The sequence below is a fragment of the Stenotrophomonas sp. CFBP8994 genome, assembly GCF_034044835.1.
Lineage (GTDB): Bacteria > Pseudomonadota > Gammaproteobacteria > Xanthomonadales > Xanthomonadaceae > Stenotrophomonas > Stenotrophomonas rhizophila_A.
This window is the reverse complement of sequence record NZ_JAXCWT010000001.1, coordinates 1-228,138: the sequence shown is the minus strand read 5'-3', so window position 1 is coordinate 228,138 and position 228,138 is coordinate 1. Positions and strand designations below refer to the sequence as shown.

Sequence of the window (228,138 nt, the reverse complement as noted above, 5' to 3'; positions counted from 1 at the left end):
CCAGCGCCGGGCCGGCCTCGCGCACGCGTGCGGCATTGGCGTCCACTGTGGCCGCGTCGATGCCCAGCCGGGCATGGTCGGCCGGGCGCAGGTGGTTCCAGGCCACCAGCGCGGGCACTTTGTTCAAGTGCACTTCCTTGAGCGGTACGCGCTGTTCGCCCTCGGCCAGGTCGGCGGCGCGCGTGTACAGGCGCGCGGCCAGCGTTTCGGCCGGCAGGGCCAGCAACCCATCGATGTCGCCTTCCAGGTCCAGCGCGATGACCCGGTTGTTGATGTACGGGTGGCGCGCGATCGGCATCACCGGCGCGGCGCACATGCGCTGGGCCGGGTAGCGCATGGAGATGTGCAGCACCGGCTGCATCGCGTCCACGTCAAGCAGGCTGCCGACGAAGCGCTTGTCGCGCAGCTTCAGGGCGTACTCCCACAGCCGGGGTTGGGCCTGCTTGAAGAGACGCGCCATGCCGATGGTGGCGTGCACGTCGGACAGTGCCTCGTGCGCGTCGCCCTGGCGCACATCGTTGGCCAGCGCCAGGTGCTCAAGCTTGAACGAGGTCGCGCCATCCTCGCGCTGCGGCCAGGCGATGCCGTCCGGGCGCAGCGCGTGCACCAGCCGCAGCATGTCCAGCAGGTCCCAGCGTGAGTTGCCGTTGCGCCACTCGCGTTCGTAGGGATCGAAGAAATTGCGGAACAGGCCGTGGCGCACGAACTCGTCGTCGAAGCGCAGCGTGTTGTAGCCCAGCGTGCAGGTGCCCGGGCGCGCCATCAGGTCGTTGATCCGCGAAAACGCCTCGGCTTCGCTGACCCCTTCGGCCAGCGCATGCTGCGGGGTGATGCCGGTGATCAGCGTGGCAATCGGCGAGGGCAGCAGGTCGTCGGCCGGCTTCACGTAGAAGCTCACTGGTGCGTCGATCATGTTCAGGTCGGCGTCGGTGCGGATCGCGGCGAACTGCGCCACGCGGGTGCGGCGCGGGTCCTGGCCGAAGGTTTCCAGGTCGTAGAACAGGAAGCTGTCGGCCATCAGTGCGCGCCCTCCAGCACGGTCAGCTGTTGGTGCACCACGCGTTCCAGCGCGGCCCAGTCGATGTGCTCCAGGCTGTCGTGGCCGGCGGTGGCCGTTTCCAGGATGCGCCGCTGCAGCTCGGTGCGTTCCAGCACCACCGCGTACGGCGTGTGCAGGAAGGTCACCATGGTGTAGTGCGGCACGAAGCGGGTGGGCCAGCGCGCCTGCAGCTGCTGCTCCAGCTCGCGCTGCAGCAGGAAGGCCGGGTCGGCCACGCGGTCGCGCATTTCCAGGTAGTTTTCCAGCGCCATCTGCTGGATCGCTTCGGCGTTGGGCTTGCGCTCGGCCTCGAAGGCGGCGAAGGCCTGGGCGAGCGAATCCTGCTCCAGCAGGTGCCGGGCCAGCGCCACGCAGTCCTCGAACGCGCAGTTCATGCCCTGGCCGTGGAACGGCACCATGGCGTGGGCGGCATCGCCGAGCAGCACCGCACGGCCCTGCAGGTGCCACTGGCGCAGGTGCAGGGTGCCGAGCAGGCCGGGCGGGTGTTCTTCCCAATCGCGGCGCAGGTTTGGAATCAGCGCCAGCGCATCGGGGAAATCGCGCGCGAACAACGCCTCGGCTTCGGCACCGCTGTTGGTGGTGGCGAAGCTGGGGTTGCCTTCGTTGGGCAGGAACAGGGTGACGGTGAAGGTGCCTTCGTCATTGGGCAGCGCGATGCACATGTAGTTGCCGCGCGGCCAGATGTGCAGGGCATTGGCCTCGATCCGGAAGCCGCCGTCGTCGGTGGGCGGGATTTCCAGCTCCTTGTAGGAGTGGTCGAGAAACTCGATGCGCTCGTCCAGCGGGTGCTTGCGGTTCATGGCCGCGCGCAGCGCAGAGCCGGCGCCGTCGGCGCCGATCAGCGTATCGAAGCGGATGTCGTGCGGATGGTCGGTGCGGTCATCGATGAAGCGCGCATAGCCGGCATCGAAATCCACGGTGTGCAGGCGGCGGTGGAAGTGCACCTGCGCACCCGCATCTTCGGCCAGCTGCAGCAGGGTGGTGTTGAGGTCCTTGCGGTGGATGGACCAGATCACTTCGCTGTCGTCGCGGCCATAGCGCTGCAGCTGCGGCGCGCCCTGGCGCGGGTGCACCATGCGGCCGCGCATCATCACCGCCTTGGCCATCACCGCGTCTTCGACCCCGGCCTGGCGCAGGGCGTTGCGGCCGCGTTCGGCCAAGGCCAGGTTGATCGAGCGGCCGGACTCGTAATCGGCGATGCGCGGATCGCCGCGGCGTTCGTACAAGGTGATCCGCCAGCCCTGGCGGGACAGCAGGATGGCCAGCAGGGAGCCGGCCAGGCCTGCGCCGATGATGCTCAGGGAGCGATGGGGGGTAGCGATCAAGGCGGTTCCGCGCAGGGGTGGGGGAGGGCGGCTTACAGGCCGGCCCAGGATTCCACTTCCTCGACGAAGTGGTGCAGGTCAAGGTAGCGGTTGTACAACGGGGTGGGCGAGATACGGATCACATCGGGTTCGCGCCAGTCGCCCAGCACGCCCACGGTCTGCAGGTACTCGAACAGGTTGCGGCCGCGCTCGCGGCCGGCCACCACGCGCAGCGACAGCTGGCAGCCACGGCGTTCCGGCTCGCTGGGGGTAAGCACTTCAAGCACGCCGGGCAGGCGGGCGCGGACCAGTGCATCAAGCAGGCCGGTGAGCTGCAGCGACTTGTCGCGAAGGGCCTGGATGCCGCCGGCCTTGTCGATCACGTCAAGCGCGGCCCGCAGCGGGGCCAGGCCCAGCACCGGCGGGTTGCTCAGCTGCCAGCCTTCGGCGCCCACCGCCGGCACGAACTGCGGGGCCATCTTGAAGCGGGTGGCTTCCTCATGCCCCCACCAGCCGGCGAAGCGCGGCAGGCTGGTGTCGCGGTGGTGGCGTTCGTGCACGAAGCAGCCGGCCACGGCACCGGGGCCGCTGTTGAGGTACTTGTAATGGCACCACACGGCGAAGTCCGGCGCGATGTCGTGCAGCTGCAGCGGCACGTTGCCGACCGAGTGGGCCAGGTCGAAGCCGACCCGGGCGCCCTGCAGGCGGGCCATGCGGGTGATCGCATCCAGGTCGAACACCTGGCCGCTGCGGTACTGGACCCCGGGCCACAGCACCAGCGCCAGGCGCGGGCCGTGTTCGGTGATGGCGCGTTCGATGGCCTGCAGCGAGATCGTGCCGTTGGGCTCATCCGGCTGGACTTCGACCAGGTCGGTGGCCGGGTCGAAGCCGTGGAAGCGGAGCTGCGATTCCACCGCGTGGCGGTCGGTCGGGAAGGCGCCGGCTTCCATCAGGATCACCGGGCGCTCGGCGCTGGGCCGGTAGAAGCTGACCATCATCAGGTGCAGGTTCACGCTCAGCGTGTTCATGGCGACCACTTCGCTGGGCAGGGCGCCCACTACCTGGGCCAGCTGCCGATTGACCAGGCGGTGGTAGCCCAGCCACTGGGTGTCACCGGTGAAGTGGCCTTCCACGGCGAGCGCGCCCCATTTGTCGATGACCTCCTGCACCGCCGCCTTGGCCCCGCGCGGCTGCAGGCCCAGCGAATTACCCACGAAGTAGGTCTGGTCGCGGTGGTTGTGCTGGGGGAAGACGAATTCAGCGCGCAGCGCACGCAGCGGGTCGGCGGCGTCCAGGGCGGTGGCATGGGTGCGGCTGAGGAGCTCGGACATTGGACGATAGATGTTGTCTGTGAAAACACAGTTTATCTATCTGTTTGGCCTATGGGATGAATCCGACATACACCATGGGGGCTCTCGGGCAGGCGTCTGGCAGTCCTGAATCCCCCAGGGGCTTCGGTCCTCGGCCTTATGGCCAAACGAGCTAGCTGCCGATTGCCTCGGCGGACGCGAGCGGGCAGGTAAGGGTCTGCGCCAGGTCCAGAGACGAAATAGCGCGGACGCCTGCCCGGACGACCTCCGCATCCGCCTAGCCCACCACCGGCGGCCGGGATGACCTATTCAACAATCTTCATGGAATCCCACAGGCCACGACGCCTACGCTCGCCACGTTGAAGGATGTAGGCGGTACTCGCAAACGGGAGCCGGGGTAGGCGCGCACGGATGGCGGCATGTGCGGGTCAATGCCTGGGTGGCTGTAACAGACGCAACAATTGACACGGAAGGCGAATGAAAGGAACTACGCTTCGACTGGATGCTGCTCGATACAGCATGCCGAACAACGATCGCCCTGGACTACTTCAGCTTCATCTCAACGAAAACCTGCTTTCCAGCGCGTTGGAAGCGCAGAACACTCTGTTAACTGAGAGCATCACGGCGGAAAGCGCGCTTCTTCACCGATACCCAAAGAACGGCTCCGCAATGCTCCAATGTGAGATTGCGGCACATGCGGGCTGCTGCGCACAGAGCGTTGTCGTAACCAACGGTAGTTCGGAACTCCTGAGGCTTCTTCTCATCTCGTTGCTGGGTCACGGCGACCGCTTGCTGCTGCCGTCGCCCTCTTGGGGCTTCTACCGGACCCCAGCTCAGATGATTGGGGCTGAGGTGATCGAGTACAACCTTGAGGAGGTTGGGAGCGGCTTCGTCTATAACCTCGACCTCCTGCGCAGAGCGATCGTGGAACACAAACCGCGCGCCGTGATTGTGTGCAGTCCCAATAATCCCACGGGAAACACGGTAAATGCTTCAAGGCTGATCGAGCTGGTTGATGAATTCACTCAGGTCGACTTTGTCCTTGACCAGGCATATCACGGCTTCGTCCCCGGCGAGGCCAATGATGTTTGCGCTCTGAAAGAGGCTGCTCGGCGTAGAAATCTCTTCGTGACCCGAACGTTCTCAAAGTTCATGGCGCTGGCAAATGCTCGGATAGGTTACATGATCTGCGAGCCATCTCGCGCGACGAGATTCTCCGCGCTTGCTCCCGTATTTGGTCTCTCTTCACTCAGCCAGACAATGGCGGCAAAACGCCTAAATGACAGGCGTCTCCATGAGGCCATGCAGGAAGAGTTCGGAGAAATAAGGCTCTACGTCTTCCAGGAATTGCAGAGGATGAATGGAATTCGAGCGTACTGGCCGGATGCAAACTTCATCCTCATTCGGTGCAGTGGCGGGTGCATTGGGCTCGGACGGGAACTTCTATCTCAGGGGTTTGTAGTAAAAAAAGAGCTGATCAATGGTTCGCCAGATTTTCTCAGAATAACTCTCGCTGATCGGACGACGATGGAGGGGCTGTTGCAGGCCATTCGTTCCTTGGAAGTGCTGCAGCGATGAACGTGGTCGTAGGTGTCGCCGAAGGTTCTGATCTTCAGGCGCTCTGGAGGTTGAACCATCAAGTCTATTGCGTTGAGCTGGGTCAGCATCCCATCCACCCTTCCGGAATGAGAGTCGACCGCATGCATCAGACCGCCGCTGTGTATGTCTCTGCAAAAGTTGACGGAGAGCTCGTTGGGATGCTGTCCGTAACGCCGCCTGGGGGTGGGAAGCTTTCCACTATCGGGCGCATTCCGGAAGGTGACAGTAGTCGTCTGGATCTCCATGACGCGGCTGAAGTGCGGCTTCTTGCTGTCAGGAGCGACTATCGAGCACTTGGTATCTATGACCATCTAATGCTGTTCCTAATGAAGTATTGTGCCGAACACCATATTGATCGGGTCGTTATCTCTGCAATAGGGCGGCAGGAGAGGCTGTATGCACTAATGGGGTTCAAGTCGATTTCTGCGCCCATCCGGGAGGGGGATTGCATGATTCAACCGATGTTGTTGCTTCGAAGTGACTTTGATGCATCCGCTTACAGGACTCGAAAGCTGGCATCCATGGAGTTGCGATGAGAGCTGAGAGTGTATTCTTTGACGTCGATGGCACGTTGCATGGTGGAGACGTCTTTGAGGCGTACGTGATCCACATGCTGAAAAGGAGTCTTTTAAGGCTGTTGATTCTCTTTCCGCTGTCGCTCCTCGCCCTTTTGATGCACCTCTTCTTCCCGGATAGGCGCGCTGGTTTGAGTCTTCTGATGTGGGTGATGACCTTCATGGTCTCTGAGGAGAGTCTGCTGAGGTCCGAGCACGGTTTTGCTGTTGAGTTCGCCGGGACGGTTGCCTCGCACAAGCAGGTGCTCCGCGTGCTCCAGGGTCATATCGAAGAAGGGAATTACGTGTACTTGGTTTCAGGGAGCCCTGAAATGATGGTTAAGTCGATGTACCCGGCTGTGTCGGCCATGCCCAACGTAATCGTGATTGGGTCGCGTTTTGAAAGGTTTTTGGGTGGCCGCGTGATCGCTGTACGCTGCGTGATGTCCGAAAAGGTGCGTCAAATTGAGCGGCGTGTTGGGCATCCCGTCGCATTCAAGGCAGGATACTCCGACAGCTGGAAGGACAGGGCCGTGCTCTCTTGCTGCGAGGAGGCATACAAGGTCGACGCTGCCGGACAGATTGGAAGGTGGCTCGATGAACGTTTCTGAGCAGCTGGCGCTGGTTGCCGTTTGGCGTGTCGCTCCCGTTGTCCTGATCGGGACGTTCGTTGTCGGGAATGTGGCCTGGGTATTCAGAAGGCGAGGCTTGCGGGATGGGTTTTCCAGAAAGATCAACCATTTCGGTCTATCTGCCCTGTCCGCGCTCTGTCTTTTTGGATTGCCAGATGAGCGTTTTGTCCCTACCGCAATTGCGACGTCGTTATGCGTGGTGGCGGTCTACGCCTGGTCGTCGGTGTCATCGCTTCCTCTTGTCAGCAACATCCTCGCCAGCAATGTGAGGGATCGGGATGGGGTGAGAGGTAACCTGTTCGTATTCCTGCCGCTACTCACGGGTCAGTTTGCGACCTATGCAGCGCTGGCGCTGGTGAGCCCTCTTTATGCGAAGGTGGCGTTCTGCGCCATGGGGCTGGGAGATGGTTTGGCTGAACCTGTGGGCATGCGTTTCGGTAGACGTAAATACGCCGTCTACGATCCCATTTGGCGTGTTCGCAATACCAAATCATTTGAAGGGAGCTCCGCTGTCCTTCTGGTTTCCTTCGTGTGTTGCGTCGTAGCCTTGGTTTCAACAGGGCTGTATCAACCTGCTGTGTGGCTTCTTGTGTCGCTACTGTTCGCGCTTTCCATGACAGTCGTTGAGGCGGTTGCGCCGAGGGGGATGGACAATATGTTGATCGTGGGTAGTGGCGCGGCGCTGCTCCAGTTTATGCTTGGTTGATGCCCTTGGCTGCGTGGGGGGAGTGGCGGGTGCACGTCTGCGCTCCGGACGCGATTGCCACCACGTCCGCGGACTCAGGTTGCCGGCAGCGGGTCCACGTGCCCGCATGCGTCGCAGGTGCGCAGTTTGATCGAGGCCTCGTACTGCTTGAACACATTCGGCAGGTCGGTCTCGATGTTCTCGAGGGTGAAAAACACCTCGTACAGCTTGTGGTTGCAGCGCTCGCAGAACCACATCACGCCGTCGCGCTCGTGCGCCAGCCGCTTGCGCTCCACCACCAGGCCGACGCCGCCGGGCGGGCGGCGTGGCGAATGCGGCACCTTGCCCGGCAGCAGGAAGATCTCGCCGGCGCGGATTGGAATATCCCGCACCGCGCCGTCTTCCTGCACCTTCAGCAGCATCTCGCCTTCCAGCTGGTAGAACCACTCCGGGCCTTCGTCGTAATGGAAGTCGGTGCGGCTGTTCGGCCCGCCCACCACCATGATGATGAAGTCGCCGTTCTCGATCATCTTGTTGCCCACCGGCGGCTTGAGCAGGTGGCGGTTCTCTTCGATCCAGCCCAGCAGGTTGATCGGGGGCGCAAGCATGGCGGTGGGTTCCTGCAGGAAGGGTCAGTCGCGCCGGCCGTGGCGCGGAACGTAGGAGAGGGCCTTTTCGTAGGCCGGCTGCAGTTCCTCGGGACTGCCCACGTCGATGCCCATCTCGCGCACCCGGCCGTCCTTCAGGCTGTAGACCCAGCCGTGCACCATCAGCTTCTGGCCACGCGCCCAGGCGTCATGCACGATGGTCGAGCGGCAGGCATTGACCACCTGCTCGATCACGTTCAGTTCGCACAGCCGGGCGTGCTTCAGTTCCGGCTCTTCGATCGCATCCATGATCGCAGCATGCTTCTGCGCCACATCGCCCACATGGCGCAGCCAGTTGTCGGCCAGGCCCACGCGGGTGTTGTTGAGGCTGGCATGCACGCCGCCGCAGCCGTAATGGCCCACGATCAGGATGTGCTTCACCTTCAGCTGGTCCACCGCGTACTGGATCACGCTCAGGCAGTTCAGGTCGGTGTGCACCACCACGTTGGCCACGTTGCGGTGCACGAACACCTCGCCCGGGGCCATGCCGATGATCTGGTTGGCGGGCACGCGCGAATCGGAGCAGCCGATCCACAGGTATTCCGGGTGCTGCTGCTTGGCCAGCTGGTGGAAGAACTCGGGGTCTTCCTTCTCGATCCGGTCGGCCCAGTCGCGGTTGTTCTGCAGCAGCTTGTGGATGTCTTTCATCAGTGCGGTACCTCAAGTTTCCAGCGCATCCACTGCGCCAGCTCATGCGAAGGAGGGGAGTCGAGGGCCGACAGCGCGTCGATCACGCCGTGCTGGTTGGCCTGGGGATGGTTCTGGCTCAGTTTGAGCTTGATCTGCACCTGCCGGGCGCGGAAGCGGAAGCCGATGATGCCGCCCAGCATGCGCCGCTGGCGCGGTTCGATCGGCAGCAGGTCCCAGTCGCCGCCGACCTGCGCCTCGTACTTGGCGCTGAGCCGGTCCAGCATGTCGATCAGGGCGTCCGGATCGGTCACCGGTTCCAGCGTGCCGCGCAGTTCGGCGGCCGCGTAGTTCCAGGTCGGTACACGGGCCTGGGTCTCCTTATCCGGGTACCAGCCCGGCGACACGTAGCCGTGCGGGCCGTGCACCAGTACCAGCGCGGGACCGGCGTGGCCGGCCTGCGGGTTGGGCCGGGCCCAGTGGCCTTCGATCAGGATGTCATCGCCGTCGCGCCGGTACACCACCGGCAGCAGGGTTACCTGCGGCAGGCCGTCGCTGCCGGTGGTGACCACGGTAACGAATGCATCGCGTTCCAGCAGGCGGTCCAGCCAGGCCAGGTCGGTCTCAACGAAGTCGGCCGGGATGAACATGGTCGGCTCAGGCGCGCGCGCCGAGGCTGACCACCATGTGGCCGCGCAGCGCGTCGTCGCTGTCGGCCTGGGGCGGGCTCACTTCGTGCAGGCTGAAGCCGCGGATCAGCGCGTCTTCCTCGTCCAGGCCATCAAACGCCACGAACTCGGCGTCGAACAGCTGCGAACGGGCAGTGTCCTCGCTGTCGTAGCTGAGGGTATTGCCGTCGCTGTCGAGCACTTCGGCGGTGCCGCCCGGGCGGACCCGCAGGCGCGCCCAGATCAGGGTGTTGCCCAGGCTGGCGAGGAACCACTGGTCGTGGTGGGCGGTGATGTCAGTCATGTCAGTACCATCGAAAGCAGCCAGAGCAGGGCGGCCATGCCCAGTCCGGCCAGCAGGGTGAGCAGCGACAGCCAGGCCGGCGTGGCCAGCCCCGAGAGCGAACGGTCGGGGGTGTCGCGGTAATCGCGGCCGAGCAGCCAGCGCAGCGCGTCCGGGCGCAGGAAGGCACCACTGCCGAAGCGGTCAGCCAAGGCAGGGTGGCGGTCGCGGATATGCACCAGCGTCAGCGGCCAGAAGATCACGAAGGCACTGAACCCGGCGATCGCCACGCCGACGAAACACAGCGCGAAGAACAGGGTCATGGGCGTGCCTCCGTGGAAAGGATCAGAACTCGGCGCTGCCCGGTGCGCGCGGGTAGGGGATCGCATCGCGGATGTTGCCCAGCCCGCACACGTACACCACCAGGCGCTCGAAGCCCAGGCCGAAACCGGCGTGCGGCACCGAGCCGTAGCGGCGGAAATCGCGGTACCAGCCGTAGTGGGCCGGGTCCAGGCCGAACTGGGCCATGCGCGCGTCGAGCACGTCCAGGCGCTCTTCGCGCTGGCTGCCGCCGATGATCTCGCCGATGCCCGGGGCCAGCACGTCCATCGCGGCCACGGTCTTGCCGTCGTCGTTCAGGCGCATGTAGAAGGCCTTGATGTGCTCGGGGTAGTTGGTCACCACCACCGGGCGGCCGATGTGTTCCTCGGTCAGCCAGCGCTCGTGCTCGGTCTGCAGGTCCAGGCCCCATTCGACCGGGAAGTCGAACTTCCTGCCGGAGTTCTGCAGCAGCTTCACCGCTTCGCTGTAGTCGATCTGTTCGAACGGCGCGTTGATGAAGTCTTCCAGCTTTTTGATCGCGTTCTTGTCCACGCGCTCGGCCAGGAAGGCCAGGTCGTCGCCGCGCTCATCGAGCACCGCGCGGAACAGGTACTTCAGGAACTGCTCGGCCAGGCGCGCGTCTTCGGCCAGGTCGGCGAAGGCGATTTCCGGCTCGATCATCCAGAACTCCGCCAGGTGGCGGGTGGTGTTGGAGTTCTCGGCGCGGAAGGTCGGCCCGAAGGTGTACACCTTGCTCAGCGCCAGGCAGTAGGCCTCGACATTGAGCTGGCCGGACACGGTCAGGAAGGTTTCCTTGCCGAAGAAGTCGCGGCTGAAATCGACCTCGCCCTGCGCGGTGCGCGGCAGGTTCACCATGTCCAGCGTGGAGACGCGGAACATCTGCCCGGCGCCTTCGGCGTCGGAGGTGGTGATGATCGGGGTGCTGATCCAGTTGAACCCGTTCTGGTGGAAGAACCGGTGCACGGCCTGGGCCAGGCAGTTGCGGATGCGGGTGACCGCGCCGAACAGGTTGGTGCGCGGGCGCAGGTGGGCCACTTCGCGCAGGAACTCGGCGCTCATCGGCTTGGGCTGGATCGGGTAGGTCAGCGGGTCTTCGACCAGGCCGACGATCTCGATGTCGCTGGCCTGGATCTCGAACGACTGGCCCTTGCCCTGGGATTTGACCAGGGTGCCGCGGGCGATGACCGAGCAGCCCGGGGTCAGCGCCTTCACCGCGTCGAAGTTGCCCAGGGTGTCATTGGCCACCACCTGGATGGGGGCGAAGCAGGAGCCATCGGTGACATTGACGAAGGCAAGCGCCGCAGACCCGCGCACCGTACGCACCCAGCCCCGGACTGTTGCCTCGCCGCCTTCCGGGATCTTCCCGGCAAGCGCATGTTCAACGCTGACCACCGTCATGACTTGAATCCTCTGTTGATCGACTCGATCTCTGAACGAGGAGTTTAACGGTTGCAGCGTTCTGCTTGCGAGGCATTTCTGACTGGGCCGTGGACCTATAATGTGTCCCATCTGCTGGAGTCGTCCGTCATGGCTGTCACCCTTACCCCTGTTGCCTTCACCCGTGTCGAAAAGTTCGTGGCCCAGACCCCGGGTGCCCTGGGCCTGCGCTTCGGCGTGACCCGCACCGGCTGTTCGGGCTGGGGCCACGTCACCGACCTGGCCCGCGACGAGCGCCCCGGCGACACCGTGTTCGAGCAGGAGGGGGTGCGGATCTACGTGGACGCCGACAGCCTGGCCCTGGTCGACGGCACCGAAATCGACTTCGGCAAGCAGGGGCTGAGCGAAACCTTCACGTTCAGGAACCCGAACGCCACTGCCGAATGTGGCTGCGGCGAAAGCTTCACCACCGAGGCCGACAAGGCCTGAATCCGGCCCCGGTGGCCCTGCGCCGCCGCCTGGCTTGCCCGGAACCGCTTCTGCTGCGATAATGCGCGGCTTCCTGCCTGATTCCTGGCAGGACCCTTGCTCCACCGCGTTCACCTGCGGGGGGCTGTCCGGCCCGAAAGGGCCACATCCGAAAGGTAAATACACATGAGTCGTCATTACGAAGTCGTGTTCATGGTCCACCCGGACCAGAGCGAGCAGGTTCCGGCCATGATCGAGCGCTACAAGGCGCTGGTCGAGAACGGCAACGGCACCATCCACCGTCTGGAAGACTGGGGCCGTCGTCAGCTGGCCTACCCGATCCAGAACCTGGTGAAGGCCCACTACGTCATGCTCAACATCGAAGTTGACCAGGCCGTGCTGAGCGAACTGACCGAAAGCTTCCGCTTCAACGACGCCGTGCTGCGCAACCTGGTCATCGTGCGCCCGGGCGCCGACACCGAGCAGTCGCTGATCATGAAGAGCAAGGACGAGAAGGGCGACAAGCCCGAGCGTGGTGAGCGTCGTCGTCGTGATGACGAAGAAGGCGAAACCACCCCCGCCGCTGACAACGATGCCGGCGACGACGCCGCTTCGGCCGCTTAAGGAGCACTGACATGTCCAAGTTCTTCCGTCGCCGCAAGTTCTGCAAGTTCACGGCCGAAGGTGTCAAGGAGATCGATTACAAGGATCTCAACACCCTGCGCCAGTACCTCACCGAGAACGGCAAGATCGTGCCGAGCCGCGTGACCGGTACCAAGTCGAAGTACCAGCGCCAGCTGGCAACGGCCGTCAAGCGCGCCCGTTTCCTGGCCCTGATTCCGTACACCGACAACCACGACGTCTGATGAAGGCCGGCGACCCCGGTCGCCGCTTTCGTAGTCCCCACCGCCCGCGCCGTTTGGCAGCGGGCGGTGCCGGGTCTACCGTTCGGATATTCGGACAGCCAAACGCTGCGGGGCCTGCCTCGCTAACGAATACATATATTGGAGCTGCACCATGAAGCTGATTCTCATCCAGAAGGTCACCAACCTCGGCGGCCTGGGCGACCAGGTTGAAGTGAAGCCGGGCTACGGCCGCAACTTCCTCGTCCCGACCGGCAAGGCCGTTCCGGCCACCGCCGCCAACGTGGCCGAGTTCGAGGCCAAGCGCGCCGAGTACCAGGCCAAGGCCGACTCGATCCTGGCCGAGGCCGAAGCCCGCAAGGCTGCGCTGGAAGGCAAGAGCGTCACGGTTGCCGCCAATGCATCGACCGAAGGCAAGCTGTTCGGTTCGGTTGGCCCGCGTGACATCGCCGAAGCCTTCACCAAGGCCGGCCTGCCGCTGGAAAAGAGCGAAGTCATCCTGGGCGAAGGCGCCTTCCGCAACGTGGGCGAGTACGAGGTGGTCATCCACCTGCACGCCGACGTCGAAACCACCGTCAAGGTGGTGGTGGAAGCCGAAGCCTGATCCCTGCCGCAAGGCTGGAATCGCTGAAACGGGCGCCCGCGAGGGTGCCCGTTTTTGTTTCCGGGCGGCTAAACCCCGGTAGCGCCGACCGTTGGTCGGCCTTGGGAACTGCCCGCGCGCCTAACCGCCCGCAAAACACCCGCGCCGTTATACTCGGCCCATCGCGACTGTCCTAAAGCCAACCACGCCATGCGTCTGTCCACGATCAAGTTGTCCGGCTTCAAGTCCTTCGTAGACCCGACCACCCTGCATCTGCCCACCAACATGACCGGCGTGGTCGGGCCCAATGGTTGTGGCAAGTCCAACATCATCGATGCGGTGCGCTGGGTCATGGGCGAGAGCTCGGCCAGCCGCCTTCGTGGCGATTCGCTTACCGACGTGATCTTCTCCGGCTCGTCCGCGCGCAAGCCTGTGTCGCAGGCGACTGTCGAACTGATCTTCGACAATACCGACCACACCATCAGCGGCGAGTACGCCTCGTTCAACGAAATCTCGGTCAAGCGCACCGTCAGCCGCGACGGCAGCAGCAACTATTACCTCAACGGCACCAAGTGCCGCCGCCGCGACATCACCGACCTGTTCCTCGGCACCGGCCTGGGCCCGCGCAGTTACTCCATCATCGAACAGGGCATGATCAGCCAGATCATCGAGGCCCGCCCCGAAGACCTGCGCGTTTACCTGGAAGAAGCCGCCGGCATCTCCAAGTACAAGGAGCGCCGCAAGGAAACCGAGACCCGCATCCGCCACACCCGCGAGAACCTCGACCGCCTGGGCGACCTGCGCGAAGAAATCGGCAAGCAGCTCGAACACCTCAAACGCCAGGCGCGCCAGGCCGAGCAGTACCAGGGCCTGCAGGAAGAGCGGCGGGTCAAGGATGCCGAGTGGAAGGCGCTCGAGTTCCGCAACCTCGATACCCGCCTCAGCGGCCTGCGCGAAGCGCTGTCCCAGGAAGAAACCCGGCTGCAGCAGTTCATCGCCGAACAGCGCGACGCCGAAGCCCGCATCGAAACCAGCCGCGTGCGCCGCGAAGAAGCCGCCGATGCCCTGAGCACCGCCCAGGCCGAGGTCTACCAGGTGGGCAGCACGCTTGCCCGGCTGGAACAGCAGATCCAGCACCAGCGCGAAATGTCCCAGCGCCTGCACAAGGCCCGCGACGAAACCCAGCAGGCGCTGGCCGAACTGGGCCAGCACATCAGCGGCGACGAAGCGCGGCTGATGGTTCTGCGCGAAGCGGTGGAGCTGGCCGAGCCGCAGCTGGAACAGCTGCAGGAAGAAAACGAGATCAAGCAGGAAGCCCTGCGCGACGCCGAGGCCAGACTGGCCGACTGGCAGGCGCGCTGGGAAGCACATACCCGCACGACCTCCGAGGCCTCGCGCGCCGGTGAAGTCGAACGCACCCGCGTCGACTACCTTGACCGCCAGGTGCTCGAAGCCGATCGCCGCCGCGAAGCCCTCACTGGCGAGCGCACCGGGCTGGACCTGGACGCGCTGGCCGAAGTGTTCGACGAGCTGCAGCTGCAGCACGAAACCCAGAAAGCCTCGCTGGACGGGCTCACCGAGCAGGTGGAAGCCCGCAAGGAAGCCGTGGCCGGCCTGCAGGAGCGCCAGCGCACCGGGCAGACCGAGCTCGCCGAGATCCGCAAGCAGGCCCAGGCCGCGCGTGGCCGGCTGTCCTCGCTGGAAACCCTGCAGCAGGCCGCGCTCGGCCAGGAGCAGGGCGCGGCGGTGGCGTGGCTCAAGCAGCACGGGCTGGATTCGGGCGCGCGCGTCGGCGAACGCCTCACGGTGGAGAGCGGCTGGGAAAACGCCGTGGAAAGCGCGCTGGGGCAGCTGATCGAAGGCGTGCTGGTCGATGCACCGGAACAGCTGGTGGGCGCACTGGCCGAGCTGGGTGACGGGCGCATCGCGCTGGTCTCCGCCGACCAGAGCCCGCTGCAGGTCGCCCCGACCTCGCTGGCGGCCAAGGTGGAGGGCCCCACCGCCATCCGCCGCCTGCTGGCCCGCCTGCATGCCGCCGAAGACCTGGAACAGGCGCGTGCGCTGCAGGCCTCGCTGGGCGAGGGCGATTCGGTGATCACCCGGGGCGGCGAACGCCTGGGCGAAGGCTGGGTGCGCGTGTCGCGCTCGGGCGCGGCCAAGCAGGGCGCGCTGCTGCGCGAACGCGAGATCGTCAGCCTGCGCGAACAGATCGATACCCTGCAGGAACGCGAAGCCGAGCTGGAGAACCGCTTGGCCGAATTCCGTGACCAGCTGCTGGCCGGCGAACAGCAGCGCGAAGACGCCCAGCGCCAGCTCTACGTTGCCCACCGCAGCGTGTCCGAACTGGGTGGCCAGCTGCAGAGCCAGCAGGGCAAGGTCGACGCCGCGCGTAACCGCATCGACCGCATCGAAGGCGAGCTCTCGCAGCTGCTGGAGACGTTGGACGCCAGCCGCGAACAGGTGCGCGAAGCGCGTGCGCGCCTGGATGAGGCGGTCAACAGCATGGGAGACCTGGAATCGGTCCGCCATGCGCTGGAAAGCGAGCGCCGCCAGCTCGGCGAAGCCCGCGACCGCGCCCGCGAAGCCGCGCGCAGCGTGCGCGAGAGTGCGCATTCGCTGGCCCTGACCCTCGAATCGCAGCGCACCCAGGTGGCCTCGCTGAGCCAGGCCCTGGAGCGCATGAGCACCCAGCGTGGCCAGCTTGACTCGCGCCTGGGCGAACTGCATTCCCAGCTCGACGACGGCGATTCGCCGGTGCTGACCCTGGAAGCCGAACACCAGAACGCCCTTGGCGAGCGCGTGCGTGCCGACCGCGTGCTGGGCGAAGCGCGCACGCTGCTGGAAGGCATCGACGCCGAACTGCGCACCTTCGAACAGACCCGCCACCAGCGCGACGAACAGGCCCTGGCCCAGCGCGAGCGCATTTCACAGCGCAAGCTCGACCAGCAGGCGCTGGTGCTCAGCGCGGAACAGCTCACCGCCTCGGTCGAGAAGGCCGGGTTCGTGCTGCAGGATGTGATCAACACCCTGCCCGAAGATGCCCGCATCAGCGACTGGGAGCAGACCGTGCACCAGATCGATGGCCGCATGCGCCGGCTCGAGCCGGTCAACCTGGCCGCCATCCAGGAGTACGGCGAGGCCTCGCAGCGCTCGGAGTACCTGGATGCGCAGAACACCGACCTGACCACCGCGCTGGAAACCCTGGAAGACGCCATCCGCAAGATCGACCGCGAGACCCGCGGCCGCTTCAAGGACACCTTCGACCGCGTCAACGCCGGGGTCCAGCAGCTGTATCCGCGCCTGTTTGGTGGCGGCCACGCGTACCTTGAACTGACCGGTGAAGACCTTCTCGACACGGGTGTGACCATCATGGCGCGCCCGCCTGGCAAGCGGGTGTCCAGCATCTCGCTGCTGTCCGGCGGCGAGAAGGCGATGACCGCGGTGGCGCTGGTATTTGCGATCTTCCAGCTCAACCCCGCGCCGTTCTGCCTGCTGGACGAAGTGGACGCGCCATTGGATGAAGCCAACGTGGGCCGCCTGGCCAACATGGTCAAGGAAATGAGCGAGAAGGTGCAGTTCCTCTTCGTGAGCCACAACAAGGCCACGATGGAGGCAGCGCACCAGCTCTCGGGCGTGACCATGCGCGAGCCGGGCGTCAGCCGCCTGGTCAGCGTGGACCTGGAAGAGGCGGCACGATTGGCGGGCGCGGCCTGACGTGCCATGCTTACCTGAACGTATTTAGCCGGAGACCCCTCGAATGTCCGACATGGCAATGCTCCGCATCGGCATCCTGGCCGCCGGCCTGCTGCTGATTGCTGCGATCTTCCTGTTTGGCCGGCCGCGTAAAAAATCGCAGGGCCGCCGCGTGGAAGGTGCCGACGGTGCTGCAGGCCAGCGCCGTGAACCGCTGCTGGGCGAACAGGAAGCGGGTGCCGCCGGCGCCGGCTTCACTGATGAGAACGGCGTAACCCAGGCCGAACTGGGCCTGCCCGAAGTGGATGCCAGCCCCGCCAGCGACCTGGGCAAGCGCGCCAGCCAGGATTTCGACAAGATCGTGTCCTTGTTCGTGGCCGCCCGCGCCGGCGAGATGCTGCGCGGCGAAGACATCGTGGTGGCCGCCGAAAAGACCGGCCTGGTGTTCGGCCATATGAACGTGTTCCACCGGCTGGTGGAAGGCCACCCCGAGCGCGGCCCGATCTTCTCCATGGCCAGCATCATGAAGCCGGGCAGTTTCGACATGGCCACCATCCGCGAGATGGAGACCCCGGCCATCGCCTTCTTCCTGACCCTGCCGGCGCCGATGACCGCACTGGATGCCTGGGAAAAGATGCTGCCGACGGTGGAGCGCATGGCCGAGCTGCTCGATGCGGTCGTGCTTGACGACAGCAAGGCCAGCCTTGGCCGCCAGCGCATCGCGCACATCCGTGACGAGCTGCGCGCCTACGACCGGCAGCACCAGGCGCCGCCACTGACCAAAGCCCCGCGCTGGTAACCGTCACCCTTTCAATCCAACTACCGCTGAGAATGCGTCGCGGAACGCGGCCATCTCCGCTTCGGTGCCCACGCTCACGCGGACGACCTGCGGCCAGATCGGCCAGCTGCGGCCGATCACCACGCCACGTTCGGCCATCGCCCTGGTGAATGCCGCGCCATCGCGCTGCACATCGACCATGAAGCAGTTGGCCTCTGTCGGCAGGCAGCGGAAACCGCGCTTCTGCAGCCATTCCACGGTGGCCTGCCGCACCCGTGTGTTCTGCTCGCGACGCTGTTCCACCAGCCCAGGCTCACGCAGGCTCGCCAGCCCTGCCGCCAACGCCGTCACCGGCAGCGGGTTGTCGCCCAGGCTGGCCAGTTCGCGCAGCCGGTCCGGATGGGCCGCGGCCACCCCCAGGCGCAACCCGGCCATGCCGTACAGCTTGGAGAAGGTGCGCAGCACGATCACGTCATCGCGCTGCATCACCTGCGCGATCACCGAGCGCTGTGCGCTGAACTGCAGGTAGGCCTCGTCCACCAGCAGGCGCGTCTGCGCCGGCTTGTTCGCCAGCAACCAGGCAATGTCGCCGGCGGGCGTGATCGAGCCGGTGGGATTGTTGGGATTGCACAGGTACAGCAACCCGGCGTTGACCTGCCTGGCCGCATCCACCATCGCCCGCACATCGTGCGCACCATCGGTCCGCAGCGGCACCTTCACCACCGTGGCACCGTGCGCGGCGGCCAGGTCCCCCAGGCTTTCGAAGGTCGGGTCGGCTACTACCAGACCGGCGCTGGGGGAGGTCCAGACCACGGCGGCGCGGTTCAACGGTTCGCTGGAGCCGGGGAACAGCCGCACGCGCTCGGCAGCCAAGCCTTCCTGCTGCGCGAACGCATCGCGCAGCTCGCCCGCCAGGGCGAACAGGTAGCGCCCGCTGTCGGCCACGATCGCGCGCGCGGCGGCCTGCGCGGCAGGCGACGGACCGTACGGGCTTTCATTGAAGTTGAGCAGCACCGGGCCGGTACCTGCAGCGCGGGCGGGGAGGGCGGCGCTGGAAACCGCAGGACCCAGGCCGATACCGGACAGGGCCAGGCCGGTACCGGCCAGCTGCAGGAAGGAACGGCGGGACGTGACGGTCGATGACATGGCAGGAACACCCAAGGCGGGACAATTCCGGCACGCTAGCGCCACGCGGCGGGGCCGGCAAGCCACTTCGGCGGTAGTGCGTCGGATTCCGACGCGGACCGCGCGGGTGGTCGTTGTTTACGGCAGCGCCTAGAATTCACAGCCCTACCAGGATGCCTGTCGCATGAGTCCCAGTCCCGCCCAACGTGCCGAGATCCTGCGCCGCCAGATCGACGAGGCCGGCAAGGCTTACTACGACCGCGATGAGCAGCTGATTCCCGACGCCGAGTACGACCGCCTGGTGCGCGAACTCGAAGCGCTGGAACAGGCGCACCCGGAGCTGGTGAATGCCGATTCGCCCACGCAGCGGGTCGGTGGCAAGGCGGCCTCGCGCTTTGCCGAGGTGCGCCACGCCGTGCCGATGCTGTCGCTGGGCAACGCCTTCAGCGATGAGGAGGTGCAGGATTTCGTGCGCCGCATCAGTGAGCGCCTGCGCCGCGACACCGTGCGCTTCTCGGCCGAACCCAAGCTCGATGGCCTGGCCATCAGCCTGCGCTACGAAGACGGACGCTTCGTGCAAGGCGCCACCCGCGGCGACGGCACCACGGGCGAGGACGTCAGCGCCAACCTGCGCCAGATCAAGGTGATCCCGCACACGCTGCAGGGCAGTGGCTGGCCGCAGGTGCTGGAAGTGCGCGGCGAGGTGTACATGGCCCGCGCCGATTTCGAGGCCTACAACGCCGATGCGCGCCTGCACGAAGGCAAGGTGCTGGCCAACCCGCGCAACGCCGCCGCCGGTTCGCTGCGCCAGCTCGATCCGAAGATGAGCGCGCGGCGCAAGCTGAGCTTCTATGCCTACGGCACCGGCGAAGTGCGGGGCGGTGAACTGCCGCCGACCCATTCGGCCACGCTGGCCCAGCTCAAGGGGTGGGGTTTCCCGGTCAGCGAGCTGTGCCAGGTGGTGGAGGGCAGCGAGGGCCTGCTCGCCTATTACCGTGACATCGGCGAACGCCGCGACGGCCTGGCCTTCGATATCGACGGCGTGGTCTACAAGCTTGACGATCGTGCCGGGCAGGAACAGATGGGCTTTGTGTCGCGCGCTCCGCGCTGGGCCATCGCGCACAAGTTCCCGGCGCAGGAGCAGACCACCACGGTGGAGGCGATCGAAATCCAGATCGGCCGTACCGGCGCGGCCACCCCCGTGGCGCGCCTGCACCCGGTTGCCGTGGCCGGGGTGATCGTCTCCAACGCCACCCTGCACAACGCCGACCAGATCGAGCGGCTGGACGTGCGCGTGGGCGATACGGTGATCGTACGCCGCGCCGGCGATGTCATTCCCGAAGTGGTCAGCGTCATTGCCGACCGCCGCCCGGCGGGCACCTCGCCGTGGCGCATGCCGACCGAGTGCCCGGTATGTGGCTCGGAGATCGTGCGCGAGGAGGGCGCTGCTGCCTGGCGCTGCTCGGGCGAGCTGAGCTGCCCGGCGCAGCGCAAGGAAGCCATCGCGCACTTCGCCTCGCGCCGCGCGATGGATATCGACGGGCTGGGTGGCAAGTACATTGAAACCCTGGTCGATGCCGGCATCGTGCGGGGCGTGGCCGACCTGTACCGGATCACCCGCGACCAGCTGCTGCAGCTGAAGCTGGTGCTGGATGCCGAATCGCCGCAGGCACTGGCCAACCAGATCGGCCTGCACCTGCCGCCCGAAGGAAGTGGCCAGTACCTGCGCGAGGTGTTGGCGCTGGATGCCACCGACGACAGCTGGCGCGCCCGTGCCCTTGCCCTGGAAGCGACCTTCAGCTGGAACACGAAGAAGATCGCCACCAAGTGGGCCGACAACCTGATCGCCGCGATCGACGCCAGCCGCACCACCACGCTGGAACGGCTGCTGTTCGCGCTGGGCATCGAACACGTCGGCGAAAGCACGGCCAAGGCGCTGGCCACCTGGTTCGGTGACCTGGAACTGATCCGCCACCTGCCGTGGCCGCTGTTCAAGCGCGTGCCGGACATCGGCGGTGAAGTGGCGCGCTCGCTCGGCCACTTCTTCGAGCAGCCGGGCAATCAGGAGGCCATCGACGCGTTGTTGCAGGTCGGGCAGGTGCGCATCAGCGACGCCCATCCGCCCAGCGCCAAGCTGCGCGACGGGCTGGACTTCGCGCAACTGCTGGTCGAGGCCGAAATCCCTGGGATCACCCGCCTGCGCGCGGAGAAACTGGCCGCCATGCTGCCCGATGCCGCCAGCGTGCTGGATGCCGAACCGGTGCAGCTGGTTGCTGCCGGCCTGCCCAATGAAGTGGCGCTGGGCGTGGCCGACTGGCTCGACCGCGATGGGCATGGGCCGATGCTGCTCAAGGCCGATGAATACCGGCGCACCCTGCTGGAGCGCGCCCCTGAGGCCACCAGCCAAAGCGAAGGACCGCTTGAGGGCCAGACCGTGGTGTTGACCGGCACGCTCGCCCAGATGACCCGCGACGAAGCCAAGGAGCGCCTGGAAGCGCTCGGCGCCAAAGTCGCCGGCAGCGTCTCGAAAAAGACCTCGTTCGTCGTCGCCGGCACCGAGGCAGGCTCCAAACTCACCAAGGCCACCGAACTGGGCATCGATGTCTGGGACGAAGACCGCCTGGTCGCATTCCTGGCGGCCCACTGAAAACGGATTGAATCCTCCATGCAGACGTCCCCCCTCGACTTCCGCCTCGCCACCGTCGCCGACACCGAACTGGTGGTCGGCCTGATGCGCGAGTTCTACGCCGAAGACCAGCTGGACTTCGACGAAGCGCGCGTGCGCCGCGCCCTGGCCGCACTGCTGGAAGACCCGCGCAACGGCGAAGTGCTGCTGTGGCTGTCCGAAACCGGTGAGGTCGTTGGCCACGCCGCGCTGGCCATGGGCTTCAGCCTGGAGCAGGGCGGTCATTTCGCGCTGCTCGACGAGCTGTACCTGAGCCATGCCGCACGCGGCCGTGGCCGCGGCAAGCAGGCGCTGGCCATCCTGGAACAGCGCGCCAACGCGCGCGGGGTGGAGCGCATGCGGCTGGAGGTGAACCACCACAACGAGCTGGCGCGCCGGCTGTACCTGGCCACCGGTTATGTCGATGACACCCGCAGCCTGCTCACCCTGCAGCTGGCCAGCCGCCTGCGGGACGCGCGGGCGTGATCGCCGCGTTGCGCCAGCGTGCGGCGTTGAACGCGCTGATCCGCGCCTTCTTTGCCGAACGCGACGTGCTGGAAGTGGAAACGCCGATCCTCTCGGCGGCCGGCAATACCGAACCCAACATCGACAGTTTCCACACGCGTTTCAGTGGCCACGTCGATGCAGGCAGCGCCCAGCGCTGGCTGCGCACCTCGCCGGAGTACCCGCTCAAGCGGCTGCTCGCCGCGGGCGTGGGCGACTGCTACGAGCTGGGCCGGGTATTCCGCAACGGCGAAGCGGGGGGGCGGCACAATCCCGAGTTCACCATGCTCGAGTGGTACCGGGTGGGCTGGGATCATCACCGCCTGATCGATGAAACCGTGGCGCTGGTGCGCGCGGCACTGGCGCTGGTCGGACGCGACGCGACACTGCAGGTGCTCGACTATCGCAGTCTGTACCAGGCGCACGTTGGGCTGGATCCGTTCGAGGCCAGCCTTGAGCAGCTGCAGGCGCCGCTGGCCAGGGTTCGCATCGATGCCGACGGGCTGACCCGCGACGACTGGCTGGACCTGCTGATGACCCACTGCATCCAGCCGCATTTCGGTGATGACCAGATGACGGTGGTGCATGACTGGCCGGCCAGCCAGGCAGCATTGGCGCGGGTGCGGCCAGGCACGCCGCCGCTGGCCGAACGTTTCGAGCTGTACCTGGGCGCGGTCGAGCTGGCCAACGGCTACCACGAGCTCAACGATGCCGACGAACAACGTGCCCGCTTCGTGCGCGACCACGCGGTGCGGCAGGCGCGCGGCAGCGTGCTGCCGCCGCTGGACGAGCGCCTGCTTGATGCATTGCCCGCGCTGCCGGATTGCGCAGGCGTGGCGGTAGGCGTGGACCGCCTGTTGATGGCGATGAACCGTACCGGCCGGATTGCCGATGTGCTGGCATTCGATTTCGCCCACGCCTGAACGTAGTGAAGTCTCCATGAAAGTGTCTTGCGCGGGTTGCGTGATGATGCTCTGATCACACCCGATGTCGGATGGTGGCGACGTAATCGTTCAGTGGCGGCGTGTATGGAGTTGATGAAACGGGTGGAAGCTGCTGCACCAACGCCGTCCGCCCTGATGTGGCGCCTGCCGGCGTTGGGGCTGGTGCTGTTCGCCTCCTGCCTGCCGCTGTCCGCGTGGGCCGAAACCGGCTATGCCGGGCAGGTGGTGCGCTGCCAATCGCGCGACATGGAATGGGTGCATTGCGACATGCCGGTCGCCAACGGCGTCGACCTGGTCCGCCAACTGTCCGACAACAGCTGCGTGCGCGGCTCGGAATGGGGCACCGATCGCACCGGGGTGTGGGTCACGCTCGGCTGCCGGGCCGAATTCCGCAGCCGTGGCGCTCCCGGTGCCAGCAGCGGTGGCGAACGCAAGGTGCGCCGGGTGCTGCGCTGCGAATCCAATGGCCGCCCGCAGAGCTGCCCGGTGATCCTGCAGGGCGCGCCGGTGCGGCTGCTGCGCCAGTTGTCGGCGATGCCGTGTCGGGAAGGGCACAGCTGGGGCGTCAAGCGCAACGAGGTTTGGGTCACCCGTGGCTGCCAGGGCGACTTCGAGGTGGGCGCGGCCGACGGCAGTGGTTTCCTCGATGTACCGCGCCCGCTGGTCTGCGAATCCAAGTCGCGCCAGCGCCGGTTCTGCGGGGCCGGCATCAGCAAGAGCGCCACGCTGGTCAAGCAGCTGTCCGGCAGCCCCTGCGAGGAAGGCCGCGACTGGGGCTGGGATGCCCGCGGGGTATGGGTGGATAATGGCTGCCGCGCCGAATTCCATGTGAATTGAGCGCCCGTTACAATGACGGGATGAACGCATCCCCCGACATCGATTACGCCCGCTACGACCACATCCGTCCGATCCTGTGGACCGGTGATTCCCTGCAGCTGCTCGACCAGCGCAAGCTGCCGTTCGTGGTCGAACACGTGGAATGCCGTGACAGCGACGCGGTGGCCGAGGCCATCCATGCGCTGACCGTGCGCGGCGCGCCGGCCATCGGCATCGCCGCGGCCTGGGGCGTGGTGCTGGCCGCGCAGCAGGTGCAGGCCGATGATGGGGCGCAGGCGCTGGCCAAGCTGGAACCGGCGCTGCAACGCCTGAACGCGTCACGCCCGACCGCGGTGAACCTGGCCTGGGCGCTGGCCCGCATGCGCCGCGCCGTGGCGCCCGCCGGTGCCGATTGGGCGCAGGTGCTGGCCCGCGAAGCGCAGGCCATCGCCGACGAAGACCTGGCTGCCAACCGCCACATGGGCGCGCTCGGCGCCGGCCTGATCGACGCGGGCAGCGGCGTGCTCACCCACTGCAACACCGGCTCGCTGGCGACTGCCGGCTTCGGGACCGCGCTGGGCGTGATCCGCGCGGGCATGGCCCAGCATCGCATCGCCAAGGTGTTCGCCGGCGAAACCCGGCCGTGGCTGCAGGGCGCGCGCCTGACCGTGTGGGAGCTGCAGCAGGACGGCATCGACGCCACGCTGATCGCCGATTCGGCCGCTTCGCACCTGATGAAGACCGGGGCGGTACAGTGGGTGATCGTCGGTGCCGACCGGATCTGTGCCAACGGCGACACCGCCAACAAGATCGGCACCTACCAGCTGGCCATTGCCGCCCGCCACCACGGGGTGAAGTTCATGGTGGTGGCGCCGTCATCCACGGTGGACATGGACACCGCCGACGGTGCGCAGATCGAGATCGAGCAGCGCGACCCGGGCGAGCTGTACGGCGTGGGGGGTACCCGCACCGTGGCCGAGGGCATCGCCGCATGGAACCCGGTATTTGACGTGACCCCGGGCGAGCTGATCGACGCCATCGTGACCGAGAAGGGCGTGATCCTGAATCCCACCGTGGCCAATATGCAGGCTGCGTTCGGTTGACCGTGGGCCGGCCAACGGCCGGCGCTTCCGGGATGACGTGGCCGTGGGGTTGCGGTAGCGCCGACCGTTGGTCGGCCCTGGCGGTGCGGATCGGCCCTCACATCGGGGGTCTTGCGCAATTGTCCCGAAGCCGCACCTAAGTCCCTGATTCCTGCAGGTAAAAACACCGTAAACGGCGGCGGAAAGGGCCCCGTTGTGGTAGACTCCGTCAGTTAATCGAGATTCCGACGCCGCCGCCCCGCAAGGGCCGGCGCGACGGACTGGACCGCTACCAGACAACGGAACCCGAATGGCAGAAAACGCCAAGGAAATCATCCAGGTCAACCTGGAAGACGAGATGCGCAAGAGCTACCTCGATTACGCCATGAGCGTGATCGTGGGGCGCGCCCTCCCGGATGCGCGCGATGGCCTCAAGCCGGTGCATCGCCGCGTGCTGTACGCGATGAACGAGCTGAACGCGCACAGCAACAAGCCTTACTACAAGTCGGCGCGTATCGTCGGTGACGTCATCGGCAAGTACCACCCGCATGGCGACCAGTCGGTGTACGACACCCTGGTGCGCATGGCGCAGCCGTTCTCGCTGCGCTACATGCTGGTGGACGGCCAGGGTAACTTCGGTTCGGTCGACGGCGACTCCGCCGCGGCGATGCGTTACACCGAAGCGCGCATGTCGCGGCTCACCCATGAGCTGATGGCGGACATCGACAAGGAAACCGTCGATTTCCAGCCCAACTACGACGAAAAGGAACTGGAGCCGACGGTCATGCCGACCCGGTTCCCGAACCTGCTGGTCAACGGCTCGGCCGGTATCGCGGTGGGCATGGCGACCAACATCCCGCCGCACAACCTGACCGAGGCGATCAACGCGTGCATCGCGCTGATCGAGAACCCCGAGATCGACGTTGACGGCCTGATGGAGTACATCCCGGGCCCGGATTTCCCCACCGCCGGCATCATCAACGGTACCGCCGGCATCGTCGCCGGCTACCGCACCGGTCGTGGCCGGGTGCGCATCCGCGCCAAGGCCGATATCGAAGTGGCCGACAACGGCCGCGAATCGATCATCGTCACCGAGATCCCGTACCAGGTGAACAAGGCCCGGTTGATCGAAAAGATCGCCGAGCTGGTCAAGGAAAAGAAGCTCGAAGGCATCAGCGAGCTGCGCGATGAGTCCGACAAGGACGGCATGCGCATCTACATCGAAATCAAGCGCGGCGAGTCGGCGGAAGTTGTGTTGAACAACCTCTACCAGCAGACCCAGATGGAATCGGTGTTCGGCATCAACATGGTGGCCCTGGTCGACGGCCGCCCGCAGTTGATGAACCTCAAGCAGATGCTCGAGGCCTTCGTGCGCCACCGCCGCGAAGTGGTCACCCGCCGCACCGTGTTCGAGCTGCGCAAGGCGCGTGCCCGTGCCCACGTGCTGGAAGGCCTGACCGTTGCGCTGGCCAACATCGACGAGATGATCGAACTGATCAAGACCTCGCCCAATCCCAATGAAGCCCGCGAGCGCATGCTCGCGCGCCTGTGGGAACCGGGCCTGGTCGGTTCGATGCTGGGGGCGGCCGGTGCGGAAACCTCGCGTCCGGAAGACCTGCCCAAGGGCGTGGGCCTGATCGAGGGTGGCTACCAGCTGACCGAGATCCAGGCCACCCAGATCCTGGAAATGCGCCTGCACCGCCTGACCGGGCTGGAGCAGGACCGCCTGACCGAAGAATACAAGCAGCTGCTGGAAACCATCGCCGGGTTGATCCACATCCTGGAAGATCCGGACCGCCTGCTGCAGGTCATCCGCGAAGAGCTGGTCAACGTGCGCACCGAGTTCGGCGACGAACGCCGCACCGAGATCCGCCACAGCGAAGAAGACCTGGACATCCTGGACCTGATCGCGCCGGAAGACGTGGTGGTCACCGTGTCGCACGCCGGCTACGTCAAGCGCCAGCCGGTCAGTGCCTACCGAGCCCAGCGTCGCGGCGGCCGTGGTCGCAGCGCGGCGTCGACCAAGGAAGAGGATTTCATCGAACAGCTGTGGCTGGTCAACACCCATGACACCCTGCTGACCTTCACCAGCTCGGGCAAGGTGTTCTGGCTGCCGGTACACCAGCTGCCCGAAGCCGGTTCGAACGCGCGCGGGCGCCCGATCATCAACTGGATTCCGCTGGAATCCGGTGAGCGGGTGCAGGCCGTGCTGCCGGTACGCGAGTACGCCGAAGGCCAGTTCGTGTTCTTCGCCACCCGCAACGGCACCGTCAAGAAGACCCCGCTCAGCGAGTTCGCGTTCCGCCTGGCGCGCGGCAAGATCGCGATCAACCTCGATGAGGGTGACGCGCTGGTCGGCGTCGGCCTGACCGATGGCGACCGCGACATCCTGCTGTTCGCCTCCAACGGCAAGACCGTGCGCTTCGGCGAAGACCGGGTCCGCTCGATGGGCCGTACCGCCACCGGCGTGCGCGGCATCAAGATGGCCAAGGGCGAGGAAGTGGTCAGCCTGATCGTGGCCGAGCGTGCCGGCGGCAGCGAGGACGAGAGCGAAGACGACGTGCAGGTGGAAGAGACCACGGTCGAGAACGGCGATGCCGTGATCGAAGGTGGCGACGACGACAGCATGCTGTACATCCTGACCGCCACCGAGAACGGCTACGGCAAGCGCACCCCGCTGCCGGATTACCCGCGCAAGGGCCGCGGTACCCAGGGCGTGATCGGCATCCAGACCACCGAGCGCAACGGCAAGCTGGTCAGCGCGGTGCTGATGGGCTCGCGCGACGAGGTCCTGCTGATCTCCGACGGTGGCACCCTGGTGCGTACCCGCGGCTCGGAAATCTCGCGCGTGGGCCGTAACACCCAGGGCGTGACCCTGATCCGCCTGTCCAAGGACGAGAAGCTGCAGGCGGTAGAGCGGATGGATGCGTCCATCGACGATGTCGAGGACGACGTGGAGGTCGCGGCAACGCCGGTCGACGCCGCGCCGGCACCGGTCGCAGGCGACGAAAACCCGCAGGGTTGATCCACCCGCAACGCACTACGGAGAACGCCGGCCAACGCCGGCGTTCTTCGTTTCCGGCACCTGGAGCCCTCCGGCGCGCTCAATGTCCGGTAGCGCCGGCCGTTGGCCGGCCCAGGCCGCCCATCCGAAAGCCCGAAGAAAATCCCACCCCATTCACACCCGAACAGGCATAAGCTTCAAAAAAACCGGCCAGCAGGGGAGGCCGGCAGCATCCAGGGTTCCGCCGTACCGGGGAGAACACCGATGTCCGCTGTGCCGACCTCAGAGCCGCCCGTGGTGCTGCCGCCGCGCCACCCCCTGATCACCGTGCTCGCGCTGGTCCTGCTGCTCCTCGGACTTGTACTGGGCGGCCTGGGCGCTTGGCTCGCGCAACTGGGCGGGTCCTGGTACTACGTCCTGGCCGGGGCAGGACTGCTTGCCGCAGGCGTGCTGCTGTGGGGTAATCGCCGCGCCGGCGCATGGGCCTACCTCCTGGTGTTCGTCGGTACGCTGCTGTGGACATGGTGGGAATCGGGCAGTGACTACTGGCGTTGGGTGCCGCGCCTGGGCGTGATCACCGCGCTGGGCTTCCTGCTCGCGCTGCTGCTGCCGACCCTGCGCACGCCGGTGCCGCGGCGCATCTCCCGCACCCTGGCCGGGGTGTTGGGCCTGGTGTTCGCGGTGGCATTTACCCTGGCCTTCGTCCCACACGGCGCGGTGGCCGGTGCGCAGGCATTCCCGGTCGATGCCGCCGGTACCGGGCTGGCGCCGACCCGTGAGGCCAGCCCGCAACCGGCCGACCAGCCCGCACCGGGCGACTGGACCGCCTGGGGCCGCAGCAACGCCGGCACGCGCTATTCACCGCTGCAGCAGATCACCCCGGCCAACGTCGGCGACCTTGAGCTGGCCTGGCAGTTCCGCACCGGCGACCTGCCGAAGAAGCGCTGGGGCGCCGAGACCACCCCGCTCAAGGTGGGTGACAGCCTGTACCTGTGCACCGCGCGCAACCAGCTGATCGCGCTGGACGCGGCCACCGGCAAGGAGCGCTGGCGCTTCAATCCCAAAGTGAAAGACGCATCCATTCCCTACACGGCCGCATGTCGCGGGGTGGCCTACTACGAAGTGCCCGGTGTGCCGCAGGTGGATCCGGTGCTGGCCGACGTCGCCGCCGACCTGGCGCTGCCCGAACCCCCGCCCAGCATGGGCAACCGGCCTCTCGCCGCGGGCAACCGCGCGCTGTGCGCGGCGCGCATCATCGAAGGCACGCTGGATGGGCGCCTGATCGCCGTCGACGCCGCCACCGGCCGGCCGTGCCCGGGCTTCGGCAACAATGGCCAGGTCGACATCACCCTGGGCATGGGCGAGGTGCCACCGGGCTATGTCTCCATTACCTCGCCGCCGGCGATCGTGCGCGGGGTGATCGTCACCGGCCACCAGGTGCTGGACGGACAGCGCCGCGATGCCCCGTCCGGGGTCATCCAGGCCTACGACGCACAGACCGGCAAGCTGCGCTGGGCATGGGACATGGATGCACCCGACCGCAGCGGATTGCCACCGCAGGGCCAGACCTACACGCGCGGCACCCCCAACATGTGGACCACCGCGACCGGCGATGAGCAGCTGGGGCTGGTGTACCTGCCGATGGGCAATTCGGCGGGCGACTACTGGAGCGGTTCGCGCACTGAAAACCAGAACCGCTATGCGACCTCGCTGGTGGCGCTGGACGTGGCCACCGGCAAACCGGTGTGGAACTTCCAGGCCGTGCGCAAGGATGTCTGGGATTACGACCTCGGCTCACAGGCCACGCTGATCGATTACCCGACCGCCGCCGGCAAGGTGCCGGCGATCCTGCTGCCGACCAAGCAGGGCGACCTGTACATGCTGGACCGGCGCACCGGCGCATTGCTGACGCCGGCGGAAGAGCGCGCGGTGCCCGGCGGCGGAGTTGAGCCCGAACAACGCGCGCCGACCCAGCGGTTTTCGCTGTACCACACGCTGCGCAAGCCCGACCTGACCGAGCGCGACATGTGGGGCATCACGCCGATTGATCAGCTGGTCTGCCGCATCCAGTTCCGCAAGGCCAGTTACCAGGGCTTCTACACGCCGCCCACTGCAGACCGTCATTCCATCGAATACCCGGGTTACAACGGTGGTTCGGACTGGGGCAGCGTCGCGGTGGATCCGCGCCACGGCGTGATCGTGGCCAACTACAACGACATGCCCAACTACAACCGGCTGGTGCCGCGCGCCGAAGCGGACCGCAAGGGCTGGGTGCCACGCGAGCAGGTGCGTGCCGACCGCGGCGGCGCCGAAGGGGCAGGGGACCCGCAGACCGGCACCCCATATGCCATCGACGTCAACGCCGGCTGGCGCCTGCCGTTCACCAGACTGCTGTGCAAGCAGCCGCCGTATGGGGGCATCCGTGCCATCGACCTGCGCACGGGCCAGCTGCTCTGGGACCGTCCGTTCGGCAGCGCGCGCGGCAACGGCCCGTTCGGCATCCGCTCCGGCCTGCCGATCGAGATCGGCACCCCGAACAACGGCGGCGCGGCGCTCACCGCCAGCGGCCTGATCTTCATCGCCGCCGCCACCGACGACCTGCTGCGCGCCATCGACCTGAAGACCGGCAAGGAACTGTGGCACGCCAAGCTCCCTGCCGGTGGCCAGGCCAACCCCATGGTCTACGAATACGACGGCCGCCAGTACGTGGTGATCATGGCCGGCGGCCACCATTTCATGGAAACCCCGGCCGGCGATTACGTGATGGCATATGCGTTGAGGAATTAGCCAAGGTTCGCCCGTTCTCCGCGCAGTTCGTCTGCATTTTATGCCGACCTTTCTGGCGGGGGCTGGTTCGGGTTCAACAAGCCTTGAGTTGCATCTGGCACCAAAAATCTCCATCCAGTCCGACAAAACGGCTGGATGGAGTGCGTGCTGGTCATGTGCTGTCAGCTAAATTTCAATAAAATCGCTCACGTCCTCGCTTCTGCGCACGTCATTGGTTAGCGACCTTAATCGTATTTCTATCAGGTTGATATGATTGTTCATTGCGTCTGCAATTTTGCTCAGTTTATCGCCGCCACAAGCGTTTGCGATCTCAAGATAGGTCTTCCTCTCGGTTGGAACTTTTGCATTAAAGCAGCTCGTCCATGGTTTCTCTCCGGGCGAAACCTCTTTGAACATGATTCTGAAAATCTGTGAGTCCAGCGTAGCGTTGCAGTAAAATAGATTCGAGTGCCCACTTCCTGCGACATACCGATCCGTGGCGGTCTTGGACACCCACATGTTGGACAGATACGTTTCTATCCAATATTCTCCTCCCTTCATGTTTTTTAGCATGTTCTTCTTATCAGGGATGAGGAAGTATTTCTTAGCGCGATGCGAGTCAATTTGAGATAGGAATGAGATTTCTTCCGTCCAAGAGCTCCACTTTTCAAGCAGCTGCTCATAGAACTTTGAGCTTTGTTGTTCGCTAAGGGACTTTACATATTTAGAAGAGAAAAACTGTGCCACGCTCGCGTGCACAAAATGCAGCTTCTTGCCTTCTTCGATTAGTAAGCAAGTGATGCTCTTAATGTCATGAATAAAGTGTTCTGGCTTGGTTGTGAAGCCAAGACGGGATGCCCCCTCCGCAGTAAACTGATGCGCAAGTTCTGGCTCCATGCTGAGCGTGCGCTTTCTTCTCGCCTGAAAACTGAAGGCTTCAAATAGTTGCTGAATCGGTTTATCAGCCAGTCCGCTCTTTCTATCTCTCCGCCATCCCATCTTCGATCCATCGTGCCGAATCAGTAAGACCTGAAAAAGTTCCTCGTAGAAATCAGAAAACTCGGCCGGAATCTTATGGGCTGCTCGGTATGAGATCGCCAGGAGGGTGGCGAGGAGTGGGGTGGTGATTAGCTCTTTAATTTTGTGTGGCGACGATTGTATCGCTGAAACTATATTGTCCGATAGGGCGCTGTCGTGTGTGATTTTCTTAAAGAAACCGTGAAGATCTGACGGCTGCAGCGGACAAATTGAAACAGAGCTAAACGAGACCAAATTCTTGCAATCGGAATTTGGTCGGGAGGTGATCAGAATTTTGCAGGAGGGGTACTTGAATGAAAGCGCATGGATGTCTCGCATCAGCCTTGAGACATGCTCTTCACTGATCTCGTCGAATCCGTCGAGGAGCAAAGAAAGTTTGCCGTCCCGCGCAAATGCATTGAATACTCTCCCTGTGCTGGAAACTCCAATCAACTCCTCGAACGCATTCGAAAGGTCTTGAGCTAGGTTGGGTGATGTCGCATTTCTGAGCTCAAAAAGAACGGGTATTCGCTTGCCGCTCTTGATCTCCTTGCCCACGAGATACTTCATCAGAATCGATTTGCCCTGGCCGGCAGTGCCGTAAATTATTACGTTATCAGAACCGAAGTCATCTACAGATGTAATTCGCTTGACTCTGTTGTCGGTCGCCCTTGCATTCACGGGGTAGTAGATGCTGTTGAGGCTAAGTGGACGATCGGTGTTCCAAATGGTCTTCACCCTTTGGATCTGCCAGAGTTTGGTGTGGAGCTTCTTCACCTTCGATTGGGCTCTAAGTTCTGAGACCTTTGATTTGATTTCGTCTGTTGTCTTCAGATAAACGTCTTCGATCGGCTTCTTCAGAAGCGATATAGCCAATGAAAAATCGGGCATCTCCCCCCCCCTTTGTTGTTCCTACTAGTCCATTATGAAATGCTGTTCGTTCCGCACTGACTGCTATGAGGCGCTTCCATTGTCGACTTCTGTCGTAAGCGTCCCCGCCCGGAAGATATGCCGGCTTGGAAAATTTGTCACTATGCGCTGCGCCAAGTTCGTCTGCGTGTGTAACGCGAGCCTGCTACTCTGCGGCTGGTCAACAGTTAGTAGGCATGGGAGAGCAGGCGGGCGATAGTGGTTCTGCGGCGGACGTCTCTTTGGTGAAGGCTCGTTCGCTATGAAGCCTCCCAGATCGACCTTGAACGTCTTATCGGGCCAACGTCTGGCCTGCTCGGACGAGGGGGCGCCTAGGAATTGACTCTAACCCGTAATGTACTTTGCCCATTCAACCTCTCTGACCGCATAAGAACCTGTCGCAATGGAGAGGGATGTCAGAAATCTTGCAAGACCTTCTGCCGGAGAATCGAATGCCAAATGCAGGGCGTCTCCACGCTTTTCCATTAGTAGTCCCTCATTCCGGAGAATTATTCCCTTGGTTAGATCCAGATAGATGTCAGGCCTTGCGGATTCCGGCAGTTCATCAAGGGTCTTTTGGATCATGCCGAGTTCAGAACCGCCGTAGCTAACAATACAGTGAAGTATCCTTGACCACGGCCAGTCAAGAATTCCCATGCCAGTCCCGCCGAGACTTGACGGTTGAAGGGCTTTGACACTGGAAATGTTCTCTGAAATCTCTTTGAGAACTGAGGGTGTGACCAGAGTCTTTATCTCTATGGTCGCAACTACTCCCTCCTGAAAAATTAGATCGTGCCCACTGTTGAAGCGCAGTCGTGGCATTGATTTCAGCATCAAGACAATGTCCTGCTGCCTTGATCTATTCCCAGAAGAGTCGATGACCACGCCGGTTACGGCCGATGTCATTTCAGGAAGATGAGAGACAAGGAAGTCGTGAATGAGTCGTTCTCGCACACTTCCTGAGGTCGCCGAATGGGCGAGCACTCTGCTCATTTCGAACTGAGCATTCAGTGATTTAACCGCTCCGTCGCAGTAGTCAATGAGTGGCTTCAAGGTGTTTAGCTCGCTCTAAGCATGATATCTGTGAAATGTTTACACGCAGGAGTGGAGTTCGCATCTTTCGGAGTCTGTTTACGGTTCTCTGCTGCGCACCTCGAGCAAGCGCACCATTTTGTTCATCAAGTGCTCTACCAAAGCTTCTGGATCCGCGGTACGGCCCACATGCGTGCTCGACATCTGCACTACCGAACTGCGCTTGGCGGTGAGGAAATGGAACCGCGCGCGCGCCGGCAGCTGCGCGATGGGCCCCGCCGTGGCCTCACCCCGACAGATCGCCACGATCGCATCCAGCCAAGGCTGCAGCGCCTCCAGGTCCAGCGAAGGCGCGAACGCCTGCATCCGCACCGGGTCAATCTCAATCGCCGCCTGAAGATGCTTCGCCCCCGGGCAGGACACGATCACCCCGACGTTGATGAACTCTTCGCGTTCCACCCGCGGTACCACGCGGATCACCGCATAGTCATACGTGTGCAGCGTGGGCACGGACGGCCTCCTCTACAAAAGCGGCACGTGCCTGCAGCCGGCACTTCAGATAATCGAGGTACGCCTGGCGGTAGGCCACCGGGCTGTCGAACGCGGGCTCGTCCACCAACCAGCTGTCCGGCACCAGCGCGACGATGCGTTCAATCTCCGCGTCCGGCAGCAGCGCCGCCAGCTCACCATCCACCTCGGCGATGTTCGTGGCGAACGACAGCAGCACATGGTCGCGGATCAGCAGGAACGGCTTCACGCAGGCGTCGCCCGCCGTGGCCCAATCGTGATGGAAGTACATCGCTGCACCGTGGTCGATCAGGTACAGCTTGCGGTGCCACACCATCAGGTTCGGGTTGCGCGCGGTGCGGTCGACATTGCTGGTGAAGGCGTCGAACCACACGATTCGCGAGGCGAGGTCGGCATCCACCGGCATCGCCGCCACGTCGTAGTTGATCGCGCCCGGCAGGTAATCGCTGCCCAGGTTGAGGCCTTCGCTGGCGCGGATCAGGTCTTGGATCTCCGGATCCGGCTCGGTGCGCGCGAACTCGCGGTCAAGCTCGACGAACACGATTTCCGGAATCGGCAGGCCGAGCGTGCGTGCCAGCTCGCCGGCAATCAGCTCGGCAATCAGCGCCTTGGGCCCCTGGCCGGCGCCACGGAACTTGAGCACGACCATACCATCGTCGTCGGTCTCGACCACGGCCGGCAGGGAGCCGCCCTCGCGGAGCGGTGTGATGTAACGGAGCGCGTGGACGGTACGCAAGGGGCATCCAGTGATGGAACGAATGGCGCCACTCTACCGCATCGGCCAACGCAGCCCGAACGCACATCCAGTGCTTTCGGCCCATTCCCGGCGCGGGTCCCGGTGCTAGATTCGTGGGCATGCCGGCGACATGTGCGCCGCCGGGACCCACACCTTCAAGGGGATCTGGATGCTCATCCGTCGTACCTGCCTTGCCACCGCCGTTGCCGTGGCCGCGCTCAGCCTTGCCGCACCGGCCTTCGCCGATTACGCCAAGCCACCGGCGCAGCTGCTCAAGGTGCTCAAGGCGCCGCCACCGCCGCAGCCCAGCCTGGACCCGAGCGGGCAGCGGCTGCTGCTGACCACCCTGCAGACCTATCCGCCGATCGAGCGCGTTGCCCAGCCGTATCTCAAGCTGGCCGGCGTGCGGCTGGAACCGAAGAACCGCAGCCGCCACGATACCCAGGGCGGCTACGGCATTCCGGCCTGTGTCGCCGATTTCTCGCTGGTGGATGTCGGCACCGCCCGCACCACCAAGGTCGCGTTGCCGCAGGGCTGTGCCGGCGTGGCGCAGTGGTCGGCCGATGGCAGCCACTTCGCGTTCCAGAACGCAGTAGACACCTCGGTGCAGCTTTGGGTAGGTGATGCACAGACCGGCCAGGTCAAGCAGATCCCGGGCGTGCAGCTCAATCCCATTTTCGGTTACACCGTGCAGTGGCTGGGCGGTGGCCAGCAGCTGCTGGTCAAGACCGTGCCGGCCAACCAGGGTCCGGCCCCGAGCAGCGGCAACGGCCGCGGTGGCCCGGACGTGCAGGAATCGCTGGGCAGCAGCGGCCAGAGCAGCACCTATGAAGCCCGCGACACCCTGACCAGCGCGCATGACGAAGCCCTGTTCGCCTACTACGGTGCCTCCCAGCTGGCCGTGGTGGACGCCAACGCCGGCAGCGTGCGCGCCATCGGCGCCCCGGCGCTGTACAACGAGGTCAATGCCGCCCCCGATGGCGTGCATGTGCTCACCGAAACGCTCAAGGCGCCGTTCTCGCACGCGGTGACCTACCAGCGTTTCGCCAATGACGTTGCCGTGCTCGACCTGGGCACGGGCCGCAGCACGCCCATCGCCAGCCTGCCGCTGGCCGACCGCGTGCCGGTGCACGGCGTGCCCGAAGGCCCGCGCGATTTCGACTGGCGCTCCACCGATCCGGCCACGCTGGTCTATGCCGAAGCGCTGGACAAGGGCGACTGGAAAGTGACCGTGCCGCACCGCGACCGCGTGCTGGCGCTGAAGGCACCGTTCTCCGCCAAACCGCAGGAAATCGCGCGGACCGCGCAGCGCTTCGAAGGCATTGCCTGGAGCGCGGACCCGGCGGTGTCGTTCCTGTTCGAAAACGATGAGAACCGTCATTGGCGGCAGACCCGCATCGTCGATGTCGACCAGCCCAGGCAGGAAGGCCGGCTGCTCTGGGACCTGTCCAGCGACGAGCTCTACGCCGACCCGGGCAACCTGGTGTTCAAGCGCCTGCCCAACGGCGCGCCGGTGGTGCGCCAGGACGGCAGCTTCGTGTTCCTGCGCGGGCAGGGCAGTTCGCCGCAGGGCGACCGTCCGTTCCTGGACCGGTTGGACCTGGGCACGCTCAAGACCGAGCGCCTGTTCCGCAGTGGCGCCGACGCCTATGAGCAGGTGTTGGGGCTGACCACCACGCCGGGCCGCTACCTGACCTGGCACCAGTCGGTGATGGAACCGCCGAATGCGTTCGTGCGCCAGCAGGGCGAACGCACCGCCAGCGCTAAAGACGGCGAGGCGCAATACACCTCCACCGCCACCGCGCTGACCACGCTCAGCGACCCGACCCCGGAAGTGCGCCAGATCAAGAAGCGCCTGGTCACCTACAAGCGCGCCGACGGGGTGGACCTGTCGTTCACCCTGTACACCCCGCCGGGCTACCAGGAAGGCGAGCGCGTGCCGGCCATCCTTTACGCATACCCGGCCGACTTCGCCAATGCGGCGCAGGCCGGGCAGGTCTCCGGTTCGCAGCAGACCTTCACGCGCCTGGCGCCGTACCGGCTGATGCTGCTGGCCGGCTACGCAATCATCGACAACGCCGCGTTCCCGATCGTCGGTGATCCGAAGAATGCCTACGACACCTACCTGGAGCAGCTCGAAGCCGATGCCAAGGCCGCGGTCGACAAGGCAGTGGACCTGGGCGTGGTGGACCGCAACCGGATCGGCGTCACCGGGCACAGCCATGGTGGGCTTATGACCGCCAACCTGATCGCGCACACCAACCTGTTCAAAGCAGGCGTGGCCACCAGCGGTTCGTACAACAAGACCTTCACCCCGTTCGGTTTCCAGAACGAACGGCGTTCGGTGTGGCAGGCGCAGGATGTGTACCTGAAGGCCTCGCCGTTCTTCTATGCCGACAAGATCAAGCTGCCGCTGCTGCTGGTCCACGGCGAGGACGACGCCAATCCGGGCACCGAACCGTTCCAGTCGCGCAAGCTGTACCAGGCGATCCGCGGCAACGGCGGCATCACCCGGCTGGTGATGCTGCCCAATGAACCGCACTGGTACACGGCGCTGGAATCCAACGAGCAGCTGGTATCGGAAATGCTCAACTGGTTCGACACCTACGTCAAAAACGCCAAGTAGCGCCACGCCCTGCGTGGCTGCACGTCGATCTGGACGAGCGCGGGTGGCACAGGCAGAGTGCGGGCATCGGCCAGAATATGACGCCAGGAGCTGACATGCAGGATGACCCCCGTCCGTCGCACAGGAAGGTGCGCCTCCTCCGTCAGTGGGCAGTCCTTGCTGCGCTCCTGCTGCCGCTGGCAGCCGGGGCGCAGCAGGCAGCGACGGATGCGCACGCCGGCACGCACCCCGACCGCCCGCGCACCTGCCTGGTGCTCGGCGGTGGCGGCGCGCGTGGCGCGGCGCATATCGGCGTGCTCAAGGTGCTGGAGCGCGAGCGGGTGCCGGTGGACTGCATCGTCGGCACCTCGATGGGCGCGGTGGTGGGCGGGCTGTATGCCTCCGGATACTCGGCCGATGAAATCGAAACCGTGCTCGACCGCATCGACTGGGCCGACGTACTGCGCGACAAACCGCCGCGCAACGAGCGCAGCATGCGCCGCAAGGAAGACGACCTGCGCCTGCTCGGCGGGGTCGAAGTCGGCCTGAGCAACGGCAAGATCGCGTTTCCGCGCGGCCTGATCCAGGGCCAGAAACTGGAAATGCTGTTGCGCCGGCTGCTGCTGCCCACCTGGCAGGTGCGCGATTTCGACCAGCTGCCCATCCCGTTCCGGGCGGTGGCCACCGATATCGTCACCGGCGACAAGGTGGTGTTCGGCCAGGGCGACATGGCGCTGGCGATCCGCGCCAGCATGTCCGTCCCCGGCGTGTTCGCTCCGGTGCGTTACCAGGACCACCTGCTGGTGGATGGCGGCGTGGTCGACAACCTGCCGATCGACGAAGCGCGCCGGCTCGGCGCGCAGCGCCTGATCGTGGTGCGGGTGGGCACGCCGTTGATGAGCGAAGAACGCCTGGATTCGCCGTTGGCGATCAGCCACCAGATGGCCGGCGTGCTGATGAAGCGGGTGGTCGATGCGCAGCTGGCCACGCTGGGTACGCAGGATCTGCTGATCACGCCGCCGCTGGGCGACATGGGCAGCCAGGACTTCAACCACTCGCCGGCGGCGGTAGCCGTGGGCGAGCAGGCCGCACAAGCCGAGGTGGCGGGCATCCAGCGCTACCAGGTCGATCCGGCGCAGTACGCGATCTTCCAGGAGCAGCACCGGCCGCCTGCCTATGAAACGCCGATCGTCGCGTTCATCGACGTGCTGCGCGAGGACACCCAGACCCCGCGCTTCATCGAACAGCGCCTGCAGCCGCAGCTGGGCCAGCCGCTGCAACCGGAACGGATCGAACGCCAGGTTGCACTGACCTACGGCGAAGGCCGCTACGAGCAGGTGCAATGGCGGCTGGACCAGCGCGATGACCAGTTCGGCCTGGTCATCGCCCCGCAGGACAAACGCTGGGGTCCGGATTTCCTGCATTTCGCGTTGCGCCTGTCCGATGACTTCGATGGCAGCAGCAACTACCAGCTGATCAGCGAGTTCACCCGTACCGGCCTGACCGACCAGGGCGCCGAACTGAAACTGCGCATCGGGCTGGGCGAGGTGGAGGAGGCCTTCGCCGAGTACTACCACCCGTTTGGCAGCAGCGGCCGGCACGCGCTCTCGACCTATGCGCGTTACCGCGCCACCGATCTGGACCTGGCGCTGCTGCAGCGTGGTTCGCTGGCGCAGTACCGCTACAGCCAATGGCTGGGTGGCCTGCGCTGGGCCTGGTCGCCGCATCCGGACTGGGAACTGGCCAGCTTCCTCGAGCGCGGGCAGGAGCGTACCCGGCTGGATGTGGGCAATCCCAGCGAGCTGGGCAACTACCGCGCCGACATGGGCAGCATCGGCTGGCAGCTGCGCCACGATTCCATCGACAGTTCGGCCTTCCCCAGCCGCGGCCAGCGCCTGTCGCTGACCCGCCAGCACTACCTGGACGCGCTGGGCACGGATGATCCCGCCGCCGTTACTCGCCTGCAGTGGGATGGCGCCTGGGCGCGGGGCGAAAGTCGCTGGCTCGGTGGACTGCGCATTTCATCCGCTCACGGTGGCGACGATCTGCTGGCCACCTACGGCTTCCTGGGCGGGCTGGGCAACCTGTCGGGGTATCCGGAAGAGGCGATCTTCGCCCCGCAGACCGCGCTGGCGCGCATGGTGTACTACCGCCGCGTGGCCCATGCCGACTCATTGCTGACCATTCCGCTGTACGTCGGGGGCAGCCTGGAATGGGGCGGGTTCTGGCGCACGCGCGATGAAGTGAACATCGACGGCATGCAGAGTGCCGGCAGCGTGTTCGTCGGTGCCGATACGTTCCTTGGGCCGGTGTTCCTCGGCTACGGCCGCGCCCAGGGCGGGCACGACTCGTTCTATCTCACCTTCGGTTCGTTGCTGCGCACCCTCGACGGGTTCTGACGCCCCGCGACAGGGGTGCCTTTGGTCAGATTGCGGGCGGGGTTTAGATCGATACAATCGATCCAGCCACGCAGGTCGTGGCGCTACGTTGATGGTCCGTCCTTTCCGCTCTGGGAGTTCGTCGTGCACCGTTCGATGCTGGTTGCCGTTTCGCTTTTCCTGACCGCCGCGCCCTGCGCCCTGCAGGCCGCCGACCTCGCCGCCGAGGTCAATCCCTTCATCGGCACCACCAACGCCGGCAATGTGTATCCGGGTCCGTCGATGCCGTTCGGCATGGTGGCCTTCAGCCCCGAGATGACCCCGCTGCCGGGCAAGCGCTTCGCCATTGCGGCGCCCGGTGGCTACGAGTGGCGCGGCAACGGCGTGCGCGGCTTCAGCCTGACCCATGTGTCCGGTACCGGCTGCACCGGGGCCAGCGGCGACGTTCCGATCATGCCGGTCACCACCAAGGTGGAACTGTCGCCGTCGTCGGCCGAGGCCGGGCTGCGCTACGCCAGCGTGCTGGACCACAAGCGCGAGTCGGCCAGTCCCGGTGCGTACCGGCTCACGCTCGACAACGGCGTGGTGGTGGACCTGGGCGCCACTGCGCGCACGGCGGTGGGGCAGTTCCAGTTCCCGGCCGACAAGCCGGCCAACCTGCTGTTCCGCACCTCCGACAGCGAAGTGGGCAGCACCGATTCGAGCATCGTGATCGATCCGGCCACGCGCACCGTGCGCGGCACGGTCACCGCCGGCAACTTCTGCGGCTACCTCGCCGAGGATCGCCGCGAAAGTTATTACACCCTGCATTTCGTGGCCGAATTCGACCAGCCCTTCGAGGTCGGCGGCACCTGGCGCGACGAGACCGTGCAGGTGGGCGCGCGCGAAGGCGGTGGCGGCACCAGCTACGGCACCCAGGGCCACCCGCCGGTAGGCAAGGGTGCAGGCGGCTGGATCCAGTTCGATCCCAAGCGCAGCCCGAAGGTGACCGCACGCATCGGCATTTCCTACGTGGACGAGGCCGGTGCACGCGCCAACCTGCGCCGCGAAAGCCCGGTGGGCACCACCGTGGAAGCGACCCAGGCCGCGACCCGCGCCGAGTGGAACAAGACCCTGGGCCAGGTGCGCGTGGCCGGCGGAACACCCGACGAACGCACCGTGTTCTACACCGCGCTGTACCACACGCTGCTGGCGCCCAACCTGTTCAGTGACGGTGATGGCCGCTACCGCGGCATGGACGGCAAGGTGCATGCGCTTTCGAAAGGCCAGCGTGCGCAGTACGCCAACTACTCGGGCTGGGACGTGTACCGCTCGCAGCTGCAGCTGGTCACGCTGCTGCAGCCGCAGGTCGGTTCGGACATCGCGCAGTCCCTGCTCAACCAGGCCGACCAGAACGGCGGCGTGTGGGACCGCTGGACGCACCTGACCGGTGCCACCGGAGTGATGAACGGTGATCCGTCGCCGCCGTCGGTCGCTGCGATCCACGCGTTCGGTGGCCGCAACTTCGATCTGAAACGCGCCTACGCCTCGCTCAAGCAGGCGGCCACGGTGCCGACCGAACGCGACCTCAGCCGGCGCGGCTGCCCGGTACTGTGCGTCGGCCAGCGGCCGGGCCTGGACCAGTGGATGGCGCTGAAGTACATGCCGGTGGGCGCGCCGGGCTGGGGCACCGCCTCGGACACGCTGGAAATGGCGGCCGCTGATTTCGGCCTTGCCGAACTTGCCAATGCCGCAGGCGACAAACAGGGCGCGGCGCTGTTCCGCCAGCGCTCCGGCTGGTGGCGCAACCTGTACAACCCAAAGGCGACGGCGCAGGCCGGCTACATCCAGCCGCGCAATGCCGATGGCAGCTGGCCGGCGTTCGACCCGGCCTCGGATGAGGAGTTCGTCGAAGGCAGCGGCGCGCAGTACCTGTGGATGGTGCCGTTCGACCCGGCGGGGCTGATCGCCACGCTTGGCGGCCGCGACGCGGCCATCCAGCGCCTGGATGCGTTCTTCCGCAAGGAAGATGGCGCATGGGCGGTGACCAAGTCCGGCCCGTTGCATGCCGAGCTGGACAACGAACCCTCGGTGGCGGCACCGTGGCTGTACAACTTCGTCGGCCAGCCGTGGAAAACACAGGAAACCGTGCGCCAAGCCATGCGCCAGATCTGGACCAATGCGCCTGAAGGCATGCCCGGCAACGATGACCTGGGCCAGATGTCGTCGTGGTACGTGTGGTCGGCGCTGGGCCTGTACCCGCTGTACCCGGGCCGTGCCGACCTGGTGATCGGCAGCCCGCTGTTCCGCGAAGCGGTCATCCAGCGCCCCGGCGCCACGTTGACCATCACGGCCAATGGCGCGGCGATGGACGCACCGTACGTGCAGTCGCTGCGCGTGGACGGCAAGCCCAGCGAGGCCAGCTGGCTGCCGGCCAGCGTGGTGCAGAAGGGCGGCACGCTGGAGTTTGAACTGGGCAGGGCGAAGAACACGCAGTGGGGCACCGCCACGCTGCCACCGTCGTATGGGCCGAACTGACATGCACGCACGGACAGGCACGGCAGTGCTCTTGGCTGCCATCACCTTGGCCCCTCTCATGGTCGCTGCTGCTGAAACCCCGGCCACCAACCCGCTGTTGCTCAAGCCGGTGGCGCAGGTGACACCGGATGAGGTCCGCTTCATGCAGCAGCGCCTTGCCGACTGGCCGCAACTGCAGCGCTATCGCGCGGAAAACGCCGCGCTGCCGGCGCCGGTCGGCGGTGCACCGCGCGTGGTGTTCTATGGCGATTCGATCACTGAAGGGTGGGGCGCCACCGGCAGACCGGGCTTCTTCCCGGGCAAGGGCTACCTCAACCGTGGCATTTCCGGGCAGACCACCGCGCAGATGCTGCTGCGTTTCCAGCAGGATGTGATCGCGCTTCATCCGGCGGTGGTGGTGATCCTGGCGGGAACCAATGACATCGCCGGCAACACCGGCCCGAGCACGCAGGGGATGATCGAGGACAACCTGCACGCGATGGTTGACCTGGCCCGCGCGCACGGCATCGCCGTGGTCTTGTCCTCGGTGCTGCCGGTCAGCGAATACCCGTGGCAGCCAGGCGTGCAACCTGCGGGCAAGGTCAAGGCGTTGAACGCGGCGCTGCACGCCTACGCACGTGAGCGGAAGCTGGTCTGGCTCGACTACTACGCGGCGCTTGCCAACGCGAAGGGCGGCCTGGATCCAGCCCTCGCGGCCGATGGCGTGCATCCTACTGCGGCGGGATATGCGCGGATGGCGCCGTTGGCGCAGGCGGCGGTCGAACGCGCGCTGGAACCGCGCAGGTGAACCTCTCCCATCCGCTCCTGCAGCGCAGTGCCGGCATCCTGCCGTGGGTGGGGTTGGCCGCCAGTGTGGCCATGGCGTTCGTGGTGACCCTGTTCGGGGCACTGCTGCTGCCGCAGTTCGTGGAGATGTTCGGCAGCGCCGGCCAGGCACTGCCGTGGATCAGCCGCGTCTACAGCCAGGGTTATCTGCTGGCCTGGCTGGCGCCGGCGCTGGTGGGGGCGTGCTGGCATCTCGGCCCGCCCCTCGCCGGCCGCATCCTGGCCGGGCTGCTGGGCCTTGGCGCAGGCCTGCTGGGCTCGGTGGGCATACTCTTTGCGATGTACCTGCCTTACTTCATGCTGGGTTCGCTGGTCTGAGTGCCGTTGCCGGCGCTGGCGCGGCTCACGCCGCCGGCCGGCCGAGCAGTTCCGACAGCCCGTACCAGCCGATCTGCACGCCGATGCACAGGATGACAAACGCCAGCAGGCGCAGCATGACCTGCATGCCGGTGCGCCCCAGCAACGACTGCAGGCGGCCGGCGTAACGCATGCAGAGGTAGATCAGCGCGCACAGCACGACCAGCGCACATCCCGCAGCGGCTACGTGCACGGCTTCCGGTCCTTTCGCCGGCGACGTGGTGCCGACGGCAATCGCTACCGCGATGGCGCCGGGCCCCACGGTGAGTGGCAGGGTGAAGGGATAGAAGGTCTGTGACTCGATGGAGGCGTCGAAGCCTTGCCGCGCTTCGGCCTCGGCTGCACCGGCCAGGGACGTGCGCTCCTGCTGGGCGGGCGCGTTCAGCAGCCGCCATCCGGTCGCGGCAATGACCATGCCGCCGGCCAGCCGCAATACCGGAATCGAAATGCCGAAGAACGACAGTACCCAGGCGCCGATCCCGATCGATACGGCGAGCATCACCAGGCTGTTCAACGCTACCGCACGCGCCACCCGGTTGCGTTGTGCGGGCGAGGCGTGCGGCAACAGGCCCAGCACCATCAGCGCCGCGCCAGGTGGATTGATCACCGGCAGCAGGCTGGTGAGAATCACCAGGAAAGCATGGCTGAACTCATTCCACATGCGCGTCTTCCGTGAAGCACGGTTGCCTAGGGCCGCCAGAACCCTACCTGCAGCTCGGCCAGGGTCAGGTCGTTGTCGTGGTTGGTATCCAGCGACTGGAAGCGCATCTCCGCCACGCGGCGTACTTCCTCGTCGCTCAGCTCGCCATCGCCATTGAGATCGGCGACCCGGATGCGGTCTGCCGCCGTGAGCTGGCCATCGCGGTCCGGGCCGAGCAGTGCCTGCACTTCTTCGACCGTGACGCGGTAGTTGTGATCGGCATCGAGCGTGCGGAACAGCGCGCTGCCGTCGTACTCGTCTTCGCTCACCACGCCATCGCTGTTCTTGTCGAGCGTGGCGAAACGGGTGGCGGCGGTGTCGCCCACCGATTGGGCGTGCCCTGCAGCGGCAACACCCAGGCAGAGCACGAGGGAACAGGCGAGACGCGTGGCGATCTGGCTCACGGGAAGCTCCGCAGCAGGGCAGGGAAGGCCTCCAGTCTCCGCCGTGCAGGCACGCGCGGCTACGGCAATCCCCGCGCCCGGCGCCAGTATTTCTACTGGCACCGGTTCGCTGGCCTCAATTGAAGCGCCAGCGGATGCCTGCATACACCCCGCGACCGTCGCCCGGTGTCGAGCGCGCCACGTCCCTGCCAGCGTCGTCATAACCCGGCGTCACAGTGGCCGCGTAATGGCGATCACCCAGGTTGCGCAGTTCCGCCCAGGCCTGCCAGCGACCGTTCGGGGCATCGAAGCCTACCCGCGTGCCGAAGATCAGGTGGCTGTCGGCGCGGAAGCTGTTGGCGTAGTCCACGAACATCGCCGAGGCGTACTCGGTGTTGACCGCGGCGTAGAACCCGGCCGGATGATCGAAGCGCAGTTCGCCCTGGTAATAGTGGCGCGGCAGGCCCGGCAGGCGGTTGCTGCCGAAGCGGGCATCGTGGCGGTAGCGGAAGTCGCTGAAGGTATACGCCTGGCGCAGCGAGAGGCGACCGTCGGCGCCCTGCCACAGGGTGCTGTCCAGCCCGGCCTCGATGCCGCGATGCACGGTCGGGCTGGCGTTGTTCTCGGCCACGAACAGGTTCGGCACCGGCACGACTTCCACGCTCAGCAGTTCATGCAGCACGCGCGCGTAGTAGCCGGTCAGTTCCCAGCGGCCGAGTGCGCTGTCCCCGCGCGCGCCCAGTTCCAGCGTGGTGGCGGTCTGGTTGTCCAGCGCCACCGGCGCGCGTTGGCGTCCGCTGGACGCGCCGTTGCCGGGGGCGAAATACAGGTTGGAGCCCCAGATCATCGACCACGGGTGCGCCGGCTCCACCGAGCGGCTCAGGTTGCCGAACCACTGCGTGGCGGGCGTCTGCTGCCAGGTGAAGCCCAGTCGCGGCGCGTAGTCCCAGTCGCTGCCCGACAGCCGTTCCGGCGTGCTCGGCCAGGTGACCTGCACGTCGTGGCGGGTGTTGATCAGCGCAAGGCCGGTCTGCAGACGCAGCGTGTCGCTCAGCGCCAGGTCATTGCCCACATGCAGCGTGCTGTTGGTGCCGTGGTGTGAGAAGTCGCGGGTGTGGGTGCCGGCGGGGTAGCCGTTGCTGGGGTAGCGCAGGGTTTCGCGCACGTCGGCATCCAGGTCGTGGGTGACGCGCAGGCCGAGCGTGGTCACGCTGTCGCGCCCGAACAGCAGGTGTTTCCGCCGGTAATCCAGCGTGGCGTTGAGGTTGGTGTAATCCAGCTGCTGCCGGTACAGGCTCTCGTTGAGATCCATCGGGTAGTGGTGGTAGACCAGCCCCGCCTGCAGCGAGGAATCGTCATCGATCTGCAGCGTGGTCATGTTGCCCAGCCAGGTGCTGCCCGGCTGCGGGCGCTGCGCATCGATGGCCAGGTTGGCCGGGTTGGCCGCGCGGGGATCGTTGCGGATCTGCGCGCGGGTGAGGCGCCCGGGCGTCTGGTGGTTGGTTTCGCGGTAGCGCAGGAAGAAGCGCGTTTCCAGCTGCGGAGTGATCTGCCAACCCACGTTCGCCATCGCACCCTTGCCGTCGCCGGCGGCGTGCTGCTGGTAACCGTCGTATTCGGTATCGGTGTAGGCCAGGTAGTAGTCCACGTCGCCCGCCACGCCGCCGTAGCCCACGCTGCGCTTCTGGTAGCCACGGCTGCCCGCTTCATACTGCAGTTCCACGCCGGTGGCGTCACGGCCGCTGCGGCTGACGTAGTTGATTGCACCCCCCAACGCCAGCGCGCCGGTTTCAAACCCGTTGGCCCCGCGCAGCACCTCGGCGCGGCTGAGCCACAACGGTTCCAGCAGCTCGTAGGGGGTGCCACCCGGGCCGGTGAGGGGCAGGCCATCCAGCGAGACCGAGATGCCGGAGGCATGCGCGCCGGGGCCGCGGTTGATGCCCGAGCCCCGAATGGAGACCTTGGCCCCTTCGTTGCCGGGCGACTGCGCGCTGATGCCGGGCTGGTAGGCCAGCACATCGGCGGTGCCGGCCAGGCGGCCATCGGTGCGGGCCAGGTCGATCACATTGCCGGCACCGGGCACGCGTTTGAGCGCGGCACGGGCCTGTTCGGTGGTGTCGGCGGCGGTGACGTTGACCGATTCCAGCGTTGTGGGCCTGTCGGCCGGAGCGGCGGAGGCGGTGGCAACCAGTACGGTCGAAAGGGCCAGGGTCAGCGTGGACAGGGTAGGGCGGTGCAACGACAGGAGAGGAGGCATGCGTCTGGAATCGGTACGAAATGGGCAGCGGCGGCCAGGCACGACACCTGTAAACCGTCGCGAGGTCGCGAAAGTTAACAGGTTGCGCCGCCGCCGTCACCCACCGAAGGAACGGGGGGGGTAGGGTCGGTTCCCAAACGACTGCACGCACGGCAGGCGATCCCTTTAACGCATGGACGCCTGCAACCACGCTGCTTCGGGAGAGGCGATCCCGATCATTGCAATGCCGCCACGGGGCGCGGCGTGGCTATCGGCAGTCGATCGGGATGCGACCCTACCAAGGTGCGGAGCGTGCGGCCTGGGTGAGAAACAAGTTTCCCGGGCTCCCGGCACGGCCATGCTGACCTCAAGCCGGGCGGCATGCGTTCAAAGAATCCCAGGCAGATCCAACCCCTTCTCCTTCGCGCATTCAATCGCGATCTCATAGCCCGCATCGGCATGCCGCATCACGCCGGTGGCCGGGTCGTTCCAGAGCACGCGCGCGATGCGCTTGGCGGCCGCTTCGGTGCCGTCGCAGACGATTACCATGCCGGCGTGCTGCGAGAAGCCCATGCCCACGCCGCCGCCATGGTGCAGTGACACCCAGGTCGCGCCGCTGGCGGTGTTGAGCAGGGCATTGAGCAGCGGCCAGTCCGATACCGCGTCCGAGCCATCGGCCATCGCTTCGGTTTCGCGGTTCGGCGAGGCGACGCTGCCGCTGTCCAGGTGGTCGCGGCCGATCACCACCGGTGCCTTCAGCTCGCCGTTGGCGACCATTTCGTTGAACGCCAGCCCGAGGCGATCACGGTCCCCCAGGCCGACCCAGCAGATGCGCGCGGGCAGGCCCTGGAACTTGATCTTCTCGGCGGCCATGTCCAGCCAGCGGTGCAGGTGCGGGTTGTCCGGAATCAGTTCCTTCACCTTCGCATCCGTTTTGGCGATGTCCTCCGGGTCGCCGCTCAGTGCGGCCCAGCGGAACGGGCCGATGCCGCGGCAGAACAGCGGGCGGATGTAGGCGGGCACGAAGCCGGGGAAATCGAAGGCGTTTTCCACGCCTTCTTCCAACGCCATCTGGCGCAGGTTGTTGCCGTAATCCACGGTCGGCACGCCCAGCGCATGGAAGGCGAGCATGGCCTGGATGTGGTTGGCCATCGACGCGCGCGCGGCTTTCTCGACCACCTTCGGCGCGCTCACGCGCTGCTCGTCCCATTGCTCCACCGTCCAGTCCTGCGGCAGGTAGCCGTTGACCGGGTCATGCGCGGAGGTCTGGTCGGTCAGCAGGTCCGGCTTGACCCCGCGCACCAGCAGTTCGTCCAGCACGTCGGCGACGTTGCCGAGCAGGCCCACCGACAGCGGCTTCCTGGCCGTGCAGGATTCCTCGATCAGGCGCAGCGCTTCGTCCAGGTTGTCGGTCCAGGTATCCAGGTAGCCGGTGCGCAGGCGCATCTCGATGCTGCTCTTGCGGCACTCCACGGCCAGGCACGAGGCACCGGCCATCACCGCGGCCAGCGGCTGCGCGCCACCCATGCCGCCCAGGCCGCCAGTGAACAGCCACTTGCCGGCCAGGCTGCCGTTGTAGTGCTGGCGGCCCATTTCCACGAAGGTTTCGTAGGTGCCCTGCACGATGCCCTGCGCACCGATGTAGATCCAGCTGCCGGCGGTCATCTGGCCGTACATGGCCAGGCCCTTCTTATCCAGCTCGTTGAAGTGGTCCCAGTTGGCCCAGCGCGGCACCAGGTTGGAATTGGCGATCAACACGCGCGGTGCATCGGCATGGGTGCGGAACACGCCCACCGGCTTGCCCGACTGCACCAGCAGGGTCTGGTCGTCTTCCAGGCGGGTGAGGGTCTCGATGATGGCGTCGTAGCTTTCCCAGTCGCGCGCGGCGCGGCCGATGCCGCCGTACACCACCAGTTCCTGCGGGCGCTCGGCCACGTCCGGGTGCAGGTTGTTCATCAGCATGCGCAACGGCGCCTCGGTCAGCCAGCTCTTGGCGGTGAGCGTGCTGCCGGTGGGGGCGATGATGGTGCGGGTGGAATCGTGACGGCTCATGCAGCACTCCGGGAGTTCGCGAATTCAAGGCAGGCGGTAAGCACCTGCTGCAGCGTGTGCCGCAGCGGCGCCGCGTGGTCGGGGTCGAGCGGGGTGGGCCAGCTGTGCACGTCCACCTGTTCGGGTTCGTGCATGTAGCCGCGGCAGGCCAGCTCCATCTGCAGGCTGTGCACGCCGCCGGCGATGTCGCTGTAGTGGCGGGTGATCCAGCCACCCTTGAAGCGGCCGTTGCGCACGTGCGACAGGCCGCTGATCCGGCACAGGTTTTCGACTACGTCGCTGAGCGCGTTGTCGCAGGAGGTATCCGGCGCGCCGGAGGGACCGGCAGTGCCCACGTTGAACTGCGGCAGTTCGCCGTCGAACAGGTGCGGGATGTGCGATCGGATCGAATGCGCGTCGTATACCACCACGGTGCCGTGGCGCTGGCGAAGGCGCGCGATCTGCGCCGCCAGCGCCGCGTGGTAGGGCGCAAAATACGTATCGCGTCGCTGGGCAATCGCGTCGGCATCCGGCTCCCGGCCCGGGTGGTACAGCGGCTGGTTGTCGAACGTGGTCAGCGGGCACAGCCCGGTGGTGTTCTGGCCGGGATACAGCGACACGCCGCTGGGGTCGCGGTTGAGGTCGATCACCGAACGCGAGATCGCCGAACGCACCGTGGTGGCGCCCATGCGCTGCGCGAAGTCATACAGCTCATGCACCCACCAGTCGGCATCGCGGCGGGCCAGCCACGGCGACACGAAATCGCCGGCCAGTGCATCGGGCAGCTCGGTGCCGGTGTGAGGGAGGCTGACGATCAGCGGCGCATCACCTTCATGCACCTGCAACCACTCCGGATGCGCGGTCATGCCAGCGGCTCCACCTGCGGCAGGATGTCGGCCAGCCCTTCGGCCAGCGCGCCGCTGCGCACCAGCGCGGTGGCGGCCAGCATGTCCGGGTGGAAGTAACGGTCGTCCTGCAGGGTCGGCACCTGCGCACGCAGGCGCTGGCGCACTGCTTCCAGCGCATCGCTGGAGCGCAGGCCACCGTGGAAGTCGCACCCCTGCGCGGCGGCCAGCAGCTCGATACCTACCACGTTGGCCGCGTTCTCGGCCATCTGCAGCAGGCGGCGTGCGCCATGCGCGGCCATCGAGACGTGGTCTTCCTGGTTGGCCGAGGTGGGAATCGAATCCACGCTGGCCGGGTAGGCGCGCTGCTTGTTTTCCGAAACCAGCGCGGCGGCGGTCACCTGCGGAATCATGAAACCGGAATTCAGGCCCGGCTTCGGGGTGAGGAACGCGGGCAGGCCCGACAGCGCCGGGTCAACCAGCATCGCGGTGCGGCGTTCACTGATCGAACCGATCTCGCACACCGCCATCGCCAGCATGTCGGCGGCGAACGCCACCGGTTCGGCGTGGAAGTTGCCGCCGGACAGCGCTTCGTTGGTATCGGTGAACACCAGCGGGTTGTCGGACACGCCATTGGCCTCGATCGACAGCGTGGTGGCGGCCTGGCGCATCACATCAAACGCCGCGCCCATCACCTGCGGCTGGCAGCGAAGGCAGTACGGGTCCTGCACGCGCACGTCGTTGTCGCGATGCGATTCACGGATCGCCGAGCCCTGCATCAACCTGCGCAGTGCCGCAGCGGTGGCGATCTGGCCACGCTGGCCGCGGATCTGGTGGATACGCGGATCGAACGGGGTGTCCGAGCCCTTGGCCGCTTCCACCGACAGCGCACCGGTGACCAGCGCGGCCTGGAACACGGTGGTGATCTCGAACAGCCCGGCCAGCGCATAGGCGGTGGAGTACTGGGTGCCGTTGAGCAGGGCCAGGCCTTCCTTGGCGCCCAGTACCAGCGGCGCCAGGCCGAAGCGCGCCAACGCATCGGCGGCCGGCAGGCGCTCGCCGCCGACGAATGCCTCGCCTACGCCGATCATCACGCTGGCCAGGTGCGACAACGGCGCCAGGTCGCCCGAGGCGCCCACCGAACCCTGGCACGGAATCACCGGCACCAGGTCGTGCTGCAGGAAGGCTTCCAGCAAGGCGAGCGTTTCCGGGCGGATGCCCGAGGCGCCCTGGGCCAGGCTGGTCAGCTTCAGCGCCATCATCAGGCGCACCACCGGCGCGGGCATCGGCTCACCGACGCCGGCGGCGTGCGACAGCACGATATTGCGCTGCAGGGTTTCCAGGTCGTCGCGTTCGATGCGTACGCTGGCCAACTTGCCGAAGCCGGTGTTGATGCCGTACACCGGCTCGCCCTTGGCCACGATGTCGGCCACGGTCTGCGCGCTGCGGCGCACCGCCTCGGCCGACGCGGGGTCCAGGCGCACGCGGGCACCGTCGAAGATCGCGCGCCAGTGCGCCAGCGTCACCGCGCCGGGCTGCAGGGTCAGGGTCGTACTCATGGAATCTCCAGGCATCTCAATGTTCAGACGGATACGCCGCGCATCACGCGCGCGTGCAGGGGGTTGAAGCCGATGCGGTAGACAAGGTCGGCAGGCGCCTCGATGTCCCACACGGCCAGGTTGCAGTCCAGCCCGACCGCCAGGCGGCCGATCCGCGCCTGCCGGCCCAGCGCACGCGCCGCTTCACGGGTGAAGCCGGCAATGCACTCGTCCACGGTCATGCGGAAAAGTGTGGCGGCCATGTTCATGGCCAGCAGCGGGCTGGTCAGCGGCGAGGTGCCGGGGTTGCTGTCGGTGGCCAGTGCCAGCGGTACGCCGGCCGCGCGCAGCGCATCGATCGGGGGCAGGGTGGTGTCGCGGGTGAAATAGAACGCGCCCGGCAGCAGCACCGCCACGGTGCCGGCGGCACGCATCGCGGCAATGCCGTCTGCATCGAGGTGTTCGATGTGGTCGGCCGACAGCGCGCCATGCCGCGCGGCCAACGCAGCGCCGTGCTGGTTGCTGAGCTGTTCGGCGTGGATCTTCACCGCCAGTCCATGCGCCTGCGCGGCCACGAACACCTGCTCGGCCTGCGCGGTGCTGAAGGCGATATTCTCGCAGAACACATCGACCGCTTCGGCCAGGTCCTGCGCGGCCACCGCCGGAATCATCACGTTGCACACCTCATCGATGTACTCCTGCGCCTGCCGCCCCGGCGGCACGGCGTGCGCACCGAGGAAGGTGGGCACCACCTCTACCGCGCGCTGCCGCGACAGCTCGCGGGCCACGCGCAACTGCTTGGTTTCATCGTCAAGCGAGAGGCCGTAGCCGGATTTGATTTCCACCGTGGTGAGGCCTTCGGCCAGCATCGCGTCCAGCCGTGGCAGGCTGGCCGCCAGCAGCTCCGCTTCGCTGGCGGCACGGGTGGCGCGTACGGTAGAGACGATGCCGCCGCCGGCGCGGGCGATGTCGGCATAACTCACCCCCTGCAGGCGCTGTTCGAATTCATTGGCGCGGTTGCCGGCGTACACCAGGTGGGTGTGGCAGTCGACCAGCCCCGGACTGATCCAGCGTCCGCCGCAGTCCACGCGGCGGTTCGGCTGCAGGTGCGCTTCGGACCCGGCCGGGCCGACGTGCACGATGCGGCCGTCGTGGGCGGCGATCACCCCGTCGCGGATCACGCCCAGGCCAGGGCCGTCGACGGTGATCAGGTGGGCGTTGGTCCAGAGAGTGTCACAGTGCATGGCAGCAACCACGGCGGCTTATATGTCTATACAATATAGGCGACACTTCCGGGATGTCCAGTGATGCCAGCCAACCCCGCTTCCGTCCTCGCTTTCCACGCCGACCATGCCCTGCTGCCGCAGGGGTGGGCGCGCGATGTGCGCATCGTCTGCGCCGGCGGCACCCTGCAGTCGGTCACCCCGGGCGTGCCCGCGCAGCCTGGCGACACGGCGCTGGCCATCGCGCTGCCCGGGCTGGGCAACCTGCACAGCCACGCCTTCCAGCGCGGCATGGCCGGGTTGACTGAAATCGGCGGGCGCAGCGGCGACAGCTTCTGGAGCTGGCGCGAACTGATGTACCGGTTCCTGGCCCACCTGCAGCCTGATGCAGTGCAGGCCATCGCCGAACAGGCCTACGTGGAGATGCTCGAATCCGGCTTCACCCGCGTGGGCGAGTTCCACTACCTGCACCATGCCCCGGACGGAACGCCGTATACGGACCGCGCCGAGATGGCCGCGCGCATCGCCGCGGCAGCGCAGGACAGTGGCATCGGCCTGACCCTGCTGCCGGTGTTCTACGCGCACGCCGATTTCGGTGGCGCAGCGCCGAACCCGGCCCAGCGCCGGCTGCTGCATGACGTGGACGGGTTCGCCGCGCTGCTCGACGGCTGCCGCCATGCGCTGCGCGGGCAGGACGATGCGGTGCTGGGCATCGCGCCGCACAGCCTGCGCGCGGTGACCGGCGAGGAGCTGGCGGCGTTGCTGCCGCTCAACCGCGGCCCGGTGCACATCCATATCGCCGAACAGACCCGCGAGGTCGATGCCTGCGTGGCCTGGAGCGGGCTGCGTCCCGTACGCTGGCTGTACGAACACGCCGCCGTCGATGAACGCTGGTGCCTGGTGCATGCCACCCACGTCGATGCCGACGAAGTGCGGCGCATGCTGGACAGCCGTGCCGTGGTCGGGCTGTGCCCGATCACCGAGGCCAACCTGGGCGATGGGCTGTTCCCGATGCAGGCCTTCGCGCGGGGCGGCGGCCGGTTCGGGGTAGGCTCGGATTCCAACGTGCTGATCGACGCGGCAGAAGAGCTGCGCCTGCTCGAATACGGGCAGCGCCTGCAGCTGCGTGGGCGCAACGTGCTCGCGCCGCAGGAAGGCGTTTCCAGCGGGCGCTGGCTGTTTGAACAGTCGCTGCAGGGCGCAGCGCAAGCCTTGGGCGTCACCACTGGCCTGCAGCCCGGTGCGCCGGCCGACGTGGTGGAACTGGACCCGCAGCACCCGGCGCTGATCGCGCGCGACGGCGATGCCTGGCTTGACAGCTGGGTGTTCGCCGCCCGTAATGGCGCCGTCCGATCGGTCTGGCGCGGGGGGCGCGAGCTGGTACGGCAAGGCCGCCACCTGCAGCGCGACGCCGTAGCGGCGCGCTTTGCCCACGCCCTTCGCGGCGTGCTTGCCGCGCACTGAACGTGGCCGCCACCCCCCACCAGGATTCCCGCGTGACCGGCAAGAAAGCCGAAACCCTCAACCAGCGCATCCGTGCCGACCTCGAGAGCCGCATCCTGAGCGGGGAGTGGGCGCCGGGGTTCCGCATTCCGTACGAGCACGAGTTGATGGAGCAGTACGGCTGCTCGCGGATGACCGTCAACAAGGTGCTCACCGCGCTGGCCGAGAGCGGCATGATCGAGCGCCGGCGTCGCGCCGGCTCGTTCGTGGCGCGCCAGCCGCCGCACCTGGAACAGGTGGCGCTGGAGATTCCCGACATCGCCATGGCGGTCGGTGCGCGCGGCCATGTGTACGGCTACCAGCTGCTGGACCGCGCCTATCGCGCGCCGGACACGCAGGTGGATGAAGAAATGGCGTTGTCCGCTGGCGAGAAACTGCTGGCCATCCGCTGCCTGCACCGTGCCGACGGCAGGCCGTTCGCGCTCGAACACCGGCTGATCAGCCCGGTCGGGGTGCCCGAAGTGCTGGACGTGGATTTCAACACCACCGCGCCGGGCAGCTGGCTGCTGCAGAACGTGTCGTGGACCCGCGCCCAGCACCGGATCAGTGCGTGGGGCGCCGATGCCGCAGCAGCGGCCCTGCTTGAAGTGCCGCTGGGCACCGCGTGCCTGGTGATTGACCGCCTCACCTGGCGCGGCGACCAGCCCATCACCTGCGTGCGGCAGATGTTCCTGGGCGACGCCTGGGACCTGGTGGCCCGGTTCGCGCCCGGCGCGCGCTGATCCTTACGACGTGGCGCACTGGCGCCAGCGCACGGGCTCGTCGGTGTTGATGCGGGGATTGAGCTGGATGCGCACCGTGCGCAGCGCCGGATAGCGCTTCACCTGGGTGCAGATACGTGGCCAGACCTCGTCGATCTCGGCCGAGCGGTTGACTGCCAGCGTCTGCCGGGTCTGCCAGAACGCGCTGAGCACGCCCTCCTGCTGGGCCAGCAGGGTTGCCAGTTCGCGCTGGTACACCGCCAGCGTGGCCGCATCCGGGTCGGCCACGGTGCCGAGGATCTGGTTCGGCGCGGCGGCCGTCTGGGCCGGGTTGGCCGGCGCAGCAGGTGCAGGGGCGACTGGAGCGGGCGGGGTGGGCGCCGGCGGGGTCGCTGCCTGCACGGGGGCCGACGCCGGCGCGGGCGCCTGGGCTGCCTGGTCCAGGCGGGATGTCAGGTATCCCATGCCGACCAGCAGGCCCAGCGTCAGCGAGCCCAGCCCGGCGATCGAGATGCGCCGCACCGCTTCGCGGCGTGCCGCGTGCTTGACGCGGGTTTCCACGTCACCGGGCAGGTAAGGCTGCAGCATCGGCCACAGCAGCGCTCCATCCAGCACTTCCACGTTCTGCTTGTCGGCGGTGGAACGTCCATCGCGCTCGACCATGCCTTCGGTGATGAGGATGCCGCCGCGGGCACCGGCCAGGCGCGCCGCGGCGCCCAGCTCGTTCACCGCCGCCCGGCCGATCCGGTAGGCGCGGCCATGCTTGCACGACACCAGGTAGCGCTGGTGCTGGGCGTCCTGCATCAGGAAGTCGCTGCTGGGCTCACGGCTGTCGTCGGCCTCGCCGGTCACGTCCTGCAGGCCGCGCTGTTCGTGCAGGGCGCGCCGGACGATTTCCGAGAAGTCCCGCCAGTGCATGCCGGCCAAGGCGTTGAGCCCCAGCCGGGTCTCCTTGCGGCGGCGTTTCACCAGCCAGAAGTAGGCAGCGGCCAGGGACCAGACAACGAGGGCCAGCAGGAGAGCCAGAATCCAGGAGAACATGGGACCTAGAGATGAACACGGAGGCGCAGACGACAGTTTATATGCGCCCGCCCCTGTCTGCGGGATGTCGTTTTGAGATCGCGCACACAGAAAACCCGCCAATCCTTAGCCGTGAGGGGAGGGAACAAACGGCGCAGAAGCAATTGGCGGGTCGATTTCGATTGTCAACAAAGTGGTGCTGCTTTGCAACAATCGCCGTACGGAACAGTGTGGTCCGCGCTCAGGGGTCCGAACCGGGCGACTGGTGGGTGCCGGGCCGTGGGTCTGCGTTGGGGGAGGCGTTACGGGCCTCGGCGCGGTTGAGCCGGGCGGTCAGGGCATCGATCCGCACATTGAGCGCCGCCACGTCTTCTGCCGTGGGGATATGCAGGCGCTTGAGCACGCCCTGGACCCGGTCGTCGAAGGCCTTCTCGACCTTGTCCCAGGTGCCGGCGGCCTTTTCGCGCGCCTCGCCGAGGTGTTCCTCGACGTTGTCGCGCCAACGCGGTGTGTCGCCGGCCTGCTCGCGGTTGCGCGCGTCCACCGACTCGCCTTCCCTGACCAGGTCGTCGAAAACGCGGCTGCCTTCGGCCTGGGCGCGTGCGAACACGCCAAGCCCGGCCAGCCAGATCTGCTGCGCCGAACCGGTCAGCCTGCGTGAGAAGCGCTCGGCCTGATCCTGCAACGAGGGCTTTTCGCCGGTGCGGTCATCGTAGTCGTCGTGAGTATTCATGGGGCGATCCTGTGAGTGGCCACCCGTTGATCCTACCCAGCGCTTCGATTGCGCGGCGTGATGGCGTGCCCGCCGCCACGCCAGCGGTTCAGGCCAGCTTTTCCTGCAGGACGCGCTGGATTTCGCCATGCACCCTGTCTTCCATCAGCGATGCGGGGAACGAAAGGTTGGCGGTCACATGCACCTGGCCGGGAATCAGCTCGATCAGGCCCTTCACTCCGGTACCGCTGAAATTAAGTACATCACCCACCCACTCGGTCTTCAGCGGGAAGCTGTTGCCGAGCTTGGCCACCATTTCCTGGATCACGCTGCGGGCCACATCGGGGCTGTGGGTATGGTCGTGGCGGATATCGAGGCGGGACATGCGGACTCCTGACGGGCGATAGCGGGAAACGGGCGTGCATTGTGCGCATCCGCAGGCAGAACTCCAAGCAGTGCGTCACACTTCTCTATCTTCCCTGACATCCAACCTGCTAGGCTGCGCCGCGTGCAGAACCTGCTTGTTCACTTCACTCATCGCCAACACCCCGACCAGCCGTTGCGGCCGGGGGTACAGCGCATCGTGCGCCATGCCTCGGGCAGCGTCCGCTTGGGTGGCGACGCGGCCGGCACGCTGTTGCTGGCCCAGTTCTGCCTGGATGACCGCGGCCTGTGGCTGCAGGTAGCCGCCGGCATGCGCGGCATCCACGTCAATGGTCGCCCGGTGCGGCGCATGGCGCTGCTGCGGCCCGGCGACGCGGTCTACGCCGACGGCGTGGAAATGCTGATCCAGGGCGAATGCGAGGCCCTCAACCACGCCCCGTCGCGCAGCGATGAGAGTGGGGAGGACCAGCGCCTGCTGCGCGGGGTGGGTGGCCAGCACCACGGGCGCAGCTTCACCCTCGACCGCCCGCGGGTGATCGGGCGCGGCGCCGAATCCGACATCGTGATCGACGATCCCGCGTTCGCCGAACAGCACGCGCGCCTGGAACGCCACGGCGACCGCCTGCTGTTGCGGGATCTGGGGGCGGGCGAATCGACCCGGGTCAACGGCGTCAGCGTCAGGCACTGCTGGCTGCAGCCCGGTGACCAGCTGGTCTTCGATGCGCAGCACCGGTTCGTGCTGGAAGTGCCGCACGACGGCCGCAAGCGGGTGGTCAGCGATGAGGAGGACGAGCTGCTCGACCTGCCATCGCCGGTGGAAGCCCAGGCCAAGCCGAAGCGGGTAAGCCGCTGGCCCTGGCTGCTCGGCAGCGCGCTGCTGCTGGCCGGCCTGATCAGCCTGCTGCTTTGGTTCGGCGCGCGTTGAACGCGTCGCCCGACCAACGGTCGGGCGCTACCCCGTGTCGCACGATCGCCGGTAGCACACGACCGTTGGTCGTGTGGCGGCGTCGATAGATTCGGATGCAACCAATTTCGCCTTGTCCTGCAAGGCCTAAAGGCTGGTGCGCTGCGGCATACTAGGGGTCTTGCCCCATAGGTGTGACATGACGCGCGCGTTCAATTTCAGTGCCGGCCCTGCAACCCTGCCGGAATCGGTCCTGCGCCAGGCGCAGGAAGAGATGTTGGAATGGAACGGCGCTGGCGCCTCCATTGTCGAAATGAGCCACCGCGGCCCGGAGTTCATGGCCGTTGCCGCCCAGGCCGAAGCCGATCTGCGCCGCCTGCTCGGCGTGCCGGACGATTACGCGGTGATGTTCCTGGCCGGCGGGGCGACCACCCAGCAGGCCCTGCTCGCGCTGAACTTCGCCGCCCCCGGGCAGACCGTGGATTACGTGCTCACCGGGCATTGGGGCAAGACTGCGATCAAGCAGGTCAGCCCCTACGTGCGGGTCAACGTGGCCGCCAGCAGCGAAGCCGGTGGTTTCCATGACATCCCGCCGCGCAGCCAGTGGCAGTTGTCCGACGATGCCGCCTACGTGCACATCACCGCCAACGAAACCATCCATGGTGTCGAGTTCCGTGACACCCCGGACGTCGGCAGCGCGCCGCTGTTCGCCGATTTCAGCTCCTCCATCGCCAGCGAACCGCTGGATGTCTCGCGCTACGGCCTGATCTACGCCGGTGCACAGAAGAACCTGGGCCCGGTCGGCGTGTCGGTGGTGATCGTGCGCCGCGACCTGCTCGAGCGCAGTGGCCAGCCGCGCGCGGACATCTTCGATTACCGCTCGCACGTCGCCCGCGATTCCATGCTCAACACTCCGCCCACCTGGAACTGGTACCTGGCCGGGCTGGTGTTCCAGTGGATGCTCGCCGAGGGCGGAGTGGAAGAATTCGCGCGCCGCAACGCGGTCAAGTCCACGCTGATCTACGGTGCCATCGATGTCTCCGGCGGCTTCTACCGCAATGAGGTGGTGCCTGCCGCGCGTTCACGCATGAACATTCCGTTCTTCCTGCCTGACGAAACCCTCACCGCCCGTTTCGTGAGCGAATCCAAGGCCGCCGGGCTGCTGGCGCTGAAGGGCCACAAGGCCGTCGGCGGCATCCGCGCTTCGCTGTACAACGCACTGCCGGTGGAAGGCGCACAGGCGCTGGCCGCCTTCATGCGCGATTTCCAGCAACGCAACGGCTGACGTTCCCGAATCTGTAACTGGATACCCTGATGGCCACCAAACCCGCCAAGCCCAAGGCACCCGCCGCCAAGCCCACCAAAGCCAAGGCCGACGCCGTACCTGCCGTCGCCGCTCCGGTGCTGTCGGATGTGCGCGCCAAGATCGACCACATCGACCGCAGCATCCAGGCGCTGATCGCCGAGCGCGCCCAGTTCGCCCACCAGGTCGGCAAGGCCAAGGGCAAGCTTGCCGCTGCCGTGGATTATTACCGCCCCGAACGCGAAGCCCAGGTGCTGCGCATGGTGGTGGACCGCAATGAAGGCCCGCTCAGCGATGAAGTGCTGGTGCATGTGTTCCGCGAAATCATGTCGGCCTGCCTTGCCCAGCAGGAGCCGCTGAAGATCGGTTACCTCGGCCCGGAAGGCACCTTCAGCCAGCAGGCCGTGCTCAAGCACTTCGGCCGTTCGGCGCTGGGCCTGCCGTTGGCCAGCATTGAAGAAGTGTTCCAGGAAGTGGAAGCGGGCAACGCCGATTTCGGCGTGGTGCCGGTGGAAAACTCGGGGCAGGGCACCATCCAGATCACCCTGGACATGTTCCTCACCTCCAACCTGAAGATCTGCGGCGAAGTCGAACTGCGCGTGCAGCAGTACCTGATGTCCCGCAGCGGCCGCCTGGAAGATGTCGAACGCGTGTATGGCCACCCGCAATCGTTCATGCAGACCTCCTCCTGGCTGCGCGCCAACCTGCCCAAGGCCGAGAAGATCCCTGTGTCGAGCAATGCCGAAGGCGCGCGCCGCGCCCGCAATGCCGATGACGCCGCCGCCATTGGTGGCGAAAGTGCAGGGCACGTGTATGGACTGAAGAAGGTCGTGACCAAGCCGATCCAGAACGACGCCGACAACACCACCCGTTTCCTGGTGGTGGGCCGCCAGTTCTTCCCGACCTCCGGCCACGACCGCACCTCGGTGCTGGTGTTCATCCACGACAAGCCCGGTGCGCTGTTCGACGTGCTCAGCCCGTTCGCGCGGCACGGCATCAGCATGAACCGCATCGAATCGCGTCCGTCGCACAACGCCAAGTGGGAATACGGCTTCTTCATCGACCTGGCCGGCCACATCGACGACGAGGCCATGCAGGCCGCATTGGCCGAACTGAAGGCGCACTCGGCGCAGATCAAGGTGCTGGGCTCCTACCCGGTGGCCGTGCCCTGATACCCCGGCGCCGCCGCCCTGCGCGCGGCGCCGCTTACCGTCATTCCGCACCATCGCTGCCTTCCCGGGCGGCTTTCTACAGGATTCACCGATGACCGCTTCCGCTTCCTGGACCGCCCGCAAGGGCCAGCCCCTGCAGGGCAGCCTGACCATTCCCGGCGACAAGTCGGTCTCGCACCGTGCGGTGATGTTCGCTGCACTGGCCGATGGCGTTTCGCACATCGACGGTTTCCTGGAAGGCGAGGACACCCGCGCCACGGCCGCGATCTTCTCGCAGATGGGCGTGCGCATTGAAACCCCGTCGCCGTCGCAGCGCATCGTCCACGGCGTGGGTGTGGATGGTCTGCAGGCACCGGCCGGCCCGCTGGACTGCGGCAACGCCGGCACCGGCATGCGCCTGCTGGCCGGCCTGCTCGCCGCGCAGCCGTTCGATTCCGTGATGGTGGGTGATGAATCGCTGTCACGTCGCCCCATGCGCCGGGTAACCGGGCCGCTGGCGCAGATGGGCGCGAAGATCGACACCGAGGCCGACGGCACCCCGCCGCTGCGCGTGCATGGCGGCCAGCCGCTGCACGGCATCGACTTCGCATCGCCGGTGGCCAGCGCGCAGGTCAAATCGGCCGTGCTGCTCGCCGGCCTGTATGCGCAGGGCGACACCGCCGTGACCGAACCGCACCCGACCCGCGACTACAGCGAACGCATGCTGCGCGCCTTCGGCGTGGAGATCGACTTTTCGCCCGGCAAGGCCCGCCTGCGGGGCGGCCAGCGCCTGCGCGCCACCGACATCGCGGTGCCGGCTGACTTCTCCTCGGCGGCGTTCTTCCTGGTGGCGGCCAGCATCATTCCCGGTTCGGCACTGACCCTGCGCCAGGTCGGCCTCAACCCGCGCCGCACCGGCCTGCTGGCCGCACTGCGACTGATGGGCGCGGATATCCGCGAAGAGAACCATGCAGAGCAGGGCGGGGAAGCCGTGGCAGACCTGGTGGTCCGCCATGCACCGCTTCACGGTGCCGAGATTCCCGAAGCGCTGGTGCCGGACATGATCGACGAGTTCCCGGCCCTGTTCGTCGCCGCTGCCGCTGCACAGGGCAACACCATCGTGCGTGGCGCGGCCGAACTGCGGGTCAAGGAATCCGATCGCCTCGCCGCAATGGCCACCGGCCTGCGCAGCCTGGGCGTGCAGGTCGATGAAACCGAAGACGGCGCCACGATCCACGGCGGCACGGAACTGGGCAGCGGCACCATCGAAAGCCACGGCGACCACCGCATCGCCATGGCCTTCGCCATCGCCGGCCAGATCAGCAGCGGCGAAGTGCGCATCAACGACATCGCCAACGTCGCTACCTCGTTCCCCAACTTCGACGGCATCGCCCGCACCGCCGGCTTCAACCTCGGGTAAGGCACCGTCGGCGGCCAAAAAAAAGGAGCCGACCCGATGGTCGGCTCCTGCTCCCCCGCCGTTTTACAGATGAGGGTTACCGCTGCTCAGTGCGGAAGTCCACCGGCACGCGTACCACGCTGGCCACGGCGCGGCCGTTGTGCATCGCCGGTTCGAACTTCCAGTCACGCACGGTGCTCAGCACCGCACGGTCCAGGTCACGGTCACGACCGCCACTGCGCTGCACGATATTGGCGTCGGTCACCTGGCCGCGCGGGTCAACGTTGAGGCTGGCAATCACGCTGCCTTCCACGCCACTACGCAGCGCGGTCCGCGGATACACAGGCTTGGCGTTGCTGCTCAGCGGGCGCGCATCGCGATCGCGAACGACGGGAGCAGCACGACGCTGCGTGGTGGCAGGCGTAGCTTCACGGTTGGCCGGGGCCGGCGTCACCGCCACCGGCGTCTCGGTAGCAGGTAGCATGCGTTCCCCGACCGGGGCGCTGGCACCTTCATCGGGGTTGGCATAGCGCAGCCACACCAGCGCGGCGGCGAACATCGCGACGATCAGCGCGATCCAAAGCAGCGGGGAGGTGCGGCGGCGGCCCGGCTCGTCAATGATGTCGCGCTGCTGCTGCGGCGACGTAGGCATCTCGTGTGCATGGGTAACACTCATGGCGGACTCCTGGTGTCGAGTTGACGACGCCAGTCTTGCCTGAGCCGGGTTGCGGGTGTGTCACCGATGCGTCAACGCCACGAGTGCATTCCCGTTGAGGTTCAGCATCATGAGCCGGACCTTTACGTGGAGTTCGCGCGGTCTTCAAGCGTGTGCCCACTAACAGTGGGCACCTACCAGTGGGCACGTACCGGTGGCACCTGTGGGCACCTACCCGCGCAATATCATTGCGCCTTGAAATCGAATGGGACTTCGATGCTGCCCGGCACCGCAACGCCGTTGCTTTGCGCCGGCTGGAAACGCCATCGGCGCACGGCATCGCTGGCAGCGCGATCCAGGTCGCGCGAGCCGCTGCGCTGGATGATGGTGACGTTCATCGGGTAGCCGGTCGCGTCCACATCCACGCGCACCACCACGCTGCCTTCCACGCCGTTGCGCAGGGCGGCAGGCGGGTAGGTCGGTGGCGGCGACTGGTCGGCAATCGGCTGCGGGCGGTCGCCGGCGGCCATCGCCACGGGGGCGGTTTCCGGCGCGGCAGCGGCCGGGGCGGCCGGCGCCGGCGGCGGAGCGGTTTCGACCAGCTGCGGCTTCTCGTCTTCCACCGGCAGCGGCTTGGCGTCAGGCATGTCGCTGGATCCGGCCGCGGCGGGCAGGGGTTCGGGCAAGGGTTCGACCTGGGCCACTTCCTGGGGGGTCTGCGCGGGGCCGGCCTTGTAGAAGTCGTTGTTGCGGTTGCCCAGCCACACGGCCAGGAACAGCAGCACGCCGACGCCAAAGGCGATCCCGGCGATCATGAGGCTGCGGCGGGGCAGCTGGAAGGTGATGTTCTTGCCAGACGAGGAACGGGAAGCGGACATGAGCCATACCATGGTGAACTCCCCGATTCTGCCACGCCGGGAATGAACCGGGCGGCAGAAAAGCCGATTACAGGCGATAATCCCCCTCCAGACCCGCACTTACCGCCCAAACGCCATGCTCGATCCAGCCCTGCTCCGCCAACAACCCGCCGAACTCGCCGAACGCCTGCGCTCCTTGCGCGGTTTCGAGCTGGACGTCTCCGGGCTGGAGTCGCTGGAAGCCGACCGCAAGCGCATCCAGATCCGTACCCAGGAGCTGCAGAGCCTGCGCAACAGCCGCTCCAAGGCCATCGGCCAGGCCAAGGCCAAGGGCGAGGACGTCTCGGCGATCATGGCCGAAGTGGCCGCCTTCGCCGACGAGCTCAAAGCCTCGGAAGTCACCCTGGACGAGCTGCGCGAGAAGATTGAAGCCATCGCGATGGGCATCCCCAACGTACCGGCAGACGATGTCCCGTACGGCAAGGACGAATCGGAGAATGTCGAGCAGAAGCGCTGGGGCACCCCGCGCAGCTTCGATTTCCCGGTGCTGGACCATGTCGAGCTGGGCGCGCGCAACCAGGCCCTGGACGGTGAAGCCGGCGCCAAGCTGTCCGGTTCGCGCTTCACCGTGCTGCGTGGCCCGGTCGCGCGCCTGCACCGCGCCCTGGCCCAGTTCATGCTCGACCTGCACACCGGCGAGCACGGGTATGAGGAAACCAACGTCCCGGTCCTGGTGAACCCGGAATCGCTGCGTGGCACCAGCCAGCTTCCCAAGTTCGAAGACGACCTGTTCAAGACTGCTGTCGGCGAGTCGACCCGGTATCTGATTCCGACCTCGGAAGTGTCGCTGACCAACATCGTGCGCGATGAGATCATCGAGGCCGAGCGCCTGCCGTTGAGCATGACCGCCCATTCGCTGTGCTTCCGCGCCGAAGCCGGCAGCGGCGGCCGCGACGTGCGCGGCATGATCCGCCAGCACCAGTTCGAGAAGGTCGAGCTGGTCACCGTGTGTGCCCCGGCCGAGAGCGAAGCCGAGCACCAGCGCATGACCCGCTGCGCCGAAGTGGTGCTGGAAAAGCTGGGCCTGCCGTACCGCAAGGTGCTGCTGTGCACCGGCGACATGGGCTTCTCGGCCATCAAGACCTACGACCTGGAAGTGTGGCTGCCCTCGCAGGACACCTACCGCGAGATTTCCTCGTGCTCCAACTGCGGCGACTTCCAGGCGCGCCGCATGCAGGCGCGCTGGCGCAACCCGGAAACCGGCAAGCCGGAACTGGTGCACACCCTCAACGGCTCGGGCGTGGCCGTGGGCCGCGCAATGATCGCGGTGATGGAGAACTACCAGAACGCCGACGGCAGCATCACCGTACCGGATGCGCTCAAGCCCTACATGGGCGGCCTGGAAAAGATCGCGTAACGAAAGAACCCGCCGAACGGCGGGTTTTTTTTGTGGCTGCTATCAAATAGAAACGGCCCCGCAAAGCGGGGCCGCAGGGTGGGCCGGATGGGGGAGGGGGAATCCGGCCCGGGCAGGGCGTCCGACGAGGACTCAACGCCTGCCCTGGAACACTCAGGCTTCGGCCAGTTCTTCGAACTCGGCGGCCGGCAGGCTGGCCAGCGCCGCAGCAATGGCTTCCTCGCGATGGGTCGGCGAATACGCAAGGCCTTCGGCACGCACGAATTCGACATTGGTGATGCCCATGAAGGCGAACACCTGGCGCAGGAACGGCTCCTGGAAGTCGGCCGGCGAATCGGTATAGATGCCGCCGCGCGAACTGGCGATGATCACGCGCTTGCCACCGGCCAGGCCGACCGGTCCATTCTCGGTGTACTTGAAGGTGCGCCCGGCAACCGCCACGCGGTCGATCCACGCCTTCAGCGTCGAAGGAATGCTGAAGTTGTACATCGGCGCGCCAATGACAATCACGTCTGCGGCAAGGAAATGCTGCATCACCGCTTCGGCATCGGTGGCTTCGGCCGCATCCACCTGGGCCAGCGAACCACTACTCAAATGGGGAATGGGATTACGATCGAGATCGCGGTAGGTTACATCGAGGTTCTCAACGGTCTCATTGAACCGTGCGACCACGGCCGCAGACAGCTGGCGGGAAACCGAGTTGTCGCCCAGCACGCTGGCATCAATGTGAAGAAGCTTCATGGCAATCACCTGTATCCGGGGAAGGGCGGTCAAGGCGCCGCCGACGGAAAGCAGGTTAGGTTGTTGCGTCGCTGGGATAAAGGTGGTTGAATACCACGTATTGTTCTATATCTGGAACTTCGGTATGCACGACCTCAACGACCTGTACTACTTTGCCATGGTGGTGGACCACGGTGGCTTCGCCGCGGCCGAACGCGCCCTGGGCATCCCCAAATCCCGTCTGAGCCGCCGCATCAGCCAGCTGGAAACCGACCTGGGCGTGCGCCTGCTGCAGCGCTCCACGCGCCGCTTCGCGGTGACCGACGTCGGCACCAGCGTGCATCGCCACGCGCAGACCATGCTGGCCGAAGCCCAGGCCGCCCGCGAAGTGGTGGACCGCCTCAGTGCCGAGCCACGCGGCCTCGTGCGCGCCAGCGTTCCGGTCTCATTGGCGCAGATGCAGCTGCCCAAGCTGCTGCCGAAGTTCCTGGCCCAGTACCCGAAAGTGCGCCTGCAGCTGAACATCAGCAACCGCCGCGTGGACATCATCAACGAAGGCTATGACGTGGCCCTGCGCGTACGCTCACGCCTGGACGATGACGGGAGCCTGGTGATGCGCAGCTTCGGCCAGGTGCAGGAACTGCTGGTGGCCAGCCCGAAATATCTGGATCGCGCCGGCCGCCCGAAAGATCCCGATGAACTGGCCAACCACGTCACCCTGAGCATCAGCGAAGACGAGGCCCGCCAGCGCTGGGAGCTGCACGGCCCGGAGGGCGCGGTACGCCGCGTGGACCTGCAGCCGCGCGTGGCCGGATTCGACTTCCCGCTGCTGCAGAGCATGGTCAAGGACGGCTTCGGCATCACCATGCTGCCCGAGACCGTCTGCGCCGACGCCGTGCGCAGTGGCGAGCTGGAAGTGGTGCTTCCGGAATGGTCCCTGCCGCAGGGCATCTGCCACGCCGTATTCGCCTCCCGCCGCGGCCTGCTGCCGGCGGTACGGGTGTTCATCGACTTCCTGGCCGAGCATCTGCCACCGCAGCTGGAAGCGTCGCGCCTGGACTGCGGCGGCGCCTGCGAGCGGGCCAAGGAAAAGATCCGCGCCAGCGCCTTGGGCGCCCTGGCGGTAGACGCCGGCTGACGCTGTCGGGGTCGGCCTTGGGTAAACCCGGCCGACCATGCGAGAATACGCGCCCGGCCCGGCCGGCGCGCGACATCCGGAGAGATGGCCGAGCGGTTTAAGGCACCGGTCTTGAAAACCGGCGAAGGGTCATTCCTTCCGTGGGTTCGAATCCCACTCTCTCCGCCAGATCATCGCAAGTAATTGATTTATATGATTATTTGCATGATTTGATTGATTGTTAAATGGGACACAAGTCGGGACACATCTCCCGCATGCGCATCCCTCACAATCTCGTTCGAGCTGCCTCTGGCCACTACTCTTTCCGTCAGCGTGTTCCGGGTGATCTACATGCAGTTGTAGGTCTCAGGCTCATCAAACGCGCTCTAAACACTGCCGACACTAGCTGCGCTCGTATGCGCGCAACCGTTCTCGCGTCAAGCTATGCTCAGGCCTATGACTTGCTGCGAGAAAGAAGTGTGGAGAAGTTCGGTAAAAAGGATCTGGAAGATCTTGTTGAGCGGCTGAGCAAAGGTGCAGGTCGAAATGATCTCACTCTGCATCGGACTCAAGCCGCTGATGGCACGATCACAGAGCGGTGGCAGATGGATAGCGAGGAAGACGTAAAGCTCTTCCGTCAGGCGCAAGCCCAGGCGAATGCTGCGGAAGTCGCAGCAATCGGCGTCCTTGATCCCACTCCCGTTCGGCGGACACACGCTTCTCGACCCCAAGTCACCGAAACCATTAGCCTCGAGAAGGCTCGCGATGCGTGGCTTGCAAGCATCAAACCGCGCACGCTACCCAAGACCTACACGATCAAGCTTGCAGCGGTGGAATCGTTGGTTTCATTCCTCGGGCCGAAGTCCAAGCTCCACACTGTGTCCCGACCTGACCTGGCGCGCTGGTATCAGCACCTTCGCGACAACGGTGCATCCACGCCCACGCTCACGAACAAGCAAAGCTATGTAGGCGGAAAGGGCGGCTTCTTCGATTGGTCAATTGCGTCAGGCTTCTACCCGAATGGCGATAACCCTGCCACAGGGCATGTTAGCTATTCGCTCCGCGAGAAGCGGGCGCGCAGGAAGCTTGGTTTTAAAGCATATGACCATGAGCAGATCCAGACGATCTTCTCACCCAGCAACTTTGAAAAGCTCTCACAAAACGCCAAATGGGCCTCGCTGATCGGGCTTTACACTGGTGCTCGTGCTTCTGAGGTGGGCCAGTTGCTGGTGACAGACGTCTTCAATGAAGGGAAATTGGCTTGTATCCGAATTTCGGATGAGGGTGAAAATCAGAAGGTGAAGACCGAGGTCAGTCTTCGCACTGTGCCTCTGCATCCAGCTTTGATTGAACTAGGCCTTCTTGTTTGGGTTGAGCACCGACGAGCGGCAGGACATAAGCGCCTGTTCCCCCAAGCCAAAGGCACTGCTCTCAACGGGCAAGGAAATTGGATCACCAAGGCATTCAGCCGGCACTTGTCTGTCATTGGCAAAGACTGGCCGAAGGCTAAGCGTGGCTTCCATTCGTTGAGAAAAACCTTCATTCAAGAGTTGCAAGGACTTGGTGTGTCTTCTGAACTTCGCGCTCAAATTGTGGGTCACGAGCTCGATGATGAGCACCATGCGACCTACAGTAGGGACTTCACTGCCGCCGAAAAGCTCAATGGTATGGGTAAGCACTCGCCCGGCCTTGCGGCGCTGAATTACAAGTTGAGGCTTGGTCCAAACTCAATGGATTGAGCTATAAGATCAGTTCAGAACGTTGCCAGCTTTATGCTGGTTCGATATGATCCGGATGCATCCCGAATTCCTTTGATCAACCTAAGAGTGCAAACGAATGGCAATGACTTACGCAGAAATTCAGAAGAAAGAGAAAGAACTTCGTGAGGCTCTGCAAAAGCTTGAGCAGGACAAGGAGAAGTTGCTCGCTGCCGAGGCAACGAAGCACTTTGAAGACATCCACGGCAAGATGTCTGAGTTCTTCCAGCACTTCACTGCCGAACAAAAGGCTGAATTGAAGTCGTTCTTCCCGTCTGACAAGGTTCGCGGAGCGAAGAAGGGCGGTAAGCAGTCTCAGGAAAAGGGCAGTGTGCAGCCGAAGTATGAGCTGCCGACCGGTGAAAAATGGAGCGGTCGTGGCCGCACCCCGATTGCCTTCCAGGAGTGGAAGAAAGCCAACCCGGATCACGAATATCCGGCATACCCGCACAAGTCCTGATGTCTCATTGAACCTAGGAAAGCCGGCAGCAATGTCGGCTTTTTTATATGCCGAGAATGACAAACGAGAAGGCTGAGGAAGAAGGCTTCAAGAACGCCTTGGAGTCGATCTTTGCAGATCAGGATAAGCGCGATGAGTTATTAGAAAGCCAGGACTATGCATCAGTGCGCAAGAAGCTTCATGAGATGAGTGGTGATGCTCTATTCACGCTATCAATGACGTCGTTCTTCCTTGGAATCACCAGTAGTGCTTTGCGAGAAGCCCGAAAGAAATATGATGATCCTTTCTTCCTGTCCAAAAGCCACACAGCTCGCAAAGATCAGATATTGCGATGGTGGGCAACGGTCTTAAAGAAAAAGAGCGGGGTAGAAGAGGAAATCGAAGGCAGCGCTGGACTCGATCTTCGTCCCAGCCCAAACCTCTTTATCGTCTTCAAAGACAAGATTACCGGCAGGCCGGTTGTTCTTTGCAATAGCCTGATCACCTCTGTCTCAGACGAGCTCTTGTCAGATACCTTACGGACTGGATGTCGTATCGTCGCCCTTACGCCTGAAAAGGCAATTGAGAAGCCCTGGGCGATGCATGAAGAAAAGGCTGCTTACATAGAGGCCTACCGGAAACATCTTGAAACCAAGCACCGGGAGAAGCTTCTATGGCTGGATCGAGAGCAGGCGCAAAGCAAAGCGATTGCTGATCGGGCTGAGCTTGATGCTTCAACGCCGAGAAGCTAGTTGCACCTACCCAAGTTCTTCTGGTTGACACTAGGTGTGACGGAATTATAAATAAATAAGTTATTGCCAATTCTGGATTCTCTGTTTTGCTGGTTCTAACTCAGCAAGCCGGGAGATCCAGTGCGGTATAAGCGAGATCAGAAATACCATGCAAGAGAGCGGCATCTATACGCTCTCAAGTTTAAAAGTGGGGCAGTCTACATCGGCCAGACGGTTGATATGGAACGCAGGCGCAAGGAGCACGAGTCAATCGCTGGTGGTTGGCCTCGCGCTTTCGAGTTCCAGCACCTATCGACGATTCAGGGCACACAGCTTGAAGCTGAGGATCACGAGAGAGCCTGGCGCTATGTCGCAGCCTCACAAGGGCATCAAATCTTTGCCAAGCCACCTGGCATAGTCGTGGATTGCAGACGTCAGCAGACGCCTAACAGCTTAAAGCTCGCGAAGACCCTGCCATGGCCTGCTGCAACAAAGGGCTTCTGGTCAGTGGTGATAGACACTCTCTCACAGCTGCTCGGTCGCTAGACCCCGCTGTTACACAAGCAGAGGGTAAGGCGTTATCCTCGCCTGATGCTAACCGTCCTCCACCCCGAGATTTACCACCAGGTCTTGAGCTTCCCCATTGGCATGATGGCAGCTCCTGATCCTGATGGAGGTAGTCCCTTCTTGATCGTCAAAGCGACGAAGGAAGTCCTTCTAGCCGCGAAGCTTAGTGGCTTTTTCAAGGTGTATGTGTGCCCTGCGGACCTTGGCGGACGAGAGACGCTAGCTTTGGTCTTCGCGTTCTTCGACGACGAAGACGAACCATTTATCATTCGCACACCTCTGGTCGATGACGTCGAGAGTCGCCAGCTGTTGGCGGCGTTGACGAGTCCTTCCGTCAACGTCCATTTCTTCGATGAGCATGGACGAGAGTTCTTGGTCTACGAAGCCGAGATTGATGTCCCAGACGTCGCCAAGAAGCACCTGGATGGGTTGAAGCTGCTTGGGTCGGACTTCGTCGAGGCTCAGAACATGCTGCATGGAGTCGGCGACTGGTTCGGCCTTCGAACCCCCCAGGACGATGAAGAGGCGCTGACAGTCAAGCTGGTCCACAACTCGTTTGGGGAGAGCCTCGCGATACAAGATGCTCGGTATCCGCTCCATCAACACCATGGGGCTAAGGGATACAGCATCTCGATGTTGGAGCGGGAAGAGCCTGGGAACTTTCAGGAAGAAGACATCATCAAGTGCTTGGCGATGTGCTTTCCCCAAAGCCTGATCTACCACGGACCACTACGAACAACTGATAAGGAAGAGATTTGTGACGTCTTGGTGGTGACAGATGATCGAGTGCTCATCATCCAAGCCAAAGACAGTCCGAACGTTGAGCGCATCGCAAAGCAGAAGCTCAGTCGGAAGCAAACCAATGCGATGACCGCTTTCAAGAAAGCTGTGGCACAGGTTCGGGGTGCACAAAGTTACATCAAAGCAGGGAACGGAACGCTTCGATACATCCTCAACGGCGAAGAGAAGTCAATCGATATCAGTCAGAAGCAGCTCTTTGCGATCACGATCATCAAAGAAGTCTTTGAGCGAGAGAGCGAAGAATACGCGAAGATCCTCAATGTGCTGATGGTGGAGCGCAGCATCCCTTGCTACGTGATCTCTTATGGCATGTTCTTTGAGCTCTGCTATCGAGTCCATGACGCTGACAAGTTCTTTCAGTTTTCAGAAGAAATGGTTGAAAGCATCAAGAATCTTCAAGACCTCCCTGTGATCAACTTCCACTCCTAGTCCACTTTAGAGGCTATCCTTAATCTTCTGGGAAGTTTTTTCAGTTCTTTTGAACTTACAACTGGTGGGGGTGGGCTGTGGCAGACTGGCTTGGCGAAGCATTGGAGACGGCGAGAGACCCGTTCGCCCTGATCGTTAAAGGACCCCGCGTCCTTGCAGAATGGATGGATCAAAGACGCGAGAAGCGATACCAAGAGTTCATCGATGCGGCACGCGTAGGAGATGTTTTTCCTGAGAATGCGGAAGCCATGACTGCTGAGGATTTGGTAGCAATCATGCGATCCCTCGAACAGGACATGGAAGCAGAAAAATCTGTTCTTTATGGTCGTCTTGCACGAACTATTGCGCTTGGGCGAATAGTGTTGTCAGAGCGGCGGCATTTCATCAAAGTCCTACGCGAGTTGAGCTTTCACCAAGTCGAGCAGCTCAGAAGCGCACATGTGTCCACGCTCTTCAATCTCCATCCGGATTCTGGTAGCGGAAGGATGGTGCCAAAGGACTTCCTTGCATCACTTGTTGAGCATGACAAGCTGCAAATCGAGCAGTTGGGCCTGTGGGCTAAAGACAGTCTGTCGCCCACAGGGAAGCGCTTGGTTGAAGCTTGTTACTTGAAGGATGAACTCACGCCCCAGGCCATCGGTGCTCGTGAGTGGGTAGATGGGATGCTCGACATCATCTGCAACGAAATCGGCGAAGGAGAATGCTCTCGATTTATTGATGAGGTGACGATGGTTGGGCACGGGCGCTTGGTCAAGGTTAGAAATCAGGCCGCTTTCCGATCCAACAACACGATTTCTTCGTTGTTTCCGGCATCGATGGCCGTGCTTCTATATTTTGATCCTTCCAAGCTTACGAGCCAGTGGAAATTTGTTGAGGAGCGCATTAGGCCTGGGACAGAGGTGGTCACCGCATCTTTTGATGACGGTTCATCTCGCGAACCTACGCTTTCAAGCTATCGCCACTTCAACCTGGCAAGCGGTATTCCCATCGTGGCATCCGAGATCATTGACCATTTTCTTGCCGCTAAGTCGGGCGAGCGGTGATCAATGGAGCATCTATGGAACTGGATTCATCACAGAAGACTCCCATTCCTTAGAAAGCTCTACTAGCGCTTCGTGTGCCGTGAGAAGGTCGTCGTGAGCCTTCTTCAAGTGGGGAATGATCTCCTTGAGTTTGATGGGATCCTGAGTCCCAATTCCCCATGAAAAGGAACCATCAGCATGCTTGGTCCACTCAGTGTGCTCCGTCAGCCCAATGACGAGCTGGCGAGGCGCGCCGTGCTGAAAGCTGTTCCGGAAGTGTCCGCTTGCCTCGTTGAGTTCCTGGGCCTCAAGGAGGGTCAGCTTCTCTGCTAATTCCGGCCACGCTTTCCAATTCTCAGCCACGGACTTTGCAACCTTCATGGTCACATGGGTGCTGCCGTCCCAGCCCAGGGGCTCATCAATGAGAGCGTTGATGAGTGCGCCACACTCGACCGTGGCGTAGATCATTTGCCCTCGGATTGCCTGCGTTGCCGAGATAGCGAGATTGGCAAGCGGCTCAATGTGCTCAATCGCAAGCGAAAATACTTGCTCGTGTTCCAGTCCTTCGATCACCAGATCCCATGCTTCAAGCTTGCGTATCATCTGACCAAAGCCGTTGATCTGGTTTGCAATCTCTCTCATTGCTCTCGACAGGGCATTGTCGAGCACCATCGCTGTCCCTGGGATGCTTTTAGCGTTTTCAAAGGGCCGGTGATAGCGTGCATGCTTAAACTTCGGCATGTGATGTTTGATGCCCAGGAACATCTTGTATCTGGCAACTTGAAAGCTGTCATCCCCTTTTAGCTGAGAGTCAATGTCATTCAGCACTAGGTTGCGAATACGGAAGCGTTCCATGTCATCCATCGTGAGCACCTTATGGTATTGGGGTGGGGCCTATCGGACCCGTTGCCGTCATCGGGAATCTGTGATCGAGGCAGACATCGACCGTTCTCAGGTTGATCTTATCTCACGCGAATGAGCTGCTTCCAATCCGTCGTGTAAGCCGGCGAGAGCATGTCCCTCTTGACTGACCAAGCGGGCTTTTCAAGCGTCTTGCCCTTGGGTCTCCATGCCGTGGAAGCAAAGCCCATGGAGCCCCGGCCGAACTTCTGGTTGGTCCGGTCCATCACTTCCATAATGGCCTTGCTGCGCTGGTCGATCCCTGCAAACAGATCCCCCTGCTGGACATCCGTGTGGCTCAGATCAAGCAAGCTGACACCTGCTTTCTTGTAGCCGTAACCCTGACGGAACATGGCCTTGGTCAGCCCCTGGGCGACCATCAAAATTTCCCTCGTGTCCGCAGAGGGCATCAGCAACCGGAACGACTTTGATGGATTGTATTGCGGCAAATGTTGCTTGAAAGGGTTCGTCTGGATGAACACCCAGACACCCGCTGCTTGCAGCTGCCTTGAACGAAGCTTCTCGCAAGCCCGTTGGGCAAAGGTGGCAATGGCTTGCACCAGCTCGGTTTGTGACGTGATGTCTTTGCCAAACGTGCGAGACACCATAATTTCTTTGCGTTGCGGCTCGTGTTCTTCGAGTTCTGCACACGAGATGCCCTGCAATTCACGCTGCGTGCGTGCCATGCCATGTTTGGCAAGGACATTCATAGCTCTAACAAGCTGAGCAAGGTCGCCGTTAGGGTCTACGACAGCTGCTCGTGGATTGCCGTGATGAGCTGTTTGAAGCGATAGGGCTTGGGCAAAAATCGCACAGAGGCGGGAATAGGGGGAAGCTGGGACCGTTGTAGGCCAGACACCAACAATACCCGGGCACCCGGCTGTGTTTCAGCAACCTGTGCAGCCACATCCAGGCCCGAAATCCCGCCAGGCATGCTCACATCGGTCACAACCACGGCGTATTGCGTTTTACCTTGAAGGTAAGCAACTGCTTCGACGCCATCAGACGCAGAGGTGACCGCGAACCCTTGATCTGATAACGCCTCAACAACTACCGTGCGGAGGTCGGCTTCGTCTTCTACGAACAATACGTTGATCGGCATATCAAGGCTCATGGATGGGGAAGCAGAGCACGATCCGGGTGCCTTCGCCCGGGGCGCTGCTAAGTTGGGGAAAACCACCAGACTGCGTGGTGAATCCAAAAACTTGGCTAAGTCCCAGTCCGCTACCCCGTCCTACCGGCTTAGTTGTGAAGAACGGCTCGTAAACGCGAGCCTGGTGAGCGATTGGGATGCCCTCGCCATCATCCTCAACGGTTAAGCAGACGTGCTGCTCGAGGGCGCCATTGGCTGAGGCAGGATCACGCGCTTCCCTTGCGCCTGTCGAAATCGTAATTGTGCCGCCGTTGGGCATCGCGTCTCGGCTGTTGCATACCAAGTTCAGCACCGCCGCCTCTAGTTGTGCCTTGTCGACAAATACGCAGGGAAGATCCTCATGGAGGTCGAAGACCAACTTGACAGCCTCTCCCGCAGAGCGCTCTAAGATTTCTTGGGATTGACGAAGGGAGGCAGTCAAATCCAAGCGCTCAGGAGATAGCTTTTGGCCTCGGCCGAACGTTAGCAACTGCCTAGAGAGAAGCGCGCCACGCTCCGCCGCGCGCAGAGCGGTCTCAATCAGCTTGGCAGCGGGCCCGTCTTTGACACGCACGCTAATGAGATCAAGGCAGTTGACGATGATGGTCAATAGGTTATTGAAATCATGGGCCAACCCAAGAGTCAGCTTCCCAATCGCTTCCATCTTCTGCGCTTGAAGAAGGCTATGTTGGACCTGCTGCAACCGCTCTTGAGCGTCATGCCGCTCGGTGATGTCGCGAGTCACCTTGGCGTATCCGACCAAGACGCCATCGACCCAGATAGGGTCGATCACAACGCTCGCCAAGAAGCGGGAACCATCCTGGCGAACCCGCCACCCATCTTCGATGCATCGCCCCTCAGTAGCTGCCGTCCGGAGATTGCGCTCGGGCACGCCGGCTGCGGCATCGTCGGGCAAGTAGAAGCGAGAGAAGTTCGTCCCAATGACGTCTTCGGCGGTGTAGCCCTTGATTCGCTGTCCGCCAGGGTTCCAGGTCCGGATTACGCCATCTGTGTCAAGCATATAGATTGCATAGTCGGTGACGGAGTTGACCAGAAGGGCGAACTGCCGGGACTCGTCATTGAACACATCTTTGGGGTGCTGCAACTCAGTCACGTCTATCCTCCCCGAGATCGCTTCACCCTAAGGGAGAGTTTGTAAAGAAATCGTAAAAACCGTACGTCGTGCGCACTTTGATGCCCTCTTTACACAACTAAACGGCTCCGCCTTCAAACTAGGGCTGCATGGAAAAACGCAAAGCGCGAGAGGGTGGCCTTATGGCAGACGGACTTGGAGGAGTGAGTGTGTTCTTGGTCGAGGATGAGCCGAGCTTGATGTATGTGCTCGAGGAATCGATCAAGAGCTTGGGCTACGCCGTCGGAGAGAAGGCAGAGTATCTACCGGAGGCACTAGAGCGTGCGAAAAGCATCGCGTTTGATGTCGCTATGCTCGACGTCAATTTGCATGGTCAAGAGTCGTTTCCTGTTGCAGACGTTCTCGTGGAGCGTGGAATTCCGTTTATCTTTACGACGGGGTTTGGGAAGACCGCCCTGCCTGAGCGGTTCAAGCGCGCTCCGGTGATGGAGAAGCCGTTCCGTCTCAAAGACATCCATCGCGCGATCACTGAGCTTCAAGAGAAGCTCTCCGCCTGACCCCCGCTTCTGGCTTCGCCTCGCCTTCACCCCGACATCGCCTCGCATCGATGACCTCCTGGATAGGGTGAGCTTCCACCTACCCAACGAGGAGATTTTCAATGGCGGAACCCAAAGAGAACCTGCTGGACTGGCTTCGCGACGCTCATGCAATGGAGCAGCAGGCAGAGACCATGTTGAAGGGGCAGGCTTCCCGCATTGAGCACTATCCGGTGCTGAAAGCTCGGATCGAGGAGCACATCCAGGAAACGATCGGACAGCGAGAGTTGCTTGAAGGCTGTATCAAGCGCCTCGGCGGTTCTCCTTCCACCATCAAAGATATGATGGGGAAGATGGCCGCGTTCGGCCAGGCACTGGGTGGGATGACGGCATCGGACGAAATCGTGAAAGGGGCGATGGCCGGCTACGTGTTCGAGCACTTTGAAATTGCCTCCTATACCGCGTTGATCGCGGCAGCCAAGACCGCAGGTGACCCGGAAACGGCACGCGTGTGCGAGGAAATCTTGGTTCAAGAAGAAGCGATGGCGGACTGGCTGGCAACGCATTTGCCGGAAGTGACGGAGGAGTTCCTGGTGCGCGACGCGACCCCAGGCGTCGAAGCCAGGAAGTAACGGCTGGATCGTCATCAGTGCCCTGTCGGATGCGCTACGACGCTCCGACGGGGCCTCGACCTGCAATGCGTCTCAGGGCGCGTGGTAGACAATGCAGCGTCGGAACTCAGTGAGGGCGGGAAGCACCGTAAGGAGCAGCGCCGGCACGATGTCAAACAACCACAAGGCTATGGGAGCCAAGTCAAATGCCAGGGCAGTTACGACGTGCGTATCAGGCATAGACCAGTAAACGACGCCGATTGCTATCCAAGGGGCCAAGTCCAAGATGCTATGAACGTGCTGCTCCAACGGGCGAATGGCGCGCGTGGGATAGGCCACGCGTGTGTCCCAATAGCCTGTGATGGCATGCAGGCACACCAGCGCCAGAAGGATCAAGAAAAGCGGTTGAGACGCTCGAAAGGAGAGCCATAGCAGCGTTGCCGCCCCCAGGATCGCGATCTGCACCAAGTGCAGCGCGGATTCTTTTAGCCCCGACGTGGTTTCGATGCTGCTGGCTCTGTGAAGCCGAAAGTCGATGGCCCCTGCAGTAAGCCAAAGCAGATAAAGGCCAAGCCAAATCGTCACGTCCATCGCTGAGTTGAACATTGTAGCTCCCGGAATCGGTTGCAATCACTTCTCACCGTGACTCCCACGTAATGGGTGCAAGCTTAGCTCTACCGAAAATACTAGCGAACTACGGCTTACGACAGCGTGTGTTTTCGTCGCGCGTGCGAGCATTCTTGTATGAATGGCGACGTGACCATAGCTGCCAGGCGGTTTGACGTCTCCTTGACGCCTTGGTGACACGCCGTGCTCTCTCTGAAGCGGATATTCGTTTCCAACCTTCTTAGGAGAATCGTATGAGCGCTTATCCACAGTTTCTGGCTGCAACACCGCGAGTGACCCGAATGGAAATGGCGGATCTCTATGCGGGCGATGCCACCACCGTGGTCCAGCTGGACGCGACCCCCTGCGATACGTGGATTCAGAACCTGCAAGGGCTGGTGAGCCGGTCCCCAGAGCTTGCCGGAACACGCGTGGAAGTGGATGGTTCATGGGTCCACTTTATCGGCGTGCGAAAAACGCGAGGCCCCGTCGCAGCTCACCTATTGGAAGTGATTGCTGCTGCAGGCGAGATGGCCTACGGGCCTGTCGCTGTTCGGCCAACAGCGTTCGCCGCGACCCCATCTCCCGCTATGCAGTGACCTGGAGCCGGCAGCTGCTTGGGCCAAAACCATTTAGGACCAACGGAGGAGATCACCATGACCGACGACAAAAAGAACACTGGCAACCCGGACCGCGACCGCATCAACGTCAATGAAGATTACGAGCTCCAGTATTGGACCAAGGCGCTGGGTGTCAGCGCCGAGGAACTGCGGGGGGCGGTGAAGGCCGTAGGTCCCACGGCGGTCGCAGTGCGAAAGCACTTGGGCAAGTGACCGGAGAAGGGCATGTCGCTTACGGAATACCGCCGCAAGCGGAGCTTTGACAAAACGAAGGAGCCGGAGCCTGGCAAGGCGTTGCCGCAGGGGCAACGGGCGATCTTCGTCGTCCAGCTACACCATGCCAGCCGCCGGCACTACGACTTCAGGCTGCAGGTCGGGGACGCGCTGAAGAGCTGGGCCGTTCCCAAAGGGCCCAGCTACGATCCGACGGTCAAACGGATGGCCGTAGAGGTGGAAGACCATCCCGTGGACTATGCTGGCTTCGAAGGCGACATCCCCAAAGGGCAATACGGCGGCGGGCACGTCGCCCAGTTCGACCACGGCGTGTGGGCGACGACGGGCGACCCGGAAGCCCAGCTCGCCAAGGGGCATCTTCGGTTTGAGCTTTTCGGCACCAAACTGAAGGGTGGATGGCATCTGGTGAGGTCGGGAAAGCCCGCCAAGCAGCCCCAGTGGCTGCTTTTCAAGGACGACGATGCCTTCGCAAGCGACGTGGAGGCGGACGATTTGCTCGGCGATGTGACCGCACCGCCCGCCGAAGATCTGAAGCGCGCGGGCGCGGGGAAGGCCGAGAAGAAGAAGCTCACCGCCGTGGCGTTGCCCAAGAAAGGACGGCGCAAGGACTGGGCCAAGAAAGCCTTGGCGCTGACCAAAGCCAAGAAAGCCAAAGCGCCCGAAGGCCCGTTCGAGCCGCAGCTGGCCAAGCTGGGAGACGTGCCCCCCAAGGGAGACCAGTGGGTTCATGAGATCAAGTGGGACGGTTACCGCATTCTGGCCACGATCGCCGAAGGCCAAGTGCGGCTTTGGTCCCGCAATGCGCTGGAGTGGACGTCGAAGATTCCCGAAATCCGGGACGCTGTGGCCACCTTGGGGCTGAAATCAGGCGCATTGGACGGCGAACTCATCGCCGGCAGTGGCACCAAGGAGGACTTCAACCTCCTCCAGGCCACGTTGTCCGGCGAGCGCCAAGGCACGTTGGCATACGCGCTGTTCGATTTGCTCCACATCGACGGAATCGACATCGCCGATGCGCCCCTGCTGGAGCGCAAGGAACTCCTGCAAGAGCTCTTGGAAGGGAGTCCAGGGCACTTGGCCTACAGCTCGCACATCGAGGGGGACGGGGAATCGGCCTACCAGCTCGCCGGCGACCGCCACTTCGAAGGGATTATCTCCAAGCGGACTGATCGGGCCTATCACGGTGGCCGGAGCGAGGACTGGAAGAAGACCAAGCAGTTGGCCAGCGATGAGTTTGCGGTGGTGGGCTACACCGACCCCAAGGGAAGCCGCGCCGGCTTTGGGTCGCTGTTGTTGGCCAAGCCGGATCCCAAACACGGGTGGCTTTACGTGGGGCGAGTGGGCTCGGGCTTCTCCGACACGCTCATCAAGGAGTTGAGCCAGTTGATTGGCCGGGCGGGTGGAAAGACGCCCACGGCCCACGTGCCCACCAAGGACACCGACCTGCGGTCAGCGACTTGGTTTGAGCCGCGCTTTGTCGTGGAAGTGTTCTACCGGGGCATTGGTGGGCAACAACTGCTGCGTCAACCCTCGCTCAAAGCGGTTCGGCGAGACAAAGACGTGGCCGACCTGGCCGACTCAGACAGGACGCCTCCAGCGGACAAGGCCACGGATGCTGTCCCGTTAAAGCCGTCCCGGAAGGCGACCAAAAAACCTTCAGCGGGGAGCTCGGCCAAGTCGGTAGGTGAAGCGCGCACGCCGCCCAAACTGTCCAGTCCCACCAAGGTAATCTTTCCGGACATCAAGGCGACCAAACAGGACGTGTGGGATTACTACACGGCCGTGATGGATCATTTACTGCCCGAGATCATCGACCGTCCGTTGTCGATCATTCGCTGTCCCAGCGGGACGGCCAAACCCTGCTTCTTCCAAAAGCACCACACGGCCGGCTTGGAGCTGGTGGACTCGGTTCGCCTCAAAGAGGACAGCGGCGTCAACGCGCACTACCTGGTGGTTCGCGACGCGGCCAGCCTGCTGGAGCTGGTGCAGTTCAACGCGCTGGAGTTTCACCCCTGGGGCAGCCACGCAGAGAACCCGGACAGGGCTGATCGCGTGGTCTTTGACTTGGACCCGGGCCCGGATGTTCCGTTCTCCGAGGTCAAAAAGGCCGCCGTGGACATCCGGAAGCTGCTTGAGCAACTGGAACTGGAGTCGTTCTTGCGGGTGTCGGGAGGGAAAGGCTTGCACGTGGTGGTGCCCTTGAACCCCGGGTGCGATTGGGACCTGACCAAGCGGTTTGCCAAGGGGTTCGCCGAGGCTTTGTCTCAGTCGGAGCCGACCCGCTTCCTGGCGACCTCGACCAAGAGCCTTCGCAACAAGCGCATCTTTGTCGACTACCTGCGAAACGGCCGCGGCGCAACGGCTGTGGCCTCCTATTCACTGCGCGGTCGGCCCGGCGCGCCCGTGGCCATGCCCATCGCTTGGAGCGAGCTCTCCAAGCTGACCCGTGCGGATGCTTTCACCATGAAGGAGGTGCCCGAAAAGCTGAAGCGGCGCCGAAAAGATCCGTGGGCGGACATCAACACAATTCAGCAAAACCTGGCCCGGTGGGCACAAGACGACTGATCTTGGCCCCTGCTTTGGAACCCATTTGCCGTATGCAGGCTGACGGCGAGGAGCGCCGAGTCAGGGAGTCCTTGTGACCGCGACAGAATGCGACGTCCAAGGGCTCAACCGGGTGGCAGTGGACTCCTTCCGAAGGGTGCATGACCAACTGAAAGCCCGCTCACGCTCCACTCGCATAGCATTCGCACGCGGTTGATCGGGGCCGCCTGATGATTCAGGTCCTGGTTATCCTTGGACTAACGCCCATGAAACGGACCCTCGTATACGCCGCTCTGCTGTGCGTCTTAACTGGCCCCGTGCTTGCCCAGCAGGGCGATGGGACGGACGTTCCCGCCCGGGTCAACACCTTCAAACCCGACAAGGTCCCCGCTACTGACCAGCGCATTGCCGCGCTGAAGGTGCCGCAGGGATTCGAGGTCAAGGCCTTCGCCAAGGACCTGAAGAACATTCGGATCATCGCCGTTGCGACAAACGGCGACATTTACGTCTCCCGTCGGGAGCAAGGCGACGTGTTGCTCTTGAAGGACGCCAACGAAGACGGTGTCCTTGATGAGGCGCCTAGGGCAGTGACCCACCGACCGAACATTCATGGGTTGGCAATCGGAGGCGGACAGCTTTACATGGCTACCCCAACCGAGGTCTTTCGAGCGCCCATCAATGCAGACGGTTCCCTGGGTGCCGTGGAGCGAATCATCAACGATTTGCCGGACGGCGGACAGCATCCCAACCGGACGATGGCGTTCGGCCCAGACGGCATGCTCTACATCAGCGTGGGCTCGTCCTGTAACGCATGCAACGAGACCAACCCGGAGCATGCCGCCTTGTTGCGGTCAACGCCGGATGGCAAAAGCAGGACGATCTTTGCCAGTGGGCTGCGAAACACGATCGGCTTCGCGTGGGACCCGAAATCTGGTGAGTTGTGGGGCATGGATCACGGCATCGACTTCCTGGGCGATGACGTCCAGCCGGAAGAACTGAACCACATCGTCAAAGGCAAGCAGTATGGCTGGCCGCACATTTGGGGGAAGGACGGACAGAACCCGCAGAGCACCCCGCCGGGGGAAATCACGAAGGCGCAGTGGGCTCAGATGAGCGCGCCCATGACGCTGGGCTACACCGCCCATGCCGCCCCCATGCAAATGGTGTTCTACACGGGCAGCCAGTTCCCGGCGGAATACCGGGGCGATGCGTTCGTCACCATGCGTGGCTCATGGAACCGAAAGCCCGCTTCTGGTTACGAGGTGGTTCGGGTCCGCTTCCGCAACGGGCAGCCCACCGCCTTTGAGCCGTTCTTGACCGGGTTCCTGGTCGATGGGGGCCAGAAGCACGTGGCCCGGCCCGTGGGGCTGGCCATCACACGTGGCGGAGCCCTGTTGGTGGGCGATGATGCCAATGGCACGCTCTATCGGGTGAGCTACAGCGGCGGCACCCCTGCTGCAGCGCAGCCCACCGCGATTCCTTCGCAGTCCCTTGAGCGGCAGGTCACCGCCGGGACGGGTGTCCCGTTGGTCTTGGAGCGCACCCCCGAAACAGCGTCCATTGCGGTGCAGTCCCCGGCTTTCCAGGATGGTCAACCCATGCCCACGCGGTTCAGTGCGTATCACGAAGGCGTATCACCCCAGCTGACGTGGAACCGCGTCCCAAAGGCGGTGACCTACGTGGTGGTCGCCGAGGATCCCGATGCCTCACCCATCAATCCCTTCGTCCACTGGGTCGCTTGGAACATTCCCGGATCCCTGACCGGTCTACCGGAAGGTCTCCAAACTCAGCCCCGGCTGACCGATCCCGAGGGCGTGCTTCAAGGGGCAACGAGCCACGGCTCGATCGGCTACTACGGGCCGAAGCCGCCAGTAGGGGCTCCCCCGCACCACTACCATTTCCAGATCTTGGCACTGGACGCCCGATTGGAGGTTCGTCCTGGGGCGACCCGCGATGAAGTGCTCAAGGCAGCCAAAGGCCATGTGATTGGCAAGGGCCAGCTTGTGGGGACCTATCAGCAGACCGATCCTCCTTTGAAGTAAACCCGCTCCGTCGCTGACCAGGTCGGTGTATAGGTGACCGATGGCCAGGCCGCAACCGGTCACGAGCAGCCCGAGGGAATGCCGCTCAGATGTTCTGGGCGGCCGACGTCTCACGGAAGCGCGGAGTCGCGTAGAAGTTACGCGTAGATCAGGAGCGCGTGTGCGAAAGGGCGGGTTTTTCGTCACGGTTTTCTACGGGACGTCGATGCCCGAGCAGGCACCATACCCATGCCGCAGAGGAGATGACGACTCTTCCATAAAGGCAAGCCATAGCCAGCCCCAAGGAGACGCGCAAATGTTTCTTCACCACAAGAAGTTGATGTATACGGTTCGGGTCAAAGAATCCAATCCCGCCTTGGCGGCGTTGATGCTCGAGCAGTTCGGAGGTCCGCAAGGCGAACTGGCCGCAGCGATGCGGTATTTCACGCAGGGTCTCGGCGAGGCGGATCCGGGCCGCAAGGATCTCCTGATGGACATCGCCACTGAAGAAATCAGCCATCTGGAGATCATCGGCACGATCATCGCAATGCTCAACCGTGGCCCCAAGGCAATTCAGTCTGAGGGCATGATGGAAGCCGAAGACATGCGACTGATGGGCCAAAATAGCACCAGTCACACCGAGCAGATTTTGTATGGCGGTGGCCCGGCGTTGGTCAACTCAAGCGGCGTGCCCTGGACGGCCGCCTACATCGACAGCATTGGCGAGCCCACGGCGGATTTGCGATCGAACATCGCGGCAGAGGCACGCGCGAAGATCGTCTACGAACGGCTCATCAACGTGACCGATGACCCGGGCATCAAAGACGCCCTTCGGTTCCTCATGACCCGTGAAATCGCACACCAGAAATCGTTTGAAAAGGCGCTTTACAGCATCCAGCCCAACTTCCCTCCTGGCAAGCTGCCCGGGGATCCCGCATTCACCGACCTCTACATGGACATGTCGCAAGGCGAGGGCGATGTAGAGGGCAGCTGGAACAGCGGCGAGCTTTGGGAGCGGGTCACCGACCGTGACGCTCAAGCGGCATTGGACGGCGGGGATGGAAGCTGCGATGTGGACCTCAGCGAAAGGGAGCAAGTCGCCTTGGAAGCCATGGCTGCGAGAACCCTCTCTGATCCCGACGCGCGCCCGGCGACGGGCGCAGAACTGGGCGCAGGCCCTGGTGCCGGGGCTGTCGACGTCAATCCACGGGAGCCATGACCAGATTCACGTAACTCGGTTCAAATGAAGCCCGCCGGCCGACGGGCTTCTCCTCAGACGAAGCTCAACACGGTTGCAGACGGATTCTCGGTTCAGAGCTAGCGAACCGATTATGGGGATCGGAGCCGGGACGTGACACATTTTAGTTCGGCAATTTTTGCGTTGCGCACCGCTTCATGAGTGCCGCAGCTCCGACACTTGAACAGGGTGCTGCCGGTGCAAATTCACCAATGTGTGTTCGTGGCACGACGATCCAGCAAAACCTGCGTGGGCAAAGGAGCCTTACCCTTCTTCGAGGCTCCTCAATGAAGGCGCCGGCAGGACGACGTCATTAACGCAGGGGCTGGAGCCTTCTCCCATGCAGTGATGACACGGCCTTTATCCGCAACGGTGTTCAATTGCTTCATGCCGTCCGATCCGTCTATCCCGCACCCGCTGACTGTCTGGACCATCGGCCACTCTACTCGGCCTTGGAGCGACTTTCTGCAACTGCTGTCTGCGCAAGGCATAGCGGCCATTGCGGACGTGCGGCGCTTCGCGGGGTCTCGGCGCCACCCTTGGTTTGCATCGGAACAGATGGCAGAGACGTTGTCGGCCCATGGTGTGATGTATGAGTGGATTCCCGAACTCGGTGGCCGGCGCAGGGCGCAGCCCAACTCTCCCAACGGGGCATGGGACAACGCCGCGTTCCAAGGCTATGCAGACCACATGGCTTCCGCAGAGTTTGCCAGCGGATTAACGAAGGTTCTTGCGCTGGCGGCTGCACATCGAACCGCGCTGATGTGCGCGGAGGCGCCATGGTGGCGCTGCCATCGTCGCCTGATCTCCGACCTTTTGACGCACCGGGGCCATGAGGTGTCGCACATCGTATCCAACGCAGAACCCAAGCCCCATCCGCTAAGCCCGATGGCGAAGGCGGTGGGGCAGGACCTGATCTACCCCGCGCCGCAGGTTGAGTTGTTCTGAGTCTGCCTACGCCTGCGCGGAGGCGAATACATCAAATCCTGTGCACATCAGAACATCCTTTCCCTATCGACAGTGGAACAAAGCACGATGATCAGCCCTGGCAGCAAAACGTCACAGGACCTGCCTCCCTTCGACGCAGTCGTGGTCGGCGGCAGCTATGCGGGCATGTCCGCCGCGCTGCAGCTGGCCAGGGCTTGCCGCACGGTGCTGGTCATTGACCATGGCCAACCCCGTAACGAACGCGCTGCGAAGGCACACGGGTGCTTGGGCTGGGACGGGGTGGCTCCGTCCCAGATCCTTGAGCTGGGACGTCGGCAGCTCCTCGCCTACGACCGAGTGCAATGGGCGACCGATCAGGCCATTGAGGCCACCGGCTCTCTCCAGACGGGCTTCGCTGTCCACTGCGCATCCGGTGACCACTACCACGCCAGGCGGGTGATCCTTGCCCATGGGGTGGTGGATCGGTTGCCCAGCATTCCTGGGCTCGCGGAGCGCTGGGGCGAAACGGTCCTCCATTGCCCTTACTGCCATGGCTATGAAATCTGCGGAACAAACATCGGCGTGCTTATTGCGTCCAAAGCGGAGGCAATGGACCAGGTCAAGGCGCTCTCGCAATGGGGCGCTGTCACGGCCTTCCACGCCGCAACGCTCTCAGCGGCCGAGATGGAAGAGCTTTCAGCGGAGCTGAAGGGCATTGGCGTGACGTTAGAGGAAAGTGCCTTAGCGGGTGTGACTGGCAACGCGATCTTGAACCTTGCGGACGGAAGCGTGCGGAACGTGGAAGCCTTGTTCGTTCACCCCGAGACCTGTTTGGCGTCGGACTTGGCTACTCGCATGGGCTGCGAGACAGAGGATGCAGGATGCATCACCACCGATTCGGCCAAGCAGACCACCGTCGCGGGGGTGTTTGCGTGCGGGGATGCGGCCCGGTTTGCCGGGAACATTGCCTTGGCGGTGGGCGAAGGGGCGTTGGCAGGCGTGGCTGCTCACCGATCTTTGCTAGGTTTGCTCCCCTGACGGATGCCCCAAAAGGGTCATGAACGCTCTTGCTTCCGTCGATCGTAGAGCTTCAGGTCTGCACGATTGATGGTGTCGCCCACCGACTCATGAGGTCGGCTGACGGCGCAACCGCCGGAAAATCGGATTGGCGCTTCATCGGCGTGATCCCGGTAACAGTCTTCCAACTGGTGCATGCGCTCAGCCGTCGCGCCGGGAACGAAGACCAGGAACTCATCGCCTCCTAGGCGGATGACGGCCTCATTGTCCAGCAGCTTGGACTCTAGAAACGCAGCAAACTTGATCAACACAGCATCCCCTTCTGCGTGGCCCTGGGTGTCGTTGATCTCCTTGAAGTGATCCAGGTCGAACACCAAGCAGCCCCAAGCGTCCAACTGACGATGAGCGAGCTCGGTGAGATAGCGCCGGTTGAAGCATCGGGTCAACGGATCACGGATGGCCAGCTCTTGGAGTTGCTGTTCTTGCAGGTGTTGCGTGGTGATGTCCTGGGCGTGCCCCAGAACGTAGGGAGGCTCCGCCTCCGTATCCAGAACGTTGTGGTAGGCCCAGAAGCGCTGAGACCCGTCGGAGGCAACAAGTTCCATCACTCCTGAGTCGCTCTGATCCTCTTTTGATCTTGGCCAGATAGGCATCGAGTTGCATCCGCCTGTCCGGCGGAAGGATCGCTGACAGCGGCTGGCCGATGAGCTCTTGCTCTTCCCGACCCAGTGAAAGGGAGGCGGCCGGGTTGATGGACGTGATAATGCCCTCCATGGTGTGCGTGCAGATCAAACCCATGCTGTGCTGAAAAAGCCGTCGGTATTTCGATTCGCTCAGCGCCAACGCGTCGCTGGCGGAGCGCTGAAGCGACACGTCTTGAACCGCCCCGATCAGGCGCGTGCCACGGTCGTCTTGGAGGCGCTGTCCGACGACATGAACCCATATCCGCTCTCCGTCAGCCCTGGTGGATGGCACCGTCAGGTCGATAGGGGTGCCGTGCTCGGCGCAGCTGGCGATGGCGGTTTGTATGGGCCCCTGTGCCGACTCTGGGTATAAGGAGAGCGCCGCCTCCAAGGAGGGAGACGCATCGGTCACCCCATGGATGAGGCGGGTCTCTTGGGTCCACTCCAACTCGTTGGTATCAACGTTGAGCTCCCACCCACCCACCTTGGCCACGGCGTTGGTCTGTTCGAGCAGCGCTTGGCTCTTCTTCAGATCGCCGTGCAGTCGAGTAGCCTCGGACACCCGATCGAGCAGCTGTGCCCGTTGTTCCATCCCCACGGCAGCGGCCTCGGCCAAGCACTGAAGGATTTCCCGCTGGGGGGGTGTTAGTTTGCCAGGCGTTTGGCTCAGCAGACACAAGGTGCCCGTCCGATGGCCGCCGGCCACTTGAATCGGTGCCCCCACGTAGTGCCGGACGTGAGGAGCGCCCAGCACCAGTGGGTTTATGCAGAACTTGGGGTCGATGGAAGCGTCTTCCACCTCAAAGATCTCTTCTGAAAGAATTGCCCACGTGCAGAAGGACATGTCGCGTGGGGTCTCACGGACGCCCTCCATCCCGGTTTGGGCTTTGAACCATTGACGGCCCTCGTCCACCAGTGAGATCAGCGCGATGGGCATCTCTGCTGCCGATCTCGCAGCCCGGGTAAGCGCATCAAAAAACGGCTCGGGGTCTGAATCCAGGATATTCAATGAGTGCAAGGCAGACAGACGGGCTTGCTCGATCACTGGAGTCCCTCTTTGGCTGGAGGCAGACATGACGGTAAGGGTAGGGACATGTCAGCTGGTTTTCCGTGAACGGCATCGACTTCCGGCTCTTGATGGCCTGCAGAAGACCGGCCAGACCGCCCGTTGGTCAATGACCCTTTCCCCTCTCGTGGGAGCGCAAAAACACCTGGGCCGTGCGAACCTCGACGCCCCCTGTGGAGCGCAGCAGCGTCAAAGCGGCTTGCCTGCGATCCGGCACGCAGGCGGTTGCATCAGACACCACCACCGTGGAGAACTCGCGGGAATTTGCATCGATGGCGGTGGCAAGAACGCAAGAGTCCAAGGCCATTCCCGCAAGCACCAGCGTGCTGATGTCCAGCTTTGCAAGAAGCAAGGCCAGTGGCGTGGCAAGGAAGGCCGAATGTTTCGGCTTGAGCACCGTGTAGTGGTCCGGTCCGGGAAACAGGAGCTTTGCGATGTCGCCAGCCGGACCATCGTCGTGGCGACAGACCTCGGCCAGCTGATCGAACCCGCACTTCCAGTCTCCGAAGTTGTCATTAGCGTAAATGACCGGCAACTGTTCTTCGTCAAAGACATCTCGAATTTGCCGAACCTTCTTGGCAGCTTTGAGCGCCAGTGGAGCGAGCTTTGGCCCATCTGGGAAGTCGAAACGCGAAAAAAGATCAACGATGAGCAGGGCCGGGCGCGGCACGTCAGTCCCCCGTCTGGGCGTGTGGAGCCTCGACTGCCTTGGACTGGGGCGAATCCTTCTGACGCAGGAAAATGGTCAGCACCACCAAGGCAAATACGGCGAGGAACTCACTCTGCCAGTTCTGCATCGACTCGAACCAAAAATCACTGCTGAATAAATGCTCCAGAAAGTCAGGGACGGGCAGATTCTCCAGCCGCGTTTCGTCGCACCGCGCACGCCAGCTGCCAAGGGCATGGAGTGCAAAGGAGATCGCAAACAGGCTTAGAAAGGCGATGGCGAGAGAATGACCATAGATTTTCTTCCACATCCCTCCTCGGCGGACGGGCCACGGGGCAGGGCCGGCGTCGAGTTTGGGTTTTTCCTCGCTGGGGTCGAGGGGACGGGACTCCGCCGAGCCGCGTTGACGCAGTCGGACAGTGAGCAGCACATACATCCCCATTTGAAGGAACTCGCTCTCCCAGTTCTCAAAGGTTGCACTGCTGAAATGCCCGGTGGTCAGGTAGGTCCCAAAGCCCAGGGCGACTTGCCCATGCTGCGCCAGCTCCTCATTGTGGACGTTCCAGCCCGTCACGGCCTGCGCGCTCAAGAACAGCACGGTCAGCACTACCAGGACGATGGATAACCCGTTTCGACGCCACATGTTTCCTATCCAGGTCAGAGGCGGGCCCGGGGGCCCGCCTGTAGTTCGGTCACTTGCCCGCTGCGGCCTTTTGATTGCCACCCTGTTCGGCGAGAAGGGTGAGCTTTTCGTCGGTCGATTTTTCTTCCTCTAGCGTTTCGAGGAGATAGGGCAAGGCGTCCTTGTAACCGAGCTGTTTGGCGAGCGCCGCAATCGTGCCATAAGAGGCGATCTCGTAGTGCTCTACTTTTTGGGCCCCACCAATCAGCGCGGCGTCGCGCACGGGTCCCTTCTCGATCGAATCGATGACTTCCTTGCTCTCTTCCACCAGGCCTTCCATCGCGGCGCATTTAATGCGCTTGAGCCGAATGCCCAGGACTTCGACGACTTGATCAATGCGCTCGATTTGGCCCTGGGTCTCTTCGAGATGGGTCTCAAATGCAGCGGCGAGGTCAGGATTCTCGGCAGCCCGCGCCAAGCGGGGAAGGGATTTCGTGAGCTGCTTCTCAGCGCTATAAATGTCCGAAAGCTCGTGAACAAACAGCTCTTCGGCGGTCTTAATTGCCATAGATGCATCCTCTGCTGGGGTGAGCCAATACCATGCCCCTAGGCTCGCCCAAGAGATGTGAAGGCAGGGCCCTCCGCGTTGAGACTTCCTTCACTATCGACAGAATCCGCAGCTTGCCCGCTTCTACCGGGCTGCTGGCCAACCTTCAACGGGCACTCCAAAATCTCTACTGGCCTCCACCGCCGTGATCAGGTCTGTGATCGCAAACGGTTTTGGCAGGAAGCGCGCCCATTGGTGGCAAACCGGCAGCATGCAGTGAGCAACGGACCCGGATGCAACCACGTAGGGGATGCGTTGGGCAAACAGGTGGTCGGCCAATGTTCCGGCGCCGCCTTTCTGTGTCGACCATTCCAGGACGGCCGCCGCCATTGGCGTGTCCGTTAGGTGAGACATGGCCTCCGAGTGGGTGCTGGCCAAGAAGACGTCATAGCCGGCCATGGTGAGGACGTCCTTAAGTAATGGCCCAAGCTCATCGTCGTCTTCGAGAACCAGAAGGGAACCATGGACGGCCGGAAATGGGTCGCAGTAGGGCATGGCAAGTGCTGTTTTGAGGGCACGGGTGATCTTACTCCGGAGGCCTTTCGCGAGTCCCCCCGGCAGGCCGGACCGCTCAAGATTCTCGCTAAATCATTCAGGGTCGGTGGGGGTGTCTGCTTGGCACGGCATGCAGCGTTCCTTCTTCGACTTGATGTCAGCAGCGGTCTTCGCCAATGACTCATATCGCTGACGGATCTCCTCAAGGTGCGCCGGGTCCATAGATTCCAAGTTGAGAAGCTCTTGGTTTGCGTCCTTAGTCACACGGATCAGCTCATCGAGCTTGATATGGAGCGCCGCCGTGTCGCCGTTTTGCGTGTGCTGAATCAGGAAGACCATAAGGAAGGTCACAATCGTCGTGCCTGTGTTGATGACGAGTTGCCAAGTGTCGTTGAACTTAAAGAAGGGGCCACTTCCCGCCCAGACAATCACCACGCCCAGTGCGGCGACGAACGCGCCAAGGCTGCCGGAAGCGCGTGCGGCAATGGCGGCGAAATGTCCAAAGGTGCGACTCGTCATAGTTCTGTCCTTTTCGGTAGATCGCGGCGTGGATCCGCCGCAAAGCTAGGGTAGTGGCATGAACTTGACCGACGCGTCAAAATGGGTCGTCCACGAGACCTCAGTCAGGCTCGCATGAGGGCTGCTGCCTTTAAGGATATAGCGGGTTGGATCCTATGGGCCCGTTCCAGTCGTGTCTGCTTTGCCAACTATCGATGAGGTAGCACGAGCATGCCGGTCTTCAACGTCATTGGTCCGAAGTCGGGTAGGTGCAATATCTGTGGCGCCGTAGGGCCTTTGACCGAAGATCACATCCCGCCTAAAGCGCTGGCGCAAAACATCGCTCTGCGACTCAACCATCTCGTTTCTGAGTTGGGTGCAGAGAAGGCGCCTCCCGGCACCAAGATGCCAGACGGCATCAAGTTCAGAAGCCTTTGTCAGCGCTGCAATGGCGTCGTGTTGTCACGCTACGACAAGGCCCTAGTGGCGATGGCAGACCAGGTGACTGCGATGTTGCGCACACCGATCCTGCTTGATGGATCGCAGGCCATTCGAGTCAAGCCGCAACTCGTAGCCAGGGCAGTGTTAGGTCACCTCTGTGCGCTAGGCATCGATCGCTACAACGAGGGAGACCCGCAGAAATTTGGCGAGTATGTGCTCAACGACCAATCGACCTTCTTGCGAGATTGTAGAGTCTGCTATTGGGTCTATCCATTCGCTGGACGAACGGTCGCGCGTGATCTATTTATAACTTACATTGGGACTAAGATAGCCTCACAAGTGATGATCATGAAGTGCTATCCCATAGCATTCGCAATCATCGTCAATAAGGCATTGCCGTTAGATGGTTGGCAGCCGCCGTCGTTTGACTTTTATGCCTCTCTCGGCCCGGACGATGAGGTTGAGATACCGATCTACCTTGATCAGATCCCCGACCAGATCTGGCCTGAGATGCCGCATCGTGATGGCAACATGGTTGCGATGCTGGGAGAGGCTGCATACGTCGCCAAGCTGAGCTCACCCAGGGGTCAGGTCCTAAAGAATCGGCTTAAGCCTTGAACATCATCGGCGCATCGAGGTGGCGCTCGAATCGGATCCATATCGGTATTTCACCATCAAGTGCTGTGCATCGCGATCACCGCGCTCTATAGCCGCTTGCATGGGTGTGTTGCCGTAGTCATCGACAATGTCTTGCTTCGCACCAAAGCGGAGTAGGGCATCGATCACTCCGGGGTCGTCAGCGATGTGCAAGGCTGTCTGTCCAAACGTGTTGGTCGCATTGACGTCTACATGTGAGCGGATAAGGCCTCTGGCTTCGTTCCAGCGCCCGTTCGCCACGGCGTCCAACAGGGTCGTGCCGGGGAGCGTGTCATCTGGCTCTGAGGCGTAGACAAGCTGTTCTTTGTCACCCCGGATGCGGGCAATGAGTAGTGCGTGGTCGATGAGGTGATCGAACCTGGAACCGGCGCGGCTTGCATCATAGATTGCCTGGGATTCAGGGCTGAGGTTGCCAAAATCGAAGAGATTGGGGCGGGGTTCATGCCCGGGCTGTGTGTAGCACTGCCGGCTCTCTTCGCTGTCCGAATTATGGATTTGTGGCAGTCGTTCGTTCATAGCGCTACTGCCAGTTCTTCGGCTTTGCGCCGGGACTTCATGTCTTTGATCTGATCGTCGAGCAGTTCGGGTGCCAAAGGATCGATAGTTTTCGCGCCTGCCTTACGCACCGGCCGTCCTTGACGGCGCTCTTGACCCGTTAGCTGTTGCGCCTGGACATTGTTTTGCTCAAGCTCTTGATATCGCTCGATCTTCAAGAAATTGCAGATCTTCTCTGCATCCGCACACGCTCGCAGAATTTCCTTGGGATCGTTCTTGAGCACTTTGATCCATGATTTGATATAGGCCGTGTGCTGCCCTGGATCGTGCCCGATCCCCAAGCGTTCGCCGCACATAAAAGAGAAGAATTCAGCTCGCAGCTCTTCAATAGAGTAACTCTCACTACCAAACTTTCCCGATAGATCACGCCCCAACCGATTTTTATGGCCGGTGCTGTGGCCTAGCTCGTGAAGTGCTGTTGCATAGAAGCCATCTGGGCTGCTAAACGCTGCTTTCGAAGGCATGAAGATCTGATCGATGTCAGGACGGTAGTAAGCCCTATCACCGCCATTGAAGTTGAACGGAACTCCCGAATCGCTCATCAGTTGCTCGCACTTCTCATGTCGCCATTGCTCAGAAACTTGTAGCTGAGGCTTTGGATCTGGCAGTCCCTCGCATTGATCGCGGTTAAAGACTGTGAAGTAAAAGACTTGCATGCGCTTCTTTGCCGCTGGATCCTCAGCAAGTTGCTCTGCACTTGGCTCCGACGTCTTCCAGAATTGGATCGAAGTGCCTTTCTGCCCCTTGCGGACCTTGCCACCAGCTTCCCCGATCTGCTTGAACGTCAACCACTCCGCAGACTGATAGCCCCGTTCTTGCTGCGTCAAGAGCAAGTTCATGAAATTGCTGCCCCGGTAGCTACGATTGGTGACGCCGTTGTGGGGCCCTGCCGGGACTTCGCCGGGCTTCCAAGGCTTTGTCCATGGCGCTGTGTGGTTCTCCAGGCTGCGGATCACGAGATCAGCAAATTGGCGCGCGTAGTCGTCTGTCTTGCTCATGCGCCAATCCAAATGCTGCGGTGTTGCATGAGAGCCAGATCGACAAGATCGATGATCTCGAAGTCGTTGAAATGGCCTTCGGCCTCAGTCTGATCAGTTGCTACGCTGAACAGCAGGCCGTCCCCGTGCCGTTCTGCGACGAACCGCCTAAATGGCGGATAGATATCATCAGGTGTGACCGCCCTCTCTTCAAAATACAGATCTTCATCAGTCATAAATGCCTCCTCTTGAACAAGCTAAGGCAACTGACTCGTTTGGCAAGGGTTTCTAGCACAATTTATTTGGTCCAACAGGCAAATAGCTAGCGACAAAGGTCGGTCGCTGAACGCATTGCAAGCGCACGCGCTCCTCCACTGCGTTTCGGCTTTCAGTGCAATGCGTTCTTGCCGCTTCCCTACAACTCATCGCGAGCAATTGGCTCAATTGGAGCAAGATGATGAGCACTAAGTTCTTCAAAGAAGCAAACGAGCACTTCACCAGAATGTTCGGCATCAGCATCGACGAAGCCGGCTTCTCAGAAGCCGAGTTCAAGCAGCGCTACGGCGATCTTTCAGCTCTTGAAGCCGCTCACCAAATTGGTCGCGACTACGATCTTGATCGAGTTGACCTCGGCTGGAACTGAGCAACAAAAAAGCCCCGGATTTCCGGGGCTTTCATCGTCTACATCAGGGCACGCTCTACCAGAATTTTTGCAGGACAGTCTTACCTTCAAGATCGGTCTGGACGACCTTATATGTCACCTTCAAGCCTTTGACGGCAGTGTCAACAGTGTATTCAACCTTGCCGACCACTTCGCCATCGGCGCTCAGGATTGAATAATTGTCGACGTCAACGTTCCCCATAAAACCTGTCTCGCGCGAGCTGTCGAGGCGAAGCGTCTCGCCGTCCTTCAATTGCAAGTGTTCTGAAAAAGACATGGGCGTTCTTCTTGAGTGAGTGGGTCGTTATGGTCAGTCAATCGGCGGATCAAACGAAGCAAGCTTCGGTGGGATCTTGACGCCAGCTTCTTCCATACACACGAAATTGCAACCTTCCTTCTCGCTGATTGGGGCGAGACTCCGCGCGTCGTAAGCCTTGAAAAATCGCTTTGAAGGTGCCTTGTCTTCTATGACCACCAGGATCGGCCGAGACTCTCCCAGGCACACGGCAGTGATTCTTCCTACACCCAAGGGCGGGGTGATGACCTTCTGCCCGGACGTGACCTTCATCGTCACCTCTCCATCGTAGTTCCATCCGCCAACGCGGCCATCAGTTCGGTTTTGATTGACCCCTGTGTATTCGATGATGCTTGGGCCGCACAGGCCCTTGGCCGTGTTGTTGAACCTGTCGAAAGCCAAGTTCCCAAGATCCTGGGCATGGGCCGAGTGCGTAACGCTCAGCAGGAGAATTGCTGCGAATACGGTGTGTGATTTCATCCTTGATCCCATCGTCGCTCAAAGCGAGCAAGCAAATCACAACGTAGATCACTCCCGACTTCAACCCCCCTGCGCCAACGCCCCCCAGGGGGCTGGCTGTGGAACGGGCTATCGCCCATCTGGCCGAGCCAAGCGGCCCTCATTGCTCATGCGGGCGAAGCCGCAGCGCAGCTGCCAGGTGAAGCGATAGCCCCGGCTTACCCGCCGCCCCCTCGCAGGGGGCATAGGCGGAAGGGGTGACAAGTGCTGACGATCTTGCTCTTTTCTTGATCCAAAAAAAGAGCGCGACAGCGCCCTTCTTTCCTTTAGCTTTAAACCTAAGAGCCTTAAGGACGCTGGAAACCGCTGTGCCACAAGGGATTTCGGCTGTTTCGGTTCTAGATATATCGCATAAAGTTCTTGAAATATCGCAGTGATGGTTCTCGATATATCGCAGTGCGGTTCTAGCTATATCGCGCAAAGTTCTCGATATATCGCAGGAGAATTTAACCTAAGCGTTTAACAGTTTGCCGTTTGAAGTTGACAAAAGTTGATATTGGCCTATTCCTTAATTGATGTCATTTTAAGGAGATGGTTTCGTGTGTAAAGAAGATATTTATTCTAAAATTCCATTGGGGCTGGCGCGATCCGCCCTTTTTGGAACGTCTATGGCAGTGAAGAGTGAGCGCGTAGAAATTCATCTCGAAGACACCAGCTTAGCCGTTCAAAATCTACGCGCCACCAAGGTGAGCTACACAGGGCCTGTGCTCAATCAGCATCACTCTTTGCTGTGGCAGAGCATCATTTCTGCATATGTCGAGCAGAAAACCGACACCGTTGAAATCAGTGGGAACGAGTTGCTGCGAAGGATGGGTAATAAATCGACCTGCTCGCAGATGCACAGTCGCCTGGTCAACATGCTCAGAGATCTAAGAAGCGGGGAGATCAGCTATCAAACGGCAACACACGACTACATCGGAGGGTTGGTCTCTGGAGTGAAGATTGCCAGAGTCAACGTTGGGACGAGGGTTCGGAAAGGGAACATCACGATCACGATCAACAACGAATTATCCAAGCTCTTTGATGATGAAGTTCTGGTCAATGATCTGACTCGCAAAGTGTCGCTTGGGAATAATCAGCTTGTATTGTGGCTTCACGACTTCATTGCTACTCACAAAGTTGTTCCTCCAATTTCTCTTTTGGAGTTAAAACGCCTGGCGCGTTCCGGGTTCGAGTTGAAGAAATTTAAATTTGAAGTCAAGAGGGCGTTGGTAGTTTTGTCTGCCCCGAAGTGTGGACTAGTTACCGGTTTCTCGATTAATAAGCACAACGTTCTTTCTGTCAGCAAATCTCGCACCAACGTCGTCATTCTTGATCAATTCCGAGCGGCAAACGCTTCCGGTGACGCCTCAGCGTCCTCCGAAAAGAAGGGGTCAGTCTTGGCGCGTCATCAACGCGCAATGCGAGCGAAGGTCGCTCTATGACTATGAGACGGCTAAGCGTAAAGGAGAAGGCTCGATTGGTGCGGAAGCTCAAGCGGGGCGTCGAGAAGCATTCGTCCCTCGCGCGCGAGTTCGGTTTGACTAGACAACGGATTGGTCGCATCTGCATCGAAGTCGGCGCACCTAGTAGAACTGAAATACTAGAGAAGAAGCGTCTCGAAATCGCGGCGTTGCTCGTTAGAGATCCTGGGCAATGTCTCGCCCAGCTTGCGCGAGATGAGCAGGTCCCAGGCTCGCTTGTCCAGAGTGCTAGGAAGATGGTGCTCCACGAGTCTGTTTCTTTGAAAAGAGTTAAGAGACGAGCGGAAATTAAGAATTTTCTGCGCCATGCCCTCAAAAAAGGTATGACGCGGAGCGATGTTTCCTGTTTATTTCCTAACTCTCGAAAAATAGTTTCAGATGTCGCAAGAGAGATGGGTATATATCTTAGTCGATCTGGACCCTTGATCAAACGTGCTCGGAAGGAGATGCTTAAGGCCAAGCGTCGATGATTTGATTTAACAAAGGCCACTTAGAGTGGCATTTTTCTTTATCTGGATCCCATTCTTGCAAGCGACGACTCTATTGTCCGAATGCTTCCAATAGCCTTCTCTGACAAATAATCAAATCCAATCATCAAGCATGTGATGGCAATCAGCCAGGTAACAAGGCGTCTCATACAGCAGTTCCCAGAGCACTGCTGATCAAGCGGCCGATGCCAGAGAGAACCACGTAGCAGCTAAGCAAAGCAAGAACAGCCAGTGTGACCATTGAGCCTGCCGAAATTAAAAGGCTTTCGTGATTGAAGAGATATTTGAACATGTTGATCTCCTTTTGCTGATGAGGCTTTGAGTGCCTTTCATTTATTAAAAGGCTGATCGCAATTTTGTCAAGTATTTGGAGTCACAACTGTTGACAAAAGTTGGAACTGCCTTTTTCTCAAGTTAGGGAATAACCCCGACTGGAGATCAGCATGAAAATCAAATATGACATCGACACGACGATCAAGTTCTATCAAGTTCATTTAAACCAAAAAGAAGAGCGAGCATCGCGTTTAAAGAACAGAGCTAAAGATCGTAGCCGTCGAACCATGCATTGGAACCGCCAACAGGCGTCTAAAGAGCAGGCGGTGCTCTCATGAAGATATGCATGTTGAACGGCAAAGGGGGAGTAGGACGCACGACTCTCACGCTCAATCTCGCTCATTGCTTGCAGTGCACCTACCCAAGTTCCAGCGTCTATGTCGCCGACCTAGATGCCCAGGGCTCATCGTTGGCCTGGGCAAGGCTGGCCGGGGAGACGCCCTTCACCGTAGGTGTCGTGAAGTCACGGGCACAGCACGACTTCCATATCTTCGACACCGCCCCAAAGCTTCCTGAGAATGGTCTCCTGCCCGACGCTGACGTCTACATCATCCCGACCTTGCTCGATGCAGTGAGCTTTGTCGTGTTCTTGAAAACGATGGAGCTCGTGCGCAAGAAAAGCTTGCCTTACATCATTGCGGCCAACCGTTTCAATCCGGACCGATCAGAGCATCGCCAGCGCTTCGCACAGCTTCCGCCCGGGGCATTGATCGTGAGGGATCGGGCCATCTTTGCTTCCTCATATGGTTACGGTGAGACGGTCTTTAATCGTGTTGGGGTGAGAGCCAGCCACGCTCAGCAGGACATCAAAGCGATTGCGCGTGCAGTGAGAGGCTTTGACAGCCGAGCCTGGGCGGATCTATGAGGAAGGTTCCAGACCTCGACACTGCCCTGGATGTCATCCACAAGCCCCGACATCGCAGCAAGAAGCGGGTCAACGTCGAGCTCAGGTCTGCACCGGAGCCAGGGCATCACGAGTGCCGGCAGTCCTACTTTGACCTAGAAGACCGGCCTAGAGAGGGGAGGGAAGCCCTTTTGCAGCTCCATCGCACAGCCCGGCTCCGCGATTACCGCACTCCTGAAGGCGTTCGCACCAACCGTTCAATGATCACTGTGCCGCCGCGCCTCAGAGACACGATTCAGGAGCTGCTGGATGACCCTGGGGAGCCTTGGACCACCGGCCTGATAGCCCTCGCGGAATATGGGGGAAAGTGCTCAGGAGCGAGCGGAAGGTCTTGAAGGTCACTCGTGCTCGATCAGCGGGTGACGCAGGTGAGTAGCTCAACAGAAGAGCAGTTCATCGAAGCCGCCAGAACGGGTGACCTGGTCACGTTGCGTGCGCTGCTGGCCCAGGTTGACCCAAAGGCTCAGCGCTCGAAAGCCCTGGCGGTCGCAGCAATGAACGCTCGACTCCAAGCCGCTCTGGTGCTCTATCCGCTGTCTGACCCCGAGGCCATTGAGCACTGGTGTCATCTACGGCAAGGCACAGACCCTGAGTTGATCCTACGAATGGTCGAGTGGGCAAGGGCAGGGAGCGTCGGGCCAGGCAGCCCAAGCGAATACAGCAGGGCCATGGCGATTGCTGCGGAGGAGGAGCACGAGGGCCTGATGGGGCTTCTCTATCTGCACTGCTGCCCTGCAGAAGCAGTCAGCTATTGCCAGGAGAGGGCTTGGTTTGCGGCATCCAGGCGGTTAGAAGCCTACTTCTTAGACCGGGCGACACCAGTTCCAAATGCGCGTGCTGTTGGCCGGAGGTTGTGAGGACAGTCTTTGCTCTCCTGGTTATTTGTTGAAGTTTTTATATTAAGGGGTATTGACAAAAATGCGATTGGCCTTTTACTGAAAAAACACACTCACCAGGAGAAGGCTATGGGATTTGATGAAAAGGAGTTGATTGAAGATTACGAGCTAAACGATTTTATCGAAATCATCGATGAATTAAAGCTGAAAAGAGATGAATTTGGAAAGCTCTACAATTTAAGCGCCTCGTTAGATCACAGCAAGTTTGTCTATTTGCACGAGAACTATGAGGTCACAGAGGATGAGGTGTCAGAAGCTATGGATGCGGCAGTCTATGGGATGGATTCCGAGACATTTGCGTATCTGTTGAAAGAGCGGGATTGGGCGGATTCATACTTGGAGCGGCTGATGAAAGATTTTTCATCGGATGGTGATTCTGAAAGAATTGAAATATTATGTAAAGCGCATCCAATTCTTGAGGCCGAGATAGATGTTGAGGAAGTCTTTAATAATAAGTGTGGCTTTTCTCAAGAATTCTACGATGCGCGATCAAAAGTGTTTCTGGATGAATTGTTGGGCATGCATCTGGATTATAACAGTGAGGAGGTTCGCGCGGATGTGGGTTCAATTATCGAAGCGTTTGAAAAAAAAGATTGGGCTCCAAATGTTGATCCGACGGGAATACGTCACGCGTTTGAATTCGACGAGAGCTACTTGGCAGGATGGTTGCTTTCCTACGCAAATGTGGAGGAAAAGGGTGATGTAATTTTCGAGTTTTCTGAATACAATGCTGATGACGACCAGGAAGATGTTATGGCCTGGGTTGAGGAGGTGGCTGGCTCCGATGATAGGTTAAAAGTGCTTTATGGATTTTTGACAAATCAATGGGATCTTGTCGAAGAGAATATGCGGCCCAACTCGGATTGCAGCTTTTTCAAGTTATACATGACAGCTGAGCAATTTGAAAAAGCTGAGGGACTTATGCAGGGTGTGTTGGCAAAGCAAGCGAGGGAAGAGCTCGATTCAACAACACTTCAAATGCCACCGGATTTCCGAGAATGCGTTAATCAAGCTAGGTCTGACAGCTTGGGCACGGCGACAGTTCAAAGAGCCCAGGCCAGGAGGCTCTGATGAGCCTGCCTATAACGAATGAGCGCCTGCTGATTGAAGCCGTGGCAGAAGGGCGAGCCGACGACGTTCGACGGCTCCTTCCGATATCAGAGGCGCGAGCGGGCCACTCCGCAGCGCTTCGTTGCGCAGTGGCCACCCAAAGAACTGAAATCATCCAGTTGCTTATTCCTTATTCGGATGCCAAAGCAGACAACTCTTACGTGCTGCGACAAGCCGTAGAGATAGGTCGCATAGATGTGGTTGAGATGCTTCTTCCATACGCTGACCCCAAGGCTCTGAATTCGGAAGCTCTGCGCTATGCAGCTGAACATGGAGACGTCGACATGGTCGAGCTGCTACTGCCAGTCTCGGACCCATTGGCAGATCGCTGCTGTGCATTGTGGGCCGCTGCGGAGCACGGTCATAGCAAAATCGTCGAGATGTTGATCCCTATGTCAGAGCCTCAGCCTGCTCGGTCATCTGCGCTTTGCTCAGCGGCAATAAATGGACACAGAGAGATCGTTGAACTGCTCATTCCCGTATCAGATCCAAAAGCCGATGATTCTTACGCGCTATGTCAGGCTGCAAAAAATGGGCATAGAGAGATCGTTGAATTACTTATCCCCGTATCAGATCCGAAAGCCGACTACTCAAGGGCATTGAGATATGCGGTCGAGTGCGGGCACACGAGTGTCGTTGAAATTCTTATTGCAGTGTCAGAGCCAAACGTCAGGGGGGCATTTGTATTGCAAGTCGCGGCTGAGAATGGATGGATGGATATCATTGATCTCCTTATCCCAGTTTGTGATCCAAAGGCAAAGAACTCAATGGCGCTGAGATGCGCGGTTTACGCGGGTAATTTGAAAGTTGTAGAAAGACTACTTCCCTTTTCGGATGCCAAGGCCGAGGGGTCATACGCATTAGGCCTCGCTTTAGAGTGCGGTCAACTCGAGATTGCGGAGATCCTTCTTGGTCATACAGATAGAGATGTCGTATATGAAAAGCTCACAGTAAACGGCGCTCGTGCGTTGAGTGCTCTGGAGGCCTCTATCCTTAAACGGGAGCTTGCCGATACGACGGCAGAAGCGGGTGTCGCTGATAAAGACCTATCAGCGCCTGCACAACCTGCTGTTCGACGAATCTGATGCACCTACCCAAGTTCAAGATAGAACCCCTTCGCCGGGGCTTTTTTGTGTCTGCCATCCGTCGCCTTGCGCTGCGCCCCAGGTGCTGGCGGTCGGGTAAGCGCCAATCCTCTGAGTTAGAGACACTGATTAGATCCTGAAAGCTTGGCGAATGTTCGATCTGCCTTTTACTTGAGAAAAAGGGGGGGTAGCTATGACTAATGAAGAGCATTTGGCCTTGGCATCCAGATCGGGTCACATTGAAAGTGTTCGGAGTCTTATTTCCGTAACTGATCCTAAGGCGGATGATTCACAAGCTTTGCGCTGGGCGGCACGTAGCGGAAATAAGGAGATCGTTGAAATTCTTATTCCTGTATCAGATCCGAAAGCGAATGAATCAGGAGCACTCCTAGAGGCCGCGCGGTGGGGTTATAAAGAAATCGTTGAAATGCTCATCCCGTTTTCAGACCCAATGTCCACATGCTCCGGTGCGTTGAGGGCAGCTGCTGAAAACGGGCACAAGAACATTGTTGAAATTCTTATTCCTGTATCAGATCCGAAAGCGAATGAATCAGGAGCACTTCGAGAGGCCGCGCGGTGGGGTTATAAGGAAATCGTTGAAATGCTGCTTCCTTTCTCAGATCCAAAAGAAAATGATTCGGAAGCACTAAGATATGCCGCAGGGGCGGGCTATGAGGAAATTGTTGAATTGCTAGCCCCCGTTTCTGATATTGAGCTCGCGATCAATGGATTGAGATCTAGTGAAGATGCTCAAATATTGATAAGAGGCACGGTGGCGAAAATTTAATCATTTAGATCAAGAGTGGAGCTTGATGCAACAACACTTCGAATGTCACCAACATTTCGAGAATGTGTTGATTAAGCCAGGTCTAGCAGCCGGGAAAAGATGGCGACTCAAAGAGCCCAAGCTCGAAGGCTCTGATGCACCTACCCAAGTTCAAGATAGAGCCCCTTAGTCGGGGCTTTTTTTTTGCCTGCACTGACTCCCTTGTGCAGGACTCCCCCAGGGGCTGGCCCCAATTGAGGCAAGCCCCAGCCCGCCTAGTTTAAGACGCTAATTTGAGCTTAAAGGCTTGACAAAAGTTTGATCTGCCTTTTGCTTAAGTCATCCACTCAAATTAAGGAGATCACATGAAAATCAACGCAATTCAAAGACTCATCTGCAAAGCTCGTGAGGCCGGAGTTATTTCGATTAAAGAGGGGGTCTTTCTTTCAACAGGAAAGAGGATCAAGGGGGAATTGCTTATTTGGGATGAGGCCGCGTCTATCCATGTTCTAGACGACGATCTCTGGATCTATACAGAAGGAGGGATGTATATGCCATTGGGGCAAAAGCCCGAGCGAGAGCTCAACTGCTATGTGTAAAAAAAGACCGCCGAAAGGCGGTTTTTTTACAACTGCGTCTATTGACAAAAATGCGATCTGCCTTTTACTTAAATTATCAAGGGAGATCACTCATGAATACTCAAATTAAACTCAAAGACATCACGACCCCCGAACATCTTAGAGAGCGGATTGGCAAAGACGGTTTAGGATTTCCCAAGCTTTCACTGGGGATCTATTGGAAGCGCTTCAAAGGGTTGATGACGACCAACCGGACCAGTGACGAGCAAGTTGAGACTCGTGTTGAGTTCTGCTGCTTTGACGGCACCAAATCCGTCCGCCGATTCGTCTAACCGAGGAGACCAAATGAATGCTTATATCTCAGATGTCCAAGTTTGCCTTGCAGCTAAAGAGAGCTTTGGTCTTTGCTCTCCAGCTGAATTCCTTCACCAATTAACGGGCTATGCTCAGTCTGATTTTGATCATGCTTTTGACAGAGCGGCACGCAAGGGCCTAGTCAACGTCTACGGACGAGACACGGTTCTGATTTCGGGCAAAGGCTCACTTTTCTTGCAGAGCCAAGCCATCGAGGATCATAAATGGCGTGCTGTTGAACGGGTCAAGCAAAGGCTGGTAGAGAGAGAAGAGCGTCGGCGTTGGGAAGTCCAGCAGCTCATCAAATCAAAGATGGACTTCGCTCGAGAGCTTCGAGCGGCTTGACCAGGATCATGGGCCGCTGGCCCACCGCGCCTTGGGTGCTTCGCACGCGATCAATGATCGCCCCAGACGGGCCCGAGTCGCTTGCTCACGAACCAGGCCTCTTCCGCTCAATGGCATCCCATCGATCTGCTGCCGCACGGTAGATGAAGCCTAAGGCAGGAAACGTCAGCAGCATTGCTGCCGCAACCGCGAAGTAGGATCTAAGTGGCTGCACATCTCCGTCTTCGTCTGTCCAGCCCCAATCGTCCGGCATCCAGAAGAGTGCGCTCTGGGTGCCTCCATATATCATGATCGCAAGTCCCAGCCACGCCAGGCCAAAGTAGGTCCACTTTAGGGGTGACATGCCCGACTGGATGTGGGCGCGGCGAACGAACGCTTGTGGCTGGAAGTAGGCACTCCAAACGTAGTGGATCAAGGCAATAAGCGAAGCGGTGCTGACAGCACCCGCGATCATTGTAATGACAGACATCTGCCCTCCTGGGCGGACTGAATTAGGTGCGTAGATCACTCATTGCATGTGCAGCAGTCTACCGCCGTGAGCGCTCATTGCGATGCCACCTATGGCGAGCGAATTCTTGAGAGAAAGCGCTAAAAACCATTGCTAAAGAATAGTTTTGCGTTTTAATGAGGTTGTTCAAATAATTAGGAGATCTCATGTTTTTATATCACTGCACTGACAATGAAAATCTTTGCAAAATTCCATTAGATGATTTTACGAAGGATAACGTCATTCGTGGACTGTGCTTTTCTGATAACGCTCTAGATCACTTTGGTGACGTAATGTATCGAATAGAGCTTAAAGATGAGTGGAATATGCTCACTACCGATATGCTTCATAACCTGGATGAATCACCAACCAATTCTATTGACTACATGTCTGACAGGCATGGAAACCCGTTAATTGTTAGAGAGGAAGATATTAGGTCTGCGTTCGAAAAAGCCTGCCTTGAATTCGATTACGATAAAGAACAGTGGGAAAACCTGTGGACATGCGCGATTGAGTTTGACGACTGTAGTGGCAACGATGAGCTTATTGAATATGCCAATGGAGAAGATCCAGCCTGGGATTTGCAGAGCATACGCGGCCGAACCGCCTATCATCTTGGTCTGGCCGGAGCTGTGATTTCAGATGAGAACGGAACTTCATACATCATCTCAGATAGCAGCCTTCGGCTTGATCGAGTCGAATACGATGACGAGAACATGGAGGATGGGTGGTGTGTCGTGGAAAGGTGCTCCCATACCAAAGGCGCTGATGAGTCTACGTTGACCCAAAAAGAGTTCCAGACAAACTCAGTGGAAATTCCCCCGAGCTTCAAGGAATGCGTTGCAAGCCGGCATAGTCTTGGTCCGGCATCTGTAACGCGAGTTACCAGTTCCCGTCGTCTTTGAGCTAGCGCACACGGCGCATCGGCCCAGTGTCAGATTTTTCTGACACCCCTCGTCTTCACGTAGCGCTTACAATGCGGTTGTCGTCAAGGGAACAGGGGAAGTTCGTGCGCCCATCGTGTCGTCTATCGGCAGGTGTTCCAGATGCCACACTCTAAAATTCGCAGGCGAACGCGGGTCGTGCACGGGCTAGCTCTTCTGTGCTTGGGGCCTCTCGTGTCTTGGCTCGCCTTCGGGCTACTTGTGGAGTTCCAGGAGTCGCCAAGTTCAGTGAGCACGATTCCGTCAACTTGGGGCTACTACCTCGGGATCACGGCGATCCCGATGATCTTGGGGTTGATTCTTGTCGCATTTGTGCGCCCAGCATATGGATGGCTGATCTATGCGCTCGGCGCTGCATTTATGCTCTACGGACAGGCTGCATTGTCGGCCATGCCAACTCCTTACTGACCGGACCAAGCCATGCTGAAAGAGTTCCCCAAGCCGTTGGCTGCCACCATTGGTGATGTCGTTGGCTCCTACTACTACAGTCACCGACGCTTGGAGACGATGCTCTACGAAGCAGGCGCTTCTGGCGATGTTCCTGAGGGAAATTGCGTTGACAAGGTTCAAAATTGGCTTGTGAGAGAAGGGAAGGAGGATGTCTCTAAGGCCTTCACGATCCTTGGCAAGCTCATTGAAACGCTGATGGATGGTGAGGTCTCGACCTGGGATCCCGACAAAGAGCTCACCGCTCGCAAGCGAATCAACGAAATTCTTGCTCGCTATCAACTGTCCTATGGATTTGGCGGCCGCATTCTGGGCGCTCACTCTGTCACTGCTCCAAGCAAGGCCTTCGGCGAGGCTTTGAAGGACTTCTCAGTTGCAGAAGTGGAAGAGGAATTTGAGCGAGCGGTTAGGTTCATCGATAGTGATCCGGCTGCTGCTGTGACGGCAGCATGCGCAATCGTTGAAGCTCTTTGCAAACACTACATCGCCACTGAGCGCCTGGACCTACCCACGAGTCAGACAGTGAAGCCCCTGTGGGTTGTCGTTGCTAAGCATTTGAAGCTGTCGCCTGAGCAGCTGGAAGACGATGACTTGAAGCGTGTGCTGTCGGGGCTAAGTTCCATCATTGATGGCCTCGGTGCTTATCGAACGCATGCGGGCAGTGCCCACGGCCAGCACAAACGCGCCTACAAGGTCGCTCCAAGGCACGCCCGTCTTGTTGTCCACTCAGCTCATTCTTTGTGCCTGTTTGTGGTGGAAACTTGGCAGGCCCGGAAAGCCCTGGCCAAGGGGAGATAGGGACATGATCGAACCAGACCGAAAAGCAGTATTAGCGGCGTTGCCCGAGCTCAGCTCAGTCATCCTAAGCCCCAGTTTTGCAGTGCTGACGACAGATCACGAGTGCTGGACATGCGTGGCAGCGACATCGGTCAGCGCTCTTTGGGTGCCAAGCTTCGTTGAGCGCTTCGATGACGGCGAAGAGCTTTCCGTCGCAGACGCAGCCGTTCTCAGATTTGTGGAGTCGATCAACCTTCCAGCCGCGCAGCACATCTCAGCAGCTGCGCCCTGGATGCTTATGGCGACGACAAAGGGATCGGGCACGCGCTATCTGGTCAACCGTTGCCAAGCGTGCGGCGCTATCCAGGGCGACTTCCACCTGTTCGGGGTCGATGGTCCGTTTGGGATCGTCACTTTGGAGGAGCAGGGGACAGAGCACATCAGCGTGCGCTATGTCGATTGCGCGATTGAAGCTGTGGCCGGTATTGCGCAATCAACGTGGATAGATCAAATCTCTGCGAGAACTTTGCAGCCACATTAGTTTTTCAGCCATCCAGCCGAACTGATAGCCTCGCTTTTGCGGGGCTTTTTTATGCTCGGCGGCTGATGCTGAACAGGCATTTATGGAAAGGGACAGTGTTCACGTGGAGGTTTTTTAATGCAATGCATATCTTTGTTTCCGAAGCTTAGCAGCCCGCTAAGTATCGGAGATAAAAATGAGTTTTATTGATTTGACTGAGTTGCAGTCCGCAGATTTCAGTGTCCTGATGCAACACGATCTGGCGCATCTCATTCAGCGCTTTCTTCCTTTGGATGTTGAAATTGAAGATGCTTATCGCGAAATCATGCGCCATGCCAAATTGGCCATTTGCATGATGGCGTTCCGCACTCGAGAAATTTCCGATGTCATCATTGGGGTTGATCTTTTTGGTCACTCTATTTGTGTTGGAGTTCACCTCTCCGGTGGTGGAATCATCTTGGATGTCGCGGAGGACGCTCAATGAGTATTTATTTTGAGTGCGTTCTTGAAGATGCATGTCGCTGCGATGAATTTATCGAATATTGGTTGGAAGAAGAAGATGAGTCGGCGAGGGCCGAAATCCTTGGATTTGCAGCAATCTATTCAAAGAAGAGCCTGTTCGAACGTTTCTTTGACTGCCAGGAAATCTCGGCAGACCTTCTTGCTCAGGCTCTTCATGTCACTAGTCGTCATGGGAAAAGATCCAGCAATCGAATTGTGCGTCTGGCTCGGAACAGAGGGTTGCTCGTAGGGCACGGCGCGTATTTGCTCTCGCGCAATAGTCGAACGATGTTTGAGCGCGCATACAATTATCGATCAATTTCGGATCGTCACCTGAAAATGCTTTACGACAATTCTGATCTTGCTGAACTCTCTCGATGCGAGAATCTGATGGGGTTCTGTGACCTAAATGAGTGAGAGTCAGCAGGGTTGAAGAGATAAAAGGCGAGCTTCCAGGACGGCATAAGCGCCGTCTTTGGAAGCGTCGACGATTCGCTCATGGTGATAGAGGGCGAGCCGCTGGCTGCGGTTTCGCTCTACCATCGCGGCACTTTTCCGACGCTTCCGCAGTGCGTCAGGCTTGTCAGATAGCGCCCGTCTTGCGTCAGGGCAGCGGGCGAGCTCACCGAACTTGCTGGCCTGACCAGGCCGTAGGCGCGATCTGAGAGCAGCCACAGACCGCACATGGTCCGGCCAGAAGTCTTGCCACTCGCTACCGAGCGCATGTGCGTCTTTGCCTGGGAGTCGCACGGACACGATGAGTGCGTTGAGATCGATGAGTGACCAAATCAGGCTCAGGAAGCGCCTTGGATCAACCTGGTAGACGCTCACAACCTCTCCCAGTCGCACTAGACGGGCACTCTGGAACTTGGTCAGCACACGAGCAGCACCCAAGCTCTCTGCATCACCAGAGCGCCGTGCAAAGCCAATGAGGGCCAGGTCAGACGAGTGATGGGCGAAGACACGAAAGCGTGGCTCAGCCCACCGCTTAGCCAGGTGCCTCAGCACAGTGCACTTCATCGAATTGCGGGTGTGAGGCGTCCAGTGGTTGGCAGAGCGAGCTAGCAACTCCAGACGCCGCTGCACCAGGTCGGTTGGAGAAAAGCCCAAGGCGCGGCCGTGCGGTGGAAGGCGTGGGGCAGCGGTTGGGCTGCAGAAAGCATCGCCCATGCTGAGCAAATCTGAAGTGCCACGTCTGCGATTGCAGCGCTCACAGCATAGAAAGCAGTTTGAGAAGTCATCCGGGCCGCCGTGCTCAATGGGAACGATCTGAGCAACGACGATTGACGATCTCTGGGTGAAGTCAGACGCGCAGATAGGGCAGGAGTTCTGCATCGATCTCAACTGCTCTCGAAGTCTTGCGGGCAGATTGAATGACTGTCGAGCTGATAATTGTGAAATGGCTTTGCTGAAATTCGTCAGCGGATCATCAAGCGAACTTTGCTTCGCTTCGTTCACTTGCTCGATCCAAATTTTGTCTGCTGTCTCCATAAAAGCTGTGGTCTCCCGTTGATGCTTGATCTCATTTTAGTGAAGCAGAAATTGAGATCGGCGCAAGAGTCAGCATCGAAAAGAAAGACCAGGAGCGAAAAGAAAAGGCAGAAGCGTCGGCTAGCGGAACGGCAAAGGCATCGTCATTTTTACAAGTCTAGATCATACACATGACGCACCTTTGGGTGTTCCGCGCTGATCCCCGCGCGCCCTGTGTAGATCCTCTGAGAGCTTTGCACCGCAAGGATTGAAAGAAGCCCCCGACAAGGGGCTTTTTTAATGCCTTCAATTCCCCTCAGCATCTTTCGCTAAATAATTATAAGCAGGCCCCTTGCCAATTCACGGAATCGCCTTACGGTCAATTGATGCCAAACGGAGAATTTATGAAGCTGATCAAAAGAAATGTATTACTTGAGAGCGATCAATTGAGATCACTCAGCGCAATGGCAATTCGGAAAAGAACAAGCGTCAATGAGTTGGTGCGACTAGCTGTCGATGGATTGTTGAACGATCAACTGTTCAACGAGCTCCATGAAAAAACAATGCAAGAGCTTAGGAATTTTGCTGACCGCGAGGAAAAGCGACTGACAGAAGTTCGTAGAGAACTTCTTTCAGATCTAAGTGCAGGAGTCCAGGCAATGAACGAGGCATCCGAGCGGCACATCGAACGAAGCACTGATCTGACTAAGGCCTTTGTTCGCAATCTTTCAGATGCATTGAACGGTGAGCCGATCCAAGAAAAAGCGATGCCGGCAGTGAGATCGAGCCGAGAAATATTGAATGGGATGCAGAGTCAAGGCGTCACCAAAACTAACAACAACCCTAACTAACGAAGGAGATACAAATGAACAAACTAAAATTAACGATGATCGCAATGCTTGCTTCCTCGCTCGCTGGATGCGCCACCATTGACCAACTTGCCGGTGGAAGCGCATCTCCGGTTAGCAAAGGCACAGTCGCGAAAGGTGCAGGAATTGGCTGTGCAGCGGGTGGTGCGCTCGGGGCCATCTTCGCAGGCAAAGACGGTGCGCTGCGAGGCTGTGCGGCAGGCGGATTAATCGGTGGAGGCTTTGCTTACAAGCAAGAGCTCGCACGAGCCAGAGAAGCCGCAGATGCCGCTCGCTTGGCGGGAATGAAAGCCACTGTGGACGTGAAGACCGAGACCACTGCCGATGGGAAGGCCACGGAAAAGTTCCAAGGCCTAGTGGTTGAGTATGACCCTGCATCTGTGGTCAAGCCGGACGAAAAGACCAAAGCTTTCTTCGACAAGCTCGGCACGATCTTGAAGTCTTCAAAGAATGAGCTGACTGTTAGAACGGAGGGTGGGGCGGGGTGCTTGGCAGTCGTCGGTGAACTCAATGGGCGAGCAGCTTTGGCAAAACACAAACTCGACAATCAATGCGGAAATGTTCCAACCCACCGCATCTTAGTCTCCCCGCTGCCGGAGCTGAAATAAGTGGAGCCCTTCGGGGCTCTTCTTATCTCAAAAGGAGATCAAGATGAGTATTAGTGACTACGAACGAAGAAAACTATTGGAAAAAGCTGCAAAGCTTAAATCTGAAAAAGAAGGTGGATCATCTTTTCCAAGTCCTCTTAACAAGCAGCAAGTTAAAGATCGGAAGCTGGATCAGCGCCTGGAACAGACACAGGTCGCAGCCAAAGCGACTGCACAAGCCACGAGCAAATTTGCCAAAGAGCTTGCGGCCAAGACTGCCAAGCTTGCCCAGGAACAAGCGCAGCGTGCCAAAGCAAAGGCAGATGCTTGGAGGCAAGCACAGGATGCGAAGCGAACAGAGCACGAAGAGGTTAAGCGGATCCAGGATGCTGATCTTGGTCGGGAAGAGCAAAACCCGATCATTGAAAGCTCACGTGATGCCATCCCTAAATCGCAATCGAAGCCCACCGTCAAAGTTCTGGTTTCCGTAGCGATCTTGACGTCTCTTGCAGTAGCTGGCGCATGGCTCTGGGCTCAACACGACAGCAAAGAGGCTACTGAGAAGCACCAGGTCACAACGACGCCACAGCTAACAACCTCAGCACCTCAGGTCCAGGAAGCGCCCAAAGCTCCTGAGCCCGTCCAGGCCATAGAGCCTGTTCAAGAAGTGTCTGTAACGCCCATTGTCGAGGAACAGCCAAAGTCGGTTGAACCCAATCCCCAGAAGGTAGAACGATCACCTGCACCCAACGCGTTTGTTCGCGCACCCAAAGAGCGATCAGCGATGCGACAACATATTGAACAACCCAAGGCAAAGCGGAGTGATTGGGTAGACAAAGCAAACAATGATCTCGATCACTTCGCAGAGCAATTAAAGTAGACAAAAAGCGCAGCTAATATGTTGCGCTTTTCGCTTTTTGGCTTATTGCTGATCTACCACTCAAAAAAAATAGGAGATCAGTGTGTTCGAAAGTTTATTTCGCCAATTTAGAACAAAGGTCAAAAGCGCAGACGGCTCGCGCTGGATGCATCTTCACGGAAGGCTTCTCATTGGAAGCGTTGAAAGCAAGGGATTGGGTCCGTTGCACCCCGATGTTATTCGCACTTACTACTACTTCCACAAAGACCGCTATCCGTTGGACGGCGTCATGACCCAGGCGGGATGGGGGCGAGACTGCCAAAGAGCAGATATACGTCGACGAGTCGAGACCAGCTATGTCGGTGTCTATGCATGCTTGCTTAGCACAGCCCTCATCACTGCCATGTTACTTGCCTTCATGATGATGCTGGGCCTAGGTTCTCTTGGAAGCAAGGTAGGTAGTGCAGTTGGTCTCGCGCCGTCATATCAAGCTTGCAAGGCGCAGTATCAGAAATCAATCGAGACTGGATCAGATGTAAACCCGAAGTGCCAAGAAGTTATGGAAAAGGCGGGCGAACTATGATCCCGACTATCTTTCAGGTGCTGAGTGTTCTCGGCAAAGTCCCGGGCTTGAAGCGATTTGTTGATGTTGAAGCGTCAATCCAAGAGCGCACCAATGAAGAAATTCATGAAGTGGTCGGCGCATTCGATGACTTCGTTAAAGTCCCAAGCAACATTCTTGTCGATGTCAAAGAAGAAGATCAGGCTATTGTAGAAGCATATGGGGCGATTCAATTCCCTGATGGGTCCTGGCACGTAAGCGATGATTTGAAGCATTCGAAGGATCTTGAATCGTGGATGCCTAACGCGACTGACGACATGATCGTGCGCTTCGAGAATTCTAAGATCACGCGCTCTGGCAAACCAATGGACGCCGTAGTGCTACCTCAAGACACGATCACTGGATCTGTCTCCTCGGCAATGCCATTGATGTTCGCAGCGCTTCCGGTAATCGCATGCGCAGCCTTCATTCTTAGTCGCTTCTTCGGAGCTTATGGATACTTGGCTCTTCTTGCAGCAGTGCCATATCTCAAGGCTATTCGTGTCGACAAATCAGCCTCTCACGCTATTGGCTCTTTCTTCTGCTTGCTGATCGGACCACTATTTGTTGGCATCCAATCGTTGGGTGGTGCGGGCGTGGCAGCATTAAGAAGTCTCATGTCCGGACCGGGTTTAATTCCGCTGGGAATAGTGTTTTTGGTTGTCGTTACCCTCACGTTTGCTTGCTGCTATTTCAGTAGCAAGCAAGGAACCAAACATGAGAAATCACTCGATCTATTCGCGAGAGCGTTGAAGGTCGAAGTCTCATTCGTTGTCTATGCCGTGGCTGTGTCGCTCCTTCCCGCACCGCTGAGCCTAATCTTTATTTTTGCAGTGCCGAACTTGTATTGCATTCGCTACACACAGATTGAGCGCGAAACCCGCACATCTGAGACATCGTCAAACAGCAATCATTTCACAATAGGACGTCATGAGAACACTGCTCGCGGAATGATGAAGAAGCAGTGGATCGCCCAGGCGCTGCGTGCACTCAATGATAAAACGCCGCTTATTCCTTTAGGAAAAGCCACTGGCTTCTTGTTCAACAAGATGTATCGCTTTGCGCCCGTCCCCGGAAAAATGCTGGTGGCTTCGTTAAAGGACACTTCTCAACACATCTTGGTCATCGCCAAGTCTGGTGGCGGCAAGACCTTCTGGCTTCGAAAGTTCATGGCATTGGTCAAGTTGACGAAATGGGCAGGAGCCATTGTCGGTGACGGCAAAAATGTGCTGGTTCGCGAAGTGATGAGCTTGATGGATATCGTGATTGAGCCTGGTATCAACCTGTCTCTAAGCCAAGGGATGAATGCTCAACAGCTTGTCCAGGCGTTTAGAGAGTTGAAGCGAAAGGGCAAAATGTCCGAGGACGAAAGCAGCTTCTGGACAAGCATGGGCTTCATCGTCTTAGAGCACGTAGCGATGATTGTTGAAGCGGCATGCGAAGCCGAGAAGTTTGTTCGCAGCAACACGGCACTATTGATCTCTGACGAAGAACAGCAGTTGATCAAATTCACTTCCATCGAGCGATTGGCTGAGCTGGAGGGTGATCAAGAGCGATTGTCGCACGCCAAAAATGCAATTGCTGAGACCAGAGCAAATATCCGCAAGTTGGAAGCATCTTTGAAGCAGCCGCGCTCGTGCTACTGGACAATTGGTCAGATCCAGCGCTTCTTAAATGTAGTCAATCAGATCAAGCAAACAGAAAAAGGGTTCGAGCTCCACGAAGAGTTCCGGGGCGCGTTCGACTTCATTGAAAAATCTGGCTATCTGAATGTGGCGGATGCAGCCAACCAGATCAAAGGGTCAGTCTCGTATTTCGCAAACACCTGGGCAGTGATGGCACCTGAAACCCGCACCAGCATCACTTCGAACATCGACAACGCCTTGAACGACGTTTTCCGTGGGCGACATCTCAAAAACGCGGATGGAGTTCTGTGGGCCGACACCGAGACAGGCATCGACTTTCAAGGCGTGTTGACCAATAAGCTTTGGATCGGGGTGAACTTGCCAACCATGGTCCATGGGGTGGGTGGACAGATCACAGCAGACATCGTGCGAATGCGAGTCTACAACCTCATCAAAAATCGCCCTGTCAATTGGGCTGACCTTGAAGGGCACAACCCTGTCTTCAACTTCATCGATGAGGCTCAGTCGGTCATCGGCGAAGCAGAGCGTGATTTAATCGCAATGGCACGAAGCTTGGGCTGCTACTTCGTGTTCTTGACGCAGAATATCAGCTCCTTCCTTGCTAATTTCAGTGAGCACGGGGCGCACAACTTGTTCGAGCTATTTGCTACCAAAGTTCTTATGCAGAACGAAAGCTCACATAGCACATACAAGTATTTCCAAGAAATGTTGGGCAAAGCCAGGCTCACGCCATATAAAACCGCGTCAGTGGGGATCAACAACCAGGCTATGCTCCAGCGCTACGCCAATAGCGCCCTGGTAGATCCTGAGCACCCCGATGCTGTCTTCATGCAGAAGCTGAGAGAGAAGGGAGTCGGCGCGATCCAGAACTCCTATGTCCACTCCGCTCCCCGACAAATCGACGTAAAGGATGCGGCGCACCGCTTTGAAGACGTTGCTCGAATTAAGAACTTCGATCTTGAAACAGTGCAGGGCACTGAGTTGTCCTGGGTGATGGACGATGATGACTTTGCTAACACGCTCTTCCAGGGCCAGGCCTTGATCGTCGTGTCGCGCGCCGGGTCAACGCGAACGGAAATCTGTGAAGTCGGAGGACTAGAAGCAGATCAAGTGGAGGATTTCATGCGAGAGAACCGTAGGGTCTGATTGCTTAATCTCCATAGAATTAGCCCCGATTGCTCGGGGCTAATTGCTTTACAAGACCCAAAATTGCCTTACGTTGGTTTTACCCCAACTTTGGAGACCATTCATGACAAGCTTTGCAGAAGCACAAAAGAGACGCAACGATTTCTATCAAAACAACCCCGGTCCACAGGTGACAATGACTGATCAAGTCAAATCATTCAAGCAAGACGAGCAAAAGATCACTTCACAAGTGAGCGATGCTCTGAGAACTGAACTTACTTCACTGTCTAAGAGCTCCGATCCGGAGTTGCTTAAATCCAAGGTTAGTCAGGTTGAATTCCAAAGCAAGCTGTCGGTCTATCGCTCTGACCAAATTGCAGAGATCATACAAGCGCAAACGCTGAACGCGGAGCGCGTGTCACGCAGTCAGAACAACGACGGCTATCTGAAGCAGTTCATCAACCGAGATGGCATTGACGAAGAGAAGCAACACGAAGAGAAATTCAATGCATTCATGCGTGAAAATGGACGTGTTCCGGTTGAAGGCGAGATTGAGAAATTCACTCCCAAGCCAACGCTGACTCAGTCGGAAAAGCCCTGGGAACAAAAGCCCAAAGCACAGTCAATATGAAAAAAGGCCCTTCGGGGCCTTTTTCTTATACCTCAATCTCTTGACTTTCGTTGCATCTGCCTTTGACTGATTTTACTCAAACAAAAAAATCGGAGATGCACAAATGATCAATGCTATCGAACGCCTGCCAATCATGCAGCGTGACCTTGTCAGAATGAATGCTCGTGCGAACCCTTGGCAACAAAAGCTCATTGAAGTGGCGAATTCAGTGTGCTTGGGTAGGTCTGATAGTCCCCCTGCCGTTGATGACATCACTTGCATCTTCCTCCACAACCTTTCGATGCTTGATCATCCCAGCGAATGGATTGGTGATCATCGCTATGAAGCTTCCAGCTACGTCGATCACTTGCACGGTCTTCTGATGTTTGGCGCTGATCCAAATGCACAGTTGAGCAACGGGCGCAATCTCTTGGATGTTCTCACCGCCGAAGGCCGATATTGGTGCTGGAAAGACGCAAGCGAGAACATCCCAGACCTTGTGCTTGCTGCTTTTTCGCTCGGCGCTGTCGCATCTGCTGATGCAGCTAAGGCAATGATCCTTCCTGTCTATCAGAACATCCACGCTGGTCAGATTGATCACGAGAGTAATCACATTGTCTCATTGATCGACCGCGTGTTGCTTGATCAAACTTCGGCATATGTCCCGCTGACCAAGATTGGAGTTCGTTTATGAGCAAGAAGCCAATATTGATCAGCCATTCGTTCAGTAGTGGTGGTCTGTCGTTTTGTCTTGTTGATGAAATCTACTTTGACGAAGCCAATTATGAGCTTATCAAAGTCGACTTGGCTGCTCCGCCCCTGCCACCGCTTGCCCATACTCCGATGGCGATGCAGGGATTTAGGGTAAATCATTTGTTGCGGGAGGTGCGTGACATCGCTCGTGATCTTAAGAGGCCCGTGCGATCAAGTTCGGGCTGCAATTCTTGGAAATGTGATCTAGATATTGCCCAGGAAGAACTTGAGAGCAAGAAGCGCCATGAAATAGACCGTATAGATCGACTTCTAGATCAGAGGGGCGCACTACAAAGAAATACGCCTAAGGTAAGTCTTGTTCATAAGCCGGTGCGCTTATGAGGAACATCCTTAGTAGATTGATTGATGCGAGTAGGGGGTCCATCTGGGACGGCTTTGGGATCCTTCGTCATGACTATGACGAAGGGCTGATCGACTTCATGTGCGGTTCGAGGCAGGTGAGCTGGCGTGGGCCCGAGAGGGCGCTTGTCGTTGGGGAGCTCGCTGAAAAGCTGTCAATGTGCTGCCCGGAGCTAGACCCCGAAGAAAAGGACATCGAGTTAGCCGAAATGGCTGCTAAATCCCAGCATCAGGGCCCTGAGTCCTGGTTGTTCCGTGAAATGAGGGATCTGGTCGTTGATGGTGCCAATCCCGAATTTTTGACTGAGCAAGGCAGCTACTTGCAACTACTCATGCGGTATTACTCCATAGCGCGTTCGCTAGAGCACGAGTATGACGCGGATGTTGTTGGGGACCTACTGCTCTGCCTGTCAAAGATCGATAGTCTCGATGTCTCCTCCGAGAACGCGGCTGTCGTCGCCGCCTTGCTGAATTGTGAGAGTCCGGCAGGGTCGCCGTTGATCACTGCTGACGATGTCAGGTCGTTGGCTGCAAGCAATGATCGAGCCGCTCTTGAACGATCCACTTTGCATGTGTTGGCGCAGCCACAAGCTTCCAGGCGTCTATGAAGGCAGTGGTCTACAACGCCTTCGGCAAAGTCTCGACCTCCATTCCGCCGAGCCAGCCAGTGCGGCGGGTTGACCATGGCGTAGCCCTATTCCTGATCTTGTTCCTAACTGCCTATCCAGGCCTCACGTGGCTCACCTGGCAGCTTCCAGGTAGCCCACTGAGCCCGAGCCTGTCATTTGACCTCTTGGGGGCACCCGCTGCCCTCTTGCATTGGCTTTCTCTTGGCTCGCTCTTCCCCAATGCCGCTCATGCTTACACCAGCTTCCTTTGGGAGCCTTGGAAGGTGTGGGTCCGGGTTGGTCCCTCGCTGTTTGTGAGCTTGGCAGTAGCAACCTGGGTAGGTGCAAAGGCGCTGGAACCCCGGTCCAACACTTGGCATGTGTCCGGCCCAAGTTTGCTGGATGGAAAAGCAGCGATCAGAGAGGCACGTCGCCGCTCGATGAAGCCACGGCAGATCAAGGAGGATGGATGGCTAGGATGAGCTTGAAGCTCCACCCAGAGTTGCACCTACCCAAGTCTCACTGGTCGAGGCACACGCTCTTACAGGGCTCAGTGGGAAGCGGCAAGACGCAGATCTTGTTGCCGATCATTGAGCAGATCATCCGGGCGGATCACAAGCTGTTTTTGTTCGACACGAAGGGCGACTTCACGAGCTACTTCAAGAAGCCGATCATTGTTTGCCCTTTCGATGAGCGCTCCTACTATTGGGACATAGCCGCTGACTGCCGTTATCCACTGCAAGCCGCGATGCTTGCAGAGATCCTCATCCCTGGGAGCCCTGATCAAAAAAATGGTGATTTCTGGTCGATGGCAGCAAGGCAGCTGCTCGTCGCCGCTATCCGATCCCTTCAAGTGGAAACGCCCGGCGTGTGGACGTGGGCCGATCTGGCATTGCTCAAAAACCAGTCGGCGGCGGCCATGCTTCCCATGATCCAGGAGCACTTTGATTCTGCGAGTAGCTTGGTAGAGAACACGGAGAGTCAGACCACAGCCTCATTGCTGTCTACGCTTGTTGCTCAAACGAAGATGATCGATGACATGGCCATGGCCTGGCCCGTGCGCAAAGAGAATCGCCGCTTTGCCATCACGGAGTGGGCTCAGGATGGCGATAAAGGACGCAAGCAAGTCATAGTGCAAAGCGGCCCAGAGGAGGGCATGACGAAGGCTTACATCAGCGCTTTGGTCAATCTTGCGATCCCAGAGATCATCTCCCCTAAGCTCCCAGATGCGGAGAAGGATCGCTTCATTGGGTTTGTCTTCGACGAGCTGGCGACGGCCGGTAGGCTCAACATCGGTCCTCTGATTGACAAAGGCCGAAGCAAAGGAGTGGTCTTCATAGGGTGCTATCAGAACATCGCCCAAGTAGCCCAGGTCTACGGCGATAAATTCGCCGAAGCGATGTCGTCTATGGTCGGCACTCACATCATCTGTCAGTTGCAGATCGGTGAGACAAGAGAGAAGGCCGCTCAGCAACTTGGCAAGCATCGTGTTGCGTATCGAACGCATGATGACAACGTTGCTGTCCATGAAGAGAGCAGGGCACTTATCAGCCCAGGTGAGCTTACAGACCGCCTTGGCCCGCGCAAAGGCAAGCACTACGGCCCGCATGGTTTTGGGGTGCGAGCAATCGTTCAGATGGGCGGAGATCCATTGCTCTTGGACTTTCCTGGTGTCGTCATGAGGACCAAGCGTCCTGGGCAGATCCCCGCTCGCTGGATGACTCAACCTCACCAGCGCAACAACCTGGCCATTCCCGGACCTACTCAGGCTGCATCTCTTAGCGCTCAGCCAAAGCGGGTGGGGATGACGAAAGAAGAGATCGATCAGTTCTTTCGAGAATGATGCAAAGCATCCACACCCAACCACGTCCTTTGATCTTGACGTTTGCTCTGAATGCCTTTGACTGATCACATCACATTAGAGGAGATCAGTCTTGATTCCAATTACCGCACTTACAGCGCAAGGCAGGAACAAAGACGGCAAGGCAGTCGTTGAATATCTGCTCGCTACCGAGGGCCTAGTTCGCTACTACAACGGCGAGGTTCAAGAGGTCTCGGCGTCATATTGGGGCGGTAAGCTCGCGCATGAAATCAAGCTCGCTGGCGTTGCTGTGGACGGTAGGCATATGCTCTCTCTATGCGACGGATTTCATCCTTTCACTCATGAACCGCTTTGCCAGAATGCCGGCGAAAAGCCGGTCCTGAAACCAAAGTTCGATGCGAAGGGTGCTCCGCTCCTTGATGAAGATGGCAACCAGGTCATGATTGAACAAGGCGGTCACCGAGTTGGTTATGAGCTGACGTTTAGCGCACCAAAGTCGTTGTCCACCGTGTTTGCACTGGCAGATCAAGACGAGCGAGAGAAAATACTGGAAGTCCAGCGTAGGGCTGTCGAGCGGGCCTTTGGCTACATCGAAAGCAAGGTCGAGACCAGGCGTGATCAAGGTGGCAAGACTGTCATCCCAGTCGATGGGTTGATCGTCTCTTTTCATCAGCATCTAAGTTCAAGGAATCTGGACCCTCAGATTCACACCCATGCGCTTGCCATGGGTGTTGCGAAGGGGGCCGATGGGAAGTGGGGCACATACGATAGCTACGAGATTTTCGCTCATCGCAAAGCGGCTGATGAGATCTACAAGAACGAGCTCGCTGCGGGCTTGAAAGCCTTGGGTTACAAGATTGAACAGCACGCCGAGGTCAATGCCCTGGGCGAGAAGACGGGTGTCCGCACATGGGAGGTCCTTGGAACTGAGAAACTATCGAAGCTCTGGTCAAGTCGTCGCGAAGACATCTTGAAGCATCAGCAAGAAAACGGGGGGACGATGCAGCAAGCGTCTCTTGCTACACGCAAGCACAAGGATGAACCTACCTTCCTTGAGCTAGTTGAAGCCTGGAAACAGGATGCTATTGAGTTGAAGAAGCAGAACCCCGAGCTTCTGATGACGATTGATGAGATCAAGCAGCAGAAAAGCACCAGGGAGTTCGTCCCTGCTACTGACGAAGAGATCTTGGAGCTTCTCCACGAGAACGAAGCAATTTTTGATGAAAAGGAGCTTCGCTTTCGGTTAGGCCAAGCCAACTCTGGGATGATTGATTCAAGGCAATTAGACGTCATGGTCTCGGACTTCATCCAGCGCAACAACCTTGTGCGTGTCTGCCCTGAGCGAATCCACACGGACGACATGGGCTCATCCCTTGCTCGCCGGCATACAGAGGAGCGCTTTGCAGCCCCGTGGATGGTGTCCATGGAGCAGGAGATCCTGCATAAGACACTGAGCCGCGAAGGCGAGGTTTTCCAACATGTGCCGCTCGATAAGCTCAACGACGCCATCCAAGCCTTCGAAGCCGCAAAAGGCTTCCAGATAAGTGCAGAGCAGCGGGAAGCGGTGGAGCACCTCACCGTCGATACAGGGGGCGTGGGCGTGCTTTCAGGGCTTGCTGGGACTGGTAAGACGACAGTGAGCCTGATCTACGCAGAGGCCTTCAAAGCTGATGGGCGCACCGTGCTAGGAGCCTGCGTTTCGAACGAGGCGGCCGAAAAGCTTCATCAGGAATCGGGCCTTGTGTGCACCAGCGTTGCCAAGCTGATCAGTGACCTGGACAAGTCCAAGCTCAAACTGACGGATAAGCACGTTGTCGTCTTAGATGAAGCAGGAATGGTAGACAGCCGCCAGACTCGGGACCTGATGGCCTATTGCCAAAAGGCAGGAGCAAAGCTCATCTTGCAGGGTGACCAAGAGCAGATTCAGCCGGTGGGTGCGGGCTCGGGCATGTCCATTGCAAAAGAGGCCATTGGCGACGCAAAGCTCACTGAAATTCGTCGTCAGAAGACTGCTCAGGATCGTCATACAGCAGGGCTCTTCTACAACTATGGCGCTGATGGCAAGGTGCGGAACGCAGACAAGGTGCAGTCACGCAGTGACATCATTGAGAAGAGCAAGAAGATCTTCCAAGCGCTTGCAGACAACGGCCAGGTAGACGAATGGGCGACCAGTGAGCAAGCCAAAAAGGCGTGCATCAAAGCCTATTTCAACAGTGCTGCACCTACCCAAGAGCGTCTCATTCTTGTTCACTCGAACGAGGATATGCAGGATCTCAATCGACGGGTCCGTCAGGAATTGAAGGCGAGAGGTCAGGTAGACAAAGAGGACTTCACTTTCCGATCTATTGGAAAAAATAGGGTGTTTCGTGACCTTACGTTGAGCCGGGGTGATCAGGTCATCTTTAACGTCAAAGATGAAGGCCTGGATGTCATCAACGGGACCAAAGGGACGGTGAAGAGCATCAAGCGAAGCAGTGCGGGTGGGGTGACTCTTGGGGTGGAGATCGAGCGCAACGGGGTCACGAAGACGATCCGCTTTGACTCGCATGAATACAGTGCTCTTGATCTGTCATATTGCTCAACGATCCATAAGGCCCAGGGCCAGGGCAAGACGGACGTCTTTCACCTGGGTCATGCGGGGATGACCGACAACCAGAGCGCTTTGGTGGCCTTTACCCGACTGACGAAAGGCAGCTATACCCTGTTTGCCGATTCGATGAGCCTGGACCAGATTAAAGGGAAGCTTGGGCAGCAGCGGCTCAAAGAGAACGCCATCGAGGTGAAGAAGCCAATGCGGGCGAAGCAGCCGGACCTAAAGAACGAGTTTGAGCAGCTGGGTCAGCAGCTGGGGCAAAAATTGAAGGTCAATTTCGGCTTCGTTGAGCGTTTGACCGCTCGTCGGAATAGGCAGGCTAGGATGGCGTTAACACGTTGATTCTGCTCTAGATATGGTGCAGCATTCCCTTGCCGGGGTTGGCCTGGTCAAAGGAATGGACATGAGCTTTCTTACCAAGTTCTCCAACATCTTGAACCAGCAAAACAAGGAAGCTGTGGATCAGGGGCTTGATAGCATCCATGGTGACCAAGTCGCTCACCAGGCCGACCGGGCCCGGGCCTATCGGGGACAGGCGCGCACCGCTCAGTTCCAGAACGTGCAGCTCGCAAACCAGGTCCACGATGCAGCTGCGGAGCTTGCCGTGGTCAAGGCACAGCTTGCAAAAGAGCGAGAGAAGACAAAGCTCTTCGAAGACTGCTTGATCGGGGATCATGCGGTCATTTCGACGCTCGAAAGCGTGATCCGTGTGCTTCGACCGTCAGATCTGAGCGATGAAGCGCTGCGTGAGCTTGTCAACGAGAAGGTGAGCAAGGCGCGTGTCAGTTCGGAAGTTGTTCAGGGGGGTAAAAATCGACTCACCATCTTGCAAGAGGGTGATGAGTTCTCTGATCACCCCGATGGCGGGTTCTTCTACGAGTTCTACTGAGCACCTTTTCAATGAAAAACCGCCGAAAGGCGGTTTTTTTGCGTCAGGCACCTGGAACTCTTGCGCGTCCAACGGTTACGACGTGCTCGCGAACACGTGGGATGGCTTCTGATACACGACCTGCGAGAAGGATCAACGCTGGATCGCTGTTATACATCTTGACCCACATGCGCTCTCGGATACACAGATCAAGCACCCGAACCTGCTTAAGCAGTTCTTCGTAATCGGGGATTGCAAGTCCGCGAAGCATCGTGACGCTACCAGACAGCGATGATCCCATTTCTTCCCAAAGATCTGCTGATTCTGCCTCACCAAGCGCACTCTGCACGCCTGAGTAGACCATCATCCACCGCGCAAAATCTTCCGTCACATTGAGGTCCTTGCTGTAACGGTAGTAGCCATAAGCCTTGGACAAAATCCAAATTCCAGCCGCGCACAGGGCGACTGTCCCAATCAATTCAAGCATCCTTGCAGCATCCATGGAAAATTGTGGAGGCACTATACATCAGGTTTAATAGCTTGGGGCTCCAGTCTCTGACGATGATTGCACGATCAAATTACGGCCGAAATCTTGACACCTAGCTGATTCGCCTTTTGATGAAAAGACCCATCAGAGGAGATCACAATGAAAAACATCCCACATCCACTTTTGCTCTCAGTCGTTGTGGCGAGCTTCGTCACCATGCTCGTGCTTTGGCCGAGCTATGGAGCTTCGCCCTTCCAACTCTCTACATACATGGCATCAGCTGCCCTCGCACTGGCTCTGTGCTTAACGCGCTTGAAGAAGATCTTGGTGGCAGAGCGAGTAAAGGCCAAGCGATGAGGTCTCGAGGCTTTGCACTCGTCGAGCTCAGCCTTGTCGTTGGCCTTGCTGCGATAGCCGGTGTAGGTGCCTGGATGGCCTTCGGTCCCACATCCGCTGGCACAAGGATCCAACAAGAAGCGGCAAGTCTTACCCAACTGGCTGACGCCATCGCTGCGGACTTCGCCGTCGAAGAAGGGCGCTATCAAAGCGTCAGCACAGCAAGCGCCGTTGAGCGTGGGTTGGCCCCGTCTGCCTGGGTAGTCGGCCAGGAACTGAACTCTCGTAGCTTAGGCAGCATCGAGCTCTCACCCCTCAATGCAGGGCAGGGCTTCCGAATCACCGCGACTGCAGTCCAGGCGAACCTGTGCCTAGGGCTGGTGCAGAGCTCTGCCAGGGCGTTTTCGGAAGTCCACGTCAATGGTGTGCTTGTCTACTCTCGACGTTCAATCAATCACAGTGCGTTAGCTGAGAGCTGCGCCGAGGGTGGCGAGGTCGCCTTTGATCGTCGTTGATCAGCGAGAAGCGGCATTCAAACCCGCTACGATCTCATCAATGAACTGCTTCTTGCCGATGAGCGACAGCATGTCTTCGCCGAACTGAACGGGGGGCTCCATGGCTGAAACGAACATCACACCATTGCCGCGACCAACTAACGAAACGCATTCTGCACCGCTTACCGCAGTGACATAGCCAATGTAGAAGATGAAGGGTTTTTCGTGCCGGACACATTTTACAGCGGTCGTTCCGTGCTTCTCAAAAAAATTCCTGATAGCCGCATTGTTGACATGCCCGATCAAGACTTGGTCGTCCGTGTTCAACGAAGTCTGCGTAGCGGCGAGCAGTTTGTTGACACCAGCAATGTCCACTGCATATTTGACGACGACAAAAACGACGAGTGAAATGCCGCATGTAGGAATAGCGAGTGCAAGTGCTGCGATTAAGGAGATGATAAAAAGTGGCACACTTCACTCCGTTGAAGCTGGCTGAATAGACAAATGACTAGTGACTGATAGTATTGCAGTTGTTGATTTTTGTGAAGTAGTTCACAGATCCGACGGCGGACCCGCCACCGTCCCTAATACAAAAAAGATGGGGGCTCCCTCACTCAAAAAGGGAGCCCCCGCCCAGGGAGAAGGAGATCGGATCTCCCTGGGGTTGAAGAATAATTATTGGCCGAGGTTGACTGAGATCCCGATACCACCCTGCACGGATCCGCCGCCCATACCTTTTGAGAAGCCTGCTGAGAGGTTGACCTTCTCACTCACGCGGGCCTTCCAACCCACCGCCACAGCAGCTTTGTTGCCATAGAAGCCAACGCCGGCTGTCGCATGCACTTCGCCGATGACGCCAGAAGTCTGGGCACCCATCATGCTGGCGAATGCTGCCGATTGTGCCCCTTGGATCTTGACGTCACGTTCCAGGTTGCCAATGCGTTGAGTGGTGTCTTCCCATCGATCCGACGACTGTTGCTGCATGTCATAGAGCTGACCGCCATTGACCGCGTCTGTTGATCCCTGGGAGATCGAGCCGTTGCCCACCCCGGTTACCCGGTTGCCACCAGCGTTGATTCCATCACCGTTGATGATGGTCTTGGCTACCTTGATCGATCCTTGATCGCTCAGCTCGACTTGATTTGAGAGGCTCACAGTAGTGCTCCCATCTACTTGGGTCTGAACTTCGATGTTCTTGCCAGCTGCCACATTGGCCGAGCCGTCATTCCCATCTTGACCTGGATCGCCCTTATCGCCTTTGTCGCCCTGCGCTCCTGTCTCACCTTTCTCGCCCTGCGGTCCAGGAGTGTTGGATCCACCGCCGCCTGGTGCGTTCTCCAAGCCGGTCACCCGTCCATCCAGGTCTGCCAGAGCATCCCCCACGGTGTTGTAGCTCGCACCGCTTAAGAAGTTGAAGCTTGGAGCTGTGATGGTGTTTGTGACCGCGTTGTAGCTGGCTCCGCCACCCAAATAGCTGGTGGTCGAAGAGAGAGCGCTTTGGGTGTTGGTGACTTGAACGGAGACGCTGTTGAGCTGACCCATATTGACCGCGTCAGTCTCATCTAGGCCGCTCGCGATGTTCGTCAAGCGAACAGGCTGACCTGCGGCGCTCCCAAAGCTCGCGGTCATTGATTCGGTGCACGATGCACCGTAGCCAATGGCAATACAGTCCTGGCCGGCCGTTGCGTAAGCACCCAAAGCCACCGACGATTCGCCAGCAACGGTTTGATGTCCGCCCGCAAAGGCAGAATCACCCGCTGAACTGAGGCTTCCGATGACCGTCGATCCATAGAGCGAAGCCGCGCTATCTGCGCCAATCACCGTGTTGTAGGTGCCAGCTGCCTTGGCCCCGGGACCTGCTGCTACGACCGACTGACCGCTCGCTTGGGTGGCATCCGTGCCATCTGATACGGGAGATGTCGCCTTAAAATAGGGGGAGGCTGATCCACTGCTTGGCTTGTTGTCCAAGGCAGTTAGAGCAGCTCCAACAGTCGTGTAAGTGCCTGTGGAAAGAGCATAGCTTGGAGCATTGAAGGCACCATTCGTGAAGCTCGCTCCACCGCCCAGTGATGCAGCAAGTGGTGCAATCTGGCTCACGATCACCGCGTCATTTGCGGCCTGGCCGGCTGCAACATTGACAATGCGGCGACGTAAGCTGCTGTCACCCACAGAAACGGTGTTGGAGCCGCCATCCGTCGAGCCGTGGCCTAAGGAGACGGCATTTTGGGACGACGCTTCGCCACCAATAGCGATTGTGCGAGCACCAGTAGCTTGCCCGCCGATGGCAATCGCTGAGCCAAACATGCTGCCATTGGCCACTGCGCCTGAGCCGATGGCAATGCTGCCGATGGTGCCGGCGTAAGCTCGGTAGCCCAGGGCTACCGCTTGCTGGCCAGCGACAGAAAAATTGCCGATTGCCGAACCGCCCCAGGCAGATGAGGCCGTATCGCCAAAGGCAACGCCGCCGTCTGTATTGTTAGCCCGATTCCCAACGACAGTGGCCGTTCCGATTGGGTTGGCATCGATGGAGTTGTCTGTGACTCCTCCGGTAGTCAGCCACGCCGAAGCGCCGTTGCCGAGCACGAGACAGCCGACTACACCATTGTCCCGGCATGTGGCGTTCTGGGAGCCTTTGATGATCATTTGATCGCCGACTGTGTCAGCCATGGCCGGATGGGCGAAGGCTGCAAGTGCCAACGACAGCGCAAGTGAGAGTTTGCGGAAGGCATTCATTGCTTCACCCCACAGACAAACATGGGGCCAGGCACTGCGCTGATCTTTCCGTCTTTGCTTGGCTTAGAGATCACGACTTCTTGGAAGCTCGCTCCTTTCTTTGATGCAAAGGTCGCGGTGTAGCGCCCGTCTCTGCCTGTGCGTGCTTCCGCGACGGGTGATGTTCCCTGGTTGGCGCGAACAACGATATGGGCGTCAGAGACGAGTTCGTTAGCAACGATCAGTGCGCCTTCGACTGTGCAAACGCCGTTCTGGAAAGTCACTGTTGGCTTGACGGCCGCATTGAATGCTTGCGGATCGACAGTTGTGATCACTGTTGCAAATGTGGGGGCTGATAAAAAGGCAAGAAGTGGGATAAATAATTTAAACACTGGATCTCCGTCTCGTTGAGTTGTCTTTAACAAAACAGAAAAAATCTAAAGCGCAAGACGTTGATCACAAAAAAAACCGCCCGAAGGCGGCTTTCTTTTTTAACTTGGCGATCTTAGTAAGAAATCGTGATTTGACGTTCGGCCGTGTAAGTGCCGACAGCTGCATAAGTCGCGTCTGTGTTGACAGTGATGCGAGTGCTAAACACTTGTTCTGCGCCAGTCCCCACAGAGCTCAATGCGGCGTTGTTTGCAGTGGTGCTAAAGGGTTGCCAGTTCGACGGACCGCTCAGGCCAAAGCTTGCGCGTGCTTTGATTTCTTTGGATGTGGCGGCGTCAGTCATCACGAAGTTGCCGGACGCGTCGGCGGTATCCATCTCAACCGTGTAGGGGAGGTCTTTGTTGCAGGTGACAGTCAGATCCTGGATCGCAGAGAGCGCGACCAGGACGCTTCCCTCGTCTTTGTCGCCAAGTTGCATGAAGACATCTTGCGGGATGGCCATCGTGCAGATCGCTGCTTGAACGGCAGTGACGTTCATTGTCTGCGTCTCAGTCGCAGCAAAAGCCGGATTTGCCGCTGCCATTGCCAGGCCAAATGCTAAGCCGGTAGCAATGGTAATTTTATTCTTTAACATCGATTGATCTCCTTCATTGATAAGCGAAATTGCTTAGGATCCAATCGAAGCTAATGCGAATTTTAAATTGCGCAAGTCATTGGCACTCAATTTCTTCAAGATCTTTGTCGTCCTTATCGATGGGAAGGACCCCACTGCAAGTGACGCTATCTGTTTTGATCGTGATGCTTCTGCCAGGGTTGTAGGTGGGAAGGAATATTCGGCCGTCATCAGCGATTGGAACTTCCAAGTCGTCTGCGACCGCGACCCCTGAACTACGCACGATCTTCCCTTGGAACATCGCTCGCAGTTCTAGCGGTTTGATGTAAGAGATTGGGAAGATCACTTTGCTTCCGAATAACCTTAGCGGCGTCGTTGTCTGGGTGCGCTCGTTGACCTGGGCATCGAGGGGCAGGGAGCTTACGTCTAGACCAACGTTCGACGTTCGATAGGCGGACAGGGGAAAGAGGGTGTAACCCCGCTTATTGGTGACCTGGCTTGATCCGCTGGCGTTGAGCTTCGCGTTTGATGTATCAGCAACTTCGACGAGAGCAAAGGAGCGATTGAGAGTGCGGCCGACAAGTGCACCACCTTCGCCAAGCCAGATTGAGCCTCCATACCGGCCTGACAGGCTCGTTTGACCTTCGCGCGTCGTGGACTGTGCTTGGAAGCGTCCTGAGCGGGTGTCGAGCCCGACATTGCCATAGGACCCCGAATCAGAGGCCCCAACTCCATAGTTGATCCTTCCGGCTCTGCTGTTGAATGCCAGGCTCTTCTGGTCATCACTGAAAGACATGCTCGCCCGCTGCCGGGTGCCAAGTTGACGGGTGTAGAACACATAGAAGCCGCTCTCATCGCGGTCTCGATAGAGCTGGGCGCTCAGGGTGCTGTTGGCACCGGAGTAGCGTCCTGTGAGGCTCAGGCGCTCGTTCTGAGCTCCCGAGGAATAGGTGTTCGAAGACCAAGACAACCCAACCTGGAATGGGCGATGGGTGTATGAAAGGCTCGCCAAGTTGCTGCGTGTGATGACCGATCCACCGCGCCATTGGTCACTGAGCTGCCAGCTGTCCGTTGAGCGTTTCTGGGTCTGAGCGTTGATGGACCAGTTGCGAGTCTGATAGCTGTATCCAGCCAAGTAGGAGAGAGCGTTTTGCCTATCTGAGTGGCTTGCCAGACTGCTTAGAGTGAGGACACCAGCGGTCCCGAGGACGACAGTTGCATCCAGGCCCAGGTTCGCGTTCTGCCCCGTCATTTGTGCAGAGGAACCGAGCGTAAAGAAAGGGCTCAGGCCCCTGCGGTAGAAGCCCGCGAGAGCAAGATCTCGGTAGTCGTTACCAATGGATCCGAAGCGGCTCAGGCCGCCAGTCACAGCCCATTCTGATGCCCCTGGGCGCAGGGCACGGTTGGTAAAATAGAAGTCACTCTGGATGATCTGTTCGCGGCCAAACTGGTCTCTCAGCACGACAGACGACGAGTTCAAGCCGTTGAGCATCGATCCCTGTTCAATGGAGTAGGGCCCTTGGTCTAGGTTGAGCTGGCGTTGCCTCTCATTGTTGAGATAGATCTCCGCAGTTGTCCGGCTATCGGCAATGCCAGCGATGACTGGGACGGGGTAGAGATCGCCCGTAAGCTCGCGCTCCGTGCCGACTTTGAATCCCAGCAAATTCGACGTGGACGTGATGCCAAGTGAAGGCGTAAAGACATCCCCGATCTCCACCGATAGACTTTTATTGATTAAGTCCTTGGTCCATGTCGTGAGTCCCCGTGTGTTGGTAGAACCACCCGATTGAAGGTTCAATTGTCCCGTGTTGATCAGCACGCCATCGGCCATGCCTGTGCGCATGTCATAGCCCCAGGATGCTGCCCAGTCGCCTCGATAGGAGCGGATGACGGCGAGATCTTGGTTGATCAAGATGCCCTTCGGTGCGGGGTCTGCCTCTACAAGCGCGTCCACTGATCCAACAACCTGAGGCTTGAAATATCTGCCAGGCACTGTGAGGGTGACGAGTTGCTTCTCATCTTGCACTTCCACCCCTACACCGAGTGCTTTCATGCTTTGGATTGAAGCGAAGTCGCCGACCAAGCCGTAGCTTTTGAGCTTGTCTGATCGCACGAGCAAATCGCCGTCTTCGGTTGTGGTTGCTAGAAGTGCCTCATCGACGGTTTTGCCGTTGATCGCAATGGCATAGATGCTCTCAGCACCATATGAATTCGAACACCAAAGAAGAGGGGCTAGCGCAAAGGCGCGCCAGGCCATTACTCAATCACAAGCTCGGTGGCAACGCCATTGATCAAAGCCTTGACCGATTTCGCGCTGCCCTTGGAGATCCCCATCTCCTCCCCAGGGAGCAGGTAGCCGACGAGGCCTTCCTTACGATACGTCCCGTAATCGATGTTGGCGATTTGGGCAGTGATCAGGCTTGTATTGCGAAGAAGGATGGTTGATCCAGAAGTCTTTGCGGTCACCGTGGCTCGATCAGATGCACGCCAAAAAATAGGGAAGTTCATGTTGAAGACGGGTTCAACCCCAGTCGTCTCCAGCTTCTTGACGTTCTTTTCTTTCACGACGACGCGATAAGCAAGCTCACTTCTGGATGTCTCGGTGTTGATGAAGCGGACCACTTGAGATTTGCCTGCTTCGAGATAGAAGGAGCTTGGAGCGAAACGGATCGCGTCAACTGGTGTGCGGGTCTGCTTTCCATCAACCAAGATCCATTTAAACGCTTGGAGCTGGTATTCCTTCTTGTCATTCGACGTGTTGACGACAGTCAATGAGCCATTGTTCTTACTCGGGTTGATGGTTTGAGCTAATGGTGAGACTTGCATTGCAGTTGATGCAAATGGACAGAGCGCTAGTGCTGCGCTTAATAGTAGATATTTCATTGGATCTCCGGATTTTTTGAGTGTCCTTCACAAATAACCCGGGTCCAAAGATTGTCAAGCTGTGTGCAACAAAAAGCCGCAACGATGTGCGGCTTTGTGCTCTAAATTATGATTAAGAAAAAGAGTAACGATAGACGTCAAGCGCTGCCATGCATGCTCTGCTTTGGCTCTGAACAGTCCACCCCCACAAAGCAAATCGTTCCTTTCCCATTGCGATACAAGTTGCCTCCAAGCCCATTGGGCACCAGGTCGAAACCAGAGCTCGTTCAAGAATTAGAGATGATGGTTCGCCAGCGCTCGCGATGAACTTGGGTAGGATTTGCCCGTGGCGTTTCGCCCATTTGGACCGACCGCACTCAGCTCTCATCTCGACATGCGGGTAGTCTTTAGGAGACGTCCACCGGCCGCCCCAATTTAAGCCAAGAAATTCAGCCAGCTCGCCGAACCGCTGATATCCCGCTATGACATGAGGGTCGCTCAGATCCCAGCTCGGCTTTCCATTGACATAGATGGCGGCATCCAGGGCTAAGCCATAGTTGTGGCAGCTTGACCAAGCTCCAACACTCGTGACCCCAGATGCGGACGCGAGGAGGACGGCTTGGCGTTCAGGGCTTCGATATCCTTCAACTGGTCTTAGATCAAAGCCTTCGTCTCTCATGACATCTTGAATGGCTTCAATCTTCTCTCTCAGGTCAGGGTGAATGCCTTTCCAAATTCGTTCTTGGCCAGGATGGAAGAATCGATAGATCCGTCCACGTGACTTCTTCGTTGATCTTTGTGTTTCGGCTTGGAACGAGATGCTCTTTGACACGACTTCTCCATAGGAAGCAGGAGTTGAAGATCCATAGATGATGCCAGTTGATTTTTGATCAAAGAATTGAGCGTGAGCTGTGCTCGGGCTCACCAGGAAATTCGATGAAGTGAGCTTTGTCCAATAGGGTTCTTGAGCGGCAAGGGCAGTTGTTGGTGTAAGGAGTATGAGTAAGCTAAAAAGCAGTTTGCGCATTGGATCTCCGGTTTTATTTGAGTGTTAATCACAAATAAGCCGGGGTCACGCAATGTCAAGGATTCATCGACCAAAGTTTTCGTGTCGCTCGTTAGTTTTAGCTATCCATTGGCTGGGGCGCAGGCTCGACCTTAAATCAATGGCCGGTGGCTCTGGCGCGGTCTTGACGGCGCGGTTAGCTGACGTAAGAATTGGCAATGCCTTGCCTGGCGTTCACTAGGAACATGCGTGGATTACGGAAATCTCCCCGAGCAATTTCGTTTCAGTCATAACTTCGTCTTTTTCCTGCACGATCAGTTGGTGTCGACATGGAAAGAGGGGGAGAAAGCGGACATCTTTTCCGTCCAGGTTGTTGCGAACGCTCCCATTCAAGAGGGGCTTGGCGGTGATGAGCTGTTCAAGTGGATGACGGAAAACGGCCATCGTGACGAAATCAAGGAGATGTATTACAAGCAGCTCACGTCTGCATTGCTCAGGGACTTCTTAAATTTTCTCTATGAGGCTTTAAGGTGCTCTGCGAAAGGCAAGCTCACGGTCGCATACGCACTCTTGAGGAAGCCTTTGAAAGAAAACCTTCTTCACCTTGAATGGTTGCTCGCTGATCCAGAAGACATGCTTACGGTGTTCGAAGGTGAAGAGCTTAAGGCGAAGTCGATCAGTAAGATGAGTGAGAAGAGGAAATTGGAGCTCATCACACGTGCGATGGAAAATACGTCGCTAGGGGGCTGGATGCAGCCCAAGCTTATGTATGACCTTCGCTACAACAAGCAGTTCGCTTATGGCTATGAAGACCTTTTTCAAAAAGCAAATCATCTTGTAACAACCTTTCCAGGTCTAGAGACAGAGGCGGCTAACTTCAACTTCATATTTTCGACAGAAGAGGCATGGCTGACTCAATGGGAGGGCTTTTATAGCTACCTTCCGCTTGTGATCATGCACACGATTGATGTTGTTGAGGCTATTGTGTCCAGCTTCGCCAAAAGACGAGACGACGTATTGGATTTAACTTTTGTCAGAACTCGGATTGGGTTTGCGCACTGGGTTGATCTCCGTTCCAATGGTCTGGGCTCTACCGAACTCATGACAGAGATCAGATCTATGCTTAACGAGCTGGATTTAGACTGCCCGAATTGCACTGAGCCCGTGCTGTCAGACAACGAGTCCTTGTTCAAGCTTTACGAGCAAAATTCGATTGTCTGCTCTGGGTGCGGATGGACCTTTGACGTCAATTCAGGTGTTGAAGCAGCGGCGGCCGATTAAATTGACGCCCTAACTAAGGCCAGTCGACATCGCTGTGCTTGAGTCAATGGGACTTTGGCAATAGACTCGAAGGACACTCACCAGGACACATTCCGGCTAGAGTTCCTTCTTAATATCAATAGGTTAGTGCTGGGATCGTTTAGTCCCACTCTCTCCGCCACTAGATCCTGAAAAAGTGATCTGGATTGAAATCTTAGTTTGAGTCGATTGGAAGGCAGGAAGCATGCAGAGGAATCACTCGCATGCGCATCGCTCGTCGTCTGAGCCGGCCCGCCACCGGCCGCTGGTCCTTCGTCCAGCGAGTCCCCGTCGAACTTCGCGTCGTGCTCGACTGCCGGCTTATCAAGCGTACCCTCCGGACCAAAGATCTGGCCCAGGCCACGTGCGTGCGGTCGTCCTTTCATCAGCTGTGCTCGACTCTTCGCACAGTTGAAGGGTCAACGCGTGGTCAAGCTCAGCAAGACGGATGCTGACTTGGTCATCACTCGACTGACGGGCGCCGGGGAGTTACAGGAGCCCACGTTGAACCGGAGCGGCTCCCCAGACGCCACGGTCAACGAGCAGTGGCAGATCGAGAGCCCTGGCGCTGTGGAATCCATCCACGGTCAAAATGTGCTCGCAGTCTCGCCATATCGAAGTCTGAGCTTGTCGCGTATGTGGAAGCCAAGCTTTCACTCAAGGCAGTCTGACAGTGGCCTGTTTGGATCCGCCTCAATTGCGAATGAGTCGTGATAGCATTTGTCGGCTGCAAGCTTCCATCGCGGTCATGGACGACTCCCAGCCCAAGCAAGACGGAAAAAGATGAATAGACGTACTTACATCGAACTTGTTCTTGAGTTGTTTGCGTTTATCGCCTTGTCTCTGGCGATGATGGCAAGCGGCAAAGCAGTGGTGATCTTCTCGCTGATCACTATCGCTTTAGTCATCTGGATTCCATTCCAAGCCAATGCGGGCAACCGTTTGACCCGGGCCCTAAGCATCGCGCTCCCCATTGCTGCTATAGCAAGGACTGTCGTTCACTTCCTACCAAACCCTTCGCTTTAGGAGCTGAACTACATGAATGTGCTTGGATGTTGCGCGGCGGCGGCCTTGGCGATCTGTGCCTCAAGCCTCATGCAGGCGGCGACGCAGCGCCCCCACCGCTGCCGCGATAGCCATCGCGGGCACCGCCAGCACCGCTGCGTATACCAGTCCGGCCAGCAACATCGGGCCAAAGCCCGACGCCATGGCCGCCACTGGCACCTGCAGCGCCATGAACAGCAGGCCCCACAGCCACGCATGCCGGGGAAAGCACGCGCCTAGAGCCGCGGCGATCCCCAGTGCGATGGGATAGACGACGGTCCAGAACGCGGGCGCGTCCCAAGGCTCGCGCCCCGGAGTCCGCCAGGCCACCAGGACCCAGAACAAGACGCCTACCTTCAGCGTGACAGCACTTGCTGCAAGAAAACTGCCCGATATCCGCATAGTTATTCTCCCGCACGAACATTCAGCATGCCCCTGTCGCGTTGACGGTGTATGACCAGCACCGGCAGGCGTTTTGCGTATCTGGCGGAGAGCGCCGGATGTCGAAGCAGAAAACCGCAAAAAGAAAACGCCCCAGGAAGGGGCGTCTTTCATGAGGTTGACGCAATGCCACGCCATGCGTGGCACCGGCATCAATGGCGCGCGTTATCGCGGGCCTTGCCCACGTCGCTCTGCACCTTGCCGACTTCCTTCTGGACCTTGCCTTCCAGTTCCTGCGACTTGTCGCCGGTCACCTTGCCAGCTACTTCCTTCACGGTGCCCTTGACCTGGTTCTTCGCGCCTTCAGTACGATTCTTGTCCATGTTCAATTACCTCGTGGTTGAACCCGTTGTGGGTGAATCGATCCTGCTTGGAACCCGGTAGCGAAGCAGTGAATCCCGGCCTCACGCGGCGCGAACACTAGGCAACTGTTCATTTGACGCTGCGTGCCGCAAGCACGTGAGCGGTACTTCACGCGGCAACCGTATGCTGCCGAAATCCATCTACACAGGTACCACCCGCGCATGAGCCGTACAGCGCAAGACCATTTCGACGTCATCATCATCGGCGGCAGCTACGCGGGCATGTCGGCCGCCCTGCAGCTGGTCCGGGCCCGGCGCAGCGTGCTGGTGATCGACAATGGCCTGCCGCGCAACCGCAATTCCCTCGAAGCGCACGGCTTCATCGGCCGGGAAGGCATGCATCCGGCGGAAATCGCCGCGCAGGCGCGCACCGAACTGCTTACCTATCCCACCGTGACCTGGGTGGAGGGCAAGGCCGCGAGCGCCCGCGTCGTGGAGGAAGGCGTTTCGTTCGAGGTGGACTGCGACGACGGCCGCACGTTCGCCGCCGACCGGCTGGTGCTGGCATATGGCGTAACCGATACATTACCGCCCGTCGATGGCCTGGCCGAGCGCTGGGGCCGCAGTGTCTACCACTGCCCCTACTGCCATGGCTATGAGTTGTACGAAGGCAACATCGGCGTGCTCGGCTGCGCCAAGGATGGTGGCGTCGGGCAGGCGCTGCTGCTGTGCGACTGGGGAAAGATCACCCTGTTCTGCCCGGACCCGGGTAGCATCGATCCGGAAAAGCGCGAGCGGCTCGATGCATGCGGCGTGGTGATCGAATCGACCCGCGTCCAACGTGTCGAAGACACGGCCACCGTGGTGCTGGCCGACGACCGCCGTGTGGTGCTCGATGCGCTGTTCCTGCTGCCGACGTCGACGTTGTCCTGCGACCTGGCCGAACAGCTTGGCTGCGAGCTGATGGATGCCGGCTGCATCACGGCCGATTCGGCCAAGCAGACCACGGTGCCGGGCGTGTTTGCCTGTGGTGATGCCGGGCGGATGGCCGGCAGCATCGCCTTGGCGGTGGGCGAGGGTGCATTGGTCGGGGTTGCGGTGCACCGGTCGCTGCTGGGATTGCTTGATTGATTGATGCGTCAGCCACGCAGGGCGTGGCGCTACCGTGGTGCAGTTGCCGTTGCCGCCGCCGTCTGTCGCGGTTTGTACTGGCAGCGCGGGTAGCCCGAGCATGAGGCGAACTCGCCATAGGGCCCGGTGCGCTGCACGATCACCCCGCCATCGCACGCCGGGCAGGCCTGCTCGCGGATCGGCTCGCCGTTGGCGGCCGTGATCTCCACGGCGCCATCGTGGACCAGCTCGTCGAGGAACGGCGAGCGTTTGCCCTGCACGGTAAACATGACCACCGAGCGTCGCGCGCGGGTCAATGCGACATAGAACAGGCGGCGCTCCTCGCTGAGCGGATACGCATCGGCATGCGGCATTGCCAGCGCCAGCACCGGATCATCGGCGCGGGCACTCGGGAAGCTGCGGTCGAGCATGGCCGGCAGGATCACGATATCGGCCTCGGCGCCCTTCGCGCGGTGCGCGGTGAGGAAGCTCAGCTGCAGCTGCGCGCCGAAACGCGCCGCCCAGTGCGAGGGAAGGAACGCGCGCTCGGCGTTGTACCGCCCTACGATGAACACCGACAACCGGCCATCGCGGCCGGGCGCCATGGCCCCGCTCTGAAGCTGCTGCTGCAGTCGCTGAAGGTACTGGTAGATCGCATCCTGCAGGCGGTCGCGCGCGGCCACCTGGAAGGCCTGCAGGACCGGGCCCTGTACCGGTGCGAGCGAGCGCACCTGCTTGGCGATCTGCCCGGGGTTCCTTGAAACGAAGCGGCTGGAGGCGTCGCACAACGCCTGCGGGCAGCGGAAGGTGCGGGTGAGGTGCAGGATCTGCGACGGCCCGAAGGTCGCTTCGAAGTGGGTCATGCAGCTCACATCCGCGCCGGCGAAGCGGTTGATCGACTGCCAGTCGTCGCCCACCGCGAACAGATACCGCCCTGGCGCCTCCACCAGTGCCCGGCACAACCGCGCACGGGCACGCGAGGCATCCTGGAACTCATCGGCCATCACCAGCAGATACGGTGATGCGTAGCGGCCCTGTTCGAGATGTTCGGCGGCCTGGTTGAGCATGTCCTCGAAGTCGATGGCATTCTCGGCGGCCAGCGCATCGTCCCACGCGTGCAGGATTGGGGTGGCCAGCTCGAGGAACAGCCGATAGCGGTGCTTGAAGCGGTCCTCGGGCAGCTGGCGCAGGCGCTCGGCGAGGTCGGCCACGGCAAGGCCGTTGCTCTTGGCGTGGCTGATGAAGGTACGCAGCAGGCCAATGAGGTCGCTGTCCGGCATCGGCTTTGCACCCTCCGCAGGCAGCTCGCGGTCCGGGTTGGGGTCAAGCCCGATGCGGTGCGCGCTCAGCGCCGTTTCGAGTGCCTCGAACAGCGCGCCGCTGCGCAGCTGCCCGCTGCTGGTCTGCAGCTGTAGCGCATCGCGGCCGCGCGGGTGCGGATCGGCGCCGTCACCCGTGCGATGCGTGTGGTACAGCGTGGTGCCCGGATAGAAGAAGTCCGCGCGCCCCGGTTGCCAGGTATCGGTTGTGGTATCCAGCACCGGGTGCGGTTCGTAGGTGTATTCAACGCCGTTGTAGAACAGCCAGTCGGCAATCACGCATTCTTCGATGTTGCCCACGCGTTCGCCACGAAGCGTGCGCACATAGCGGTGACCCTCGGCGTCCCAGCCGTCGGCCGGCGCGGCCTGGCCCTGCGGCGGCAGGTCGCGCGCGAACACCAGCCGGAACATGTCCCACTGCGTGCGGAAGTGCAGCGACCGGTCCTTGAGGCGGTCGATGATGTCGGCCAGCTGTTCGAATCCCTGGGCGGCGTCCACCGCCCACGCAGGCACCTCCGGCATGCGCCCGGTGACCTTGCCGATGATCTGCCGACCGAGCGCGTGGAAGGTACAGGCGGTGACGTCGCCGGCAGGCAGGCCCAGCCGCTCGAAGGCGGCGCTGGTGCGCTGCTGCAGTTCGCCGGCCGCTTCGCGGTTGAAGGCCAGCATCACGATCTGGTCCGGTGCCATCAGGCCGCGCTCGACGGCGTAGGCGGCCTTGGCCACCATCGTCGAGGTCTTGCCCGAACCGGCGGCGGCCACCACCAGCATCCGGCTGTCGAAGCACAGCACCGCGCGTGCCTGCTCGTCGCTGAGGGGCAGCCGCTCCACGTGGCTCAGCAGTGCTGCCGCATCGGTCCGTTCGCGTTGCAGGTGCGCTTCATTGCGTGACGCCCACACCGCCGTCCAGTCGCCCGACCAGCGCAGCAGGTCGTCCTCGATCACCGCAGCGGTCCCCGCGAGCTGCGGGCGCAGCGCAGGATCGTCGAACACCGCCCACAGCGCATCGTCGTCCAGCGCCAGCACCGGGCGCGCGTACAGCAGCGCATGCTGGTGTTCCTGGGTCAGCCAGCGGCCCGCGGCATCGGCACCCGCCATCACCGCGTCGACCTGTTGCAGCCACTCACGGATCTGCGCCAACGCTGCATTGGCCTCGCCCACCGCGTGGTCCTGTCGATGGATCTGCGCACTGGCGCTCCACAGCGCTTCCAGTTCGTGCGCCTGCGCGTTGGGGAGCCCGCCCAGGCGAAGCTCACCCTCTTCGGTCGCCATGCACAGCGTGGTCCATACCGCACCGCGCTGCAGGTGCCACGCCTGGGTTGCGCTGACCGGCAGGGAATACACCTGCGCGTCGACGGTGAGCTCGAAACGGTCATCGACCCGGCGCAGCCGCCAGTCCGGCGAACGCGAGAGGCGTCGGCCCCACGGGGAAGGGGACCAGTCGTGGATCATCGGTACATCCAGGGAAGCGGGCCACGTACCGGAACGGGCCGGCATCGGGGAGGGGGGGGCGCCATGATAGGAAAATCCCAACAAAAAAGCCCCGCCGGAGCGGGGCTTCTTCAGCGCGGCGCCACGTTCGCGGATCAGCGCTCGCAGGCCACCACCGCACCAGTGCGCGACTGGCGCTGCACCAGTACTGCCACGACCCACAACAACAGGCCGCCCAGCGCGGTGGCCGCACCGACATAGCCGGTCACGGCGGGGCTGAAGCCGGCGCCGATGGCCAGGCCACCGAACCACGGGCCCAGCGCATTGGCGGTATTGAACGCGGCATGGTTGGACGCCGCGGCCAGGGTCTGCGCTTCGCCGGCCACGTCCATCAAGCGGGTCTGCAGCACGGCGGCGAGGGCGCCCATGGTGCCTACCGCGATGATCATCGGGAAGATCGTCCACACCGAGTTGGCGGCCAGCGGATAGGCCAGCAGCACCACGATCGACCACAGCAGCACGATCGCCGCCGCCCGGAACTGGAAGCGGTCCACCAGCCAGCCACCGGCGACATTGCCGATGATCGCGCCGATGCCGAAGATGCCCACCGCCACCGGCATCCACGACTCGGCCAGGCCGGTCACCTGCACCAGCGTCGGCGCCAGGTAGGTGAACACGCAGAACATGCCGGCAAAGCCCACCGAGCCGATTGCCAGCGCCAGCCACACCTGTGGCCGGTTGAACGCGCGCAGTTCGCGCATCGGCGAGGTCCGCACTTCATCCGGGTCCGGCAGCAGGAAGCGGGCAATCATCAGCACTGTGGCAATCGCCAGCACGCTCACCAGCGCGAACGCGGTACGCCAGCTCAACTGCTGGCCGAGCCAGGTGGTGAGCGGATTGCCGACCAGGATCGCCACCGACAGGCCAAGCAGCACCTTCGATACGGCGGCGCCACGCTGCGCCGGCGGACTGATCGCGGCGGCCACCAGCATGGCCACGCCGAAGTAGGCGCCGTGCGGCAGGCCCGCGATGAAGCGGGCGATCAACATCGTCAGGTAATCCGGGGCCAGCGCGCTGGCCAGGTTGCCCACGGCATAGAAGCCCATCAGGCCCAGCAGCAACGTGCGGCGTGCATACCCCGCGCCGGCGAAGGCCAGCACCGGTGCACCCACCACCACGCCGATGGCATAGGCACTGATCAGGTGGCCGACCTGGGTCTCGCTGATCGACAGCCCGCGGCTGATCTCCAGCATCAGGCCCATGCTGGCGAATTCGCTGGTGCCGATGGCGAAGCCGCCGAGCGACAGCGCCAGGATGATCAGCGTGCGCTGGCGCGCGGTGAGGCGCGCGGCCAGGGGGAGGGGAGTGGGGCTCATGGGCAGCAGGCGGAGAATGAAGCGGCCCATTGTACTGCTGCGGCGCAACATATGGCCGGAATCAAGGTATCCGGTGCTGGAATGCTGTGGCGTGGCCGCTGGAACCGGGGATCGGTTTCGCCTTTTCTTCACGCGACCTTCACGTCCGCGAGGTGCGCACGCTGCACGCTTGGACCATCCCATTCCGCGTGTGGTTGCCGATGCTGCTGACGCCGAACTTCCATCTAGAAGAGTTCACCCGGACCGCGACAGGGCTGCCCAACGTGCCCAACCGTGCAGAGCTCGCCGCGCTACAGGCTTTGGCTACAAACGTGCTGCAGCCGTTGCGCGATTCAATTGGTAAACCGGTGTACATCACGTCCGGCTTCCGCTCGGCCGCGGTCAATCGCGCCGTAGGCGGGGTCGCTGGCAGCCAGCACCGCAGTGGCCAGGCCGCAGACATCCAGGTGGAGGGGATGAGCTCCATGGCGCTGGCGCGACGCATCGTCACGCTGCAACTTCCGTTCGACCAGCTCATCGAAGAATTCGGTGAGTGGGTGCATGTGTCCCATGCACCGCAACCCCGGCGACAACAACTGACCGCGGTGAGACGTGCGGGACGTACACGCTATCTTCACGGCTTGCGATGAGTGTTGAGCGCGATCTCGTTACATTGTCCCGCCACGCGCAACATTGTTGCGAGTACACCTGTATTCACAGCTGTATTGTAAGTAATTTCTGATTGGCATCGCCGTAAACGTGCATTAGCATGCGCGCATTGGCATCGACCCGAGGGAGCGTGCGTGATGGTGCAATTCCCTCACGCACTGCGGGTAGATGGCAGGTTTCAGCTGGTGGCTTTGACATATTCGCCGGTCTACAGTCCGGCCGATGTGTTCGGCTTCGCCGTCCTCACTTCCGACGGCGCGCGGCTGACCGATGTGGTGTCGCTTGATGAGGCGCACCTGCACTGGTCGCTGTTGCGCGAGGAAGCGAAGACGGCCCTTGGGGAAGTTGAAGCAACCGGTACACGCGCGGCGCCACGCAGGCGTCGGCGTCAGTCGTAGCGCCTTCGGGCGCGTCATGGAGGATTGGGTTTGTCCACGCAGAAGATCGTTGTCACCGCTGTTGTCATCCTCTTGACCGCACTTGTTGGCTACTGCCTTGCCGGCTACCTCACGCTGCTGTTGCTCGGCCTCGATACCGGGCTGTTCAAGTGGAATACCTATTACCAGTACATCCAGGCGATGGACCAGCCGGCGGTTGCGCCGTACCTGACCAAGATCAAAGCGGCGGGCGTGGTGGGTTTCAGCCTGCCGATCGTGGCCTGCCTGGTTGCGCTGTTCTTCGTGCTGAAGCCGAAGAAGAAATCCCTGCACGGCGATGCCCGCTTCGCGGACGCCGCCGACCTGGCCAGGCACGGTCTGTTCAAGAAGACCGACAACGGCATCGTGGTCGGCAGCTTCGGCGGCAAGCTGGTGCGCCTGAGCGGCCAGCAGTTCGTGATCCTCGCCGCGCCGACCCGTTCGGGCAAGGGCGTGGGCGTGGTCATTCCCAACCTGCTCGAGTACGGCGAGTCGGTGGTGGTGCTGGACATCAAGCAGGAAAACTTCGACCTCACCAGCGGCTGGCGTGCCAGCCAGGGCCATGAGGTGTTCCTGTTCAATCCGTTTGCCGAAGACCGCCGCACCCATCGCTGGAACCCGCTCAGCTACGTCTCCGACGACCAGGCCTTCCGCGTCTCGGAACTGATGAGCATCGCCGCGATGCTGTACCCGGATGGCTCGGACGAGCAGAAGTTCTGGATCAGCCAGGCGCGCAATGCGTTCATGGCCTTCACCCTGTACCTGTTCGAGAACTGGGACGACGAGCGTCGCCAGGGCTTCCCCGGCGGGCAGGGCACGCCGACGCTGGGCGCGGTGTTCCGCCTGTCCACCGGCGATGGCAGCGACCTGAAGAAGTACCTCAAGGCCCTGTCCGAACAGAAGTTCCTGAGCGGCAATGCGCGTTCGGCATTCGCCAACCTGCTGTCGCAGGCCGATGAGACCTTCGCGTCGATCATGGGCACCTTCAAGGAGCCGTTGAACGCCTGGATCAACCCGGTGCTGGACAAGGCCACCAGCGCCAACGACTTCCTGCTGACCGACCTGCGCAGGAAGAAGATGACCATCTACATCGGCATCCAGCCCAACAAGCTGGCTGAAAGCCGATTGATCATCAACCTGTTCTTCAGCCAGATCATCAACCTCAACACCAAGGAACTGCCCAAGTCCAACCCGGACCTGAAGTACCAGTGCCTGCTGTTGATGGACGAATTCACCGCGATCGGCAAGGTGGACATCATCGCCTCGGCGGTGTCCTACATGGCCGGTTACAACGTGCGCCTGCTGCCCATCATCCAGAGCATGGCCCAGCTCGACGCCACCTACGGCAGGGACGTCTCGCGCACCATCATCACCAATCACGCCCTGCAGATCCTCTACGCGCCGCGTGAGCAGCAGGATGCCAACGACTATTCGGAAATGCTCGGCTACACCACCGTGCGCAGGAAGAATGTCACGCACGCCCGTGAAAAGACCCACAGCTTTACCGAAGAGCGGCGCGCGCTGATGCTGCCGCAGGAGCTGAAGGCGATGGGCAACGATCACGAAGTGTTCCTCTACGAGGGCATTCCGCATCCGGTCAAGTGCGACAAGATCAAGTATTACCAGGACCGCTACTTCACATCGCGTCTGTTGCCGAAGACGTCGGTGCCGACGTTGGATCTGTAACCGTCATATGTGAAGGCGTGTGACGTGCGTCAAAGAAACGCGGGATGAACGTTAAAAAATTGTCGCTTTTGACGTTGATTTGACGCGAATGTGTGGCATCGTATTTGTGATGGACGTTCTGTACGTCATGAATTTGTTGTTGAGACCAGTGCTGGAAGACATGCACTGAAGCAGTCAAGAGGAACATGGATGGCTTTTCTCGGGTTGGGTGTGCAGGCGCAGGGGCCGGACAGGCGTTCGGGGCGTTTACACACCAGACGGGGCGGGGGCCCGGTTGCACCGGTGAAAGGTGTTGCTCGCATCCAACGCTGCGTTGTCGGGCCTGACCGCAGGCCATGACACGCCAGCGTGTTGCCGTTTTTTCCCGGTTAAAAGCCGCTATTCCGTACGTCATAGGGAAGTTCGTATGAAGCAAGCGTTTCTGTCAAAGGGATCCATCAGCGTTGCCACCGCCGTTGCCGTGCTGCTGCTCGCCGGTTGTGCGACTCCCGACGCGCCGGATTTTGGCGGTCGCTGGAAGCCGGTGAACCGCTTCGCCAGCACCACCATGGAAATTCCGCTGTACACCAGCTACGTGTACCAGGCCTCGCCCATGGATGGCACCTTGAAGACCATGCTTGAACGCTGGGCCAAGGATTCGGGGATGACGCTGGATTACCGCATCAGCTCCGATTACACGCTGTATGGCGCGGTCTCCACGATCGGCACCACCAATCCGCAGCAGGCGATGATCGATCTCACTGCCGCCTATGCAGGGCAGGGCGTGTCGGTGTCCATCGTCGGCAACCAGATCGTCGTGCAGTCCGCCTCCGCCGCATCGCCGACCGCTGCCGCCGGCAGTGTCGACGCGTCCAGCGGAAGCTGAGTTCCGCGGCCCCTTGATGTTCCAGCAGTACGGATGACCCCATGTTCCGAAAGAAGGAAACAGGCAACACCCCCAAGGTCGACCAGGCGGTCGCCAAGGCGGTGAGCTACGAGTTGACCGTTGCCGACATGGCGCGCCGCAGCGAGCGCCGCGCCTGGTGGGTGGCGACCGGTTCACTGGTGATGTCGCTGGCGTTGGCCGGCGGCTATTACTACATGCTGCCGCTGAAGGAGAAGGTGCCGTTTTTGGTGATGGCCGACGCCTACACCGGCAACGCAACCGTGGCCCGGTTGGCGGGTAATTTCGGTGACGGATCGATCACCGCCAACGAAGCCATCAACCGCAGCAACGTGGCCCAGTACGTGCTGGCGCGCGAGTCGTTCGACTCGGCGGTGATGGGCCTGCGCGATTGGGACCTGGTGTTCACGATGTCGTCCGAGCCGGTCGCCGCCACCCAGCGCCAGCGCTATGCGAACAACAATCCGCAGAACCCGGTGTTCGTGTACGGCACCAACAAGGCGATCCGGGTCAAGATCCTGAGCATCACGCCGCTGGCCGCCGAAGGCAATGGCAGTTTCCGCGGCGCCTCGGTGCGCATCCAGCGCAGCCTGCTCGACAAGACCACCGGGGTCTCCCAGTTCCTGGACAACAAGCTGGTCACGATGCGTTTTGATTACCGCACCGACCTGGCGTTGAGCGAACAGGACCGGATCCTCAATCCGCTGGCGTTCCAGGTGACCGAATACCGCGTCGACAACGACTACGCCCGTGGCGTGCCGGTGCCCGACGACGCCGATATGGCCAGGCAGGCCAACCAGGCGGCTGCGGCGCAGGCGGCACAGGCGGCAGCGGCTGCCGCCGCGGCAGCGCCGGTGTACGACCCGAACAACCCGGCCACTGCCACCATGATCGACCCGGCCACCGGCCAGCCGGTTGCGGTGCCGGCCCAGGCCGTCCCCGGCCAGATGGTGGTGCCGGGGCAGCAAGTACCGGGCCAGATGACGGTGCCGGGCCAGGTCCCCGCGCAGCCGATGCAGCAGCAATACCCCGGGCAGGCAGTGCCGGGCCAGGCGATACCAGGACAAGTCGCGCCGCGGCAACCGGCCAACGTGCCGGCACAGAACATTTCCACCGGAACTGCTGAGGGAGCAAGCAACCGATGAGTAGTAGCAAACTTTGGTGGGCCGCATTGGCCTTGGTGCCGATGATGTCCCTGGTCTCCGCGCCTGCGAAGGCCCAGGTGGTCGACCACTACGAATACGAACAGGACCGCATCTATCCGGTGCGCACCGGCTTGGGTCTCACCACCCAGATCGAACTGAGCCCCAACGAGAAGATCCTGGATTACAGCACCGGCTTCAGCAGCGGCTGGGAGCTGACCCGTCGCGAAAACGTGTTCTACCTCAAGCCGAAGAACGTCGACGTGGACACCAACATGATGGTGCGCACCGAGACCCATTCGTACATCTTCGAACTGAAGGTGGTGGCCACCGACTGGCGCCAGCTCGAACAGGCGCGCCGTGCCGGCGTGCAGTACAAGATCGCCTTCAGCTATCCCAGCGATACCGAGTTCGGTACCGCCCAGCAGGCGGTGGATGAAGAGGTCAAGCCGCTGCTCAGCTCGGAACTGGCCAAGGATCGCCAGTACAACTTCGACTATTCGTACTCCACACGCCGCGCCAAGAAGATGGGCTGGCTGATCCCGGTCAATGCCTACGACGATGGCCGTTTCACCTACCTGAAACTGCCGGCGTCGCCGGAGTACAAGACGGGCATTTTCCCGGCGGTGTTCGGCCGTGAGAGCGAGTACGGTGAGGATTTCGTGGTCAACACGACGGTGGAGGGCAATTCGCTCATCGTGCATGGCACCTATCCCTACCTGGTCATCCGTCACGGTGACAACGTCGTTGGTCTGCGAAGGAACGTGAAGAAATGAGCCAGCACAACAATCCCGGCAACGAGCCGAACCATGGCCGCGACGACGGCGACGCGCCGAGCAACCCGTACTACGGCCAGAACGTGGCCGACAACAACCCCAACCTCGATGCCGCCGCGCCGCAGCTGCGCTCGGCCGAGGAACAGCGCCTGAACCGCAAGGCGCTGGCGTTCCTGGGTGGCATCCTGGTGCTGATCATCGCCATGGGCTTCCTGCTGCTGCGCAAGAGCAGCGACGACCAGGACGGTCCGGCCAAGGTCAACGAACAGGCGCGCGTGTCCACGCCTGAACTGCCGACTGCGCAGCCGGTGTTGCCGCAGGCTCCGGTGGCCGATACGCAGCCCATCGAAATGCTGCCGCCGCTGCCGCCGCCGGAACAGGACAACTCGTACCGCACGCCGCCGGCCATTCCCAGTGACATGGGCATGTCCAACGAACCGCGTCAGCCGTCGCTGCTGGACCGTCGCATGGCGTCGGGCAACGGCGTGGGCGGCAGCAATGGGGCGAGTGGGGCGGAAGGGCAGGGTGGCCTCGGTGGCCGGCCCGATGACGAGTACACCCGCGCGATGATGGCGCAGCTGCCGGGTGCGCAGCAGCCGGCACCGACCAAGGTCCGCCGCGGTCCCGACGTCGAAGACGTCTCCAGTGCTGCGTTCATCCGCAGCCCGGATGCGCTGCTGGTGCGCGGCACCTACCTGCGCTGCGTGCTGGAAACCCGCATCATTACCGACGTCTCCGGCTTCACTTCGTGCCTGCTGACCGAACCGGTGTATTCGATCAACGGCCGCAGCCTGCTGCTGCCGAAGGGTTCGAAGATCTACGGTGCGTATGGCGGCGGCCCGAAGGGCAAGCGCGTCGAAGTGATCTGGGACCGCATCACCACGCCGAACGGTATCGACGTGGCCATGTCCAGCCCGGGTATCGACCAGCTCGGTGGCGCGGGCCACCCGGGCGACTACAGCGCCCACTGGGGCAGCCGTATCGCCTCGGCGCTGATGATCAGCCTGATCGCGGACGCCTTCAAATATGCCGCGGCCGAACACGGCCCGGAGACCACCACCATCAGCAGCAGCGGTTTTGCCGTGCAGTCGCCCTATGAGAGCGCCACCGCGCGCAGCATGGAGCGCCTGGCCAACGAAGCGATGAGCGAGCGTCGCCCGCCCACCGTCACCATCAACCAAGGCACCGTGATGAGTGTCTACGTGGCCAAGGACGTCGATTTCAGCGACGTGCTGCCGCGCCGCCGCTGATCGCCTGGACAGAACATGGACGCCGAAGTGGCCCCTGTAGCCGACGTTTCCAGTGAGTTTCTCAGGTACCAGTACGAGGTCCTGGGCATTCACCAGTACATGACCTCGCCCGATGTGACGGAAATCTGCATCAACCGTCCGGGCGAGGTGTACCTGGAAACGCGTGACGGATGGCAGCGTGTGGAAGTTCCCACGCTGACCTTCGAGCGTGCGCGCCAGTTCTGTACCGCCGTGGTCAATGAAAGCAACACCGGCCAGCGCATCACCGACGTCGATCCGGTGGTGTCGCTGACCTTCCCGACTGGCCAGCGCGCCCAGTTCGTCATCCCGCCGGCGTGCGACGCCGGCAAGGTGTCGATCACCATCCGCCTGCCGTCCAAGCACACCAAGACCCTGGAGCAGTACCAGAGCGACGGGTTCTTCAACCAGATCCTGGAGCAGGGCCACGCGCTGAGCGAACAGGACCAGGAACTGCTCGCCCTGCGCCAGAACCGCGATTACGCCGAGTTCTTCCGCAAGGCCGTGCAGTACCGCAAGAACATCGTGGTATCCGGTGCCACCGGCAGCGGCAAGACCACCTTCATGAAGTCGCTGGTCAACCACATCCCGGCCAACGAACGCCTGGTCACCATCGAAGATGCGCGCGAGCTGTTCATCAGCCAGCCCAACGTGGTGCACCTGCTGTACTCCAAGGGCGGGCAGAGCGCCAGCAACGTCACCGCCAAGAGCTGCATGGAAGCGTGCCTGCGCATGAAGCCGGACCGCATCATCCTGGCCGAGCTTCGCGGCGATGAAGCGTTCTATTTCATCCGCAACTGCGCCTCCGGCCATCCCGGCTCGATCACCAGCTGCCACGCTGGCAGCCCCGAACAGACCTGGGACCAGCTGGGCCTGATGGTGAAGGCCTCGGCCGAAGGCTCCGGCCTGGAGTTCTCGGTGATCAAGCGCCTGCTGAAGATGACCATCGACGTGGTCGTGCACATCAAGGCGCATGCCGGCAGCCGCTACATCACCGGCATCGATTTCAGCCCCGAACGCGCGTTGGCCGCAGGGAGTGACGCCTGATGCTGCCCGGTCTTGAAGCCATGGCGTGTCCGGAAATGGCCGTGTCCATGGACGTGATGCAGCACGTGATCAACGTGGAATCGTCGCGCAACCCGTACGCCATCGGCGTGGTCGGCGGCGCGTTGGTCCGCCAGCCCAAGCAGCTGGACGAGGCCCTGGCCACCGTGCGGATGCTGGAAGAGAAGGGCTACAACTTCTCGGTGGGCCTGGCCCAGGTCAACCGCTACAACCTGGCCAAGTACGGGCTGGACTCGTACGAGAAGGCGTTCCAGCAATGCCCGAACCTCCAGGCCGCCTCGCGCATCCTGGCCGAGTGCTATGGCCGCTCGGGCAAGGACTGGGGCAAGTCCTTCAGCTGTTACTACTCGGGCAACTTCACCACCGGTTTCCGCCACGGCTACGTGCAGAAGGTGTTCGCGTCCATTTCGCGCCAGCGCGGCACCATGGTCGCCGCCAACGGTGCTGCGCCGATCGACGTGGTCAGCCGTGCCCAGCGCCGCGTGGTCGACGTGGCGCACCACCCGCAGTTCAGCGGCCAGCCGCAGGGCGTGGCCGAAGCGCGCGTGCAGGCCATGCAGGCGCTCTCGCCCACGTATGCACAGACCGTCGTGCCGGTGGATCCGGCGCGTGCCTACGAGGTCTACCCCTCCACCGGCGCGATGGTGCGCGGTGGCCTGGTCCGCACCGCCGACGCCGCGCTGTCACGCGTGGTGATGGGGGCCATGGACCAGGTGGTGCCGCAGCCGCAGGCCGCCCAGATGCCCGCGCCGCAGCCCATCGCCCAGCAACCAGTCGCACCGCAGCCCATGCCGGCACAGAACGACGCCGGCCCGGTCGTGGTGCGCGCCTGGAGTGAACGCAATGCCCCGGTGGCATTACCCGCGCAGGCCGCACCTGCGCAGGCCATGCCGGTACAGAACATCCCCGCTGGGGATGAAGCCTTCGTGTTCTGAAGGACCGATCCAGTCGTGTTAGACCATCAACAAGGAAAACCCACCATGAAGCGTAACAACCTCGATATCGCCCAGGCCCAGCGCACGCTGAAGACCGTGCTGATGGCCGCTGCCTTCGCCGCTGCCGTGTTCGTGCCGGACGTGTTCGCCCAGTCCACCAACTTCGGCGGCACCGACACCAAGGTGTGCGGCTTCTTCTCCAACATCAACGGCCTGCTGAACATCGCCTCCATCGCCGTGGTGACCATCGCCGTCATCTTCGCCGGCTACCAGATCGCCTTCGCCCACAAGCGCATCGGTGACGTGGCTCCGATCCTGATCGGTGGCCTGCTGATCGGCGCCGCTGGCCAGATCGCCAAGATGCTGCTCGGTGACGGCGGTTCCAGCTCCTGCGCCGGCAGCGCCACCGGCGCCATCATGAACGCCGTCCAGTACTACAGTGCATAAGAACGTCCTGTTCCGCGGCTGCACGCGGCCAGCGATGTTTCTGGGCGTTCCGTACGTCCCGTTCTTCCTGGTCGCAGGCGGCTTGCTGTTGCTGAGCATGTACATCGACATGCGGCTGTTGATCACCATCCCGATTGCCATCTTCATCCTGCGTCACATGGCAAAGCGCGATGAAATGATCTTCCGCCTGATCGGGTTGCGCCTGCAGTTCAAGTTCCGCGCGCGCAACCTGCAGCAGCACGACGGAATGTGGGTGTTCACGCCCAACCATTACCGCGACAAGCCGCCGCCGTCGGACTGACCACGGCACGCAACAGGCCGGGCAGGCGATCACATCGCCTGCCCGGTGCAGGCCCCGCACCATCCCCGCAGCACCCTTTGGAAGCGCCCATGTTCAGTCCCGATACCTCGATCAGCGAATTCATTCCCCTGTCGTCCCATGTGGCGCCGACGGTCGTCAAGACCACGGGTGGAGACTTCCTGCTGACCTGGCACCTGGAAGGCCTGCCCTTCGTGGGGCGCGAGGATTGGGAGCTCGAACACCGCCACAACACCTTCAATCGACTGCTGCAGACCCTGCGCGCACCGGATTTCGTCAACGTCGCCTTCTGGGTGCACGACATCCGCCGTCGCCGCCAGCTCAAAGGCAGCAGCAAGTTCTCCCAGCGCTTCAACCAGGACGTGTCCGACCAGTACATGGGCATGCTCTCCTCGCAGCGCATCATGCAGAACGAGCTGTACCTGACCATGATCTACCGGCCGGTCGTGTCCGGTAAGCGCTTCATGGACAAGTCCTCCAGCATCACCCAGCTGCAGGCCGAGCAGGACCAGGCCGTTGCCAAGCTGCTGGAAATGGCCGGCAACGTGGAAGCGGTGATCCGCGACTACTCGCCGTACCGCATGGGCATGTACGAAGCCAAGAACGGCATGGTGTTCTCCGAGACCCTGGAATTCTTCGGCTACCTGCTCAACCGCGTCGACGAGCCGGTACCGGTGCTGTCCGCGCCGGTCAAGGACTACCTGCCGATCAGCCGCCACATGTTCTCGGCCAAGACCGGCGATTTCGTGATCAGCACGCCCAACGGCGTCAATCACTTCGGCGCCATCCTCAACATCAAGGAATACGCCGAGGGCACCTATCCGGGCGTGCTCAACGGCCTGAAGTACCTCGACTTCGAATACGTCATCACTCATTCGTTCAGCCCGATGGGCCGCCAGGACGCGCTCAAGGTGCTCGACCGCACCAAGGGCATGATGATCTCCTCCGGCGACAAGGCGGTCAGCCAGATCGTCGAGCTCGACCAGGCGATGGACCAGCTGTCCTCCGGCAACTTCGTGCTGGGCGAGTACCACTTCATCATGGCCGTCTATGCCGACAGCCAGGAAAAACTCTCGCAGAACATCGCCACCACCCGCGCCGAGCTGTCCAACGCCGGGTTCGTGTCGACCAAGGAAGACCTGGCCGTCACCGCCTCGTTCTATTCCCAGTTCCCGGCCAACTGGCGCTACCGCACCCGCCTGGCCAACATCAGCTCGCTGAACTTCCTGGGCCTGTCGCCGCTGCACAACTTCGCCACCGGCAAGCAGCACAACAACCCGTGGGGCGACTGCGTGACCACGCTGCAGACCACCAACGGCCAGCCGTACTACTTCAACTTCCACGCCACCCACCCGTCGGAGAACTCGCTGGGCGAGAAGGCCATCGCCAACACCATGGTGATCGGCAAGTCCGGTACCGGTAAGACCGCGCTGATCAACTTCCTGCTCAGCCAGGTGCAGAAGTACGACCCGTCGCCGACCATCTTCTTCTTCGACAAGGACCGCGGCGCGGAGATCTTCGTGCGCGCCTGTGGCGGTAACTACCTGGCGCTCGAGAACGGCCAGGCCACCGGGTTCAACCCGTTCCAGTGCGAGAACAACGAGGCCAACGTGCAGTTCCTGGCCGACCTGATCAAGGTGCTGGCCAACAAGCACGAGTACAGCGCCCGCGAGGAAGAGGACATCTTCCGCGGTGTCGAGAACATGCTCGACACCCCCATGCACCTGCGCAGCATGACCAACTTCCAGAAGAGCCTGCCCAACATGGGCGACGACGGCCTGTATGCGCGCCTGCGCAAGTGGACCTCGGGCAATTCGCTGGGCTGGGTGTTCGACAACCCGGTCGACACCGTCGACCTGAGCCGCGCCAACATCATCGGCTTCGACTACACCGACATCATCGACAACCCCGAAGTGCGCGTGCCGGTCATCAACTACCTGCTGCACCGCCTGGAATCGCTGATCGACGGCCGCCCGCTGATTTACGTGATGGACGAATTCTGGAAGATCCTGGACGGCGAGGGCGGCCTGAAGGAATTCGCCAAGAACAAGCAGAAGACCATCCGTAAGCAGAACGGCATGGGCATCTTCGCCACCCAGAGCCCGGAAGATGCGCTCAAGAGCGACATCGCCGCGGCGCTGATCGAGCAGACCGCCACGCTGATCCTGCTGCCCAACCCCAATGCCAGCCGCTCGGATTACATCGACGGCCTGAAGCTGACCGAGTCCGAGTTCAAGGTGGTCACCGCCCTGGACGAGCGCTCGCGCTGCTTCCTGGTCAAGCAGGGCCATGCCGCCAGCGTGTGCCAGCTCAACCTGCGTGGCATGGATGACATCCTGTCGGTGATTTCGGCCTCCACCGACAATATCGACGTGATGCACCGCGTCCTGCTCGACGCCGCCCAGCGCGAGAAGGTATCGCAGGCCGACCTCACCCCGGACCAGTGGCTCAGTGAGTTCTACAGGAAGCGCAAGGGCTCTGGAAAGCCCGCCGGGACACGACAGGACGCCGTTGCCTGACGGTCCCCCGGCCGATCAGGGACAGGCTTTCGCCGCATTCGATGGAGATAATTATGGACATTGCCATGAACAAGAACACGACCCGCCGCCGTCACTTCAGCTTCCGCCTGGCCGCCCTGTCGCTGGTGACCGTGCTGATGTGCAACGCGCCCGCGCCCGCCTACACGATGCCCGTGGTCGAAGTCGGCCCGAGCGTGTACCAGCAGATCATGAACCAGATCAACACCTACAAGGCCGAGATCACCGCGTACGCCTCCAAGGCGCAGGACGCGGCCGAGTACGTCGAACAGCGCACCCGCTGGATCCGCACGCTGCAGCAGTATGCGCAGGCGCTGGTGGAAGTGCAGGCGGTGCTGAACGACTTCGGCATGCCGCAGGGCGTTGACCTGACCCCGGTAGGCGAGAATTACCTGGTCAGGGAAACCTGTGGCAGCAAGGCGGACTTCAGCCCGATGGGGCTGTTCAAGACCTTCGTGTTCAACCCGCAGGACGACTTCAAGGAACAGCAGACCCAGATCTGCGTGAACATCCGCATGATGCAGAACCGCAAATACAACGAAGCGGTGATGTTCATGACCTATTCGGTGCCGAAGATGGAGTCCTCGCTCAACCGCATCTTCAAACTGCGCATTCTGAACAACAACCAGGGCAACGTGCAGGGCACCGACAGTGAGTCGCTGCGCATGGCCAATGACCTGGCGGTCCAGTCGCAGATCTGGCAGTCGCGGATGCGCTCTTACGATGCCTACATCGAAGTGATGGAGGGTAACCAGAAGGTGGTGGCCCAGAACGCACTCAAGGGCGACACCACCAAGAATGTCATTGGCGATCTGGTCAAGACCGCCGCGCTGAAGGGCGCGCTGAGCGTCAAGTAAGTATTCACGCAGGTACAGCGGGTCTGCAAGGTACTGCCGGACCCAATGCAGTAGCAGCATCACCAAGGGATTGTGGAAATGTCGATCAGGTCGATTGCCAACGTTTTTGATTTCTCAGGCGGATTGCAGGATCTGCTGGGCTACGCAGTGCGTGTCCAGTCGATTGGCGACTTCGTGTTCTTCAAGCTGATCCTTGATTACCTGCGCGAGCGCATCAACGATTTCGGCATCGAGATGATGGGCCGCATGATGGCCTGGGTCGGTGGGATTGCCCTCATCCTGATGACGTTGTGGGTGCTCGTGCAGGGCTACCGGATCGTCACTGGCCAGAGCCGCGACTCGATGATGGTGCTGGTCACCAACATGGCCCGCGCGGCGCTGATCATCAGCGTGGCGACGTCCATGGCGATGTTCGGCAGCAGCGTCAGCGACTTCCTGACCAAGGACGTTGGTGGCCTCATCACCCGCGTTGTCACCGGCAAGAGCGGCACCGCCGAAGACCAGATCGACAAGAGCCTCGCTTGGATGCAGGTGGCGTTGTCCAGTATCGATGCGATCAAAGTGCTGGATGATGGCGGCCTGCGCGAGGAAAAAACACGTGCCATGTGGTTCATCGGCATTGGAACTGGCGGCCCGGCGGTGACCGCTGGCGCCATGCTGCTGCTCTATCAGGTTGCCATCGCCCTGTTCATCGGCTTCGGACCACTTTTCATATTGTGTCTGCTGTTCGACCAGACCAAGCAGTTCTTCCAGAAGTGGCTGTTCTACGGCATAGGCACCATGTTCTCGATGGCGGTGCTGTCGGCGATGGTGTCGATCGCGCTGGACATGGTCATACGTGTTTCGGCCGCTTTCTGGACCTCGTCGTTGATCAACAGCTTCTTTCTGAAAGACGCGATGAGCGACGGCATGACCAGCCAGGCCATGCAGCAGGGCGGCATGGGGTTGATCCTCACGACGCTGATCCTGACTGCGCCCCCAATGGCCGCGATGTTCTTCCAAGGAACCCTGGGCAGCTTCATGGCATATTCGCAGATAGGTGGCTCGGCAGCCGCTGGTCCGCAGGGCCAGCCGCCGGGCTCCTACACACCGCCGCCGCCAGCGCCGTCGGCTTCTCAGGGTGGGGAAGTGAGCAACGCACGTGCCTACTCGCCTTCCATTCCTTCCGCAGCCCCTGAAAGTGTAGTGACCAGTGGCAAATATGGTGCTGCAGCGAAGAGTGATTGATTTGTTATATGAAGTGCCGTCGGAGCATCCAGCGATGAGTTCAACATGGTCAGCACGTGTTCTTCTGCCAATCACACTGTTCGGTATTGCAGTGTTTGGCATCTCCGGGGCTGTGCACGCTGAGGGGGCGTGTCCTCCGGGCTCATACCCAATTGGCGGGCAAGGTGTGCAAGGATGTGCCCCGATCCCAGCCGGTGGTAACGCTGAAGGGAGCGGACCTCGAGCCACAGGCCGTTGGTTAAAGACATGGGGCGCCATAGCGCTTTCTTCGGAGGGAGCATCCGGTGCAGCAACCGGACGACTTACTAAAGCTGCCGCGTCGCGAGACGCGGAGGCTGTTTGCGTCAGTAGCGGCGGAGCATCGTGTAAGGTCGCCTTCACATACAAGAATCAGTGCGCTGCTGCGTCGGTGCCTACCACCGGAGACGGTGGGACCAGCTTTGGCCGGGGCGCGACGGTTGAGATTGCCGAGAAGATATCGCTCGATCTTTGTGCCAAGGGAGGCGGTGTAGGCTGCAGGAAGATCTACTCGGCATGCGCGGAGCCGCAATTCGAGTCTTTCTGAATGTTTTTTCCTCGTGGCCTGACGGGCTTACGTCAAGCTATGAGCTGAAATGGATAGGGAGGCACCGTTGGTAAGCGGAGTGGTGAGGTCGTCTGCTCCACCACCTGCGTTTCCAAGTCCGACGTGCTTCGTTCAGGTGGACGTATTGCCCAGGGCTTTGCCCGCTCTTAGCTGGAGTTAGGGGTAGTCATGGAGCATGGGAGTAGTTTATGAGAAGTGCGATCATGCTGTTTAGTCTGGCTCTCGCACCCTGCGCCGCATTCGCGGAAGGCGCATGTCCACCAGGCTTCTACCCTATCGGCGGACAGGGTGTTCAAGGTTGCGCGCCTATTCCCGGCGGCGGGGCGGGGGAAAATGGCGTTTCTCCTCGACCAACCGGGAAGTGGGAAACGCGCTGGGGTGCGATTGCTGAAGACAAGTCTCCCAGTCCGGGTGCACCTCTCGCTACGGGGGCGGCTGTTTCCCAAAAGTCAAAGCGCGCTGCGTCGTCACTTGCGATGGATGAGTGTAGAAAACAAGGCGGGAACAAGTGTGAAGTTCGTCTCGCCTACTACAACCAATGCGCTGCAATAGCGGATCCTGGCACTTCGTCTGGCGTCATAGCTGGTGGCACTTCCATTGCTGCGCATGCGGAAACGCTTGAGCAGGCAAAGGGTCTGGCAGTTCGTGACTGTAAGCAAGCGAATGGCGGTGGGGACTGCACCGTCTCTTATTCTGCGTGTAGCATGTCCGAGTTCAAATCTTTCTGAACGGCTTATGCGCTTGAACGGAATCAGGAGCGGCCTGTGATTCGAGTACTGATTGTCCTTGTAGGTCTGGTATTGCTTCCTGTGACCGCGATCGCGGAAGGACGCTGTCCTCCCGGTCAGTACCCGATTGGAGGGCAGGGCGTTCAGGGATGTGCGCCAATCCTCAGTTCCGGATCAGAAGCTGGTTCGAGTTCTCCACGTCCCACTGGTGTTTGGCACAAGACGTGGGGCGCAATTGCGATCTCGACCGATGGAGCGGCAGGTGCATCGACGGGCAAGCTCAGCAAGGCTGACGCAGCGAAGGACTCTGAGGCTAACTGCGCGAAGAGTGGGGGCCGTTCCTGCAAGGTTGCTTTCACATTCAAGAATCAGTGCGGTGCAGCGACGGTGCCAACTTCTGGGGATGGTGGCACAAGTTTCGGTCGCGCCGAAACCAAGGAGAAGGCCGAAAAGCTGGCGATGGACCGCTGCGCTTCCGATGGTGGTATTGGATGCAATGTGATCTACGCAGCGTGCGCGAAGCCTGAGTTCGAGTCGTATTGACATTGCCCTGCACGAACAATCGAGTGATCCCGCATTGAGTCAGGATTCTTCAGCGAGCGTCCATGTGTTCTTCGATGCGCGCCTTCGGGCCCTTCGTCAGATAAAGAGCATGGAGTTCGGTAAAAATCGAGCCTTGGCTGTTCTGATTCTTGTTTTGATGGCTGTTCCAACAACCTCGCTTGCAGAAGGTCGATGCCCTCCCGGCCAGTATCCGGTTGGCGGGCAAGGGACAGGTGGCTGCGCCCCGATCCCATCGTCGGGTGGTGCCGATGCGCGAGGGCCCATTCCGACTGGTAAGTGGGAGACGCGTTGGGGGGCTATTTCGGAAGACCTGACCACGCTTGCTACTGGAGCATCGGTTTCCATGAAGTCGAAGCGGCAGGCAATTGCAGCTGCGACTGCTGAGTGCGAAAAGTTGGGCGGGAAAGCGTGTAAGACGCGTTTGACCTACTTCAATCAGTGCGCGGCACTTGCCGATGCAACTGCGGAGAGCTTGAACGGCGAAACAGGAACTTCGATTGCTGCGCATGCAGAGACGGAGGATCAAGCGAAGAACCTGGCTCTCGCCCAGTGCGGCAGCGCCCAAGGTGGTCAAAAGTGCAGCATTGTCTACTCTGCTTGCAGCATGTCTGAGTTCAGATCATTCAGGTGAGGGGGTGACTAGGTGGTCCGGACGCATAACCGAGCGATAGGGTTCCTGTTGTCGATAATAGTGCTGTCCACGGGCGTCGTTGGACGCTCAGTTGCTGAGGGACGGTGCCCTCCAGGGCAGTATCCCATCGGCGGACAAGGGGCAGGGGGCTGTGCACCAACCGGTGCAGGTTCCGGCGGGAGCGGCGATCCGGTCCCGACAGGACGATGGCACAAGACCTGGGGGGCGGTTGCCTTTTCCAAGTCGGGGGATGCTGGGGCAGTCGTCGGAAAGATGTCAAAGGCGGAAGCTGTCGCGGGTGCCGTCGAGAAGTGCTCTCAATGGGGGGCTACTGACTGCAAGGAGGGGCTGACATTCAAGAACCAGTGCGCAGCGGTGATCCAGGCGGACAAGTCGCTTGGGACACGACTCGATACGGGGGCGACGAAGGAGATCGCGCTTGAGCGCGCGACAGCGGCATGCAGGAAGTCCGGCAGCCATAGCTGTACGACGATCTACGCTGAGTGCAGCATGCCGTATTTTGAGAGGTTCTGATTTATTGCCATTCGTGGAACGTAGTCGTCGGAACACGGCGACCCCTGCGGAGAGTGCAACCTGACTACTTGTGACGGAATTCGCGTAATTGAAAGGCGCGGAGCGCGAACATGGTGGTATGCCGCAACGTCGAATCGTTGCGGTGCATACATGACCCCTACAGTTCATTTATTAGTTCAAGGACGACATGATGCGTAAGAATTCGGTTATCTGCCGTAGCTTGGAAGTCGGCTGTTCGGCATCGCTTCTGCTGCTGTTGCCGCTTGCCACATTCACTGTGCAAGCTCAGACGACACCAGAGGTTGTATCTCCCGCATCGGCGGTTAGCGAGGCAGCAGGCGTCGCCAGTCCGACCAATGCGCCCCCAACACCTGCTTCGATGAGTGATCAGGAAGCGACGAATGTCTCTGGGCCGGCCCTGGTCAATCTGCCAGCGACTGTGACTCCGGGCATTGAGCCTCGGCCGGTTGAACCGGTGAGTCGAGAGCCTTCCGCTACGATTGAAAAAGTTGAGGATGTGGTATCCACCGCCGACCTCGAAGGCGCAGTCGAGGCGCCGGCGGCGGTGCCTGCAGCGACAGTCGATCCCACGGCCACCATTTCGGCACCTGTGTCGGCTGCGGCGGCGCAACGTCCTGTGATCCCTTCCGCTTCCGTGGAGGCGGCGGCGCCAGCGGCAGCTGCATCGGTGGAAACACCGTCAACGACCAGTCCGCCAGCCGAACCAGAAGCTTCTTCCGAACCGGCGCACGTCGCGCCACGCCCGCTGCTTATCCCGAGGCTTGCCAATGAGAACAACCAGATCGAGCGTCAGCTCGGTGCGCGTTGTCCGAATGACCTGGCAGCGCGTCTGGCCACGCAGGCGGACCTCCTGATCGGTGCCTGCCAAGGCACGCTGCCGCCGCACCTTTCAGCGTTGCTGGTGTCCATTCCGGAACAGCAACTGCTGCTGCCGCGCACTTGGCGCGAGCGCCAGGTCTCTCAGAAGGGATGGTTCAAGGCCGTGCCGGGCTACGGGCTGCGCCCGGACTTCCTGGCGGTGCAGGGCGATGTCTGGGTGCGTTCGTTAGAAGGCGCTGACCCGTCCACCACGGTGTACCTGGTGTCCGGCCCGTTCGCGTGTGCCGACAACCGCGGCCCCGACGCCGAGCCGGTCAAGACGGTGCGTCTGCCGGCCGGCAGCTGCCGCGAGGGGCTGGTGCAGCAGCGCGTCTACCGCGTGAGTGCTGGCGCGGCGCCGGTGGACATCACTCAGCAGGCGCTGCCGGCAGAGCCGTTGCTGTCCGATGCTGACCGGAAGCGTTACGGCGCCGACGGCGCGCGCGTGCAGCTCGATGCGGGCAAACTGCAGTTTGGCCCGGCGTTGCGCTGGTATGTGGACGTCGGCACCACCGAGAAGCCCGAGCCGCGCAGCTACGGCGAATGGGGCCGGTTGCACCTGGGCTTCGCGGTCTGGAATGGCGAGCGCTTCGAGCCGCGCGATACCGTGCCGCGCGTGGTGTGGCCGTGCGATCCGGTCGCACCGGGCGACGCCAGCTGCGGTGCCTACGCCGATGCCGGGCGCGACCCGTTCATCGTGGTCGGCGCCTCAGCTCAGGGTGTGACCGCGACGCCTTGAGTCCATGGCTTTGATCCCGTAGCAAAAAAGCGCCCCTCGGGGCGCTTTCTTTTTGTGCGCGCAGCGGCGACTGCGCCAGCTCAGCTTTGGTCCACCAACGCGAACCGTGGCCGCAGCACACCGTCCACCTCGACCTGCGCGGTGAACATCTCGTACGGTCGCACCCACAGTCCCAGGTCCTCGTCGAGCGGGCGATACAACACCATCGGCAGCAAGGTCTCGCTGTGGCGCACCACGTCGATCACCTGATAGTTGCCGCCCTTGAAATGGCGGTAGCGGCCCGGGGCAAGGACGGGCAGGGGCGCAAGGTCGGACATGGGGAAATGCAGGCGTTGGAAAGGTCGCATTATGGCAGCGACGGGGTGGATGCCGGACGTCAGGCGGTCATGCTGCGCGTGGCAGCCTGGCTTTCGGTCAGCTGGCGGTTCTGCTGCTCCAGCTGTTGGCTGGCGGCGGTGGCCTCCATCTGGCGGCTGCTCTGCTCCAGCGGCGTGTTCATGGCAACCACGGTGTCGACGCTGACGCGCAGGTGGGCTGGATCATCTACCTTGCCCTGTACGGCAAACGTGCGGGCGGCATCGCCGCTCATCAGCACGGCATCGATACGCGTACCACCGGCGGCATGCATTTCCGTGGCCAGGCTGCCGGCGAGCTGGTCGCTGGCGTGATCGGGTACGCGTCCTACGCGCGCATCCTGGGAATGGACGCCACGCCGGGCATCCTGGAACAGCGAGTACCCCGGATGGCCCGCCTCATCCATGCGTGAACTGCTCTGGTCGTTGCGGTGTTGTTCCGTATCGCGGCGACCGGGTTCGCCCGGTTCTAGCGGCCCGCGCATCTTGTCGTAGGCATCCATCACACCGCCCGGGACACCTCGGGAGATGACGGTTGCTCCCGTGCGCAGTCCCTCGATGTCACTGCGGTACTCGCCGATCATCCGGGCATTGTCGTCGGCCAGCATGCGCGCTCGGCCAGTGGCCAACACCGATTGGTCGCCAAGGAACTGACCCATCTTGTGGGAGTCCAGCGATGCGGTCGCCGCGACGAGCGGGTAGTCGGGTATCAGCAGGTTGAGGGCGCTGTTGCTGTATTGCGCCTTGGACAGGGTGTCGATCTCCTGCTGCCGGGCATACACCCGCACCTCGCCAAAGTGTGGCGAGGCCGCGCTGACGGCATCGGCGGCCATGACGTGGTTGATTACGCTGTGGCCACCTTCCGGGATGCGGTAGCCGCTCAGGCTGACCGCACCGTAGGCGTTGAAGGTTTCGCCTTTGAGCCCGTAATGATGGGCGGTGATCTGGGCCAGCGAGCCGCCCAGTGAGTGGCCTGTCACGGTCACCTCTGGCACCCGACCGGTTTCAATGCCGAGTCGCTCCGCATCCGCCACCGCGCGGCCTGAGAGGGCGAGGGCCTGAGCGGCCTGCGGGTTTCTGCGGGCTGTGACCATGACAGCGTCGGTGACAACGCCATCCTTGATCAGCTCCTGCGTGCCGCGATGGGCAACGATGATGTCCTGCGTATCCACCCGCTGGTAGGCGGTTCCCTGGTAGCCGGTCCGCCGGTCATCAACGTGCTCAAGTATTTTGTACTGGTGGCCGTTGAGGTAGACCTTCTCTTCCTGGCCAGGCTCTCGGCGGCCTACAGCGCGATCCTTGTAGGCATCGTCCGAGAGAGCGGCGTAGTCTTGGCTTGTAACACTCATGCCTTGATCGCAACGGCCGAAACGGTGATTGAGAACAGCTTGTCCTGGAGCGCGGGAACGAATTCGTTGCGGTCCTCTCGTCCGCGAGACGGATAGTCATCCCGCCAAGGCAGGTCCGGACGGCCCTCCACGGGTCCCGCGCGCGGGTAGTCATGCTTAGGGTAATACCGGGTGTATGTCTTGCCAGCCACCAGATCCGGTGCATCCACGAACGTCAGGAACCGCGTCTCCTCCTGCGCGCCAGTGGCCTTCAGCAGCGCACCTGCGCCAGTGAACTCCCAACGGCAGATCCCGCGCCCGTAGTAATCCTGGTCCTTCATGCGGTCCAGATACACAGTGCCTTGGTATTCCTCGTCGGAGATGCGGGTCAGCTCCAGTGGTTCCTGGCTGGTGATGCGCGATGCTGTGCCCGTGGCCGTTTCGATGTTGCCGCACTGGTCTTCATTGATGACGTCGTACTGGGCCGTCCCGCGGACATGCTGGAACGCGCCGGGTGCGCCATGGAGGCGCAGCGTGATCTGGTATGCCTTGACCGGTGCTGGGTTGAGGGTGGCAAGCCCACGCCCACCGGCAGCGACATCGGCTTCGGCGTTGGACAGGTCATGGCTCATGGCAGGCTCCGAACGGTTACAGGCCGTCATCAATACGGCGGTCAGGCAGAACAGGGTCAGTCGCTTCAAGGTGGCACTCCAGCCGGGCGTTCGCGTACAGGGCCGCGCAGCGAATCATCGGGGCGAACGAGACAGATCTTCGGTACCCCGATGCTAGCAGGACAGGCCGATCTGCCTGTGTGTACTGGTCACGGTTCCAACCGAAGGCTAGTCGCTGTCGATATCGCTCGGCGGCCCGGCGCGACAGGCCAGCACCAACTGCGTGACGGCATCGGCGCTCATCGGCCGGGCCAGGTAATACCCCTGCGCCTCGTTGCAGTCCCACAGCCGCAGCAGCGACAGTTCGGACTCATGCTCCACACCCTCGGCCACGGTGCGGTAGCCCAGCTGCTGGGCGAGCCGGATGATGGCCTCCACCTTCAGCCGCGCGGTACGCGATCGCGCCAGGCCGGTGACCAGGCTCTGGTCCACCTTGATGTGGCTGATCGGCACTTCGCTCAGGTACCCGAAGTTGCTGTAACCACTGCCGAAGTCGTCGATGGCGATGCGCACGCCGGCAGCGGCCATCGCGCGCAGCTGGGGCAGGGCGGCGGGGTGGCTGTGCAGCCACTGGCCTTCGGTGATCTCCACTTCGATCTGCGAGGGCACCAGCCCGTTCGCCTGAAGACGCTCGGCCATGCCGGTCCACAGGTTGGCGTTATCGAAATCGCGCGGGGACAGATTGATCGACAAGGTGAACCCCGGCAGCAGCTGCTGCCAGCGCGCCGCCTGCGCGAAGGCGTGCTCGATCACCCATTGGCTGAGCGCCGGCATCAGCGCCGTGCACTCCAGCACCGGAATGAACTCACCCGGGGTGATGGGTCCCAGCATCGGGTGGGTCCAGCGCAGCAACGCTTCGGCCGACACCGGCTGGCCATCGCGAAGGTCATACCGCGGCTGGTAGACCAGGCTGAACTGGTCCTGGGCCAGCCCGCGCGCGGCATCCGAGGCGAGCCGGTAGCGGCGGCGCAGGTGCGCATCGCGGTCGGCCGAGTACCAGCACAGGCACGCGTCGGTCTGGAGTGCGTGGTTCAAGGCCACCATGCATTTGCGCACCAGGTCGCCGGCTTCATCCGGATCGGCACGGAAATCGCACAGCCCGGCGTGGAACTGCGGCGACATTGGAATGCTGCCGACCATCAACGGCCGCCGCATGCGCTCGCGCAGCCGCTGCATCAACGCCTCGACCTGCGCGTGGTCGTGGTTGCGCACCACAAAGGCGAACCGGGTGGAGGCCACGTGGTAGACCTGCACGTCGTCGGTCAGCACTTCCTGCACGCGCAGAGAAGCCTGCCGGAGCAGGGATTCCACCGGTTTAAGGCCCAGCGCCTGGCCGGCGTCGTTGGCGCTCTGCAGGTCGAATACATCCAGCAGCACGCCGGTGAACTGGTTGCCGCCGTCCTGGCGACCGAGCACGCTCAGGTCGGCCTGGAACTGCTGGCGGTTGGGCAGCCCGCTGATCGGCTCGCGCCGGCCCAGCGACATCTTCAGTTCCATCTGGTTGACCACGATCCGCGCCAGGGTCTGCAGCTGGCGCTGCTCGTCGGCGGTCAGCACGCGCGGGGTGCGGTCCATCAGGCACAGCGTGCCGAGCGCGATGCCGTTGCGGGTCACCAAAGGCGCGCCGGCGTAGAAACGCATCTGCTCGGGGCCGGCCACGATCGGGTTGTCGTGGAAGCGGGGGTCCTGGCGCAGGTCTTCGATCTGCAGGATCCCGCTGGACTGCAGCGCGCACGAGCAGATCGAGTGGTGGCGGTCGGTGCGTTCCAGCGCCAGCCCGACCCGCGAGATGAAGCGCTGCGAGTCGGCGTCGACGATGGAGATCAGCGCAATGGCGGTGCCGAAGGTAAACGCCGCCAGTTCGGTGACCGGGTCCAGCGAGCGCCCCAAGGCGGGATCCATTACGTTGAGCGCTTCGATCAGCGCAATGCGTTCCAGATCCTGGCTGCGGTCGAGCATTCCGTGCGTCCTGTCAAACGGAGTACGCAGGTACTATCCCGCCGCGTTTGCAGTGCCGGTGTGAAGTGCGCCATTCAGGTATGAAGCATTCACCTCGACGCGCATCAGGTCGCCGGCGACGATTCCTTCAACAGCGTCATCAATTGCTTGAGCCGGTAGGGTTTCGGCAGGAATTCAACATTATCCGGAAGCGGCGGCAACTGGGAGCGCGCATAGCCGGACGACAGGATCATCCGGGCGTTCGGCAGGGCATTGGCGACATGCGCGCTCAGTTCCAGGCCGCTCATGCCTTCGGGCATGTTGATGTCGCTGAACACGACATCGAAACCGCCGTTCAGATCGATCAATTGAACGGCCGACGGGCCGTCGGTCGCCGTATGCACATCGATGCCGAAATCACGCAGCGCCTGTCCGATCAGCTCGCGCAGGTCTTCCTGGTCTTCGACCATCAACACACGAAGGGGCTCAGACATGCGCGACTTCCTCTAGGGCAGGTAACAACAAACGGACAGTGGTGCCGCGTCCGGGGGCGGTCTGTACATCGACGAAACCGTCGCACTGGGACACGAAGCCAAATACCTGGCTCAGGCCCAGACCGCTGCCCTTGCCGACTTCCTTGGTGGTGAAGAACGGTTCGCTGGCACGCTCGGCCACATCCGGCGGCATGCCATTGCCGTGGTCCGTCACCGCGATGGCCACATAGCGGCGCTGCGTGGGGTTGGCCAGGTCCGGGGCCAGGCGGTGTTCGGCCGTGGCACTGATGGTGATGGTCCCGCCCTGCGGCATGGCCTCGCAGCTGTTGAGCAGCAGGTTCAGTACAGCGGTATGCAACTGTACGCCATCGGTGGTGATTCGAGGTAGGTCGAAAGGCACTTCCAGACGCAGCCGGATGTTGTCCGGGCAGGCCCGCTGCAGCACCGGCAGTTCCTGTTCGAACAGCCGCGCTACCTGCAAAGGCTCGCGTACCAGGGTCTGGTCGGCCGAGAACGCCAGCAGCTGGCGGGTCAGCAGCGAGCCCCGGTCGGCGGCGGCCTGGGCCATTTCGGTCAGTTCGCGGGTGCGCGCATCGGCGCCGGGGCGCAGCGAGATCAGGTCCAGCGCGTTGCCGATGGTGGTCAGCAGATTGTTGAATTCGTGCGCCAGCCCACGCGTGAGCCGGCCCACGCCCTCGAACTGCTGCAACTGCTCGCGGGCACGCTGGGCGTCCTGCAGCAGGCGCTGGGCGTGGTAGCGCTCGGTGACGTCCTGGGTGACCTTGACGAAGCCGAGCAGGGTGCCGTCCTGGCGCACGGCTTCGATCACCTCGCTGGCGCGGAAGCATTCACCACTGCGGCGCACCCGCCAGCCTTCGCCAGCGTAGCGGCCATGCTGCTCGGCTTGGCCGAGGGTGTGTTCGGCGGTGCCGGAGGCGCGCTCGTCGGGGGCGTAGAACAGCCGCACGTGCTGCCCCATCACTTCTTCGGTGGAATAACCCTTGACCCGCTCGCAGCCCCGGTTCCAGCTGCGGATGCAGCCTTGAGCGTCAAGCAGGTAAATCGCGTGATCGGACACGTGATCGATCAACAGCTGTAACTGCAGACGATCATCAGCAAGCGGCGCGATATCGGTGACTGCCTGGACCACGGCGGCGGTTTTACTCCCCTTTAAGGGGCTGAACCGTAGAAGCCGTGATGTGAAGATAGTGTCAACATTGGTTCTGAACACGTCGCCATTTGGCGTATAACGCCCGAATTCACAGTTCGGTTAACATCGAACCCCTTTTCACGCTGGAACCGTGTGCATGAATGCTGCGCCAACCGCTCGCGACCGCTGGATATGGCTGGCATCGGCCGGCCTGATGGCCTTCACCATCGGTTTGGAACTGGTGGTTCCGCTGGGCTATGCGGTGTGGCTGACGTACTTCATGGCGGTGGGCATCACCCTGTTCCAGCGCCGGCTCGAGGTGCCGCTGCTGGTCGCGGCCGGCTCCTGCATCCTGCTGGTCGTCGGGTACCACCTGGCCCCGGCGAGCACCAATTCCGCATTTTCCTTCGTCAACCGCACCATTGGTGGGATCTGCTTCCTGTTGATGGCGTTGACGGTGATCAAGGCCATCCAGGCCCGCCGTACGGCCGCCGATGCGCTGTGGCTGCAGGAAGGCGAGAACGCGGTGACGGTGAGCCTGCGCGGGGATCCGGAACCGCGCACGCTGGCCGACGAAGCCATGCGCACCCTGTGCGCGCAGCTGAACGCGGATGTGGGTGCGGTCTATCGCCTGCAGGGCGAACGCCTGGTGCTGGTTGGCGGCGCGGCGCTGCCGCCGCACCTGCCCGATTCCCTCCAGGCGTCTGCCGGGCAGTGGGGCGAAGTCCTGCGACAGGGCCAGCCCCGTCGGCTGGAAGAAAGCGAAAGCCTGCTTGAGATTGAAACCGCGCTGGGCCGCACCCCCGTGCACCAGCGCCTGCTGGGACCGATCACCGCTGATGGCGCGGTGATCGGGTTGATCGAGCTGGGGCGCGCGGGGGTGTCCCCGGCGCGTTCACTGGAACTGGAACTGCTGTTGCAGTGCGCCGAGCCGATCGGCATGGCGCTGCGCACCGCACTGCTGCGCGCGCAGCTGGTGGAGCTGCTGGAAGAAACCCAGCGCCAGAGCGAAGAGCTGCAGACCCAGCAGGAAGAGCTGCGGGTAGCCAACGAAGAACTGGAAGAACAGAGCCGCAGCCTGCTGCACTCGCAGGCCAACCTGGAACAGCAGCAGGCCGAGCTGGAACAGACCAACGTGCAGCTGGAAGAGCGCACCCATGAACTGGAATCGCGCCAGCAGGCACTGCTGATCGCGCAGGGCCAGCTGGTGCAGAACAGCCGCGAACTGGAGGCCAGTTCGCGCTACAAGTCCGAGTTCCTGGCCAACATGTCGCACGAGCTGCGCACCCCGCTCAACAGCGCACTGATCCTGGCCAAACTGCTGGCCGACAACAAGGACGGCACGCTGACCGCCGAACAGGTCAAGTACGCGCAGGCCATCCACTCGTCCAACAACGACCTGCTGGCGCTGATCAACGACATCCTGGACCTGTCGCGCATCGAAGCCGGGCATGTCGAACTGGCCGAAGAAAACCTGGCGGTGTCCAGCGTGCTGCAGCGCCTGAAGGAAACCTTCGAGCCGCTGGCCGCGCAGAAGGGCCTGGCGCTGGACATCCGCGCCGACACCGATGCGCCCAGCCAGCTGGTGGCCGATGGCCAGCGCCTGCAGCAGATCCTGAAGAACCTGCTGGCCAACGCGGTCAAGTTCACCGAACACGGCAGTGTCTCGCTGGTGGTGCGCGGCAACGGGGCAGGGCGCATCCAGTTCGCGGTGACCGATACCGGTATCGGCATTCCGCAGGCGCAGACCGACGTGATCTTCGAGGCCTTCCGCCAGGCCGATGGCAGCACCCGGCGCCGTTACGGCGGCACGGGCCTGGGCCTGTCGATCTCGCGCGACCTGGCCGCGCGCATGGGCGGCAGCATTTCCGTGTCCAGCGAGCCCGGTCGCGGCAGCTGCTTCACCCTGGACCTGCCGCTGGCGGCGGGTACTGCGACGGCAGCGCCGATGGCGGCGCCTGACGTGCGCCCGGCGCCGGCCGCCAAGCCGGCCGCACCGGCGCCGCTGTTCGGCAGCGCGCATGACGCGTCCGCCGCTGCCCCTTCACCGCGCGTGGTGGATGACCGTGGCCGCCGCAGCCGCGCCGGGCGGATGATCCTGGTGGTCGAGGACGACGTGACCTTCGCCGAGGCGCTGGTGGGCATGGCCCATGAGCTGGACTTCGACTGCGTGGTCGCGCAGACCGCCGAAGAAGCCCTCGCGCTGGCCGCCGAGCTGCGCCCCAACGGCGTGCTGCTCGATATCGGCCTGCCCGATGTGTCCGGCCTGAGCGTGCTGGAGCGGCTCAAGCGCGACCCGGCCACCCGCCATATCCCGGTGCACGTGGTCTCCGGGCTGGAACGCTCGCAGGTGGCGATGGAGCTGGGCGCGATCGGTTATGTGATCAAGCCGGCCACGCGCGAACGCCTGGTCGAAGCGATCCAGCAGCTGGAAGCCACCAGCGAGCGCGACGTGCGCCGCCTGCTGATCGTCGAGGATGACAGCGCGCTGCGCTCCAACCTGCAGCTGCTGCTGGGCCGCGACCAGCTGGAAATCACCGCGGTGGGCAGCCTCGCTGAAGCAAAGGCCGAACTGGGCACCTCCACCTTCGACTGCATGGTCACCGACCTGGCGCTGCCCGACGGCACCGGCTACGACCTGCTCGAATACATGGCCGGCAACGAGGCGGTCGCCTTCCCGCCGGTCATCGTCTACACCGGGCGCGCACTGACCCGCGACGAAGAGCAGCGCCTGCGCCGCTATTCCAAGAGCATCATCATCAAGGGCGCGCGCTCGCCCGAGCGCCTGCTCGATGAAGTGACCCTGTTCCTGCACAGCGTGGAAGCCTCGCTGCCCAGCGACCAGCAGCGCCTGCTGCGCGAAGCGCGCCGCCGCGATGCGGTGCTGGATGGGCGCACCGTGCTGCTGGCCGAGGACGACGTGCGCAACATCTTCGCCCTGTCCAGCGTGCTGGAGCCGCTGGGGGTGAAGCTGGAAATCGCCCGCAACGGCCGGGAAGCCCTGGACAAACTGGGCCCTGACATCGACCTGGTGCTGATGGACATCATGATGCCGGAGATGGACGGGCTGACCGCAATGCGCGAAATCCGCCGCGACAACCGCTGGCGCGACCTGCCGATCATCGCGCTGACCGCCAAGGCCATGCCCGATGACCGCGAGCATTGCCTGCAGGCCGGTGCCAACGATTACATCGCCAAGCCCATCGACGTGGACAAGCTGGTCTCGCTGTGCCGCGTGTGGTGTTCGCGCCGATGAACGACGCCGAGCTGTTCGACCTGGAGTTGCGGCTGCTGTTGGAGGCCGTATACCAGCGCTACCACTACGACTTCCGCGACTACGCGCTGGCGTCGCTGCGGCGGCGCATGCGCCACGCCATGGCCCGCTTCGAGTGCGATAACATGGGCGCGCTGCAGCACCGGCTGCTGCATGAGCCGGAAACCTTTGCGCTGGCCATGCAGTACTTCACCGTGCAGGTCTCGGAAATGTTCCGTGACCCGGCCTACTTCCGCATGCTGCGCGAGCACGCCATCCCGGTGCTGCGCACCTATCCGTCGATCAAGCTGTGGATCGCCGGCTGCAGCACCGGCGAGGAAGTGTGGTCGCTGGCGATCCTGCTGCAGGAAGAAGGCCTGCTGGACCGCGCCATCATCTACGCCACCGACATCAACCCCGATGCGCTGGAAGCCGCCGAAACCGGCGCGTTCGCGCTGGACCGGATGGCCCAGTTCAGCCGCAACTACCTGGAAGCGGGCGGCACCGGTTCGTTGTCGGATTACTACAGCAGCGGGTACGGCAGCGTGGTGTTCGACCGCCGGCTCAAGCGCAACATCGTGTTCGCCGACCACAGCCTGGCCACCGACACCGTGTTTTCCGAAGTACACCTGGTGTCGTGCCGCAACGTGCTTATCTACTTCCAGCGCGCCCTGCAGGACCGCGCCATTGGCCTGTTCCATGAGGCGCTGGTGCACCGTGGCTTCCTCGGCCTGGGCAGCAAGGAGTCGCTGCAGTTCGGCGAGCACGCCGATGAATTCGAAGCCTGCGCGCGCGAACAGCGCCTGTACCGGAAGCTGGCCTGATGGACGCCCCGGTCGAGCAGTCCGAGTTCGAGGTCATCGTGGTCGGCGCCTCCGCCGGCGGCGTGAGCGCGCTGCAGCAGCTGCTGGCCGCGCTGCCGGCGGACCTGCCGATGCCGGTGCTGGTGGTGCTGCACCTGCCACGTGACCGCCCCAGCCGGATCGCCGACCTGCTCGGCCTGCGTTGCCCGCTGGCGGTACGCGAAGCCGAGGACAAGCAGCCGCTGGCGCCCGGTACGGTGACCTTCGCGCCGCCGGACTACCATCTGCTGGTCGAAAGCCGCAGCACCCTGGCGTTGTCGGTGGACGCGCCGGTGCTGTTCTCGCGGCCGGCGATCGACCCGCTGTTCGAAAGCGCCGCCGAGGTGTTCGGCAGTGGCGTGCTCGCCATCCTGCTGACCGGGGCCAGCAACGACGGCAGCGCCGGCGTTGCCGCGGTCCGCAGCGCGGGTGGGCAGGCCTGGATCCAAAGCCCCGATGATGCCTATTCCCCGATCATGCCGGCGGCTGCGCTGGCACATGCCGGCGCCGATGCGGTGCTGACGCTCACCTCCCTATGCTCGCGCATGAAAGGCCTTGCCCGATGAACCTTATCGAGTCCACCACGACGCCGGCCACCGAGCGCGTGAACCTGCTCATCGTCGATGACGTCCCGCAGAACCTGGTCGCCATGGAGGCGCTGCTGCGCCGCGACGGCCTGGACATCCTGTGCGCGGCCTCGGGTGCCGAAGCGCTGGAACTGCTGCTGGAACACGAAGTGGCGCTGGCGCTGCTGGACGTGCACATGCCGGAGATCGATGGTTTTTCGCTGGCCGAGCTGATGCGCGGTTCGCAGCGCAGCCGCGATGTGCCGATCATCTTCCTGACCGCCTCGCCGAACGACCCGGTGCGCGCCTTCAAGGGCTACGAAAGCGGCGCGGTGGATTTCCTGCACAAGCCGATCGAGCCGCAGGTGATCATGAGCAAGGTCAATGTGTTCATTGAGCTCTACCAGCAGAAGCAGCTGCTCAAGGCGCGCAACCAGGCCCTGGAGCACGCGCTCAAGCTCAATGAAACCATGATGGCGGTGCTCACCCACGACCTGCGTACGCCGTTGTCGGCGATCCTGCTGTGCGCCGACAAACTGTCGCTGGACCTGCCCGACGACCCGTCCGCGCAGCAGACCCTGGTGCACCTGGAAAACAGCGCGGTGCGCATGGCGCGGATGGTCGAGCAGTTGCTGGATTTCTCGCGGATCCGCAGCGGTGGCCTGCGCCTGCAGACCGAGGAATGCGACCTGGCCGAGGTGGCCGCCGTGGTGGTCAACGAGGTCGGCCGCGCCCACCCGAAGGCGAAGATCGAGCTGCAGGTGGAGGGCGACACGCGCCTGCAGGGCGATCCGGACCGCCTGGCGCAGCTGCTCTCCAACCTGATCGGCAACGCGGTGCTGCATGGCGGTGATGCGCCGGTGCAGGTGCTGGTGCGTGGCCTTCCCGGCGATTCGCTGCGGCTGCAGGTGCGCAATGCCGGGCAGATTCCGGAAGCGCTGCTGCCGCGCCTGTTCGAGCCGTTCAAGGCCAGTTTCCACGACAGCCGCGGGCTCGGGCTGGGGCTGTTCATTGCCCACGAGTTCGCCCGGGCGCATGGTGGGTTGCTGTCGGCGCGGAACCTGGAAGGGGCGGTGCTGTTCGAGACCGGGTTGCTGCGTCGCGCGGACTGAGCCTGGCCGGCCTCCCATGACGGGCAGGGCCCGTCACTACGGTAAACTGGGGGCATGTCGCCTTCCCGTGCCAAGACGTCCACCCCGCTGATCGATGCCCAGGTGCACGTGGAAGGGTTCGTGCAGGTGCGCGAGGCGCGCCGGTCCGAGCTGGTCGAAGACTACGTGGAGCTGATCGCGGACCTGATCGCCGATGGCCGCGAGGCACGCCAGGTGGACATCGCCACCCGCCTGGGCGTTGCCCAGCCCACGGTGGCCAAGGCGCTCAAGCGTCTGGTCAAGGAAGGTTGGGCGATCCAGCGGCCCTACCGGGGCGTGTTCCTGACCCCGGCCGGCGAGCAGCTGGCGGTGGAAATGCGCGCCCGCCACCAGACCGTGGAGCGTTTCCTGCTGGCGCTGGGCGTGGATGCCGATTCGGCCCGACGCGATGCCGAAGGCATCGAACACCATGTCAGCGAGGCCACCCTGGCGGCCTTTGACGCATTCCTGCGCAAGGCCGATGGTCGTGGTTGAGCGCCTGCCGCCGCCTCCGCCGCTGGGCGTGCCGGTGCACGACCAGGACGAATACTGGATGCAGCACGCATTGGGCCTGGCTGCACGCGCCGAGCGCGAGTTCAACGAGATCCCGGTCGGTGCGGTGCTGGTGGGTGCCGACGGCACGCTGCTGGGTGAAGGCTGGAACCTCAACATCGCCGACCACGACCCCAGCGCCCACGCCGAGATCGTGGCGATGCGCCAGGCGGGCAGGGCGCTGGCCAACCACCGCCTGCTGGGCAGCACCCTGTACGTGACGCTGGAGCCGTGCGCGATGTGCGCGATGGCAGTGGTGCATGCGCGGGTGGCGCGGCTGGTGTATGCGGCCACCGATCCCAAGACCGGGGCCTGCGGCAGCGTGTTCGACCTGCTCGGCGATGCGCGCCACAACCACCGCGTGGAACTGCACGGCGGTGTGCTCGCCAAGGAGGCCAGTACGCGGCTGACCAATTATTTCCGGGCCAAACGCGGCAAACCGCCGCTGCTGCTGGAATGATTTCACGGCAGGGCCACACCGCGAAGGCGGTATCATGTCGCAATACACTCTGCACAAGGGCATGACATGGCGGACAACGGCGCCGAAGGCGAACGACTGATCTGGATCGACCTGGAAATGACCGGTCTGGATACCGACAACGATTCGATCATCGAGATCGCTACCGTCGTCACCGATGCGCAGTTGAACGTGCTGGCCGAGGGCCCGGAGTTCGCCATCCACCACCCGGTGGAGCGCCTGGAAGCCATGGACGAATGGAACCGCAACCAGCACCGCCGTTCAGGGCTGTGGCAGCGCGTGGTCGACAGCCAGGTGACCCTGGCGCAGGCAGAAGCGCAGACGGTGAATTTCCTGGCGCAGTGGATCAAGGCCGGCGCCTCGCCGATGTGCGGCAACTCGATCTGCCAGGACCGCCGTTTCCTGCACCGTGAAATGCCGCGCCTGGAGAAGTACTTCCACTACCGCAACCTGGACGTGTCCACGGTGAAGGAGCTGGCCCGGCGCTGGGCACCGACGGTGGCCGCCGGCGTGGGCAAGACCTCCAGCCATACCGCGCTGAGCGACGTGCATGATTCGATCGCCGAACTGCGCCATTACCGGCAGTTCATGGGGGCGCTGTCCGGCCTGCCGGCCGCCTGACGTCCTGAACGTTTCACGTCCCCGTGGTCCGGCCAACGGCCGGGGCTACCGTCGTGCTTCATTCAATCTGCGGGCGGTATGATCCGGGCATGAGCCATATTGTCCGTATCGTGCCGCCGCCGCTGGAAGCGCAGATCCTGCCGACCTCGCAGGACTGGGCCGACCTGCAACGGGCGGTGGGCCTGCTGGAATCGCCCACGCTCACCGCCAAGATGGCCAACCTGATTGGTTCGCCGCTGGAGTTCGCGGTGAAGAAGCTGCCGCAGTCGGTGTCGCGGCGCATCCACGGGGCGGTCGAGGCGGCGCTGTTCAAGTCGGCGCAGGCCGCGTTGTGGAGCATGGACAACACCCCCGGCAAGGCCGCATCCACGCGCTGGCACAAGCTGGCGGCGGCGACCACTGGTGCGCTGGGCGGCGCGTTCGGCTTCACCGCGCTGTTCCTCGAGCTGCCGGTGTCGACCACGATCATGATGCGCTCGGTCGCCGACGTCGCGCGCAGCGAAGGGTTCGACCTGAGCGAGATGGGCACCCGCCACGCCTGCCTGGAAGTATTCGCGCTGGGCGGCAACTCCGGCCAGGACGACGCCAGCGAGACCGGCTACTACATCACCCGTGGCTTCACCGCTGAAGTGATGCGCCACCTGTCGGCCGAACTGGCCGGCGCGGCGGTGGGCGGCGGTGGCGTGATGATCGGCCTGACCCCGAAGGAAGCCGGCAAGTGGCTGGCCAAGATCGTCGAAAAGGTCGCCGCCCGCTTTGGCGTGGTGGTTACCGAGAAGTTCGCCGCCCAGGCGGTGCCGATCATCGGCGCCGTGGCCGGTGCCACCCTGAACACCATGTTCACCGACTACTACCAGGACATGGCGCGCGGCCACTTCATCGTGCGCCGGCTGGAAAAGCAGTACGGCTACGAAACCGTGCGCGCCGCCTACAACCAGCTCGCAGGCGAAACCCCGTAGCGACACGCCATGCGTGTCCCAGGCGGTCCTGGAGTTCGATCATTGCACCCACGGCACAACTGTTTTGCCGCCATGGCGCTTTTTGCCGCGTCGGGTCGTCCCCATCCTTGGCCCAGTCGTTTACCAAGGACCTCCCCCATGCTGTTTACCCCCTACCGCCTCGGCCCGCTGACCCTGCCCAACCGCATCGTCATGCCGCCGATGACCCGCTCACGTGCCGCTGCCGGCAACGTCGCCACCCCGCTGATGGCCCAGTACTACGCCCAGCGCGCTTCGGCCGGCCTGATCGTCAGCGAGGGCACCCAGATCAGCCCGCAGGGGCAGGGCTACGCCTGGACCCCCGGCATCCACGATGACGCCCAGGTTGCCGGCTGGCGCGGCGTGACCGATGCCGTGCACGCCGCCGGCGGCCGCATATTCGCCCAGCTCTGGCACGTGGGCCGCGTCTCGCACGTGGACCTGCAGCCCAACGGCGTCGCGCCGGTTTCGTCCTCGGCCCTGCAGGCCGAAGGCGTCAAGGTCTTCGTCGACGTCGCGGGCGCCGGCCCACAGGGCGGGGTAGGCGAGATGGTCCAGCACTCCATGCCGCGCGCCCTGGACACCAGCGAAATCCCGCAGATCGTGCGCGACTACGCGCTGGCCGCCCGCCGCGCCATCGACGCCGGCTTCGACGGCGTTGAACTGCATGGCGCCAACGGGTACCTGATCAACCAGTTCATCGATTCGCAGGCCAACCAGCGCACCGACGGCTACGGTGGTTCGCTGCAGAACCGCCTGCGTTTCCTGCGCGAAGTGGCCGAAGCGGTCGCCGCCGAAGTAGGCGCTGACCGGCTCGGCGTGCGCCTGGCCCCGCTGACCACCCTGCAGGGCGCCGTGGACGACACCCCGCAGGCCACCTACCTGGCCGCCGCGCACATCCTGGACAGCATCGGCGTGGCCTACCTGCACATCGCCGAAGCGGATTGGGAGGACGCGCCGGTGATGCCGGTGGCATTCAAGGAAGCGCTGCGGATGATCTATTGCGGCACCCTGATCTATGCCGGCAAGTACACCGTCGAGCGCGCCGAAGAAGCGCTGGCCAAGGGTTGGGCCGACCTGATCGGCTTCGGCCGACCGTTCATCGCCAACCCCGACCTGCCGCTGCGCCTGCAGCAGGGCCTGGAGTTGAACGCGCCGGACAAGGCAACGTTCTTCGGCGGCGCCGAAGCCGGATTCACCGATTACCCCAGCGCCGAAACAATCGAAGCGTAGTGACACGCCACGCGTGTCAACGCGGAGCCTGAACACAAAAAACCCCGCCGAAGCGGGGTTTTTCGTTATCAGCCCTTGGCCTTGAGCTTGGCCAACCGCAGCCAGGTATCGACCACCGTGTCCGGGTTCAGCGACACCGACTCGATGCCTTCCTGCATCAGCCATTCGGCCAGGTCCGGATGATCGGACGGGCCCTGGCCGCAGATGCCCACGTACTTGCCCTTGGCGCGTGCCGACTTGATGGCCATCGACAGCAGCTTCTTCACCGCCGGGTTACGTTCGTCGAACAGGTGCGCCACGATCGACGAATCGCGGTCCAGGCCCAGCGTCAGCTGGGTCAGATCGTTCGAACCGATCGAGAAGCCGTCGAAGATCTCCAGGAACTCATCGGCGAGCAGCGCGTTGGACGGCACCTCGCACATCATGATGATCTTCAGGCCGTTCTCGCCCTGCTTCAGGCCGTTCTGTTCCAGCACCTCGACGACCTTGCGGCCTTCTTCCAGCGTGCGCACGAACGGAATCATCACCCACAGGTTGTCCAGGCCCATCTCGTTGCGCACGCGCAGCACGGCCTTGCACTCCAGTGCGAAGGCGGCCGAGAAGCTCGGGTCGACATAGCGGCTGGCGCCGCGGAAGCCGATCATCGGGTTCTCTTCGTGCGGCTCGTAGCCACTGCCGCCGATCAGGTTGGCGTACTCGTTGGACTTGAAGTCCGACAGGCGCACGATCACCGGGTTCGGCGCCACCGACGCGGTCAGCGTGGCGATGCCTTCGGCCAGGCGGTTGACGTAGAAGCTGACCGGATCGGCGTAACCAGCGATCTTCTCGTCGATCTTCTTCTTCGTGGCCGCATCCTGGCGGTCGTATTCCAGCAGCGCGTTGGGATGGATGCCGATGTGGCTGGCAATGATCATCTCCAGGCGGGCCAGGCCGATGCCGGCGTTCGGCAGCTGGCCGAAGTCGAAGGCACGTTCCGGGTTGGCCACGTTCATCATGATCTTCAGCGGCGCCGGCGGCATGTTGCCCAGGTCCGTGGTGGTGCGCTCGAAGTCCAGCTTGCCTTCATAGATGAAGCCGGTGTCGCCCTCGGCGCAGCTGACCGTCACTTCCTGGCCGTCCTGCAGCACCTGGGTGGCGTTGCCCGAGCCGACCACGGCCGGAACGCCCAGCTCACGCGCGATGATCGCCGCGTGGCAGGTACGGCCACCGCGGTTGGTGACGATCGCCGAAGCGCGCTTCATCACCGGCTCCCAATCGGGGTCGGTCATGTCGGCGATCAGCACGTCGCCCGGCTGCACGCGCGCCATGTCTTCCAGCGACTTGACCACGCGGGCCACGCCGGCACCGATCTTGGCGCCCACCGCGCGGCCTTCGGCCAGCACCTTGCCGTCCTTCTGGTTCAGCGCGAAACGCTCGATCTGGGTGGCATGGCCACGCGACTTCACCGTTTCCGGGCGCGCCTGCACGATGAACAGCTTGCCGCTCACGCCGTCCTTGGCCCACTCGATATCCATCGGGCGGCCGTAATGCTTTTCGATGATCAGCGCCTGCTTGGACAGTTCCTGCACGTCCTCGTCGCTGATCGAGAAGGTATTGCGGATCTCCACCGGGGTGTCTTCGATACGCACGCGCTCACCGGGCACGTCCGAATACACCATGCGGATCGCCTTGCTGCCCAGCGAGCGGCGCAGGATGGCCGGCTTGCCCGCATTGAGCGTGGGCTTGTAGACGTAGAACTCGTCGGGGTTGACCGCACCCTGCACGACCATTTCACCCAGGCCGAAGCTGGAGGTCACGAAGACCACGTCGCGGAAGCCCGATTCGGTGTCCAGGGTGAACAGCACGCCGGACGAACCCACGCCCGAGCGCACCATCAGCTGCACGCCGGAAGAGAGGAACACGTCTTCGTGCTTGAAGCCGTGGTGCACGCGGTAGGCGATGGCACGGTCGTTGTACAGCGAGGCGAACACTTCCTTGACCTTGTGCACGACATCGTCGGCACCGGTGACGTTGAGGAAGGTTTCCTGCTGGCCGGCGAAGGAAGCATCGGGGAGGTCTTCGGCGGTAGCCGAGGAGCGCACCGCCACGGCCACGTCGCCGCCGCCGTTTTCGTCGCACAGCTGCCTGTAGGCGCTGCGGATGTCCTGGTCCAGCTGCGGCTGCAGCGGTGCGTCGATCACCCAGCCACGGATTTCCTTGCCGGCAGCGGTGAGCGCGGCGACATCTTCCACGTCCAGCGTGGCCAGCTTGTCGAAAATGCGCTTGGACAGATCGTTGTGCGCGATGAAGTCCTTGAAGGCTTCAGCGGTGGTTGCGTAACCGCCGGGGACGGATACCCCCAGACCGGCAAGATTGCCGATCATTTCGCCCAGCGACGAATTCTTGCCGCCTACGCGGGCCAGGTCGGCCAGGCGCAGTTCGTGCAACCACAGGATATTCTCGTTCAAGCGCGATGCTCCGTTTGGCCATCGCCCGAGGCGGGCTTGGATGGCCACGTCCGTAGGAAGAAGCCGATATGATGCCGGGCATACCGCCGTCGGCACAAGCTTGTATCGTCGGTCTTTTTAAGCTTCAGAGGGGGTAAAAGGCGCATGTCGACGATCCGTCCGGTGTTTTACGTATCCGATGGAACCGGTATCACCGCTGAAACCATTGGGCATAGCCTCCTGACCCAGTTCTCCGGGTTCAGCTTCATCACCGATCGAATGTCGTTCATCGACGATCCGGAAAAGGCCCGCGAAGCCTGTGAACGGATCCGCGCGGCGGGGGAGCGCTACCAGGTCCGGCCGATCGTGGTCAGTTCCTGCGTGGACAGCGGGCTGAGCATGATCCTGGCCGAGAGCGGGGGGCTGATGCTCGACGTGTTCGCCCCCTTCATCGAGCCGCTGGAGCGCGAACTGGCCGTGAACCGCCATTCCCGGGTGGGCCAGGCGCACGGCATGGTGGACTTCGAGACCTACCACCGCCGCATCAACGCGATGAACTTCGCGCTGACCCACGACGACGGCATCGCCATCAACTACGACGATGCCGACGTGATCCTGGTGGCGGTGTCGCGGGCCGGCAAGACCCCGACCTGCATCTACCTGGCCCTGCATTACGGGGTGCGCGCGGCCAACTACCCGCTGACCGACGAGGACCTGGAGCAGGACCGCCTGCCGGCCCGCCTGCGGCCCTACCGCAAGAAGCTGTTCGGGCTGACCATCGACCCGGACCGGCTGCAGCAGATCCGCCAGGAGCGCCGCCCGAACTCGCGCTACGCCAACCTGGAGACCTGCCGGCGCGAGGTCGCCGCGGCCGAGACCATGTTCCGGATGGAGCGCATTCCCACCCTGAGCACCACCCATACCTCGATCGAGGAGATCTCGAGCAAGGTGCTGACCACGCTGGGGCTGCAGCGCGAGTTGTATTAACGGAAGGCGTCACGACCAACGGTCGTGACCTACCGGCGCAGCGGGCGCGTCCCCACGTTTGATTCTTCAACGTGTAGGATCGAGACATGGCCCAGGCATCACCCCGCATCGAACGCATTCCCCGGCTCAGCCGCCTGAGCTGGCTGATGGGCCTGTATGCCGAGAATTACCGCCACCTGGTGCGGCTGTTCGAGCCGGCAGGGCTGGAACCGGGCAGCTACGTGTCCTCGGTGGGGGATGGGCTGGATGTGCGGCTTGATGTCATCGAATGCCATCCCTACACGGTCGAACTGCGCCTGACCTACGACTTCGCCGACCCGGTGACCGGCCAGCCCGACCCGTCGGCGTATGTGCGCCTGTACCGCGATGCGCGCCAGGCCGAGACCACCCATTGCTACGTGGGCCGGCGCTGGCAGGACGTGGTGGGCATGTACCCGCCGCCGGCCGAACTGATCAGCCACCGCATGCGCATGAACACCTTCCTGGGCAAGTGGCTGGAATACCTGGCCGAGCGCGGCCATGGCGTGGCCACCCTGCGCCGCGACCACGACGCGCTGGCAGCGCCGGCCGACACCCGCCGCGCCCAGGTGGCCGGCTGAGCGACCGGCCGAGCACGGATCGCGCATAATCGGCGATTGTGTCCTGCGAGCCATTGCCTCCATGCCCTATACCCCGATCGTGGCCACGCTGGGCTACGTGCTGTCGCCCGATGGCCGCCAGGCCCTGATGATCCACCGCAACGCACGGCCGGGTGACCAGCACCTGGGCAAGTACAACGGACTGGGCGGCAAGGTCGAGCGCGACGAAGACGTGGCCGCCGGCATGCGCCGGGAGATCCTCGAGGAGGCCGGGATCAAGTGCGGCACCATGCGGATGCGCGGCACGATCAGCTGGCCCGGGTTCGGCAAACACGGCGAAGACTGGTTCGGCTTCGTGTTCGTCATCGACGACTTCACCGGCACGCCCCTGACCTCGAACCCGGAAGGCACCCTGGAGTGGGTGGACGTGGACAAGCTTGAGACCCTGCCGTTGTGGGAAGGCGACCGCCAGTTCCTGCCGCTGGTGTTCGACGAGGACCCGCGCCCGTTCCATGGGGTGATGCCGTACCGCGACGGCACGATGCAGTCCTGGTCGTACACCCGGCTTTGACGATAGGCGCCGCTTATCCACAGGGGGTGTGGATGACCGGTGCGTAAGTTTGTGGATAACGCGCGGCGGCGACCAGCCCCCATGGCTGTCAAGATGGGTGGCTAAAAATTCGCCGCTGGTCAGCGTCGCGTGAGCACGGTGCGAAGGTCGGCGTCCGTGAAGGGTGTCGCGGTTCGGCCCGGTCGGGGTACTCTTTCGGCATTGCCGCCCACCGAGCTTCCATGAAACGTCACTTCACGATGCTGCGCGAGTTCCACCTGGCCGACTGGTTCACCCTGGCCAATGCGTTCTGCGGTACCGGTGCGGTGTTTGCGGCCATGCGCTACCTGCAGGACGGCGAGCGCAGCTACCTGCTGTTCGGCATGGCGCTGATCCCGCTCGCCTTCATCTTCGATGCGCTGGACGGGCGGATCGCGCGCTGGCGCAAGTCCAGCTCGACCCTGGGCCGGGAGCTGGACTCGCTCTCGGACGTGATCTCCTTCGGCGTCGCCCCGGCCGCGCTGGCCTATGCCTGTGGCATGCAGGGTGGCTGGGACTGGCTGGTCCTGAGCTACTTCGTCTGCTGCGGGGTGAGCCGCCTGGCCCGCTACAACGTGACCGCCGAAGCGCTGGCCGGCGATGGCGACAAGGTGCCGTACTTCGAGGGCACGCCTATTCCGACCAGCCTGGCGCTGGTGGTGGTGCTGGCCGTTGCCGCCAGCATGGGGGCGATCGGCCATGACCTGTGGCTCGGCCGCTGGCAGCTGGGGCCGTGGCAGCTGCACCCGCTGGTGCTGCTGTTCGCGCTGTCAGGGTCGCTGATGATCAGCAAGACCCTGCGCATTCCCAAGCCATGAGTACCGCCGGCGGCGGCCACGACGCAGGCGACTTCGAGGCGCTGGCCCGGCAGTACTTCAGCGCCTGGGGCGATGCGCTGCGGCACGCCGCGGTCCCCCCCGGGGGCGACCCCACCGGCGCCGCGCCGGGCACCTGGCAGCAGACCATCGAGGGCTGGGCGCAGCTGATGTCCAACCCGGGCAACCGCCAGTCCGAGGACGCCGTGCACCGGTTCCGCGAGCAGGCCGGCGGCTGGTACGGCACCATGCAGCAGGTGGCCGCGCGTTTCGCCGGCCAGGACAGCAGCAGTGCCGATATCGCCCAGGCGTGGCGCGAGGCCGTGGAGGGGCAGGGCGACGGCCTGCTCAAGTGGATGCTGCAGGGCGCACGCGGGCATACCCAGGCCGGTGGGCCGGATCTGCTGGCGCTGCTGGAACGGCTGCAGCAGGACCTCGGGCCGTGGCTGCAGAGCCCGGCGTTCGGCCCCGGTCGCGAACACCAGGCGCGCTGGCAGGCTCTGCTGCGCGCCCAGCAGGAGTACCAGGGCCACGCCCGTGACTACGTGGACCAGATCAAGCAGGCGTTGGACGATGCGTTCACCCTGTTCGAGCAGCGCCTTGCCGAGCATGAGCAGCCGGGCAACCAGCTGACCAGTGCACGCGCGATGTTCGACCTGTGGATCGAGGCGGCCGAAGAGGCCTACGGCAAAGTCGCGATGTCCGAACCGTTCCAGCAGGTCTACGCCGCGCTGGGCAACGCGCAGATGCGGCTGCGCGGCGCGGCGCAGCAGGAAGTGGAGCGGATCAGCGAGGCGTTCGGCCTGCCGACCCGCACCGAGATGGATGCCGCGCACCGGCGCATCACCGAACTGGAACGACTGGTACGGCGCATGGCTGCGGTAACCAAGCGCTCGCCGTCGCCCGCTGCCGGCACGCCGGAAAAGAAGCCCGCGAAAAAGCCCGCGAAGAAGGCCGCGCCCAAGCCGCGTGCGCGCAAGGCGGCTCCATGAAGGGACCGCTGGGCTTCAATGCCGAAGACCTGCTTCAGGAAACGCTGTCCATGCAGCGCAAGCTGATGGATGGCCTGAAGCTGCTGCCGTCGGTGGAAGACGTGGATTACGGTGCCACCGCGCGCGAGGAAGTCTGGCGCGACGGCAAGGTCACGCTGTACCGCTTCGTCGGTGAGCAGGCGCCGGTGCAGCGCACCCCGCTGCTGATCGTGTACGCGCTGGTCAACCGCCCCTACATGGTCGACCTGCAGGCCGACCGGTCGCTGGTCCAGCGCCTGCTGGCGCTGGGGCACGACGTGTACGTGCTGGACTGGGGCTACCCGGACCGCTCCGAGCGCTACCAGACCCTGGAAGACTATCTGCTGCGCTATGTCGAGGGCGCCGTCGACCACCTGGTCGCCGCCAGCGACGGCGCACCGGTCAACATGCTGGGCGTCTGCCAGGGCGGCGTGTTCGCGCTGTGCTACGCCGCGCTGCGCCAGCCGAAACTGGCCAACCTGATCACCATGGTGACCCCGGTGGATTTCCAGACCCCGGACAACATGCTCTCGCACTGGGCGCGGCAGGTGGACGTGGACCTGCTGGTGGACACGCTGGGCAACATCCCGGCCGACCTGATGAACGCCAGTTACCTGATGCTCAAGCCGTTCCGGCTCAACATCCAGAAGTACGTGGGGTTGCTGGACATCCTCGATGACAAGGCCGCACTGCAGGACTTCCTGCGCATGGAGAAGTGGATCTTCGATTCGCCCGACCTGGCCGGTGAGGCCTTCCGTGACTTCATCAAGCAGTTCTACCAGGGCAACGGCCTGATGCGTGACGGGGTGACGATCGGCGAGGAGCATGTCGACCTGCGCCAGGTCACCCTGCCGGTGCTGAACATCTACGCCGAGCAGGATCACCTGGTGCCGCCGGATGCCTCGCGCGCGATGGGCGCGCGGATCGGCAGCACCGACTACACCGAAAGCAGCTTCCGCGGCGGCCATATCGGCATCTACGTCTCCGGCCGCGCCCAGCGCGAAGTGCCGGGGACCATTTCGGACTGGCTGGCGGAGCGCAGCTGATGGACATCCGAAATAGCGCGCTGCTGGCGATGCTGATGGCCGCCACCGCCGGCAGCGCGTCGGCAGCGCCCAGCGAGGCGGCCCGCCGCGAGATCGGCGCCCTGATCGGTGCGCTGGACGGGTCGTCCTGCCGCTTCCAGCGCAACGGCAGCTGGCACGATGCCGCCGAGGCGCGCGCGCACCTGCAGCGCAAGTACGATTACCTGCTGAAAAAAGACAAAGTGGATACCGCCGAGCAGTTCATCGAGCGGGCCGCCAGCCAGAGCAGCATCAGCGGCAAGGCGTATCGGATTGCGTGCCCGGGCCAGCCCGAGCAGACCGCGGCGGCGTGGTTCGGCGCGCGCCTGCAGGCGCTGCGCCAGCCGCGCTGAACCGGGCCGGCCCGCCGCTCCATTCAAAACGCATCGGCTACACACCCGCTGCGCTACCGTTCCCCCATTACCGTTGGAGGACCTCGCCATGAACACCACCGCCCCCCGCACGCTGTCGCGTTCGCTCAACGACCGCATGATTGCCGGGGTGATGGGCGGCATCGCCCACCGTTTCGGCTGGAGCCCGACCCTGCTGCGCGTCCTGTTCGTGCTGGTGTCGCTGGCGTCGGCGGCGTTCCCGGGCATCCTGGTGTACCTGGTGCTGTGGCTGCTGATCCCCAACGAGGCCGATTGAGCCTGCCGCCACCGGCGCTACGCGCGCTGCAGGGGCTGGGTGCGGTCTGGACCGCGCCCAACACCCTGATCGGCGTGCTGGGCGGGCTGGCCGGCATGCTGGCCGGCGCGCGCCCGTACTGGAGCCGGCGCGACTGTGCGCTGGTGTTCCGTGAGTACCCGTGGGGGCCGGGCGGGGCGATTACCCTGGGCAACGTGATCCTGCACACCGGCGCCAGCCTGGAGATCCCCTGCCGCACCTATGCGCACCAGGCCGGACACTGCACCGAGCCCGTGATCGGCCTGCATGACCACGAACGCGCGCATGTCTACCAGTACCTGGTGCTGGGGCCGTTCTACCTGCCGGTGTACCTGCTGTGCGGTGGGGTGAGCGCGCGCAACCCGTTCGAGCGGGCGGCGGATCTGTACGCGCTGCACGGTCACGGCTGGTGGCCGTTAAAAAAACGGTAAGCAATGCGCCGGTAACGCGACGTCATCTGCATGCAAACAAACGTCATTAGCCTCCTGACACACCAGTCAGGTTGGGCGCGCTAAGCTGTGCCGGCAGTACCTGCATGACGTTTCTGGAGGAACACATCACATGGCAATCGTTCTTTATGTCGGTGGTAGCAAGGATGGCGACAAGGGCCTGGTGCCCCACGGCTTCACCAAATCACGTGCCGATACCGATATCGGCCCTGAGATCTACACCGAGCGCTTCATGGAACTGCAGGGCCTGGGCAGGGTCCGGGTGATGGCCCTGGAGTCGTTGCAGGATGAGGCGGTCAGGGTCCGCGCAGCCCAGCATTACCGGTAGATGCCGACCGCGGGTCGGCATGGGCATTTTTCGGGAATGTCAACGGGTTTCCCCCGCCGCCCGGCGTTGCCACAATCGGTGTTTTCCGCATAGTGGCTTCGGCCGGACGCAATGCCAGACCTCAAGCTCGCCCAGCAGATCGCCCAGACCATCGCCGATGAAATCGGTGCCCAGCCTGCCCAGGCGCACGCCGCCATCGCCCTGCTCGACGAAGGTGCCAGCGTTCCGTTCATCGCCCGCTACCGCAAGGAAGTCACCGGCGGCCTGGATGACACCCAGCTGCGCAACCTGGAAAGCCGGCTGACCTACCTGCGCGAGCTGGAAGAGCGCCGCGCGGCGGTGCTGGCCAGCATCGACGAACAGGGCAAGCTCAGCGACGAACTGCGCAACGACATCCTCGGCGCGGACACCAAGTCGCGCCTGGAAGACCTGTACCTGCCGTACAAGCCCAAGCGCCGCACCCGCGCGCAGATCGCCCGCGAAGCCGGGCTGGAGCCGCTCGCCGACGGCCTGCTGGCCGACCCGGGCCTGGATCCGCAGGTGTTCGCCGCCGGCTTCGTTGACGCCGACAAGGGCGTGGCCGACCCCAAGGCCGCGCTGGAAGGCGCGCGCGCGATCCTGATGGAGCGCTGGGGCGAAGACGCCGCGCTGGTCGGTGAGCTGCGCGCCTGGCTGGGCGAGCACGGCGTGATCCGTGCGCGCGTGGCCGAAGGCAAGGAAGAGCAGGGCGCCAAGTACCGCGACTACTTCGAGCACGCCGAGGGGCTGGCGAAGATTCCCTCGCACCGCCTGCTGGCGCTGTTCCGCGCGCGCCGCGAGGACATCCTGTTCCTGGAACTGGATCCGGGCAGCGACGCCGAGGCCGGGCACGTGTATGCCGAAGGCCGCGTGGCATTCAAGGCCGGGATCCGCGACGCCGGCCGCCCGGGCGACCGCTGGCTGCTCGACGCCTGCCGCCTGACCTGGCGCGCCAAGCTGCACATGCACCTGCTGCTGGACCTGTTCAACCAGGCCCGCGAAAAGGCCGAGGCCGAGGCCATCGCCGTGTTCGGCGACAACCTCAAGGACCTGCTGCTGGCGGCGCCGGCCGGGCCCAAGACGGTGCTCGGGCTGGACCCGGGCATCCGCACCGGCTGCAAGATCGCCGTGGTCGATGCCACCGGCAAGCTGGTGGCCACCGACACCATCTACCCCCACGAACCCCGCCGCCAGTGGGACCAATCGCTGCAGACCATCAAACAGCTGTGCATGAAGCACAACGTGGAACTGATCGCGATCGGCAACGGCACCGCCAGCCGCGAAACCGACAAGCTCGCCGGTGAAGTGATCCAGGCGCTGGGCGAAGCCAAGCTGCAGAAGATCGTGGTCAGCGAAGCCGGCGCCTCGGTGTATTCGGCGTCGGAGTTCGCGGCGAAGGAATTCCCGGACCTGGACGTGTCGATCCGTGGCGCGGTCTCCATTGCCCGCCGCCTGCAGGATCCGCTGGCCGAGCTGGTCAAGATCGAACCCAAGGCGATCGGCGTGGGCCAGTACCAGCACGACGTGGACCAGTACCGCCTGGCGCGCGCGCTGGATGCGCGCGTGGAAGACTGCGTCAACGCGGTGGGCGTGCACGTCAACACCGCTTCTGCCGCGCTGCTGTCGCGGGTGTCGGGGTTGTCCTCGACCGTGGCCGAGAACATCGTGCGCCACCGCGACGAAAACGGTCCGTTCAAGCGCCGCAAGGACCTGCTCAAGGTGCCGCGCCTGGGCGACAAGACCTTTGAACAGTGTGCCGGCTTCCTGCGCATTGCCGACGGCGACCAGCCGCTGGATGCGTCCTCGGTGCACCCGGAAGCGTACCCGGTGGTGGAGCGGATCGTGGCCGCCACCGCGCGCCCGATCAAGGCGCTGATCGGCGATGGCAGCTTCCTGCGCGGGCTCAAGGCCGAACAGTTCACCGACGCCACCTTCGGCGTGCCGACGGTGCGCGACATCCTCAAGGAACTGGAGAAGCCCGGCCGCGACCCGCGCCCGGAGTTCAAGGCCGCGCGTTTCGCCGAAGGCGTGGAAGAGATCAAGGACCTCAAGCCGGGCATGGTGCTGGAAGGGGTGGTCAGCAACGTGGCCGCGTTCGGTGCGTTCGTGGACATCGGCGTGCACCAGGACGGCCTGATCCACATTTCGGCGTTGTCCGACACATACGTGAAGGACCCGCGCGACGTGGTCAAGGCCGGTGACATCGTCAAGGTGAAGGTGCTGGAGGTCGACGTGGCGCGCAAGCGCATCGCCCTGACCCGGCGCCTGGACGATACCCCGGCCCCGGCTAAGGCCCCCGGCGAGCGCGATGCGCGCCCGGCCGGCGGCGGTCGGCGTGACGGAGGTAGCGGTGGCGGCGCCCGCCAGGGTGGCCGTGGCCCGGCGCCCGGCCCGCGCCCGGGCAGCAGTGCGCCGCCGGCCAACAACGCCCTGGCCGACGCCTTCGCCCGGGCCAAGCGGGGCGGTTGAGGCCGCCCTCGTCACGGGGTTGACGATGGCTTGATCCCGTTTCCCGTTGAATGCCGGTACGCTGTACCGGCGGCGGGAGGCCAGATGACAGACCAGCAGGCGGGGCAGTGGGGTCCGAGCCAGAGCGACACTGCCAGCCCTGGCGGCGTCCGGGTGCCCGCATGAAACGAAACGGCGCCCCGCCGGACGGTGACGAAGCGGCCGCGTTGGCCCGCGCGCTGCAGGACACCACCGAGCAGCGCCGACGGCTGGAAATGATCATCGACGGCACCGCGATGGGTACCTGGGAGTGGAACTGCCAGACCGGTGCCATGCGGGTCAACGAACGCTGGGCGCAGATCGTCGGCTACACCCGCGAGGAACTGTCGCCGATCACATCGCAGACCTTCTCCCGGCTGGTCCATCCCGATGACCTGGCGCAATCCAATGCGCTGCTGCGTGAGCACCTGGACGGACGGTCGCCGCACTACGACAGCCTGTGCCGCATGCGCCACAAGCAGGGACACTGGATCTGGGTACAGGACCGCGGGCGGGTCTACGAATGGGACGCCGAGGGCCGGCCACTGCGCATGGCCGGTGCGCACGCCGATGTCAGCGACCTGCAGAATGCACGCGAAGACGCGGCGGACACCCGCCAGCGCCTGCAGGCGGTGGTCGATGCGTCCGACGAGGTAGCGGTGATCGCCACCGACATCCATGGCGTGGTCAACCTGTTCAATACCGGTGCGCAGAAGCTGCTGGGCTACACGCCGGAAGAAGTGATCGGCCAGGTCAATCCGGGCCTGTTCCATGAGATCCATGAAATGCAGGATTACCTTCGGCCCCTGGCCGATGCCGAGGGGCGTCTGCCGACGGTGTTCGAAGCGCTCACCGCACACGCCGCGCAGGGCACCTGGTCGCACCAGTGGACCTTCGTGCGCAAGGACGGCGAGCACCGGCAGGTGCGGCTGTCGATCAGTCCGCTGGATTCGGGCAGCGGCCAGCGCATGGGCTACGTCGGCATGGCGGTGGACATCACCCCGCTGCTGGAAGTGCGCGAGCAGGCCTACCTGGCGGCGGAAAAATTCGCGGGTGCGTTCTCATCGGCCGCGCTCGGCATGGCACTGGTGTCGCTGGAAGGGCGCTGGCTGGACGTCAACGACGCGCTGTGCGGCATTCTCGGCTACACGCGCGCCGAGCTGCTGGAGATTGATTTCCAGACCCTGACCCATCCCGACGACCTGCATGCCGACCTGGCCTTGGTGGGTGACCTGCTGGCCGGTCGCCGCGACCACTACCACATGGAGAAGCGGTACCTGGGCAAGGGCGGCAACGTGGTCTGGGGCCGGCTATCGGTATCGCTGGTGCGTGCGCCGCACGGCGAGCCACTGCATTTCGTCTCGCAGATCCAGGACGTCACCGTGCAGCGCTTCAGCGGCCAGCAGCTGCGCGAATCGGAGCACCGCACCCGGGTGACCCTCGATGCGGTCGCCGACATGGTGCTCACCCTGGACCTGGCGGGGCATATCCAATACGCCAATGCCGCCGCGACTCGGGCGCTGGCCGGGGAGGGCGCCGCCCCGGTGACCGGCAGCCAGATCCAGGATGTGATGGAGCTGACCACCGAATACGCCCCACGCTCGCCGCTGGACCTGGCCGTGCTGCTGGATGCGGAAAGCAATGCGGTGGACCTCCATTCGGACCTGCTGCTGTCGGTGGGCGCCCAGTTGCTTCCAGTGGACCTGACCCGGGCCTGGCTGCAGGGCGAGGACGGGCAGGTGAGTGGCACAGTGTGGGTGATCCGTGATGTGACCCAGCAGCGCGCCCGCCAGCGCGAGGCCCGCCACCTGGCCGAAGTCGACCCGCTGACCGAGCTGAGCAACCGGCGCGGCTTCGAAGCGCACCTGCAGGAGGCCATCACCCGGGTGGCCCGCACTGGGCAATCGGCCTCGCTGATGTTCATCGACCTGGACAATTTCAAGCCGATCAATGACAGCCACGGCCACCTGGCGGGAGACGCCATGCTGTGGGCGGTCGCCACCGTGCTCCGGCATGGCGTGCGCGATTCGGACATCGTGGCACGGCTGGGCGGCGATGAATTCGCGGTGATCCTGGCCGGCTGCTCGCTCCGGCGCGCGCGGCGCATCGCCAGTGACCTGCTGGAATCGGTGCGCACACTCAGCGTGCCATGGGGCGCGGGACGCCTGGTGGTCGGCACCAGCATCGGCATCGCCGCGATCGGTGGCCACATGAGCGTGGATGCGGCGGTCGCCGCGGCAGACGCCCAGTGCTACCGGGCCAAGGCGCTGGGCAAGAACAACGTGCAGGTCGAAGCGCCCGTGCATGGTGGCCCCGACCCCCTGGACGTAGGTGACGCCGAACTCGATGGCGAGAGCAGCGAAGGCGGCCCAGGCTGAACCTGCTCAGGGTTGCCGTCCCAGTACCGTGCCCGATACCTCAAGCTTGATGGCCGAGGGTCGATACCTTCCTCGCAATCGGCCCCACCCCGCAGACGTCTTCGCAGGTCCCGAAGCCAACGTGATTCCGCGCCGCACAGCACCCGCGTCGCATCCCCATCAGCTGATCGGACATCGAGGATATGGAAATGTTCAGCTCAAGCATGCAGTTGCCCCTGTCGGCAGCGGACACGGCTTCCGCCCCCGCATCGCGCTGGCGCCCGTTCGCCGCGCTGTTCAGCGCTCGCCGCGCGCTGCGCGACGACGCCCGGCAGGCCGCACTGCACCAGGCCGAGCTGGAAGCGCAGGTCGCCGCGCTGCACCGGGTCCAGGCGGTGATCGAGTTCGCGCTCGACGGCACCATCCTGACCGCCAATGCCAACTTCCTGCAGGCGCTCGGCTACTCGCTGGACGAGGTGCGCGGGAAGCACCATGCCATGTTCGTCGACCCGGCCCAGGTCGCCACGCCGGCGTATCGCGAGTTCTGGGCGCGGCTCGGCCGCGGCGAGTACGACGCCGGCCAGTACCGCCGTTTCGGCAAGGGCGGGCGCGAGATCTGGATCCAGGCCTCGTACAACCCGGTGCTGGACGCGAACGGGCGCCCGTACAAGGTCGTCAAGTTCGCCACCGACATCACTGCCCAGATGATGCAGGCGGCCGATTTCGCCGGCCAGCTCGCGGCCATCAACAAGTCGCAGGCGGTGATCGAGTTCAGCCTCGATGGCCGCATCCTCGGCGCCAATGAGAATTTCCTGGCCACCACCGGCTATACGCTGGAGGAAGTGCGCGGCCAGCACCATGCCATGTTCGTCGCCGCCGACTTCCGCGGCAGCGACGAGTACCGCGCGTTCTGGGAGAAGATGGGGCGGGGCGAGTACGACGCCGGCCAGTACCGGCGCGTCGGCAAGGGCGGACGTGACATCTGGATCCAGGCGTCCTACAACCCCGTGCTGGACGTGGACGGCCGCCCGCTCAAGGTGGTCAAGTACGCCACCGACATCACCGCCCAGGTCCGCGACAGCCAGGCCCTGCAGCAGGCGGTGGCGCAGACCCGCGAGGTGGTGGCCGCCGCGCAGGGGGGCGACCTTACCGGGCACATCGCCGTCGATGACAAGACCGGCCCCATCGCCGAACTGTGCTGCGGCATCAACGCGCTGGTCGAAGCGATGGCCGGCATCATCGGGCAGATCAAGTTTGCCGCCGACACCATTGCCCTCGGCGCCAGCGAAATCGCGGTCGGCAACGCCGACCTGTCCCAGCGCACCGAGCAGCAGGCCGCATCGCTGGAAGAAACCGCGGTATCCATGAAGGACCTGGCCGATACCGTGCGGCGCACCGCCGACAATGCCCGCCAGGCCAGCGAGCTGGCCAGTGGCGCAGTGGGCGTGGCGGCGCAGGGCGGCCACGTGGTGCACGAGGTGGTGTCGACCATGGCGCTGATCAACGAGTCCTCGCGCCGCATCGTCGACATCATCGGCGTGATCGACGGCATTGCCTTCCAGACAAACATCCTGGCGTTGAACGCGGCGGTGGAAGCGGCCCGCGCGGGCGAACACGGGCGGGGATTCGCGGTCGTCGCGGCGGAAATCCGCTCGCTGTCGCAGCGTTCGGCCGGCGCGGCCAAGGAGATCAAGCAGCTGATCACCGACTCGGTGGACAAGGTCGGTACCGGCACCAGCCAGGTAGAGAGCGCCGGGCGCACCATGGACGAGATCGTGGTCAACGTGCGGCGGGTCAGCGACCTGATGACCGAGATCAGCACGGCCACCCGCCAGCAGAGCGAGGGGATCACCCAGATGAACCGGGCGGTCGACCAGATCGACGAGGGCACCCAGCAGAACGCCGCGCTGGTCGAAGAGGCCTCCGCCGCGGCGCGCAGCATGGAAGAGCAGGCCAGCCAGCTGCTGCAGACCGTGGCGGCGTTCCGGGTGGATGCGGCGGTGGCCACGGCGCTGCGCCAGGGCGCACAGCCGGTACTGCGGCTGGTCTGAAACGCGGCGCCCTGCCAACGGCCGGATCCTTGGGGTCCGGCCGTTTTTCGTGGTGGCTGCCAGCGTCGTGGAACCACGCCAGGGCACCCCGGATGGAGGTGCCGGGATTATGTCGGGAAGAAACTACGCATTTTACCGGCGAGGCCGTTTTCCAGGCCCGGCAACGGGGTGCTGGACAGTCCCCACCGTCCAGGCACCCCATCGCGAGGCGGGCTCATTCTTACTGGCGCAGTTTCCGGATCGCTACGTAAAGTTCGCCAAATCAAACGAAATAAACCATGACCAATAGCCGTGCACCTGCCTGTTCACGTGCCGTAGAGTAGGCGCGGTTCCGCATTGCGGCGCGCGCGAAGATCGATTGATCGATCTACTTCCTGTTATCTCAATCGATCTAGAAAATAATGCCCTCCCTGATTTTCCCGGACTTCGAGGCATATTCAAATTCAGTCAAGGGAATTGACAGCCATATACGGGTTACCGGGCGGAGTGATGGCGCGTGGGTGTTGAATCTGCTCGACCTCGGCGAAGTGATACTGCTGCACGGCATGGACGGCGCCCCCGTGGTGTACCGCGGCGCACCGCTCGCTTCGCGTTTTGCGGCCTATTTGGCGCTGCCGGGAAGCCAGACCGAGGTGGACGGCCAGCACGTGGGCGAGGCCGAGGTCTCCTGGCTGGCGCCACGGATCGAGGTGCATGGCTTCACCCGGGTGCCTGCGCGCTTCCTGTGCATCGACGTGGCCGAGCAGCTGCTGCTGGACCAGGCCGCGCATATCGATGGACTGGAGGTGAGCCGGCTGTACCGCACCGGCAACATCACCTCGACCCCCACCATGGTCGCCGATATCGGCGGGATGGTGCGGCGCGCGCTGGACATCCACGACCGCGACCCGGAGGCATTCGCGCAGGCGGGCGCGCGACGCGCCTTCGCGGCCCAGCTCAGCGCCCTGCTGCTGCAGTGCCACCTGCAGGCCGCCGGCGAACCTGCCGTCGCCCGGCGCGGTCGCCCGCCGCTGCCGCGCCGGGAGATCGTCCGCCGCGGCATCGAGCACATCCAGCGCAGCCTGCGCGGCGAAGCGGCGTTTTCGGACATCCCGTTCGCGGTAGGGGCCTCGCAACGTTCGCTCAACCGGGCGTTCGACGACCTGTTCGGCATGGCGCCGCACCAGTTCTATCTCGTCGAGCGCCTGCATGCGATCCGCAGCGCGCTGCGCTCGGCCGCGCCAGGCGATACGGTCACGGGCATCTGCTCACGGTTCGGGGTCTGGGACCTGGGGCGGATGGCGGCGCTGTATGCCCGCATGTTCGGCCTGCAGCCGGCACAGGAGCTGTCCCGGGCCGTCGGCGGCAAACCGTCGGCGACCGGGGCCACGTCCACGCGCAGGCGCTGAGCCGATATCGCCCTAAAGTTTTCCCGGCGGGTGCCGCTGACGGATATGCAGTCGATCTGTTTTGCCCACGGAAGGGACGCCAGCACCACGGCGGTCTTCGTGAGTCCCCAAGCGTTCTTGCGTACTACCCCGGGCATGTCGCCCGGCGTAGCCCATTGAGCTTGTTGGAACCGAGGAAACATCGATGTCCATCGCAGCCCTGCAGTCGCCGGCGTCCCCCCGCACCGGTGCCTCCACAGCCACGTCTTTCCTGCGCTCGCTGGGCGCGCTCGCCTTCTCGCCGCGGGCCACGCGGCAGGCCAGCACCGCCCTGGCCCAGCGCCATGCCGAACTTGAAGCGCAGGTCGCTGCGCTGCACCGGGTACAGGCGGTGATCGAGTTCGACCTGGAGGGCACCATCCTCCAGGCCAATGACAACTTCCTGCAGACCCTTGGCTACACGCTGGAGGAGATCCGCGGGCGCCACCATTCCATGTTCGTCGACCCGGAGCACGTGCGCAGCAGCGCCTACCGCGAGTTCTGGGCGCGGCTCGGTCGCGGCGAGTTCGATGCCGGCCAGTACCGGCGGGTGGGCAAGGGCGGCCGCGAGATATGGATCCAGGCGTCCTACAACCCGGTGTTCGACAGCAGCGGCCGGCCGGTCAAGGTGGTCAAGTTCGCCACCGACATCACCGCCCAGCAGATGCAGGCGGCCGACTTCGCCGGCCAGCTGGCCGCGATCAATACCTCGCAGGCGGTGATCGAGTTCAGCCTGGACGGCTGCATCCTGTCGGCCAACGACAACTTCCTGGCCACCACGGGCTACGCGCTGGAGGAAGTGCGCGGCCAGCACCATTCGATGTTCGCCGAACCCGAGTACGCCCGCAGCGCCGAATACCGGCAGTTCTGGCAGAAGCTTGGCCGGGGCGAGTATGACGCCGGCCAGTACCGCCGGCTGGGCAAGGGCGGGCGCGAGATCTGGATCCAGGCGTCCTATAACCCGATCTTCGACATGAACGGCCGTCCGTTCAAGGTGGTCAAGTACGCCACCGACATCAGCGCGCAGGTGCGTGATGCGCAGGCGCTGGCGGCTGCTGTCGCGCAGACCCGCGAAGTGGTTGCCGCCGCACAGGCCGGCGACCTGGGCAGGCGCATCGATGCCGGCGACAAGACCGGCGCCATCGCCGAGTTGTGCGAGGGCATCAATGCCATGGTCGAGACCAGGGGCAGCGTCATCGGCCAGATCCGCGTTGCCGCCGACGCGGTGGCGCTGGGCGCCAGCGAGATCGCCACCGGCAATGCCGACCTGTCCCAGCGCACCGAACAGCAGGCCGCGTCGCTGGAGGAAACCGCAGTGTCGCTGCAGGGCCTGACAGGCACCGTACGGCAGAGCGCCGAGGACGCCCGTCAGGCCAGCCAGCTGGCCGGCGGCGCGGTGGACGTGGCCGCACAAGGGGGCAGGGTGGTCAGCGAGGTGGTCACCACCATGAGCCTGATCAACGCCTCGTCGCGCCGCATCGTCGACATCATCAGCGTGATCGACGGCATCGCGTTCCAGACCAACATCCTGGCGCTCAACGCAGCCGTGGAAGCGGCGCGTGCCGGCGAGCACGGGCGCGGCTTTGCCGTCGTGGCCGGCGAGATCCGCTCGCTGTCGCAGCGGTCGGCCAGCGCGGCCAAGGAGATCAAGCAGCTGATCGACGACTCGGTGGACCGGGTCGGCACGGGCACCGCCCAGGTCGAGAGCGCCGGCCGCACCATGCAGGAGATCGTGGACAGCGTGACGCGGGTCGATGCCCTGATCGCACGCATCAGCACCGGAGCGCAGCAGCAGAGCGAAAGCATCGGCCAGATCAACCAGGCGGTGGAGCACATCGACCAGAGCACGCAGCAGAACGCGGCGCTGGTGGAAGAGGCATCGGCGGCCGCGCGCAGCATGGAAGAGCAGGCCACCCAGCTGCTGCAGACGGTGTCCGCATTCCGTGTCGACGGTGCGGTGGCCCAGGTGCTGCGCCAGGCGGCGCAGTCGGGGTTGCCGGGTGGGGCCGCTGTCCTGCGGCTGGTGTAACGACGAACCAAAGCAGAAGGCCAGATCTTTCGATCTGGCCTTCTGGATTCCATGGTGCCGAAGGTGGGACTCGAACCCACACGCTTTTAAGGGCGGCGGATTTTGAGTCCGCTGCGTCTACCGATTCCGCCACTTCGGCTGGCTGGCCGCGTAGTGTATACAAACCCGGCCGGATTGGGGAGGTCTGAATCGTTCAGTCGAACCCGGACCTTCATTTTTCCGCGACGCTATACTCATTGCGCTGAACCATACAGGGAACGGTGATGAGCGCGTTGCAGGGTCTGCGGGTACTGGTGGTGGAAAACGACGCAATGAGCGCGTCGTTGCTGGAGATGCAGCTGATGCACGCGGGCGCGGTGATGGTGGGGCCGGCGTCGTCGGTGGCCGAGGCACTGCACCTGATCGAGGAGGCTGCGCCGCAGATCGTTCTGCTGGATTACCGCCTGGCCAACCACGAGACCAGCGACCCGGTCGCCGATGCGCTGACCACGCTTGGCATTCCTTTCGTGGTGGCTACCGGCATGGCGCATTTCCAGCTGCCCGAAGCGTTCCGCGCGGGCAGGGTGCTGACCAAGCCCTATCTGACCGCCGAGTTGAACCAGGCGCTGACCGCTGCGCTGCAGGATCACGCCGCCTCGGCGTAATCCAGCTCGACCGGCTCGCGGTCGTCCAGGATGCGGTACAACGCGGCCAGGTCCTGCGGATCTGGATTCAGCCACGCATCCAGGTTTTCACGGCGGATCGGCACGATGCAGCGGTCATGCCCGGCCGCGGCCACGTCGCGCGGGGGGTCGTCGGTGATGGCGGCGAACGAGAGCAGGCGGCCTTCGGGGCCTTCCCATTCCGACCACAGGCAGGCGATCAACAGGTCGCGCGGTGGCTGCGGGCGGAATTCGAGCACCACGTTCCGTGGATTCTCGCCCGGCGCCAGGCTGCGCTGTTCCAGCGCATGGCGGGGCACGTGTTCGTAGAACGATTGCACGACGACGACGCCGTGGTGGTGGCCGAACGCGTTCTTCCAGTAAGCCTCGAGGCTGTCGCGGCGGGCGTTGTAGGTGCCCGGATAGAGCGCGTCGTTGCGTGCGGGCTTGTCGGGCAGGCGGCACTGGTAGCGCATCGGCTTGATCACGCGCTGGCCCTGTTCGGACACGATCACCGGGGCGTATACGCCGGGAAAGATGCGGCTGTCGCGCGGCAGCAGGCCGGTGCGGTGCAGGTCCGCCAGGCGTGCCTGGGCACGGTCAACGCGGTTGCCGGCAATGCGGATGTCATTGCGGGCCTTCTGGGTGGGGCGGTGCGCCAGGCTTTCTTCGGCCTGCTTCCGGCGTGCGGACTGGACGCGGATTTCCTCGTCCAGCGCCTGCATTTCTTCGGCATGCCATTGCTGGATCTTCGCCACGATATCCTGGCCCTGCGCGGTGCGCGCACCGGCAAAGCCGTCGTCCATGGCCTTGGGGGTCTTGGGGCGTTGCTTGCCGGCGTCATGGGCGTAGAGCTGGGCGAACTCGTCCAGCGAAATGGCGGCGCCGAACTCACGAACCAGCTTGGTGTAGTCGGCGCGGATCTGGGCGGAATAGCACATGGGCCTGGACCGGAGGGGTATCAACTGTGGGTTGATACGCTACCAAACAAAAAGCCCCGGCATGGCCGGGGCTTTCTGCGTTGTATTGGCGTCCCCACGGGGATTCGAACCCCGGTCGCCACCGTGAAAGGGTGATGTCCTAGGCCTCTAGACGATGGGGACGCACGAAAACCTGAATTTTAATGCTGCATCCATCCGATCGGCCTAATGACCGGATGTTGGTGGAGCCAGGCGGGATCGAACCGCCGACCTCCTGCATGCCATGCAGGCGCTCTCCCAGCTGAGCTATGGCCCCACGTTGATGCTGCGAGCCGCCTATAATATCGGTGTTTTCCGAAAAGGGAAACACTTTTTTCGACGGATACAAAAAACCCCGGCATTGCCGGGGTTTTTTGCGTTTGATTGGCGTCCCCACGGGGATTCGAACCCCGGTCGCCACCGTGAAAGGGTGATGTCCTAGGCCTCTAGACGATGGGGACGCACGAAACTTTGAATTTTGCTTCTGTCGGACGGCCTATGTCCGGAGAAGTGGTGGAGCCAGGCGGGATCGAACCGCCGACCTCCTGCATGCCATGCAGGCGCTCTCCCAGCTGAGCTATGGCCCCACGTTGTTGCTACCAGCCCGACATTCTAGCGTTGATTTGCCTGAATGACCAGCTGTTGATGAGTGGCGTCCCCACGGGGATTCGAACCCCGGTCGCCACCGTGAAAGGGTGATGTCCTAGGCCTCTAGACGATGGGGACGCATGAACTCATCAATGTTTCCAACACCTCCGAACGGCCTAAGGTCCGGAGTGGTGGAGCCAGGCGGGATCGAACCGCCGACCTCCTGCATGCCATGCAGGCGCTCTCCCAGCTGAGCTATGGCCCCACGATGCTGGAGGCGGAATTCTACGCGTGTGAAGACGATTCGCCAAGTGTTTTTGCAAACAAAAAGCCCCGACCGAAGTCAGGGCTTTTTGTTTTGTAACTGGCGTCCCCACGGGGATTCGAACCCCGGTCGCCACCGTGAAAGGGTGATGTCCTAGGCCTCTAGACGATGGGGACGCACGAAAAACTCGAATTGTGTTCACTACCTTCCGGACGGCCTAAGGTCCGGAGTGGTGGAGCCAGGCGGGATCGAACCGCCGACCTCCTGCATGCCATGCAGGCGCTCTCCCAGCTGAGCTATGGCCCCACGTCGTGAGGAGCGAGATCATAGCGATGCTGTTTTCGATTGGCAAGAAAAAACTGTCATGACGTTGGCAATCGTTGATGGCGAAGACGCAACGCATTGCTGATCACCGACACCGAACTGAGGCTCATCGCCACCGCCGCCAGCATCGGCGACATCGTGATGCCCAGTGGATACAGCACACCGGCCGCCACCGGAATGCCCAGGCCGTTGTAGAGGAACGCGAAGCCCAGGTTCTGCCGCATGTTGCGCACACTTGCGGAAGACAGCTGGCGTGCGCGCAGGATCCCGCGCAGGTCGCCCTTGACCAGCGTGACCTGTGCGCTGGACATCGCCACGTCCGTGCCGTTGCCCATCGCGATGCCGACATTCGCGCTTGCCAATGCAGGCGCATCGTTGATGCCATCGCCGGCCATGGCCACCGTGCGGCCCTGTGCCTGCAGCGTGCGGATCAGTTCGGCCTTGTCCGCCGGGCGCATTTCACCGTGCACCTCGTCCAGGCCCAGCTCTCGCGCTACGGCTTCAGCCGTGGCGGTGCCGTCGCCGGTCGCCATCACGATGCGCAGGCCATCGCGGTGCAGCTGTGCGATGGCTTCGGCGGTGGACGCCTTGATGGGGTCGGCCACTGCGATCAGCCCGGCCAGCGTGCCGTCGACGGCCAGGAACATCACGCTGGCCGCGGCCTCGCGCAATTGCCCGGCATCGGCGTGCAGGAGCTGCAGGGAGATGTGGTGGTCGGCCATCAGCGCGGCGTTGCCGAGCAGCAGTGTCCTGCCTTCAACCGTGCCACGCACGCCAAGGCCGGTGAGCGAGTCGAAGTCCTCCACCGATGCGAGTGGGCGGCCTCGACGGCGCGCTTCGGCGACGATCGCTGCGGCCAGCGGGTGTTCGCTGCCCTGGTCCAGGCTGGCCGCCCAGTGCAGCACGTCGTCGGCCGCGAATCCGGGCACCGGCTTTACGTCGCGGAAGGCGGGCCGGCCTTCGGTGAGCGTGCCGGTCTTGTCCACCACCAGCGTATCCACGCTGCGCAGCGCTTCGATGGCCTCGGCGTCGCGGAACAGCACACCCTGCTGCGCGGCGCGTCCGGTGGCGACCATGATGGTCATCGGCGTGGCCAGGCCAAGAGCGCAAGGGCAGGCAATGATCAACACCGCCACCGCGCTGAGCACCGCATGCGTCCACGACGGGTCCGGTCCGAACAGGCCCCAGCCGAAGAAGGTCAGCATCGCCGCGCCCAGTACCGCCAGCACGAACCAGTAGGCGACCTTGTCGGCCATCCGCTGCATCGGTGCGCGCGAACGCTGCGCCTGCGCCACCAGCTGCACGATCTGCGCCAGCATGCAGTCGTCGCCCAGCCGCTCGGCACGGATCACCAGGCTGCCGGTGCCGTTGAGGGTGGCGCCGATGACGGTATCGCCCACGGCCCTGGCCACCGGTACCGGTTCGCCGGTCAGCATCGATTCGTCCACCGTGGAACGACCCTCCAGCACGCTGCCATCCACCGGTACTTTCTCGCCCGGCCGCACCCGCAGGCGGTCGCCGGGTTGGAGTGCAGTGATGTCCACGTCTTCCTCGTGGCCGTCCTCGCGCAGTACCCGCGCGGTTTTCGGTGCCAGCCCCAGCAATGCCTTGATCGCCGCCGAGGTCCGGGCGCGGGCGCGCAGTTCCATCAGCTGGCCGAGCAGGGTAAGCGAGATGATGACCGCCGCCGCTTCGAAGTACACGCCCACGTGGCCGTGCTGCTGGAACGACGGCGGGAACAGTCCGGGCGCAATCGTTGCCACCACGCTGTAGCCATACGCGGCCAGCACACCGGTCCCGATCAGGGTCCACATGTTCGGGCTGCGGTTGCGGATCGACTGCGCCCAGCGCTGCACGAACGGCCAGCCTGCCCACAGCACCACCGGCGTGGCCAGCACCAGCTCGATCCACACCCGCACGCCCGGCGGCACGCCGTGCAGCAGCGGGGTCATGGCCAGCATTGCCAGCGTCATGGTGGCGATGCTCAGCGGCAAGCTCCACCAGAAGCGCCGGCGGAAGTCGGTGAGCTCCGGATTTTCGCCCTCGTCCAGGCTGGGCATCATCGGTTCCAGCGCCATGCCGCAGATGGGGCAGGTGCCGGGCCCTTCCTGCACGATCTCTGGATCCATCGGGCAGGTGTAGAGCGTGCCGGCCGGTACCGGTTCGGCGATGTGCGAGGCAGGGTCGAGATAGCGCTGCGGCGCGGCGATGAATTTGCGCCGGCAGCCGTCGCTGCAGAAGTGGTAGTCGCTGCCGGCATGCCGGGCGTGGTGCGCGGTGGTGTCCGGGTTCACGTCCATGCCGCAGACCAGGTCCTTGACCGTGTTGCGCGCCGGGGCGCCACCGCCGTGCGCGGCGCAGCAGCTGCCTTTGGGCGCGGTCATCGGTGGGGCTCCGTGAGTGCACCCAGGATCGGGCATTGTTCCAGGCCGCCATGGCCGGGGCAGGCATCGACCAGTTGCTCCAGTGCGGCATGCATGCGCTGCAGTTCGGCGACGCGCTGTTCGATGTCCTGCAGCTTCAGCACTGCCGCCTCGCGCACCTGGGCCATGTCCTGGCCGCGCTGGTCGCTCAGGGCGAGCAGTTCGCCGATTTCCTCCAGGGTAAAGCCCAGCGCCTTGGCGCGACGGATGAAGCGCAGGCGGGTCAGGTCGGTGTCGTTGAAGACCCGGTAGCCACCGGCACTGCGCTGGGCCGTCGGCAGTAGATGCTGGCGCTCGTAATAGCGCACGGTATCGATGGGCACGCCAGCCTGGCGTGCGAGTTGTCCAATGTTCACGGCGACCTCTCTGGGGAGCAGGCGCACAGTGTGGACCCTGGAGTCTGATCAAGAGTCAAGGGTTTGCTGCGGTGGCCTCCAATGTCGTTACCGGTCCGGATTTACAACTAGTTTCATAGCTGCCGTGGGGGGCGCTCCGTACGCTCCATTGGAATCGCCGTCAGGCCTTGATCCAGCAGGGTTTGGCGGTCTCAGCAGCCGTTCCAGGAGCGCCGCCATGGAAGCACTTCCCCCCTCTTCATCGCCCACCCACAAGCCCACGTCCCCGACCCTGATGGAAGTCGCGGTGCTCGAATACCCGGGCAGCCTGCGTGCTGCCGCACCGGTGCTGTCCGAACTTGCCCAGCGCTGCAACCGCACCGCTGCGGCGGGTAAACGCACGGGCGCGCGCATGCTGGTGACCCGCTGGACGCTGTCCACGCGTGGGCATGGCATGCAGCGGGTGGCCGGCGCCGAGCTGTTCGGCGATACCCCGCCGGCCGTGATCGTGGTGCCGGGTAACGAGCCCAGCTGGCCGCTGATGCAGGCCGACGAACGCATGCTGACCTGGCTGCGCGACTGCCATGATGCGGGCAGCCTGCTGGCCGGCTGCGAAGAGGGTGGGCTGCTGCTGGCCTCGGCCGGGGTCATGACCGGGCGTTCGGTCAGCGTCCCCGATCTGTCGCGCTGCCCGTCGCTGGCGGCGGTGGTGCCGGGCTGGCATCCGAGCGAGCGCGCGCTGGTGGACGACGGCGACCTGCTGACTGCGTCCGGCCCGGATGCATGGAAATACCTCAGCCTGCGGCTGCTGGCCCGGATCTACGGGCAGAGCGTCATGAGCGCGGCCATCCAGCAGCTTCAGCTGGTCATTCCGCGCGGCGTGCAGGAAGACCTGGAGCGCTTCAGTCCGAACTTCGCCCATGGCGACCGCGGCATCCTGAAGGCGCAGCGGTGGCTGCACGGCATCGCGGCGCGTGGCGTCACCCTGCAGGACATCTGCGACGCGGCAGGGCTGGAGCCGCGCACGCTGCAGCGGCGCTTCCTGAAGGCCACCGGCCTGCGTCCGATTGCCTACTGCCAGCGGCTGCGCATCGCCAAGGCGCAGCTGCTTCTGCAGGCGGGCGGTGCGGTCGATGAGGTGTCGTGGGCGGTGGGGTACTCCGACCAGAGCGCCTTTCGCCGGCTGTTCCTGCGCATCGTCGGGGTGACCCCGGCGCGTTACCGGCGGCAGATTTTCGCGCAACGGCGCGAGCGTCCGCGCAGTCCGCTTGCGCAGCTGCAGGGCGAACCGTTGCGCCCGGCGGCCTGAGGTGCTGCGCGCCAGTGGCTGCAGGGTCAGGCAGATGCGTCTACCCTGTGGGCCATTCGCCGTTCGCGTGCATTCCAGGAGTTGCCATGTTGTTGAAGACCTCGCCCGTGCTGGGCTCCGTGCTGAGCGCTGCATTGCTGCTGGCAGTCGCCGGCTGCAGCCAGGCCCAGCAAAGCCCCGCCACCGCGAAGGCGACGGCCCAAGCGGCATCCGCGAAGAGCGCCAACCGGCCGGCCGTGCTGCAGGGCATCGAGAAGCAGGGCTTCGAGGTCATCGCTGAATTCGACGCACCCGGCGGCCTGCGGGGCTTCGCTGGCGTGGTCGGCGGACAGCAGCCCGCTGCGGCTTACGTAACGGCGGACGGCAAGAATGTGATGGTCGGCACGCTCTTCAATGAGAAGGGTGAGGATGTCGGCGCGGCGCCGCTGGAAAAGCTGGTGGCCAAGCCGATGTCGGATCGGATCTGGAAGCGGCTGGATGGCAGTGCGTGGGTGCGCGATGGGCGCGCCGATGCCCCGCGCGTGGTGTACACCTTCAGCGACGCCAACTGCCCCTACTGCCATCGCTTCTGGGAAGCAGCGCGGCCGTGGGTGGACAGCGGCAAAGTGCAGCTGCGCCACGTCATGGTGGGCGTGATCCGCGAAGACAGCCCGGCAAAGGCGGCCGCGATCCTGGGCGCGCCCAATCCAAGCGCCGTGTTCCTGCAGAACGAACATGACTTCAGCAAGGGTGGCATCAAGCCGGCCGCGACGATCACGCCGGCGCTTGCCAACAAGCTCGACGCCAACCAGGTGCTGATGGTGGAACTGGGCTTCCAGGGCACGCCCGGCATCCTGTTCCGTGATGCGCAGGGCATGGTGCAACGCGTGTCCGGCATGCCGCAGGGCGAGGACATGGAAAAGGTGATGGGCCCGCGTTGATCTGAATCAAGGTCGACCCGCATGCGCGCAGCCACACTGCGCGCATGGCGTCTGACAACGTAAAACTTCACGAAAAACTCACTCCTGACTTGTTACTCAGGGCGCTGGCGTGCGCAGCTTCTGCGCGTCACCCGGGATGAGGAGGGAATCCCACGCGGGTGCACTGCCGATGGCAATACGGCGATTGGAACATGTCGCCGGAATTACTGCGGTCGTCGTTCTCCTGCGGAGCAGTACCGGGTTGCCGTTATCGGCCGTGCGCGTGAGCGCAGCCGACACCGGCAGTATCGTCTGCAGTTCAGGGAGGACGTGATGCGTTGCGCTGCCGTGCTGCTGTTCTCTGCCTTGGCGCTTTCCGCTATGCCGGTGCATGCGCAGGATTCCGCCGACGCCCTGCGCCAGGACATCCGCACCCTGCGACAAACGCTGGAGGCGATGGAAAAGCGCCTGGATGCGCTGGAAACCGCAGAAGGCCGTGCGCCTGCGCAGCGTCCCGAGGTGACTGCGGTTGCGCCCACGGCGATCACGCCGTCCGCCACGCTTCCCCATGCAACTACCACCCAGGTGCCCGGCACCGGCCAGGCCATCCTGCCGCCGCGTGATTCAGTGGCCGATCCGTCATCGGCCGCCTCGCGGCCGGACAGTGCGGCCGGCCCGACCGATCCGGAACTGAAAGGGTTCCTGGCCATCCCCAATACCGACACGCTGATCCGCATCGGTGGCTATGCCAAGCTCGATGCGATCGTGGATACCCGTGCGGCCGGGGACGAGGATCAGTTCGTGACCTCCACCATTCCGGCGGGCAGCGCGCATCGCGATGTCTCCAACTTCAACCTGCATGCCAAGCAGACCCGTTTCAGCTTCGAAGCACGCCGCCCGACCAGTCGCGGCAACCTGCGCTTCTACCTGGAGAACGACTTCTTCGGCAGCAGCGACGGCTACCAGTTCCGGCTGCGGCATGCCTACGGCCAGCTCGGCAACACCTACGCCGGCTATGGCTACGCCACCTTCATGGATGCCGACAGCCTGCCCGACACGCTGGACTTCGCCGGTCCCGGCGGCGCCGGCTACCTGCTGGTGGCCGGCATTCACCACAGCTTCGCGATGGGCAAGGGCAACACGTTGACGGTGGCGGCCGAAGATCCCGATGCACAGCTGGCGGGGACCACCGATGCAACGGTAGCCGCCAACCGGCTGCCGGATGTGACCGTTACCGCGCGCCTGGAGCGTGACTGGGGCCACCTGCAGCTGGGTGGCGTGGCGCGCAGCCTTGGCTACGACGGCGACCAGCGCGACGACCGAAGGTTCGGTGGCGGCGTCCAGCTCAGCGGTTCGGCGTCGGTCGGCGAACAGGACCTGCTGCTGTTCGGCGCGCTGGGCGGCAAAGGCCTGAGCCGCTATACCGCCGACCTCACCGGTTCGGACCTGGATGCGGTGATCGGCCAGGACGGGCGCCTGCATGCGCTGTCACTGCAGGGCGGCTTCGTGGGTTACACGCACTACTGGTCGCCGCTGTGGCGCTCGAACCTGATCTACGGCCAGCTCACGATGGCGCGCAACGCCGCGCTCGCGGCCGATGCGTTCCGCCAGAGCCGGTACGGGGTGTTCAACCTGATCTGGAGCCCGGCGCCGTCGTGGACGATGGGCATGGAAGTGCTGTACGGGCAACTGGAACAGCAGGACGGGCAACGCGCCGACACGGTGCGGGTGCAGGGCAGCCTGCAATACAACTTCATCAAGTAGCGGGGAGATCGTCATGGCGCAAGCGAAGAAAATCGGAGTTGTCGGCGCCACCTTCCTGGTGGCCGGCAACATGATGGGCTCCGGCGTGTTCCTGCTGCCGTCCAGCCTGGCCAAGATCGGCACCGCCTCGATCTGGGGCTGGCTGGTCACCACCGCCGGCGCACTGCTGCTGGCCTTCGTGTTCGCCAAACTGGGCAAGCTGGCGCCCATGGCGGGCGGCCCGTATGCGTACGCCCGCGACTGGTTCGGGCCGTACATGGGGTTCCAGACCAACACCATCTACTGGTTCGCCAACTGGATCGGCAACGTCGCCATCCCGATCGCGGCGGTGGGCTACTTCAGCTACTTCTTCCCGATCCTGTCCCAGCCGATACCGCGCTGCATCGCCGTGCTCGCGCTGGTGTGGGCGCTGAGTTTCGCCAATGTGATCGGCCCGGCCTTCGTCAGCCGCCTGCAGACGGTGACCACCAGCTTCGCGCTGGTACCGATCCTGGGCATTGCCATCTTCGGCTGGTTCTTCTTCGACCCGGCCATCTTCAAGGGCGCCTACAACGTCTCGGGCGAATCCAACTTCGGCGCGATCTCCAGCGCGGCGGCGCTGACGCTGTGGGCCTTCATCGGGGTCGAGTCGGCCTCGGTCACCGCCGGCGTGGTCGAAAACCCGGAGAAGAACGTGGCGCGGGCCACCCTGGCCGGGGTGTTCCTGGCTGCGGTGGCGTACATCGCCAGCTCGTCGGTGATCATGGGCATGGTGCCCAATGGTGACCTGCAGGTCTCCGATGCACCGTTCGCGCTGGCGGCGGCCAATGCGGTAGGCGGCTGGGGCGGCGCGCTGGTGAGCCTGTGCGCCTTTGTCGGCGCCGCCGGCTCGCTCGGCGGCTGGATCCTGCTGACCGCGCAGAGCGCCAAGGCGGCGTCGGACGATGGCCTGTTCCCCAGCATCTTCAGCAAGACCAACAAGGACGACGTGCCGGTCAAGGGCGTACTGATCGTGGCGGTGCTGATGACCCTGGCCGTCCTGCTCACCTCCACGTCGGAAACCGCCTCGGCGCAGTTCGACGTGATTACGTCGGCGGCGGTGGTATTGACCCTGCTGCCCTACATCTATTCCTGCGTGGCCTGCTACTTCGTGGTCGAACGCTCGCACACCCTGGTGCATACCGGCGCGTTCTGGTTCCTGACCAGCATCACCGTGGTGTACTGCCTGTGGGCGATCTTCGGCTCCTCCGGCAGCATCGTGCAGTACGCCTTCCTGTTCGTGCTGTTCATCACGGTGTTCTACCCCTTCTTCAGCGAGGAGCGCCGCCGCCAGCGCGGCCAGCTGCCGCCGCTGGACAGTCCCGTCAGCACGAAGATTCCGTGACCTTCCCCCAGGAGAAATGCTGTGTATTTCAAGTCTCTGGATTACCCGATCATCGTCATCGACGACGACTACGAGTCCCCGCGCATCGGCGGCATCCTGATCCGCGCGCTGGTCGAGGAACTGCGTGGCAACGACCAGCGCGTGCTGTGCGGGCTGACCCTGGCCGATGCCCAGGCCGGTGCGCGTACCTATGTGGCGGCCTCGGCGGTACTGATCTCGATTGACGGCACCGAAGACAAGCCCGGTGAGTTCCAGCGCCTGCTGGGGTTCCTGCGCGAGCAGAGCGCACGCCGCGGCGGGTTGCCCGTGTTCCTGTACGGCGAGCGCCGCACCATCGAAAAGGTGCCGAGCAAGCTGCTCAAGTACGTGCACGGCTACATCTTCCTGTTCGAGGACACCAAGAGCTTCATCTCGCGCCAGGTGATGCGCGCGGCCGAAGACTACATGCAGCAGTTGCTGCCGCCGTTCTTCAAGGCGCTGATCCACCACACCGCCGAATCCAACTACTCCTGGCACACCCCCGGCCACGCCGGCGGTGTGGCTTTCACCAAGTCACCGGTGGGGCGTGCGTTCCATCAGTTCTACGGTGAGAACACGCTGCGCAGTGATCTGTCGATCTCGGTGCCGGAGCTGGGCTCGCTGCTCGACCACAGCGGGCCGATCAAGGAGGCGGAAAACGAGGCTGCGCGCAACTTCGGCGCCGACCACACCTTCTTCGTCACCAATGGCACCTCCACCGCCAACAAGATCGTCTGGCATGGCACGGTGGGGCGGGGCGATGTGGTGTTCGTCGACCGCAACTGCCACAAGTCGCTGCTGCATTCGCTGATCATGACCGGCGGCGTGCCGGTGTACTTCACCCCCAGCCGCAATGCGCACGGCATCATCGGGCCGATCAGCCTGGACCAGTTCACCCCCGAGGCACTGCAGCAGGCCATCGCTGCCAACCCGCTGGCCAGCAAGGCGTTCCGCGCCGGCTCCAAACCACGGATTGCGGTGGTCACCAATTCCACCTATGACGGGCTGTGCTACAACGCCGAGAAGATCGCCGACGAGATCGGCAGCGCGGTGGATTTCCTGCATTTCGACGAGGCCTGGTACGCCTATGCGGCCTTCCATCCGTTCTATGAAAACCACTACGGCATGGCCAAGGGCAAGCCGCGTGGCCAGGACGCGATCATCTTCACCACCCATTCCACCCACAAGCTGCTGGCCGCGTTCTCGCAGGCCTCGATGATCCACGTGCGCAACGCGGCGACCCGCGAACTGGATGCCGAACGCTTCAACGAAGCGTTCATGATGCATACCACCACCAGCCCGCATTACGGGGTGATTGCCGCCTGTGACGTGGCGTCCAAGATGATGGAGGGTGCGGCCGGTGAATCGCTGGTGCAGGAAATGCACGACGAGGCGATCGCCTTCCGTCGGGCCATGCTGCACGTACGCGAGGACCTGGGCCGCGACGACTGGTGGTTCAGCGTGTGGCAGCCGGACAAGCTGGAGCGCTCGCTGGGCAAGGGCGATGCACCAACGCCGATGGTGGCCAAGCGCGAGGAATGGTACCTGCAGCCCGATGCGCATTGGCACGGGTTCGATGGCCTGGTCGAAGACTACGTGCTGATCGACCCGATCAAGGTCACCCTGCTGACCCCGGGCCTGTCCATCGACGGTGACCTGGGCGAGCTGGGCATTCCCGCCGCCGTGCTGAGCAGGTTCCTGTGGACGCGCGGCATCACGGTGGAGAAGACCAACCTGTACTCGGTGCTGTTCCTGTTCTCGATGGGCATCACCAAGGGCAAGTGGAGCACGCTGGTGACCGAGCTGATGGCCTTCAAGGAACTGTTCGACAACAACGCGCCGCTAACCCGCGCGCTGCCCGACCTGGCGGCAGACTATCCGCAGACTTACGGTGGCTGGGGGTTGCGCGACCTGTGCGAGGCCCTGCATGCCTTCAACCGCGAGTTTGCGGTAGCCCAGGTGATGCGTGCGATGTACGTGGACCTGCCCGAGCCGGTGATGACGCCGGCCGAGGCCTACGACCACCTGGTGCGTGGCCAGATCGAGCGCGTTGATATCGAAGCGATCAGTGGTCGTGTCGCCGGGACCATGCTGGTGCCTTACCCGCCGGGCATTCCGACCATCATGCCGGGCGAGCGCTTCGGCGCGCAGGATGAGCCGATCATCCAGTCGCTGCGCATTGCCCGCGAGCAGAATGTGCGCTTCCCGGGCTTCGAGTCGGACGTGCACGGGCTTATCATCGACCGTGACGGCGACGTGCCGAGCTACAAGGTGGAGGTGCTGAAGACCTGAGCGGCGGCCAGGATCTTCGGCAGGCGATGGATACAGCACGCGAGCAGCGGATCCTCAAATTCTCGATTGGCGTGACGGTGGCGGTCAGCGCCACCGGCTTCATCGGCGGCCTGCTGGTGGGATCGCAGGCGATCCTGTTCGACGGGGTATACAGCCTGGTGGATGTAGCCCTCACGCTGGTGGCGCTGGCCGTGCTGCGCCTGCTGGGGCGCGAGGGCAGCCCGCGGTTCCAGTACGGCTATTGGCATCTGGAGCCGATGGTGGAAGCGCTGGGCGGGGCGATCCTGGCGTTGGCCTGCATCTATGCGCTGGCCAATTCGATCATCGGGCTCACCACCGGCGGGCACGTCATCCGCGCCGGGCCGGCGTTGATGTGGGCGACCCTGTTGTGCGTGAGCAACCTGGGCATGGCCGCGTTCGTGCGCGTGCATGCTGCCCGATTGAATTCGCCGCTGCTGTGGCTGGACGTACGCGCCTGGCTGCTCAGCGGCATGATGAGCCTGGCGGTGGTGCTGGCCTTTGCGCTGGCGCTGCTGCTGGAAGACGGCGACCACGCGCATTGGATTCCATTCCTGGATCCGCTGGTGCTGGCGATCATCAGCCTGGCGGTGCTGCCGGTGCCGCTGCGCGGTGCGTGGAAAGCGATGCGCGAGGTGCTGCAGGTGGCGCCCGATACGCTGGACGCGCGCGTGCAGGCGGTGATGACGCAGTTCGTGGCCGAGCACGGCTATCTCGGTTTCACCAGCCACGTGGCCAAGATGGGGCGGATGCGCTTCGTGGAGATCCACATCCTCACCCACCCGGACACGGTGATCGGCACCATCGGCAGCGTCGATGCGCTGCGCGATGATATCGCCGAACGGCTGGATGCCCGCGGCAGCGAGTTCTGGCTGACCATCGATTTCACCGCGGATCCTGCCTGGACCTGAAATATACGTATCGTATATGATGCGTATATTCCGTACCGAGGCATCCCATGGGCATCGTCAACATCGACGACGAACTTCACGACAACCTGCGCCGCGCCAGTGGCGTGTCCGGCCGCTCGATCAACGCCCAGGCCGGCTTCTGGATCAAGGTCGGCATGCTCTGCGAAATGAACCCGGGCATGAGCTACCAGGAGATCGTCAACCGTGAACTGCGCGCGGCCGGGGTCGATCCCGGTGCCCTGCGGGTGGCGGTCGCGTGATCAAGACGCTAGAGGAACAGGCGCTGATGCGGGCGTCGGGGCGGTTGTTGGCCTCGGTGTTCGAGGCACTGGACCGCTTGCCGCTGGAAGGCATGAGCACCCTGCAGGTGAACGACTGGGTGGAGCGCTTCATCGTTGATGAACTGCATGCGCGGCCGGCCAGCAAGGGCCAGTACGGCTTTGCCTATGTGCTCAACAGCTCGGTGGACAATGTGGTCTGCCATGGCGTGCCCTCGGCAGACGAGATCCTGCGCGGCGGCAGCATCGTCAACCTGGACATCACGCTGGAGAAGGATGGTTTCATCGCCGATTCCAGCAAGACCTACCTGATCGGCGAGGTGGATTTCCAGGCGAAGCGGCTGGTGCGGGTGACCCGCGAGGCCATGTGGAAAGGCATATCGGTGGTGCGCCCGGGGGCGACGCTGGGCGATATCGGCTTCGCCATCCAGCAGCACGCCAAGGCGCACGGCTATAGCGTGGTGCGCGAGTTCTGCGGGCACGGCATCGGCCGTGAGATGCACGAAGACCCGCAGGTGCTGCATTACGGCAAGCGCGGTACCGGCGTGGAGCTGGAGCCGGGCATGACGTTCACCATCGAGCCGATGATCAACCAGGGCCGTGCGGCGATCGACATGAGCGAGGACGGCTGGACCGTGACCACCCGTGACGGGAAGTTGTCCGCGCAGGCCGAACATACGGTGCTGGTGACGGAAACCGGGGTGGAAGTGCTGACCCTGCGCGAAGGCGAGCGCATCCCGACGGCGTAGCGCCACGGCCGGCGCTACGGTGTGTCCCGGGTGGAGACGAGCTTGAGGAACGCCTCGTTCTGGTAGCGGCTCATGCGCAGCTGCTGGCCGGTGTCCAGGGTGACCACGTGGTGGCCGTTGAACCACGGGTGGATCGCCTTGACCCGCCGGATGTTGACGATGGCCGAGCGGTGCACGCGGGCGAAGTGGCGCGGGTCCAGCCGGGCGGCGAGGGCGGCCATGGTGCCGCGGTGTTCATGCATGCGGCCGGCCAGGTGGATCTCGGCGATGTTGCGTGCGGCCTTGATCCAGACGATCTCGTCCACGTCGACCAGCACCACGTGTTCGTCGACCCGTACCGGTATCCGTTGCAGGTAGGCCTCACGCTGGCGCAGTGCATCCAGTGCCTGCAGGATCTGCGTCGCCGTCTGCGCGCTGGTGCCGGCGGCAGTTGAAAGGCGTTGCCGGGCGCGCTGCAGGGTGGCGGCAAAGCGTTCGCGGCTGAACGGCTTGACCAGGTAGTCCACCGCATTGGCCTCGAAGGCCTTCACCGCGTACTGCTCGTAGGCGGTGACGAACACGGTGGCCGGCATGCGCTCGGCGCCGATGGTGGCCACCACGTCCAGGCCGGTGATCGCCGGCATCTGGATGTCCAGGAACACCAGGTCGGGCGAGTGCTCGCGGATGGCGTTCACTGCGGAGACGCCGTCGCCGCATTCGCCCAGCAGTTCGATCGCCGGGTCCTCGGCCAGCAGGCGCACGATCGCGCGGCGTGCGAGCGGCTCGTCGTCCACCACCAGCACCGAGAGGGTCATGCCGGTGCCACTCCCGCCGTGAACTCCGGCGCTTCGTCTTCCACTTCCAGGGTACGGAAGGGCAGGCGTACACGGCAGGCCACGCCCTCGGGCCAGATCATGTCCAGCCGCACCTCGGCGGCATCGCCGTACAGCTCCTTCAGGCGCAGCCGGGTATTGGACATGCCGATGCCATGGCCTGCGGGCGCGCCGGGCGTGGCGTCAAGCGTGCTGTTGCGGTTGCGCACTTCAATGCACAGCACCTCGCCGTCGCGGCGCGTTTCGATCTCGATCACGTCACTGCCCACGCGCTGCCCTATGCCGTGGCGCACCGCATTCTCCACCAACGGCTGCAGCAACAGGCTGGGCACGGCGCAGTCGAGGGTATCCGGGGCGATATAGGTGCGGGTGGTCAGCCGGTCCTTGAAGCGCACGCGCTGGATGCCCAGGTACAGCTCGATCAGGTCCAGTTCCTGGCGCAGGGGAATCTCCTGGCCGTCGTAGTCTTCCAGGAAGGCGCGCAGCAGTTCGCTCAGGCGCAGCAGCATGTCTTCGGCCGAGACCGTGTCTTCGTCCAGCAGGGTGATGATGGCGTGCAGCGTGTTGAACAGGAAATGCGGCTGCAGCTGGGATTTCAGCGCAAGCAGCCGCGATTGCGCCAGTTCGGTGGCCAGCCGGCTGGCTTCCATTTGACGCCGCGCCTTTTCGGCCTGGAAGTGCAATGCCTGCTGCAGCGCGAACAGCGCCCAGTAGGTGAGCAGCCCGATGGCGAAATGCTGCGCCAGGAAGTACCCGAGCTGTTCGAAGAAGCCGCTGGGTTCGAACAGCGCGGAGGCCGCTGCGCCGATGAGCATCGCGCTGACGGTCACCGCCAGGCTGGCCACGACCTGCCTGCCCAGGCCAAGCAGGCGGCGCTGGGGATCCAGCGGGTAGCGCTCGGCCAGGCGGAACACCAGCGGTGCCAGCGCCGCCCAGGTGTACCACTGGATCATCGCCCAGCGCAGGTGCACCAGGAACGGCCAGCTGTTGCCGTGCAGCCCATCGCTGAGCGAATGCTGCACGGCAAACACCAGCACCACGGCCGTCCACAGCAGCAGGTAGCGGGCGAGGCTGATCGACGTACTGCCAAGGCGAACCATCATGGCCGGTATCCAGGACGCCCGGCGCGGCGGGGCAGGGCCATCTTAGGCGTGCGGGCGGGCCCGGAGAAGCGCCATGAGGGCCCATTACGATTGGTCCTGCCGGGACGACGATTGGTCCCGGATCGGTGGCGTGCGCGGGGCGGCCAGCGGCCTGATGGCGGCGAACCCAACTGCCGGAGATGCCGCGATGTTCCCGATCCGTCTTGCCGTCCTGACCAGCCTGCTTTTCGCCACGGCCACGCATGCCGCCGCCCCGCGTTACCTGACACTGCTCAACCGCGCCCACGACAGCATCACCACGCTGGAGGTGGCCACCGCCGGCAGCGATGCGTTCGAGCAGCGCCCGATCGACACCATCGACGGTGGTGGGGACAGCACGACAGTTCGCCTGGGCGATGCCGGCTGCCGCTTCGACCTGCGCCTGCAGTTTCGTAACGGGCGCACGGCGATCTACCGCGACGTCAACGTGTGCAAGGGCGATACGCTGGTGATCGCGCCGCTGTAACTACCCCGAGACCACATCCTCGCCGCACAACCTCGGCCAGCGCTGCGCCAGCCGCCGGGAAATCCACCATGCGGAAATGGGCAGCGAGAGGACCAATGGAGGCAGTGCGGCTGTGACCACACTGTCCAGCGCCGTGAGCGTCGGTCCCAACGGCAGTCCTGCCTCCATGAACTGGGGCGTCAGGTAGAGGCCTGCGACCTTGACCGGGAAGATGACGACCACGCTCACCGTCGCAATCACCCCGTAAGCCAGCGCTGCAGATACGACCACGAAGGTGGCGGGACGGGGCAGGCGATCACGGCGCAGCAGCACCTTGAGCACCGGCCACCAGAGGGGCGATGACATCCAGACCCGCCACAGGCCCTCCTCGAAGAACAGCCAGAGGAGCAGGGTGAACCACTGGTCGGGAATCTGCATCAGCGCACCTTCCGGCCGGAGAGTGCGCCACGGGTGCAAAGCCCGCGCCAGTGGTCCGACAACTGGCGAGTGATGAACCACGTCATGAGGAGGTGCAGCGGCAGGAGTGCGGGAGGCAGCCAGGAGTCCAGCCGCATGGCAAGCCATGTTCCGGGCGCAATCGCCGACAGCAACCCGGGATGCGCCGCCCCATCCAGCAAGCGTGACATGCCAACCACAGACGTCACGCCCATGGCGGCCAGTGCCGTACTCCCATACGCAAGCATTCCAGCGATGAGAATGAAGGACCACGGGTGCACGAGCCGGTCGGCCCGCAGGAACGCCCTCCGTGCTGACCACCACAGCGGTGCGGTGGACCACAGCAGATACAGCAGCGCGATTGCTGCGAACATCATCGAAAGCCGCGAACCGAACAACTGGAGGAACTGCGTCAATGCCCGTCCTCGCCCGGCGCAGGGGCGCGGGCTTGTGGTTTCGATGCTAGGGCAGGGCCGAGCCCTTTGTCATCACCGGCACGTGGTCGCCCATGAGAGCCGCTACCCAGTCGACGAACACGCGCAGCTTGGCGCTGACGTGGCGGTTGGGACGGAAGGCGATGTGCAGCGGCATCGGGTCGACCTGCCAGTCGGTGAGCACGCGTAGCAGTTCGCCGCGCCCGGCGTGCGCGGCGGCAACGTAATCGGGCAGCCAGAGCACGCCGAGCCCGGCGACCCCGGCCGCCAGATAGGCGTTGCCGTCGTCGACCGCCAGCTGATGCCGGCCGTGCACGGTCAGCGTTTCTTCGCCACGCCGCAGCGCGTAGGGCATGGCCCCTGCACGCCGCGAGCCCCGGTAACCGATGATGCGATGCGGTTCGGCTTCCAGTGCCTTGGGGTGGTCCGGCATGCCAACCGTGGCCAGGTACTGCGGCGCGGCGTACAACCCTGCCTGCAGGTCGCCGATGTGCCGCGCGACCAGCGAGGGATCGGAGAGCACGCCGCCGCGGATCACGCAGTCCACGTTCTCATCGATCAGGTCGACATTGCGGTCGCTGACGCCCAGGTCGAGCTGGATGTCCGGGTACCGCGCGTGGAAACCGGGAAGCGCAGGGACCAGCAGGAACCGCGCCAGCGGCGCGGGCACATCCACCCGCAACCGGCCGCGCGGGCTGGCGGCGAAGCTGGAGAGGCTGGTTTCGGCATCATCCAGATTGGCGAGCAACCGCGAGACGTGCTCGTAGTACGCCGCGCCATCGTCGGTGACATTGACCTGGCGGGTGGTGCGGTTGAGCAGGCGCACGCGCAGCCGGGCTTCCAGCTGCTGCACCAGCTGGGTCACCGTGGTGCGGCTCATGTGCAGGGTCTGTGCGGCCCGGGTGAAGCTGCCGGTCTCCACGACCCGGGCAAAGGCCTGCATGGCATCGAAACGGTCCATCGGCACTCCTGCGGTCAATTGTTTGGATTCTACAAACAGTGATGGACAAGGTTGGTCGTTTATCGACCGGGCCGGGGCGCCTACCGTGGAGATATCCCATCACCCGGGGCAAAACCCCTCTGGAGTCTGCAATGGCAAGTCGCGACGTCGTGTTCCCCTCTCGCCGGCAGGACCTGTATGCCCGCTACCGCTATTCGACGGCGGTGCGGTCCAACGGCTTCCTGTTTGTCTCCGGCCAGGTCGGCAGCCGCGAGGACGGTTCGCCCGAACCGGGCCTGGAAGCGCAGGTGCACAAGCTCTTCGAGAACCTCAACGCGGTGCTGGCGGCCGCCGGCTGCACGTTCGACGATGTGGTCGACGTGACCGTTTTCATGATCGACCCGGACCGGATCCTGGAGCGGGTGTGGGCGATCGTGCCCGAGTACTGGGGCCAGGCGCCGCACCCGACCCTGACCGCGGTCGGGGTCACTTGGCTCAGCGGGTTCGACGTGGAGTTCAAGGTGGTGGCCAAGTTGCCCGAGGCCCGCGCCTGAGGGTTCGTTTAACGGAATTGACACAAACATGAACAGGAGGCAGAGTGGCGCCGCCCAGATGGGCAAACCACCCTTTGGAAGGACCTGAATGAAGAAGTTCGTCACCCTGGCCGCCGCCATCGCGCTGGCCACCCTGTCGACCGATGCCATGGCCGGCCACGCATTCGTGCGCGCCGAGCTGGGCAGCAGCGATACCGAAGTGCGTTACGACGGTTTCCGTGGCAGCGAGTCGGACACCTCCGCCTCGATCGGCGGCGGCTACTGGTTCACCCCGAACATCGGCGTCGAAGGCCATGTCGGTTCGCTGTACAACAAGGACCTGGGCTACGACCAGGAGCTGGACCTGGTCTCGATCGGTGCTGGCCTGGTGGTCAAGAAGAACTTCGGCGCCGACAATACCGGCTTCTTCATCGGCGCACGCGCCGGCATCGCGCGGCTGACCGCGCAGGTGCGCGAAGACACCTTCGACGTGGTGGATGACGAAAGCTCGACCAAGCCGTACTACGGCGTCAATGTCGGTTACGACTTCAACCGCCGCTGGGGCCTGAGCCTGAACTACGACCGCCGCCAAGGCGATTTCAGCGGCGTGGACGTGGACGTGGATACGATCAGCCTGGGTGGCGAGTTCCGCTTCTGATCCCACCGCTTGCGGTGACAGGACAACGGCAGGCCGGTGCAACGGCCTGCCGTTTTCTTTTGCGCGGGCAAGGGCATAGGATCAGCACGGACCCAGGGAGACTGCGATGGCAAAGGTGACCGGAATCGGTGGGGTGTTCTTCAAGAGCCGTGGCGACCGTGCGGCGCTGGCCGAGTGGTACCGGCAGCACCTGGGCATGACGCTGGAGGAGTTTGGTGGCGCGGTGCTGCGCTGGCCCGACGACAAGGCCAACGACGGCGGGTTGACCGTGTGGGCCCTGGCCGAGCCTGACAGCCAGTGGTTCAGTCCCAGCGATGCGCCTTTCATGATCAATTACCGGGTGGATGACCTGGAGGGGCTGCTGGCGAACCTGCGCGAGGCTGGCGTGACCATCGTCAGCGGGCCGGAGACGCATGAGAACGGTTCGTTCGCCTGGATACTGGATCCGGAGGGGAACAAGCTGGAGTTGTGGCAGCCGATGGCGTGGGACCCGGAGCGGCGGGCCGGTTGAGCGGCATCGGGGGCGCTTCTTCACACGACTCCGTCGCCCGGTTGTCGATAGTGGCCGCGTCACTCCGCTTCGTCGCAGAACTCCATGCCCCTGATTCCCGAGCGCGTCCGGCGCTGGCCCCGGCCATGGCGCGTGGCGTTGCTTACCTTGCTGGCGCTGTATGCGCTGTACCTTGTTGCCGGCAACGTGTTCCTCAACACGCCGTTGTTCGATGCGGTCACCAACCGCAAACCTGAAAAATTCAGGCTGCAGACCGGGCCGGCGCTGACGCTGCTGCCCGGGCACGCGGTTGTCTGGAACGTGCGCATCCGCGGCCAGGCCAACCATACCGTCTACATCTTCCGTGCCGACCGTGCGAGCGCGTGGATCTCGCTGGTGCACCTGTTCAAGCGCGAAGTCCGCATTCCAGGCATCAACGCCACCGGCGTGGAAGCGGACATCCAACGGGTGGAAAAGGCGATCCCGCCGCCGCCGCGTGGTGATCGCGGCTGGAACATCCGGCTGGATGCGATCCACAGCGACAGCATCCGCAGCGGCCGCTTCGGAAAGCTGCTGATTGCCGGGCAGGGCCATGGCACGGTGGGCTTCCAGAAGCAGGTCAAGGGCGGGCCGTCCGAACTGTTCGATTCCACTGCTGGCTTCGAGCAGGCCACGATCACCTACGACGGGGTCAAGCTGCTGGACGAGGCGCACCTGGCCGCGCGCTTCCATTACCCGCGCCACTACCGGGATGAAGCCCCGGGCCTGCGCAAGTTCGGCATCACCTTCGCGCAGCTGCAGGTGGATGGGCGCAGCCAGGCGATCAAGATCGACACGGCCGGGCCACACGTCAAGGTCGGCAGCGTACCGGCCGAGGCACGGCTCACGGCCGATGTGGTGATGGACCGCGGCCTGCTGCAACCCGGCAGCCGGGTGGTGTGGCGGGTGCCGGTGCATGCCGGCGTGCATGCACCGGATCGCGGCCTGTTGTCGCTGCAGCTGGACGTGGCCCAGGACATGCGCGTGCAGGCACGCCTGCCGCGCGACCCGGAAACCGGCAGCGAACTGCACGCGGACCTGCGCGTCACCGGCCGGAAGATTCCGTTCGAGGCGCCGGCCGAACTGTTGCCGCGCCTGTCCGGGCAGGTGCGTGGCGCGTGGCGGTTCGAGTCGTTGAACTGGATTGCCGATCTGTTCGTGCGCAAGCCGTGGTTCAAGCTGGAAGGTGGCGGGCTGCTGCAGGGTGACCTGCGCATTGCCGATGGCCAGTTGGCGCCGGGCAGCACCCTGGAGGTGCCACAGGTGGCCGCCATTGCCGAGGTGGCGGGCGTGCGCATGCAGGGCGATGCACATGCGCTGGGACGCATCGCCAACGGTGCGCCGCCGCAGGCGGAATTGAAGGTCGATATTCCCACGTTCCGCGCGGCGCCGTCCGATGCGCCCAAGGCGGTGTTGTTCGATGGCAAGGCGCTGGCGTTGACCCTGCGCGGCGATGCACGGCTGCAGCAGCTGCGCGACGGCATGCGCGCGCAGCTGCGCTTCAACGACGCGCGGGTGCCTGACCTGAGCGCCTACAACCGCTACGTCGGCAACGACAATGTGCGTCTGCTCGGGGGGACCGCACTGCTGAGCGGCGACGTGACGCTGGATGCTGCCGGCCGGGTCGGGCAGGGGCGCGCGGACCTGCGCGGCACCGGTGCGCGCATGCAGGCCGCCGGCCTGTCGCTGCGTGGCGATGCGCAGGTCAAGGCAAGACTGCAGCGTGCCGACTTCGACGCTGGCCAGTTCGACCTGGGCGGCACCACGCTCAGCCTGCGCAACGTGCAGGTGGACGGCGATGCCGCCAAGGGCGGCTGGTGGGGCGAGGTCGACCTGCGCAGCGGGCACATCCAGTCAGAGGCACCGTTCCAGGTGGACGCACGTGCCGACCTGCGGCTTCGCGATGCCGGTCCGCTGCTGGGCATCTACGCCGAGCGCAGCCAGTACCCGCGCTGGGTGCTGGGGCTGCTCGATTCGGGTGAAGTGCTGGCCAGCGGCCAGCTGCGCTGGCGCCGCGAGCACCTGGCGGTGGACGACCTGCAGGCCGAAAACGCGCGGCTGTCGCTGCGCGCCCGGCTGGACATGGAGCAGGCGCAGCGCCGTGGCGACCTGTACCTGCGCTGGGGCCTGCTCGGGGCCGGCATCGAACTGGACGGCGGCAAGCGCACCTGGCACCTGTCCGGGGCCCGCGACTGGTACGACAGCCGTCCCCGGGTGCTGCCCGAGACCAAGCCGGCTCCGTAAGGCCGGGGGTCTCAACGCCGCGCGGCACCAACCTCGCAGGCAGCCCGAGCCGGTAGCGCTACGGGCTGCGTGGCTGTCCCGGCCACCGCCCGCGCCGTGTCAGCGGCGGAGACCTTTTCCGGCTCCGCCAGCGCCCGCGCCAATCCCACATCGGCGATATGCCCGTGCAGGAACAACAATCCGCTGTAGATGTTCATGTGCGTCCTCCACTTGAGTGGACCTCACGATAGGGGCAGGATGGACGGCGCAAAAGCGATCCTTTCGCAAGTCTTTCTTGAAATGGATTCAAGTCGCCATGTCCCGTATCCCGCTCCAGCCGCTGCAGAATTTCGTTACCGCCGCACGCCTGGGCAACCTGACCCGCGCGGCCGATTCGCTCAGCCTGACGGTCAGTGCGCTCAGCCACCAGATGCGGCAGCTGGAGGAGCGCCTGGGGTATGCGCTGCTGCAGCGCCAGGCACGCGGGGTGCGGGTGACGCCCGAAGGGCAGCGGTTGCTGGAACAGGTGGGCCCGCATCTGGATGCGATCGCGCAGGCGCTGCAGCCGTTCGGTGCGCGCCACGACCGCGTGCTGTCGGTCAGTGCACTGCCATCGATGGCCTCCAACTGGCTGGTGCCACGGCTGGGCTCGTTCGTGGCCTGCCACCCGGAGATTGAATTCAACCTGGAATCCAGCGAGCGGCTCACCGATTTCGAGCGGCAGCTGCAGTGTGATGCTGCGTTGCGGGTGGGTGCCGGGCAGTGGAGCGGCCTGCATGTGGAGCCGCTGTTCGATGAGTGGCTGATGCCGATGGCCAGCCCGTCACTGGTCGAGCGCATGGGCGGGCTGGGCGCGCTGCCGCTGTCGCAGTGGCCGCTGCTGGGGGACCCGGATGGCGAGTGGCAGCGCTGGTTCGCCTCGGTCGGCGAGGTTGCGCCGTCGCGCTATGTGGCCATGCTCAATGACTCCGAATCGCACCATCGTGCCGCGCTGGATGGCTTCGGGGTCGCACTGGGGCGGGTGACGCGGGCGCGGTTGCTGCTGGATTCGGGGCAGTTGATTGCCTTGTCACCGCACCGGTTGAAGACGCGATGGTCGCATTGGCTGGTCTATCCGCCACGGTCGTCCACGCACCGGGGGTTCCTGGCGTTTCGTGAGTGGCTGCACGCGCAGGCGGCGGAGCATGCGCGGCATATGCAGGCGTTGGTGGGGTGACGATCAACCCGCAGGGGTTGGCCAATAGTGACTGTCGGGGGTGCTGCGCGCGCCGAAAATCGCCTGGCCTACGCGTACCACCGTGGCGCCTTCCTCGATGGCGATCTCGAAATCGCCGGACATGCCCATCGAGAGTTCGTCCAGGCTGACGCCCACCGGCAGGGTCGGACGCAGGCGCTCACGCAGGTCGCGCAGGCGCACGAAACACGGGCGCACCTGTTCGGGATCCGCCGAGAACAGCGCGAGGGTCATCAAGCCGCGCACGCGCAGCTGGGGGAAGGCGGGCAGCTGCTGCACGAAGTCGACCACCTCGATCGGGTCCAATCCGTACTTGCTGGCTTCGCCGGAGGTGTTGACCTGCACGAACACATCCAGCGTGCGGCCTTCCTGCGCCAGCCGCTGGTCCAGCGCCTGGGCCACGCGCAGGCTGTCCAGCGCCTGGAACTCGCTGGCAAAGCGGGCCACATCCCGCGCCTTGTTGGTCTGCAGGTGGCCGATCAGCGACCAGCGGATGCCCAGGTCGGCCATGGCTTCGGCCTTGCCCTTGGCTTCCTGCACCTTGTTTTCGCCCAGCGTATCGCAGCCGGCCTGCACCGCCAGTCGCAGCCGCGCTTCGTCCACGGTCTTGCTCACCGGCAGCAGCCGCACCGTGGCCGGATCGCGCCCGGCACGGGCGCAGGCAGCGGCAATGCGTGCGTGCACCGCGTCCAGGTTGCGGCGGAAATCTTCGACGGTGGCAGCCTGCGGCCAGGTGGGGGCGACGATGGACATGACGTGTTCCGGAACAGGCACGGCCCGCATTTTCGCACGGCGGCAATCAGGGCGCTGTAGGGGTACCCGGACGGATGTAATGCGACTGCCCGTTGTCGTTGAGGAAGATCAGCTCCGGCTTGCCCTGCCAGGAGGTGAGCATGGCGCCGGTGCTGTTCTGGTGCTTGATCACCAGGGTGGCGCCACGATCCGGGTTCGCGGTGATCTTGAACACTTCGGTGGTGCCCTTGGCATCATCCAGCGTGAGCGAGGCCTCATCGCCGACATCGGCAGTGCCATAACTGCCCCGTTCGGAACCGTCGGCACCAAGCAGCACCACGCCCGACAGCGGCGAGGCGCGCGGGCCCTGCGACACGCCCCTGCTGAGCGGATCGGGCAGCGGCGCGCCCAGGATCACCCGCGCCTGGCCGCTGCCGTCCTGGATGACCAGCCCGCGGGCGGTGATCACCCGCTCGGCGGACTGGCTGCGGTGCAGCTGCACGGCGGTGTACCCCGAGACCAGCAGGGCAAGGCTGGACACTGCCAGTGTGGTGAGGGTGAGTACGCGCGACATGGCAGGTTCCGGATCCTTGGATGGCAGCGACGATAGCCGAAGCCGTGATGGCCGCACCAGTCGGAAAAGTCTGTATCTATCGTCAGCGTGAAACCGGTCACAGCAATCAATGGAAGTCGCGGCTGTGGGTACGCACCCCCTCGATCAGCGCATCGAGGTTGTGCATGCGCTGCACGATCAGGTGCTGCACGCCATCCACCCGCTCCAGCCGGCCATCGATCTGCATCAGCTGCGCCTCCACCAGCACCCGGTGCTGGCGGTCGGCGGTCCTGCGCCAGACCACTGCGTTGACCATGCCGCTTTCGTCTTCCAGGGTGAGGAAGGTCACCCCGCTGGCGGTCTGCGGGCGCTGGCGCATGCGTACCAGGCCGGCGAAACGCACGCTGCGCCCGTGCGGCAGCTGCGCCAGTTCATCGGATCGCTGGCAACGCCGTGCGCGCAGCTCGTCGCGCAGGAACGACACCATGTGCTGGCCCAGGGTGGTGCCGGTGCTGTTGTAATCGGCCTGCATGTCCTCGAACGCACTCGGCGCCGGCAAGGCCACGGCCGCGTCGGCGGTGGCGCGGACGTTCTCGAACAGCGGCAACGGCTTTTCCACCCCCGAGACATCCCAGCGCGCGCGGTGGCGGTGCCCGCTCAGCCCCTTCAGCGCGCCGGCGTCGGCCAGCAGCCCCTGGTGGCGGCGGTCCAGCCGGGCCCGCTGGCTGAGGTCGGCCACGCTGTCGAAGGCATGGCGCGTACGTGCCTGCATCACTTCCTCGGCCACCGCTTCGCTGAAGCCATCGATCATGCGCAGGCCGAGCCGGATGCCGGGCAGGGCATCGGCCTGCGTGGCCGGCACCAGCGTGCAGTCCCAGTCGCTGTGGCGCACATCCACCGGCAGCACCGGCACGCCATGCCGGCGCGCATCCTGCAGGATCTGGTCGGGGGTGTAGAAGCCCAGCGGCTGGCTGTTGACCAGGCTGGCGGCAAACGCGGCGGGGTGGTGGCATTTGAGCCAGCAGCTGACGTAGGTGATCAGCGCGAAACTGGCCGCGTGGCTTTCCGGGAAGCCATAGCTGCCGAAGCCCTTGATCTGCTCGAACAGGCGCTCGCCGTAGTCGCGGCTGTAGTTGTTCTTTGCCATGCCGGCCAGCAGCTTGTCGCGATGCGGTTCCAGCCCGCCGTGGCGCTTCCAGGCGGCCATCGAACGGCGCAGCGCATCGGCCTCGCCCGGGGTGAAGCCGGCGGCGGCCACTGCCAGCTGCATCACCTGTTCCTGGAACAGCGGCACGCCCAGGGTGCGCTTGAACACTTTCTCCAGTGCCGGCGGGTAGTCGACTTCTTCGATCCCTTCTTCCTTGAGCCGCTTGCGGCGGTTGAGGTAGGGATGGACCATGTCGCCCTGGATCGGGCCGGGCCGCACGATCGCCACTTCGATCACCAGGTCGTAGAAGCAGCGCGGCTGCATGCGCGGCAGCATCGCCATCTGCGCGCGCGATTCGATCTGGAACACGCCCAGCGTGTCGGCGCGGCAGATCATGTCGTAGGTGGCGGTGTCGCCGGCCGGGATGTCGGCCATCCCCATCGCCGGGGCGCCATGCGCGTGCAGCATGGCCAGGCATTTGCGCACGGCGGTGAGCATGCCCAGCGCCAGGCAGTCGACCTTCATCAGCCCGGTGGCATCCAGGTCGTCCTTGTCCCACTGGATCACGGTGCGGTCGGCCATGGCCGCGTTCTCCACCGGCACCAGGGTGGACAGCGGGTGCTCGGAAATCACGAAGCCGCCCGGGTGCTGGGACAGGTGGCGTGGGAAGTCCACCAGTTCGGCGGTGAGCGCCACCACCCGCTGCATCAACGGCGTGTCCGGGTCGAAGCCGCGTTCGCGCAGGGCCTCGGGCAGTGGCTCGTGGCTGCTCCAGCGGTCCAGGCAGGCGGCCAGTTCGTTGACCTGGTCCGGCGGCAGGCCGAGCACGCGGGCCACGTCGCGCACCGCGCTGCGGCCACGGTAGCTGATCGCCACGGCGGTGAGCGCGGCACGTTCGCGGCCATAGCGGTTGAACACATACTGCAGCACTTCCTCGCGCCGTTCGTGTTCGAAATCGATGTCGATGTCCGGCGGTTCGTCGCGTTCTTCGGAAATGAAGCGCTCGAACAGCAGTTCCATGTGGCTGGGGTCGATCTCGGTCACGCCCAGCACGAAGCACACCGACGAATTGGCCGCCGAGCCACGGCCCTGGCACAGGATCTGCTGGCTGCGGGCGAAGCGCACGATGTCGTGCACGGTGAGGAAGTACGACTCATATTGCTTGAGGTGGATCAGCCGCAGCTCGTGTTCGATCTGCCCGCGCTGCGCCTCGCTGGCGCCGCCGGGCCAGCGCCAGCGCATGCCCTCTTCGACCAGGGTGCGCAGCCAGCTGGCCGGGTCGTGGCCGTCGGGCACCAGCTCGCGCGGGTAGGTGTACTGCAGCTGCGCCAGGTCGAACCGGCAACGCTCGGCCACGCGCAGGGTTTCCTCCAGCAGCTCGGGCGGGTACAGCGCGGCCAGCGCCTGGCGGGTGCGCAGGTGGCGTTCGCCATTGGGGAACAGGTGCCAGCCGGCATCGGCGATGGTGCAGTGCTGGCGGATCGCGGTGAGGGTGTCCTGCAGCGCACGGCGGCGGCGCACGTGCATGTGCACATCGCCGCTGGCCAACAGCGGCAGGTCGTGGGCGTAGCCGAATTCCAGCAGCGCTTCCAGCCGCGCCACGTCGTCGGCGTCGCGGTGCAGTTCCACTGCCAGCCACAAGCGGTGCGCGAAGCGCGCATGCAGCCAGGCCGCCTCTTCGGCACTGGGCGAACGCGCCGGCCACAGGCACAGCAGGCTGTCGGGCAGGGCATCGAAGTCCTCGCGCAGGCAGCGGTATTCGCCCTTCGGCGCACGCCGGCGGCAGGTGGTGATCAGCTGGCACAGCCCGGCATAGGCGGCCTGGTCGGTGCACAGCAGCACCACCTTGGGCCCGTCCTCGATCTGGAATTCCGCGCCGGTGATCAGCGCCAGCGCGTGCTTCTTCGCCGCCTGCCAGGCGCGCACGATGCCGGCCAGCGAACATTCGTCGGTGATCGCCAGGGCCTGGTAGCCCTGTTCCTTCGCACGCGCGAACAGCTCCTCGGCAATGGAGGCGCCGCGCTGGAAACTGAAGGCCGACAGGCAATGCAGTTCGGCGTAGCCAGGCAGGGCGGTGCTCATGCGAACCAGCCGTGCAGCATGAACGGCCCATGCCGCGCGCCGGCGGCGGTGTAGGCCCAGGCGCGCTGGCCCAGCGCCGTTTCCACCACGTAGTAGTCGCGGCGCACATCGCCTTCGTCCCACCAGCCCGATTCAATCCGCTCCGGCCCGGAAAGGATGCGCAGGTCCGGGTCGTACAGTGGCTGCGGCGTGGCCAGCAGCCAGCCCGGGCGCAGCGGCAGGGTGGGTGGCGGGCCCTTGAGGGCCTGTGCGGCGGTGCCGCTGGCGCGTTCGGGGCGGTGTTCGGCGCGCAGCCCCACGCCCTGCACGGCATCGTCGCCCAGCCGCGCGCGCAGGCGTTCGCGCAGCTGTTCCCACGGCATGGCCTGCTGCGGGCGCGGGTCGAACAGGTCGCGCGCGGCCGGCACGAACGGCGGCAGGTGTTCGGCCTGCAGGCGCAGCCCACGGCTGCCGGCGGGCAGGCGCAGGTGGTCGACGCGGTTGCGCGCCAGTTCGAACAGTATCGCCGCATCGCGTTCGGGGGCGAGCAACCCTACGGTGAGCCGGGTGTCGGGGTGGCGCTCGTGTTCGAACCACAGGTCGAACTGCTGCGCGCCGCCATCGCGCGAACACAGGAAGGCGGCCAGGTCGGCGGTAAGGCGGCGCAACGGGAACAGCAGGGCCTGGGTGGATTCGATTTCATACTCGAACTCGATCCGCGCATCGAACCGGTCCGGCGGCCGGAAGTACTGCAGCGGCGCACTGCCGATACCGCGCAGCGCATCCAGGTGGGCCAGCACCTGGGCCGGGAAACGCCGGGCCAGGCTTTCGCGGGGCAGCGCGAAGGCCGCGCCCAGCGTACGCAGGCCGGAGCGCGCCAGTACCGTGACGGCCTCGGCCGGCAGGCCGCTGCGGTCGATCGGGATCTGCGCCAGTGCAGGTTCCAGCGCGGCCGCATCCACGCCCAAGCGGGCATGCACGCGGGTGAGTACCCAGGCGGCGTGCGGGTTGGGTGCCGCTACCAGCCGATGGCGGAAGCCGAGTTCCTTCAAGCCCTCGCGCAGGCGCTGTTCGATCGCCGGCCAGTCACCGAACAGGGCACGGCTGGCGCCGATCTCCAGCGCCAGCGCATGCGGGAAGGCCAGGCTCACCTGCGAGCTGATGCCGTACAGCCAGCTGGCCAGCAGCTGGCGGGTGTCCTGTTCGGCGCGCGGGTCGTAGTCCACTGTGAGCATGTCGCGGGTCAGCACCTGCGCGGCCGACAGCAGCATGCCGCGGCGCAGGCCGAGCTGGCGCGCCGCCGGGCTGACCGCATGCAGCACCCGCCGCTGGGCCGGGCCGCTGACCAGCACCAGCGGCGCGCGCGGATCGGGCTGCTGGCGCAGGGCCGCGTCCAGCGCCAATTGAGGCAGCAACAGGCAGGCCCACTGCATGGCGGCGCCTCAATGGGCCAGGGCCAGCGGCAACGGCTGCGCCGGTGCCATGCCGCCGCGGCATTTGAGCACCCGCACCTGGCCGGCATCGAGCTGCAGGCGCAACGGGGCGGGAGAGGGGTTGCGGGCCAGCCGGCTGTCGCGGAAGGCAAAGCCCAGGCACTGGCCGGTTTCGGCGGCCACCTGCAGCCGGCGCAGGGCGCGGTCGTCGGCATGCCCGGGCCAGCACAGCACCGCCGCACACGCGGCCGAGCGCAGGCATTGTTCGGCCGCCCACAGCGCTTCGCGCGGGCTGGCATGCACTACCTGCAGCTGGCCCAGGGCCAGCCCGGCGCCAGCCCAGGCTGGCGCATGCGGCAGGTGCGGCGGGGCGACCAGCACTACGGTCTGCTGCAGCTGGCTGAGCCGGGCCAGGGTCGGCCAGACCAGCGCCAGCTCCCCGTGGCCGGGCGCGGCCAGCAGCACCTCGGACAGGGCGGAGGGCGGCCAGCCGCCGCCGGGCAGCCGGCTGTCCAGCGCCGGGTGCCCGGTCGGGTGGGCAGCGGCTTCCCGCGCCGTCCCGCGCGGCTGCCCGCGCCAGACCTGGCGGCTTTCCAGCAGCTGTTCCAAGGCCACCACCGCGCCCATCAGCGCACCTCCCTGGCGGGCTGGAACAAGGAGAAATGGGCGGGAAACCTGAACATGGAGGCGAGGATAGGCAGGGCAGGTGTCAAGGGTTGAGACCGACATGCTACGTGTTATTAGCAAAATTGCTAATGAATTTACCCACCCTGTCGGTGATCCCGTAACAATTCGTAGCCCCGGCCGTTGGCCGGACACCGCGCGCAGCGCGGCCCAAGCGTCCGAAGCCCAATTCACATCAGCCCACCGCACATTTCCCGACGTTTACCGCCGCCGAGGCCGACAGGGCATCCAGCAGCGGCTGGGCGTAGTAGACGTTGGCCACGCTGAGCCCACCGGCGCAGGCGAACAGCAGAAGCAGGGAAGGAGCGAAGCGCGGGAGTGGGGCAGTGGTGGGCATGACTGGTCTCAAAATAGAACCAGTTGAGTCTGTGCCATTTGGTTCTAAAATGAAACCACTCAAGGAGGCTCGCCATGCACCACGATCTCAACCGCACCTGCCCGGTTGCCCGCGCGCTGGACCGGATCGGCGACCGCTGGTCGCTGCTGATCGTGCGTGACGCCTTCGACGGCGTGCGCCGCTTCAGCGATTTCCAGCGCGGCCTGGGCATGTCGCGCAGCATGCTCAGCCAGCGCCTGCAGGCCCTGCAGGACGCCGGTGTGCTGACCCAGCAGGCCGCCGCCGATGGCAGCCGTTACCACGACTACGTGCTCACCGCCCAAGGCCAGGCGCTCTTCCCGCTGGTGGTGGCGCTGCGCCAATGGGGCGAGGGCCATCTGTTCGATCCGTCTGAACCGCGTTCGCACCTGCAGGTGATCGGCACCGGACAAGCGGTGGCACCGCTGCTGCCGCGCGACGCCGAGGGCAGGGCGCTGACGGCGGCGGAGACCGAAGTAATCAAGCCGGATCAGGTTCCCCTGAGCGGCGACTTGACCCGGGGCTGAAAGCTGGCGGCCGCCTCGAGGATTTCTCCAAGAAGGTCGGGGTGGCGATCCAAGAGGCGGAACAGGTTGAACACCGCTGCCACCGGCTGTGCCTTGCCCGTTTCATACCGGGAAAACGCATTGGGGCCGCCGCCGGCGATGGCCGCTGCCTCATGCTGACTCAAGCGCAGCTTACGACGTACGCGGCGCAGCTCCGCGCCCGCGTCCAATCGGGCTTGGTGCACCAGTTCATCGGCGGCCGCGAGATATCGTGCATGGCTGGTGTCATCCAGAAACGTCTCTTCGCAACGCTCGCAGCGCTCACCAACAAGTTGGGGCACGTCGATCGCTCGATTGCCGCTGGCCAGTGGCAGCGATCCGGCAAAAGCGACCAGTGAACCCACCGCACCGCATGCAGGGCATTGACCTGGGGCGAGGGTGGGGTAGTCGTGTGCGGTCGTCATGGTCATAGCTTCTTGAATGAAACAACGAGCTTGGGACTGGGGGAGATCTGCTTGACCTGTATCAGTGGGTACTCCGGCGCCTGCTTTTCCCAGACGCCGTCGGAGCGGACGGTGACACCGCGTGGCGTGGCACCAGCCCGGGTGTGAGGGGGCGATGTACGCATCGCTTCCTTCCATGGTCAGGACGAATATACACCTTAGAGGTTGAATCACAATCACCGCAACGCAAACGTTTCTATCCAATTCGGTTGTTCGATAGGCCACATCGCTCGTAACTCAAACCTGAACGCGCTGTTGACACGAATGAACAGGGTGAACGACTCTTGAGCGGATGGGTGCTGGTGACGGCACCCGGCGGATGCGGTGGCTGTGGCGACAGGCGGAGGGGCCTGATCGTGGCTGGCGTGCCCGTGTAGTTCGATCCCGAGCGCAGTTGCGTGCCGGGATCCCGCCATGACGGCGCTGCACCCTTCTGCGGCAAGACTCCCTGGATTTACTGCGTCAGCAAAGGTGTTTCGCCCGCTTATGAAAACGATTACAAAGCCCTTGGCCCTGACGGCCGCCATCGCCCTGTCGCTGTCTGCTCCTGCCTTTGCCGCACCGACGGTGGGTGGCGACGCCTTCACCGTGCTCCGCCTGGACCAGGCACCGACGTACCTGGATGCCAAGCTGGTGGCCGAACAGCTGCAGGCGCTGGACGTGGATGCGCTGACCATCGGCAACGTGATCCGTCCGGCCGACAGCATGGAAAGCGCGCAGGCACCGGACCCGCTGGCAGCATTGGCCGACGACCTGGGCTACACCTATCGCTTCGTCAGTGCCGACCCGGCTGCGGCCGAACAGCGCGGCAGCATCGTGCTTTCACGCCTGCCAGTGGAAGCCGAATCGGGCGTGGAAGCGCCGGGCCTGAACTACCTGCGCCTCAACGACGGCCGCCACGTGGTGGCGCTGTACACGCGCGCTGCCGAGGCCGATGGCACGGCGGTCAAGACGCTGGTGGACAGCTCGCGCCTGGGTGCGCCGGCGGTGCTGCTGGGTACCGATGCGGACATCGCCACCGCCGCCGGTTTCGCCGCCATCGGCAAGGGTGCCGGGTACAGTGCCGGCTTCGATGCCGCCACCACCAAGCCGGTCAAGCTGCGCCTGGATGCCGATGCGAGCATCGCCGGCCAGCTGCTGACGCTGGGCTACAACGCCCCCGTGGGCGGCGACACGCCGTGGATGGACACCGGCCTGGGCGCGGATGCGCGCGCCAGGCTGCTGGTGGCGCGGATGACCGTGGACGAGAAGTTCCAGATGCTGCACAGCTACTTCGGGCTCGGCAAGGATGGCGGGCCGCTGCCGGAAGGCGCTGTCGGTTCGGCCGGGTTCGTGCCGGGCGTGCCGCGCCTGGGCATTCCGTCCCAGCAGTCGGCCGATGCCGGCGTGGGCGTGACCAACCCGGGCGGGATCCGCAAGGGCGACCATGCCACGGCGATGCCCTCGGGCCCGTCCACCGCCTCGAGCTGGAACCCGCAGATCGCCTTCACCGGCGGTGCCACCATGGGCCGCGAAGCGTGGCAGCAGCGCTTCAACATCCTGCTGGCCGGCAGCGTCAACCTGCAGCGCGACCCGCGCAATGGCCGCAATTTCGAATACGCCGGCGAAGACCCGGTGCTGGCCGGTCGCCTGGTGGGTGAGTCGATCCGCGGTGTGCAGAGCCAGCACGTGATCTCGACGATGAAGCATTTCGCGCTCAACGACATGGAAACCTCGCGCAACTTCCACAGCGCCGAAATCGGCGAACAGGCGATGCGCGAGTCGGACCTGCTGGCCTTTGAAATCGCCCTGGACGAAGGCAAGCCCGGTTCGGTGATGTGTTCCTACAACCGCATCAACGGCACCTACGGCTGCGAGCACGATTACCTGATGAACCAGGTGCTCAAGCAGGAATGGAAGTTCCCCGGTTTCGTGATGTCCGACTGGGGCGGTGTGCACAGCGGTTCGAAGGCGGCGCTGGCCGGCCTGGACCAGCAGTCGGCGGGCGAGGTGTTCGACAAGGCGGTGTATTTCGATGCGCCGCTGCGGCTGGCCGTGGCCGGTGGCACGGTGCCGCAGGCGCGGTTGGACGACATGGTGGCGCGGATCCTGCGCACGATGTTCGCGCACGGCAATTTCGACCTGCCGCCGCAGCATGTGCCGATCGACGATGAAGCGGGCTTTGCGGCCGCGCAGCGCACGGTGGAAGAGGGCAGCGTACTGCTGCGCAACGCCGGCGACGTGCTGCCGCTGGGCAAGGAAGTGCAGCGCATCGTGATCATCGGCGGGCATGCCGACAAGGGCGTGATCGGGGGCGGTGGTTCGTCAATGGTGGGCTGGACCGCGCGTGGCACCAATGCGGTGCCGGGCGTGCTGCCGACCACCTGGCCGGGCCCGGTGATCTTCCACCCGTCCTCGCCGCTGGAGGCGCTGCGCGCCGAGCGCCCGGATGCGACCATCGAGTACGTGGACGGCCGTGACGTGGCGGCTGCCGCGCGCGCTGCCGCCGCAGCCGACGTGGCGATCGTGTTCGCGACGCAGTGGTCGGCCGAGTCGGTGGACCTGCCGCACATGAAGCTGCCGGACAACCAGGACACGCTGATTGCCGGGGTGGCCAAGGCCAACCCGAAGACGGTGGTGGTGCTGGAAACCAACGGTCCGGTCGAGCTGCCGTGGCTGCAGCAGGTGCCGGCGATCCTGCAGGCGTGGTACCCGGGCATCCGCGGCGGTGAGGCCATTGCGGCGCTGCTGACCGGCAAGGTGAATCCCTCGGGCCGGCTGCCGGTGACGTGGCCGGTGGACGCGTCGCAGCTGCCTCGCCCGCACGTGAACGGGCTGGGCTTCAATCCGAAGCAGAAGCCGGACGACACCATCGATTACAACATCGAAGGCGCCAACGTCGGCTACAAGTGGTTCGCGGCCAAGGGCCTCACGCCGCAGTTCGCGTTCGGCCACGGGCTCTCGTACACGCAGTTCCAGTACGACAACCTGACCTACACGGCGATGGGCCAGCGCCTGGTGGCGACGGTTGACGTGCGCAACACCGGCAAGGTGGCCGGTGCGGACGTGGCGCAGCTGTACCTTAAGATGCCGGAAGGCAGCACCACGCCGATCCGCCTGATCGGGTTCCAGAAGGTCACGCTGCAGCCGGGCGAATCGCGCCGGATCCGCATCGAGGCCGAACCGAAGGCGATGGCCAGTTTCGATACGCGCGACAAGCAGTGGAAGATTGCGGAAGGCCGTTACGAGCTGCAGCTTTCGCGCTCGGCCAATGAGCCGCTGCAGACCTCGCCGATGGTGTTGAGTGGTGGTGTGGTGAAGTGAGGTGTACGTGGTGCGTGGGCGTTTAGAGCGCTCACGCTTTACCGCGAACAGCCTTGGTCTGCGGGCGCGCCTGGCTTGGCTGGCGGGTGTGGGTTTGCGGGACACGCCGCAAGTACGTCCATGTAGGCTCGTTCGCGCCATCCATGGCGCTCTACGGTCCCGCAAACCCACCCCCGCCAGCCTTTGACAGTTGGCCGGTGACCCACGGAAATCAAAGGCAACAGCAACGGCAACGGCAACAGCAACAGCGTTGTCCACCGCTTTTTCCGTGGCCACCGACTCACTTTCAAAGGGTCGGCGGGCATGGGGGTACGGGGGCTTTGCGAAACATGGATGTTTCGCAAGAGCCCCCATGGATGGGTTGAGGTGGTCTAATCCGGTTGGACACTCGATAGGATCAATCCAAGCATCGAGGTGACCCGTGGCAAGACAGATAACCCAAGGTATGAGAGACGAGGCCGTACGCCTGGTCGTGGTGGAGGGGCAGACGGTAAGAGAGGTCTGCCAGCTGATGGAGGTCGGCCCAACCGCGCTGAGGCGCTGGATAGATCAATGGCAGCGGAAGC

General features: G+C 62.8%; 223 protein-coding genes and 10 tRNA genes (1 of these 233 only partly in view). 142 read left to right on the top strand and 91 right to left on the bottom strand.

Translation table 11 applies throughout. The features are described 5' to 3' along the window. The 3 genes in view from sbcB to kynU are tightly spaced (at most 32 nt apart) and all read right to left on the bottom strand, a layout consistent with a single transcriptional unit that may run on beyond the window. A protein-coding gene (gene sbcB, locus SOM39_RS01165) for an exodeoxyribonuclease I (protein WP_320457238.1) crosses the window boundary here: on the bottom strand, positions 1-1,018 show its 5' portion. Its footprint begins 422 nt before the window's first position; only the first 1,018 of its 1,440 coding nucleotides appear in the window; it begins with the start codon at positions 1,016-1,018; its stop codon lies off the left edge, out of view. Next, the gene (locus SOM39_RS01160) at positions 1,018-2,385 is read right to left on the bottom strand and encodes an NAD(P)/FAD-dependent oxidoreductase (RefSeq protein ID WP_320457237.1); all 1,368 of its coding nucleotides are present in this window, start codon (positions 2,383-2,385) and stop codon (positions 1,018-1,020) included. Before SOM39_RS01160 ends, sbcB begins: the two co-directional genes overlap by 1 nt. Positions 2,386-2,417: 32 nt before the next feature. After that, entirely contained in the window at positions 2,418-3,695 is a 1,278-nt protein-coding gene (kynU, locus tag SOM39_RS01155; protein WP_320457236.1) for a kynureninase, read from the bottom strand. A gap of 498 nt (positions 3,696-4,193) precedes the next feature. On the opposite strand from kynU, the gene SOM39_RS01150 reads away from it, so the two are divergent. The 4 genes from SOM39_RS01150 to SOM39_RS01135 are packed head-to-tail and all read left to right on the top strand — an operon-like array spanning position 4,194 to position 7,165. Continuing rightward, positions 4,194-5,252, top strand: a complete 1,059-nt coding sequence (locus SOM39_RS01150; RefSeq protein ID WP_320457235.1) for a histidinol-phosphate transaminase — start codon at positions 4,194-4,196, stop codon at positions 5,250-5,252. Then, complete coding sequence (locus SOM39_RS01145; RefSeq protein WP_320457234.1) at positions 5,249-5,809, top strand: GNAT family N-acetyltransferase; 561 nt, start codon at positions 5,249-5,251, stop codon at positions 5,807-5,809. The genes SOM39_RS01150 and SOM39_RS01145 overlap by 4 nt, the downstream gene beginning before the upstream one ends. Beyond that, positions 5,806-6,438 (top strand): haloacid dehalogenase-like hydrolase, encoded by a 633-nt coding sequence (locus SOM39_RS01140; protein ID WP_320457233.1) that lies wholly within the window; start codon positions 5,806-5,808, stop codon positions 6,436-6,438. Before SOM39_RS01145 ends, SOM39_RS01140 begins: the two co-directional genes overlap by 4 nt. After that, positions 6,425-7,165 carry a hypothetical protein gene (locus SOM39_RS01135; protein WP_320457232.1) on the top strand — a complete coding sequence of 247 codons (741 nt, stop codon included), beginning with the start codon at positions 6,425-6,427 and terminating at the stop codon, positions 7,163-7,165. Before SOM39_RS01140 ends, SOM39_RS01135 begins: the two co-directional genes overlap by 14 nt. Before the next feature lie 74 nt (positions 7,166-7,239). Here the strand turns inward: SOM39_RS01135 and SOM39_RS01130 are convergent, their stop codons facing one another. Genes SOM39_RS01130 through asnS form a run of 6 tightly spaced genes read right to left on the bottom strand, consistent with a single transcriptional unit; the run spans position 7,240 to position 11,109 of the window. Further along, positions 7,240-7,752 (bottom strand): 3-hydroxyanthranilate 3,4-dioxygenase, encoded by a 513-nt coding sequence (locus SOM39_RS01130; protein WP_320457231.1) that lies wholly within the window; start codon positions 7,750-7,752, stop codon positions 7,240-7,242. 24 nt (positions 7,753-7,776) lie between these two features. Then, a complete protein-coding gene (can, locus tag SOM39_RS01125; RefSeq protein WP_320457230.1) occupies positions 7,777-8,439 on the bottom strand; it encodes a carbonate dehydratase in 663 nt (220 codons plus the stop codon). Next, the gene (locus tag SOM39_RS01120) at positions 8,439-9,068 is read right to left on the bottom strand and encodes an FMN-binding negative transcriptional regulator (RefSeq protein ID WP_320457229.1); all 630 of its coding nucleotides are present in this window, start codon (positions 9,066-9,068) and stop codon (positions 8,439-8,441) included. Before SOM39_RS01120 ends, can begins: the two co-directional genes overlap by 1 nt. A 7-nt stretch (positions 9,069-9,075) precedes the next feature. Beyond that, positions 9,076-9,390, bottom strand: coding sequence for a hypothetical protein (locus tag SOM39_RS01115; protein WP_068852887.1), 315 nt, complete (start codon positions 9,388-9,390; stop codon positions 9,076-9,078). Beyond that, positions 9,387-9,692, bottom strand: a complete 306-nt coding sequence (locus SOM39_RS01110) for a hypothetical protein (protein ID WP_093532547.1) — start codon at positions 9,690-9,692, stop codon at positions 9,387-9,389. The genes SOM39_RS01115 and SOM39_RS01110 overlap by 4 nt, the downstream gene beginning before the upstream one ends. Positions 9,693-9,714: 22 nt before the next feature. After that, positions 9,715-11,109 carry an asparagine--tRNA ligase gene (asnS, locus tag SOM39_RS01105; protein WP_184127034.1) on the bottom strand — a complete coding sequence of 465 codons (1,395 nt, stop codon included), beginning with the start codon at positions 11,107-11,109 and terminating at the stop codon, positions 9,715-9,717. Between the two features lie 129 nt (positions 11,110-11,238). Here asnS and SOM39_RS01100 point away from each other — a divergent pair, with 129 nt between their 5' ends. The 6 genes from SOM39_RS01100 (at position 11,239) to zipA (ending at position 17,494) form a co-directional block, all read left to right on the top strand. Next, a complete protein-coding gene (locus SOM39_RS01100; protein WP_068852879.1) occupies positions 11,239-11,577 on the top strand; it encodes a HesB/IscA family protein in 339 nt (112 codons plus the stop codon). Between the two features lie 165 nt (positions 11,578-11,742). After that, the gene (gene rpsF / locus SOM39_RS01095; RefSeq protein ID WP_068852876.1) at positions 11,743-12,180 is read left to right on the top strand and encodes a 30S ribosomal protein S6; all 438 of its coding nucleotides are present in this window, start codon (positions 11,743-11,745) and stop codon (positions 12,178-12,180) included. An 11-nt stretch (positions 12,181-12,191) separates the two neighbouring features. Continuing rightward, on the top strand, positions 12,192-12,422 hold the full coding sequence (gene rpsR, locus SOM39_RS01090) for a 30S ribosomal protein S18 (protein ID WP_002804494.1): 231 nt from the start codon (positions 12,192-12,194) through the stop codon (positions 12,420-12,422). Positions 12,423-12,573: 151 nt separating this feature from the next. Next, the gene (gene rplI, locus SOM39_RS01085) at positions 12,574-13,023 is read left to right on the top strand and encodes a 50S ribosomal protein L9 (protein WP_184127032.1); all 450 of its coding nucleotides are present in this window, start codon (positions 12,574-12,576) and stop codon (positions 13,021-13,023) included. 189 nt (positions 13,024-13,212) lie between these two features. Further along, complete coding sequence (gene smc / locus SOM39_RS01080; RefSeq protein ID WP_320457228.1) at positions 13,213-16,716, top strand: chromosome segregation protein SMC; 3,504 nt, start codon at positions 13,213-13,215, stop codon at positions 16,714-16,716. A gap of 43 nt (positions 16,717-16,759) precedes the next feature. Beyond that, positions 16,760-17,494: a cell division protein ZipA gene (gene zipA / locus SOM39_RS01075; RefSeq protein ID WP_068852868.1), complete on the top strand. Its 735-nt coding sequence runs from the start codon at positions 16,760-16,762 to the stop codon at positions 17,492-17,494. Positions 17,495-17,497: 3 nt separating this feature from the next. Here zipA and SOM39_RS01070 read toward each other — a convergent pair whose 3' ends face one another. Further along, positions 17,498-18,619, bottom strand: coding sequence for a pyridoxal phosphate-dependent aminotransferase (locus SOM39_RS01070; protein WP_320457227.1), 1,122 nt, complete (start codon positions 18,617-18,619; stop codon positions 17,498-17,500). Between the two features lie 163 nt (positions 18,620-18,782). Between SOM39_RS01070 and ligA the strand changes: the two genes are divergently transcribed. The 7 genes from ligA to SOM39_RS01035 all read left to right on the top strand — a co-directional run bounded on the left by ligA (position 18,783) and on the right by SOM39_RS01035 (position 30,400). Then, positions 18,783-21,245 carry an NAD-dependent DNA ligase LigA gene (gene ligA, locus SOM39_RS01065; RefSeq protein WP_320457226.1) on the top strand — a complete coding sequence of 821 codons (2,463 nt, stop codon included), beginning with the start codon at positions 18,783-18,785 and terminating at the stop codon, positions 21,243-21,245. An 18-nt stretch (positions 21,246-21,263) separates the two neighbouring features. Further along, on the top strand, positions 21,264-21,749 hold the full coding sequence (locus tag SOM39_RS01060) for a GNAT family N-acetyltransferase (protein ID WP_068852860.1): 486 nt from the start codon (positions 21,264-21,266) through the stop codon (positions 21,747-21,749). Beyond that, positions 21,746-22,690, top strand: a complete 945-nt coding sequence (epmA, locus tag SOM39_RS01055; RefSeq protein WP_320457225.1) for an EF-P lysine aminoacylase EpmA — start codon at positions 21,746-21,748, stop codon at positions 22,688-22,690. The genes SOM39_RS01060 and epmA overlap by 4 nt, the downstream gene beginning before the upstream one ends. Positions 22,691-22,846: 156 nt before the next feature. Beyond that, the gene (locus SOM39_RS01050; protein WP_184127086.1) at positions 22,847-23,548 is read left to right on the top strand and encodes a DUF3011 domain-containing protein; all 702 of its coding nucleotides are present in this window, start codon (positions 22,847-22,849) and stop codon (positions 23,546-23,548) included. A 20-nt stretch (positions 23,549-23,568) separates the two neighbouring features. Continuing rightward, on the top strand, positions 23,569-24,630 hold the full coding sequence (gene mtnA, locus SOM39_RS01045; RefSeq protein WP_068852851.1) for an S-methyl-5-thioribose-1-phosphate isomerase: 1,062 nt from the start codon (positions 23,569-23,571) through the stop codon (positions 24,628-24,630). Positions 24,631-24,919: 289 nt separating this feature from the next. Next, positions 24,920-27,634, top strand: coding sequence for a DNA gyrase subunit A (gene gyrA, locus SOM39_RS01040; RefSeq protein ID WP_320457224.1), 2,715 nt, complete (start codon positions 24,920-24,922; stop codon positions 27,632-27,634). A gap of 243 nt (positions 27,635-27,877) precedes the next feature. After that, positions 27,878-30,400 carry a membrane-bound PQQ-dependent dehydrogenase, glucose/quinate/shikimate family gene (locus SOM39_RS01035; RefSeq protein WP_320457223.1) on the top strand — a complete coding sequence of 841 codons (2,523 nt, stop codon included), beginning with the start codon at positions 27,878-27,880 and terminating at the stop codon, positions 30,398-30,400. 165 nt (positions 30,401-30,565) lie between these two features. Here the strand turns inward: SOM39_RS01035 and SOM39_RS01030 are convergent, their stop codons facing one another. The 4 genes from SOM39_RS01030 to SOM39_RS01015 all read right to left on the bottom strand — a co-directional run bounded on the left by SOM39_RS01030 (position 30,566) and on the right by SOM39_RS01015 (position 34,601). Further along, a complete protein-coding gene (locus SOM39_RS01030) occupies positions 30,566-32,287 on the bottom strand; it encodes an NACHT domain-containing protein (RefSeq protein ID WP_307106759.1) in 1,722 nt (573 codons plus the stop codon). Positions 32,288-32,650: 363 nt separating this feature from the next. Further along, on the bottom strand, positions 32,651-33,358 hold the full coding sequence (locus SOM39_RS01025) for a DUF6602 domain-containing protein (RefSeq protein WP_307106760.1): 708 nt from the start codon (positions 33,356-33,358) through the stop codon (positions 32,651-32,653). A gap of 78 nt (positions 33,359-33,436) precedes the next feature. Then, complete coding sequence (locus tag SOM39_RS01020) at positions 33,437-33,847, bottom strand: DUF3037 domain-containing protein (RefSeq protein ID WP_320457222.1); 411 nt, start codon at positions 33,845-33,847, stop codon at positions 33,437-33,439. After that, positions 33,825-34,601 carry a HipA family kinase gene (locus SOM39_RS01015; RefSeq protein ID WP_320457221.1) on the bottom strand — a complete coding sequence of 259 codons (777 nt, stop codon included), beginning with the start codon at positions 34,599-34,601 and terminating at the stop codon, positions 33,825-33,827. Before SOM39_RS01015 ends, SOM39_RS01020 begins: the two co-directional genes overlap by 23 nt. Positions 34,602-34,770: 169 nt before the next feature. Between SOM39_RS01015 and SOM39_RS01010 the strand changes: the two genes are divergently transcribed. From SOM39_RS01010 to SOM39_RS00990, 5 genes are all read left to right on the top strand, one after another. Next, on the top strand, positions 34,771-37,227 hold the full coding sequence (locus SOM39_RS01010; protein WP_320457220.1) for a S9 family peptidase: 2,457 nt from the start codon (positions 34,771-34,773) through the stop codon (positions 37,225-37,227). 95 nt (positions 37,228-37,322) lie between these two features. Then, on the top strand, positions 37,323-39,605 hold the full coding sequence (locus SOM39_RS01005; protein ID WP_320457219.1) for a patatin-like phospholipase family protein: 2,283 nt from the start codon (positions 37,323-37,325) through the stop codon (positions 39,603-39,605). Between the two features lie 123 nt (positions 39,606-39,728). Then, positions 39,729-42,101, top strand: coding sequence for a GH92 family glycosyl hydrolase (locus SOM39_RS01000; RefSeq protein ID WP_320457218.1), 2,373 nt, complete (start codon positions 39,729-39,731; stop codon positions 42,099-42,101). 58 nt (positions 42,102-42,159) lie between these two features. Next, positions 42,160-42,888, top strand: coding sequence for an SGNH/GDSL hydrolase family protein (locus SOM39_RS00995; protein ID WP_320457647.1), 729 nt, complete (start codon positions 42,160-42,162; stop codon positions 42,886-42,888). Continuing rightward, a complete protein-coding gene (locus SOM39_RS00990; RefSeq protein ID WP_320457217.1) occupies positions 42,885-43,244 on the top strand; it encodes a hypothetical protein in 360 nt (119 codons plus the stop codon). The genes SOM39_RS00995 and SOM39_RS00990 overlap by 4 nt, the downstream gene beginning before the upstream one ends. A 25-nt stretch (positions 43,245-43,269) precedes the next feature. Here SOM39_RS00990 and SOM39_RS00985 read toward each other — a convergent pair whose 3' ends face one another. The 7 genes from SOM39_RS00985 to hutI all read right to left on the bottom strand — a co-directional run bounded on the left by SOM39_RS00985 (position 43,270) and on the right by hutI (position 52,260). Then, positions 43,270-43,944 (bottom strand): MarC family protein, encoded by a 675-nt coding sequence (locus tag SOM39_RS00985; protein ID WP_320457216.1) that lies wholly within the window; start codon positions 43,942-43,944, stop codon positions 43,270-43,272. A 26-nt stretch (positions 43,945-43,970) separates the two neighbouring features. Further along, positions 43,971-44,387, bottom strand: coding sequence for a hypothetical protein (locus SOM39_RS00980; RefSeq protein ID WP_320457215.1), 417 nt, complete (start codon positions 44,385-44,387; stop codon positions 43,971-43,973). Between the two features lie 115 nt (positions 44,388-44,502). Beyond that, on the bottom strand, positions 44,503-46,623 hold the full coding sequence (locus SOM39_RS00975; RefSeq protein ID WP_320457214.1) for a TonB-dependent receptor family protein: 2,121 nt from the start codon (positions 46,621-46,623) through the stop codon (positions 44,503-44,505). Positions 46,624-46,989: 366 nt separating this feature from the next. Then, a complete protein-coding gene (hutU, locus tag SOM39_RS00970; RefSeq protein WP_095362718.1) occupies positions 46,990-48,654 on the bottom strand; it encodes a urocanate hydratase in 1,665 nt (554 codons plus the stop codon). Next, complete coding sequence (gene hutG, locus SOM39_RS00965; protein WP_320457213.1) at positions 48,651-49,499, bottom strand: N-formylglutamate deformylase; 849 nt, start codon at positions 49,497-49,499, stop codon at positions 48,651-48,653. Before hutG ends, hutU begins: the two co-directional genes overlap by 4 nt. Further along, positions 49,496-51,037 (bottom strand): histidine ammonia-lyase, encoded by a 1,542-nt coding sequence (hutH, locus tag SOM39_RS00960; protein ID WP_068852807.1) that lies wholly within the window; start codon positions 51,035-51,037, stop codon positions 49,496-49,498. The genes hutG and hutH overlap by 4 nt, the downstream gene beginning before the upstream one ends. Before the next feature lie 23 nt (positions 51,038-51,060). After that, a complete protein-coding gene (hutI, locus tag SOM39_RS00955) occupies positions 51,061-52,260 on the bottom strand; it encodes an imidazolonepropionase (RefSeq protein ID WP_320457212.1) in 1,200 nt (399 codons plus the stop codon). A 63-nt stretch (positions 52,261-52,323) separates the two neighbouring features. On the opposite strand from hutI, the gene SOM39_RS00950 reads away from it, so the two are divergent. Further along, the gene (locus SOM39_RS00950; RefSeq protein WP_320457211.1) at positions 52,324-53,703 is read left to right on the top strand and encodes a formimidoylglutamate deiminase; all 1,380 of its coding nucleotides are present in this window, start codon (positions 52,324-52,326) and stop codon (positions 53,701-53,703) included. Between the two features lie 32 nt (positions 53,704-53,735). After that, complete coding sequence (hutC, locus tag SOM39_RS00945) at positions 53,736-54,464, top strand: histidine utilization repressor (RefSeq protein WP_210130557.1); 729 nt, start codon at positions 53,736-53,738, stop codon at positions 54,462-54,464. A 3-nt stretch (positions 54,465-54,467) separates the two neighbouring features. Here hutC and SOM39_RS00940 read toward each other — a convergent pair whose 3' ends face one another. From SOM39_RS00940 to SOM39_RS00930, 3 genes are all read right to left on the bottom strand, one after another. After that, entirely contained in the window at positions 54,468-55,484 is a 1,017-nt protein-coding gene (locus SOM39_RS00940; RefSeq protein ID WP_068852798.1) for a restriction endonuclease, read from the bottom strand. 220 nt (positions 55,485-55,704) lie between these two features. After that, a complete protein-coding gene (locus SOM39_RS00935; protein ID WP_068852795.1) occupies positions 55,705-56,196 on the bottom strand; it encodes a phasin family protein in 492 nt (163 codons plus the stop codon). Between the two features lie 88 nt (positions 56,197-56,284). Further along, positions 56,285-56,560, bottom strand: a complete 276-nt coding sequence (locus tag SOM39_RS00930) for a polyhydroxyalkanoic acid system family protein (RefSeq protein WP_307106775.1) — start codon at positions 56,558-56,560, stop codon at positions 56,285-56,287. Between the two features lie 123 nt (positions 56,561-56,683). Here SOM39_RS00930 and SOM39_RS00925 point away from each other — a divergent pair, with 123 nt between their 5' ends. The 4 genes from SOM39_RS00925 to aroA all read left to right on the top strand — a co-directional run bounded on the left by SOM39_RS00925 (position 56,684) and on the right by aroA (position 61,337). Further along, on the top strand, positions 56,684-57,484 hold the full coding sequence (locus tag SOM39_RS00925) for an FHA domain-containing protein (RefSeq protein ID WP_093536024.1): 801 nt from the start codon (positions 56,684-56,686) through the stop codon (positions 57,482-57,484). Between the two features lie 178 nt (positions 57,485-57,662). Beyond that, on the top strand, positions 57,663-58,748 hold the full coding sequence (serC, locus tag SOM39_RS00920) for a phosphoserine transaminase (protein WP_320457210.1): 1,086 nt from the start codon (positions 57,663-57,665) through the stop codon (positions 58,746-58,748). Between the two features lie 29 nt (positions 58,749-58,777). Further along, complete coding sequence (gene pheA, locus SOM39_RS00915; protein WP_095362709.1) at positions 58,778-59,938, top strand: prephenate dehydratase; 1,161 nt, start codon at positions 58,778-58,780, stop codon at positions 59,936-59,938. Between the two features lie 91 nt (positions 59,939-60,029). Then, positions 60,030-61,337, top strand: coding sequence for a 3-phosphoshikimate 1-carboxyvinyltransferase (gene aroA / locus SOM39_RS00910; protein WP_320457209.1), 1,308 nt, complete (start codon positions 60,030-60,032; stop codon positions 61,335-61,337). A gap of 76 nt (positions 61,338-61,413) precedes the next feature. Here the strand turns inward: aroA and SOM39_RS00905 are convergent, their stop codons facing one another. Together SOM39_RS00905 and SOM39_RS00900 are read right to left on the bottom strand one after the other, a co-directional pair. Further along, entirely contained in the window at positions 61,414-61,992 is a 579-nt protein-coding gene (locus SOM39_RS00905; protein ID WP_068852777.1) for an energy transducer TonB, read from the bottom strand. A gap of 224 nt (positions 61,993-62,216) precedes the next feature. Continuing rightward, complete coding sequence (locus SOM39_RS00900) at positions 62,217-62,849, bottom strand: energy transducer TonB (protein WP_095362875.1); 633 nt, start codon at positions 62,847-62,849, stop codon at positions 62,217-62,219. Positions 62,850-62,964: 115 nt separating this feature from the next. Between SOM39_RS00900 and serS the strand changes: the two genes are divergently transcribed. Next, a complete protein-coding gene (gene serS / locus SOM39_RS00895) occupies positions 62,965-64,245 on the top strand; it encodes a serine--tRNA ligase (protein ID WP_320457208.1) in 1,281 nt (426 codons plus the stop codon). Between the two features lie 153 nt (positions 64,246-64,398). Here the strand turns inward: serS and SOM39_RS00890 are convergent, their stop codons facing one another. Beyond that, positions 64,399-64,986 (bottom strand): FMN-dependent NADH-azoreductase, encoded by a 588-nt coding sequence (locus SOM39_RS00890; protein ID WP_320457207.1) that lies wholly within the window; start codon positions 64,984-64,986, stop codon positions 64,399-64,401. A 124-nt stretch (positions 64,987-65,110) separates the two neighbouring features. Here SOM39_RS00890 and SOM39_RS00885 point away from each other — a divergent pair, with 124 nt between their 5' ends. The 7 genes from SOM39_RS00885 (at position 65,111) to SOM39_RS00855 (ending at position 71,849) form a co-directional block, all read left to right on the top strand. Next, positions 65,111-66,103, top strand: coding sequence for a LysR family transcriptional regulator (locus tag SOM39_RS00885; protein WP_068854691.1), 993 nt, complete (start codon positions 65,111-65,113; stop codon positions 66,101-66,103). A 78-nt stretch (positions 66,104-66,181) separates the two neighbouring features. Then, positions 66,182-66,271, top strand: a tRNA-Ser gene (locus tag SOM39_RS00880). Between the two features lie 86 nt (positions 66,272-66,357). Further along, positions 66,358-67,821 carry a site-specific integrase gene (locus SOM39_RS00875; protein WP_261996942.1) on the top strand — a complete coding sequence of 488 codons (1,464 nt, stop codon included), beginning with the start codon at positions 66,358-66,360 and terminating at the stop codon, positions 67,819-67,821. A 103-nt stretch (positions 67,822-67,924) separates the two neighbouring features. Further along, the gene (locus SOM39_RS00870) at positions 67,925-68,299 is read left to right on the top strand and encodes an H-NS histone family protein (protein ID WP_261996941.1); all 375 of its coding nucleotides are present in this window, start codon (positions 67,925-67,927) and stop codon (positions 68,297-68,299) included. Positions 68,300-68,355: 56 nt separating this feature from the next. After that, positions 68,356-69,030, top strand: a complete 675-nt coding sequence (locus SOM39_RS00865; RefSeq protein ID WP_261996940.1) for a hypothetical protein — start codon at positions 68,356-68,358, stop codon at positions 69,028-69,030. A 666-nt stretch (positions 69,031-69,696) separates the two neighbouring features. Then, entirely contained in the window at positions 69,697-70,806 is a 1,110-nt protein-coding gene (locus SOM39_RS00860; protein ID WP_320457206.1) for a hypothetical protein, read from the top strand. A 77-nt stretch (positions 70,807-70,883) separates the two neighbouring features. Next, a complete protein-coding gene (locus SOM39_RS00855; RefSeq protein WP_320457205.1) occupies positions 70,884-71,849 on the top strand; it encodes a hypothetical protein in 966 nt (321 codons plus the stop codon). Between the two features lie 12 nt (positions 71,850-71,861). Here the strand turns inward: SOM39_RS00855 and SOM39_RS00850 are convergent, their stop codons facing one another. From SOM39_RS00850 to SOM39_RS00835, 4 genes are all read right to left on the bottom strand, one after another. Beyond that, complete coding sequence (locus SOM39_RS00850) at positions 71,862-72,692, bottom strand: hypothetical protein (RefSeq protein ID WP_261996937.1); 831 nt, start codon at positions 72,690-72,692, stop codon at positions 71,862-71,864. A 98-nt stretch (positions 72,693-72,790) separates the two neighbouring features. Next, entirely contained in the window at positions 72,791-73,438 is a 648-nt protein-coding gene (locus SOM39_RS00845; protein ID WP_320457204.1) for a DUF4113 domain-containing protein, read from the bottom strand. 35 nt (positions 73,439-73,473) lie between these two features. After that, the gene (locus tag SOM39_RS00840; RefSeq protein WP_320457203.1) at positions 73,474-73,842 is read right to left on the bottom strand and encodes a response regulator; all 369 of its coding nucleotides are present in this window, start codon (positions 73,840-73,842) and stop codon (positions 73,474-73,476) included. Next, a complete protein-coding gene (locus SOM39_RS00835; RefSeq protein ID WP_261996929.1) occupies positions 73,832-74,974 on the bottom strand; it encodes a two-component system sensor histidine kinase NtrB in 1,143 nt (380 codons plus the stop codon). The genes SOM39_RS00840 and SOM39_RS00835 overlap by 11 nt, the downstream gene beginning before the upstream one ends. A gap of 128 nt (positions 74,975-75,102) precedes the next feature. Between SOM39_RS00835 and SOM39_RS00830 the strand changes: the two genes are divergently transcribed. Together SOM39_RS00830 and SOM39_RS00825 are read left to right on the top strand one after the other, a co-directional pair. Next, positions 75,103-75,510: a response regulator gene (locus SOM39_RS00830; RefSeq protein ID WP_320457202.1), complete on the top strand. Its 408-nt coding sequence runs from the start codon at positions 75,103-75,105 to the stop codon at positions 75,508-75,510. Positions 75,511-75,611: 101 nt separating this feature from the next. Next, positions 75,612-76,121 (top strand): ferritin-like domain-containing protein, encoded by a 510-nt coding sequence (locus tag SOM39_RS00825; RefSeq protein WP_261996927.1) that lies wholly within the window; start codon positions 75,612-75,614, stop codon positions 76,119-76,121. A 72-nt stretch (positions 76,122-76,193) separates the two neighbouring features. Here the strand turns inward: SOM39_RS00825 and SOM39_RS00820 are convergent, their stop codons facing one another. Continuing rightward, complete coding sequence (locus tag SOM39_RS00820) at positions 76,194-76,706, bottom strand: hypothetical protein (RefSeq protein ID WP_320457201.1); 513 nt, start codon at positions 76,704-76,706, stop codon at positions 76,194-76,196. Positions 76,707-76,960: 254 nt separating this feature from the next. Here SOM39_RS00820 and SOM39_RS00815 point away from each other — a divergent pair, with 254 nt between their 5' ends. The 7 genes from SOM39_RS00815 (at position 76,961) to SOM39_RS00785 (ending at position 85,327) form a co-directional block, all read left to right on the top strand. Continuing rightward, positions 76,961-77,305 carry a hypothetical protein gene (locus SOM39_RS00815; protein ID WP_261996925.1) on the top strand — a complete coding sequence of 115 codons (345 nt, stop codon included), beginning with the start codon at positions 76,961-76,963 and terminating at the stop codon, positions 77,303-77,305. 57 nt (positions 77,306-77,362) lie between these two features. Beyond that, on the top strand, positions 77,363-77,539 hold the full coding sequence (locus SOM39_RS00810; protein ID WP_261996924.1) for a DUF3606 domain-containing protein: 177 nt from the start codon (positions 77,363-77,365) through the stop codon (positions 77,537-77,539). A gap of 12 nt (positions 77,540-77,551) precedes the next feature. Further along, a complete protein-coding gene (gene ligD, locus SOM39_RS00805; protein ID WP_261996923.1) occupies positions 77,552-80,125 on the top strand; it encodes a DNA ligase D in 2,574 nt (857 codons plus the stop codon). Between the two features lie 245 nt (positions 80,126-80,370). Further along, positions 80,371-82,146 carry a YbhB/YbcL family Raf kinase inhibitor-like protein gene (locus SOM39_RS00800; protein ID WP_320457200.1) on the top strand — a complete coding sequence of 592 codons (1,776 nt, stop codon included), beginning with the start codon at positions 80,371-80,373 and terminating at the stop codon, positions 82,144-82,146. A gap of 295 nt (positions 82,147-82,441) precedes the next feature. Then, complete coding sequence (locus SOM39_RS00795; RefSeq protein ID WP_261996921.1) at positions 82,442-83,344, top strand: manganese catalase family protein; 903 nt, start codon at positions 82,442-82,444, stop codon at positions 83,342-83,344. Between the two features lie 405 nt (positions 83,345-83,749). Continuing rightward, a complete protein-coding gene (locus SOM39_RS00790) occupies positions 83,750-84,310 on the top strand; it encodes a DUF488 domain-containing protein (RefSeq protein WP_320457199.1) in 561 nt (186 codons plus the stop codon). A gap of 87 nt (positions 84,311-84,397) precedes the next feature. Continuing rightward, a complete protein-coding gene (locus tag SOM39_RS00785; protein ID WP_320457198.1) occupies positions 84,398-85,327 on the top strand; it encodes an NAD(P)/FAD-dependent oxidoreductase in 930 nt (309 codons plus the stop codon). Between the two features lie 17 nt (positions 85,328-85,344). Here the strand turns inward: SOM39_RS00785 and SOM39_RS00780 are convergent, their stop codons facing one another. The 7 genes from SOM39_RS00780 to SOM39_RS00750 form a co-directional block, all read right to left on the bottom strand. Continuing rightward, positions 85,345-85,752, bottom strand: coding sequence for a GGDEF domain-containing protein (locus SOM39_RS00780; RefSeq protein WP_261996918.1), 408 nt, complete (start codon positions 85,750-85,752; stop codon positions 85,345-85,347). A 4-nt stretch (positions 85,753-85,756) separates the two neighbouring features. Then, positions 85,757-87,034 carry a GAF domain-containing protein gene (locus SOM39_RS00775; protein ID WP_261996917.1) on the bottom strand — a complete coding sequence of 426 codons (1,278 nt, stop codon included), beginning with the start codon at positions 87,032-87,034 and terminating at the stop codon, positions 85,757-85,759. A 127-nt stretch (positions 87,035-87,161) separates the two neighbouring features. Next, on the bottom strand, positions 87,162-87,725 hold the full coding sequence (locus tag SOM39_RS00770) for an isochorismatase family cysteine hydrolase (protein WP_320457197.1): 564 nt from the start codon (positions 87,723-87,725) through the stop codon (positions 87,162-87,164). Between the two features lies 1 nt (position 87,726). Further along, positions 87,727-88,365 (bottom strand): DUF6766 family protein, encoded by a 639-nt coding sequence (locus SOM39_RS00765; protein ID WP_320457196.1) that lies wholly within the window; start codon positions 88,363-88,365, stop codon positions 87,727-87,729. A gap of 49 nt (positions 88,366-88,414) precedes the next feature. Next, a complete protein-coding gene (locus SOM39_RS00760) occupies positions 88,415-88,912 on the bottom strand; it encodes a ferritin-like domain-containing protein (protein ID WP_261996914.1) in 498 nt (165 codons plus the stop codon). Positions 88,913-89,035: 123 nt separating this feature from the next. After that, positions 89,036-89,446, bottom strand: a complete 411-nt coding sequence (locus SOM39_RS00755) for a hypothetical protein (protein WP_320457195.1) — start codon at positions 89,444-89,446, stop codon at positions 89,036-89,038. A gap of 93 nt (positions 89,447-89,539) precedes the next feature. Then, a complete protein-coding gene (locus tag SOM39_RS00750) occupies positions 89,540-89,965 on the bottom strand; it encodes a low affinity iron permease family protein (protein ID WP_261996912.1) in 426 nt (141 codons plus the stop codon). A gap of 210 nt (positions 89,966-90,175) precedes the next feature. Between SOM39_RS00750 and SOM39_RS00745 the strand changes: the two genes are divergently transcribed. After that, positions 90,176-91,003 (top strand): hypothetical protein, encoded by an 828-nt coding sequence (locus tag SOM39_RS00745; RefSeq protein ID WP_261996911.1) that lies wholly within the window; start codon positions 90,176-90,178, stop codon positions 91,001-91,003. Positions 91,004-91,006: 3 nt separating this feature from the next. Here SOM39_RS00745 and SOM39_RS00740 read toward each other — a convergent pair whose 3' ends face one another. The 3 genes from SOM39_RS00740 to SOM39_RS00730 are packed head-to-tail and all read right to left on the bottom strand — an operon-like array spanning position 91,007 to position 92,810. After that, positions 91,007-91,558 (bottom strand): ankyrin repeat domain-containing protein, encoded by a 552-nt coding sequence (locus SOM39_RS00740; RefSeq protein WP_261996910.1) that lies wholly within the window; start codon positions 91,556-91,558, stop codon positions 91,007-91,009. Continuing rightward, positions 91,555-92,595: an ArdC family protein gene (locus SOM39_RS00735; RefSeq protein WP_320457194.1), complete on the bottom strand. Its 1,041-nt coding sequence runs from the start codon at positions 92,593-92,595 to the stop codon at positions 91,555-91,557. The genes SOM39_RS00740 and SOM39_RS00735 overlap by 4 nt, the downstream gene beginning before the upstream one ends. Next, positions 92,592-92,810, bottom strand: coding sequence for a hypothetical protein (locus SOM39_RS00730; protein WP_261996908.1), 219 nt, complete (start codon positions 92,808-92,810; stop codon positions 92,592-92,594). Before SOM39_RS00730 ends, SOM39_RS00735 begins: the two co-directional genes overlap by 4 nt. Before the next feature lie 221 nt (positions 92,811-93,031). Between SOM39_RS00730 and SOM39_RS00725 the strand changes: the two genes are divergently transcribed. After that, complete coding sequence (locus tag SOM39_RS00725; protein ID WP_261996907.1) at positions 93,032-93,217, top strand: hypothetical protein; 186 nt, start codon at positions 93,032-93,034, stop codon at positions 93,215-93,217. A gap of 55 nt (positions 93,218-93,272) precedes the next feature. Here the strand turns inward: SOM39_RS00725 and SOM39_RS00720 are convergent, their stop codons facing one another. Beyond that, entirely contained in the window at positions 93,273-93,512 is a 240-nt protein-coding gene (locus tag SOM39_RS00720) for a hypothetical protein (protein WP_197649801.1), read from the bottom strand. A gap of 33 nt (positions 93,513-93,545) precedes the next feature. Then, a complete protein-coding gene (locus tag SOM39_RS00715) occupies positions 93,546-94,010 on the bottom strand; it encodes a hypothetical protein (protein WP_261996906.1) in 465 nt (154 codons plus the stop codon). A gap of 578 nt (positions 94,011-94,588) precedes the next feature. Here SOM39_RS00715 and SOM39_RS00710 point away from each other — a divergent pair. Next, complete coding sequence (locus tag SOM39_RS00710) at positions 94,589-95,473, top strand: hypothetical protein (protein ID WP_320457193.1); 885 nt, start codon at positions 94,589-94,591, stop codon at positions 95,471-95,473. A 672-nt stretch (positions 95,474-96,145) separates the two neighbouring features. Here the strand turns inward: SOM39_RS00710 and SOM39_RS00705 are convergent. Beyond that, positions 96,146-96,292: a hypothetical protein gene (locus tag SOM39_RS00705; RefSeq protein WP_320457192.1), complete on the bottom strand. Its 147-nt coding sequence runs from the start codon at positions 96,290-96,292 to the stop codon at positions 96,146-96,148. A gap of 151 nt (positions 96,293-96,443) precedes the next feature. Between SOM39_RS00705 and SOM39_RS00700 the strand changes: the two genes are divergently transcribed. From SOM39_RS00700 to SOM39_RS00660, 9 genes are all read left to right on the top strand, one after another. Next, on the top strand, positions 96,444-96,611 hold the full coding sequence (locus SOM39_RS00700) for a hypothetical protein (protein ID WP_320457191.1): 168 nt from the start codon (positions 96,444-96,446) through the stop codon (positions 96,609-96,611). A gap of 8 nt (positions 96,612-96,619) precedes the next feature. Then, on the top strand, positions 96,620-97,198 hold the full coding sequence (locus SOM39_RS00695) for a ParA family protein (protein ID WP_320457190.1): 579 nt from the start codon (positions 96,620-96,622) through the stop codon (positions 97,196-97,198). Positions 97,199-97,581: 383 nt separating this feature from the next. Then, positions 97,582-98,094, top strand: a complete 513-nt coding sequence (locus tag SOM39_RS00690; protein WP_320457189.1) for a hypothetical protein — start codon at positions 97,582-97,584, stop codon at positions 98,092-98,094. A gap of 9 nt (positions 98,095-98,103) precedes the next feature. Continuing rightward, positions 98,104-99,204, top strand: coding sequence for a hypothetical protein (locus tag SOM39_RS00685; RefSeq protein WP_320457188.1), 1,101 nt, complete (start codon positions 98,104-98,106; stop codon positions 99,202-99,204). Beyond that, a complete protein-coding gene (locus SOM39_RS00680; RefSeq protein WP_320457187.1) occupies positions 99,204-100,328 on the top strand; it encodes an ankyrin repeat domain-containing protein in 1,125 nt (374 codons plus the stop codon). The genes SOM39_RS00685 and SOM39_RS00680 overlap by 1 nt, the downstream gene beginning before the upstream one ends. A gap of 193 nt (positions 100,329-100,521) precedes the next feature. Further along, on the top strand, positions 100,522-101,115 hold the full coding sequence (locus SOM39_RS00675) for an ankyrin repeat domain-containing protein (protein WP_320457186.1): 594 nt from the start codon (positions 100,522-100,524) through the stop codon (positions 101,113-101,115). A gap of 344 nt (positions 101,116-101,459) precedes the next feature. Beyond that, positions 101,460-101,693 carry a hypothetical protein gene (locus SOM39_RS00670; RefSeq protein ID WP_320457185.1) on the top strand — a complete coding sequence of 78 codons (234 nt, stop codon included), beginning with the start codon at positions 101,460-101,462 and terminating at the stop codon, positions 101,691-101,693. Positions 101,694-101,785: 92 nt separating this feature from the next. After that, on the top strand, positions 101,786-102,004 hold the full coding sequence (locus SOM39_RS00665) for a hypothetical protein (protein ID WP_320457184.1): 219 nt from the start codon (positions 101,786-101,788) through the stop codon (positions 102,002-102,004). A gap of 13 nt (positions 102,005-102,017) precedes the next feature. Continuing rightward, a complete protein-coding gene (locus tag SOM39_RS00660) occupies positions 102,018-102,371 on the top strand; it encodes a hypothetical protein (RefSeq protein ID WP_180845975.1) in 354 nt (117 codons plus the stop codon). An 85-nt stretch (positions 102,372-102,456) separates the two neighbouring features. Here the strand turns inward: SOM39_RS00660 and SOM39_RS00655 are convergent, their stop codons facing one another. Next, positions 102,457-102,840, bottom strand: coding sequence for a hypothetical protein (locus SOM39_RS00655; protein WP_320457183.1), 384 nt, complete (start codon positions 102,838-102,840; stop codon positions 102,457-102,459). A 185-nt stretch (positions 102,841-103,025) separates the two neighbouring features. On the opposite strand from SOM39_RS00655, the gene SOM39_RS00650 reads away from it, so the two are divergent. The 6 genes from SOM39_RS00650 to SOM39_RS00625 all read left to right on the top strand — a co-directional run bounded on the left by SOM39_RS00650 (position 103,026) and on the right by SOM39_RS00625 (position 106,464). After that, positions 103,026-103,763, top strand: coding sequence for a hypothetical protein (locus SOM39_RS00650; RefSeq protein ID WP_320457182.1), 738 nt, complete (start codon positions 103,026-103,028; stop codon positions 103,761-103,763). A gap of 267 nt (positions 103,764-104,030) precedes the next feature. Next, positions 104,031-104,210: a hypothetical protein gene (locus SOM39_RS00645; protein WP_180845978.1), complete on the top strand. Its 180-nt coding sequence runs from the start codon at positions 104,031-104,033 to the stop codon at positions 104,208-104,210. Positions 104,211-104,222: 12 nt separating this feature from the next. Next, positions 104,223-105,047: an abortive infection family protein gene (locus SOM39_RS00640; RefSeq protein WP_293982773.1), complete on the top strand. Its 825-nt coding sequence runs from the start codon at positions 104,223-104,225 to the stop codon at positions 105,045-105,047. 4 nt (positions 105,048-105,051) lie between these two features. Then, positions 105,052-105,567 (top strand): hypothetical protein, encoded by a 516-nt coding sequence (locus SOM39_RS00635; protein WP_320457181.1) that lies wholly within the window; start codon positions 105,052-105,054, stop codon positions 105,565-105,567. A 175-nt stretch (positions 105,568-105,742) separates the two neighbouring features. After that, a complete protein-coding gene (locus SOM39_RS00630) occupies positions 105,743-106,030 on the top strand; it encodes a hypothetical protein (RefSeq protein ID WP_320457180.1) in 288 nt (95 codons plus the stop codon). Then, positions 106,027-106,464: a hypothetical protein gene (locus SOM39_RS00625; protein WP_320457179.1), complete on the top strand. Its 438-nt coding sequence runs from the start codon at positions 106,027-106,029 to the stop codon at positions 106,462-106,464. Before SOM39_RS00630 ends, SOM39_RS00625 begins: the two co-directional genes overlap by 4 nt. 3 nt (positions 106,465-106,467) lie before the next feature. Here the strand turns inward: SOM39_RS00625 and SOM39_RS00620 are convergent, their stop codons facing one another. Next, the gene (locus SOM39_RS00620; protein ID WP_320457178.1) at positions 106,468-107,505 is read right to left on the bottom strand and encodes an HNH endonuclease signature motif containing protein; all 1,038 of its coding nucleotides are present in this window, start codon (positions 107,503-107,505) and stop codon (positions 106,468-106,470) included. Positions 107,506-107,921: 416 nt separating this feature from the next. On the opposite strand from SOM39_RS00620, the gene SOM39_RS00615 reads away from it, so the two are divergent. The 12 genes from SOM39_RS00615 to SOM39_RS00560 all read left to right on the top strand — a co-directional run bounded on the left by SOM39_RS00615 (position 107,922) and on the right by SOM39_RS00560 (position 120,839). Continuing rightward, positions 107,922-108,368 carry a hypothetical protein gene (locus SOM39_RS00615; protein ID WP_261996894.1) on the top strand — a complete coding sequence of 149 codons (447 nt, stop codon included), beginning with the start codon at positions 107,922-107,924 and terminating at the stop codon, positions 108,366-108,368. A 14-nt stretch (positions 108,369-108,382) separates the two neighbouring features. Next, positions 108,383-108,994 (top strand): hypothetical protein, encoded by a 612-nt coding sequence (locus SOM39_RS00610; protein ID WP_261996893.1) that lies wholly within the window; start codon positions 108,383-108,385, stop codon positions 108,992-108,994. 43 nt (positions 108,995-109,037) lie between these two features. Beyond that, positions 109,038-109,853 carry a hypothetical protein gene (locus SOM39_RS00605; RefSeq protein ID WP_261996892.1) on the top strand — a complete coding sequence of 272 codons (816 nt, stop codon included), beginning with the start codon at positions 109,038-109,040 and terminating at the stop codon, positions 109,851-109,853. 82 nt (positions 109,854-109,935) lie between these two features. Beyond that, complete coding sequence (locus SOM39_RS00600) at positions 109,936-110,415, top strand: hypothetical protein (RefSeq protein ID WP_261996891.1); 480 nt, start codon at positions 109,936-109,938, stop codon at positions 110,413-110,415. After that, entirely contained in the window at positions 110,412-113,225 is a 2,814-nt protein-coding gene (locus tag SOM39_RS00595) for a TraG/TraD/VirD4 family protein (RefSeq protein WP_261996890.1), read from the top strand. Before SOM39_RS00600 ends, SOM39_RS00595 begins: the two co-directional genes overlap by 4 nt. Before the next feature lie 103 nt (positions 113,226-113,328). Next, on the top strand, positions 113,329-113,835 hold the full coding sequence (locus SOM39_RS00590) for a hypothetical protein (protein ID WP_320457177.1): 507 nt from the start codon (positions 113,329-113,331) through the stop codon (positions 113,833-113,835). A gap of 103 nt (positions 113,836-113,938) precedes the next feature. Next, complete coding sequence (locus tag SOM39_RS00585) at positions 113,939-114,508, top strand: hypothetical protein (RefSeq protein ID WP_261996888.1); 570 nt, start codon at positions 113,939-113,941, stop codon at positions 114,506-114,508. After that, positions 114,505-114,909 carry a hypothetical protein gene (locus SOM39_RS00580; RefSeq protein ID WP_261996887.1) on the top strand — a complete coding sequence of 135 codons (405 nt, stop codon included), beginning with the start codon at positions 114,505-114,507 and terminating at the stop codon, positions 114,907-114,909. The genes SOM39_RS00585 and SOM39_RS00580 overlap by 4 nt, the downstream gene beginning before the upstream one ends. Further along, complete coding sequence (locus tag SOM39_RS00575) at positions 114,906-115,535, top strand: hypothetical protein (protein ID WP_261996886.1); 630 nt, start codon at positions 114,906-114,908, stop codon at positions 115,533-115,535. The genes SOM39_RS00580 and SOM39_RS00575 overlap by 4 nt, the downstream gene beginning before the upstream one ends. A 478-nt stretch (positions 115,536-116,013) precedes the next feature. Beyond that, positions 116,014-117,378: a type IV secretion system DNA-binding domain-containing protein gene (locus SOM39_RS00570; protein ID WP_320457176.1), complete on the top strand. Its 1,365-nt coding sequence runs from the start codon at positions 116,014-116,016 to the stop codon at positions 117,376-117,378. Positions 117,379-117,469: 91 nt separating this feature from the next. Next, a complete protein-coding gene (mobF, locus tag SOM39_RS00565; RefSeq protein ID WP_320457175.1) occupies positions 117,470-120,292 on the top strand; it encodes a MobF family relaxase in 2,823 nt (940 codons plus the stop codon). Positions 120,293-120,353: 61 nt separating this feature from the next. Beyond that, positions 120,354-120,839: a hypothetical protein gene (locus SOM39_RS00560; protein WP_261996883.1), complete on the top strand. Its 486-nt coding sequence runs from the start codon at positions 120,354-120,356 to the stop codon at positions 120,837-120,839. Positions 120,840-120,882: 43 nt separating this feature from the next. Here the strand turns inward: SOM39_RS00560 and SOM39_RS00555 are convergent, their stop codons facing one another. Continuing rightward, complete coding sequence (locus tag SOM39_RS00555) at positions 120,883-121,305, bottom strand: hypothetical protein (RefSeq protein ID WP_261996882.1); 423 nt, start codon at positions 121,303-121,305, stop codon at positions 120,883-120,885. Positions 121,306-121,436: 131 nt separating this feature from the next. On the opposite strand from SOM39_RS00555, the gene SOM39_RS00550 reads away from it, so the two are divergent. Then, positions 121,437-122,156, top strand: coding sequence for a hypothetical protein (locus SOM39_RS00550; protein WP_320457174.1), 720 nt, complete (start codon positions 121,437-121,439; stop codon positions 122,154-122,156). Here the strand turns inward: SOM39_RS00550 and SOM39_RS00545 are convergent, their stop codons facing one another. The 7 genes from SOM39_RS00545 to SOM39_RS00515 all read right to left on the bottom strand — a co-directional run bounded on the left by SOM39_RS00545 (position 122,157) and on the right by SOM39_RS00515 (position 129,739). Continuing rightward, the gene (locus SOM39_RS00545; protein ID WP_261996880.1) at positions 122,157-122,606 is read right to left on the bottom strand and encodes a hypothetical protein; all 450 of its coding nucleotides are present in this window, start codon (positions 122,604-122,606) and stop codon (positions 122,157-122,159) included. It lies immediately after the preceding gene. A gap of 204 nt (positions 122,607-122,810) precedes the next feature. Continuing rightward, positions 122,811-124,868 (bottom strand): YadA-like family protein, encoded by a 2,058-nt coding sequence (locus tag SOM39_RS00540; RefSeq protein ID WP_320457173.1) that lies wholly within the window; start codon positions 124,866-124,868, stop codon positions 122,811-122,813. Further along, on the bottom strand, positions 124,865-125,239 hold the full coding sequence (locus SOM39_RS00535; RefSeq protein ID WP_261996878.1) for a hypothetical protein: 375 nt from the start codon (positions 125,237-125,239) through the stop codon (positions 124,865-124,867). Before SOM39_RS00535 ends, SOM39_RS00540 begins: the two co-directional genes overlap by 4 nt. A gap of 113 nt (positions 125,240-125,352) precedes the next feature. Further along, positions 125,353-125,871, bottom strand: coding sequence for a hypothetical protein (locus tag SOM39_RS00530; protein WP_261996877.1), 519 nt, complete (start codon positions 125,869-125,871; stop codon positions 125,353-125,355). Between the two features lie 76 nt (positions 125,872-125,947). Continuing rightward, positions 125,948-128,107 (bottom strand): fimbria/pilus outer membrane usher protein, encoded by a 2,160-nt coding sequence (locus SOM39_RS00525; RefSeq protein ID WP_320457172.1) that lies wholly within the window; start codon positions 128,105-128,107, stop codon positions 125,948-125,950. Further along, positions 128,107-128,733 (bottom strand): fimbria/pilus periplasmic chaperone, encoded by a 627-nt coding sequence (locus SOM39_RS00520; protein ID WP_261996875.1) that lies wholly within the window; start codon positions 128,731-128,733, stop codon positions 128,107-128,109. Before SOM39_RS00520 ends, SOM39_RS00525 begins: the two co-directional genes overlap by 1 nt. Positions 128,734-128,845: 112 nt before the next feature. Then, complete coding sequence (locus tag SOM39_RS00515) at positions 128,846-129,739, bottom strand: M15 family metallopeptidase (protein ID WP_320457171.1); 894 nt, start codon at positions 129,737-129,739, stop codon at positions 128,846-128,848. Between the two features lie 228 nt (positions 129,740-129,967). Here SOM39_RS00515 and SOM39_RS00510 point away from each other — a divergent pair, with 228 nt between their 5' ends. The 3 genes from SOM39_RS00510 (at position 129,968) to SOM39_RS00500 (ending at position 132,043) form a co-directional block, all read left to right on the top strand. Next, a complete protein-coding gene (locus SOM39_RS00510; RefSeq protein WP_320457170.1) occupies positions 129,968-130,999 on the top strand; it encodes a hypothetical protein in 1,032 nt (343 codons plus the stop codon). A gap of 242 nt (positions 131,000-131,241) precedes the next feature. Continuing rightward, positions 131,242-131,472: a DUF6538 domain-containing protein gene (locus SOM39_RS00505; RefSeq protein ID WP_320457169.1), complete on the top strand. Its 231-nt coding sequence runs from the start codon at positions 131,242-131,244 to the stop codon at positions 131,470-131,472. Positions 131,473-131,800: 328 nt separating this feature from the next. Continuing rightward, on the top strand, positions 131,801-132,043 hold the full coding sequence (locus SOM39_RS00500) for a hypothetical protein (RefSeq protein ID WP_320457168.1): 243 nt from the start codon (positions 131,801-131,803) through the stop codon (positions 132,041-132,043). A gap of 60 nt (positions 132,044-132,103) precedes the next feature. On the opposite strand, the gene SOM39_RS00495 is transcribed toward SOM39_RS00500, so the two are convergent. Together SOM39_RS00495 and SOM39_RS00490 are read right to left on the bottom strand one after the other, a co-directional pair. Continuing rightward, a complete protein-coding gene (locus SOM39_RS00495; RefSeq protein WP_306988268.1) occupies positions 132,104-132,406 on the bottom strand; it encodes a hypothetical protein in 303 nt (100 codons plus the stop codon). A gap of 248 nt (positions 132,407-132,654) precedes the next feature. Next, the gene (locus SOM39_RS00490) at positions 132,655-132,825 is read right to left on the bottom strand and encodes a CsbD family protein (RefSeq protein ID WP_068852760.1); all 171 of its coding nucleotides are present in this window, start codon (positions 132,823-132,825) and stop codon (positions 132,655-132,657) included. Positions 132,826-133,026: 201 nt separating this feature from the next. Here SOM39_RS00490 and SOM39_RS00485 point away from each other — a divergent pair, with 201 nt between their 5' ends. Next, a complete protein-coding gene (locus SOM39_RS00485; protein WP_320457167.1) occupies positions 133,027-133,935 on the top strand; it encodes an NAD(P)/FAD-dependent oxidoreductase in 909 nt (302 codons plus the stop codon). 29 nt (positions 133,936-133,964) lie between these two features. Here SOM39_RS00485 and SOM39_RS00480 read toward each other — a convergent pair whose 3' ends face one another. Continuing rightward, entirely contained in the window at positions 133,965-136,685 is a 2,721-nt protein-coding gene (locus SOM39_RS00480) for a UvrD-helicase domain-containing protein (RefSeq protein ID WP_320457166.1), read from the bottom strand. Positions 136,686-136,819: 134 nt separating this feature from the next. Next, complete coding sequence (locus SOM39_RS00475; protein ID WP_320457165.1) at positions 136,820-138,040, bottom strand: MFS transporter; 1,221 nt, start codon at positions 138,038-138,040, stop codon at positions 136,820-136,822. 86 nt (positions 138,041-138,126) lie between these two features. Here SOM39_RS00475 and SOM39_RS00470 point away from each other — a divergent pair, with 86 nt between their 5' ends. From SOM39_RS00470 to SOM39_RS00375, 20 genes are all read left to right on the top strand, one after another. Further along, on the top strand, positions 138,127-138,669 hold the full coding sequence (locus SOM39_RS00470; protein ID WP_249832662.1) for a D-Ala-D-Ala carboxypeptidase family metallohydrolase: 543 nt from the start codon (positions 138,127-138,129) through the stop codon (positions 138,667-138,669). A 153-nt stretch (positions 138,670-138,822) separates the two neighbouring features. After that, positions 138,823-139,086: a hypothetical protein gene (locus tag SOM39_RS00465; RefSeq protein ID WP_143584551.1), complete on the top strand. Its 264-nt coding sequence runs from the start codon at positions 138,823-138,825 to the stop codon at positions 139,084-139,086. Between the two features lie 45 nt (positions 139,087-139,131). Further along, positions 139,132-140,790, top strand: coding sequence for a type IV secretory system conjugative DNA transfer family protein (locus tag SOM39_RS00460; RefSeq protein ID WP_414715848.1), 1,659 nt, complete (start codon positions 139,132-139,134; stop codon positions 140,788-140,790). Positions 140,791-141,196: 406 nt separating this feature from the next. Then, positions 141,197-141,655 (top strand): hypothetical protein, encoded by a 459-nt coding sequence (locus SOM39_RS00455; RefSeq protein ID WP_068852741.1) that lies wholly within the window; start codon positions 141,197-141,199, stop codon positions 141,653-141,655. 41 nt (positions 141,656-141,696) lie between these two features. Continuing rightward, positions 141,697-142,818, top strand: a complete 1,122-nt coding sequence (locus tag SOM39_RS00450; protein WP_095362703.1) for a virB8 family protein — start codon at positions 141,697-141,699, stop codon at positions 142,816-142,818. Further along, on the top strand, positions 142,815-143,591 hold the full coding sequence (locus SOM39_RS00445) for a TrbG/VirB9 family P-type conjugative transfer protein (RefSeq protein ID WP_093535996.1): 777 nt from the start codon (positions 142,815-142,817) through the stop codon (positions 143,589-143,591). The genes SOM39_RS00450 and SOM39_RS00445 overlap by 4 nt, the downstream gene beginning before the upstream one ends. Beyond that, positions 143,588-144,841 carry a TrbI/VirB10 family protein gene (locus SOM39_RS00440; protein ID WP_320457163.1) on the top strand — a complete coding sequence of 418 codons (1,254 nt, stop codon included), beginning with the start codon at positions 143,588-143,590 and terminating at the stop codon, positions 144,839-144,841. The genes SOM39_RS00445 and SOM39_RS00440 overlap by 4 nt, the downstream gene beginning before the upstream one ends. Positions 144,842-144,856: 15 nt before the next feature. Then, a complete protein-coding gene (gene virB11 / locus SOM39_RS00435; RefSeq protein ID WP_068852730.1) occupies positions 144,857-145,906 on the top strand; it encodes a P-type DNA transfer ATPase VirB11 in 1,050 nt (349 codons plus the stop codon). Then, entirely contained in the window at positions 145,906-146,859 is a 954-nt protein-coding gene (locus tag SOM39_RS00430) for a lytic transglycosylase domain-containing protein (protein WP_320457162.1), read from the top strand. The genes virB11 and SOM39_RS00430 overlap by 1 nt, the downstream gene beginning before the upstream one ends. 45 nt (positions 146,860-146,904) lie before the next feature. Beyond that, positions 146,905-147,306, top strand: a complete 402-nt coding sequence (locus SOM39_RS00425) for a TrbC/VirB2 family protein (RefSeq protein WP_068852724.1) — start codon at positions 146,905-146,907, stop codon at positions 147,304-147,306. Then, a complete protein-coding gene (locus tag SOM39_RS00420; RefSeq protein WP_083214171.1) occupies positions 147,299-147,607 on the top strand; it encodes a type IV secretion system protein VirB3 in 309 nt (102 codons plus the stop codon). The genes SOM39_RS00425 and SOM39_RS00420 overlap by 8 nt, the downstream gene beginning before the upstream one ends. A gap of 89 nt (positions 147,608-147,696) precedes the next feature. Beyond that, positions 147,697-150,144 (top strand): VirB4 family type IV secretion/conjugal transfer ATPase, encoded by a 2,448-nt coding sequence (locus SOM39_RS00415; RefSeq protein ID WP_093535990.1) that lies wholly within the window; start codon positions 147,697-147,699, stop codon positions 150,142-150,144. A 65-nt stretch (positions 150,145-150,209) separates the two neighbouring features. Continuing rightward, positions 150,210-151,019, top strand: a complete 810-nt coding sequence (locus SOM39_RS00410; RefSeq protein WP_320457161.1) for a hypothetical protein — start codon at positions 150,210-150,212, stop codon at positions 151,017-151,019. Positions 151,020-151,097: 78 nt separating this feature from the next. Next, positions 151,098-152,246, top strand: coding sequence for a type IV secretion system protein (locus SOM39_RS00405; protein WP_320457160.1), 1,149 nt, complete (start codon positions 151,098-151,100; stop codon positions 152,244-152,246). Further along, a complete protein-coding gene (locus tag SOM39_RS00400) occupies positions 152,221-152,811 on the top strand; it encodes a DUF4189 domain-containing protein (RefSeq protein WP_320457159.1) in 591 nt (196 codons plus the stop codon). Before SOM39_RS00405 ends, SOM39_RS00400 begins: the two co-directional genes overlap by 26 nt. A 209-nt stretch (positions 152,812-153,020) precedes the next feature. After that, positions 153,021-153,560 carry a DUF4189 domain-containing protein gene (locus SOM39_RS00395; RefSeq protein ID WP_320457158.1) on the top strand — a complete coding sequence of 180 codons (540 nt, stop codon included), beginning with the start codon at positions 153,021-153,023 and terminating at the stop codon, positions 153,558-153,560. Between the two features lie 36 nt (positions 153,561-153,596). Next, positions 153,597-154,103 carry a DUF4189 domain-containing protein gene (locus tag SOM39_RS00390; RefSeq protein ID WP_320457157.1) on the top strand — a complete coding sequence of 169 codons (507 nt, stop codon included), beginning with the start codon at positions 153,597-153,599 and terminating at the stop codon, positions 154,101-154,103. Between the two features lie 34 nt (positions 154,104-154,137). After that, positions 154,138-154,755 (top strand): DUF4189 domain-containing protein, encoded by a 618-nt coding sequence (locus tag SOM39_RS00385; RefSeq protein ID WP_320457156.1) that lies wholly within the window; start codon positions 154,138-154,140, stop codon positions 154,753-154,755. 12 nt (positions 154,756-154,767) lie between these two features. Beyond that, positions 154,768-155,289, top strand: a complete 522-nt coding sequence (locus SOM39_RS00380; protein ID WP_320457155.1) for a DUF4189 domain-containing protein — start codon at positions 154,768-154,770, stop codon at positions 155,287-155,289. Between the two features lie 190 nt (positions 155,290-155,479). Continuing rightward, positions 155,480-156,907 carry a hypothetical protein gene (locus SOM39_RS00375; RefSeq protein ID WP_320457154.1) on the top strand — a complete coding sequence of 476 codons (1,428 nt, stop codon included), beginning with the start codon at positions 155,480-155,482 and terminating at the stop codon, positions 156,905-156,907. Positions 156,908-156,987: 80 nt separating this feature from the next. Here SOM39_RS00375 and SOM39_RS00370 read toward each other — a convergent pair whose 3' ends face one another. The 6 genes from SOM39_RS00370 to SOM39_RS00345 form a co-directional block, all read right to left on the bottom strand. After that, entirely contained in the window at positions 156,988-157,224 is a 237-nt protein-coding gene (locus SOM39_RS00370; protein WP_320457153.1) for a DUF1653 domain-containing protein, read from the bottom strand. 59 nt (positions 157,225-157,283) lie between these two features. After that, on the bottom strand, positions 157,284-158,609 hold the full coding sequence (locus SOM39_RS00365; protein ID WP_320457152.1) for an XVIPCD domain-containing protein: 1,326 nt from the start codon (positions 158,607-158,609) through the stop codon (positions 157,284-157,286). Further along, a complete protein-coding gene (locus SOM39_RS00360) occupies positions 158,606-159,289 on the bottom strand; it encodes a hypothetical protein (RefSeq protein ID WP_210130539.1) in 684 nt (227 codons plus the stop codon). Before SOM39_RS00360 ends, SOM39_RS00365 begins: the two co-directional genes overlap by 4 nt. A gap of 138 nt (positions 159,290-159,427) precedes the next feature. Next, on the bottom strand, positions 159,428-161,218 hold the full coding sequence (locus SOM39_RS00355; RefSeq protein WP_320457151.1) for a sensor domain-containing phosphodiesterase: 1,791 nt from the start codon (positions 161,216-161,218) through the stop codon (positions 159,428-159,430). Between the two features lie 104 nt (positions 161,219-161,322). Beyond that, entirely contained in the window at positions 161,323-161,691 is a 369-nt protein-coding gene (locus tag SOM39_RS00350) for a response regulator (RefSeq protein WP_095362691.1), read from the bottom strand. Further along, on the bottom strand, positions 161,684-162,841 hold the full coding sequence (locus SOM39_RS00345; RefSeq protein ID WP_320457150.1) for a two-component system sensor histidine kinase NtrB: 1,158 nt from the start codon (positions 162,839-162,841) through the stop codon (positions 161,684-161,686). The genes SOM39_RS00350 and SOM39_RS00345 overlap by 8 nt, the downstream gene beginning before the upstream one ends. A gap of 157 nt (positions 162,842-162,998) precedes the next feature. Here SOM39_RS00345 and SOM39_RS00340 point away from each other — a divergent pair, with 157 nt between their 5' ends. The 9 genes from SOM39_RS00340 (at position 162,999) to SOM39_RS00300 (ending at position 172,493) form a co-directional block, all read left to right on the top strand. After that, the gene (locus SOM39_RS00340; RefSeq protein ID WP_320457149.1) at positions 162,999-166,097 is read left to right on the top strand and encodes a response regulator; all 3,099 of its coding nucleotides are present in this window, start codon (positions 162,999-163,001) and stop codon (positions 166,095-166,097) included. Next, positions 166,094-166,918 (top strand): CheR family methyltransferase, encoded by an 825-nt coding sequence (locus SOM39_RS00335; RefSeq protein WP_068854687.1) that lies wholly within the window; start codon positions 166,094-166,096, stop codon positions 166,916-166,918. Before SOM39_RS00340 ends, SOM39_RS00335 begins: the two co-directional genes overlap by 4 nt. Beyond that, positions 166,918-167,502, top strand: a complete 585-nt coding sequence (locus SOM39_RS00330; RefSeq protein ID WP_320457148.1) for a chemotaxis protein CheB — start codon at positions 166,918-166,920, stop codon at positions 167,500-167,502. Before SOM39_RS00335 ends, SOM39_RS00330 begins: the two co-directional genes overlap by 1 nt. Then, the gene (locus tag SOM39_RS00325; RefSeq protein WP_068852699.1) at positions 167,499-168,614 is read left to right on the top strand and encodes a hybrid sensor histidine kinase/response regulator; all 1,116 of its coding nucleotides are present in this window, start codon (positions 167,499-167,501) and stop codon (positions 168,612-168,614) included. Before SOM39_RS00330 ends, SOM39_RS00325 begins: the two co-directional genes overlap by 4 nt. A gap of 54 nt (positions 168,615-168,668) precedes the next feature. Beyond that, positions 168,669-169,127, top strand: coding sequence for a manganese-binding transcriptional regulator MntR (gene mntR / locus SOM39_RS00320; protein WP_095362687.1), 459 nt, complete (start codon positions 168,669-168,671; stop codon positions 169,125-169,127). Then, positions 169,114-169,644, top strand: a complete 531-nt coding sequence (tadA, locus tag SOM39_RS00315) for a tRNA adenosine(34) deaminase TadA (RefSeq protein WP_217538672.1) — start codon at positions 169,114-169,116, stop codon at positions 169,642-169,644. The genes mntR and tadA overlap by 14 nt, the downstream gene beginning before the upstream one ends. Before the next feature lie 66 nt (positions 169,645-169,710). Beyond that, positions 169,711-170,283 carry an oligoribonuclease gene (gene orn, locus SOM39_RS00310; protein WP_320457147.1) on the top strand — a complete coding sequence of 191 codons (573 nt, stop codon included), beginning with the start codon at positions 169,711-169,713 and terminating at the stop codon, positions 170,281-170,283. 89 nt (positions 170,284-170,372) lie between these two features. Next, positions 170,373-171,242 carry an EcsC family protein gene (locus SOM39_RS00305; protein WP_068852687.1) on the top strand — a complete coding sequence of 290 codons (870 nt, stop codon included), beginning with the start codon at positions 170,373-170,375 and terminating at the stop codon, positions 171,240-171,242. 138 nt (positions 171,243-171,380) lie between these two features. Next, positions 171,381-172,493, top strand: a complete 1,113-nt coding sequence (locus tag SOM39_RS00300) for an alkene reductase (RefSeq protein WP_320457146.1) — start codon at positions 171,381-171,383, stop codon at positions 172,491-172,493. 68 nt (positions 172,494-172,561) lie between these two features. On the opposite strand, the gene ppsA is transcribed toward SOM39_RS00300, so the two are convergent. After that, positions 172,562-174,940 carry a phosphoenolpyruvate synthase gene (gene ppsA / locus SOM39_RS00295; protein ID WP_095362685.1) on the bottom strand — a complete coding sequence of 793 codons (2,379 nt, stop codon included), beginning with the start codon at positions 174,938-174,940 and terminating at the stop codon, positions 172,562-172,564. A gap of 144 nt (positions 174,941-175,084) precedes the next feature. Here ppsA and ppsR point away from each other — a divergent pair, with 144 nt between their 5' ends. The 15 genes from ppsR (at position 175,085) to SOM39_RS00220 (ending at position 191,753) form a co-directional block, all read left to right on the top strand. Further along, complete coding sequence (gene ppsR, locus SOM39_RS00290) at positions 175,085-175,906, top strand: posphoenolpyruvate synthetase regulatory kinase/phosphorylase PpsR (RefSeq protein ID WP_068852678.1); 822 nt, start codon at positions 175,085-175,087, stop codon at positions 175,904-175,906. A gap of 86 nt (positions 175,907-175,992) precedes the next feature. Further along, the gene (locus tag SOM39_RS00285) at positions 175,993-176,505 is read left to right on the top strand and encodes a DUF1249 domain-containing protein (protein ID WP_307106798.1); all 513 of its coding nucleotides are present in this window, start codon (positions 175,993-175,995) and stop codon (positions 176,503-176,505) included. Positions 176,506-176,566: 61 nt separating this feature from the next. Further along, positions 176,567-177,055 (top strand): 8-oxo-dGTP diphosphatase, encoded by a 489-nt coding sequence (locus SOM39_RS00280; protein WP_320457145.1) that lies wholly within the window; start codon positions 176,567-176,569, stop codon positions 177,053-177,055. A 221-nt stretch (positions 177,056-177,276) separates the two neighbouring features. Continuing rightward, positions 177,277-177,891 (top strand): CDP-alcohol phosphatidyltransferase family protein, encoded by a 615-nt coding sequence (locus tag SOM39_RS00275; RefSeq protein WP_068852670.1) that lies wholly within the window; start codon positions 177,277-177,279, stop codon positions 177,889-177,891. After that, on the top strand, positions 177,888-178,880 hold the full coding sequence (gene phaE, locus SOM39_RS00270) for a class III poly(R)-hydroxyalkanoic acid synthase subunit PhaE (RefSeq protein ID WP_320457144.1): 993 nt from the start codon (positions 177,888-177,890) through the stop codon (positions 178,878-178,880). Before SOM39_RS00275 ends, phaE begins: the two co-directional genes overlap by 4 nt. Further along, positions 178,877-179,944: a class III poly(R)-hydroxyalkanoic acid synthase subunit PhaC gene (phaC, locus tag SOM39_RS00265; RefSeq protein ID WP_320457143.1), complete on the top strand. Its 1,068-nt coding sequence runs from the start codon at positions 178,877-178,879 to the stop codon at positions 179,942-179,944. The genes phaE and phaC overlap by 4 nt, the downstream gene beginning before the upstream one ends. After that, a complete protein-coding gene (locus SOM39_RS00260) occupies positions 179,944-180,315 on the top strand; it encodes a DUF5329 domain-containing protein (protein WP_095362683.1) in 372 nt (123 codons plus the stop codon). Before phaC ends, SOM39_RS00260 begins: the two co-directional genes overlap by 1 nt. Positions 180,316-180,403: 88 nt before the next feature. After that, entirely contained in the window at positions 180,404-180,610 is a 207-nt protein-coding gene (locus tag SOM39_RS00255) for a PspC domain-containing protein (RefSeq protein ID WP_068852656.1), read from the top strand. Beyond that, a complete protein-coding gene (locus SOM39_RS00250) occupies positions 180,607-181,059 on the top strand; it encodes a hypothetical protein (protein ID WP_083214167.1) in 453 nt (150 codons plus the stop codon). Before SOM39_RS00255 ends, SOM39_RS00250 begins: the two co-directional genes overlap by 4 nt. A gap of 130 nt (positions 181,060-181,189) precedes the next feature. After that, positions 181,190-181,405: a hypothetical protein gene (locus SOM39_RS00245; RefSeq protein WP_095362682.1), complete on the top strand. Its 216-nt coding sequence runs from the start codon at positions 181,190-181,192 to the stop codon at positions 181,403-181,405. Positions 181,406-181,516: 111 nt separating this feature from the next. Then, positions 181,517-183,892 carry a Tex family protein gene (locus tag SOM39_RS00240; RefSeq protein ID WP_320457142.1) on the top strand — a complete coding sequence of 792 codons (2,376 nt, stop codon included), beginning with the start codon at positions 181,517-181,519 and terminating at the stop codon, positions 183,890-183,892. A 161-nt stretch (positions 183,893-184,053) separates the two neighbouring features. Further along, complete coding sequence (locus SOM39_RS00235; protein ID WP_210130528.1) at positions 184,054-186,288, top strand: PAS domain-containing protein; 2,235 nt, start codon at positions 184,054-184,056, stop codon at positions 186,286-186,288. Between the two features lie 188 nt (positions 186,289-186,476). Then, complete coding sequence (locus tag SOM39_RS00230) at positions 186,477-188,318, top strand: methyl-accepting chemotaxis protein (RefSeq protein WP_414715830.1); 1,842 nt, start codon at positions 186,477-186,479, stop codon at positions 188,316-188,318. A gap of 500 nt (positions 188,319-188,818) precedes the next feature. After that, entirely contained in the window at positions 188,819-189,706 is an 888-nt protein-coding gene (locus SOM39_RS00225) for an AraC family transcriptional regulator (protein ID WP_141236183.1), read from the top strand. Between the two features lie 184 nt (positions 189,707-189,890). Next, a complete protein-coding gene (locus SOM39_RS00220) occupies positions 189,891-191,753 on the top strand; it encodes a methyl-accepting chemotaxis protein (RefSeq protein ID WP_320457141.1) in 1,863 nt (620 codons plus the stop codon). 52 nt (positions 191,754-191,805) lie between these two features. On the opposite strand, the gene SOM39_RS00215 is transcribed toward SOM39_RS00220, so the two are convergent. Continuing rightward, positions 191,806-191,892, bottom strand: a tRNA-Leu gene (locus SOM39_RS00215). Positions 191,893-192,016: 124 nt separating this feature from the next. Here SOM39_RS00215 and SOM39_RS00210 point away from each other — a divergent pair. After that, entirely contained in the window at positions 192,017-192,397 is a 381-nt protein-coding gene (locus SOM39_RS00210; protein ID WP_093535930.1) for a response regulator, read from the top strand. On the opposite strand, the gene SOM39_RS00205 is transcribed toward SOM39_RS00210, so the two are convergent. From SOM39_RS00205 to SOM39_RS00155, 11 genes are all read right to left on the bottom strand, one after another. Further along, entirely contained in the window at positions 192,379-193,335 is a 957-nt protein-coding gene (locus SOM39_RS00205) for an SOS response-associated peptidase family protein (protein WP_093535928.1), read from the bottom strand. The two genes, SOM39_RS00210 and SOM39_RS00205, sit on opposite strands and share 19 nt — an antisense overlap. 86 nt (positions 193,336-193,421) lie before the next feature. Next, positions 193,422-193,497, bottom strand: a tRNA-Glu gene (locus tag SOM39_RS00200). Between the two features lie 57 nt (positions 193,498-193,554). Next, positions 193,555-193,630: transfer RNA gene (locus tag SOM39_RS00195), tRNA-Ala, on the bottom strand. A gap of 108 nt (positions 193,631-193,738) precedes the next feature. After that, positions 193,739-193,814 (bottom strand) — tRNA-Glu (locus SOM39_RS00190). Between the two features lie 50 nt (positions 193,815-193,864). Then, positions 193,865-193,940 (bottom strand) — tRNA-Ala (locus SOM39_RS00185). Between the two features lie 63 nt (positions 193,941-194,003). Then, positions 194,004-194,079: transfer RNA gene (locus SOM39_RS00180), tRNA-Glu, on the bottom strand. A gap of 51 nt (positions 194,080-194,130) precedes the next feature. Beyond that, positions 194,131-194,206, bottom strand: a tRNA-Ala gene (locus tag SOM39_RS00175). A gap of 100 nt (positions 194,207-194,306) precedes the next feature. Next, positions 194,307-194,382, bottom strand: a tRNA-Glu gene (locus SOM39_RS00170). A gap of 54 nt (positions 194,383-194,436) precedes the next feature. Next, positions 194,437-194,512, bottom strand: a tRNA-Ala gene (locus tag SOM39_RS00165). Positions 194,513-194,568: 56 nt separating this feature from the next. Continuing rightward, on the bottom strand, positions 194,569-196,914 hold the full coding sequence (locus SOM39_RS00160) for a heavy metal translocating P-type ATPase (RefSeq protein ID WP_320457140.1): 2,346 nt from the start codon (positions 196,912-196,914) through the stop codon (positions 194,569-194,571). Continuing rightward, positions 196,911-197,309, bottom strand: coding sequence for a heavy metal-responsive transcriptional regulator (locus SOM39_RS00155; protein ID WP_093535924.1), 399 nt, complete (start codon positions 197,307-197,309; stop codon positions 196,911-196,913). The genes SOM39_RS00160 and SOM39_RS00155 overlap by 4 nt, the downstream gene beginning before the upstream one ends. Before the next feature lie 217 nt (positions 197,310-197,526). Between SOM39_RS00155 and SOM39_RS00150 the strand changes: the two genes are divergently transcribed. From SOM39_RS00150 to map, 8 genes are all read left to right on the top strand, one after another. After that, on the top strand, positions 197,527-198,597 hold the full coding sequence (locus SOM39_RS00150; RefSeq protein ID WP_237334251.1) for a GlxA family transcriptional regulator: 1,071 nt from the start codon (positions 197,527-197,529) through the stop codon (positions 198,595-198,597). An 86-nt stretch (positions 198,598-198,683) separates the two neighbouring features. Continuing rightward, on the top strand, positions 198,684-199,517 hold the full coding sequence (gene dsbG / locus SOM39_RS00145) for a thiol:disulfide interchange protein DsbG (protein WP_320457139.1): 834 nt from the start codon (positions 198,684-198,686) through the stop codon (positions 199,515-199,517). Between the two features lie 312 nt (positions 199,518-199,829). Beyond that, on the top strand, positions 199,830-201,260 hold the full coding sequence (locus tag SOM39_RS00140) for a DcaP family trimeric outer membrane transporter (protein ID WP_414715829.1): 1,431 nt from the start codon (positions 199,830-199,832) through the stop codon (positions 201,258-201,260). A gap of 13 nt (positions 201,261-201,273) precedes the next feature. Further along, positions 201,274-202,623 carry an arginine/agmatine antiporter gene (gene adiC, locus SOM39_RS00135; protein WP_217538515.1) on the top strand — a complete coding sequence of 450 codons (1,350 nt, stop codon included), beginning with the start codon at positions 201,274-201,276 and terminating at the stop codon, positions 202,621-202,623. A 21-nt stretch (positions 202,624-202,644) separates the two neighbouring features. Then, a complete protein-coding gene (locus SOM39_RS00130) occupies positions 202,645-204,933 on the top strand; it encodes an Orn/Lys/Arg decarboxylase N-terminal domain-containing protein (protein WP_095362671.1) in 2,289 nt (762 codons plus the stop codon). 26 nt (positions 204,934-204,959) lie between these two features. Beyond that, on the top strand, positions 204,960-205,862 hold the full coding sequence (locus tag SOM39_RS00125; protein WP_320457138.1) for a cation diffusion facilitator family transporter: 903 nt from the start codon (positions 204,960-204,962) through the stop codon (positions 205,860-205,862). Positions 205,863-205,909: 47 nt separating this feature from the next. Beyond that, complete coding sequence (locus tag SOM39_RS00120) at positions 205,910-206,122, top strand: ParD-like family protein (protein WP_068852612.1); 213 nt, start codon at positions 205,910-205,912, stop codon at positions 206,120-206,122. Then, complete coding sequence (gene map, locus SOM39_RS00115; RefSeq protein ID WP_210130519.1) at positions 206,119-206,889, top strand: type I methionyl aminopeptidase; 771 nt, start codon at positions 206,119-206,121, stop codon at positions 206,887-206,889. Before SOM39_RS00120 ends, map begins: the two co-directional genes overlap by 4 nt. Positions 206,890-206,903: 14 nt before the next feature. On the opposite strand, the gene SOM39_RS00110 is transcribed toward map, so the two are convergent. After that, complete coding sequence (locus tag SOM39_RS00110; protein ID WP_320457137.1) at positions 206,904-207,683, bottom strand: LytR/AlgR family response regulator transcription factor; 780 nt, start codon at positions 207,681-207,683, stop codon at positions 206,904-206,906. Further along, positions 207,680-208,804, bottom strand: a complete 1,125-nt coding sequence (locus SOM39_RS00105; protein WP_320457136.1) for a sensor histidine kinase — start codon at positions 208,802-208,804, stop codon at positions 207,680-207,682. The genes SOM39_RS00110 and SOM39_RS00105 overlap by 4 nt, the downstream gene beginning before the upstream one ends. A gap of 187 nt (positions 208,805-208,991) precedes the next feature. On the opposite strand from SOM39_RS00105, the gene SOM39_RS00100 reads away from it, so the two are divergent. Next, positions 208,992-209,309, top strand: a complete 318-nt coding sequence (locus SOM39_RS00100; protein ID WP_320457135.1) for a hypothetical protein — start codon at positions 208,992-208,994, stop codon at positions 209,307-209,309. Here SOM39_RS00100 and SOM39_RS00095 read toward each other — a convergent pair whose 3' ends face one another. Genes SOM39_RS00095 through SOM39_RS00085 form a run of 3 tightly spaced genes read right to left on the bottom strand, consistent with a single transcriptional unit; the run spans position 209,310 to position 211,157 of the window. Next, on the bottom strand, positions 209,310-209,726 hold the full coding sequence (locus tag SOM39_RS00095) for a hypothetical protein (protein WP_320457134.1): 417 nt from the start codon (positions 209,724-209,726) through the stop codon (positions 209,310-209,312). Further along, complete coding sequence (locus SOM39_RS00090) at positions 209,726-210,160, bottom strand: hypothetical protein (protein WP_184126891.1); 435 nt, start codon at positions 210,158-210,160, stop codon at positions 209,726-209,728. The genes SOM39_RS00095 and SOM39_RS00090 overlap by 1 nt, the downstream gene beginning before the upstream one ends. Positions 210,161-210,206: 46 nt before the next feature. Further along, positions 210,207-211,157, bottom strand: a complete 951-nt coding sequence (locus SOM39_RS00085) for a LysR family transcriptional regulator (RefSeq protein ID WP_320457133.1) — start codon at positions 211,155-211,157, stop codon at positions 210,207-210,209. A gap of 113 nt (positions 211,158-211,270) precedes the next feature. On the opposite strand from SOM39_RS00085, the gene SOM39_RS00080 reads away from it, so the two are divergent. The 4 genes from SOM39_RS00080 (at position 211,271) to SOM39_RS00065 (ending at position 215,082) form a co-directional block, all read left to right on the top strand. Next, entirely contained in the window at positions 211,271-211,672 is a 402-nt protein-coding gene (locus SOM39_RS00080) for a RidA family protein (protein ID WP_320457132.1), read from the top strand. Positions 211,673-211,760: 88 nt separating this feature from the next. Beyond that, complete coding sequence (locus SOM39_RS00075; RefSeq protein ID WP_320457131.1) at positions 211,761-212,309, top strand: outer membrane beta-barrel protein; 549 nt, start codon at positions 211,761-211,763, stop codon at positions 212,307-212,309. Positions 212,310-212,415: 106 nt separating this feature from the next. Beyond that, on the top strand, positions 212,416-212,820 hold the full coding sequence (locus SOM39_RS00070) for a VOC family protein (protein ID WP_068852588.1): 405 nt from the start codon (positions 212,416-212,418) through the stop codon (positions 212,818-212,820). 84 nt (positions 212,821-212,904) lie between these two features. Next, positions 212,905-215,082, top strand: a complete 2,178-nt coding sequence (locus tag SOM39_RS00065) for a hypothetical protein (protein WP_320457130.1) — start codon at positions 212,905-212,907, stop codon at positions 215,080-215,082. Between the two features lie 11 nt (positions 215,083-215,093). Here the strand turns inward: SOM39_RS00065 and SOM39_RS00060 are convergent, their stop codons facing one another. Further along, the gene (locus SOM39_RS00060) at positions 215,094-215,279 is read right to left on the bottom strand and encodes a hypothetical protein (protein ID WP_320457129.1); all 186 of its coding nucleotides are present in this window, start codon (positions 215,277-215,279) and stop codon (positions 215,094-215,096) included. Positions 215,280-215,377: 98 nt separating this feature from the next. On the opposite strand from SOM39_RS00060, the gene SOM39_RS00055 reads away from it, so the two are divergent. Further along, positions 215,378-216,277 carry a LysR substrate-binding domain-containing protein gene (locus SOM39_RS00055; protein ID WP_320457128.1) on the top strand — a complete coding sequence of 300 codons (900 nt, stop codon included), beginning with the start codon at positions 215,378-215,380 and terminating at the stop codon, positions 216,275-216,277. Positions 216,278-216,280: 3 nt separating this feature from the next. On the opposite strand, the gene SOM39_RS00050 is transcribed toward SOM39_RS00055, so the two are convergent. The 6 genes from SOM39_RS00050 to SOM39_RS00025 form a co-directional block, all read right to left on the bottom strand. Then, complete coding sequence (locus SOM39_RS00050; RefSeq protein WP_320457127.1) at positions 216,281-217,048, bottom strand: YggS family pyridoxal phosphate-dependent enzyme; 768 nt, start codon at positions 217,046-217,048, stop codon at positions 216,281-216,283. A gap of 46 nt (positions 217,049-217,094) precedes the next feature. After that, complete coding sequence (locus tag SOM39_RS00045; protein ID WP_184126878.1) at positions 217,095-217,601, bottom strand: hypothetical protein; 507 nt, start codon at positions 217,599-217,601, stop codon at positions 217,095-217,097. Positions 217,602-217,707: 106 nt separating this feature from the next. Then, a complete protein-coding gene (locus tag SOM39_RS00040) occupies positions 217,708-220,809 on the bottom strand; it encodes an error-prone DNA polymerase (RefSeq protein WP_320457126.1) in 3,102 nt (1,033 codons plus the stop codon). Beyond that, positions 220,806-222,221: a DNA polymerase Y family protein gene (locus SOM39_RS00035; protein ID WP_320457125.1), complete on the bottom strand. Its 1,416-nt coding sequence runs from the start codon at positions 222,219-222,221 to the stop codon at positions 220,806-220,808. The genes SOM39_RS00040 and SOM39_RS00035 overlap by 4 nt, the downstream gene beginning before the upstream one ends. 9 nt (positions 222,222-222,230) lie before the next feature. Next, entirely contained in the window at positions 222,231-222,848 is a 618-nt protein-coding gene (imuA, locus tag SOM39_RS00030) for a translesion DNA synthesis-associated protein ImuA (protein ID WP_320457124.1), read from the bottom strand. A gap of 232 nt (positions 222,849-223,080) precedes the next feature. Continuing rightward, positions 223,081-223,242, bottom strand: coding sequence for a hypothetical protein (locus SOM39_RS00025; protein WP_320457123.1), 162 nt, complete (start codon positions 223,240-223,242; stop codon positions 223,081-223,083). Between the two features lie 74 nt (positions 223,243-223,316). Here SOM39_RS00025 and SOM39_RS00020 point away from each other — a divergent pair, with 74 nt between their 5' ends. Continuing rightward, positions 223,317-223,787: a helix-turn-helix domain-containing protein gene (locus SOM39_RS00020; RefSeq protein ID WP_320457122.1), complete on the top strand. Its 471-nt coding sequence runs from the start codon at positions 223,317-223,319 to the stop codon at positions 223,785-223,787. Here the strand turns inward: SOM39_RS00020 and SOM39_RS00015 are convergent. Further along, a complete protein-coding gene (locus tag SOM39_RS00015) occupies positions 223,751-224,230 on the bottom strand; it encodes a type II TA system antitoxin MqsA family protein (RefSeq protein WP_320457121.1) in 480 nt (159 codons plus the stop codon). The genes SOM39_RS00020 and SOM39_RS00015 overlap by 37 nt on opposite strands. A 525-nt stretch (positions 224,231-224,755) precedes the next feature. Between SOM39_RS00015 and SOM39_RS00010 the strand changes: the two genes are divergently transcribed. Beyond that, positions 224,756-227,572 carry a beta-glucosidase family protein gene (locus SOM39_RS00010; protein WP_320457120.1) on the top strand — a complete coding sequence of 939 codons (2,817 nt, stop codon included), beginning with the start codon at positions 224,756-224,758 and terminating at the stop codon, positions 227,570-227,572. A 445-nt stretch (positions 227,573-228,017) separates the two neighbouring features. Continuing rightward, a partial coding sequence (locus SOM39_RS00005) for a transposase (protein WP_320457644.1) occupies positions 228,018-228,138 on the top strand: 121 nt, incomplete at its 3' end.

Coding starts and splice junctions, on each gene's coding strand:
- SOM39_RS00890 (WP_320457207.1), bottom strand. CDS start 64,986: ATGAAGCTTCTTCACATTGATGCCAGCGTGCTGGGCGACAACTCGGTT.
- SOM39_RS00570 (WP_320457176.1), top strand. CDS start 116,014: ATGAGCTTGAAGCTCCACCCAGAGTTGCACCTACCCAAGTCTCACTGG.
- SOM39_RS00785 (WP_320457198.1), top strand. CDS start 84,398: ATGATCAGCCCTGGCAGCAAAACGTCACAGGACCTGCCTCCCTTCGAC.
- SOM39_RS00365 (WP_320457152.1), bottom strand. CDS start 158,609: ATGAGTGTTACAAGCCAAGACTACGCCGCTCTCTCGGACGATGCCTAC.
- SOM39_RS00530 (WP_261996877.1), bottom strand. CDS start 125,871: ATGTTAAAGAATAAAATTACCATTGCTACCGGCTTAGCATTTGGCCTG.
- phaE (WP_320457144.1), top strand. CDS start 177,888: ATGAGTACCGCCGGCGGCGGCCACGACGCAGGCGACTTCGAGGCGCTG.
- SOM39_RS00995 (WP_320457647.1), top strand. CDS start 42,160: ATGGTCGCTGCTGCTGAAACCCCGGCCACCAACCCGCTGTTGCTCAAG.
- SOM39_RS00675 (WP_320457186.1), top strand. CDS start 100,522: ATGACTAATGAAGAGCATTTGGCCTTGGCATCCAGATCGGGTCACATT.
- SOM39_RS00375 (WP_320457154.1), top strand. CDS start 155,480: ATGCGTAAGAATTCGGTTATCTGCCGTAGCTTGGAAGTCGGCTGTTCG.
- SOM39_RS00795 (WP_261996921.1), top strand. CDS start 82,442: ATGTTTCTTCACCACAAGAAGTTGATGTATACGGTTCGGGTCAAAGAA.
- SOM39_RS00875 (WP_261996942.1), top strand. CDS start 66,358: ATGCGCATCCCTCACAATCTCGTTCGAGCTGCCTCTGGCCACTACTCT.
- SOM39_RS00635 (WP_320457181.1), top strand. CDS start 105,052: ATGATCGAACCAGACCGAAAAGCAGTATTAGCGGCGTTGCCCGAGCTC.
- SOM39_RS00445 (WP_093535996.1), top strand. CDS start 142,815: ATGAGTAGTAGCAAACTTTGGTGGGCCGCATTGGCCTTGGTGCCGATG.
- SOM39_RS00240 (WP_320457142.1), top strand. CDS start 181,517: ATGCCAGACCTCAAGCTCGCCCAGCAGATCGCCCAGACCATCGCCGAT.
- SOM39_RS00680 (WP_320457187.1), top strand. CDS start 99,204: ATGAGCCTGCCTATAACGAATGAGCGCCTGCTGATTGAAGCCGTGGCA.
- rpsR (WP_002804494.1), top strand. CDS start 12,192: ATGTCCAAGTTCTTCCGTCGCCGCAAGTTCTGCAAGTTCACGGCCGAA.
- SOM39_RS00865 (WP_261996940.1), top strand. CDS start 68,356: ATGACAAACGAGAAGGCTGAGGAAGAAGGCTTCAAGAACGCCTTGGAG.
- SOM39_RS00275 (WP_068852670.1), top strand. CDS start 177,277: ATGAAACGTCACTTCACGATGCTGCGCGAGTTCCACCTGGCCGACTGG.
- SOM39_RS00825 (WP_261996927.1), top strand. CDS start 75,612: ATGGCGGAACCCAAAGAGAACCTGCTGGACTGGCTTCGCGACGCTCAT.
- imuA (WP_320457124.1), bottom strand. CDS start 222,848: ATGGGCGCGGTGGTGGCCTTGGAACAGCTGCTGGAAAGCCGCCAGGTC.
- SOM39_RS00410 (WP_320457161.1), top strand. CDS start 150,210: ATGAACAAGAACACGACCCGCCGCCGTCACTTCAGCTTCCGCCTGGCC.
- SOM39_RS00630 (WP_320457180.1), top strand. CDS start 105,743: ATGAGTTTTATTGATTTGACTGAGTTGCAGTCCGCAGATTTCAGTGTC.
- SOM39_RS01060 (WP_068852860.1), top strand. CDS start 21,264: ATGCAGACGTCCCCCCTCGACTTCCGCCTCGCCACCGTCGCCGACACC.
- SOM39_RS00985 (WP_320457216.1), bottom strand. CDS start 43,944: ATGTGGAATGAGTTCAGCCATGCTTTCCTGGTGATTCTCACCAGCCTG.
- SOM39_RS00400 (WP_320457159.1), top strand. CDS start 152,221: ATGGTGCTGCAGCGAAGAGTGATTGATTTGTTATATGAAGTGCCGTCG.
- kynU (WP_320457236.1), bottom strand. CDS start 3,695: ATGTCCGAGCTCCTCAGCCGCACCCATGCCACCGCCCTGGACGCCGCC.
- SOM39_RS00870 (WP_261996941.1), top strand. CDS start 67,925: ATGACTTACGCAGAAATTCAGAAGAAAGAGAAAGAACTTCGTGAGGCT.
- SOM39_RS00065 (WP_320457130.1), top strand. CDS start 212,905: ATGCCCCTGATTCCCGAGCGCGTCCGGCGCTGGCCCCGGCCATGGCGC.
- SOM39_RS00100 (WP_320457135.1), top strand. CDS start 208,992: ATGTTCCCGATCCGTCTTGCCGTCCTGACCAGCCTGCTTTTCGCCACG.
- SOM39_RS00340 (WP_320457149.1), top strand. CDS start 162,999: ATGAATGCTGCGCCAACCGCTCGCGACCGCTGGATATGGCTGGCATCG.
- SOM39_RS00110 (WP_320457137.1), bottom strand. CDS start 207,683: ATGACCCTCTCGGTGCTGGTGGTGGACGACGAGCCGCTCGCACGCCGC.
- SOM39_RS00940 (WP_068852798.1), bottom strand. CDS start 55,484: ATGTTCTCCTGGATTCTGGCTCTCCTGCTGGCCCTCGTTGTCTGGTCC.
- SOM39_RS00230 (WP_414715830.1), top strand. CDS start 186,477: ATGTTCAGCTCAAGCATGCAGTTGCCCCTGTCGGCAGCGGACACGGCT.
- SOM39_RS00830 (WP_320457202.1), top strand. CDS start 75,103: ATGGAAAAACGCAAAGCGCGAGAGGGTGGCCTTATGGCAGACGGACTT.
- SOM39_RS00905 (WP_068852777.1), bottom strand. CDS start 61,992: ATGAGTGTTACCCATGCACACGAGATGCCTACGTCGCCGCAGCAGCAG.
- hutG (WP_320457213.1), bottom strand. CDS start 49,499: ATGACCGCGCATCCGGAGTGGTTGCAGGTGCATGAAGGTGATGCGCCG.
- mntR (WP_095362687.1), top strand. CDS start 168,669: ATGTCGCCTTCCCGTGCCAAGACGTCCACCCCGCTGATCGATGCCCAG.
- SOM39_RS00705 (WP_320457192.1), bottom strand. CDS start 96,292: ATGTTCAAATATCTCTTCAATCACGAAAGCCTTTTAATTTCGGCAGGC.
- SOM39_RS01010 (WP_320457220.1), top strand. CDS start 34,771: ATGCTCATCCGTCGTACCTGCCTTGCCACCGCCGTTGCCGTGGCCGCG.
- SOM39_RS00555 (WP_261996882.1), bottom strand. CDS start 121,305: ATGCTTGAATTGATTGGGACAGTCGCCCTGTGCGCGGCTGGAATTTGG.
- SOM39_RS01135 (WP_320457232.1), top strand. CDS start 6,425: ATGAACGTTTCTGAGCAGCTGGCGCTGGTTGCCGTTTGGCGTGTCGCT.
- SOM39_RS00160 (WP_320457140.1), bottom strand. CDS start 196,914: ATGACCGCGCCCAAAGGCAGCTGCTGCGCCGCGCACGGCGGTGGCGCC.
- hutI (WP_320457212.1), bottom strand. CDS start 52,260: ATGCACTGTGACACTCTCTGGACCAACGCCCACCTGATCACCGTCGAC.
- SOM39_RS00950 (WP_320457211.1), top strand. CDS start 52,324: ATGCCAGCCAACCCCGCTTCCGTCCTCGCTTTCCACGCCGACCATGCC.
- SOM39_RS00485 (WP_320457167.1), top strand. CDS start 133,027: ATGAGCCGTACAGCGCAAGACCATTTCGACGTCATCATCATCGGCGGC.
- SOM39_RS01140 (WP_320457233.1), top strand. CDS start 5,806: ATGAGAGCTGAGAGTGTATTCTTTGACGTCGATGGCACGTTGCATGGT.
- SOM39_RS00525 (WP_320457172.1), bottom strand. CDS start 128,107: ATGGCCTGGCGCGCCTTTGCGCTAGCCCCTCTTCTTTGGTGTTCGAAT.
- aroA (WP_320457209.1), top strand. CDS start 60,030: ATGACCGCTTCCGCTTCCTGGACCGCCCGCAAGGGCCAGCCCCTGCAG.
- SOM39_RS00010 (WP_320457120.1), top strand. CDS start 224,756: ATGAAAACGATTACAAAGCCCTTGGCCCTGACGGCCGCCATCGCCCTG.
- pheA (WP_095362709.1), top strand. CDS start 58,778: ATGGCCACCAAACCCGCCAAGCCCAAGGCACCCGCCGCCAAGCCCACC.
- SOM39_RS01150 (WP_320457235.1), top strand. CDS start 4,194: ATGCCGAACAACGATCGCCCTGGACTACTTCAGCTTCATCTCAACGAA.
- SOM39_RS00715 (WP_261996906.1), bottom strand. CDS start 94,010: ATGAAATCACACACCGTATTCGCAGCAATTCTCCTGCTGAGCGTTACG.
- SOM39_RS01050 (WP_184127086.1), top strand. CDS start 22,847: ATGTGGCGCCTGCCGGCGTTGGGGCTGGTGCTGTTCGCCTCCTGCCTG.
- SOM39_RS00930 (WP_307106775.1), bottom strand. CDS start 56,560: ATGTCCCGCCTCGATATCCGCCACGACCATACCCACAGCCCCGATGTG.
- SOM39_RS00650 (WP_320457182.1), top strand. CDS start 103,026: ATGTTTTTATATCACTGCACTGACAATGAAAATCTTTGCAAAATTCCA.
- SOM39_RS00935 (WP_068852795.1), bottom strand. CDS start 56,196: ATGAATACTCACGACGACTACGATGACCGCACCGGCGAAAAGCCCTCG.
- SOM39_RS00700 (WP_320457191.1), top strand. CDS start 96,444: ATGAAAATCAAATATGACATCGACACGACGATCAAGTTCTATCAAGTT.
- SOM39_RS00900 (WP_095362875.1), bottom strand. CDS start 62,849: ATGTCCGCTTCCCGTTCCTCGTCTGGCAAGAACATCACCTTCCAGCTG.
- SOM39_RS00330 (WP_320457148.1), top strand. CDS start 166,918: ATGGACGCCCCGGTCGAGCAGTCCGAGTTCGAGGTCATCGTGGTCGGC.
- rpsF (WP_068852876.1), top strand. CDS start 11,743: ATGAGTCGTCATTACGAAGTCGTGTTCATGGTCCACCCGGACCAGAGC.
- SOM39_RS00205 (WP_093535928.1), bottom strand. CDS start 193,335: ATGTGCTATTCCGCCCAGATCCGCGCCGACTACACCAAGCTGGTTCGT.
- SOM39_RS00060 (WP_320457129.1), bottom strand. CDS start 215,279: ATGAACATCTACAGCGGATTGTTGTTCCTGCACGGGCATATCGCCGAT.
- SOM39_RS01145 (WP_320457234.1), top strand. CDS start 5,249: ATGAACGTGGTCGTAGGTGTCGCCGAAGGTTCTGATCTTCAGGCGCTC.
- SOM39_RS00260 (WP_095362683.1), top strand. CDS start 179,944: ATGGACATCCGAAATAGCGCGCTGCTGGCGATGCTGATGGCCGCCACC.
- SOM39_RS00350 (WP_095362691.1), bottom strand. CDS start 161,691: ATGTCTGAGCCCCTTCGTGTGTTGATGGTCGAAGACCAGGAAGACCTG.
- SOM39_RS00750 (WP_261996912.1), bottom strand. CDS start 89,965: ATGACGAGTCGCACCTTTGGACATTTCGCCGCCATTGCCGCACGCGCT.
- SOM39_RS00850 (WP_261996937.1), bottom strand. CDS start 72,692: ATGGATGACATGGAACGCTTCCGTATTCGCAACCTAGTGCTGAATGAC.
- SOM39_RS00820 (WP_320457201.1), bottom strand. CDS start 76,706: ATGTTCAACTCAGCGATGGACGTGACGATTTGGCTTGGCCTTTATCTG.
- SOM39_RS01120 (WP_320457229.1), bottom strand. CDS start 9,068: ATGTTCATCCCGGCCGACTTCGTTGAGACCGACCTGGCCTGGCTGGAC.
- serS (WP_320457208.1), top strand. CDS start 62,965: ATGCTCGATCCAGCCCTGCTCCGCCAACAACCCGCCGAACTCGCCGAA.
- SOM39_RS00280 (WP_320457145.1), top strand. CDS start 176,567: ATGCCCTATACCCCGATCGTGGCCACGCTGGGCTACGTGCTGTCGCCC.
- orn (WP_320457147.1), top strand. CDS start 169,711: ATGGCGGACAACGGCGCCGAAGGCGAACGACTGATCTGGATCGACCTG.
- asnS (WP_184127034.1), bottom strand. CDS start 11,109: ATGACGGTGGTCAGCGTTGAACATGCGCTTGCCGGGAAGATCCCGGAA.
- SOM39_RS00500 (WP_320457168.1), top strand. CDS start 131,801: ATGAATAGACGTACTTACATCGAACTTGTTCTTGAGTTGTTTGCGTTT.
- SOM39_RS00105 (WP_320457136.1), bottom strand. CDS start 208,804: ATGATGGTTCGCCTTGGCAGTACGTCGATCAGCCTCGCCCGCTACCTG.
- SOM39_RS00670 (WP_320457185.1), top strand. CDS start 101,460: ATGAAAATCAACGCAATTCAAAGACTCATCTGCAAAGCTCGTGAGGCC.
- phaC (WP_320457143.1), top strand. CDS start 178,877: ATGAAGGGACCGCTGGGCTTCAATGCCGAAGACCTGCTTCAGGAAACG.
- hutH (WP_068852807.1), bottom strand. CDS start 51,037: ATGAGTACGACCCTGACCCTGCAGCCCGGCGCGGTGACGCTGGCGCAC.
- SOM39_RS00550 (WP_320457174.1), top strand. CDS start 121,437: ATGAAAAGACCCATCAGAGGAGATCACAATGAAAAACATCCCACATCC.
- SOM39_RS01030 (WP_307106759.1), bottom strand. CDS start 32,287: ATGCCCGATTTTTCATTGGCTATATCGCTTCTGAAGAAGCCGATCGAA.
- SOM39_RS00475 (WP_320457165.1), bottom strand. CDS start 138,040: ATGAGCCCCACTCCCCTCCCCCTGGCCGCGCGCCTCACCGCGCGCCAG.
- SOM39_RS00845 (WP_320457204.1), bottom strand. CDS start 73,438: ATGAATGTCCTTGCCAAACATGGCATGGCACGCACGCAGCGTGAATTG.
- SOM39_RS00755 (WP_320457195.1), bottom strand. CDS start 89,446: ATGCCCTACTGCGACCCATTTCCGGCCGTCCATGGTTCCCTTCTGGTT.
- SOM39_RS00045 (WP_184126878.1), bottom strand. CDS start 217,601: ATGTCGCGCGTACTCACCCTCACCACACTGGCAGTGTCCAGCCTTGCC.
- SOM39_RS00285 (WP_307106798.1), top strand. CDS start 175,993: ATGGCCCAGGCATCACCCCGCATCGAACGCATTCCCCGGCTCAGCCGC.
- SOM39_RS00595 (WP_261996890.1), top strand. CDS start 110,412: ATGATCCCGACTATCTTTCAGGTGCTGAGTGTTCTCGGCAAAGTCCCG.
- ligA (WP_320457226.1), top strand. CDS start 18,783: ATGAGTCCCAGTCCCGCCCAACGTGCCGAGATCCTGCGCCGCCAGATC.
- SOM39_RS01110 (WP_093532547.1), bottom strand. CDS start 9,692: ATGACCCTGTTCTTCGCGCTGTGTTTCGTCGGCGTGGCGATCGCCGGG.
- SOM39_RS00590 (WP_320457177.1), top strand. CDS start 113,329: ATGACAAGCTTTGCAGAAGCACAAAAGAGACGCAACGATTTCTATCAA.
- SOM39_RS00325 (WP_068852699.1), top strand. CDS start 167,499: ATGAACCTTATCGAGTCCACCACGACGCCGGCCACCGAGCGCGTGAAC.
- SOM39_RS00015 (WP_320457121.1), bottom strand. CDS start 224,230: ATGACGACCGCACACGACTACCCCACCCTCGCCCCAGGTCAATGCCCT.
- SOM39_RS00790 (WP_320457199.1), top strand. CDS start 83,750: ATGCCGTCCGATCCGTCTATCCCGCACCCGCTGACTGTCTGGACCATC.
- mtnA (WP_068852851.1), top strand. CDS start 23,569: ATGAACGCATCCCCCGACATCGATTACGCCCGCTACGACCACATCCGT.
- SOM39_RS00730 (WP_261996908.1), bottom strand. CDS start 92,810: ATGACTGATGAAGATCTGTATTTTGAAGAGAGGGCGGTCACACCTGAT.
- ppsR (WP_068852678.1), top strand. CDS start 175,085: ATGTCGACGATCCGTCCGGTGTTTTACGTATCCGATGGAACCGGTATC.
- SOM39_RS01130 (WP_320457231.1), bottom strand. CDS start 7,752: ATGCTTGCGCCCCCGATCAACCTGCTGGGCTGGATCGAAGAGAACCGC.
- SOM39_RS01070 (WP_320457227.1), bottom strand. CDS start 18,619: ATGTCATCGACCGTCACGTCCCGCCGTTCCTTCCTGCAGCTGGCCGGT.
- dsbG (WP_320457139.1), top strand. CDS start 198,684: ATGTTGTTGAAGACCTCGCCCGTGCTGGGCTCCGTGCTGAGCGCTGCA.
- SOM39_RS00405 (WP_320457160.1), top strand. CDS start 151,098: ATGTCGATCAGGTCGATTGCCAACGTTTTTGATTTCTCAGGCGGATTG.
- rplI (WP_184127032.1), top strand. CDS start 12,574: ATGAAGCTGATTCTCATCCAGAAGGTCACCAACCTCGGCGGCCTGGGC.
- tadA (WP_217538672.1), top strand. CDS start 169,114: ATGGTCGTGGTTGAGCGCCTGCCGCCGCCTCCGCCGCTGGGCGTGCCG.
- SOM39_RS00760 (WP_261996914.1), bottom strand. CDS start 88,912: ATGGCAATTAAGACCGCCGAAGAGCTGTTTGTTCACGAGCTTTCGGAC.
- SOM39_RS00450 (WP_095362703.1), top strand. CDS start 141,697: ATGTTCCGAAAGAAGGAAACAGGCAACACCCCCAAGGTCGACCAGGCG.
- SOM39_RS00055 (WP_320457128.1), top strand. CDS start 215,378: ATGTCCCGTATCCCGCTCCAGCCGCTGCAGAATTTCGTTACCGCCGCA.
- SOM39_RS00070 (WP_068852588.1), top strand. CDS start 212,416: ATGGCAAAGGTGACCGGAATCGGTGGGGTGTTCTTCAAGAGCCGTGGC.
- SOM39_RS00745 (WP_261996911.1), top strand. CDS start 90,176: ATGCCGGTCTTCAACGTCATTGGTCCGAAGTCGGGTAGGTGCAATATC.
- SOM39_RS00440 (WP_320457163.1), top strand. CDS start 143,588: ATGAGCCAGCACAACAATCCCGGCAACGAGCCGAACCATGGCCGCGAC.
- SOM39_RS00640 (WP_293982773.1), top strand. CDS start 104,223: ATGCTGAAAGAGTTCCCCAAGCCGTTGGCTGCCACCATTGGTGATGTC.
- SOM39_RS00040 (WP_320457126.1), bottom strand. CDS start 220,809: ATGAGCACCGCCCTGCCTGGCTACGCCGAACTGCATTGCCTGTCGGCC.
- SOM39_RS00735 (WP_320457194.1), bottom strand. CDS start 92,595: ATGAGCAAGACAGACGACTACGCGCGCCAATTTGCTGATCTCGTGATC.
- SOM39_RS00725 (WP_261996907.1), top strand. CDS start 93,032: ATGAGCACTAAGTTCTTCAAAGAAGCAAACGAGCACTTCACCAGAATG.
- SOM39_RS00975 (WP_320457214.1), bottom strand. CDS start 46,623: ATGCCTCCTCTCCTGTCGTTGCACCGCCCTACCCTGTCCACGCTGACC.
- SOM39_RS00025 (WP_320457123.1), bottom strand. CDS start 223,242: ATGCCCACCACTGCCCCACTCCCGCGCTTCGCTCCTTCCCTGCTTCTG.
- SOM39_RS01115 (WP_068852887.1), bottom strand. CDS start 9,390: ATGACTGACATCACCGCCCACCACGACCAGTGGTTCCTCGCCAGCCTG.
- SOM39_RS00210 (WP_093535930.1), top strand. CDS start 192,017: ATGAGCGCGTTGCAGGGTCTGCGGGTACTGGTGGTGGAAAACGACGCA.
- SOM39_RS00125 (WP_320457138.1), top strand. CDS start 204,960: ATGGATACAGCACGCGAGCAGCGGATCCTCAAATTCTCGATTGGCGTG.
- SOM39_RS00490 (WP_068852760.1), bottom strand. CDS start 132,825: ATGGACAAGAATCGTACTGAAGGCGCGAAGAACCAGGTCAAGGGCACC.
- can (WP_320457230.1), bottom strand. CDS start 8,439: ATGAAAGACATCCACAAGCTGCTGCAGAACAACCGCGACTGGGCCGAC.
- SOM39_RS00255 (WP_068852656.1), top strand. CDS start 180,404: ATGAACACCACCGCCCCCCGCACGCTGTCGCGTTCGCTCAACGACCGC.
- SOM39_RS00615 (WP_261996894.1), top strand. CDS start 107,922: ATGAAGCTGATCAAAAGAAATGTATTACTTGAGAGCGATCAATTGAGA.
- SOM39_RS00300 (WP_320457146.1), top strand. CDS start 171,381: ATGCTGTTTACCCCCTACCGCCTCGGCCCGCTGACCCTGCCCAACCGC.
- SOM39_RS00245 (WP_095362682.1), top strand. CDS start 181,190: ATGGCAATCGTTCTTTATGTCGGTGGTAGCAAGGATGGCGACAAGGGC.
- gyrA (WP_320457224.1), top strand. CDS start 24,920: ATGGCAGAAAACGCCAAGGAAATCATCCAGGTCAACCTGGAAGACGAG.
- SOM39_RS00220 (WP_320457141.1), top strand. CDS start 189,891: ATGTCCATCGCAGCCCTGCAGTCGCCGGCGTCCCCCCGCACCGGTGCC.
- SOM39_RS00740 (WP_261996910.1), bottom strand. CDS start 91,558: ATGAACGAACGACTGCCACAAATCCATAATTCGGACAGCGAAGAGAGC.
- SOM39_RS00425 (WP_068852724.1), top strand. CDS start 146,905: ATGAAGCGTAACAACCTCGATATCGCCCAGGCCCAGCGCACGCTGAAG.
- ligD (WP_261996923.1), top strand. CDS start 77,552: ATGTCGCTTACGGAATACCGCCGCAAGCGGAGCTTTGACAAAACGAAG.
- SOM39_RS00695 (WP_320457190.1), top strand. CDS start 96,620: ATGTTGAACGGCAAAGGGGGAGTAGGACGCACGACTCTCACGCTCAAT.
- SOM39_RS00540 (WP_320457173.1), bottom strand. CDS start 124,868: ATGAATGCCTTCCGCAAACTCTCACTTGCGCTGTCGTTGGCACTTGCA.
- SOM39_RS00815 (WP_261996925.1), top strand. CDS start 76,961: ATGAGCGCTTATCCACAGTTTCTGGCTGCAACACCGCGAGTGACCCGA.
- zipA (WP_068852868.1), top strand. CDS start 16,760: ATGTCCGACATGGCAATGCTCCGCATCGGCATCCTGGCCGCCGGCCTG.
- SOM39_RS00050 (WP_320457127.1), bottom strand. CDS start 217,048: ATGTCCATCGTCGCCCCCACCTGGCCGCAGGCTGCCACCGTCGAAGAT.
- SOM39_RS00580 (WP_261996887.1), top strand. CDS start 114,505: ATGAGCAAGAAGCCAATATTGATCAGCCATTCGTTCAGTAGTGGTGGT.
- SOM39_RS00560 (WP_261996883.1), top strand. CDS start 120,354: ATGAGCTTTCTTACCAAGTTCTCCAACATCTTGAACCAGCAAAACAAG.
- SOM39_RS00765 (WP_320457196.1), bottom strand. CDS start 88,365: ATGTGGCGTCGAAACGGGTTATCCATCGTCCTGGTAGTGCTGACCGTG.
- SOM39_RS00395 (WP_320457158.1), top strand. CDS start 153,021: ATGAGAAGTGCGATCATGCTGTTTAGTCTGGCTCTCGCACCCTGCGCC.
- SOM39_RS00020 (WP_320457122.1), top strand. CDS start 223,317: ATGCACCACGATCTCAACCGCACCTGCCCGGTTGCCCGCGCGCTGGAC.
- SOM39_RS00610 (WP_261996893.1), top strand. CDS start 108,383: ATGAACAAACTAAAATTAACGATGATCGCAATGCTTGCTTCCTCGCTC.
- SOM39_RS00840 (WP_320457203.1), bottom strand. CDS start 73,842: ATGAGCCTTGATATGCCGATCAACGTATTGTTCGTAGAAGACGAAGCC.
- SOM39_RS00885 (WP_068854691.1), top strand. CDS start 65,111: ATGCACGACCTCAACGACCTGTACTACTTTGCCATGGTGGTGGACCAC.
- SOM39_RS00575 (WP_261996886.1), top strand. CDS start 114,906: ATGAGGAACATCCTTAGTAGATTGATTGATGCGAGTAGGGGGTCCATC.
- SOM39_RS00035 (WP_320457125.1), bottom strand. CDS start 222,221: ATGCAGTGGGCCTGCCTGTTGCTGCCTCAATTGGCGCTGGACGCGGCC.
- SOM39_RS01100 (WP_068852879.1), top strand. CDS start 11,239: ATGGCTGTCACCCTTACCCCTGTTGCCTTCACCCGTGTCGAAAAGTTC.
- SOM39_RS00370 (WP_320457153.1), bottom strand. CDS start 157,224: ATGTCCGACCTTGCGCCCCTGCCCGTCCTTGCCCCGGGCCGCTACCGC.
- SOM39_RS00585 (WP_261996888.1), top strand. CDS start 113,939: ATGATCAATGCTATCGAACGCCTGCCAATCATGCAGCGTGACCTTGTC.
- hutU (WP_095362718.1), bottom strand. CDS start 48,654: ATGAGCCGTCACGATTCCACCCGCACCATCATCGCCCCCACCGGCAGC.
- SOM39_RS00415 (WP_093535990.1), top strand. CDS start 147,697: ATGTTCAGTCCCGATACCTCGATCAGCGAATTCATTCCCCTGTCGTCC.
- SOM39_RS00305 (WP_068852687.1), top strand. CDS start 170,373: ATGAGCCATATTGTCCGTATCGTGCCGCCGCCGCTGGAAGCGCAGATC.
- SOM39_RS00480 (WP_320457166.1), bottom strand. CDS start 136,685: ATGATCCACGACTGGTCCCCTTCCCCGTGGGGCCGACGCCTCTCGCGT.
- SOM39_RS00075 (WP_320457131.1), top strand. CDS start 211,761: ATGAAGAAGTTCGTCACCCTGGCCGCCGCCATCGCGCTGGCCACCCTG.
- SOM39_RS00235 (WP_210130528.1), top strand. CDS start 184,054: ATGAAACGAAACGGCGCCCCGCCGGACGGTGACGAAGCGGCCGCGTTG.
- SOM39_RS00120 (WP_068852612.1), top strand. CDS start 205,910: ATGGGCATCGTCAACATCGACGACGAACTTCACGACAACCTGCGCCGC.
- SOM39_RS00625 (WP_320457179.1), top strand. CDS start 106,027: ATGAGTATTTATTTTGAGTGCGTTCTTGAAGATGCATGTCGCTGCGAT.
- SOM39_RS00660 (WP_180845975.1), top strand. CDS start 102,018: ATGAATGCTTATATCTCAGATGTCCAAGTTTGCCTTGCAGCTAAAGAG.
- SOM39_RS00095 (WP_320457134.1), bottom strand. CDS start 209,726: ATGCAGATTCCCGACCAGTGGTTCACCCTGCTCCTCTGGCTGTTCTTC.
- SOM39_RS01035 (WP_320457223.1), top strand. CDS start 27,878: ATGTCCGCTGTGCCGACCTCAGAGCCGCCCGTGGTGCTGCCGCCGCGC.
- SOM39_RS00150 (WP_237334251.1), top strand. CDS start 197,527: ATGGAAGCACTTCCCCCCTCTTCATCGCCCACCCACAAGCCCACGTCC.
- SOM39_RS00605 (WP_261996892.1), top strand. CDS start 109,038: ATGAGTATTAGTGACTACGAACGAAGAAAACTATTGGAAAAAGCTGCA.
- SOM39_RS00655 (WP_320457183.1), bottom strand. CDS start 102,840: ATGTCTGTCATTACAATGATCGCGGGTGCTGTCAGCACCGCTTCGCTT.
- smc (WP_320457228.1), top strand. CDS start 13,213: ATGCGTCTGTCCACGATCAAGTTGTCCGGCTTCAAGTCCTTCGTAGAC.
- SOM39_RS00080 (WP_320457132.1), top strand. CDS start 211,271: ATGGCAAGTCGCGACGTCGTGTTCCCCTCTCGCCGGCAGGACCTGTAT.
- SOM39_RS00455 (WP_068852741.1), top strand. CDS start 141,197: ATGAAGCAAGCGTTTCTGTCAAAGGGATCCATCAGCGTTGCCACCGCC.
- SOM39_RS00335 (WP_068854687.1), top strand. CDS start 166,094: ATGAACGACGCCGAGCTGTTCGACCTGGAGTTGCGGCTGCTGTTGGAG.
- SOM39_RS00720 (WP_197649801.1), bottom strand. CDS start 93,512: ATGTCTTTTTCAGAACACTTGCAATTGAAGGACGGCGAGACGCTTCGC.
- serC (WP_320457210.1), top strand. CDS start 57,663: ATGACGCGCGCGTTCAATTTCAGTGCCGGCCCTGCAACCCTGCCGGAA.
- SOM39_RS00505 (WP_320457169.1), top strand. CDS start 131,242: ATGCGCATCGCTCGTCGTCTGAGCCGGCCCGCCACCGGCCGCTGGTCC.
- SOM39_RS00515 (WP_320457171.1), bottom strand. CDS start 129,739: ATGCGCAAACTGCTTTTTAGCTTACTCATACTCCTTACACCAACAACT.
- SOM39_RS00140 (WP_414715829.1), top strand. CDS start 199,830: ATGCGTTGCGCTGCCGTGCTGCTGTTCTCTGCCTTGGCGCTTTCCGCT.
- SOM39_RS00810 (WP_261996924.1), top strand. CDS start 77,363: ATGACCGACGACAAAAAGAACACTGGCAACCCGGACCGCGACCGCATC.
- adiC (WP_217538515.1), top strand. CDS start 201,274: ATGGCGCAAGCGAAGAAAATCGGAGTTGTCGGCGCCACCTTCCTGGTG.
- SOM39_RS00800 (WP_320457200.1), top strand. CDS start 80,371: ATGAAACGGACCCTCGTATACGCCGCTCTGCTGTGCGTCTTAACTGGC.
- SOM39_RS00355 (WP_320457151.1), bottom strand. CDS start 161,218: ATGCTCGACCGCAGCCAGGATCTGGAACGCATTGCGCTGATCGAAGCG.
- SOM39_RS00520 (WP_261996875.1), bottom strand. CDS start 128,733: ATGAAATATCTACTATTAAGCGCAGCACTAGCGCTCTGTCCATTTGCA.
- SOM39_RS01005 (WP_320457219.1), top strand. CDS start 37,323: ATGCAGGATGACCCCCGTCCGTCGCACAGGAAGGTGCGCCTCCTCCGT.
- SOM39_RS00665 (WP_320457184.1), top strand. CDS start 101,786: ATGAATACTCAAATTAAACTCAAAGACATCACGACCCCCGAACATCTT.
- virB11 (WP_068852730.1), top strand. CDS start 144,857: ATGGACGCCGAAGTGGCCCCTGTAGCCGACGTTTCCAGTGAGTTTCTC.
- SOM39_RS00430 (WP_320457162.1), top strand. CDS start 145,906: ATGCTGCCCGGTCTTGAAGCCATGGCGTGTCCGGAAATGGCCGTGTCC.